Here is a 226,268-nt window from a genome sequence, read left to right as displayed (position 1 = left end):
TGACCCCGGCCACCGTGCAATCCTGGCCTTCGTGCAGCAGCGGCAGCACCTGGGCTACCGGCGCTTCACGGCCTTTGGCCGGGGTCAGGGCTTCAGGCAGGGCGCGGCGCCAGCCCGGTTCGACAATTTGCTTGCCCACTGCACGCAAGGCAAAACCTGCGCAATCGAACTCGGCCTGGGTGCGGTCATATTCGTGGTTGGGCAGGAACTGCGCCAGGTAGCGGGCGCGGATCAGGGTATAGACCGCCTTGTGCTTGGCCGGCAAGCGCGACGGGTCGCTGGCGGCGGCCGTGGGGATAATGCCATGGTGGGCGCTGACCTTGGCGTCGTTCCAGGCCCTTGAACGGCGCTGGGGCTGCAGGTGCGGCTGCAAGGGCGCAAGGCTGGTATCCGCGCGCTGCAAGGCGGCGAGAATGGCCGGGGCCTCGCTGTGCTGGCTCAACGGCAGGTAGCCGCAGTCGCTGCGCGGGTAGGTGATCAGCTTGTGGGTTTCGTACAGGGCCTGGGCGATGTCCAGGGTCTCCTGGGCGCCGAGGCCGAACTTCTTCGAGCACAGCTCCTGCAGGGTGCCGAGGTCGAAGGGCAGCGGCGCTGCTTCGCGAACCCGTTCGGTGGCCACTTTCATCGCCCGGGCACTGCTGGCGGCACCGATGGCTGCGGCGGCCTGCTGGGCCAGGGCCTGGTTCAGGCAGCGGCCCTGATCGTCGCAGGCATCCTCGGGTGCCCGCCACTGTGCGGTGAACTGTTCGCCAGCGCTTTGCAACTGCACGTCGATGGCCCAGTAAGCCACCGGCACGAAATCGGCGATGCTGCGGTCGCGGTCAACCACCAGGCGCAACGTCGGTGTTTGCACCCGGCCCACCGGCAGTACGCCCTGGTAGCCGGACTGGCGGCCGAGCAGGGTGAACAGGCGGCTCATGTTCATACCGATCAGCCAGTCGGCCCGCGAGCGACCCAGGGCCGAATGGTAAAGGCTGAAGGTTTCGGTACCGGGCTTGAGCGCTGCCAGCGCCTTGCGGATGGAGGCGTCGTCCAGCGCCGACAGCCACAACCGGCTGATCGGCCCGCGATAGCGGCAATGCTCGACCAACTCGCGGGCGATCATCTCGCCTTCACGGTCGGCGTCGGTGGCGATGACCAGCTCGCGGGCTTCGCTGAGCAGGCGTTTGACTGCCTTGAACTGGCTGGCGGTCTTGGGTTTGACCAGCATCTTCCACTTCTCGGGAATGATCGGCAGGTCGGCCAGCACCCAGCGCTTGTACCGAGCGTCGTAGCTGTCGGGTGGGGCGGTCTCGAGCAAATGGCCGATGCACCAGGTAACGGTAACGTCGGTGCCGACCCAGCAGCCGTCGCCGCGGCGGTTGGCACCGAGGACTTTGGCGATGTCTTTGGCCTGGGAGGGCTTTTCGCAGAGAAACAGGCGCATGCCGTTCGATCTATGGCTGGAAAAGGCCATAGGATGCGCAGGATTGACAGGCATGGCAAGTTTTATCTGTATGGATATACAGCTCGATGTTGCCATCGATGACAACGAAAACTCCTCGCATTTGGCCAGCTTGCCCTCGACGTTGCCATGGACGGGCAATTTACCGTTGTGGCAGCGTTTGACCTTGCCCACGGGTGTGTCAACGGACGCTGTCGCCAGGGTTTTCTGCCACCTGCACAAGGATGTATGCCATGCCTGTTTTCGATTATCGCAACCTCGACAGCACCGCTTCCAAAGCCCTGTACAGCGACGCCATGGCGCTGAGCCTGTATGCCTACCACGGCATCGACAACGGCTTCGCCGTTGGCTACCAGCAGTACGGTTTCGGCCTCGGCTTGCCCGCCACCTTGATCAAGGCGTTGATTGGCGGCACCGACAGCCAGGGCGCGATCCCCGGTCTCCCCTGGAACCCCGACTCCGAAGCCCAGGCCCTGGCCGCAGTCAAGGCCGCAGGCTGGACGCCGATCAGCGCCCAGCAACTGGGCTATCAGGGCAGCACGGATTTTCGTGGCACCATCCATGGCGAAACCGCCGGCTACACCAGTGCCCAGGTCGAGATCCTCGGCAAGTATGACGCTGCTGGCCAGTTGAGCGGCCTGGGCATCGCCTTTCGCGGCACCAGCGGCCCGCGGGAAAACCTGATTGGCGACACCATCAGCGACGCCATCAACGACCTTATGGCCGCCATTGGCCCGGCTGACTATGCCAAGAACTACGCCGCCAATGCCTTCGGCAGGCTGTTCGAGGATGTCGCCAGATTCGCCAAGGCCAACGGCCTGAGCGGCACCGACATCACCGTCAGCGGCCACAGCCTTGGCGGCCTCGGCGTCAACAGCCTGGCCGAGCTCAGCAACGAAAAGTGGGGCGGTTTTTATAAAGATGCCCGTTATGTTGCTTTTGCTTCACCTACCCAGGCCAGCGACAGCAGCAAGGTGCTGAACATCGGCTACGAGAACGACCCGGTGTTCCGCGCCCTCAACGGCTCGAAAGCCGACTGGGCAACCTTCGGCGTACATGATGCCGCCAAGCCCTCGAGCACCGACAACATCGTCAACTTCAACGACCACTACGCCTCGGATGCCTGGAACCTGCTGCCGTACTCGATTGCCAACATCGTCACCTGGCTGTCGCATTTGCCCACCGCTTACGGCGATGGCCTGGGCCGGGTGCTGAACTCGACATTCTATGAATGGACGGCGAAGGACTCGACCATCATCGTCAGCAACCTGTCCGACGTCACCCGTGGCTCGACCTGGGTCGAGGATCTGAACCGCAACGCCGAAACCCACAAGGGCAGCACCTTTATCATCGGTTCCGAAGCCGGCGACCTGATTCAAGGCGGGCGTGGCAACGACTACCTCGAAGGGCGCGGCGGCAATGACACCTTCCGTGACGAAGGCGGCTACAACCTGATCGACGGCGGCGCCGGCCACGACACCTTGACGCTCGGCCAGGCGCTGGGCAACGTCGACATCGCCCGCGATGGCAATGGCACGCTGTACCTGCGCGACGCAGCGGGCGGCATCAGCCTGGTCAACCAGGTCGAGACCCTGGTCAGCAAGGAGTCCAGCCTGGTGTTCTTCAGCAAGGAGGTCAGCCACCAGATCGACCCGGCGGGGCTGCTGAGCAGCGGCAAGCTGCATGCCTACGCCGCCAGCCAGAGCGGCACGGCGGGCAATGACGGCCTGACCGCGAGCGCCCAGGGCGACTGGCTGTTTGGCCTCGATGGCAATGACCACCTGCAGGGTGGCCGTAGCAACGATGTGTTCGTCGGCGGCGCCGGTAATGATGTACTGGTGTCAGGCGGCGGCCGGGACACCTTCCTGTTCAGCGGCCATTTCGGCCAGGATCAGGTTCAGGGCTTTGGCGCTGATGACCGTCTGGTGTTCATGGGGGTTGATGGCGGCACCGCGCAAGCAGATTTTCGTCAGCACCTGAACCAGGTGGGCAACGATACCGTGCTGCATTTTGGTACTGACAGCGTGACCCTGGTGGGGGTATCGGCAGACAGCCTTGGCGCGGCGCAGGTCGTCATCGCCTGAGTGAACCGGTGCTGGCCGGCAAGCCCTGAGCGGTCTTGCGGGCCAGCACCGAGTAGGTGTGCCAGTGTTTGCTGCGGCCCAGCAGGGTCTTGCCGGGTTGGTTGTATTCATAAAGATCGAGCAGCTCGAAGCCGTCGAACAATTGTTCGGTCTGTGCACGGTCATGCACGCTCAAGTCGCGACGTTCCAGCTGTACCCAGGAGTCCATCGGCCCCATGAAGTGTCCGCAAAATATCCCGCCTGTGCGTAACGCCTGAACGATCCGCCGCCAGGCTTCATCGAAGTGTTGCGCTTGGCAAAAAAACAGACTGGAGCTGGCGGTGATCAACGCCGCCTGCGGGTAGTCGAAGGACTCGAAACTGCTGCAGGCAGTGAACAGTTGCGGCTGGTTGCCCAAGGCGCGGGTATGTTCCAGGGCCTCGGGATTATTGTCATAGGCATGCACGACAAAACCGCGTTGCAGCAAAAAACGCGTGTTTCGGCCCGCGCCGCAGCCGACATCCACGGCAATGTTGCCTGCATTTGCGGCGACCAGGTCAACCGCCTGACGCAGGTGCGGGTACACCGCAGCCTCGCGTGAAGCTGCGTAGTAGTCTGACTGCTTCACCCGCGGCTGGCCTCCAGTGCCTGGCTCAGGTCGGCAATGATGTCATCGCTGTGCTCGATGCCGATCGACAGGCGCACCATGTCCCGTGGTACACCGGCCCGTTCAAGCTCTTCGTCGTTGAGCTGGCGGTGAGTGGTGGAAGCGGGGTGGCAGGCCAGTGATTTGGCATCGCCGATATTGACCAGACGCACCACCAGCTGTAGCGCATCGATGAAACGCGCGCCAGCTTGCTGGCCGCCCTTGATCCCGAACGACAGGATCGAGGCCGGTTTGCCTTCGGTGTAGCGTCGGGCCAGTTCGTGTTCGGGATGATCGGGCAGGCCTGCGTACTTCACCCAGGCGACCTGCTCATGGTCTTGCAGGTAGCGGGCGACCTTCAGCGCATTCTCGGTGTGACGCTCCATGCGCAGGGCCAGCGTCTCCAGGCCTTGCAGAATAAGGAAGGCGTTGAATGGCGATAGCGCAGCCCCTGTATTGCGTAGCGGCACCACCCGGCAGCGGCCGATAAAGGCGGCAGGGCCAAAGGCTTCGGTGTAGGTCACGCCGTGGTAGGACGGGTCCGGGGTGTTGAGCAGGGCGAAGCGCTCTTTGTTTTCGGCCCAGGGGAACTTGCCCGAGTCAATGACGATGCCGCCGATGCTGGTGCCGTGGCCGCCGATGTACTTGGTCAGCGAGTGCACGACGATATCGGCGCCGTGCTCGAACGGGCGGCAGAGGATCGGCGTGGCGACGGTGTTGTCGACGATCAACGGCACGCCATGGCGGTGCGCGGCATCGGCAAGGGCCTGCAGGTCGACGATATTGCCGGCCGGGTTGCCGATCGACTCGCAGAACACTGCCTTGGTGCGGCTGTCGATCAGCGCTTCGAGGGCGGCGATGTCGTCATGGGCGGCGAAGCGGGTCTGGATGCCGAAGCGCGGCAAGGTATGGGCCAGCAGGTTGTAGGTACCGCCGTAGAGCTTGGCCACCGAGACGATATTGTCGCCGGCTTCGGCCACGGTCTGGATCGCGTAGGTGATCGCCGCCATGCCCGAGGCCACGGCCAAGGCACCGACACCGCCTTCGAGCGCCGCCATGCGCTGCTCGAGTACGTCGTTGGTAGGGTTCATGATCCGGCTATAGATGTTGCCGGCGACTTTCAGGTCGAACAGATCGGCGCCGTGCTGGGTGTCGTCGAAAGCAAACGAGGTGGTCTGGTAGATCGGTACCGCGACGGCCTTGGTGGTCGGGTCGGGGCTGAAGCCCGCGTGGATGGCCAGGGTTTCCAGCTTCATGCAATCTTCCTTGAAAGTCGGGGGAGGGGCTAGAGCATGGAGCGGGTAGGGAGTGACGGTCAAGGCCCGTGGAACGGGCTCAGTGTCCCAGTACAAATTCGCCCACGGCTTCGGCCAAACCTTCCGACAATGGCAAACGCGGATCGCTGTAAGCCATGAGATTGGCCAGCCGGTCACCCTCGGGCACATCCTTGAATACATGGTTGGCGCGCTCCAGCAAGACCAGCCGCGCCTTCGGCTGGCCCTGCTGCAAGGCCTTGGCATCGGCCGCCGTGATCTGCAAATCCTGACCTGCCTGGATGATCAGCACGGGCTGCTTCAGGGGCGCGATCAGTTGCGCCGGGTCGTGGGCCATTTCACTGCGGATCAGGCCTTGCACCTCCTGGCGCAGCAGCGGTTTGAGCTCATCGGGGATCTGTGAGTTCGACACCGTCTCGCCCGCCTCGAGGCGGCGGATGAGGGCTATTCCAGGCTCGACCAGTGGCGCGTTTTCAGGGTGGGCCTGGAGTTGCTCGACCAGGATCGTCGCGATTGGCCGCCCGGCACTGGCCGCCAGCACCAGGCCACTGACATCGGGGTTGTCCCGGGCTGCGAGCATGGCAATCAGGCCGCCCTGGCTATGCCCCAGCAGCCACACCGGCGCCTGCGGCTGACGCTCGCGCAAGGCTGCGACCCAGGCGCGGACATCGCTGGCATAGTCGTCGATGGTCACCTGATCGGCATCGGCAACCGCTCCGGCACTGTCACGCACGCCACGCTTGTCGATGCGCAGGCTGCTGATGCCTTGGGCAGCGAGGCTTTCGGCCAGTAATTTATAGGTGAAAGGGCGCAAACCTGCGCCCTTGTGGTTGCCATTACGGTCGGTGGCACCGGAACCCGGGATGACCACCACCACCGGCGCGGTACTCTGGGCCTTGAGCCAGGTTGCGCTCAGTGGGCCTTGAGGGCCAGGGATCTGCAGGGTCGCTTCCTCACCGGCCATGGCTACGCAGCACGGCAGGGCGACGATCAGGGCCAGGGCTTTGATCCATTGCATGGCGAGCAAGACTCCTGTCAGTGCGGATAATCATTCCATTATCGATAGGTGCTGCGCGTGGGGTTGTGAGGTTTTGTAAAACATAGACCTCAGCCTGCCTTACGCAAGGTCAGGTTGATCCGCCGGCCGCTTAGCAGCGGATGACTGCCCGGTTTGAGTGGCAGTACCCCATGAAAGCGCAGACGGTCTTCACCACCCCACACCATCACATCGCCATGACGCAGGCCGATGCGCCGTGTCGATTCGTTGCGGGCATGCCCGCCGAACTGGAACACCGCTGGCAAACCCAGCGACACAGAGACGATCGGCTGGCTGTAATCGCGCTCATCACGGTCCTGATGCAGGCTCAGGCGATTGCCGGGTTTATAGCAGTTGATCAGGCAAGCGTCCGGCCGGAAATCGGCAAAGCCTGCGGCCGAAGCGGCGAGGGCCGCCAGTTCGATGAATGCAGGTGGCAGCGCGGGCCAGGGCTGCTGACTGAGCGGATCGACCGGGCTGTACCGATAGCCGCGACGGTCACTGATCCACCCCAGCGCCCCACAGTTGGTCAAACCCACGGCCATGTTCAGGCCGCCGGGGGTGAGCATATGCCGGAACGGCGCGCGGGCGATGATCTGGCGCAGCTCAGGCAGCAGCACGTCTACCCAGGCCAGGGCAAAACCGGGCAGCACCACCGCCTGTTTACCGATCCATTGTGGTTCGGCGGGGCTGGCGGGGTTGAACAGATCCAGTTCGGTTTGCATCATGATCGGCAATTCAGGCAGCGGGCAGGGGGTAGAGCCTGTATAGTAACGCGCTTTGGCAATGGGGGCTGTCACCCTGTTTGTTGCGGCCAAAGCCCGCACTTCGGGGCCCGTAGCGTCTCTCGAATAAAAAAATAAAACTTTTTGAATTCAAGGGGTTGCCAGAGCTGGGGAATGAGTACATAATTGCGTCCATCGAAAACGAGGCACGAAAAAAGCCTAGCGTTTTCAAGGAGATAGCGGTTTTAGCGAGTTGTTTCCTTAAAGAGTTGTATATGTTTGAGACCGCAGTATCAGGGTCTCGGGCATTTGAGGCCGAGTAGCAAAGTGGTTATGCTCCGGATTGCAAATCCGTCTACGCCGGTTCGATTCCGACCTCGGCCTCCATTATTGAAAGCCCCGCAGATTAACGTCTGCGGGGTTTTTCTTTGTGGGCCGGAAAAGCCGATCATTTCCGCATAATCAGGCGCCGTTTCCGCATCAGCGTATTACTTGGTCGGGCTGACCACCTCGCCAACGCGACGTCCTCGATCTTTGAGGCCGCCTTCGGCCTGATAACGCGAGACTGGAACTGCCGCACTTTGACAGCCAGGTCCGCATTGCCGTCGGCAGTTAGCTTCCGCGCCACCTTGTCCCCGCGCCTCGCTAAACCGAGACGTCCGCCGACTGCCGATGCCAGCGCAGGTACCGGCAGCAATATTGATTGGCGATGCCAATGGGCCTGACTTGATGAGTTACGAAGGCGATTGACTGGGCCCTGGGAAAGATTTTTTTAACAATACTTAGCAATGTTCATCAAGTTATCAAGTGGTCGCTCTTGCTAAGGTGCGCTCCCATTCGCCGTACTTCGAGCTCTTCATGAAAACCACCCCCCTGCTTCGTCTGCTCTGCCTGGTCGGTTGCCTGGTAGGCGCCCATGCGCAGGCCACCAGCTTCGTGATGACCACGGACCTCAGCGTAAGCCTGAGTATGAGTGCCAGCAAAGGTACCAGCAGTTCGTTCAAGGACGACAAAATCGTTCTGGCCGCCAAGGAGGACGCCGCCGCCTTCGTCGCCAGCGATGGAGACATTCGAGGCGTTCGCCTTGAAGCAGCATTTGTCAGGATTCGCGAGGTGCTTGATGTCCCCCGCATATCGGACCAGCAACTTGCGTGCACCATCTTAACGCTCTGACCTGATCTGGCCGGGGGTGATTGTTGTTCGTGGTTGAAGGGTGCCAAATAGCAATTTTCGAGCACCTTACTAACACCGCTCTACATCCAGGGACGATGACGCCAATTAACGATCTGACCAAGCTCAGGGGCATCGACGTCCAGCAGTGTAACTGACGCAATTTGGAAAAATGTATGCAGTCCAGCATTGACTTACTCAACCCTGAACTTATAAATATTCGGCGTTTGTTTGCGACCCCTTTGGCCAGTATTCACTACCCTGACGCAGAAAGACTCAATGTCGAGCTGAAAAACCTAATCAGCCGCCGTATGGCGGAAAATCGAAACGGTGTTAAGCATAGCAATGAAGGCGGTTGGCAGTCGGCAAGCGACTTCACTGAATGGGGTGGGGAAGCCTGTGATGCGTTAGTGCGATTTGCTAGAGCGTTTGCCGTTCAATTGACAGCGGTCCATAGTGAGAAGTTCGGATTTATTGAACCCCGCTTCGAATGGACGATTAATGCATGGGTGAATGTTACTGAGGCTGGCGACAGTAATGCTCTTCATGGGCATCCTGGTGCATTTTGGTCAGGCGTTTACTGGGTCGACAACGGCGGCCGAGAGGAAGATCCGGCTGTTGGCGGTGATATAGAGTTTATGGACCCGCGCGGCATGATCGCCTCGACATACAATCCGGCACTACGGATGAGAGTTGAAGACTGTCTTACTGCAGGGTTTAGTAGTGCGTGTGTTGCAGAAAGTGGAAAATTCATTATGTTTCCATCGTGGCTTATGCATTCTGTACAACGCTTTGAAGGCACCAGGCCACGCATATCCATAGCCTTTAATTTTGGACTTTAAAGACTTTCTGGTCAATTGAGCAACGGTGAATGACATAGCGATCCAAAAATAGCTGCGTTGGGTTGAAGCGGCCATCGATGCGCAGCGCCGATACCACGCTGCCCAGGATTCAGGTCAGTCTTCCCAGGAAGTCGAGCGCCTGCGCCTAAGCGTTGCAGCCTAATCAATCAAAGTATCAATAAAGCCACCAAGTGTGGAGGTTTCAACCATGATGTTTATAAAAACATCGTCTTCCAGGCGAATGACCCACATCAGTCTGACGTTATAAGGCTGATGGTACAGCAAGGAATTTGCCATCGGTCGCAATGGATATAGAACCATGCATCTCATTGGCTGTCGGCGGGAAAAGTGGTTGGTAAACAGCTGCGTATCTGAAGCAAGTTCATAGCGCGCTGCGTACCTGGCTGTATGGCATTACGCCAGCCGTCAATTGGCTAAATCTTGATTTGCGTCATTATTGAGCCTTTGTTAAGGCACATAATTGAGTGTTTAGTGGGTGGTTTACTTGGCCAGAATGGCAGGTTGAAAATTTTGTTAGCGGCCTTGATTTACTGTTTTTTTGTGCTAGAAATAGAGGCGGCCAGTGGTTGCTTACAGGGATGAGTAAGCCTCTACTCATGCGCAGCCATTGCAATGGATGAATACTTCAAACAAGGACGTTATATGAAGATAGTTGGGCTGTCTGGGTTGCTTCCGTCACGCGTCGTCACCAATCAGGACGTTATCAACCTGGTCGAGGAGCACTCAAGAAATACGTTTCAGGATGACTTGCCAAAAACATTGAAGACCATCGGCAAGCTGCTTGAGAAAAGTGGCAGCGAAACACGGCATTGGCTGGCGGCCAACGAGAAGCCGATGGAGCTGATGGAAGCAGCATTCAATTCGGCGCTCGCGCAAGCTGATATCAACAAGGCAGACCTGGATTTATTGATTTATCCGAACGTAACGCGAGGGTTTATCGAGCCTGCCAACAGTACCTTCATTGCCAAGGCGCTGGGCCTGAACTGCAGAAATTTTGATGTTGTCGACGCCTGCAACGGTTGGGTGACGGCCATGGATGTGATCAATAGCAAAATGGAAGCGGGGGAGATCCGCTACGCAGCCATCGTTAACATGGAATTTGGCATGTCGGATGGCGGGCCGGTCATGCCAAAGAACTTTTCTTTGCAGTCACCGGCAGAACTGGCTTACAAGTTCCCCAGTTTTACCATCGGTGAAGCGGCCACCGTCACCATCCTCAGTAATGAAGCCCCGGGGAATTTTAAATTTTCGTACATCAACAGGCCTGACCTGAGCGACTTGTCGACTATTTCCCTGCCGGACTGGAAGCTGTTTTGCAATGAGGAGGATATTGCGCGTATCGCACCAACCGGTGGGCAGTATCTGTTCAACTCCTACGCAGCAGCCTTGCATGAAGATGGTCGAAATGAAGCGATAAAAGTGTTCAATCTGCAAAACGTCTCGGCTGCGGATGTCCATAAAGTATTCATTCATACCGGCTCGCCAAAAATGTGGGAGCACATTGGCCAGTTGATTGGTATTGATAGCAAGCTGCATCACGTTGGACATAAAACAGGTAATATTATTACTGCGTCGATCCCCTTTGGTATTTTTGATGCGGTTAGCCGAGGGGAGGCCGAGAAAGGGCAGTTCTGCATGGGCTGGGCAGGAAGTGGCGGAATGGTGTTTTCTGCGCTGTCATTTACCTTGTAGGGTGCTATTGCAAAGGGCATTGCGGGGGCGATTTTCTAGCTGAAAGTCGTCGTTCCGAAATCCGCTGTTGAGCTTCCTCAGCAAGCACCTATCAACTTGCCGCATCCGTGCGGCAAGTTGAGCATCCAGGCGAAACCCGTCTACGCCGGTTCGATTGCGTACCGCTTGGGCAAGCTGATTACGTACAACACTTGTTCGCCAACCTGCGGCAGTAACCGCCGCTACTCGAAACGTGCCTTTTGAATATCTCCGTGCTCGTTCTGCAGGTAGATGGAGTAGGGCAACACTACGGTATCTGCTACGCCAGACAGGGCCAGGTCGAAAAGTATCAACGGCGCGGCAGGGTACCCATCAAAGCCGACAGAACGGCGGGGCGCTGCGTCCAGTGTGCAGTAATTCAATGCCGCACCGCTGTAGATTCGTGGAATGGAATCGCAATTGGAGTGCCAACGGGCAAGCTTGTTGCTGGAGATCATGTCATCCCTGAAGACCGTGTTGATCGTCCCGCAACCGGTTAACGAGATCGAGATCAGTAGAGTGCTGAAGAATTTCATGTGGCGCGTCCGTGCTGAAGTTGGCGGTGATTATTACCGAAATTCAAGACGCCAGGGGCCATGCACGCCCATTTCAACGTTCACATTCGGCATGATTGCCTGTTGGTTATGCCCCCGTGGCGTCGTCCCGCCTCCCCGCGGCGCCGAGGTTTTTCCTGACGCCTTACTGGCGACGAAATACTGTTTAAATTGGTATATGGAACCTGTATTTTGACGGCACATCCCACTTCTTTTTAAGTTCAATTCATGCTCAAAGCGTTCATTCTCCTGTTGACGTCAGCAATTGTGTTTGATTCCGCTTTGGCGGGGGAGTCCGTGCAGGATACGAGGGGCGCAAAAATTCTTGCTGCTGGCGACATCGAGCCCTACTCGTGTCCTGGCCTTGGGTTGTACGATTGCACGGGCTGGCCTTCTAACCTGTACCGCTTTACCGGTCAGGACACATGCTTCACGACCCGCGAGTCCTGTGCTTTCGGCTGTGCCGCGCTGTTGATTGACATGGGAGGGCAGCAATCCCTTCTCTTGGCTGGCATGCGCTACCGTGAAAAGATGGTTCGAGTGGCGGGACAGGCTCAGGCGTGTCCGCAAAACTTTGCCCGGTAGGCATCTGCCGGAGCGCTGGCGATCTGCTCGGTCAATACAGACAAGGAGGTTTGTAATGCTTGCGAAGTTGCTGGTAACGATCGGCATCGTCTTTTACGCCGTTGTGGTTCCTCTTCTTGAGGTCAACCAGACTCACGTTTTCAACCCGGCGTGGGAGCCTCACGCGCGGCTACATGAAACCTGGCAACTGTTTACCAACACCGCAATTGGCGTTTATAGCGTCTGGCTGGTGTGGATCAAAGACCATCTCAAACTTGCGAGCCTGCTCACCCTGTTCGTCACCGGTGGCTTCTTGATCGCGTACTGGTTGCGCGATGGTTACGGTGGATCGATGGTGCTCAGCGACGGTTCAGAGAAGATGATCCTGGGGATCAATCTCGGCCTGTTTGCCTACACGCTGGCCATTGTGCTGGCGGTGCTGGCCGTTGTCCTCGAACAACGCAGGAGCGCGCGGGGCTAGTGGCTGTTTGTCGTTGTGCTGGTAGCGAAGGGTTGCAGGGCTTTCAACGACAAACGGTATTACGAAGCATTCTCAAAACTTTCGTTCTCCTGTAATCTCGCCGCCGCTCAGGTGGCGACCCGGTCGCGCACCTGTTTTCAGTGCACGTGGGGGCGGGAATGGAGACGAAGAAAGGGATGGCGGCGATTCTGGAGTGGAGGGCCCGCTTCCTGGATGAAGGTACTTTGCAGGAGGCTGATTACGACCAGGCTCTGGTGGCAGCGCAGCAGCTCGAGCAGTCCGGTCTGGTCAGCCCGGGGGAGTGGGTGGCTATGGTCCGTCAAGCGAATGCGGCATTGCTGGGCCAGCGGTAGAATCAGGTTTGGTTCACATCCAGGCAGGAGGCCGAATGAGCGCAACACAAGAGCTGACCCTTGTCCGTCAGGCCACGCCCGACGACCTGAGCGCAATGCTCGCATTTGATACCTACGCCAGTACTAACCCTGGGCGTCGGCATTTTCTTGAAGAGTCCGTCGGCAAGCACCAGTGCCTGGTTGCGCTTTGTTCAGGGGCTGTGATCGGCTATGTGGTGCTGACCTACCATTTTTTTGATTACGGTTTCGTTGCCCTGGTGGTGGTTGCCCCTGCTCATCGGCGCCAGGGTGTAGCTTTTCAGCTTCTTGCCGCAGCCGAAGCGGCGTGCAAGACAGCAAAGCTGTTCATCTCGACCAACCAGTCCAACCTGCCGTCGCGCAGGCTCATTCTGAAAGCCGGTTTTGTGCCCAGTGGCGTCATCGAAAACCTCGATGAGCAGGACCCGGAGCTGGTCTACTTCAAACGCATTCGCGGTTGACCTGCGGCCAGGGAACTTGAGTTTGTCTATTCGGTCTGAGCTGACTTTCAAGGCTCTCTTTTTATGGACAACAGTGCAGCACGAAGTGTGCTCGACGCGCTCCCCACCCTCATTCTCGGGCTCGCCCTGGCGCTGGTCGGCTGGCTGGTGTTCAGCGTGGTGATCGTCGAACTCACAGACGCCATTACCGATGATTCCAGTGCCTACACCAGCGATGTGCAGGAGTGCTCGTCAGAGCCCGTCCAGATCTTGTTCGGCCAGGAGGTGGGCAAGGAGGTACTGCTGATTGCCAAGATGTTATCGGGTGTCAGTTCGGTGCGTGTGTTGTCGGCGCCCGGTCGCGACCTGAGTTACGTACCCGATCGGCTGAATCTTGAGGTGAATGGACAGCGCCGGATTTTTGCAGCCTTCTGCGGTTAGCGCGTGCCGGTGCAGGGCTTAGGTGACTCACCGGTTATAGCAGCGTCTATGTATCGACAGCTCAATAGCGATAAGGACATTGCGTGGTACGTAAACTCATCTTGATGGTCGCCCTTTCACAGCTGAACGGCTGCGCCTGGCTGGCCGCCGTCGGCAATCGCGACCGTTCATACGATTGCTATGGCGGGCTGGAAACCGAGTACCAGCTCGCGCAATTCATCGGGCCATTCGTGCTTGTCGACCTGCCTTTCACGCTTGTGGCGGATACCGCTTCCCTGCCTTTTTGCTGGCTCTGAAAGGTAACATTTTCCCTCCCAGTCAAGTGAAGGCCTCAGGCTCATGGCGCTGTGGGGCTTTTTTGCATGCTTGCCCTAGGTGAGCACGTCCCGGTGGTCTATGTTAAACGCCAGGCGCTGTTGGACAGTCTGGAGGTGGTTTATCACAGTGGTGGGAGTTTTATGGAACAGGGACCTGTATGCACCCATCCGATGACCTGAACGGGGACGAAGCCGCAGAATCGTTCTCGCCACGCGAAGGGCGTTCGGCGCCACTGTTCCGCCTGATCCTGAGTTTCATGCTGGTGGTCGTGCTGCTGTTCGTCGGCATTGAAGGCTGGCGGATCTGGCGCGACTACCGGCACGCCTTTGCCAGCGCCCATGACTCGGTGACCAACCTTGCCAGCGCCACCGCCCAGCATGCCGAAGATGCTATCCGCCAGGTCGATGTGGTGACCGCGATGCTTGGCGAGCGGCTTGAAGGTGACGGCTTTGCGCGGATGAATATTCCGCGGCTGCACAGGCTGCTCAAGCAGCAGGCGGCGTTGATGCCACAGTTGCACGGGTTGTTTGTGTATGGCTCGGACGGTCACTGGATCGTCACCGACAAGAGCGAAACGCCGACCAATGCCAATAACGCCGACCGCGATTATTTCGAGTATCACCGCACCCATGTGGACCGTGGCGTATACATCGGCGCCGTGGTGAAAAGCCGCTCTACCGGCGAGTTGATCATTCCCGTTTCCAGGCGCCTCGATAACCCCGACGGGTCTTTTTTCGGGGTGCTGCTGGGCACCGTCAAGGTCGATTATTTCGTCGAGTTCTACGGTGCGTTCAAGATCGATGACCGTGGCGCGCTGGTGCTGGCCAAACGGGACGGCACCATCCTGCTCCGCCGGCCTTTTGTCGAGCGGGTGATTGGCGGCAGCCTGGCCGGCAGCGAGATCTTCCAGGAGTACCTGCCGCACTCATCCGAGGGCGTGGTCGAAACCACCGCAGTGGTCGACGGTACCCAGCGGTTGTACGCCTACAAGGCCCTGGACGCCTATCCATTGGTGGTCGAAGCCGGGCTCTCCCGGGCCTCGATCATTGGCCCCTGGCGTGATGATCTGATCAAGACCGCCATGGTCTTGCTGTTGTTGCTGGTGGGCTTGAGCGGTTTCGGCGCCCTGGTGCTCAGGCAACTGCGCGAGCGAATCGTGATGGAGACCGCGCTGCGGCGTGCACACCAGACGGTCCGTGACCTGGCGTTGAGCGACAGCCTGACGGGCCTGGGTAACCGCCGGCGGCTGGACACTGCCCTGGCTGAGGAAATTCGTCGGGCCAGGCGTCAGGGGTATCCGTTGGCGCTGGTGATGATGGATCTGGACTACTTCAAGCGGTACAACGACAACTATGGACATCCCGCCGGGGATGACTGCCTGCGCGCCGTGGGCACTGCCATTCAGGGCAGCCTCAAGCGTCCCGGCGACCTGGCCGTGCGCTACGGTGGCGAAGAGTTCACCCTGCTGCTGCCCAACACCGATGCGGCGGGGGCCAGCAGGATTGTCGAGGACATTCTCGAGGCGATCCGCCAGTTGCACATCGAGCATGTGAAAAGCCCCTCGGGCAGGGTGACCGCCAGTGCCGGCATTGCCCTCGGCTACCCGGGCAAGGAGGCGGTTGGCGCAGACATGCTGATGGGCGCGGCCGACTCGGCGCTGTACCTGGCCAAGGACAAGGGCCGCAACGGTTGGTGCCTGGTTGACGGCCTGGGCGAAGGGCGGGCGAGCTCCAAGCTCTAGCCATTCGTCGCTCGAACGGCACGCTGCCCACAGCGTACCGCTCGAATGAATACGGCCCAGACCTCCTGTGCCTTGCAACCGAGGTGCTTATGCCTAATGTCTCGATGCAAATACCCCCACGGCCCGAATCTGAGCCTGACGAAGAATACGATCCCTTGACCCGGCCTCAGGTTATTCCGCAGGAGCGCCCAGGCGATTGGCAAGAGGGCGACAATGAGGAACAGTATCCCGACGACAAGGATATGCCGTTGCCCAACGACTAGGCAGTCGGCTGCCTGGAGCGCGTTGATGGGGCCGTGCGTGATAAAACGCCAACGCATGGGTAAGATGCCCGCCTCGTAAATGCAAAGGACTGATCATGGACGACCCTTCTCTGGCGCAACGCTTGTTTGCATTGGCCGCGATCATTGTCGCGGCAATAGGTGGCGGCATTTTCGTGTTTTTTCTGTTAGCCCCTGGAGGTCCTTTTCCCAGCCTTGGACGCGCGCTGGCAATATTTACCCTGGGTGTAACCAATGGTTTGTGCCTGCCGCTGGTCGGCACTTATTGGGTGCTCGCCGGGAAGCCGGCAGGTGCCGGTACGCTATTGATTTTGCAGGCGATAGGGCTGATCGCCTTTATTGGATGGTATCTTTCGCTGATGTGAAGTTGTGCCTGCCTGCTTTATAGCGACTGGCTCTATTGCACACTGTCCAACACCTAATTGAGTTCTTCTGTTTCATACTTTTTTTATATATCTTTCGTGTGCTGCCGACTCACAAGGAAAATAATAATGAGGTACAGAGGCGCACACTATTGGGCTTGGGCAGACTGCCAACTGCACAGCCAGGAGCATGAAGAATCGCTGGAGTCGGGAATCACACTTGATGTCAAGGCGCGGCTGTCGCGCAGCGGTTGCACCCAGTTGTTTCTCGGGGTTTACACCAGTGCCGGTCTACCCATCGTGGAGGAGTATCACGACCATCTCGATGAAGTCACCCTGACCCGGGCGATTATCTGGGGCGTAAAACGTTGTCGCGCAATTGCCGCCGACGTCATCGAACTCAATGAGCTACCTGCCATCAGCCACTACCCCGGGATGCGGGCGATCAATTCGGCGCCCTGATTACGCACATTGCCGATCGCAGCGCTGACCGGGTACCACTCGAACTGCGCTGCCGGCTCACCCAGATTCAAGGCCATCTGCTCGGCGTGTTCGCCAGCGGTGGCCGGGTCCAGCCATTGCCGGGCAAAAGCCGGCGCCAGCACGATTGGACGGCGGTCATGCACGTCGAGCAGACCGCCTTCACTGTCAGCCGTGAGGATGACGAACCCCGCATGCTCGCCGCTGCACTGGCCGATCGCGGCGCACAGGGCAGGGCGGCCATCGCCGCGGCGGATCAGGTAGGGTTGCTTTTTCGGGCCGCCTTCATCGACCCATTCGAACCAGTTGTCGATCGGCACGATGGCCCGGTGTGGCCAGATGGCGCGGAAGAAGGCGCCATGGGCGACCTTTTCCACCCGCGCGTTGATGGGGGCGGCGCGATCCCTGGCCCAGTGCGGGCGCCAGCCCCAGGGCAGCAGGTCGGCGTGGAGGATGTCAGCCTCGATATGCAGCAGCGCCACGCGGGTGGTCGGCGCCACGTTGTAGTGGCCAAGCGGCTGATCACCGACGCTGTTGACCAGGGCGCCGGGCATGCTCAGGGCCTCGACGAAATCGTGGATGCCATGGTATTGGGATAACCTGCCGCACATGCTGCGAAGCTCCGCGAGGTGCCTACCGGTGGAGGATAGACGCTATCGGGGGGCAAGCCCGCTCCTGCGACGGTCAGCTCAGCACCCAGACCAAGAGCGATACCACCAGAGCCAACAATGTGCCCAGCCAGGCGCAGGCTTCGAATTTCGAACGTTGCACGCTGGCGCGAACTTCGCGCAGGTATTGCGCCTTGGTCGGCGCCCGCTCGCGATAGCGCAGGTGCTCGGCCAGGTCATGCAAGCGGGCCTCGATGATCGAGCCGACCACGAAGAATGTCGCGCCATAGCTGGCGATGAAAATCAGCAGGTACTTCATTGTCGCTCCTTGGCTTGCCCGTCCCTGGTGCCATTACCCTGTCACGGAACCTTGTGCCTGCACAACGTCTAAGCTGATGTGGGATGTCCCATTCTTGAGCACATCATCATGTTCAGATCGCGCTTGCTGGTTGTCGTCGCCACCTCGTTGAGCCTGGCACTCGGTTCACTTGGCGCTGTTGCCGATCCGGGCAATGGCAAAGGTAATCCGGGGCATGGCCAGGGCAAGCAGGGTGGTCAGGGTGCCAGCCAGAAAGGTGGCAAGAGCGCTGACCAATGGAGTCATGGCCCGGCCATCGATCGCAGCCGTGTCATCAATGTGCTGCTGGGCTATCCCGATTACTGGAGTCGTGGCGCCGACCTGCCCCCGGGTGTGCGCAAGAACCTGGCGCGCGGCAAACCCCTGCCACCCGGCATCGCGAAAAAGCTCGATGACCGCCTGATCGGCAGGCTGCCGCACTACGATGGCTACGAATGGCGCCAGGCCGGGACCGACCTGATTCTGGTAGCGATCGCCACCGGCATCATCTACGAAGTGCTGACTCACGTGCTCGATTGAAACCGTAGTTGACGGCGGGGCAGAGTGCGCTTATACAGGCGCCCCCACACCGGCAAGGCAGGCCCTGCAATGAACGACGACGATCTGGACATTCACGAACCTGAGCATGATCACCTGCTCGACCATGACTTCGCCGAGGATGATTACGAAGCGCAGGAAGAGGTCAACCCGTTGTTCGATCCGCAGGATGACGACGAGCCGAATGCCAGCGATTGTGCAGGTGATGACGATGCATTCTGGGATGAAGGCGTAGACACCCTCGACGACCTCTAGGCGCCAGCAGCGGCGCTGGCGCCTGGAGGCGGTTGCGGGTTAACGCCCATCCACCGAGAAGCGCCCGGCACCGGTAACCGACAGCAGCAGCAGGCCGCCGACGATGCTCATGTTCTTGAAGAACTGCACGGTGTTGGCCGCCTTGGCCGGGTCGACCATATTCCAGAATGGGTGGCCGATAACGGCGGTACCGATCACGAACAGGGCAAACAGGAAGGCCAGCGGGCGAGTGTAGAAGCCGAGGATGAGAATGATGGCGACAAAAAACTCCATCACCACCGCCACCGCAGCTGCGACTGTTGGCACCGGAGCTCCCAGGGATGCCAGATAGTCAACCGTGCCGTCGAAGCCGGTGAGCTTGCTCCAGCCAGACATCACGAACAGGATCATCAGCAGTATCCGCGCCAGCAGGATGATGACGTCGCGCTGGTTGTCGAACAGGGTATAGCGCATGGCGGCCTTCCTTTGTTGTTGGGCAATTTTACCTTAGCAGTTGCCGGAAGGATTTGCGGCCAGCCCAGCATAAAAAGGGCATAAGGGTTGTTTGGGCGAACGCCAGACAGCAAAAAGGCGCCGCTAAGGCGCCTTCTCAGAAGATGGTGCGAGTGGCGGGACTCGAACCCGCAAGGCTCACGCCGGCAGATTTTAAGTCTGCTGTGTATACCAATTCCACCACACTCGCACTGGGTTGAGGAAAATGCATTTGCTCCCTCAATCAAGCGAGCTTTATAACCCATCGTTATATTCGAGTCAACCGCGTGCAGGGCTCTGGACGGCGCCTCCGTGCCGAAATCGGCAATGGCCGTCATTCAGTATGTCGCAGTCGCCGCCAGCGCCACGCAGTGTTCGTGATCAGTAGCTGATCGTTTCGGCGACGCCGCGCAAGTCATCCACCGACGATTGCAGGCCCGCGATTCTACCCAGCACTGCGGCGGCGTCAGCCTGGTGTACCGAGTGCTGCAGGTACAGCACGTGCCCGCGCAGGTCGAGCGACACCCGCTCAAGGTCGGCGGCGGTGTGCTGCAGGTCATCATGGATAGCTTTCATTCGTAGGTCTGCGGCCACGCGTCGTTCCCTCGAGGTAGGTGGCAGGTCTGAAGTGCCGGGCGACTATAGAGCAATTGATTCCTTGCTGTCATTGGGCCACTGTTGCTTTCACCACGCCGTCGACTGGCAGTGCCTGAAGAATCCGACTAAGTTTTAGACCAGCGCAGGGAATCGCTTGCAGCGTATGCTGTCATATCCAGACAAGCCATCTACGGCTTCGTGGGGCAGCCATGGTCTCATCCGACTCCGAACTTCATGTGATGCATGCCAGTCGCTTCGAGCAACTGGTACAAACGGTGGTTGATTACGCTATCTACATGCTCGACCTCGAAGGTCACGTGGTGTCCTGGAATGCCGGCGCACAGCGCATCAAGGGCTACCGTGCCGATGAAGTGATCGGCAAGCATTTCTCGATGTTCTTCACCCCTCAGGATTGTGCCGACGGCAAGCCGGACTGGCTGCTTGAGCGTGCCTTGAGTACTGGCGGTGCCCAGGATGAAGGCTGGCGCATGCGCAAGGACGGCACGCTGTTCTGGGCACTGGTGGCGCTGGACGTGATCAGGGCACCCGATGGCGAAGTCGTGGGGCTGGCGAAGATAACCCGCGACATTACCGACCGCCGCGAGGCCGCACTGCAACTCGATGAAATGCGCGCCCAGCTGTTCCAGTCGCAAAAGCTTGAAGCCCTCGGGCAATTGACCGGGGGCATGGCGCATGACTTCAACAACCTGCTGACCATCATCATCGGCTCGGCTCGCCTGGCCCTTAACAGCCGAGACCCGCAACGTACCCAGCGCCTGCTCGAACACATCCTCGATGCGGGCGAGCGCGGTAGCCAGATGACCCAGCAACTGCTCAGTTTCGCCCGGCACAAGGCCTTGAAGTTCGGTCGCGTCAAAGTACCGGAACTGATCGAGTCGACGCGCGTGCTGCTCGGCCAGACCCTGCCCGCGTCGGTGGAACTGCAGGTGCTGCTGGCCGACAACCTGTGGGATGTCGAAGTCGATGCCGGGCAGTTGCAGATGGTATTGCTCAACCTGATCTTCAATGCCCGCGACGCCATCGACGGCGAGGGGCTGATCAGCATGCAGGCGCAAAACTGCACGCTTACAGGCCGCCCCGAGGGCCTGGTGGGGCGCTTTGTCTGCATCAGCATCAGCGACACCGGCCGCGGCATCGACAGCAAGGTGCTGCCGCGCATCTTCGAGCCTTTTTTCACTACCAAGAGCTTTGGCAAGGGCACCGGGCTGGGCCTGAGCCAGGTCTATGGTTTTGCCAAGCAGAGCAATGGCGCGGTCAGCGTCAGCAGCGAGCCGGGCAAGGGTACCTGCATGAGTGTCTACCTGCCGGTGTACACAGCCTCCATTGACCCCGTCCCTGAACACGGAGGTGCATAGCATCGTGGAACCACTCAAACGCCTCGCCACTGGTATCCCCGGGCTCGACGAACTGCTCAAGGGCGGGCTGGTGGTCGGTGCTTCCTATATCGTTCAAGGGCGGCCCGGTTCAGGTAAGACCATCCTGGCCAATCAGTTGGCGTTCAACCATGTGGCGCACGGCGGACGGGTGCTGGTGGCGACGCTGTTGAGCGAGTCCCACGAGCGTCTGTTCCAGTACCTGTCGACCTTGAGCTTTTTCGATCCGGCGAAAATCGGCGCGCAACTGCAGTTCGTCAGTGCTTTCGACACCATGGAGCAGGAGGGGCTGGACGAAGTGGTGAAACTGCTGCGCGGGGAAATCAGCCGCCATCAGGCCAGCCTGCTGATCGTCGATGGCCTGCTCAATGCCCGCTCGCGGGCGGAAACCCCGCTGGACACCAAGAAATTCATCGCCGAGCTGCATGGCCATGCGGCGTTTGCCGGTTGCACCGTGCTGTTTCTGACCAGCTCGCGGCTGGAGGACGGCAGCCCGGAACACACCATGGTCGATGGTGTCATCGAACTGGGTGACGAGCTGTTCGGCAGCCGCTCGGTGCGCCGCATCCAGTTGCGCAAGACCCGCGGCAGCGGCGCCCTGTCGGGTATCCACGAGTGTGAAATCACCGAGGACGGCATCCAGGTGTACCCGCGCCTGGAGTCGCTGTACAGCCACCCGACCGGGCTTGGCACGGGCGAGCTGACCCGCGTCCCCAGCGGCGTGCCGGTGTTTGACAGCATGCTCGGAGGCGGGCTGCCCGCTGCCTCGGTGACCCTGGCAATGGGCCCGTCGGGCATCGGTAAAACCTCCCTGGGCGTGAGCTTTCTGGGCGCGGCGACAGCCGCAGAACCCGGTCTGCATTTCGGCTTTTATGAAACGCCGCATCGCTTGCGCCTGAAGGCCGGCGCCCTGGGCTACGACTTTGCCGCCATGGAGCGCGCCGGGGCCTTGCGTATTGCCTGGCAACCGACCACCGAAGGCGTGCTTGATGATGTCGGCATGCGCTTGCTGCGCTTGGTCGAGCAGCACAACATCAAGCGTGTGCTGATCGACAGCCTCGGTGCTTTCACCCGCCTGGCAAGCAATCCGATGCGGCTGAACGAATTCTTTCGCGCCCTGACCGGCGAGCTGCGCGCCCGTGACGTCAGTGTCCTGGCCACCTGGGAAATGCGCGATATCTTCGGTTCGGAAATCAACGCACCGGCGCCCGACCTCTCGAGCATCGTCGACAACCTGCTGTTGATGCGCTTTGTCGAGATGGAGTCCGAGCTCAAGCGATTGCTGTCGATCCTCAAGGTGCGCGACAGCTATTACGATCCGGCGCTGCTGGAACTGATCATCAGCGACCACGGTATCGATCTGCAAAAGGCCTTTTCCCAGGCCACGGGGGTGATGTCCGGGACGCCCTCGCAGGTGCCTGGATCATGAGAATGGGGCCGGCAACACCATGAGTACCATTCTGGTCGTCGACGACGAGTACCTGATCGCCAATATCCTGGGCTGGGCCCTGGAGGACGAAGGTTTCGACGTGGAACTGGCCGGTAATGGGCAAAAGGCCCTGGACTTGCTGAAAGGCAAACGAGTGGAGTTGGTGATCACCGATTACATGATGCCGGTGATGGATGGCGAGGCACTGGCCGTCAGTATTCGTGCAGAGCCGCTGCTACAGGCCTTGCCGATTATATTGATGAGCGGGGCACAGGCTCACAAGGGGCGGGATAATCCCAGGCTGTTCGCTGCCGTGTTCGACAAACCCTTTGACATTGATCAACTGATTGCCAAAGTGAAGGAACTGGTTGGCGCGCCTGAGGCGCCTTGAGACCTGCGACTGCAACCTGGAGGGTTGTCAGGGTCAGGATCAAGCGCATCCGTGCGGCTTGAGTGAGCTGGGGGCTACTTAGTGCTCGTCGCCTCCTTTTTCCGGTGCCGGGCTACCGGCCTGAATGCGTTTGAAAATCTCCTCGCGGTGCACCTGTACATCTTTCGGTGCATCGATGCCGATCCTCACTTGCATCCCTTTGACGCCCAGAATGGTGACTTTGATGTCATCGTTGATGACGATGCTTTCGCCAACCTTGCGGGTGAGTATCAGCATGTATTTCTCCTTGGTAACGTAAGTTGCCTTGCAGGCGTAGCCCGCAGAAGCCGGGATCACACAGGGGGTGCATCCCTCTTTCCCTTCATTAAAGACGCTTTCGGCGGATATTAATTCCCCCGAACACAGATTCTGTAGTGAGTCTTTAGTCGCAGGTGCCGATTGGCTGGATGAGCGCTCCCGAACAGCGAGTACTGCTCATACCCGCAAGCATAGGGGGGTTGAAGGAATATGGGAAATTTCTCTGCATGATAGTGAAGGTGGGTTTCGCTGAATGGCTTTTCAAGGGGCAGGGAGGTTTTGCAGAAACAACGCCAGGGCCACTTCCTCGGCCTCCAGCCCCTTGCGGGTGCGTGGCCGTGGTAGCTTGGCCAGCCCGCCCAGGGTGAAATGCTCCAGCAGCGCCGGATGGATATAGCAGCGCCGGCATACTGCCGGGGTATTGCCCAGGCGGCTGGCGACCTGTTTGACGGTCTCGACGATCTGCCGCTTGGCTTCCTGCTCCGGCTGCCACTCAAGCTGGCGCAACAGGCTCAAGGCCAGGGCGCTGCCGGCCCAGGTACGGTAGTCCTTGGCGGTGAAATCGCTGCCGGTCAGTTCCTGCAGGTAGGCGTTGACGTCGGCCGAGCCGACGCTGTGGCGCTGGCCCTGTTCATCCTGGTACTGGAACAGGTCCTGGCCGGGCAGGTCCATGCAGCGTTTGACCAGGTTGGCCAGACGCCGGTTCTTCAGGGTCACCCGATGTTCGATGCCGCTCTTGCCGCGAAACTGAAAGCGGATGGCGCTGCCGTTGACCTTGACGTGACGGTTGCGCAGGGTGGTCAGACCGAAGGACTTGTTGTCGCGGGCGTACTGGCGATTGCCGATGCGGATCAAGGTGCTGTCGAGCAGGCTGACCACCAGGGCCATGACCTTCTGTCGATCAAGCCCCGGCCGCGCCAGATGACTGTCCAGTTGCCGGCGCACCTTGGGCAAGAGGCTGGCGAAGGCCAGCATGCGTGAGTACTTGTGGCTGTCGCGATAGCTGCGCCAGTCGGCATGGTAGCGGTACTGCTTGCGTCCGCGGGCATCACGGCCGGTAGCCTGCAGGTGGCCTCGCGGGTCGGCACAGATCCATACATCGGTGTAGGCCGGCGGGATCACCAGGGCCTTGATCCGCTCGAGGGTGGCCGGGTCGGTGACCCGGTTGCCTTGTGCATCGAGGTAGACGAACCTGCCGCGCAGCGTCTTGCGGCGCAGGCCGGGCTGGGTGTCATCGACATACTGCAAGGCGGCGGGCAGGGCGGTGTCGGGCATGGCGCGGGTCCAGTGACGGGGCTTGTACTATGGACCGCAACGTCAACCCAACAGTGCCACCGACTTGATCTGTGCCCATAGCGACTGCCCGGCATGCAACTTGAGCTGGTCGGCGGAATAGCGGGTGATGCGCGCCAGCAAGGTGGTGCCGGCCGCGTCCAGGCTGACCAGCACATGGGCGCTGTTGTCGGCCGGGCGGTGGCCGCTGACCGTCACCGGCAGGCGATTGAGGATGCTCGATTGCTGATCGGCGCCCAGGCTCAGGCTGACGTCACGCGCCTGGACCTTCAGGCGCAACGGCATGCCGACGGCCAGCGGTTCGTGGGCAACGCGCACCTGCAAGTCGCTGTGCGGCAGTTGCAGGCTGAGCAACTGGTAGTCGCTGTTGTAGGCGCTGACCTGGCCTTCGATGATCACCCCGGCATCATCGCCCTGGGCCAGGGGCAGATCGAGGCGGGCGAGGGTGGCGGCGATCGGGCCGCTGGCCTGGACCTTGCCCTGTTCCAATAGCACCAGGTGATCGGCCAGGCGCGCGACTTCGTCCTGGGCATGGCTGACGTAGATCAGCGGAATCTCCAGTTCGCTGTGCAGGCGCTCAAGGTACGGCAGGATCTCGCGCTTGCGCGGGCCATCGAGGGCCGCCAGCGGCTCGTCCATCAACAACAGTTGCGGGCTGCTCAGCAGCGCCCGGGCAATGCCCACGCGCTGGGCTTCGCCGCCGGAAAGCGTCGCAGGCTTGCGCTCCAGCAGGTGCTCGATGCCGAGCAGTTCGCAGGCCTGCTCAAGGCTGACCTTGCGCAGCTGGGCGGGGATGCGTTTGTAGCCGAAGGTCAGGTTGGCGAGCACCGACAGGTGCGCAAACAAGCTGGCCTCCTGGAAGACATAGCCGATCGGGCGTTGATGCGGGGCGACGAAATGTTCGCGGCGCGAGTCCTGCCAGATTTCGCCGTTGACCTCGATGTAAGCCTCGGTCGCGCGCTCAAGCCCGGCCAGGCAGCGCAGGCACGTGGTCTTGCCCGAGCCGGAATGGCCGAACAGGGCGCTGATGCCGCGCCCGGGCAGTTGCAGGTCGACATCCAGGCTGAAGTCGTCGCGCGCCAGTTTCAAGCGGGCGTGAATCATCGCTGCCATGCTCAGCTCCAGGCCGATTTGCCGCGGCGGCTGGAATACAGCGCCAGCAGCACGAGGAAAGAGAACACCAGCATGGCCCCGGCCAGCCAGTGGGCCTGCAGGTACTCCATGGCCTCGACATGGTCGAAGATCTGCACCGACACCACCCGGGTCTTGTCGGGAATATTGCCGCCGATCATCAGCACCACGCCGAACTCGCCGACGGTGTGGGCAAAGCCGAGGATGCTGGCGGTGATGAAGCCAGGGCGCGCCAAGGGCAACACCACATGAACGAAACAGTCCCAGGGGCTGGCGCGCAAGGTCGCAGCCACCTCCAGCGGCCGTTCACCAATGGCGCTGAAGGCGTTCTGCAAGGGTTGCACGACGAAGGGCATCGAATAAACCACCGAACCGATCACCAGGCCGCTGAAGCTGAACACCACGGTGCCCAGCCCCAGCGCTTCGGTGGTCTGGCCGATCCAGCCGTTGGGCCCCAGGGCCAGCAACAGGTAGAAGCCGATCACCGTCGGTGGCAGCACCAAGGGCAGGGCCACCACCGCGCCCACCGGCCCGCGCAGCCACGAGCGTGTGCGCGCCAGCCACCAGGCGATGGGAGTACCGATGAGCAACAGGATCAGCGTGGTCAGGCTGGCCAGTTTGAAGGTCAGCCAGATGGCGCCGAGGTCGCTGGCATCCAGTGGCATCAGATTTCGTAACCGTAGGACTTGATCACGGCAGCGGCTTTCGGGCCTTTGAGGTATTCAACCAGGGCTTTGGCTGCGGTGCTGTCCTTGCCTTTGTTGAGGATCACCGCGTCCTGCTTGATTGGCTCATGCAGGTTGGACGGCACGATCCAGGCCGAACCGCTGCTGACCTTGCCGTCCTTGTAGATCTGCGACAGGGCGACAAAGCCCAGTTCGGCATTGCCGGTGGAGACGAACTGGAAGGCCTGGGTGATGTTCTGGCCTTCGACGATCTTGGCCTTGGTGGCCTCGATCAGTTGCAGTTTGTCCAGCACCTGAGTCGCCGCCAGGCCATAAGGTGCGGCTTTCGGGTTGGCAATCGACAGGTGCTTGAACTGGTTTTTCTTCAGCACATCGCCCTTGCCATCGACATAGTCATCCTTGGCCGACCACAGCGCCAGGGTGCCGATGGCGTAGGTGAAGCGCGAGCCCTTGACCGTGTCGCCTTCTTTTTCGAGTTTTTCCGGCGTGCTGTCATCGGCGGCGAGGAACACCTCGAACGGCGCGCCGTTCTTGATCTGCGCATAGAACTGGCCGGTAGCGCCATAGGCGGCAACCAGCGTGTGGCCGGTGTCTTTCTCGAAGTCCTTGGCAATCGCCTGGATCGGTGCGGTGAAGTTGGCGGCAACAGCCACCTGTACCTCATCGGCCCAGGCGCTGTTCAAGGTCATGAAGGTGGCCAGGGCGGCCAGGGCAAAACGCGGTGCGCACTTACTCATGAAAAACAGCTCCACAGGCTGAGGGGTATTCGTTATATAGGTGAATATATAGCGAATGCCCGGCCAACGGGAAGTACTGCTTCAGCGTTTGAGCTGGGCGAGGGCGTTTTCAGCCAGTGTGCGCGTCAGTTCACCGGCCGGCAGGGCCTGGCCCAGGCGTAGCGCCTGGCCCGACCAGAGGTTGCTGAAATCGCTGTTGCCTTTCGGCTCGCTGATCGCCCGCAGCGGCATCAGCGCACCACCAGCCAGGGGGAAGCGGGGCGCAAGGTCACTCATGGGCCCCAGTTCGCGCATGATTCGCGTGCGGATACCGCGTGCCGGGCGCCCGGTAAACAGGTTGGTGACTGCCGTGTCGCTTTCCTTGGCGCTGTGCAGGGCCTGGCGATGGGCCGCCGAGACCTTGGCTTCCGGGCAGAACAGGTAGGCGGTACCCAGTTGCACCGCCGAAGCGCCCAGGGCCAGGGCGGCGACGATACCGCGATGGTCGCCAATGCCGCCGGCGGCAATCACCGGCACGTTCACCGCATCGACAATCTGCGGCACCAGCGCCAGCGTACCGACCTGGGTATTGAGGTCGCTGCTGAGGAACATCCCGCGATGGCCGCCGGCTTCATAGCCCATGGCAATGATTGCGTCGCAGCCGTGATCTTCCAGCCACAGGGCTTCATCCACCGTAGTGGCGCTGGACAGCACCTTGGCGCCAGTGGCCTTGACCCGCTTGAGCAGGCTGGCTTCGGGCAGGCCAAAGTGGAAGCTGACCACCGCCGGCTTGAATTGCTCGAGCAACTGGCAGGTGGCGTCGTCGAAGGGCGCACGATTGGAGACCGGCGTCGGTGCCTCGAAATCGGCACCCAGCTCTTCATAGTACGGTTTGAGCGCCAGCTTCCAGGCTGCGTCGCGGGCCGGGTCTGGCTCGGGCGGCTGATGGCAGAAGAAGTTGACGTTGAGCGGGCCGTTGCTTGCCTCGCGAAAGGCTTGAAGCTCGGCGCGGATCTGTTCCAGGCTCAGGGTGGCACAAGGCAGTGAACCCAGGCCGCCAGCGTTGCTCACGGCAATGGCCATGGCCGAACCGGTGGAGCCGGCCATGGGCGCCTGAAGGATCGGCAGTTCGATGCCGAACAGATCGAGGAGGCGGGTGTCCGGCCATTGGCTCATGCCTGGGGTTCCTTGTGCTGAGGTGGTTTTACAGCGCTTTGCTCACCTTGATATCAGTGATCTTCTTGGCGTCTTCGCCGTGGAGCTGTTGCAGCGCTGCCTGCACTTGCTCGGGAGCATCGCTGGTCAACTGGGCGAAGTCGAAACGTCGCTCGCCATCGATCTTGTACTTGATCACGAACTTGGTGGTCTGGCTCATGGGCTTATCTCAGTTTCGACGACGAACGACGGATGATCTTCACCGTGTGGGTGAAGGTTGGCTTGGTGACTGCCGATAATGCACGCGGGCCCACGGTGTCGATAGTGATGTTCCAGAAGCCGGTGCTGGGCACGGTGATCTTGGCCGGGAAGTCGACGAAGGCGCCGCCATGATAGGTGTGGCGGCCGCCGTTCTTGAAGCTGCGGAAGTTGGCGTCGTTCATCAGGCGGATATTGCAGCGCTGGGAGCAATGGATGACCACGATGTCATCTTCGTTGAGGTGCTCGCGCTGGTGTACGAATTTCATGTTGCACTCCGCATTGGATCTGTCAGCAAATCAAAACGATACCATGATGTCGGTTACACTGTCGGCCTTCGTGCCAGGCCCAGGATAAAACTGCCAATCAAGGGAGCGAAATGGTCTGCGCGTGGTCATATCTTTTTTCCGTGGTGGAGGTGTGCTTGATGAAGTGGGTCGTAGCAGCGTTGGCAGTAACGCTGGGTGGCTGTGTAAGTGTGTCGGAGCTGGAGCGCAGCCCGGAAACCCTCAATGTGATTTCTGGCAAGAAACCCCAGGAATATGCCGACTGCGTGCAGCAGCAGTTGAGTGAGTCGCGTGGGCAGCTGGCCGTGGAGGAACGCCACGACGGTTTGCGCCTGGTCGTGCCGCAAAAGGTGGGTGCCGGCCCGGCCGCGCTGGTGGATATCGACAAGCGTGGCAGCGGCAGCAGCATCAAGCTGTATGAGCGGTTGAATAATTTCCCGCTGCGCCTGGGTGATGTGAAGACCGCGGCGACGCGCTGCATCTCCGGGTAATTTCTTCAGCAGCTAACCGATTCAGCTGGCATCTCGCCATCTTTCTGCGTTGTAGCTCACGGCGTATAGGCCTACTATCCATAGGCTTATATCTATTAAGCCTAAGCTTATAACAAGAAAATGGAGTCCGTGATGATCCCACTGGATCGAATCCTGATCAGCAGCCTGCTGCTGTTTTCACTGCCTGCCGTCCACGCCGCCGACGGCCAGAAAGTATTTGCCCAGGGTGGCCAGAACCCTGCCGCCATGGCCTGCCTGGGTTGCCATGGCCCGGATGCCAAGGGCATCGCCGCAGCCGGCTTTCCACGCTTGGCCGGCCTGCCGGCAGCCTACCTGAGCAAGCAGTTGCATGACTTTCAGTCCGGCAGCCGCAAGCATCCGATCATGGAGCCGCTGGCCAAGGCCTTGAGTGCTGAAGAAATCCAGGCGGTCACCGCCACCCTGGCCGCCATGCCCAGTGAACCGGCCAGCGCCAGCCATCGCCAGCAAATGGCCGCAGATCCGGTACAGAAGCTGGCGTTGTATGGCGACTGGAACCGCAAAATCCCCGGTTGCGTGCAGTGCCACGGCCCCGGTGGTGCAGGTGTCGGCGAACATTTCCCGCCATTGGCGCATCAACCTGCCAGCTATCTGGTTGCCCAGCTCAACGCCTGGCGCGACGGCAGCCGCAGCAACGACCCCAACCAGCTGATGGTCGGTGTGGCCAAGGCCATGACCGATGACGAGATTAAGGCCGTGGCCAATTACTTCGCCAACCCTGTCAGCCCGGAGGTCAAGCCATGAAGCCGATGATCCTCGCCGCCCTGGCCCTGAGCCTGGGCAACGTCCATGCTGCACCCATTGCCATGGAAGACCAGTCGCAGCTCAAGTCCGCGCCTGCTGCCGCGCCAGGCTTCACCCCGCCAGCGGAAAGCGAACTGCCCGACAATGCCTACGGCAAGATGGTCCGCGATGGCCATGCCTTGTTCGTCGACACGCGCAGGTTGATGCCCGAATACGTCGGTAACGGCCTTAACTGCAGCAACTGTCACCTCGATCAGGGTCGCCTGGGCAACTCGGCGCCGCTGTGGGGCGCGTATCCCATGTATCCGGCCTATCGCAAGAAAAACGACAAGGTCAACACCTTCGCCGAGCGTATCCAGGGCTGCTTTCAGTTCAGTATGAACGGCAAGCCACCGGCGGCTGACAGCCCGCAGATGACTGCCTTGTCGGTATATGCCTACTGGCTGGCAAGCAAGGCGCCGATTGGTGTCGAGAGCGCTGGCCGCGGCTACCCGGACGTACCGCAATCGGCCGAAGGCTATGACTTCAAACGGGGTGAGCAGGTGTACCAGGCCCAGTGCTCCATTTGCCACGGCGCCAATGGCGAAGGGCAGAAAGTGGCCAAGGACTACGTGATGCCGCCGTTGTGGGGCAAGGACTCCTACAACTGGGGCGCCGGCATGCACCGGATCAATACGGCCGCATCTTTCATCAAGCACAATATGCCCCTGGGCAAGCCCGGCAGCCTGAGCGACCAGCAGGCCTGGGACGTGGCCGCTTACATCAACCGCCACGAGCGGCCGCAGGATCCGCGTCTGGTAGACGGCTCGATCGAGAAAACCCGGCTGAAGTTCCACGCCAATGATGGCGTCAACCTCTATGGCCAGAAGGTTGACGGGGTACTGGTCGGGCAGGGCCTGTAAGGACCTCGATGCCCCCGGATTTACGTGCCGGTGGTCAGCCACCGGCGCAATATTTATGATCCGGGGGAACTATCCACCCCAGGATTTCTCTATGATGGCATTGGCCGCCCGGTGGTGGGGCATTGTAAGGTGACCGCCGCCTGATTAGACTGCGCCGAATTTCGTACGCAAAGCCCTTGTTAAGGACGTATATGATCAAGAAATGCTTGTTCCCGGCAGCCGGTTACGGCACTCGCTTCCTGCCTGCTACCAAAGCCATGCCCAAGGAAATGCTGCCGGTGGTGAACAAGCCACTGATCCAGTACGGCGTTGAAGAAGCGCTGGAAGCTGGATTGAACGAGATTTCCATCGTCACCGGTCGCGGCAAGCGCGCCCTGGAAGACCACTTCGACATCAGCTACGAGCTGGAAAACCAGATCAAGGGCACCGACAAGGAAAAATACCTGGTCGGCATCCGTCGTCTGCTCGACGAGTGCTCGTTCTCCTACACCCGTCAGACCGAAATGAAAGGCCTGGGCCACGCGATCCTTACCGGTCGCCCGCTGATCGGCGACGAGCCGTTCGCCGTGGTGCTGGCGGACGACCTGTGCGTCCACCTCGAAGGTGACGGCGTGCTCAAGCAGATGGTCAAGCTGTACAAACAGTACCGCTGCACCATTGTTGCCATCATGGAAGTCGACCCGCAGGAAACCAGCAAATACGGTGTGATCGCCGGTGACCTGATCGGCGACGACCTGTACCGTGTACGCAACATGGTCGAGAAGCCAAAGCCTGAAGATGCCCCGTCGAACCTGGCGATCATCGGCCGCTACATCATGACCCCGGACATTTTCAAACTGATCGAAGAAACCGAGCCGGGCAAGGGCGGTGAAATCCAGATCACCGACGCCCTGATGAAACAGGCCCAGGATGGCTGTGTCATTGCCTACAAGTTCAAAGGCAAGCGTTTCGACTGCGGTGGCGCCGAAGGTTACATCGAAGCGACCAACTTCTGCTTCGAGAACTTCTACAAGACCGGCAAAGCGTACTGAGCCTGGTAGCTAGCGGTTTGATAAAGCCACCTTCGGGTGGCTTTTTCTTGTAGCTTGTAGCTTGAGACTTGCAGCTTGAGAGCATCGAGATGACCTACGATTTTGATCTGTTCGTGATTGGTGCCGGGTCTGGCGGTGTGCGCGCTGCGCGCTTTGCCGCAGGCTTCGGTGCAAAAGTGGCGGTTGCCGAAAGCCGCTACCTGGGCGGTACCTGTGTCAACGTTGGCTGCGTGCCGAAAAAACTGCTGGTCTACGGCGCGCACTTTGCCGACGACTTCGAGCAGGCCGCAGGCTTTGGCTGGTCGCTGGAAGATGCCCAGTTCGACTGGGGCCAGCTGATCGCCAACAAGAACCGCGAGATCGAGCGGCTCAACGGTATCTACCGCAACCTGCTGGTCAACAGCGGTGTGACCCTGCTCGAAGGGCACGCCAAACTGACGGGGGCCCATGAGGTGGAAGTCGATGGCCAGCGCTACAGCGCCGAGCACATCCTCATTGCCACTGGCGGCTGGCCGCAGATCCCGGACATTCCGGGCAAGGAGCTGGCGATCAGCTCCAACGAGGCGTTCTACCTCAAGGATCTGCCCAAGCGCGTGCTGGTGGTCGGCGGCGGTTATATCGCCGTGGAGTTTGCCGGGATCTTCCAGGGCCTGGGCGCCAAGACCTCGCTGCTGTACCGCGGCGACCTGTTCCTGCGCGGCTTCGACGGCGGGGTGCGCGATCACCTCAAGGAGGAGCTGGAAAAACGCGGCATGGACCTGCAGTTCAACAGCGACATCCAGCGCATCGAGCGCCAGGATGATGGCAGCCTCAAGGCCACGCTCAAGGACGGTCGCGAGCTGGTTGCCGATTGCGTGTTCTACGCCACCGGCCGGCGGCCGATGCTCGACAACCTGGGCCTGGAAAACACCGGCGTCGAGCTCGACCCTCGTGGATTTATCCGTGTCGATGACCTGTACCAGACCACCGCGCCGTCGATCCTGGCCATTGGCGACGTGATCGGCCGCGTGCAGCTGACCCCGGTGGCCCTGGCCGAAGGCATGGCAGTGGCCCGGCGCCTGTTCAAGCCTGAGCAGTACCGCCCGGTGGATTACCTGAACATCCCCACGGCGGTGTTCAGCCAGCCACCGATCGGCACCGTTGGCCTGACCGAAGAGCAGGCGCTGGAGCAGGGGCACAAGGTGCAGATCTTCGAAAGTCGCTTCCGGCCGATGAAGCTGACCCTCACCGATGTACAGGAAAAGACCCTGATGAAGCTGGTGGTCGATGCCGACACCGACCGCGTGCTGGGTTGCCATATGGTCGGTCCGGACGCCGGCGAGATCATCCAGGGCCTGGGCATCGCCCTCAAGGCCGGGGCGACCAAGCAGCAGTTCGACGAGACCATTGGCGTGCATCCTACGGCGGCGGAAGAGTTCGTCACCCTGCGTACGCCTTCGCGTTAAGCGGCGTAAGTTATCGCCGGCAAGGCCGGCTCCCACAGGTACAGGTACAACTGGCTTTGTGGGAGCTGGCTTGCCAGCGATAGGCTGCACAGCAGCCTCAGTATCATTCCCTTCTATTAATATCCCCGCCTTATAGCCAAAACCAATCAACAACATGAGCTTTGCCAATGAGCATTAATCCAATGCATTGGCTACGATTCTCCCATCAGTTTTTTCAACCCCCTGAAGGAGCGTCACTCATGCCTATCATCAACAGCCAGGTCAAACCGTTCAAAGCTACCGCTTACCACCAGGGCAAGTTCGTCGAAGTCTCGGATGCCGATCTGAAAGGCAAATGGTCCGTGGTGTTCTTCTACCCGGCCGACTTCACCTTCGTCTGCCCGACCGAGCTGGGCGACCTGGCCGACAACTACGCGCAGTTCAAAGACCTGGGCGTGGAAATCTACGGCGTGTCCACCGACACCCACTTCACCCACAAAGCCTGGCACGACACTTCGGACACCATCGGCAAGATCCAGTACCCGCTGATCGGTGACCCGACCCACGTCATCTCGCGCAACTTCGACGTGCTGATCGAAGAAGCCGGTATCGCTGACCGTGGCACCTTCGTGATCAACCCTGAAGGTCAGATCAAGATCGTCGAACTCAACGACGGTGGTGTAGGCCGTGACGCCAGCGAGCTGCTGCGCAAGGTCAAGGCTGCCCAGTACGTTGCCGCCCACCCAGGCGAAGTCTGCCCGGCCAAGTGGAAAGAAGGCGAAGCGACCCTGGCGCCATCGCTGGACCTGGTCGGCAAGATCTAAGACCGTGAGCCAGCCGAGGGCGGTGGTCTACCGCACCTGACGTTGTCACCGCCCCGCAAAACGCCCGGGCGCTTTCGCCCGGGCGTTGTTATTTCTACCGTTTGAAAAAGGAATCGCCCGTATGTTGGACGCCACGCTTAAAACTCAGTTGAAAGCCTACCTGGAGCGGGTCACTCAGCCGATCGAGATCGTTGCTTCCCTCGATGACGGCGCGAAGTCCCGCGAATTGCGCGACCTGCTGGTGGAAATCGCCGGCCTGTCGAGCCTGATTACCCTGCGCGAAGATGGCCGCGACGCCCGTCGTCCGTCGTTCTCGCTCAATCGCCCCGGAGCTGACATTAGCCTGCGCTTTGCCGGCATCCCCATGGGCCACGAGTTCACCTCGCTGGTGCTCGCCCTGCTGCAGGTCGGCGGTCATCCGTCCAAAGCCAGCGCAGAGGTGATCGAGCAGATCAGCGCGCTCAAGGGTGAGTTCAACTTTGAAACCTACTTCTCGCTGTCGTGCCAGAACTGCCCGGACGTGGTTCAGGCGCTGAACCTGATGGCGGTGCTCAACCCCAATATTCGCCACGTCGCCATCGACGGTGCGCTGTTCCAGGCCGAAGTCGAGAGCCGCAAGGTCATGGCCGTGCCCAGCGTCTACCTCAACGGCGAAGTGTTCGGCCAGGGCCGCATGGGCCTGGAAGAAATCCTCGCCAAGCTCGATACCAGCGCCGGTGAGCGTCAGGCCGAGAAGATCAACGCCAAGGACGCCTTTGACGTTCTCGTGGTCGGTGGTGGCCCGGCGGGCGCCGCAGCGGCGATCTATGCCGCCCGTAAAGGCATCCGCACCGGTGTTGCCGCCGAGCGTTTCGGCGGTCAGGTGCTCGACACCATGGCGATCGAGAACTTCATCTCGGTGCAGGAAACCGAAGGGCCGAAGCTGGCCATGGCCCTTGAGGAGCACGTCAAGCAGTACGACGTCGACATCATGAACCTGCAGCGCGGTGAAGCCTTGATTCCAGCCACCGACGGCGGCCTGCACGAAGTGCGCCTGGCCAGCGGTGCCTCGCTCAAGGCCAAGACCGTGATCCTCGCCACCGGTGCGCGCTGGCGCGAAATGAACGTGCCGGGCGAGCAGCAATACCGTAGCCGCGGCGTTGCCTACTGCCCGCACTGCGATGGCCCGCTGTTCAAGGGCAAGCGCGTGGCGGTGATCGGTGGCGGTAACTCGGGGGTGGAAGCGGCCATTGACCTGGCCGGTATCGTCGCCCAGGTGACCCTGATCGAGTTCGACAGCCAGTTGCGTGCCGACGCGGTGCTGCAGCGCAAGCTGCACAGCTTGCCGAACGTCAAGGTGATCACCAGTGCGCTGACCACCGAAGTGCTCGGTGACGGCGAGAAGGTCAACGGCCTGCGCTACAAGGACCGCAACAGTGATGAGCTGCATGACCTCGCGCTGGAAGGGATCTTCGTGCAGATCGGCCTGCTGCCCAATACCGACTGGCTCAAAGGCACGGTCGAACTGACCCCGCGCGGCGAGATCATCGTCGATGCCCGCGGCCAGACCAACTTGCCGGGTGTGTTCGCTGCCGGTGACGTGACCACCGTGCCGTACAAGCAGATCGTGATTGCGCTGGGCGAGGGCGCCAAGGCTTCGTTGGCGGCGTTTGATCACTTGATCCGCACCTCGGCGCCAGCCTGACCGATTGTGGGGCCGCTTTGCGGCCCATCGCTGGCAAGGCCAGCTCCCACATGTCATGCGTGCACACATCCACTGTGGGAGCCGGCCTTGCCGGCGATGGCTTCAATGCGCCCCAGCGGCCTTGTTCAGGTCACTTTCCGCCCACTGGGTATACACGCAAGCATCCGCCACCGCCCAGCGTACCTTCACCGTATCGCCCGGCTGCATCGGCATCCCCGCCGCTGACAGCGCCTTGACCGTCATCGCCGTGCCGCCCGCGGTCACCACGCTGCAGGTCTGGCTCTCGCCCAGGAACAACACTTCCCCGACCCTGGCCGTCACCTCGTTCCAGCCCGCTGGCAATGCCTCGCGCGCCGCTTGCTCGACACTCAGGGCCAGGGCTTTTTCCGGGCGGACCATCAGCAGCACTTCCTGACCCTCAGCCAGCCCCGGGGTAAGGCGCATCGCCACCGGCTGCCCCTCGAAACTCGCCGCGCCATTGCCATGAGCCTTGACCCGCAAGAAGTTGGAGTTGCCCAGAAACGAGGCGACAAAGGCATTCGGCGGGTTCTGGTAGAGGTCGTAGCCGGTGCCCAGGCCGACGATCTTGCCGTGGCTGAAAATGGCGATGCGCTGGGACAGGCGCATGGCTTCTTCCTGATCGTGGGTGACGTAGACGATGGTGATGCCCAGGCGCCGGTGCAACTGGCGCAGTTCATCCTGCAGGTCTTCGCGCAGCTTCTTGTCCAGCGCCCCCAGCGGTTCATCCATCAACAGGATGCGTGGCTCATAGACCAGCGCCCGGGCGATCGCCACCCGCTGTTGCTGGCCGCCGGACAGTTGCGCCGGGCGACGGTGGGCAAAGCTGTCCAGTTGCACCAGCTTGAGCATCGCATCGACCTGCTTGTCGCGTTCGGCGGCGCTGCGTTTGCGGATGGCCAGGGGGAAGGCGATGTTGTCGCGCACCGACAGGTGCGGGAACAGCGAGTAACGCTGGAACACCATGCCGATGTCGCGCTTGTGCGGCGGCACGTTGACCAGCGAGGCGCCATTGACCAGGATCTCGCCGCTGCTCGGCGTTTCGAAGCCGGCGAGCATCGACAGGGTGGTGCTCTTGCCCGAGCCGCTGGAGCCGAGGAAGGTGAGGAATTCACCGTCCTGGATGTCCAGGCTGATGTCGTCCACGGCGGCAAAGTCGCCGTAGTGCTTGTTCAGGTTGCGCAGGCTGACCAGGGTCCTGGCCTGTTGGCCGTCGTTGAGGACTGCACTCATCTTGTTATTCTCCAGGCGCTCAGGCGCTGACCGGGTTGCGCCGGCGCAGAGCGGCGGCAATCATCATCACCAGCACCGACAGGCCGATCAGCAGCGTCGAAGCGACGGCGATCACCGGGGTCAGGTCCTGGCGCAGGGTGGTCCACATTTTTACCGGCAGGGTCTGCAGGTTGGGGCTGGCCATCATCACGCTGAGCACTACCTCGTCCCACGACACCAGGAAGGCGAACAGCGCGCCGGCGATCATCCCCGGGCGAATCGCCGGGAAGGTCACCTTGACGATCGCCTGCAGGCGCGAGGCGCCGCAGATCACCGCGGCGTCTTCGATCGACTGGTCGAACAGCTTCAGCGAGTTGATGATCGAGATGATGGTAAAGGGCAGGGCGACGATCACGTGGCTGACCACGAAGGAAAACAGCGTGCCGGTGTAGCCGAGCTTGAGGAACAGGGCATACACCGCCACGGCGATGATCACCAACGGCACGATCATCGGCAGGGTGAACAGGCCGTAGAGCATCTCCCGGCCAGGGAAACGCCCGCGCACCAGGGCGAAGGCGGTGGGCAGGCCGAGGGCCACGGCAAACACCGTGGTCAGCAGCGCGACCTTGAGGCTGGCCAGGGCCGCTTCCATCCACTCGGCGTTGGAGAAGAACTGCTCGTACCACTTGAGCGTCCAGCCCGGTGGCGGGAACACCAGCCATTGCGACGAGCCGAACGACAGCAGGACGATGAACACGATCGGCAGCAGCAAAAACAGCGCGATCACCCCGGTGGTGGTGTACAGGCCGAAGCGCAGGCGCCGGCTCATGGCATTGGGCGTCAGGAGCATCTTGGCTTACCTCGCGTTACTGTTGCCGACCGGGGATTCCGGTTGCAGCTTCAGGTAGAAGTAGAACAGCACCAGGGTGATGGCGATCAGCAACGCGGCGGCGGCACTGGCCAGGCCCCAGTTGAGGAACGACTGCACCTGCTGGACGATGAACTCGGGCAGCATCATGTTTTGCGCGCCACCGAGCAGCGCCGGGGTCACGTAGTAACCCAGGGACATGACGAACACCATCAAGGCCCCGGAGAACAACCCGGAACGGCACAGCGGCAGGAACACCTTGAAGAAGTTGTTCCAGGGGCTGGCGCCGCAGATGGAGCCGGCCTGCAGCACCATCGGGTCGATGGCCTGCATGGTCGCCTGCAGCGGCAGGACGATGAACGGGATCATGATGTAGCTCATGCCGATCACCACGCCGGTGAGGTTGTGCACCATTTCCAGCGGCGCATCGACGATGCCGAGGGCCATCAGCGCTTTGTTGATCACCCCCGAGGCCTGCAGCAGCACCAGCCAGGAGTAGGTACGGGCGAGCAGGCTGGTCCACATCGACAGCAGCACGATGTTCAGCAGCCAGCGGCCCCAGCCGCGTGGCACCAGGGTGATCGCCCAGGCCAGGGGAAAGCCCAGCAGCACGCTGATCAGGGTGACCAGGCCGGCCACCGAGAAGGTGTTGAACAGTACCCGGGCGTAGGCCGAGTTGGCGAACAGTTGCTCGTAGTTGCCCAGGCCCGGGACGGGCTCGAGCACGCCGCGCAGCAGCAGGCCGATCAGCGGCGCGAAAAAGAACAGGCCGAGGAACAACAGGGCCGGCAGCAGGTTGCGGCTGCCGCGCCAGCGTTCACGCAGGGGTGGCGTGTGCTTCATCGCTGCTCCCTTGGCGCCGGCCGCAGCGCCGGACGGGGTTTGCAGGGCATTGATGGCGACTTTCATTTGACCAGCCACTCATTCCAGCGGGTGGCGATGGCCGGGCCGTTCTTGGCCCAGTAGGCGAAATCGAGGGTCACCTGATCCTGAGCGTAGGCGGTCGGCAGGTTGGGCGCGAGCTCGGGCTTGAGCAGGCTGATGCTGTCGAGGTTGACCGGGGCATAGGCGGTGAGGTTGGCAAAGTCGGCCTGGCCCTGAGCGCCGCTGGCATTGGCCAGGAACTTCATTGCCGCGTCCTTGTTCTTTGCGCCCTTGGGGATGACCAGGAAGTCGGCCATGACCAGGTTCTGCTTCCAGCTCACGCCGACTGGCGCGCCATCCTGTTGCAGGGCGTAGACCCGGCCGTTCCAGAACTGGCCCAGGCTCGCCTCACCGGAGGCCAGCAACTGCTGCGACTGGGCGCCGCCGCCCCACCAGACGATGTCTTTCTTGATGGTGTCGAGCTTTTTGAAGGCGCGGTCCAGGTCCAGCGGGTAGAGCTTGTCGGCAGCGACGCCGTCGGCCAGCAGGGCCAGTTCGAGCACGCCGGGGCTCGGCCACTTGTACAGGGCGCGTTTGCCGGGGTAGGTCTTGGTGTCGAACAGTGCGGTCCAATCTTGTGGCTTGTTGGCGCCGAGCTTGCCTTCGTTGTAGCCGAGGACGAAGGAGAAGAAGAACGATCCTACACCGTGATCGGAGACGAAACGCGGGTCGAGGCGATCACGCTTGATGGTGGTGAAGTCCAGCGGTTCGAGCAGGCCTTCGCTTGCCGCACGCAGGGCGAAATCCGCTTCGACATCGACCACATCCCACTGCACGTTGCCGCTTTCGACCATGGCCTTGAGCTTGCCATAGTCGGTGGGGCCGTCCTGGACCACGCGGATCTTGCTGCTGGCACTGAAGGGCTCGGCCCACGCCTGCTTCTGCGCATCCTGGGTGGTACCGCCCCAGCTGACGAAGTTCAGGCTATCGGCGGCCAGGGCGGCCTGGCAGGTCAATGTCAGCAGGCTGGCAGCCAGCACTGCGCTTGCGCGTTTGGAGAACAGCATAGGTACGCCCTCGTTTCTTGTGTTTTGAGCGGGCTTTGTGTTGCCCGCCTTGTAGTGGGGAGCATCAATTGTTTTTCGGTCTACGGGATATCATATTATGGTATTCCAAACTTTTGACAAGAGGCTGCAGGCTACCGGCTATCACCCGGGTCACTTGTACGGGTAGGGAGGCCCGGGCCAGAGCCTTCGGAACTCACCGTCTATAGTGAAGTAATGTGTTTCAGCGAGAGCCATTGCCATGGAATTGATCAGTCGCGAACCCTGGTGGCGCAATCCGCCCAAGCCCGGTCAGCATGAACAGGACCTGGAATGGGGCTATCTGGAGATCTACAAGGATGGCCGCGCCGTGTTCGTGGCGCAGCGTCCGAGCGACAAGGAGCTGGCCGAGCGCAAGAGTTGCCGCAATTTCCCCGAGGCTGAGGACTCGCCCGGGGATCCACACTGTGGGAGCGGGCTTGCCCCGCGATAGGCCCTACAAGGCAGCGCCGAACGGGATGCTCTGCACCACTTCCAGGTTATAGCCGGTAAGTCCTGCATACTTCAGCGGCGGGCCCAGGTGACGCAGTTTGCCCACGCCCAGGTCCTGGAGAATCTGCGCACCGGTACCCACCTCCGAATAGGTGCGCGATTGACCACGCTGGTAGGGGCGCGGTGGCTGGGTCAGGTGAGGGACACGTTCAAGCAGGGCTTGCGAGGACTCATGGTTGGCGAGGATCACCACCACCCCGCAGCCCTCGTCAGCCACCTTCTGCAGCGCCGCCCACAGGGTCCAGTTGGCGGGGCCGGTGTACTCGGCACCGACCAGGTCGCGCAGCGGGTCGATCACATGCACCCGCACCAGCGTTGGCTGTTCGCGGCGGATATCGCCCATGACCATGGCCATGTGCACGCCGCCTTCGACGCAATCCTCATAGGTCACCAGACGAAAGACACCGTGCACGGTAGGCAGCTCGCGCTCACCGATGCGTTTGACCGTCTGCTCGGTACTCAGGCGGTAGTGAATCAGGTCGGCGATGGTGCCGATCTTGATCCCGTGGCGGGCGGCGAACACTTCCAGGTCCGGGCGCCGGGCCATGGTGCCGTCGTCATTGAGCACTTCGACGATGACCGAGGCGGGGCTGAAGCCGGCCAGGCGTGCCAGGTCGCAACCGGCTTCTGTGTGCCCGGCGCGAGTCAGCACGCCGCCTTCGCGGGCGCGCAGGGGGAAGATATGCCCGGGTTGCACCAGGTCTTCGGCGCGGGCACCGGGCGCTACGGCAGCCGCGACCGTGCAGGCGCGGTCGGCGGCGGAAATGCCGGTGGTCACCCCGCGCGCCGCCTCGATCGACACGGTAAAGGCGGTGCTGAAGGCGCTGCCATTGGCCGGCACCATCTGCTCAAGGCCCAGGCGCTGGCAGTGCTCCTCGGTCAGGGTCAGGCAGATCAGCCCCCGTGCTTCACGGGCCATGAAGCTGATGGCCTGGGCGTCGCAGCGTTCGGCGGCGATCAGCAGGTCGCCTTCGTTTTCGCGGTCTTCGTCGTCCACCAGCAGGACCATCTTGCCCTGGCGGTAGTCCTCGAGAATGTCTTCGATGCTGTTGAAGGGCATTGCGGCGTGCTCGCTGTCTGGGTTAGATTTTATGGTATACCATAATACAAATTAACCTGAGACGGGAGCGTGCAATGAAGGCTTACTGGATTGCTCATGTCGATGTCAGCGACCCCGAGCAGTATCAGCAGTACACCCAGCGGGCACCGGCAGCCTTTGCCGCGTTTGGCGGCAAGCTGCTGGCCCGGGGTGGGCGCAGCGAGGCCGTGGAGGGCAGGGTGACGCCGCAGCGCAGTGTGGTGATCGAATTCGAATCCTATGAGCGGGCGCTGGCGTGTTACCGGTCGGATGAGTATCAACAGGCGTGCGCGTTCAGGCAGGGAGTGGCGAGGGCCGAGGTGATTATTGTCGAGGGGGTGTGAAAATCACTCATCGCGGGGCAAGCCCGCTCCAACCATGGGAGCGGGCTTGCCCTGCGATGGGTTACTGGCTCAAGAACGCCAGGACGGCCCCGGACGCGGTTCGCCGCTTTGCTGCTGGTAAGCACTGAGCAACGGCGTGCTCAGCTCGATCATGGCTTGCTCGACCAAGGTGGCCAGTACCTCGTAGGCTCGGGTGTATTGGACTGAGTTCAGCCGTAGACCGACGGGAAGTGCCTCCGCTACTGGCACGCCGCGTACTTGGGCCAGCACCCGGCTCAGTTGCAGGTGCTCGAACTCGGGCAGTTCGCCAGGCAGTTCTGCTTCGCTGGCCAGGCTATCCAGATAACCCCCCACCTGCGCGCGCCAGGTGTCGATCAACGACATCTGGCGCGCGTGGGCGAATCGCAGGTAGCGTTGCCAGAACGCCTGCCTGACCAGATAGAGCTCAAGCAGGTTCTGCTGCTCGGCGATCACGCTGCGGGCCGCCTGCTCAAGCATGTTCGGGGTTACCCAGCGGGTGTAGACACTGAAGGCCTGCTCGGTGGGCGGGTGCCTCAGGCCCAGGCGCTCGGCCAGGTGCCGGCGAAAGTACAGCTCAACCTCCACCGGGTCGCTGACATCAAAGCCCTGGCGACGCCAGGCGCCAGTACTTTCGGCCACATACTCCTGCAGCCGCGCCGAACGCCATTGGCTGATGGCAAAGCCGAGCATCTCATGGGGTGTGCTGTCTTCCGGGATGCCGGACATGATCCGTGCGGCTTCGGCCAGGTTCTGCATTTGCGAGAACATCAGTGCATCCCGGTCGATGCAGGTGATTTCGTCGACCACTTCAAACAGCGCGCGGCGTACCTCGTCGCTGAATGCCGCGCGAAGCACGGCCTGGATGTCAGCCAGCCGCGTGCGATTGCGCCCGTGCATGCGCCACAGAACCGCGAAAAAATTCGCCGCCGCCGGGTCGGCGCGCAGGGTGTCTGCTTGCTGGCGGTCCTGCGGTGAAAGGCCGACGAGCAGCTGTGCAGCGAGGCGCTCGGGGGGGCAGGTGTCCGCCACTCCCGGAGCCACTGCTCTCTGAACCGGCACTCGAGGCGCTGGAGTGATCCGCCAGCAAAAAATCCCCGCCGGCGGCCTCCAGTTCACTGCGAAAACGCACGCGATCCTCCTCGGGGATCGACTCTTCACGGATCTGCAGGGCGGCATTGCTCCCGGCACCCAGTGGCACGCTGTAGAAGAACAACCCGCGCAGATCCACTTCGGCCAGATGCCCAAGCCGCTCCAGGCCGACAGGCCAATGGGTAAGGCCGGTGTTGCGCAGGTTGAGATCCTCCAGGTCGCTCATCTGGCTGAAGTCAGGTGCGGCAACCAGTGTATTGCCAGACAGATCAAGCATGCGCAAGCGGGTCATCCGGGCCAGTGCCGCTACTTCGCTTGCCCCCAGGTGCAAGTGGCTTTCGCCCAGTCTGAGGGCAACAAGGCTGGGCGCACGGCTCAGCACCTCGAAGACCCCGTCGGCGAATGAGGTGTCGGTGCGCTCTATCGTCAGGGTACTCAAGACCGGGCTTGTGCTGACAGCGGCCATGTCCTGCGCAGTCCAGTGGAAGCCATTGACGTTCATGTCATTGAGGTAAAGATTCTGCAGATGGCGCGCCCGGCTCAGCATGTGCAAGGTCCCGGGCAGCACTTGCGTGCGTGACAGATCCAGGTGCGTCAGGTGCGCCAGGTCGCCAAGGGATTGCGGCAGGTTGGCAAGCGTGGGGCTATTGAGGTCGATATGGCGCAGGTTGGGCAGGCGTTGCAGGAAGCCATCGCCGACTGTGGTGATGGGCACCTCGCTGATGGTCAGCGCTTCGACAGCCGGCAATGGCACTGGAACAGGTGGCAACTCGTCCAGATTCGCGTCAGTCAGATCGAGTTGGACCATGCGCAGGTTGAGTTGCGATTCCCAGGCAAACCTCACCCGGTCTGCCGCATTGGCACGGGCAGCCCGGGTCCGAATGTCCGCTCCGCCTGCGACCCAGGCCTGCAAGCTGCGCAGGGCGTGATGTTCGCGTTCCAGTTGCTGGACCCGCTCCAGAACCGGTTCATCACGCCTGAGCAGTTCCCGAATGAAGTCTTCGGCGAAGGGGGCGCTCAGCACGAACATGCCTTGGCCGCTGTGCAGCGCGCGCAGACGCACGGCGACAGATTCACGTTCGAACAGGCCGGGGCCGCCGCCTTGCGGGTCGCTGCGCTGGGCTGGATCCAGGGCTACGGGAGTGAGCCAGGGGCGATGCACCGGCATTCCCAACAGCAGTCGCGCGCGCACCGGGCGGGCCATGGCCAGCTCGCCAAGCTGCTGGTACAGCCGTTCAGGCTCGTTCAGGCCAAAGCCCAGGCCCTGGCTGAGTGATTCACCCAGGGCGTACAGCACGCTGCGGTAAAAGCCCAGCGCGGTGGAGTCCTGACTATGCAGGACCTGATGCGCACTGCTGGCGAACCAGCCTTCTTCCTCGTCCCGGTACACACTGGTGGAATCTACGTGTACCGGCCCGACCGAAGCCTGGACGGGCCCCAGGTACCTTTCGCGCAGGACCAGGCCGGTGCCCGGTGGCCAGCCCTGCAGATATTCGAGCAAGCCCACAGCCAGCCGATAGGTGTCCCAGTTGGCGGTCGATGGGTTGATGAAGCCCTCCAGTGCCCGGGTCATGCGCAGGTCTTCCTGCAACGGGTCGAAGTCTTCGCTCAGGCTGCGCAGCAGACCCTGGCCGGGGGCGCGCAACGCATTGCGCACTTCTGCCCTGACGCGGTTGAGGGCAAAGCGGGTCAGGGTCAGAGGGATGTCCGGGTAGTGGCGTTGCAGTTCCACCACGGCGATGTCGACGTTGACCTGCGCCAGTTCGTAGTGGTGGTTGAAAATGGCCGCGTTCAGGCGGCTGACCCACTCCTGGTAGACGTCCTCGGGTGGCCTGTTGCAGGCCTGATCGGCCGAGCAGGTACCCGTCGGCGGGGCATCTCCCGGGCTGCGCCGCGGGCGGCTGTACGTCGGGCCGCGGTCCAGGCGAATGTCCACTAATTGCCGGAAGCTGTACAGCACGGGCACTTCATCGCCGTCGGGCAGGGGTTTGCCTTCTTTGATCAGTTGCAGGGTTTCGGTCACCGAGGCGTGGATGCGCGCGCGCAGCAGGGTTTCGCGCAACATTGCCGGCGGCGTTTCGTCGAGGCTGTAGACCCGGCGCAGTTGGGCGTTGCTGACGCCACTGATGCAGGCGAAATCCAGCAGTTGATCATCGCTGAAGCCCTGCACCATCGGCCCCAGGCGCCGCAGCAGCGCCAGCCTGCTCCAATGCTGCGGCTGCTCCAGGCTATGGTGCCAGGCACCGTGCTGGTTGTGCTCGAGGATCGGCGCGTAGCGGTTTTCTTCGGTCCGGCTGGTGATACGCCATTTTTTCAGTGCGTTGTGCCACTCGACCAGGTAGAAGCGCCCGTTGATGCAGATCGCAGTGTCGCCGTTGATCTGGTAGAGGCCTTGCTCATCAGGCTCGCCGGCCTCGACATCGCCGCGCAGACGGTAGCGGCTCAGGTCCACAGGCCAGCGCTCGAGGCTGCCGTCGGGCAAGCGCACCCAGCGCAGGGGGGCGATGCTGTCGGAGGGGCTGCGTCCTTCCGCTTCTTCGCCTGCGCTGACGCCGACTCCCGCACCCAACATCAGGTGGCTCTGAATCAGCGTGGAAAAATTGCGCATCTCGCCGCTGCTACCCAGGCCATCCGGCAAGGTGGCCCGCACCAGGGTCCAGGCATCGTCGGTGATACGTTCGACCATCTTGTCGAACGCCCAGCCGCGCAACCCGGATGCCACTGCTGCGGTGGCCAGCGCCGGGCCGGTGGCGGCATCGCTGGTGGCGTGCAAGCCGGCCCAGAAGGCCGAATGATGACGCACGGGGATGAAACGTTCGAAGAATGCCTGGTACTCGGCGTTCTCCAGTTCCCGCTGCAGGCTGGCAAGGAAGTGCCGGCGGTTGGGGTATTCCTTCAGCGGGTGTTGCGGGTGGCCCGGCACGAAGGCAACGCAGTGGCTATCGTCGCTGCTGTCGTGGCAGATCAACAGGATCTGCGGCACGGCGATGCTACCCAGCACATTCAGGTGCAGCAGCGGATGACGAGTGCTCAAGAGCGCCTGGGAGGGTGTTTCCCCTTGCTTGTCTTGCGCCAGATTGGCCAGGACCTGGTTGAGGCAACTCGAACCGCTCGCCTGTACATGGCCCTGGATCTGCGCAATCAGCGCTTCTTCACGCAGGCTCGCCTCGAAGGCATCCATTTTGGCCTCGCGCAGCGATGCCAGGCGAAAATACGGCTTCAGGTAATCGGTATAAGTCACAAGGTCGGCGTTGCTGTGCCTGGCCAGGTCGGCGGGGGTGATGTCCTTGCTGTCCTTGATGCCGAAGTCATCGAATTGCCTGGCGTAGTCGTACACGGTGGAAAGCCTGGCAAAGTGTTCCATGGCCGCCTTGCGGGCCTGGCGACCGTGCTGCTGCAGTTTGGCGAGCAAACGCTTCTGGGGCGGGGTTGCCGCCAGCAACCATTGTGGTTGCTCGGCGGTTTCAAGCGGGGAGAGCAGGGTGCGAAAATGGCGCACGGTACTTTCAGAGGAGGAAGTTTGGGAGGAGGACATGATCACAAGCATCTCGTGGTGAGTGAGGTGGCATGGAATCATCGAGACAGGGGCGGCCTGCGGTAGTTAATTGTCGGGTGAGGCCATCGCGGGGCAAGTCGAGTCGTCGCACCGCCGCGCCCACTGTGCCGAGTTCGTCATCACTCGGGGCTAAAGCGATCAAGTCGGCGCAGCTGGGCTTAGGGCAGGCTGGACAGTCAGCCCAAGGAGATGACCATGATCCGACTGACCCTGTCCGAAGCCCATTCGCTTGCCTGTTCGATCCTCTTGCACAACGGCTTTTGTGCCGACCACGCCAAGGCGGTGAGCGACACCATCGTCGCCGGCGAACGCGATGGCTGCGCATCCCATGGCCTGTACCGGGTACTGGGGTGCGTCAGCTCGCTCAAGGCCGGCAAGGTGGTTGCCGATGCCCGCCCCGAGGTCGTTGACCAGGCGCCTTCTATCGTGCGCGTGGACGCCGGCGGCGGGTTCTCCCAGCTGGCGTTCCAGGCCGGCTTGCCGTTGTTGCAAGCCAAGACCCACAGCAATGGCATCGCGGCCCTGGCGATCAACCGCTGTGTGCACTTTTCCGCATTATGGGTCGAGATCGAGCAACTGGCCGAGGCCGGCCTGGTGGCCCTGGCGTTCACCCCCAGCCATGCCTGGGTCGCGCCGGCCGGCGGGCATCGGCCGGTGTTCGGCACCAACCCCATCGCCTTCGGCTGGCCGCGGGCGGGCCAGCATCCTTATGTCTTCGACTTCGCCACCAGTGCCATCGCCCGGGGTGACATCGAACTGCATCGGCGTGCGGGCAAGGCCATTCCCGAAGGCTGGGGCGTCGACGAGCACGGCCAGCCCAGCACCGACCCCAACGTCGTGCTGGATCGGGGTGCGATGCTGACCTTCGGCGGGCACAAGGGCTCGGCGCTGGCGGCAATGGTCGAGCTGATCGCCGGTCCCTTGATCGGCGACTTGACCAGTGCCGAATCCCTGGCCCATGCCGACGGCAGCAAAGCCTCGCCGTACCACGGCGAATTGCTGATCGCCCTGGACCCGCGCAGGTTTCTGGGCGATGCCGCCGATCAGCACCTGGCCCGCGCCGAAGCGGTATTCGAGAGCATCGAAGGGCAGGGCGCGCGGCTGCCGTCTGCGCGCCGTTATGCAGCACGCGCGCGCAGCCTGGTGGAGGGCGTGGAGATCCCGCAGGCCCTGTACCACGATCTCAGGGCGCTGCTGGCCTGAGCCCCTGTTCGGGTCGCCGCCGCTCCTACAAAGCGGCGCGACTGCTCTGGCCATCGACCAGGCGAGCGATGCCCAGCGGGTTGGCATTCTGCAGGGCCGGCGGCAGCAGCGCATCCGGGCAGTTCTGGTAACACACCGGGCGCAGGAAACGTTCGATGGCCAGGCTGCCGACCGAGGTGCCGCGGGCATCCGAGGTGGCCGGGTACGGCCCGCCATGCACCATCGCATCACAGACTTCGACGCCGGTCGGGTAGCCGTTGAACAGCACGCGACCGACTTTTTGCTCCAGCAGCGGCACCAGCCCGGCGTGGGCGTGCAGGTCCGCAGCTTCGGCGATCAGGGTGGCGGTGAGCTGACCGTGCAGGCCGTGCAAGGCCTGCTGCAATTGCTCGTTGTCGGCCACCTCGACCAAAATGGTGGCCGGCCCGAAAACCTCTTCCTGCAACAGCGCATCGCCCTCGATCAGCAGGCGCGCATCCGCCTTGAACAGCTGCGGCTGCGCCTGGTTGCCCTGTTGCGGGTGCCCCGTCAGGTGGCGGATACCCGGATGTGCGAGCAGCGTCTCGACGCCCTTGCGGTAACTGGCGAGGGTGCCGGCATTGAGCATGGTTTGTGCCGGTTGCTCGGCCAGTTGTGCGGTCAGTTGTTCGGTAAATGCACTGAACGCCTGCGAGCGCAGGCCGATGACCAGCCCCGGATTGGTACAGAACTGCCCGCAGCCGAGTACCACCGAGGCGGCCAGCTCGCGGGCAATCTGCGCGCTACGTTGGGCCAGTGCCTGGGGCAATACCAGCACCGGGTTGATGCTGCTCATTTCGGCGAATACCGGGATCGGTTGCGCCCGCGCGGCCGCCATGTCGCATAGCGCACGGCCGCCCTTGAGCGAGCCGGTAAAGCCCACGGCCTGGATGGCCGGATGCTTGACCAGCGCTTCGCCGACGCCGGCGCCGTAGATCATGTTGAACACGCCCTTGGGCATATCGGTGAGATCGGCTGCGCGGATGATCGCGTCGGCGACCCGCTCGGCGGTGGCCATGTGGCCGCTATGGGCCTTGAACACCACCGGGCAACCGGCGGCCAGCGCGGCGGCGGTGTCGCCGCCGGCGGTGGAAAAGGCCAGCGGAAAGTTGCTGGCGCCGAACACGGCGACCGGGCCGACGCCCAGGCGATATTGGCGCAGGTCGGCGCGTGGCAGCGGTTGGCGATCCGGCTGCGCGCGGTCGATCCGCGCAGCGAGAAAATCGCCCCGGCGCAGCACCTGGGCGAACAGGCGCATCTGCCCGCAAGTGCGCCCGCGCTCGCCGCGGATCCGGGCAGCGGGCAGCGCCGTTTCGCGGCTCACCAGCTCAATGAAATCATCCCCCAGGGCCTCCAGTTGCGCGGCGATGGCCTCAAGAAACTGCGCTCGCCGCTCTGGCGACAGGCTGCGCAGCACCGGGTAAGCGTGGGCAGCCGCGTTGGCGGCGGCATTCACTTCGTCGGCTGTGGCCTGGTGGAATTGATAGGGCAAGGCCTCGCCGCTGACCGCGTCGTGGCTCTGCAGGGTGAGGGTGCCAGCGGCGCTGCGCGCGCCGCCGATGTAGTTGTGGCCGATGATATCCGGCATGGAACACTCCTGAAAAAATGGGGGGTCAGGCCAGCGAACGGCCTTGGCGAACAGGCGCGGCTTGCCCGGCAGCGATGCGCGCGGCGGCCTCGGCGTCTACCTGGTGCAGCGACTTGCCGCGGGTCTCGCGGGTCAGGCCGACGGCGACGATCGAGATCAACGCGGCGCCGACCAGGTACCAGGCGATCGGCGTCGAGCTGTGGAACTCATTGAGCAGGCTGATGGCGATCAGCGGCGCCAGGGAACCGGCGAAAATCGGTGCCACCTGGTAGCACAGCGACAGCGCGGTGTAGCGCACATGGGTGGGGAACAGCTCGGCCATCAGCGCGGAGTAGGGCGCATAGGTCATCGACTCGATGGCCAGGCCCAGGGTGATCGCGGCCATGATCAGCCAGTTGTTGCCGGTGTCCATCAGCGGGAAACCGACGAAGCCCCAGAACGCCGTGAGCACCGCGCCGGTCAGGTACACCGGCTTGCGCCCGACCAGGTCGGACAGGTAACCCATCAGCGGGATCATGAAGAAGTGCAGCAGGTGCGCGCCGAACATCAGCAGGAGGATCTGCGAGGTGTCCTTGTGCACCACCAGCTTGAGGTAGGTGATGGAGAAGGTCACCACGGTGTAATAGAGAATGTTCTCGGCAAAGCGCGCACCGATCCCCACCAGCACCGCGCGCCAGTGATGGCGCAACACTTCGACCACGCCCAGTTGCTGCTCGGTTTTCTGTGCCTGGCGGGCCTGGGCCTCTTTGAAAATCGGCGCGTCGTCGACACTGGTGCGGATCCAGTAGCCGATCAGCACCACCACCGCCGAGAACCAGAAGGCGACACGCCAGCCCCAGGCCAGGAACTGCTCTTCCGACAGGTTGCTCGACAACAGCAGCAAGGCGACGGTTGCCACCAGGTTGCCGGCCGGCACCCCGGCCTGCGGCCAGCTGGCCCAGAAGCCGCGGCGGTTGTCCGGGCAGTGCTCGGACACCAGCAGGATAGCGCCACCCCATTCGCCGCCGAAGGCGAAACCCTGGATCAGCCGCAGCAGCACCAGCAACACCGGCGCGGCATACCCGATGCTGTCGAAGCCCGGCAGGCAGCCCATCAGGAAAGTGGTGATGCCGACCACCACTAGGCTCAGTTGCAGCAGGCGCTTGCGGCCGAACTTGTCACCGTAGTGACCAAACACCAGGCCGCCCAGCGGGCGGGCGAGAAAGCCCACGGCATAGAGGGCGAAGGCGGCGATGATGCCGTCGACGGGGCTGTCGGTCTGGCGGAAGAACAGCTGGCCGAAGACCAGGGCCGAGGCGGTGCCGTAGAGGAAGAATTCATACCATTCGGCGACGGTGCCGGCCATGGCCGCGGCCACGACACGTTTCAATCCCGAAGGGCTGGTTGCGCTGGAAGGGTGACTGGACATGCTGACGTTTCCTGTATGGGCGCAAAACAGGCAGGCCGGTCTCCAGGACGGAGCCGGCCCGGCAATCACTCAGAGGCCGACGTCCGGCAGCTGCGGACGGTTGGCCAGGGCCTTGGCCATGATCTGCTCGACGTAGACGCGATCCGCTTCCGGCAAGGCCAGGCGTGGCGGACGGGTCAGCGCGCTGCCGCGACCGGCGATGGCTTCGCACAACTTGATGCACTGCACCAGGTCGGCGCGGGCGTCCAGGTGCAGGATCGGCATCAGCCATTCGTAGATCGGCATGGCCTCGGCGAAGCGCCCGGCCTTGGCCAGGCGGAAGATCGTCTCGCCCTCTTTGGGGAACACGTTGGACATGCCCGAGACCCAGCCCTGGGCGCCGACCGCGATGCTTTCCAGGACCACGTCGTCCAGGCCCGCGAACAGCACGAAGCGATCGCCCACTTCATTGCGCACGTCGATGAAGCGGCGGGTGTCGCCGGAGGAGTCCTTGAAGCACACCACATTGTCGCAGTCGGCCAGGGAAATCAGGATGTCCGGGGTGACGTCGTTTTTGTAGATCGGCGGGTTGTTGTAGACCATCAGCGGCACGTCGGTGTGCTTGGCCACGTAACGGTAGTGCTCGGCGGTCTCGAACGGCTTGGAGCCATAGACCAGCGCCGGCATCAGCATCACCCCGTCGACGCCAACCTGGCGCACCGCGTTGGCCACCTTGGCGGCCTGCACGCTGGTGAACTCGGCCACGCCGCAGATCACCGGAACCCGGCCGCGGGAGGCATCGACGGCGACCTCGGTGACGGCGATTTTCTCTTCGGCGCTCAGCGAGGTGTTCTCACCCACCGAACCGCAGACCACCAGGCCCGAGACGCCGTCGCGGATCACGTTGGAAATCACCTCGTGGGTCTTTTCCAGGTTGATCGAGAAATCGTCGTTGAATTGAGTGGTGACCGCAGGGAAGACGCCGCTCCAGTTTACGTACTTGCTCATGGTGTTCTCCAGTTGTTTATTGTATTTCGTATACGATATTTCAAGTGATTGATGTGGACCAGCATTTTTTCACGGCTGTGGCTGATCGGTTTTCAAGGGTGTTTCGAAATCAAGGGGTTAGGCTTCAGGCACCGGGCCAGGTGTCCGACAACCGGTAGCCTTGCGGCCAGGGATCGCTTGGATCGAGCAGCAATTGATGGGTGCCGGTGATCCAGGCACGACCGGAAATGCACGGGTAGATGGCCGGGCGCCCGGCTATTTCGGTCAGTGATTCGATGCGGCAGTCGAACTGCGAGCCGATGATCGAGCGGCCGATGAAACGCTCGCCAACCTTCATCAGGCCTTTGGCCTGCAGCACCGCCATGCGCGCCGAGCAACCGGTGCCGCAGGGCGAGCGGTCGATCTTGCCGGGGCGGATGACCACCGCGTTGGCGCCACTGGCGACGCCGTCCTGGTACTCGACGGGCGCGGCGATCTGGCAGAAGGAAATGTGCGCCCAGTCCGGGTTCAGCGGGTGGCTGAAACCCAGTTGTTCGTTGGCGGCGCGGGTGATCTTCAGGCCGATCTCGACAATGTCCTTGGCTTCGTCGGGGCGGATCGCAAAGCCCAGCTGCCGGGCATCGGCAATGACGAAGCTGTCGCCGCCGTAGGCAGTGTCGACCTGCAGGGAGCCGTGGCCTTCGACCTCGATCCAGGCGTCGAGGCGGTCGGCGAAGGACGGTACGTTTTTTACCTCCACCCGCTGCACCTTGCCGTCGCGGCATTGGGCGACGGCCTCGATCAGGCCGCCGGGGGCCTCGAGCACCAGGCGTGTTTCGGGCTCGGTCATCGGCAGGATGCCGCTGTCGAGCAGCACGGTGGACACGCACAGCGAGTTGGAGCCGGACATCGGCGGGGTGTCGGCCGGCTCCATGATGATCCAGGCCATTTGCGCGCGCGGGTCCTTGGGCGGCACCAGCAGGTTGACGTGGCGGAACACGCCGCCGCGTGGTTCGTTGAGGACGAAGTTGCGCAGGGTCTGGTCTGCGGCGATCCAGCGCGATTGCTCCCAGACGGTGGCGCCGGGGGGCGGGGCGACGCCGCCAACGATGACGTCGCCGACTTCGCCTTCGGCGTGGCAATTGACGATGTGGATGATCTTGGATGAACGCATTCACAGGACTCCTTGTGTTGGAAGGGCAGGCCTCATCGCTGGCAAGCCAGCTCCCACAGAGATCCCTGTAGGAGCGGGCTTGCCCCGCGATGCTTCTATTTCACCGACTTCAAGAACGCCGCCGTCTCCGGCTGCAACGGGTTGCCGATCACCTGGTCCGGCGAGCCGATTTCGTGCACCAGGCCGTTGCGGAAGAACGCCACCCGGTCCGACACATCCCGGGCAAATCGTATCTCGTGGGTCACCAGGACCATGGTCATGCCGTCCTCGGCCAGCATGCGCATGGTGTCGAGCACCTCGCCCACCAGCTGCGGGTCGAGCGCCGAGGTGGCCTCGTCGAACAGCATGTAGTCCGGCGACATCGCCAGCGCCCGGGCAATCGCCATGCGCTGTTGCTGCCCGCCGGACAGTTTGCCGGGGAAGGTCTTGAGCTTGTCGCCCAGGCCCACGTGGGTCAGTTGTTTCACTGCCAGCGCCTCGGCGTCTTCCTTGTTCTTGCCGAGCACCTTGCGCGGCGCGAGCATGACGTTTTCCAGCACCGTCAGGTGCGGGAAGGCGTTCCACTGCTGGAACACGATGCCGATCTTCTGGCGCAGGCGGTTGAGGTCCGTGGCGCGGTGGTGGACCTCGACGCCGTCGACGCGGATGTTGCCTTTCTGGATCGGCTCCAGGCCGTTGATGCACATCAGCAAGGTCGACTTGCCCGAGCCCGAACCGCCGATGATCGACACCACCTCGCCCTTGTCCACGGTCAGGCTCACGCCCTTGACCACTTCGAGGTCGCCGAAGGATTTGTGTACGTTCTCGATCTCAATCATTTTCCTGCCACCTTCTTTCCAGACGGGCGCCCAGGCGGGCAACCACCAGGCTCATGACGTAGTAGATGAGGCCCGCGATGCACAGCACCAGCAGGGGTTCCTGAATCCGCGTAACGATGGTCTGCGAGGCGCGCAGCAGTTCGACGATGCCGATCCACATCACCAGCGCCGTGTCTTTCATCACCCCCAGGACCAGGTTCAGCCAGCCGGGAAACGCCACCCGGGTGGCCATCGGCAGGACGATCCAGCGCAGGTCCTGCAGGTAACTCATGCCCAGCGAACGGCTGGCCCGGCGCACGCTCAGCGACACCGCCAGGACGCCACCGCGGACGATCTCGGTGAAGTACGCGGCGGTGTAGACGCCGAGCACGATGCAGCCGACGCTGAAGGCGCTGATGTCGAGGCCGACGATGCTCTTGAACGAGTTGAACAGTACGAACTGGATCAGCAGCGGCACGCTGCGAAACACATCCAGCACCCACGCCAGCGGCAGGCTGAGCCTTGGCCACAGGGCCCGGGCCAGGCCGAACAGCAGCCCGGCGAAGGTACCCAGCAGGATCGCCCAGAAGGTCAGTTGCAAGGTGATGCGGGCCCCGTCGAGCAGGAACACGAAGTCGTTCCAGGTAAAACCGGTGGAAAACATGCCGAGCTCCTCAGTAACGGAACAGCCGCCAGGCCATCAGCCGGGCCAGCGCGACGATCGCCTTGGCAATCACGTAGTACAGCGCCGCCGCCAGGGCGAAGTATTCGAAGGTGCGGAAGGTCTTGACGTTGTAGTCCTGGGTCACGCCGGTCAGGTCGTTGTTCAGGCCGACGATCACCCCCAGCGACGTCATCAACACCGCCCAGACCATCTGGTTGGTCAAGGGGTAGAACACCACCCGCAGCAGTTGCGGGATGACGATCATCCGGTAGGTCTGGAAGGCGCTCATGCCCAGCGAGCGCGCCGCGCGCATTTGCGTGGTCGGTACGGCCTTGAGGCCGCCGCGAAAGTTCTCCGCCAGGTACCCCGCGTTGTTGAAGGTGATCCCTGCCAGCAGGGCGATCCAGGAACTGACATGCAGGCCCAGGGAGCCCAGGCCGAAGTACAGGATGTAGATCTGGAACAGCGACGGCGTGTTGCGCGCGATCGACACCCAGCCATTGGCAAAGCCGCGCAGCAGCGGCTGCTTGCCTTCGCGCATCACGGTCAGGGCCAGGGCGATCAGCACCCCGAAGATCATCGACAGCGCGGCGGTCTCGAAGGTCACCCAGGCGCCGGCCAGCATGTCTGGCAGGGCGCGCAGTGCCGAGCGCCACTGGAAGGTGTAGTCAAACATGTGCGGGGCCCTCCTTGCAGGCAGCCGGTTGCAGCCAGGCCGGCAAGCGGCCGCTGGCCTGGCCGCTGCAGGCCGACTCGACGCATTCGGCGAGGCTGGCGAAATGCACCGGGCGACCGGCCAGGCCCGGCCCGTAGTGGGCGTACTTGCCAGAGTTGGTCATCAGCGTGCGCGCCGCTGGCGGGATCACCGGCTCACCGAGCATGCACCAGCAGGTGTCGGTGACCAGGGTCACGCCGAAGCGTTCGAGCCCGGCGATCAGCCCGGCGGCGCGGGCCTGTTCGAGCACCGCGCGGCCGCAGGTAATGGCCACGACCACCTCCGGGTGTTTGTGCCGGCCCTGGCACAGGTGCGCGAGCGCCGTGAATTCGCTCAAGGAAAAATGCGGGTTGCCCAGGGAAACCACATCCACCTGCGGCTCACGGGCGCTGTTGAGCGCGCGCCAGCTGTGCAGCAGGCCCTTCAGTTCAATACGCTCGGTGGCCAGGCTGGCGCCAGGCTCGAGTACCTGCGCCGGGTCCAGCGCTTCGGGGGTGACCCCGGCGATATGAAACAGCGGCGCGGCCGAGGTGGTGGCAAAGGCGGCGCCGAAGGCCTTGAGGTCGTCCAGGCTCGGCTGCGCCTGCTCCAGCCCGCGCACCAGGGGAATGCGCGAGCCGGCCAGGGCGCCGATGTGATAGCCGAGCAGGGGGTAGAAGCTGTCGTCCAGCGCCGCCAGCGCCGGCACTTCGACAATCAGCTGGGCCTTGCGCTGGCTGTCCAGGTGGCAGCCGATGCGCGGCGCGCGTCCGGTCAGGGCGATGCAGATATCGAGGTAGTCGGGGTACTTGAGGGTGCGCGCACCCAGCACGCTGTTGGCGTAGACCACGGCGTTGGATTCGGCCCAGACGATCTGTTCGCCCTGGCTCGGCGCGTTGTCCAGCAGGTAGGGCGCGCAGGTGAAGCTCATCTGCGCACCCATGGCCATGTAGGCATCGCCCAGGGCGCTGGCCGGCTCGCCCAGCGCCGGGTCGATACCCAGCTCGCGCCAGCGGCGCTGGTCGACCGAGATGGCGTTGAGCGTGGTCGGCACCCGCACCTTCGCGCCCCAGCGCAGCAGTTGCTCGGCAAAGCCGAGGCTGGCGGGGCCGGTGTAGATGCAGCCGTCGATGTGTGCCCGGGTGACGTCCAGCAACTGCTCGGCGCCTTGCAGTTCGGCCATGCGCAGGACGATCTGCATCGCCATCTGCGCCGCCTTGCCGTGGCTGCCGTCGAGCAGCGCCTGGTCCTGTGGCTCCAGGCTCAGGCGGGTGCTGAAAGGCTGGTCGCCCTGGGCCGGTGACGGGGCCTGCCAGTGATCGCCTGGCGCCTGGGCATACAGGCTCAGGCGCTCGCCTTCGACCCGCGCCCAGCCGGCACCGCGCAAGCCGGCGAAGGCTTCCTTGCCGATGCACAGCACCGGCAGGGAGCGCTGGAACAGCGTCTGGGCGACCAGCACGCCGAGGGTCAGGATCTCGTCGGCTTCGGCCAGCACCAGTGCCGCCGGTGCGTGGCCGTTGCTGATCAGTTCCATCATCACGCTGCTGCCGGTGCACGAGCCGCGCCCGCTGGGAATCGCCAGCACGCGCCCGGCGATGCGCTGGCCGCTCAGTGGATGATGACGGTCGATGACTTCGCCACTTGAGGCGTCGACCCCGCCCCAGAAGCTCAGCCCGGTATCGGCGAACAGCAAGGGGCCCTGGGCCGCGCCCGCGACCAGGCTGCGCCCGGTCAGGGGGATGGGGGTGCTGGTCATGCTGCCCACCTCAGTAGTAGACCTGTGGCACGGTCAGGTCGGTCGGGGCGATTTCAGTGCCTACCCACTTGGTGAACAGCTCCTTGTAGCGCCCGGTACGCACCTGCTGGTTGACGAACAGGTCCAGGTAGCGCAGCAGGCCGTACTCGTTGCGCTTGGCGCCCAGCGACACGTAATCGATCACGTAGGGCGCGTTACCGGCGACCTTGAGGTTCTTGTACTTGCCGGACTTGAGGGTGGCCGCGGCGACGGTGTTGGTGACCACGGTGGCGTCGATGTGCCCCTGGGCGACGGCCAGCAGGGTGTCGTTCTGCGACTGGTAGGCGCGGAAGGTGCCGCTGCCCCAGCTCTTCACATCTTTTTCCAGGGCAATGGCTTCGTAGGTGCCGCTGGTGTTGCCCAGCGCTTTGCCCTTGAGGTCATCGAAGCTGTTGATGCCCGTGTTGTCGCGGGTCAGCACCACCATCTGGAACGCGAAGTAGGGCACGGTCAGGCCGACGGTCTTGGCCCGCTCCAGGGTGTCGGAGGTGGACGCCACGATCACGTCGGCGCGGCCGGAGACCAGCGCCGGGATGCGGTCGGGGAAGGGCGTTTCGACCACTTCGGGCTCGACTCCCAGCACCTTCGCCAGGTCGCTGCAGTAGTCGACGTCGAACCCGGCGGGTTTGTTGGCTTCATCGCGAAAGCCCATCGGTGGGAAGTCCAGGGTCACGGCGCAGCGCAGCTTGCCGGAGCCGATGATGTCGTCGAGTTTGTCGGCCTGGGCATTGGCAATGCAGGCGGTACTGAGAACAGCGCTGAGGGCTACGGCAAATGTGCGGTTTTTCATAGGTGCCTCGTGGTCGGAGAAGTGCTGTTAGATATCGTATTGGAGATTTCGTATACGATATTTTTTAGTGCAATGGCCGTGCCTGTTTTGTTCTTGCTGTAGGAATAATCCCTCGACCCATGGGCTAGGGCGTCTGAAGCAAAGGAGGGCTGTTGTAGGCGGTTTCACCGCTGCAAGATGGGCACCGCGCAGGTGTTACATATCGGAGCACTGCCTGCGCGCAGCGCCCGATAAAGGAACACTCAGCGCTGGCTGTCGCGGTACTGGCTGGGTGAAAGCCCGGTGAGGGCGCGAAACTGGCGGCTGAAGGCACTGTGGTCGGTGTAACCGCAGCGCAGGGCGATGTCGGTGATGGGCAGGTCGAGGTCTTGCAGCAGGCGCGAGGCTTCTTCCAGCCGTGCCTTGTGGATCATCTGCCGCGGCGTGAGCTGGAAGATGCGTTTGCAGTGGCGCTCCAGTTGCGCCACCGACAGCCCGGCGATCGCGGTCAGTTCGGCGAGGCTGATCGGGCGGGTGAAGTGGGCGCGGATATGCGCGTCGACGGCGGCAAGCTTGTGGAACGCCGGGTGGTTCGACTGGGGCAATTGCAGGTCGCGGGAAATACCGGCGAGCCCGACAATGTTGCCCTCGGCATCCTTGAGCGCCCGTTTGTGGGTCAGGCACCAGATGGGCTGGTTGCCGAAGTAAAGGTGCAGTTCGAGCTGGTCGGTCAGTTCCCGGCCACTGCTGAGCACGCGGCGATCCTGCTCGGTGTAGAGCGGGCCGAAGCGAGCGGGGAATACGTGCTCGGCGGTGAGCCCGAGCAACTCTTCGCGGTGCTTGCGCCCGCAGCGCCGGGCCAGGGTCTGGTTGACGAAGGCGTAGCGCGCCTCGCGGTCCTTGATGAAGAACACCACATCGTTGAGCGTGTCGAGCAGCGGCGCGATGGGCTGCAGGCTGCTGAGCAGGGTCGGCAGGTCGCAGGGCGCGAAGTGGTTGAGCGTGGCGTGCATGGCGCTGACGTTCCGGGGGCGACCGTCGGGATCATAGAGCGCCCCCGGCGTTTATCTCAAGCGTCGCCGGTTTCGTCCAGGCTCAGCAGGGTGTCGATGCGCGCCGGGCTGAACGGCGGGCGTGGCGCCGAAGGTTGCCAGCCGAACAGGTGCGCGGTGGCCGCGCCGCACACCCGGCCCTGGCAGGCGCCCATGCCGCACCGGCTGGCAAGCTTGGCCTGGCGCCAGTCGCTATGGCCGACGAGGGCGGCATAGGGCACGTCTTCGCAGCGGCACACCAGGGTGTCGGCAGTGGCCAGCGATTTGAGCGCAGGGTCCAGGGCGAAGGCGTTGTTCAGCGCGTTGGCAAAAGCGTGCCAGCGCGCGCGGCGGCGCCACAGCCGCTGCGCCGCCTGACGATTGCCGGTGGCGGCACAACCGGCAATCGCGCCTTCAACCAGAGCGCGCTCGCTGCCGCCGAAACCGGTGCATTCGCCTGCCGCGTAGACACCGGGCTGCGAGGTTGCCTGCCAGGCGTCCACGGCAATCGCCTGCTGCTCCACGGTGCAGCCCAATGCCTGGGCGAGCTGGATGTTGGGGATCAGGCCGAAGCCGCAGGCCAGTCGGTCGCACGCCATTTCCACCACCTTGCCATTGTACTTCAGGCGCACGCCTTCGAGCCGGTCGGTGCCCAGTGCGGCCAGTACATGGCTGGCGGTGCGGTACTGGCGGTCGAACAGGCTGAGCGATTGCAGCAGCTTGTGCGGCCAGCGCGGCAGTTGCGCGGCGAAGCCGGCGACGGCAGCGCGCGAGGCCTGTTCGGCGATGCGCAGCACCCGGGCGCCGTTAGCCTTGGCGGTGGCGGCGCTGGCCAGCAGCAAGGGGCCGCTGCCGGCGATGACGATGCGCTGGTTGCGCACCGGTATCCCGCCCTTGATCAGCGCCTGCAAGCCACCGGCACCGGTCACGCCAGGGAGCGTCCAGCCGGGGAAGGGCAGCAGCAGTTCACGGGCGCCGGTGCAGAGGATCAACCGGTCGTAGCGGATCTGCCAGCCGCGCTCGGCGTCTTCCACCAGCAGGGTGTCCGGGCCGGGTTGGGCGATCACCCGTGTGCCGCTGTAGTACTGCACATTGGCACAGGCGAGTACCTGTTCGCGCAGTTGTCGGGCCTGGGCAGGCAGCTTGGCCTGCGGCCCGTCGCGCCAGATCTGCCCGCCCGGCAGCGGGTTGTCGTCGAGCAGCACGATGCGCGCGGCCCGCGGCGCGGCGGCCAGTGCCGCGGCCAGCCCGGCGGGGCCGGCGCCAATGATCAGCAGGTTGGTGTATTCGTTCATGCGCGGGTCTCCACCTGCATGCCGTCGCGGCACAGGGTCTGGCAGGTCAGGCGCTGGCGGCCGTCGATGCGCACCCGGCATTCCTGGCAAATGCCCATGCCGCACAGCGGTGCGCGGCGCTGGCCGCTGACCGAGATGCGCGAGCAGCCATCGCCGCCCAGGGCCAGGGCGGCGGCAACGCTGGTGCCGTCGGCCACGTGCAGCGGGCGGCCATCGAGGGTCAGGTCAGGCATGGGCGAGTGCTCCCAGGAAACGATCTGGCAGGTAGGGGCTGGCCGCCAGCGGCGGCGTTTCGGCGAACAGTTGCGCGCTCAGCAGGTCGGCGGTCGCCGGGGCGGTGGTGACCCCCAGCCCTTCATGGCCGACCGCCAGCCACAGGCCGTCCTGGTGCGGATGGCGGCCCACCAGCGGCAGGCCGTCGGGGCTGGCGGCGCGAAAGCCGGTCCAGGCGCGGATGCCGTTCAAGTGTGCCAGGCCTGGCATGTACTCAGTCGCGCGCTTGAGCATACGCGCGAGCATCCAGCCTTCCACGGCCGGGTCGGTGGTGCCGAACTGGCGCGAAGCGCCGATGAACAGCTGGCCGGTCGGGCGCGGCTGGATATTGCACGCGGTGGACGGGCCGCTGGCAGTGTGGGCGCTGGTCACGTAACCCAGCTCCACCAGGGTGTGGGTGACGGTGCCGGGGTAGCGGTCGGTGATCAGCAGGTGGCCTTTCTTCGGTTCGATCGGCAATTCCGGGCATAGGTCAACGGCCTGGATGCCGTTGGCCAGCACCACGGCCTCGGCGCTCAGCCACTGGCCGTTATCCAGGCGCACGCGCTTGCCTTGCAGCGCAGTGACCCGCGCCCGGCGCTGTTCGATACGTGGCGATTGCAGCATCCAGCGGGCGGTGGCCGGCGCGTAGAGGATGCCGTCGCCGTTGATCAGCAGCCCCCCTTCGAGCCCCTTGCGCAGCGCTGGTTCGCGCTGGCGCAGGGCGTGCCCGGCGACCAGCTCGCAGGTCACCCCCTGTGCTTGCAGGACGTTGAACTTGTGCTCGGCCACGGCCATCTCTTCGGCGTTGGCCGCCAGCCACAGGGTGCCGTTGCTGCGGTAGGCGCAGTCCGCGGGTAGCCGTGGGGCCAGTTCGCGCCAGCGTTGCAGCGAATATTGGCTCAGCGCCAGCTCCGCAGGGTTGTCGTCGAGCACCAGCAGGTGGCCCATGCCGGCTGCCGTGGCGCCATGCAGCCCGGCGTCCAGCACCAGCACGCGCAAGCCCCGGGCGGCCAGCGACTGCGCGCAGGCCGCGCCGATGATCCCGGCGCCGATCACGATCACATCGGCCACGGCAGCGCCGCTCACGGGCGAATGCCCCAGGCGAACGGGTCGTCTTCCTCGAGGATGAGCGTGGCTTCGGCGCTGATGTGCGCGCGGCCGCGAATGGTCGGGATGATGCGCTCGCCGTCGACCTCGAACGAGCCCTCGAAGGTGCTGCCGATCACGCTGGCCTGGCGCCAGCTCTGACCTGGCTGCAGCTTGCCGTCGGCGGCCAGGCAGGCGAGCTTGGCGCTGGTGCCGGTGCCGCAGGGCGAGCGGTCGTAGGCCTTGCCGGGGCAGAGCACGAAGTTGCGGCTGTCGGCGTCGGGGTCGTCGGCGAACAGTTCGATATGGTCGATCAGGCCACCGTCCTCGCCGCGGATGCCCTGATGCTCCAGCGCCTGTTGCACGGCGTAGGTGTAGGCCGTCAGTGCTTCGATGTTGTCGCCGGCGACCTTCTGGCCGTGGTCGACGATCAGGAAGAACCAGTTGCCGCCCCAGGCCACATCGCCAACCACCCGGCCGAGGCCCGGCACCTCCAGCGCCAGGTCCTTGCGGTAACGGTAGGCCGGCACGTTGCGCACGCTGACCGAGTGGTCCTCGTGCAGGGTCGCCTGCACGGTGCCGACCGGGGTTTCGATGCGGTGCACACCCGGCCTGATCCGGCCCAGGTGCGCCAGCGACACCACCAGGCCGATGGTGCCGTGGCCGCACATGCCCAGGTAACCGGTGTTGTTGAAGAAAATCACCCCGGCGCAGGCGCTCGGGTCCACCGGCTCGCACAGCAGTGCGCCGACCAGCACATCGCTGCCGCGCGGCTCCAGCATGCAGGCAGTGCGCCATTGATCGTGTTCCTGGGCAAGGCGCTGGCGGCGCTGGGCCATGCTGGCGTTGCCAAGGTCGGGGAATCCGTCGGTGACCAGGCGGGTCGGTTCGCCGCCGGTATGGGAGTCGATCACGGTAATGCGTTTCATCGAAGGCCGCGTCCGTTCAGGGAAGTGAACGACAGAGTGGCCTGTCCCCCAGTGCACAGGCTTGATGCCTTTACGCCACGCCCATGACGAAATCGGCACAGCGGCCGAGCCCTGCCAGAACCTGTAGGAGCGGGCTTGCCCCGCGATGAGGCCAGTCCATCCAACACAACAGATGGCGCTTGGATGGCGACCGCTTCGCGCTCGATCGCGGGGCAAGCCCGCTCCCACAGGTCCGGCCTACACAGATCTATTGTCTTGGTCAGTCTGTTGTTCGCGCCTCTGGCAACGGCAGCGCTCGCCGCCCATCGCTGGCAAGGCCAGCTTGTAGGGTAAGACTTGAAGGGGCGGTGGCGGCTTGCGCGTTTTATCGATGGGTTGCACCAGGACATGAATGGCTTGAATGGCCGTAATGGAGTCGACGATTAGACGTAAGTGGAATGAAGTTATCCTGATCGAACAGTAAAAACTCTAAAAAGATCCCCAAGCCTGATATTTTTATCAGGTTCATTAAAGGGCTACGATCGCTATGCTGGGAATGTTATTAAACCTATAGCACTATGGAGGATCTGACGATGGGCACCCCCAGTATTGATATAGCTTGTCCTACCAACGATGAATACACTTTCTACAGAAACGGGCAGAGAATGTGTACGTTAAGGTGTACTGATTATTGTCGAATAAATGACTTTGGAGGCTATGTTAAATTTGAAGTGAATCCGGTGCTGATGACGGATGAAGGTAAACCTGCAGCAGTAAAATTTCGAATCAAGAACACCAGTGGTTATGATGTTGTTTTGCGCTCACGCAAGGGAGAAATGTGGCCGCTGCGTGGCGAAAGGCAGGAGTACGAAGTTGATCTCGTGCCGGAGGAGGAGTATGAATACCTTTCTGCAACTGAAGTGTTCGGTGAATATAAAACCGACTCCTGACAAGTTTAGACTCTGCAGGGTTCAATAAATAACTGGAATCGTTGAATGCTGATGTCAGCTGTCGCCGAGGAGGTCCTGAGTGATGACTAACACTTCATCATTTGGTCCGCCTGGCGCTGTCATCCCGGATATCAAGTCACCCCGCAAATCGCCAGCACGTTGCATCAAACCGGTATTGGACCGGTGCATGACCGTGCCTGTGGGAGCGGCGGTTCGACACCTCGACTTGACCCGTAATGAGACCTGCACAACAGCTGGCGCCTGGATGGCGACCGCTTCGCGCTCGATCGCGGGGCAAGCTGAACTGGTCAACAGATTTTGGACACCGGTTTAGGTTCATGCCGCAACCTTGAGCTTTTTCTCCATGGCTACCGGGGTTTCATAGCCGTTGTAGCTGTGGAGACGCTTAAGGTTGTAACGCATCAGATAAGCCTGGATGTCTAACTGTGCTTGCGCTTCGGTTTCGTAACCTTCTGCTGGCATCCACTCAGACTTCAATGCACCGAAGAAGCGCTCCATGACGGCGTTATCCCAGCACTGGCCTCGGTGACTCATGCTCTGTTCCAGACCGTACTCCTCAAGAGCAGCCCTGAATTTATGGCTGGTGTACTGACAGCCCTGATCCGAGTGGAACATCACTCCAGCCGGTCTACCTCTAGATTCGGCCGCCATTCGTAGCGCCTCGCAGGCAAGCCGGGCATCGGCGATCATTGAGAAAGCCCAGCCCACCACTCGGCGAGCATACAAGTCGATCACAGCCGCAAAGTACAGCCAACGCTTGCCTACCTGGATGTAGGTGACATCGCCGCACCACACCTGGTTGACCGTCGAGACGTTGAAGTTTCGCTTGAGCTGGTTACTCGCGATCAATGCTTCTGTGCCCGATGATCGGTAACGATGCGGCCTGCGTTGCTTGCATTGCAGACCGGCTTCCTTCATCAGCATACGTACCTTGTATCGCCCGGCTTTATGGCCAGCACGACGCAATTCCCGAACCAGCGTTCGCGACCCAGCAGAGCTACGAGAGGCCTTGAAAAGGCTGGCCATCGTTGAACGCAGATCCTCTCTGACCGGATCCTTTCGTCCCTGGCGTTTTCGCCATGCGTAGAAACTGCTGCGCCGAACTCCAAGGACGCGACAGCAGTCGAAAACACCAAATTGCTCACTCAGTTCGTTGATCAACGAGAACGATCCTTGGAGTCCCGAAGCAGGAGAGCACTGGCCTTTTTTAGGATTTCGATATCCCGGTCCTTTTGCCGGACTAGCGCTTCCAGCTCCTGGATTCGCTGCTGCTCTGGAGTGATGGCCTTGGCGCCGACTGGTGTTTGACCTTCTCGTTCCTGGCGCAGTTGCTCGACCCAGCGACGAAGCGCGGTCCGCCCTAGACCAAGGCTCTCGCAGACATCAGGGACTGACTCACCATCGTCCAGCACCATCTCGGCAGCTTTGATTTTGAATTCGTTCGAGTAAGATTTTCGCACTGATTTTGCCTCCAATTGGGCGCCATAATAGCGCCCGACGAAGGTGTCCAAAATCATTAGGCCAGTTCAAGCCAGCTCCCACAGGTCCACCAGGTTGCCATTATTTGGTGGGAGGCAGGTGCTCGAACAGGGTCTTGCAGACACCGGCGATATGTTCGTCGAGCAGCCTGACCGCGAGTTCGACATCCTTGGCCCGGCAGGCGTCGAGGATGTCGCGGTGTTCGTGGTCGGCGCGTTCCTTGCCTGCCGACAGGCTCATCTGCATGCGCAGGTAGCGCTCCAGCTTGTCGTTCACCGAGCGGATCATGTTGACCAGGAACGGCCGCTGCGCAGGCTCGTACAGGCAGGCGTGCAGCTCCCAGTTGAGCTCGGCCCAACGGCCGACGTCGTTCTCGCCGACGAACTCCTGGCAGATGCCTTCGGCGCGGGCGAAGGTCGCTTCGGTCATGTTCGGGATGGCCAGGCGCAGGGCCTTGTCTTCGAGCAGCATGCGCACTTCGAACATCTGCGCCAATTCCGATTCGGACATGCGCGTGACCATCGCCCCGCGATTGCGCTGGAACATCACCAGGCCTTCGGCCTCCAGGCGCTTGAGCGCTTCGCGCACCGGGATCTTGCTGACGTTGAACTGGCGGGCGATGTCGTCCTGGCGGATCGGTTCATCTTCGGCGAAGTGCCCGGCAATGATGGCATCGCGCAGGTGACGGGTGATGATTTCCGAGGTCGAAGGCGTATTGCCCAGGTCCGGGGCGTTGAGGCGGGGTACGGTCACGGTGGCGTCGTCCGAAGTTATTTCTGGATATGGTATACGAAACTATCCAGGTACGGCGCCAGACATGCCCGATGGACAGCGCTGGGGTAAGGCTAACGGATGAAATGCACCTTGCCGGTGTCGTCATTGCCCATGTAGATCCCGTACACCCCGGCCTGGCGCTCTTCGATGTAGCGCTCGAGAATCTGCCGGATCGCCGGGTAGTAGATCTCGTCCCAGGGGATGTCTTCGGGGGCGAAGAAGCGGTAGTCGAGGGTCTCCGGCCCGTACTGACCGGTGATCTCCAGGGCGATGGCGCGAAAGATGATGTACACCTCGCTGATGGTCGGCACGCTGAAGATCGAGTAGGGCGAGATGACCTCGCCGCGCACGCCGCTTTCTTCCCAGACCTCGCGCAGCGCCGCCTGTTCGGTGGTCTCGCCGCTTTCCATGAAGCCTGCCGGCAGGGTCCAGGTGCCCGGCCGCGGCGGGATCGCCCGCTGGCACAGCAGGTACTTGCCGTCCTGCTCGATGATGCAACCGGCGATGATCTTCGGGTTCACATAGTGGATGTAGCCACAGGCGCTGCACAGCAAGCGCTCGTGGGTATCGCCGCTGGGCCGTCCCTGGTGCAGCTCGGCAGTGCAATGCGGGCAGTAACGCGGGACGGCGGCGGGCATGGTCAGCGGCCTATGCGGGGTTCTTTGAGGGCAATCGGCGCGGCGATGTCGCGCACCTTGCTGTTGTCGTTCTGTTTCAGGCGCAGGTAGTCCAGCGCCACCTTGGCGGCGGCGCGCACGTGATCGACCGAGGCCTGGTGGGCGGCCAGCGGGTCGCCGCTCTTGATTGCCTCGACGATCTTTTCCATTTCCTGGTTGCTGGCGCCGCGGCGGTTTTCCTGGGACACCGAAGTCGCCCGCAGGTAGCTGATGCGCGCCTGCAACTGGCGCAGCTGGGTGGCGGCGACGTGGTTGCCCGAGCCTTCGAGCAGCACGTCGTAGAAGCCCTGCACCGAGTCGATCACCTGTTGCAGTTCGCCTTCTTCCAGGGATTTGCGGTTCACTTCCAGGGCCTTTTCCAGGGCGCGGATGTCCTTGGCCTTGGCGTTCAAGGTGAACAGCTGAACGATCAGGCCTTCGAGCACGCAGCGCAGCTCATAGATGTCGCGGGCGTCTTCGAGGGTGATGATCGCTACCCGTGGGCCCTTGGCGTCGGCGAACTCCACCAGGCCTTCGGATTCGAGGTGGCGCAGGGCTTCACGCACCGAGGTGCGGCTGACGCCGAGGCGGTCGCAGAGGTCGCGCTCGACCAGGCGGTCGCCCGGCAGCAACTGGAAGCTCATGATCGCCCCGCGCAGTTTGTCGAGGACGATTTCACGCAGGGTGACGGGGTTGCGGTTGACCTTGAAGCTGTCGTCGAGGGGCTGGCGTTTCATCATCGGTGCTCTGCAGAGGGCTGTTGCGGTTGTACAGCCCGTCGTTATCGGGTGGGCTCCGAGTCGGCCTCGGCGAAGGCTTCGCGGGCCAGCCGGAAACTGTCCACGGCTGCGGGCACACCGCAATAGATACCGACTTGAAGCAGGATTTCGCGTATTTGCTCACGACTCAGACCGTTACGCAAGGCGCCACGTATATGCAGCTTGAGTTCGTGAGGGCGGTTGAGCGCGGAAATCATTGCCAGGTTGATCATGCTGCGCTCCTTGAGCGACAGGCCGTCGCGGCCCCAGACATGCCCCCAGCAGTACTCGGTGACCAGCTCCTGTAAGGGCCGGTTGAAGTCATCGGCGTTCTCGATCGACTTGTTGACGTAGTCCTGGCCCAGCACCTGGGTGCGGATCTGCAGGCCTTTTTCGTACTTCTCGTTGTTCATCGCTGCGCTCCCAATCAATCAGGCCAGCGGCGGCAGGGCGCCGAGCTTGCCTTTGTGGTAGATCATCGGTGTTGCCGGTTGCTCGGGCAGGATCAGGTGCTTGACCGCGCCGACGATGATGGCGTGGTCGCCGCCGTCGTACTCGCGCCACAGTTCGCACTCGATGATCGCCGTGGCGTTGCCTAGCAGCGGGTTGCCCAGCTCGCTCAGGTGCCAGTCGATGCCCTTGGCCTTGTCTTTACCCTTGCCGGCGAACGCGTAGGCTTCGGCGGTTTGCCCGGCGGCCAGCAGGTGAATGGCGAACTGCTTGCTGTCGCGCAGGATCGGGTAGGTATCGGAGGCGTAGTTGGGGCAGAACAGCACCAGCGCCGGGTCGATCGACAGTGCACTGAAGGCACTGGCGGTGATGCCGACGATGCCGCCGTCGGCGTCCAGGGTGGTGACCACCGTGACGCCGGACGGAAAGGAGCCCATCACGTCTTTGTAAATGCCGGGTTCGATCATGGACTGGCGCTCCTAACGCATGACAAAGGGGTCGGGCATGGGCGCGGTGGAGAGGTTGATCCACACCGTTTTCAGCTCGGTATACGCCAGCACCGAATCGATGCCGCTTTCACGGCCGTAGCCGCTGTTCTTGAAACCGCCGATCGGTGCCATGGCCGACACCGCACGGTAGGTGTTGACCCAGATGATCCCCGAACGCACGTCCCGGGCCAGGCGATGGGCCCGCCCCAGGTCGCGGGTCCAGATGCCGGCGGCAAGGCCGAACTGCGAATCGTTGGCCATGGCCAGGGCCTCGGCCTCGGTCTTGAAGCGGATCACCGCCGCCACCGGGCCAAAGACTTCTTCCTGCATGATCTTCAGTGAGTGGCTGTCGCATTCGAACAGGGTCGGCTGGTAGTACCAGCCAGCGCCTTCGACCTCGGCGCGCTGGCCGCCCAGGCGCAGTTTGGCGCCCTCGGCCTTGGCCGCCGCTACCAGGCCTTCGACCACGGCCAGTTGCTGGGCGGTGGCCATCGGGCCCATTTCGCTGCTTTCATCCTGCGGGTTGCCGATCTTGATGCGCTTGGCGCGTTCGATCAGGCGCTCGACGAACTCATCGAAGATCTCGTCCTGCACCAGCAAGCGCGAGCCGGCTACACAGCTCTGCCCGGAGGCGGCGTAGATGCCGGCCACCGCGCCATTGATGGCGCTGTCCAGGTCGGCGTCGGCGAAGATGATGTTCGGCGACTTGCCGCCCAGCTCCAGCGACAGCCTGGCGAAGTTCTCGGCGCTGCTGCGCACCACATGGCGGGCGGTGGCGGCGCCGCCGGTGAAGGCGATCTTGCGCACCAGCGGGTGGCGGGTCAGGGCGGCGCCGGTGCTCGGGCCGTAGCCGGTGACGACGTTGACCACCCCCGGCGGGAAGCCGGCCTCAAGGGCCAGGCGCGCCAGTTCGAGGATGGTCGCCGAGGCATGCTCGGACGGCTTGATGACGATGGTGTTGCCGGCTGCCAGGGCCGGTGCCAGCTTGATCGCGGTCAGGTACAGCGGGCTGTTCCAGGGAATGATCGCCGCCACCACGCCGATCGGCTCGTGCACCGTGTAGGCAAACAGGTCGGGCTTGTCCAGCGGCAGGGTGCCGCCTTCAAGCTTGTCGGCCAGGCCCGCGGTGTAGTGGAAAAACTCCGGCAGGTAGCCGACCTGGCCGCGGGTCTCACGGATCAGTTTGCCGTTGTCGCGGCTTTCCAGCTGGGCCAGGCGCTCTTTGTTGTCGCTGATCAGGTCGCCGAGGCGGCGCAGCAGCTTGCCCCGGGCGGTGGCGGTGATGCCACGCCAGGCGGGGCTTTCGAAGGCTTTTTGCGCGGCCTGTACCGCCAGTTCGACATCGGCTTCAGCGGCATCGGGCAGCTGCGCCCAGGCTTGCGCGGTGGACGGGTCGAGGCTGTCGAAGGTCTTGCCGCTGACGGCATCGCGCCACTGGCCGTCGATGCACATCTGGAAGGGTACAAGTGTCATGCAACGATCCCCTTGGCTGAATCGGAGAGGGTTCGGGCGTGCCCGAGAAAGTCCAGGAGCATCTGGTTGACCAGGCGCGGCGACTCTACCGGCATCATATGCCGTTGCTCGGCCAGCACCACGCTCTGGGCCCCGGGAATGCGCTGGGCCAGTTGCACGGTCATGTCCGGGGTCGAGCCCAGGTCCCATTCGCCGGTGGCGATCAGGGTTGGCACCTGGATGCTCGCCAGGTCATCGGCGCGGTACATGTCCTGGGTGGCGAACAGTTCGTAGGTGGTCAGGTAACCCTGCGGATCGTTGCTGGCCAGGATCTGGCGAATAGCGGCGATCTGCGCCGGGTTGGCCGCCTGGTATTCGCGGCTGAACCAGCGTGCCAGGGCTGCTTCGGCATTGGCGTCGGGGCCGTGTTCGGCCGCCTGGGCAGTGCGTGCGATCACCCCGGCGCGCTGTTCGGCGCTGCGGTTGAACACGCTGTTGAGCACCACCAGCGCGGCCAGGCGCTGTGGGTAATGCAGGGCGAAGGCGCGGGCCACCAGGCCGCCCATGGAGAAGCCGATGATGGTTGCCTGAGGCACTTGCAGGTGCTCGAGCAGCTCGGCCAGTTGCGCGGCATAGCCGGGCAGGCCGGTGCCGGATGCCGGACGCGGGCTCTGGCCGTGGCCGAGCATGTCGTAGGCAATGACCCGGTAATCGCTGGCCAGGCCAACAATCTGCCCGCCCCACATTTCTTTGTTCAGGCCCACGCCGTGGATCAGGACCACGGGTTGGCCTTGGCCGGTCGCCAGGTAACTGGTGCCGGCCGGGGTGCGTTCAGCAACAGGCTGAATCATCGGTCGCTCCTAGGGCGTAATTATTGTTATTGCGCTTTTTCAGCGGCCAGCTCTTCCAGGTCGATGTAGCGGTTGCCGATGCGCGGGTGCAGGCGGCCGCCGTCGGCGCAACCGAGCACCACGACGATCTCGTCGGCACGCGGGGCGTCTTCGATCTGCATTTCCAGAGTGATGTAGTGCGAGCGCAGGCCTTCGTCGTCCTTGTGCATCATCGGGATCTGGATCGAGGTGCCAGGGCCGCCGCGCTTGTTGGTGAAGCTCAGGTAGCTCTTGGCCTGGACCGCTTCGCGGTAATGGTTGCCAAAGCGCAGGGTGTGGATCACTGCCGAGGCGTGTTCGATCTCGCCATCGGCGCCGACCACGGCGGCCTTGCCGTAAGCCTCGATCTTGTCGGCACCACCGATGGCCGCGCACAGGCGCTCGACCATCTGCGCACCGAGGTCCGAGCAGTTGGCGCGAATCTCTGGCTTCAAGTCTTCGACAAAACCGCGACCCAGCCACGGGTTCTTGATCACCACAGCCAGGCCGACCATGGTCACCGGCTTGTCGGTGGCCTTGCCGCCTTCAATCAGGGTTTGTTCGGTGTAGGTGACGATCTTGCGGATTTCGAAACTCATTAGCAGCTCCCGTGCAGGGTGGGTTGGTCTTGTTGTCTGATGGTATACCATAATATTTGACGCGCAAGGGCTTGCTGCAAATTTCTCTGCCTGGGGGACGGGTGGGAGGTAGAAAAGCATCGCGGGGCAAGTCGAGTCGACTTGACCCGCGATCAGCGCTTACTTGCGCGCTTCGAGGATCAAATTGAACGGCGTCTCGGTCGCCCGGCGAAAGCGCTTGAACCCGGCTTCCTCGAACACCGCTCGCAGCCTGCCTTCACCCGCTTGTGCACCCAGCCCCAGGCCAACTTCCTGAGACAGCGAGTTCGGCGTACAGATAAAGGTCGAGGCGGCATAGAACAGCCGCCCGACCGGCGTGCTGTTTTCATCCAGGGTGTCGTTGGCATACGGCTCGACCAAAAGCACCGTGCCGTCGGCTTTCAGCGACTCATAGGCATGCCGGGCGGCGCCGACCGGGTCGCCCATGTCGTGCAGGCAGTCGAAGTAGCAGATCAGGTCGTAGTCGTTGCCGGGGAAGTTCTTGGCGCTGGCCTGGACAAACTCCGTGCGTTCGGTCACGCCCCCTTCGGCAGCACGTTCGCTGGCGATGCTGATCGATGGGCCATGGTAGTCAAAGCCGCTGAAGCGCGAGGCCGGGAAGGCCTGGGCCATGATCACCGTCGAGGCGCCATGGCCGCAGCCGACATCGGCGACCTTGGCCCCGGCCTGCAGTTTGTCGATCACGCCGGTCAGGCTCGGCAGCCATTCGGCCACCAGATGGGCGCGGTAACCAGGGCGGAAGAAGCGCTCGGTGCCGCTGAACATGCACGGGTGATGATCGCCCCAGGCCAGGGCACCATCGCCGCGCATGGCGGCAACCAGTTTGTCTTTGTCGTGAAACAGCGCGGCAATCACCGAGGCACCGCCAGCGACATACACCGGTGAGTCTTCGATGGCCAGGGCCATGGCCTGTTCTTCCGGCAGGCGAAAGCGCCCATCGCTGTGTTCCATGTAGCCGGAAGCGGCCTGGGCGCTCAGCCATTCGCGCAGCAGGCGGGGATTGCAGCCGGTCTTGTCGGCCAGTTGTTCGGGTGTGATGAATTGGCTGTCGGCCATGGCCCGGTACAAACCGAGCTCATCGCCGAGGATCAGGTTGGCAAGCATGGCCGCGGCACCCATGTCGGTGACCAGCTTGCCCATGAAGTCATTGAGTCTGGCTTCGTCCATTGCGTGTTCTCCTGCAAGAAGTCCAACGTCAACGGGGTTGCCAGCGGGGCCGGCAACCTCGGGCCAATGTGTTGCGGGGGCAACTCTTAAGTCTAGTTCGCTTCGAAGAACGCCAGCACTTGTGCGCTGAACGCTTCGTCCGCTTCTTCCATGACGAAGTGCCCGCAGTCGGCGATGACGCTGCCGCGCAGGTTGTCGGCATGGGCTTGCAAGGTCTGCAACGGCACCTCGCCGGTAGCATGCTCGGCGCCGATGGCCAGCACTGGCATGTTCAGGCGTTTGCCGGCGCGCTGGCGGTTCTGGGCGATGGTCTGGCTGATCGAGCGGTAGTAGGCCAGCCCGCCACTCAAGCCGCCGGGCTTGCTGTAGGCCTTGATGTAGGTATCGACGGCAACGCGGTCGACATGGTGCGCCCAGCGCTCGAACATGAAGGTCAGGTAGCGGTCCTCACGGCCACTGATCAAGGCTTCGGGCAAGTCCTGCAACTGGTTGAACAAGAAGTGCCAGATGAAAATGTTCTGCTCGGCGCTGACAAAGATCGGCGGCGCCTCGGCCAGGCCCGGAATCACCGCCTCGCTGAGCACCAGTTGGCTGACCGCGTCGGGGTAATCGCTGGCCAGCGCATAACCGACCCACATGCCCACGTCGTGGCCCGCCAGCCGGTAGCGTTGGTGGCCCAGTTGGCCCATGGCCCGGTGCAGCAGCGCGGCGATGTTGCCGGTGTCATGGCCTTCGGCGGCCGGGTCGGAGAGGCCGGTGCCCGGCAGGTCGACGGCAATGGCCTGGTAACCCTGGCGGGCCAGGGCTTTCATCACATGCCGCCAGGTGTACCAGGTCTGCGGCCAGCCCGGGATCAGCAGCACCGGCTGGCCACTGCCCAGTTGTACGCAGTGCAGGCGGCGGCCAGGCTCGAGGATCAGGTAGCGATGTTCGAAGTCGGTTTCGGGGGTTGCTGACATGTGTTGCACTCCATGTGAAAAGGGCATTCAAACCAGGCCCAGCAGGGTCTGGATCTGTTGCGGGTCGACCGGCGCGCCGGCAAAGTCGTCGAAGGTGCGAGTGGTGACCTGGATGATGTGCTCACGGATGAACGCTGCGCCTTCGCGGGCGCCGTCTTCCTGATCCTTGAGGCAGCACTCCCATTCCAGGGTGGCCCAGCCGGGGAAGTCGTATTGCGCCAGCTTGGAGAAGATCGCCTTGAAATCGACCTGGCCGTCGCCCAGGGAACGGAAGCGTCCGGCCCGCTCGGTCCAGTCGCAGTAACCGCCGTAGGTGCCCTGGCGGCCAGTTGGGTTGAACTCGGCATCCTTGACGTGAAACATGCGGATGCGCGCGTGGTAAATGTCCAGGTAGTCCAGGTAGTTCAGTTGCTGCAGGACGAAATGGCTGGGGTCGAACAGCAGGTTGCAGCGCGGGTGCTGATCCACCAGGTCGAGGAAGCGTTCAAAGCTGCTGCCGTCGTGCAGGTCTTCACTGGGGTGGATCTCGTAGCAGAGGTTGATGCCATGGTCTTCGCAGGCATCGAGGACCGGCCGCCAGCGCCGCGCCAGCTCTTCGAAGGCCGCCTCGATCAGGCCGGCCGGGCGCTGCGGGAAGGGGAACAGGTAAGGCCAGGCCAGCGAGCCGGAGAACGTGCCCATGTCGGTCAGGCCCAGGCGTTGCGAGGCCTTGATTGCCAGGTGCAATTGTTCCAGCGCCCAGGCCGTGCGCGCCTGGGGTTTGCCGTGCAGGGCCGGCGGGGCGAAGTTGTCGCACAGGGCGTCGTACGCCGGGTGTACCGCGACCAGCTGGCCGAGCAGATGGGTGCTCAGCTCGCTGACCTGCAGGCCGTGCTCGGCGAGCATGCCACGCAGCTCATCGCAGTAGCCCTGGCTTTCGGCAGCCAGTTCCAGGTCAATCAGGCGCCGGTCCCAGGCCGGCACCTGCAAGGCCTTGAAACCATGGCCGGCCGCCCAGCGGGCGATCTCGGGGAGGCTGTTGAAAGGGGCTTGCTCAGCGCTGAACTGGGCCAGGTGCAGGCTGGGTCCTTTGAGGGTACGCATGGTGACTTCCTATTGTTTGTCGATCGACAAACAATAGGTCGGCAACAGGCTTGCGTCAACTGTTTTGCAGGGTAGAATCCGCCACACCTGATTTGATGGACACACAACCCATGGCCGGACGTCCCCGGGAATTCGATCGCGACCAGGCCTTGCACAAGGCCCTGGCGACCTTCTGGCAATACGGTTACGAAGGCACTTCGATGGCCCTGCTGGTCAGTGCCCTAGGCATTGCCTCGGCGCGCATCTACGCCGCCTTTGGCAGCAAGGAGCAGCTGTTTCGCGAAGTGGTGGCGCTGTACCTGGCCGAGCAGGGCGGCTTTGCCGAGCGGGTCATCCACCGCGACCTGGCAGTGGGCCAGGCCGTGGAGCAAATCCTCCTTGAGGCCATCGCCACCTACACCGCGGCGGACGGCCCGCGCGGTTGCCTGGCGGTGTCATCGACCGCCAGCGGCGGGCCGGATATCAGCGGCGTGCTCGACTGGATGAGCGAGCTGCGCCGCCAGCGCACCCAGTCGATCATCGACTTGCTGCAGCAGGCCCATGGGCGTGGCGAGCTCAAGGCCGATGCCGATCCGCAGGCACTGGGCGACCTGTTCGCCACCTTGCTGCACGGCATTGCCATCCAGGCCCGCGACGGCATTGCCACGGCGCGCCTGCAGGCGATGATCAAACCGGCACTAAGCGCACTGCGCGCGGCCCAGGCCTGATTCAGCGCGCCTGGCCGGAGGCCCGCTCACGCAGGGCCTTGCTGACCTTTGCCTGGATTTCGTAGGCCGGCGTTTCGACGGCGTCGAAGTCGCGCGAGTAGCGCCGGGCGAACTCCGCCACTCCCCATTGCTGGTACTGCTGCACATGGTGCAGTTCGTGGGCCCAGAGCGCGACGTTGTCCTGGGCGTCGGCTTCGTTGCGAAAGACGATGATGTCGATCAGGGTCACGGCGTTGACGTCGGGGTTCTGCAGCAGGGCATTGGCGCTGTCCAGGGCCTGTTGATCGCCGACCTTGTAGCGCGCCGCGTCGAGCACCTGGAAGTCATAGAACGGTTCGAGCTGGGCGCGGATGTGCAGGGGGATCGGCAGCACCGTGCCGGCCGCCGCAGTATCGCGCGCCTGCTGCAAGGCCAGGGCCAGGGAACTGCTGGCCATGCGCCCGAGGTCGTCGAGCACGGTGCCGGCCTGGCCCGGGTCGATGGGCGAGCAGATGCAACTGCCCAGGCAGATTTCGTACTGGCCGGCCGGGCAGGCGGCGAGGGCGGTGAGCGGGGCAGTCAGGGCAAAGCTCAGCAATAGCGACTCAAGAGGCTTCATGCAAAGCCCCGGCAATAAAGTCGCGGGAGGCCTTGAGCACCTGTTCCTGAATCGGCTCGCTGGCGAGCATGCGCGCAATCACCAGTGCGCCCACGCACTGGCTGATCAGCGCCCAGGCCAGGCCCGGGTCTTCGAGGGTTTGCGCCCAGGCTTGCTGCAGGCTGCACAGCCAGTGTTCGGCTTCTGCACGCACCGGTTGCTCGGCACGGGCGATTTCCGCGCCCAGGGTTGGTATCGCGCAACCGCCTTCGACATTGTGCAGATGAGCCATGCTCAGGTATTGATCCAGGCAGCGCTCCAGCCGCGCACGGTTCATCGGCTGCTGGGCGATGGGGCTCTGGGACAGCTCGCGGCGTACCACTTCGCTGAACAGGTCGTCCTTGGACGGGAAGTGGTTGTAGAAAGCGCCACCGGTCAGGCCGATGGCCTTCATCAGCCCGGCCACACCCGTGGCAGCGAAGCCGCCGCGCTTGGCCAGGGCGCCGCTGCTCTCCAGCAACTTTTGCCGGGTTTGTTCCTTGTGCTGGGTGGAATAGCGCACGCCGGCAATCTCCGCAGGGCTGGCTTGACGAAGCCTGAATCATAGCATAGCGTTCGTTTACTAAATGATCGTTTACTAATGGAGGCGACAGATGACCCAAGGCAAGAAGGTGGTACTGGTGGTAGGGGCCGGCGATGCAACCGGCGGCGCGATTGCCAAGCGTTTTGCCCGCGAAGGTTATGTCGCCTGTGTGACCCGGCGCAGTGCCGACAAGCTGCAGCCGCTGGTGGATGAGATCCGCGCCGCCGGCGGCGAGGCTCATGGTTTTGCCTCGGACGCGCGTAAGGAAGAGGAGGTGGCCGCGCTGGTTGAGGAGATCGAAAGCACCCTCGGCCCGATCGAAGCCTTTGTCTTCAACATCGGCGCCAATGTGCCCTGCAGCATTCTCGACGAGACCGCGCGCAAGTACTTCAAGATCTGGGAAATGGCCTGTTTCGCCGGCTTCTTGACCGCTCAGGCCGTCGCGCGGCGCATGGTCACCCGTGAGCGCGGGACTATCCTGTTTACCGGTGCCACCGCCGGCTTGCGCGGCGCTGCCGGGTTTGCCGCCTTCGCCGGCGCCAAGCATGGCATTCGCGCCCTGGCCCAGAGCATGGCCCGCGAGCTTGGGCCGCGCAATATTCATGTCGCCCATGTGGTGGTGGACGGAGCCATCGATACCGCGTTCATCCGCGACAGCTTCCCCGAGCGCTATGCACTCAAGGACCAGGACGGCATTCTCGACCCGCAGCATATCGCCGACAGCTACTGGTTCCTGCACAGCCAGCCCCGCGATGCCTGGACCTTCGAACTCGACCTGCGGCCGTGGATGGAACGCTGGTAAGCCCTCTCACAACAACCCGTATAACAACAAGAAAGGAACTGCTGCACATGAGCAAGACTGTCGAATTCTTCTTTGATCTGGGCAGCCCGGCCAGCTACCTGGCCTGGACCCAACTGCCAAGCCTCTGCGCCCGGCACGATGCGCAACTGGTGTACCGGCCGATGTTGCTGGGCGGGGTGTTTCAGGCCACCGGCAATGCCTCGCCGGTGATGGTGCCGGCCAAGGCCCGGCATGTGTTCGTCGACTTTCAGCGCTACGCCAAGCGCTATGGCGTGACCCTGGCGTTGCCACCGGGTTTTCCGATCAATACCCTGGGCCTGATGCGCGGCACCGTTGCCGTGCAGCGCTATCAACCGCAGCGTTTCGAGGCTTACCTGAGTGCGATGTTCCAGGCCCTGTGGGTGCAGCAGCGTAATCTTGGCGACCTGCAGGTATTGGCGGGTGTGCTGCAAGCGGCCGGTTTCGACCCCGAGCAGTACCAGGCCTGGACGGCCGAGCCCGAGGTCAAGGCCGCGCTCAAGGATGCGACTGAAGAAGCGGTGCGCCGAGGCGTGTTCGGTGCCCCCACGTGTTTTGTCGGCGAGCAGATGTTCTTCGGCCAGGACCGCCTGGAGTTCGTAGTGGAAGCGTTGGGCTAAGCAGGACAGTCAAGTGTAGCGGCATTATTTTCACTAACTGTATGGTCGAGGCGGGTCGGGACTCCGATAGTGTCAGTGCAGCCCAATAAAAAAACCGGATGCCTGCCATGCTCAGCTCACTGGACCTGATCACTGCCTTCGTACTGTTCGCCTTCGTTTCCTCGATCACCCCGGGGCCCAACAACACCATGTTGCTGGCCTCCGGAGTGAACTTCGGCGTGCGCCGTTCGATTCCCCATGCACTGGGCATCAGCGTGGGCTTCATGGTCATGGTCCTGGCGGTGGGTTTCGGCCTGGGCGAAGTGTTCAAGGCCTACCCGCCGATCTACACCGTGCTGCGCTATGTCGGCGCCGCCTACCTGCTGTACCTGGCGTGGAAGATTGCCACATCCGGGCCGCTGTCGGTCAGCGACTCGGCCAGCCGCAAGCCCCTGGGCTTCTGGGGCGCGGCGGCATTCCAGTGGGTCAACCCGAAAGCCTGGGTCATGGCCGTGGGCGCAATTACCACCTACACCCCGGCCCAGGGCTACGTCACCAACGTCATCGTCATCGCCACCGTGTTCGCCCTGGTCAACCTGCCCAGCGTGTGCGTCTGGGTGATGTTTGGCAGCGCCTTGCGCACGGTGCTGCAGAACCCGCGCTGGCTGATGCTGTTCAATTTGCTGATGGCGGCGCTGCTGGTGATATCCCTGTACCCCTTGCTGTTTGTAGAATCGAGTTTTTCCTGACGTGAGTACGCTGGCACATGCAGTTGATTCCCTGGTCCCATGACACAAGTGCTGGCTTCACCCTGCGCGGCTGGCGCTCCCCGGCCAGTGGCAAACCGTTGCTGCATTTTCTGCACGGCAACGGCTTTTGCTGCCTGGCCTACCAGCCGTTGCTGGCGCGCCTGGCCGAACAGTTCGACCTATGGCTGTGCGATGTCCAGGGCCATGGCGACAGTGACCATGGCGGCCCGTTTGCTGGCTGGAATCGCACTGCGCAGCTGGCCATCGAGGCCTTCGAAGCGGGCCGTGGCGAGTACGGCGAGGTGCCGCGTTTTGCCGTCGGCCACAGTTTTGGCGGGGTGCTCACCGGCTTGATGCTGGCGCAGCAGCCACAGCTGTTCCAGCGCGCGGTGCTGCTCGACCCGGTGCTGTTTACCCGGGCGATGATGGGCATCATGGGGGCCGCCGCGCTGGTCGGCCTGCACCGTCGTCATGCCCTGGCACGCAAGGCCGCCACCCGTCGCAGCCATTGGCCTGATCGCGGCACGGCACGGGCGTCGCTGGAGGGGCGGGGGATCTTCAAGGGCTGGAGCGAATCGGCGTTGCAGTCCTATATCGAACACGCCATCGGCGATTGCGGTGAAGGCGTGGTGCTCAAGTGCCGGCCCAGCCGTGAAGTGGAAATCTTCAGCTCCTTCCCCCGGCGCATGTGGGCTTCGTTGACCCAGGTGGCCACTCCGAGCCTGGTGCTCTATGGCGAATCCACCTATCCCTTCGTGCCGCAATCGGTACAACGCTGGGCCCAGGTCAATCGCCAGGTGACCGCGACCCAGGTGCCGGGCGGGCACTGCTTCATGCAGGAAGATCCGGCGGCGTGCAGTGAGCGGGTCGAGGCCTTCCTGCTGGGTTGATCTGGCTGTTGTCCATTTTGCGACGATAGCTGGCCTTATCGCGAGCGAACGACAGCGCGCCTTTGCCTAAGCTGCTCCTCCAATGACAACAACAGGAGAAGCAGCATGGGACAGGCGCGTTGGCCGTTGCTGTGCGTGGGAGCCGTGCTGAGCGGTGCGTGTAGTCATTTCGACGAGGGCCGGGTGCTGACCGCGGCGCAGCGGCCTGCAGTCGAGCTGAGCCGCACCGCGGATACGCGTGCGGATGCGTTACCGCAGGATTGGTGGTCGCTGTACCAGGACCCGCAGCTGGATCGCCTGGTAAACGCAGCCCTTGCGCATAACCGCGAGCTGGCCGCTGCCCAGGCGAATGTGCAGGTGTTGCTTGGCGGCCTGCGTGGTGCCGCCGCCGGGCGCTGGCCAACCACACGGCTGGGTTATGGCTACCGCTACGGCCGTGATGGGGATGACCAGACCCTGGCAGACGCCACCGCCAGCCATGCGGACAGCCAGTTCAAGCATGAAGCGCAATGGGGCCTGGATTACGAGCTTGATCTGTGGGGCCGGGTTGCCGCTGGCATCGTTGCGGCCCGCGCCGATGCTGAAGCGGCGCAGGCCGCCCGTGACCTGTTGCGGGTCAGCGTCGCGGCGCAAACCACGCGTGCGTATTTGCGGGTGTGTGCCCTGGGCGCTCGCCGCGAGGTGCAGCAGCAGTCAGTGGCGTTGCTGCAAAGCAGCCTGGACCTGACGCGCCGGCAACAAGCCGCCGGGGTCCTCACCGAGCTGGATGTCAGCCGCCAGCAAAGCCTGCTGGAGCAGACCCGCGCGTTGTTGCCCCGGTTGCAGGGCCAGCGCCAGGCCGCCTTGTTCGAGCTGGCGGTACTCAGTGGCCAGCCGCCGCAACACCTGGATCAACAGGCCAGCCATTGCCAGCGCCTGCCCAGCATTGCCCGGCCATTGCCAGTGGGCGACGCCTGGAGCCTGCTGCAACGCCGCCCGGATATCCGCCAGGCCGAACGCCAATTGTTCGCCGCTCGGGCACGGATCGACACCGCCAAAGCCGAACTGTATCCGCAGGTGCACTTTGGCGCGGCACTGGAATCTTCAGCGGCATCCTTCGGTGCGATGGGTGACAGCAAGGCGCTGACCTTTGCCATCGGCCCCTTGATCAGTTGGCGCTTTCCCAACCGCGAGCAGGCCCATGCCCGGGTCGAGCAAGCGCAAGCGAGCAGCGAGGGTGCCCTGGCGCGTTTCGACAGCGTGGTGCTGGAAGCCTTGCGCGACACCGAGCAGGCCTTGGCGCTGTATGCCGGAGAACGCCAGCAGCGCGCGGCATTGGCCCGCGCCACGGCCCAGAGCCAGCGCGCCTATGAACTGGCCCGGCTGAGCCTGGACGCCGGCGCCGTGGATGGCCTGGAGCTGCTCGACAGTCAACGCACCCTGGTCCGCCAGCAGGCCGAACTGGCCGAAGCCGACTTGCGCCTGCTGGAGCGCCAGGTCGCGCTGTTCCGTGCCCTCGGTGGCGGCTGGCAGCGTGTCCACACCCCTCGATCCCTTGCCTTGCACACCGGAGCCCGCCCATGAACCAGGCCGTTAGCCCTGATCCGCAGATTGTCAGCGTGAAACTGACCCGCCGCCGGCAAGCCATCCATGTGCTCGGCGCTGCCGGGTTGTTGGCCGTGCTGGCCTATGGCGGTTACTGGTGGAGCAGCGCGCGCTTCTTTGAACAGACCGACGACGCCTATGTGCGTGCCGACTGGGCACCGGTCAGCGCGCGGGTGGCAGGCTATGTCACCGAGGTGCGCGTGGCCGACAACGCCAGGGTCAAGGCCGGCGACGTGCTGGTGCGCCTGGACGATCGCGACTACCGGCAGCGCTTGCGCCAGGCCCGCGCGCAACAGGCCGCCAGCGCAGCGGCAGTGCAGGCACAACAGGCGCACCTGGTTACCTTTGGCGCGCAACTTGATGAGCAGCGCCAGGCCATCGCCCGTGCCCAGGCCGAACGCGCTGCCAGTGAAGGCGAGGCCCGGCGTGCGCAACTCGACTGGCAGCGCTACCGGCAACTGGCCGGGCAACAAGCCGCCAGCGCCCAACGCCTGGAAAGCGCCACCGCCAGCCGGGTCAAAGCCCAGGCGCTGTTACGCGGGGCCGCTGCCGAGCTTGAGCGCCAGCAGGCGCGGCAACAGGTGCTGAGCAGCCAGCGGCAACAGGCTCGGGCCGACCTGGCTTCGCGCCAGGCTGCGCTGGAGCAGGCCGAAGCGGAGTTGGGTCTGGCCGAGAATGCCCTGGCCGACACCGAGATTCGCGCGCCTTTCGATGGCGTGGTCGGCCAGCGCAAGGTTCGCCAGCAGCAGTACGTCACCCCCGGTTTGCCGTTGCTGGCGGTGGTGCCGGTGGCTCAGGCCTATGTGGTCGCCAACTACAAGGAAACCCAGCTTGAGCACTTGCGCCCCGGCCAGCGGGTCACCCTGGAAGTCGACACGTTTGGCCGTCACTGGCAGGGGACCGTCGACAGCGTGTCGCCCGGCTCCGGCGCGGTGTTCGCGCTGCTGCCGCCCGACAACGCCACTGGCAACTTCACCAAGATCGTCCAGCGCTTCCCGGTACGCATCCAGCTCGATGCGCCGCCCGCCGGTGAAGCGCAACTGCTGCCCGGTATGTCGGTGATCGCCACGGTCGATACCCGCGAGGCTCGCCATGGCAGTTGAAGACAAGGTCTCGTTACGCGCCTGGGTGGCGGTAATCGGCGGCTTGTTCGGCTGCTTCATGGCCGGGATGAACGTGCACGTCACCAGCGCCGCCTTGCCGGAGATCGAAGGTGCGCTGGGTGCCAGTTTCGAGGAAGGTTCGTGGATCTCAACGGCCTATCTGGTCGCCGAAATTACCATGATCCCGCTCACCGCCTGGCTGGTGCAGGTGTTCTCCCTGCGCCGGGTAATGCTGGTGGGCTCGGTGGTGTTTCTGCTCAGTTCGGTCAGTTGCGCCCTGGCGCCAAGCCTGCAGGCGATGATCGCCATCCGGGTCATCCAGGGCGCCTCGGGAGCGGTGCTGATTCCGCTGTCGATGCAACTGATCATCACCGAACTGCCGGCCAGCAAGATCCCCCTGGGCATGGCCTTGTTCAGCCTGTCCAACAGCGTTGCCCAGGCGGCCGGGCCGTCGATTGGCGGTTGGCTCACCGACGCTTATTCATGGCGCTGGATTTTCCTGTTGCAGTTGCTCCCGGGGGTGGCGCTGATTGCGGCGGTGGCCTGGTCGATCGGCGCCCAGGCCGGGGACCGGCGCAAGCTGCGCCAGGCCGACTGGCTGGGCATCGCCGCCATGGCCCTGGGCCTGGGGGCGTTGCAGATCGTGCTGGAAGAGGGCGGGCGCAAGGACTGGTTCGATTCTTCGTTCATCATCGCCTTCAGCCTGGTTGCCGGTTTTGCCCTGGCGCTGTTCATCCAGCGGCAGTTATGGGGGGATCGCCCGTTCATCAACCTGCGTCTGCTGGCCAGCTACAACTTTGGCGTCGCCAGCCTGGCCATGGCAGTGTTCGGCGCGGCGACGTTCGGCCTGGTATTTTTGGTGCCCAACTACTTGTCGCTGGTGCAGGGTTACAACGCCCGCGAGATCGGCATCAGCCTGATCGCCTACGGCATGGTCCAGCTGCTGTTGGCGCCGTTGCTGCCGCGGTTGATGCGCTGGCTCAACGCTAAACTGCTGGTCGCCAGTGGCTTCGCGATCATGGCCCTGGGCTGCTGGCTGGGGGCGCACCTGTCGGACGATGCCGCCGCCAACGTGATCATCCCCTCTACCGTGGTGCGCGGTATCGGCCAGCCGCTGATCATGGTGGCGCTCTCGGTGCTGGCGGTCAAAGGCCTGGACAAGGCCCAGGCGGGCTCGGCCTCGGCGCTGATCTCGATGCTGCGTAACCTCGGTGGCGCGGTGGGCACGGCGTTGCTTACGCAACTGGTGTCCCAGCGTGAGCGTTTTCATTCCGAGCGTATCGGCGAGGGCTTGACGATGTTCGATGGCGCCTTGCAGCAGCGCCTGCCGGACGGGCTGGTCGATGTGCAGTCGCCGGCGGTGATGCAGACGCTGAGCCTGATTGACCACAGTGTGCGCCAGCAGGCCTACCTGATGGCCTACTCGGATGCCTTCTACCTGGCCTGCCTGGCCCTGGCCGTCTGCGCCCTGGCTGCATTGCTGCTGCGCCAGAAGGACGGTTGATCAGTCCGGCTGTGCCGTGCCATAGGCCTGGGCCTTGCCGAAATAGGCCGAGGGCGAAACCCCCAGGGTGCGGCGGAACATGGCGCTGAAGGCGCTGGGGCTGTCGTAGCCCAGGTCCAGCGCCACATCAAGAATCGGATGCCCGGCGGCCAGGGAGTCGAGGCTGGCCAGCAGGCGCATGCGCCGCAGCCATTGGATGAAGCTCAAGCCGGTCTCGCGCTGAAAGGCGCGGGTCAGGGTGCGCGCGCTGCTGCCGATCAGGCGGGCGGCGCGGGCAAGGTTCCAGTCTTCACTGGGGGCATCCCGCAGGGCCTGGCACAGCTCGGCCAACTGCGGGTCGCGGGGGGTGGGCACATGCAGGGCCATGATCGGCAGCACGCGGATCTCATCGAGGATCAGCTGCATCACCCGCTCATCGCGACCGCCGGGCGGGTAGTCGGCGGGAATGTCCATGGCACTGATGATCAGTTGGCGCAGCAGCGGCGAGATGTCGATCACCTGGCAGTCCTGTGGCAGGTCGGTGCGGGCTTTCTGGTCGATGAACAGGGTTCGCATGCGTACTGCTCCGGCCATCTTCAGGTCGTGTTCGACTGCGCTCGGCACCCACACCCCACGCCCGGGCGGCACCACCCAGCTGCCCTGCAGCGAATTGACCGTGATCACCCCGCTCAGGGCATGGATCAACTGCGCGCGGTTGTGGCAGTGCGCGGCAATGCGTTCGCCGTGGCGGTAGTTTTCGGCCAGGGTGAGGATGGGCTTTTCCTGGCGGGCGGCAGGCGACATGAGCAAGGGCCGTGTTGAGCGGGAAGCGCGATGGTAGCAAAAAGGGCGTTGACTGCGACCGCTGCGCGCTCGATCGCCGGCACGCCAGCCCCCCACAGTCAGGCGATATCACTGGCCTCGAACTCCGCCGCGAGAAAATCCAGCAAGCTGCGCACCGACGGCAGCAACCCGCGCCGCGAGGCGAATACCGCGTGCACCACGCCGCACTCCGGTGCCCAGTTCGGCGTGGCTTGCACCAGCCGCCCGGCTTCGAGTTCTTCGCGTATGACCACCAGCGGCAAATGCACCACCCCCACGCCAGCCACCGCCGCCTGGCGCAAGACGATCAGGTCATCGGTCACCAGCCGCGGGTTGTGCCGCAGGCTGGCACGGGCGCCGTCGGGGCCGAGCAGGTGCCAGTGGTAATCGCGCTGCGGGTAACCCCAGTGCAGGCTGGGCAGGGCGCTCAGGTCAGCCGGCACCGGGCGCTGTGGCAGGCGCTCGAGCAAGGAGGGCGCGGCCACCAGGTATTGGGTGCTACGCGCCAGCACCTTCATCACCAGGTCGCTGCTTTCCAGTGGCGGCACGCGTACGCGCAGGGCGATGTCGATACCTTCCTGGATCAGGTCGACCTGGCGGTTGGTACTTTCGATATGCAACTGCACCAGCGGGCACTGGACCATGAAGCGGGTGAGCATGGCCCCGACCCAGAAATCCAGCAGGGCAGTGGGGCAGCTCAAGCGCACGATGCCTTGCGGCTCGGCGCGGTTGCGCTCGATCAACTCGGCGGCGCCTTCGGCTTCCACCAGCATGGCCACGCAATGGCGGTAGTAGGCCTGGCCGATTTCGGTCACCGAGAAGTGCCGGGTCGAGCGCTGGATCAGGCGCACGCCCAGGCGTTCTTCCAGCCCGGCGATGCGCCGGCTGAGCTTGGATTTGGGCATGTCCAGGGCGCGACCGGCCGGGGCGAAGCCGCTGTGATCGACCACCTGGGCAAAGTAGTAAAGGTCGTTGAGGTCTTCCACCAGTGTTCTCCATATGGAACGCTGAAGGCAGTTTAACTGATCTACCGCCGATGTCGTTGCGCTCGTATGGTTATAGCCATGCACGAGAGGAGGCATCTGATGAAAAAGATCCAAGGCGTCTACAGCAGCCCGCACCCACATTGGGTGGGTGATGGCTTCCCGGTCCGTAGCCTGTTCACCTACGACAACCTGGCCCAGCACATCAGCCCGTTCCTGCTGCTGGACTATGCCGGCCCCCACGACTTCACCCCGACCACGGCGCGTCGCGGGGTCGGCCAGCACCCCCATCGCGGTTTCGAAACCGTGACCATCGTCTACCAGGGCGAACTGGAGCACCGCGACTCCACCGGCGCCGGCGGCCTGATCGGCCCGGGCGATGTGCAGTGGATGACCGCCGCCGGCGGGATTCTCCATGAGGAGTTCCACTCGCCAGCCTTCGCCGCCCAAGGCGGCACCCTCGAGATGGTCCAGTTGTGGGTCAACCTGCCGGCCAAGGACAAATCGGCGCCCGCCGGCTACCAGACCTTGCTCGGCACCGACATTCCGGTGGTGCCGCTGGGCAACGGCGCCGGCAGCCTGCGGGTGATTGCCGGTGCGTTCCGCGGCCACCAGGGCCCGGCCCAGACCTTCTCGCCCATGGATGTCTGGGACCTGCAGCTCAAGGCCGGCGCGCCCGTGCGCCTGCCCAGTGCCGCCGGGCGCAGTACCGCGCTGGTGGTGTTGCGCGGTCAGTTGCTGGTCAACGGCGAGCGTCAGGTCGGTGCCGCGCAACTGGTGCTGTTCGACCGCGCCGGTGACGAGCTGCTGCTCGAAGCGCAAAGCGATGTGTCGGTGCTGCTGCTCAGCGGCGAGCCGCTGGATGAGCCAATTGTCGGTTACGGCCCGTTCGTGATGAACAGTGATGCCGAAATCGCCGAAGCCTTCGACGATTTCCGCGCCGGGCGCTTCGGCCAGATGAGCGGGCAGGCCGGTCCGCGACACCACAACTAGTCTCATTAACCCGAAGGTCGGCCGCAGGGTCGGCCTTCGACCCGGGCTGCGCGCAAAACGCCCAGCCTGATCCCGAAGGAGAACGTGCCATGAGTACTTTTGCCAACGTTGCCAACTTCAACGGCCAGGTGCCGCGCATCGACCCCGATGACGCCGCGATGCTGTTGATCGACCATCAGAGCGGCCTGTTCCAGACGGTCAAGGACATGCCCATGACCGAGCTGCGGGCCAACGCCATTACCCTGGCAAAGATCGCATCGCTCGCCAAGATCCCGGTCATCACCACCGCTTCCGTGCCGCAAGGTCCCAACGGCCCGCTGATCCCGGAAATCCATGAAGCCGCCCCCCACGCCCGGTACGTGGCACGCAAAGGTGAAATCAACGCCTGGGACAATCCCGAGTTCGTTGCCGCGGTAGAGCAGACCGGACGCAAGACGTTGATCATCGCCGGCACCATCACCAGTGTGTGCATGGCCTTCCCGAGCATCAGCGCGGTCAATGCGGGCTATAAGGTATTTGCGGTGATCGATGCCAGCGGCACCTATTCGAAGATGGCTCAGGAAATCACCCTGGCGCGCATCATGCAGGCCGGCGTGGTGCCGATGGACACCGCCGCGGTGTGCTCGGAAGTCCAGCGTACCTGGAACCGTGAAGACGCCCAGCAATGGGCCGAAGCCTACAGCGCTGTGTTCCCGCATTACCAGTTGCTGATCGAAAGCTATCTCAAGGCGCAACAGGTCGCACGCGACAACGAACTGCTCGATTCCCAACGCTGATCCCTCATGTCCGGTGCCCGGCACCGGCGTCTCAATGCAAGGAGTAAGACCATGACCAAGCCCTACGTCCGCCTGGACAAGAACAACGCCGCCGTCCTGCTGGTCGACCACCAGACCGGCCTGCTGTCGCTGGTTCGAGACATCGACCCGGACCGGTTCAAGAACAACGTGCTGGCCGTTGGCGACCTGGCCAAGTACTTCAAGCTGCCGACCATCCTCACCACCAGCTTCGAAACCGGCCCCAACGGCCCGCTGGTGCCCGAGCTCAAGGCGCAGTTCCCCGAAGCGCCGTACATCGCTCGTCCGGGGCAGATCAACGCCTGGGACAACGAAGACTTCGTCAAGGCGGTCAAGGCCACCGGCAAGAAGCAACTGATCATCGCCGGTGTGGTAACTGAAGTATGCGTGGCGTTCCCGGCGCTGTCGGCCCTGGAAGAAGGCTTTGACGTGTTCGTGGTCACCGATGCCTCCGGCACCTTCAACGAGTTGACCCGCGACTCGGCCTGGAATCGCATGTCGCAAGCCGGCGCCCAACTGATGACCTGGTTCGGCCTGGCCTGTGAGCTGCACCGCGACTGGCGCAACGACATCGAAGGCCTGGGTACCTTGTTCTCCAACCACATCCCCGACTACCGCAACCTGATGACCAGCTACAACACCCTCACCAACGGCAAGTAACGCCGTTAACCGATCGGCGGCCGGGCGCTAGCGTAGCCCGGCCGTCGTCGTCTCGACATCGCCCTGAAGGGCAGACCTTTGCGGTGCCGAAATTCTGCGAAACCGCTGGTGTGGTGACGTTTGCGCAGGTGATGATCAGCGCATGAAACCTGCTCCCACCTTCGCTGGCCATCGTCGCACCGTGCGGCCCGGCAGCGTCATCAGCTTCTGGCTGCCCTATCAGCCACCGTTGCACTGGCCATCGCTGCTGGGGTTTCTTGCCGCGCGGGCGATCACCGGGGTCGAGACGGTGGCGGCGGGGGTGTATACGCGCAGTTTTGATCTCGCCCAGGGCCAGGGCATCGTCCAGGTGTCTCAGGCGCGTGGGTCCCGGCTGAAGGTCACCGTGGTCGGTGCTTCTGCGCGAGCACTGCCGGGTTTGCTGGCCAGGGTCCGACGGGTGTTTGATCTGGATGCCGAACTGCACAAGATCCAGGCACAGCTCAGTCGAGACCCGTTGATGGCGCAACTGATCAACCTGCGTCCGGGGCTGCGTGTGCCGCGGGGCTGGGACGCGTTCGAGCAGGCCATGCGCACCGTGCTGGGCCAGCAGATCAGTGTGGCCGGGGCTATCACCCTGGCCGGGCGCCTGGTGGCGGGTTACGGCCAGCGACTACCCGCGCATGTCCAGCAGTGGCCCGGCTTGACCCATGTGTTCCCCAGGGCCGAGGCCATTGTAGACGTCGACCTCAGTGGCCTGGGCATGCCGCGCTCGCGGGCCTTGACCTTGTCGACCCTGGCCCGGGCATTGCTGGAGGACCCGCAGCTGTTACGCCCTGAGCGCAATCTGGAGGCCTGGGTCCAGCGGCTGTGCCGCTTGCGCGGCATCGGCCCGTGGAGCGCCCACTATCTGGCCCTGCGCCAGATGGGCGCGGCCGACGCCTTGCCGCTGGGGGATGTGGCCCTGATCAAGGCCTTGCGCCTGCTTGAAGGCGCCGACGCACAACTGGCCCAGCGTGCTCAGGCCTGGAGCCCGTGGCGCGCCTATGCCGCCCAGCACCTGTGGGCGTCATTGAGCTGACTTAGCTGGACTGGCGCCACTTCACATCGGTAATGCCGTAGCGCTCGGCCAGGGGCTTGCTGACTTTCCTGACCTTCTCGCGGCCGTAGCGGCCTATTCGACCGAGCCCGGCGTCGCAGCTTGCCCAGTGCCAGGCTTCGGCGTTGTCCATCGTCTCGGCGCGGATGATGAAAGACTTGTGATCGCCGTGCAGCTGATAGTCGATGACGAATAGTTTTGCGTTGTTCATGGGGCTGGCAGGATCCTTACAGAGCAGTGACCAAGAAAATCCCTTCAATGCCTCTAGTGAGTGCTGGGCGATGGAAAAAATTCCATCGGATTTCCCTGGTCAATGGGCGCCGCTGACGGTCAGGTGCCGGGCGTCCTTTTCAAACACCACCTGCTCCAGGCGATGGGCAATGCCGTAGGGCAGCGAGTCGTAGGCGGGGATGACCTTTTCTTCGGTCGACAGGCAATGAAAGATGTCCAGCTTGCGCTCGGCCTGGGCGGTCTCCAGTTCGAATATACGCACGTAGCGCTCCAGGTCGTTGTTCAGGCTCGACAGGTATTCACGCAGGCGCGAATGGTCCACCGCGCTCTGGCTGAAGTGCCAGGTCATGGGATGGATGAGAAAGCGAGAATGGGGAGCGGCGACACGCTCGGCGGCGGCCAGGTACATGATGATGCCCATGGACTCGATGTTGCCGGCATTGACTGCGCAAAGCGGCACCGGCAAGGACTTGAGAAAGCTGTACAGCGAGAATCCGAAGTTGGTGCTGCCGCCAGTGGTCGAGAGAAACAGCAGCAACGAGGTAGCGCCGTCATCGACGGCCTGCAGGCACCGGTCGCGAAAGCGCTCGGTGGTGTCCTGGTCGATCTGGCAATGAAAGTGGATCACCTGTTGGCTCATTGCAGTGCCTCAGGACCGACGCACGTGCAGTGCGCCGGTCTTTCGTCCGTTAGCTACGGCCGCCACCACTTGGTTTGCGGGCCTGGTCTTTGTCCATGTCAGGCTTGCGGGTCTGGCCACCTGCGGTACCGCCGGAGGCCTGGCCACCTTTTTTCCCGGCATCAGACGCTTTTTGCTTGTCGTTAGCGAAATTCCCGGGATTCGAAGTGCCTTTGTTAGCCATGATTCTCTTCCTCTTGTGAATATTCGCAAGGCGTTTGCCTTACACAGGTTGGGAGGCGGCCGCCGTGGGCAAAGTTTTAAATATTTCAGCGATGCGAGACGAACGGTAAAGGCATGCCGTTCATCTGCCACAGGCCCGAATACCTGGAACTTGGCCAAGGGCAGACGGCTCTTCCGAGAGATCATTGCTGCACTGCATGGGGGCAACGGCGCGGCATCGGCAAATTCAATTGGCATCGAGGACTGGCTGGGTACTAACTCAATAGTCGGGCCCTCCGATACGAGGATCGCAGCATGTCACTGATTGGAGTTTCCACCCTTGAGTTGTGCCATCTGATCGAACAGGCGTTCCTGCCTGATCGCTGTGTCGTATCCTGCGCCGATGGCGAGCACCTGACCATTCAATTGGGGCAGGGCGATAGCCTGGGCGATTGCCTGACTGTCACAGGTATCCATGTGCACAGCCTGACCACCTGCCACGAGCTTGCCACCCTGGTTGCCCAGGTGCGCGAAGAACAGCGCCTGGGGCGTAGCCAAATTCCGTTCAAACCCCAGGCGATGGCCTGAACCACGCAGTCTGCCACCGGTTAGCCAAGGCTGGCCGGGCGCAGGTATTCAGGGCTGAGCACGTTGAACCAGAACAGAATCATCGACACCAGGATGGTCACCAGCACCAGCAGCCCGACCGCCCACACACTGGTCGAATACAACAGGCCGTCTTCCTTGCGCAGGCGCAGGAAGGTTGGCAGGCCGACGTAGAGCAGGAAGGTCGCATAGGCCGAAGCCGCGCCCAGCACGATCAGCGCCAGCCAGCGTCCGGGATAGAGCCCGGCGATACCGGCAACGAAATACGGCGTGGCGGTATAGGCGGCAAAGCCGATGCACTGGTTCAGGCTTGGCCGCGCATCGAAGGTGCGCGACATCCAGCGAATGAACCCGCCCATGATCATCACCCCGACCACGCTGCAGGCGTACAGCAACACGCCGAGCTCGGCGGCGCTGGCCACGCTCAGGCGTACCCGCTCGGTACCGGCCAGGCTCCAGCCCACGCTGGTGGTACCGATGAACAGGCACAAGGCAGGAATCAGCGCCATCAGCAGCAGGTGCGGCAGGTAGTGACGCGGGTGCAGTTCTTCTTCCTGGCGGATTTCCATCCAGGCGTCATCGGGGTGGGTGAACAGTTGAACCAGATGGGTACTCATGGTGACCTCCGGGTAAGCAGGGCAGGAAACACCTCTCCCTGTTCTATGGAGGCCTGGGCGGCGTTGGGGTTTCATTTTTTTTGAACCACTCACCGCAGCGTCCGGTCACTGACAAGTGACGACCACCATCTGTCCGGCAGGCCGTGCAACGGCAGTGGTTGTGGCTGTGCGGCCAAGCCGCAGGGCTGACGACCACGCTGGGCCCATCGCTGGCAAGGCCAGCTCCCACAATCGGTTTGTGTAAGCCGGACCTGTGGGGGCTGGCTTGCCAGCGAAGCGGTTACTGCAGTTCCAGCTGCAGCTGCAAGCCGCCGTCATCACAGCGCCGGTGATACTGGACGATCCCGCGATAGGTACGGCCTTCCCAGACAAACGCCACGCTGTGCGAGCGCTCGAGCTTGGCGGGCACGGGCGCCCGCACCTGCATGCGCAAACCCGGCAGGCCGTTGATGTTCAGCGGCGCCAGTTGCACCTCGCATTCGGCGCTGTGGGCCACGGGGCCGAACAGCGTGTCCTGGACAAAATCGATCTGCAGGCAGGTCGGGCAGGCCGGGCTGACCTTTCTCATACCAGAGGCCTCCTTCAGTTCGGGCGGTGCGCGTTCTGCTCGTCAGGGTCCGAGGTGGACCGGCTCTCTTCATCGAACAGGCGCACCGCCTGTTCATGGGCGTCATCCGGGACGCTGAAATCGTGCTGTTTGGCAAGATCGAGCAGGTGCTGATTGGCTTTAGTGTGATCCTTGATCATCTGCGGGGCAAACGCCTTTACTTCAGCCGATTCGGTTTTTTCCAAAGGCAGCTGGCGGGTCTGGATCTTGTGGCCCTGGTGCGGGCTGCGGCAAACCTTCACGGCCCGGCGCAGTCAGACTGACAAAGGGCCTTTCAATTGCCTGTGGGAGAACGTCATGGCCAGAGCCATCTGGAAAGGTGCAATCAGCTTCGGCCTGGTGCACATCCCGGTGTCGTTGAGTACCGCGATCAGCAGCGACCGGGTCGACTTCGACTGGCTCGACGAGCGCAGCATGGAGCCGGTGGGCTACAAGCGGGTGAACAAGGTCACTGGCAAGGAGATCGCCCGTGAGCATATCGTCAAGGGCGTGCAGTACCGGAAGGGCCAGTACGTGGTGATCAGCGAAGAGGAGATCCGCCAGGCCCGGCCGGAGGCGACCCAGACCATCGATATCTTTTCTTTCGTCGACAGCGGCGAAGTCCCCCTGCAGCAGTTTGCTACCCCGTACTACCTGAGCCCCGACCGTCGCGGCGGCAAGGTGTACGCGTTGCTGCGCGAAACCCTCGAGAGCACCGGTAAGGTCGCCCTGGCCAAGGTGGTGCTGCACACCCAGCAGCACCTCGCGCTGCTGCGCCCGCTGGAGGATGCCATGGTGATGATCATCCTGCGCTGGCCTGAGGAAGTGCGTGGTCTGGACAGCCTGGAACTGGATGCCAGCGTGCGCGACGCGAGTATCGACAAGCGCGAGCTGCAGATGGCCAAGCGCTTGGTCGAGGACATGAGCGGGCACTGGACGCCGGAGGATTACCGCAATGACTTCAAGGACACCATCATGAGCCTGGTCGAAGAAAAAGCCAGCCAGGGCAAGATCGCCACGGTCGAGCCGCTGGAAGGCGAAGGCGAACAGAAAAGCGCCGACATCATCGACCTCACCGAACTGCTCAAACGCAGCCTGGGTGGGCGCAAGCCGGCGGCGAAGAAAGCGGCGCCAGCGGCGAAAAAGCCCGCGGGCACCAGCAAGCCGCGCAAAAAGGCCTGATCAGCCGGATGCCTGCGTTTCGTGCAGATGGCGCCAGCGCAAGGCGCCATTGGCGCGTTCAAACACCACGGTCGAACGGCGTACTGAGCGGTTGCCTGCGGCATCGGCCTGCCACTCGCGATAACCGACCACCGCCAGGCTCGGGCCTTCGGCGATCAGGTGCAGTTCATCGATGCTTATTTCCAGACCTGCACGCTTGCCGTGGGCTTGCTGAAACAGCGCGCGCAGGCCTTGGTAATCGAGCACCTGGCCGGGCAGGGTGATCATCGAATACAGCGGGCTGAAACGCGCCATCAGCGCATCGAGCCGATCGGCCGGGGCAGTGCCGGACAACCATTGCTGGATGGCGACGTGGGCGTCGAGGACTTCCTTGAAGGCGGGGTTGCGTTGGCTCATGGGCAGGTCTCAGTGAGTGCGGGTGATAAGCCCCAGGGCGCGAGTCCCGGGCAGTTTGAAAACCATTGGCAGCGGTAGCAGGGTTAGCAGCGCGGCCAGGATGAACGTGTGCGCAAACGCTTGCGGCGCCGGCAGCAGCTGATTGAGCACAGCGCCGAGCACGGCCACACCGAGACAGAAACTCAGTTGCCGGTTGAGGTTCCACAGGGCGCTGGCCTGGCCCATTTGCTCCGGCGCTATGGCCAGGAATGCCAGGCTTTGCGCACTGCTGCTGCACAGGCTGCTGCCCAGGCCAAGCAGGGCGAAGATCAGCGCCAGCCAGGCGTGATGCGCGGCTACCCAGGGCAAGGCCAGCCACAGGAGTGCGGCGCACTGGATCAGTATGCCGGCGCTCAGCAGCCACTTGGGCCCGGTCAGGTTGAAACGCCAGCGCACAAAAGCAATGGCGCCCAGGGCGCCCAGCGACCAGGGCAACATCAGCGCTCCGGTGGCCGTGGCGCTAAGCCCAAGGCGTTGTTGCAGGTACAGGGCTGCGACCAGGTTGGCGCCGATGAACACGCCCGGCACGCACAGGTAGACCAGCATCGCCGTACGCAGCAGCGGCTGGCCGAGCAGGTGCAGGTCAAGGATTGGCTGAGGGGCCGGTAACGGCTGGTTTGCAGGCAGCCAGGCCAGCACCAGTACGCCAGCCATTAACGTCAGCGGCAGCATGGCAAAGAAGATCCACCGCCACGAGCCCTGATCGACCACCACGCCACCCAGTGTCGGCGACAACGCCGGTACCAGCAGGGCTACCATCATTACCAGCGAGGTCAGGTGGTGGCGTTGCTCAGGCGCATACAAGCGATAAGCCATGGCCTGGCCTACCGGAATCAACAAGCCACCACCGAGCCCTTGCAACAACCGCCAGCCAAGCAGGCTGTCGATGGTGCCGGCGCTGCCGGCGAGTGCCGAGCCCAGGCCGAACAGCGCCAGCGACAGCAGCAGTGTCTGGCGTTCGCCCAGCCGCGCGGCCATCCAGGTGCCCAGCGGTATCACCAGGGTCAGGCCGAGCATGTACAGGTTGTTGGTCCAGCTCAGTTGCGCCACCGAGGCGTGCAGTTCCTGGCCCAGCGCCGGGTAGGCGGCGTTGAGGGCGAACATGTTGAGCAGGTCGAGGGTGAAACCCAGCAAATAGATCAGGGTGACTTTCGAGCGATAGGGCATGAGCAGTTCGACGGGCCGGAGAAAGGCGCAGTCTAGAGGCTTGCAGGTGCTTGAATAAGACGCAAAAAACCGGCAGATTGGTCAAATTATTTTGACAATGGCGAAGGCATTGCATGGTCAGTCTCGACCGATTCGAACTGTTCTGCGCGGTGGTCCAGGCCGGCTCCTTCACCGGCGCCGCCGAGCGCCTGCAGCAAACCCGCGCCGCCGTCAGCTTCAGCATCAAGCAGCTGGAAGCTGAACTGGGCGTGACCTTGCTGACCCGCACCACCCGCCGAATTGCCCTCACTGATGCCGGCGAGCGCTTTTACCAGCGCTGCCTGCAGGTGGTCGAAGATGCGCGCGTCGCCATCGACGAGGCGCGCGCCGAGCATGCTGGCTTGCAGGGCAGCCTGCGCATTACCTCCACCGTCGAGTACGGGCTGAAAGTCCTCGCCCCGGCGTTGCAGGCGTTCTGCCGGTTGCACCCTGACCTGAGCGTGCGCCTGGAAACCCACACCTCCCAGGTCGACCTGGTGCGCGAGCGTTTCGATGTCGCCATCCGCCTGGGCCAGGCCCAGGATTCCAGCTACCGTGGCGTGTGCCTGGCCACTTACGACGTGCGCCTGGTGCTGGCGCCCAGCCTGCTGGCCGCCCATGGCCCGCAGATCATCGACTCACCTTCGCACCTGGCCGCCGTGGCGCAGCTGGTGCACAGCCGCTTCGAGCAGAACAGTCGCTGGGAACTGCAGGGGGACGCTGGTCGCAGTGCGGTGTTTGAGACGCACGGCACGCCCTTGCTGGTGACCGATAACGCGTCAATCCTGCGTGCTTTCGCCGTGCAAGGTGCGGGTGTCGCCTTGCTGCCGGAATGGCTGGTGGCCGATGACCTGGCGAGTGGACAGTTGCTCGATGCGTTGCCCGCTTACCGCTTCGCCCGGCAAAGTGTCTACGCGTTGTATCCGGCAAGCCGCCATGTACCGCGCAAGGTCCGTGCCTGGATCGATTTCATCAAGGCTTACCTCGCCGAAACGGGCGCGGGGACCTGAGGCGAACCTGCTGCCAGCAGCAGGTAGTCGTCAGCCTTGAAGCGATGGGCGATTGCCCAATACTGAGTACTGAAACCAGGCCAGAGCGTGGTGACCTTGCCGCTGGCCTTGTCCTGGTACCAGCTCTTGCAGCCGGTCACCCAGACCGATTTTTCCAGGCGCCGCTGCAGATTCTGGTTGTAGCGCGCCTGGACCTCACGCTTGACCTCTACTACCTGGGCATCGGCTTGCCGGGCAGCTTTCAGCGCACCGACGATGTGTGCCACGTTTGCCTCGATCATGAACACCATCGAGTTATGCCCCAACCCGGTGTTCGGCCCGGTGATCAGGAACAGGTTGGGAAAGCCGTTGACGCTGGCGCCGACATAGGCTTCGGCACCCTGGGCCCAGACCTCGTTCAGTTCACGTCCCAGGCGCCCGCGAATACGCAGCTTGCCGAGCGCTTCGGTGGCCTGGAAGCCGGTACCGAAGATGATCGCGTCGACCTCGTGCAAGCGGCCATCGCAGGTCAAGACGCCGGTGGGGGTGATGCGTTCGATGGCATCGCTCACCAGCGAGGTATTGGCCCGTTGCAGGGCGGGGTACCAGTCATCAGAGATCAGGATGCGCTTGCAACCCATCACATAGTCGGGCGTGAGGCGGGCCCGCAGCTGGGGATCGGCGACTTGCCGGTGCAGGTGTTGAAGCGCGATTTTCTCACCCAGGGCCATGTACTTGGGGTCGACCACCGTGCCAAGGGCCTGCACTTCGTTCAGCCAGTGAATGCCCCAGCGCTTGAGCCGCATCACCCCCGGCAGGTAGCGGTAAAGCGCTTTTTGCAAGGCGCTGAACGGGCGGTCCTGGCGCGGTACGATCCACGCCGGGGTGCGTTGGAACACACTGAGCCGCTCGACGCGCGGCGCAATCTGCGGCACGAACTGGATGGCGCTGGCTCCGCTGCCGATCACCGCCACGCGCTTGCCTTGCAGGGCATAGTCGTGGTCCCAGCGCGCCGAGTGGAAGGTGCGTCCCGCAAAGGTGTCCAGCCCCGCCAGGCGGGGTACCACAGGCTCGCTCAAACCGCCGGTACCCAGGATCAGGAAGCGGCAGCGTAGTGGCCCACCGTCGGTTTCTACCTGCCAGGTCAGGCGGCCCGCATCAAAGCTTGCGCCGCTGACGAGGGTGTTGAAACGCATGTGTTCGAGCAACCCGTGCCGTTCGGCAGTGGCATGCAGATAACCGAGGATTTCGGCCTGGCCCGGATAGGTGCGTGACCAGTTCGGGTTGAGCATGAACGAGAAGGAATACAGGTGCGAAGGGATGTCGCAGGCTGCGCCGGGGTAGTGATTGTCACGCCAGGTGCCGCCCACCGTGGCGCCGCGCTCCAGAAGCAATACGGAGTGGAAACCGGCCTCGCGAAGCTTGATCGCCATGCACTGCCCGGAGAAGCCGCTGCCGACGATGATCACGTCGGCGTCCAGTTCCGTCGAAAGCTTGGCTCTTGGTTGATTGATCACAGCGTTCTCCGTTATCGAGCATCTTATTGTTTGATCATCATTGTTATGATGTGCGACGAGTCGAACCTGCCAACAGCGAGATCAATGCCCATGGCGATATCCCGAGAAGCCCCGGCCCGCACCCGACGCAAGGCGGGCGCTGCGGTTTCCAACAATGAACGCAAGCGCCAGGAGGTGCTGGAGGCCACGTGGCGAGCGATTCTTCGTGTGGGGGTCGAGAACGTCACGATCCGCGAGATAGCAGGTGAACTGCAGGCCACCACCGGGGCGGTCGTGCACTACTTCAGGACCAAGGACGAAGTGCTGCTGTATGCGCTGGACCACCTCATTACCGGCATGGTCGAGGAGGTGACCGAGTGCCTTGAAGGTGTCGAGGGTATCGCTCGCCTGGAGTGCATCCTGCACGCTTCGTTGCCGCTCGATGAGGCCGGTGAAACTGCCTGGCGTATCTGGTTGGCGTTCCTGCGTACGTGCGTGGGCAATGAAAAACTGGGTGCCGAACACCAACGGCGGTATGCCTTCATGCGCAGTGCGCTGGTCGACGAACTGACCCGCCTGCAGGCGCAAAAGGCGATCCGGGCCGGCCTCGACCTGAAGCTCGAAGCCGATGCCATGGTTGCCCTGGCCGATGGCCTGGGCGTTGGGCGAGTCATCGATCCCGAGCGTTTTGACCCTGAGCAGCAGCGCATGCTGGTCAAGCGCCACATCGCGGCGTTTCTCACCCCACAGGCCTGAGGCGTACGCTTCAGTGGTGCGCATCGCAAGCCTCCCTGGCAGGCCGCATCAGCACCCGCACGTCGCGCCAACGGCCCCACACGTAAAAGCGCCCGATGTCGGTGTCCAGGCGGTCTATCGCAAAGCCCATCAGTTGCGCATTCAGCGCCAATGAACCCTTGATGCGCCGCTCCAGGCGTTCGGGCCTGGCGCTGAAGAGCCGGCGATGAAACACCAGCAGTTCACCATTCAACGTCTGTACCAGCAGGCGATGGCCACGGCCGGCCAGCGTCAAGGCGAGCTGGATGGCCGTGTCGAGCAGAAACCACAGCAGCAGCGGCGAGATGATTTCAAACAGGGTGCGCTCGATGCCGTAGCGGCCACGCGCCTCGAAAAGCTCGTAGATGATGAGTTCGTTGATGACCTGTGAAGTCATGAAGCTGACGAACAGTAGCCAGCCGGGGTGGATCTGGCGAAAGGCCCAGACATAGGCGTGCACCGGCTGTCCCAGCAGTTGTTCAAGCTCCGTCAGCATGGCTTGACGTTCGCGGGTCAACACCAGCCCCGGCGGCGCGCCTTTCACAGTACGACCTCACGTAGCGTGATCACCGGTTGCTGGGTATCCTCGGCCTTGATGAAGGGCTGCAGCAAGGTGAAAAACTGGTCGGCATCGATGCCGGCCTCGGGGGCGAACGCACCTTTGCGGCTGATTTTGCCCTGCACCAGCATGAGCAGGGCCACTGCCGTCGGAATGCAGGTGTTGGGCCCCATGCCGCCGGGGATTTCGCCATTGATCCAGGCGCTGCACACATGTCGCCGGCCCTGGCTCAGGCCTTCGGCGATAGCGGACATTTCCGCTGGAATGTAACGCCGGCCAAACAGACTTTCTTTTGCCGAACCCACTAGCAGGGACAGGGACTCACCCAGGCTCAGGCCCGAAAGGTCGTTGTTCAGCGCGACTTTGCGCAATTCGGACGCCGCTTGGCTGACACTGTGGCCGCGCTGGTCGACGCGGGCCTGGATCAACTTCAGCAGGCTGATCAGGCTGTTGGAAAACACCATCGCGTTGGCGCATTCGCGGATCGAGGCGAAAGTCGTCGGCAAGGTCACAGGTTCCGGATGCCCCACCGTATGGGCGCGCACCGCACCGATGCCGGGCACCAGCAGGTCTATTTCGGTCAATGGCAGGCCGCTGGCGATGCGACCACCGCGAAACACCGGGATGTTGCCGGTCAGTTGTTCGACCCAGTGATCGAGTGCCGCGCCCATGTCGGTATCGTGACTGGCTGCTTCCTTGGCACGCGAGGCGCTGCCCCAGGTGGTGACCACGCGGTGCGGGGCACCGACCTGGCGGATGGCTTTGCTGGCCAGCAGGTTGGCCACGCCTGGGCTGGCGCCCATGCCGACGATGGCGGTGATGTTCGCGGCTTGTGCACGCGCATCGAGGTCGAGCATTGCCAGGGTGGGTTCGGGGTCATCACAGATATCGATGTAGTGACAGCCCGCGTCGATGGCGCATTGCAGCACCGTCGTACCAAACAGGTAGTAAGGCCCGATGGTCGAGACCACCACATCGTAGTTGCGCAAGACCCGGGTGAGGGCCTCGGGATTGCGCGCATCGACCTGCAGCGCATCAATGTTCGATCGGCCCAGGCTGGCCACGTAGCGTAGCGCCTCCTCGGCGTTGCGGTCGGCTACCGTCAGCCAGGAAAAGGCCTGGAGCTGGATCGCCGTCTCGACAAAGTGCCGGCCCATATGGCCACAGCCGCCTAATGCAATCACCTTCATGGTCGTGTTCCTGTCAGTTGGTTTTGTTGTAGGTCAGGGGCTTGGCGCACTGCCGCGACTGCAGAGGGGGCAGCTGTGCGCGAACGGCTTGGCGAAAATGCTTGAGCAGGCGCTCAGCCAGTGTCGGCAGGAGTGCCGCTGGAAGGTCGTGACCCATTCCGGCGATGCTTTCGAACACCGCACCGGGGATGTGCTCGGCGGTGCTGCGTCCGGCCTCGAAAGGTATGAGCGGGTCTTCCAGGCCATGCAGCACCAGGGTGGGGGTGTCGATCTGCGACAGCAACGGCACGCGCGACCCCGAGGCCAGGATCGCGGCGAACTGTCGTTCGATGCCTCCGGCCGCAGGTACGTTGCGCCTGAGATCGTCTTCAAGCCGCGCTCGCAATTGTTCGCGTGGTGTCGGGTAGCCTGGGCTGGCGATCAGCTCCCAAAGCTGCAGGTTATGGTCGATCTCGCGCTGCAAGGAGGTTTGGCGCACCGGGTTGAGCAACAGCTTGCGCACGTCGGCACGGGCGTTGGGCAGGCGTCGATCACCGGAGCTGGACATGATCGAGGTCAGTGAACGCACCGCATAGGGAAAACGCGCGGCGACGATCTGGGCAATCATGCCGCCCATCGATGCGCCGACCAGGTGCACCGGGCCCAGCTTGAGACTGTCGATCAAGCCCAGCGTGTCATGGGCCATGTCATCCAGCGAGTAGGGCGCGCGGCTGCGGCGGCCAACCTGTGCGTTCAGGTAGTGCCAGGCCAGGCGCGGTGTACCGCACATGCGGCTGGACTTGCCGATGTCGCGGTTGTCGAAACGGATCACCCGAAAGCCCGCTTTGACAAGGCTGTGTACCAGCGCGTCGGGCCATGCGGTCAGCTGCTGGGCAAGGCCATGGACCAACAGCACCGGTGGCGCATGTTCGGGCCCGAGGGTCTCGTAGGCGAGGGTGATGCGGCCGATGCGGGCAAATCTCGGGTGAGGGGTCAATGGCGTTCTCCGCTGTGGATGGACAACACGGCTCAACAAAAAAGATCATAACGGTTATTATGTTTTGCGCAAGCAGCAGGCCAAACATCTCAAGCCGGCCGGCAAGGGCCATGGTCAAACGGCAAGGCTGGCAGCGGCCCTGACGGCCTGGGGGCGGGGCAGGTAATCAGCCGCCGAGCTGCCACAAGGCGTGGCAGGCCGGCGGTTCATGGCTGAGCAACAGATTCAGGGCGCCTGCTTAACGCGCGCTGGCCCACTTTTCCACGGCCAGTACATCGGCGATTTTCTCGCTGTAGGTTGCGGCATCGAGGTCTTCTGCGTTGCACAGGACTGCGACGGTGATATGGGCGTCGGGGAAATCCAGGAACTGAGTCGAGTAACCGGCCCAGCCGCCTGAGTGTTCGAGCAGCCGCGTCCCTTTGTACAGTTTGGGCGACAAGCCCATCGCATAATCCTCATGATCGATGGCGACCCGTGGGCCGGCTCTGGACATGACGGCCAACAGGTTGGGGCCACCGACAGTACCGTTTTGCAGATTGGCGCCCCATTTCATCAAGTCACCGACGGTGGAGTGCACTTGTCCGTCGCCGGTCACCTCCCACGGGCTTTCATACAATCGAGCGCCCCCCCAGAACGAGCGCTTGTAGCCGCGGGCGACCTCGAAGGTCAAAGGGTAGGTGTCGACGATCTGGGTGTGGTTCATCTCCAGCGGCTTGAAGATGGCCTGTTCGGAGAACTGGCGAATGCTTTTTCCGCTGACCCTCTCGACCACCAGCGACAACATGAAGTAGCCGGTATTGCTGTACGAAAACCGGGTGCCGGGAGCGAATAACGGTTGTTTCTCCGCTGCCAGCAATTGCAACGCCGTGGCCTGGCTCAGTGGCTTGGTATCAGGTATGCCTTGCGCCTCGGCCGCGTCCTCGTAGCTTGGCAGGCCACCGGTGTGATGGAGTAAATGGCGCAGGGTCACCGGATCGGCGTAGCTGCCCAGTTCAGGAACGTACTGGCGAACAGAGTCATCCAGCGACAGTTTTTTCTCAGTGGCCAAGAGGTGAATGGCAAACGCGGTGAATTGCTTGGACACGGACGCGAGGTTGAATACCGAATCTGCAGTCAGCGGCTTTTTCTTCTCGATGTCAGCAAACCCTGTCGCGCCTTGTATGACAAAGGCATTCTCTTTCTCGGCACTGAACACACAACCTGGGCCAGCTTTTCTGGAGAGCTCCTTGAAAATTCGGCCCATGTCGTTTTTGACTTGCGCAGGTGTGGTCTGAACCACCTGGCTAAAATGTTCGGCTGCCGGCGTACTCAGAAACAGCCAACTGACATCCATGGTGTTCTCCCTTACGATTTTTTACAGGTGCAACGATCAGAATTGCAGGTCGTTGGTTAACAACCTGAGAAACTTCAACCTGCTGCCTGTCGTGTCGGTTCAATGCTGCGCAACCGTCGGACAGGCGTCAGGCAAGCGAAAAAATCATAATGGTTATGATGGTTTTTAACCTGAGGGATTTTGTGAAGAAGTGCACCGCGCGGTTATGGCTTCTACGCTGTGCTGTTCACGACGCCTGGGTCGGATCACCCAGTTGCTCGAAATAGCTCGCCGATACGCTCATGTGAATACCAGCTCGAAAGGTTGCTGCAGCCGTGCCAGCGCCTCGCGGTCGAGTACCGGCGGTGTCTGCTCGTCGGCCTGCAGCTGGCTGGTATGGGCAGCGATGGCCTGCTGCTTGAGGGCCAGCACCGCGCGGTCGAGAAACAGCTTGTGGGCGCGCTGCCAGGGCAGCCGCGGATCGCTCGGACGGGCCCAGTGCCAGGCCCGGACCGGCACCTCGATCAAGCGCGCGCCGACGGTTTCACAGGCCCGGGCACAGGCGCGGCCCACAGCCTCATGATCGCAATGGCCGTCCAGGCGCCAGGTGGTCAGTACCTGATCGCTGGCGCTTAACAGCTGCACCAGGCGTTCAGCCAGCCAGCGTTCATGGTTGGCCACGGCGCTATCAGCCAGGCCCAGGCGCAGCCAGGTCAAGCGGGTCAGATCCAGGCCCAGGCGACGCAGGGCGTCGGCACTTTCCCGCGGGCGTTGCTGGCGCAGGCGTTCACTGGTCCAGTGGCGCGAATCAGGGTGGCTGGCTTCGCCATCGCTGACCGAGATCAGCAGCAGATCCTGCTCGCGGCCACGCATGCCGGCCAGCACGCCGCCGCAGCCGAGCACCTCGTCATCGGGGTGTGGGGCGACCACCACCAGGCGGCGGCCAACCGGTACCAGTTGAGCATGGGTGATGGCCGGCACCGCCTGCAGCGTCGCCGAGGATTGCCAGTGCACCAGCGGCGTACCGGGTGCGCGCATCGGATTTTGCGATTGCTGCAGGGTCATAGCTGCCAGCCTCCGTCGGGTGCTGCACTCAATTGCCGGCCCAGGTGAGCATCGTTCATGAAGTCGACTCCCGGGGCGAAGGGGGGGTGCCGTTGGTGTTCTTTTTCAGGCCGCGCAGGTTCATCGCGCACAGGCATACCTGCAGCACGATCAGCGCCCAGGCCTGGGCGTGCCAGCCCCAGACTGCCCACAGCAGGTTGCTGGCGATGAAGCAGACAAAACCGATCCGCCGCCGCCGCGGTTGACGCGAGCCGATCCACCAGGCGGCCAGGATCGTTGCGAACATGGCCGGCCATTGCAGCAGGTCGATCCAGTCCAGGTCGTCCATTATTCAAGCCCCAGGCGGCGGCGCAGGTCCTTGCTGATCGACTGGCGTACCTGACCGTAGTCGGCCCAGGGGTCATCGCCCTCGGCCAGGCGTTCGCCGAGGTTGAGCAGGTGCCATTGGTTGGCGCCCTTGAGCGCGGTCAGCTCTTCCCGGCGAATCGGCACCGACACCGCCAGGCCTTCGCGGGCGCGGATTGAATAGGCGCAGACCGTGGTCGCGCCTTTGCCGTTGCGCAGGTAATCGATGAAGATTCGTCCGACCCGGTTCTTCGGCCCGGACACCGCCGACAGGCGCTCGGGGAATAGCCCGGCCAGGTGCTGGACCATGGCCTGGCTGAAGCCCTTGACCTCGTCCCAGCCGGCACGGCGGGTCAGCGGCACGACAATGTGCATGCCCTTGCCGCCGCTGGTCTTGAGGAAAGACTGCAGCCCCAGTTCGTCGAGCAGCGCCAGGGTCAGTTGGGTGGCTTCGAGCATGGCCTTCCACGGCAACGCCGGGTCCGGGTCGAGGTCGAGGATCAGCCGGTCGGGCTTGTCGAAGTCCTTGGCGGTGGCGTTCCAGGTGTGCAGTTCGAGGGTGTTCATCTGCACTGCGCCCAGCAGGGTTTCAGCCTGGTCGATGATCATCAGCGCCTGGCCGGCTTCGGCCTTGTCGTGGCTTTCAAGGCCGGGGATGTTCAGTTGCGCGGCGTTCTTCTGGAAGAACAGCTCGCCGGCCAGGCCATCGGGTGCCCGTACCAGGGCCACGGGGCGGCGCTTGAGATGGGGCAGGATCCACTCGGCGACCTGGGCGTAGTACTCGGCCACCTGGCGCTTGGTAATGCCGGTGCTGGCATCGATGACGCGTTCCGGGTGGGTCAGGTGCAGGTTGGAGGGGTGGCTTGCCGGGGTTTTCACGGGCTGCTCCAGGCCGATGGCCTTGGCCGGTTTGTCGTCGCGCAGGCCATGGAACACCGAATGGCGCACCACGCCGTCGCGGGTCATCTGCGCATAGGCGACCTCGGCCAGCAGCGTTGGCTTGAGCCAGTGCACACCTTTGGCCTCGGCGCCGGTTGGCGGCCTGCGGAACTGCGGCTTGGCGACTTCAAGCGGCGCCAGGCGCTGGTGAATCTGCGCCAGGGTCGCGCTGTTGAAACCGGTGCCGACCTTGCCGGCATAGCGCAGCTCGCCACGCTCATCGTGCAGGGCCAGCAGCAGTGCGCCGAAGGCCTCGCGCGAACCCTTGGGGTCGGTAAAACCGACGATCACGAACTCCTGGCGCTGCTTGCACTTGAGCTTGATCCAGTCGCTGCTGCGCCGGTTCAGGTAACTGCTGCCCAGGCGCTTGCCGATCAGGCCCTCCAGCGCCATCTTGCAGGCGCTGTCGAGCAGCGACTCGACGGTCTGGTCAAAGTCGGCAGAAAAGCGCAGGCGTTTTTCATCGGCTTTCTCCAGCACCTTCGCCAGCGCCGCGCGGCGCTGCTCCAGCGGGCACTGGCGCAGGTCCATGCCGTTGAGGTACGGCAGGTCGAACAGGTAGTAGAGGATCTGCTCGTCGCGGGCCTGGTCGAAGGCATTTTGCAGGGCCTGGAAATCCGCCACGCCATGTTCGTTGGCCACCACCATCTCGCCATCGAGCCAGGCCGATTGCACGCCGAGCTTGGCCAGGGCCTTGGCCTGTTTGGGCAGCTTGGCGGTCCAGTCATGGCCGTTGCGGGTGAACAGGCGCACCGCGTCGCCGTCGATGCGGGCGAGGATGCGGTAACCGTCGAATTTCACTTCGTAGCGCCAGTCGCCCTCGGGCGGAGTTTCCACCAGGGTCGCCAGCTCCGGCTTGAGCGAATCGGGCAGGGCGGCTTTCCTGGCGCCGCTGAGTTCGGTTTTGCTCGCGGGCCTGGTCTTGCTTGTGGCTTTGCTCGTCGCGGCCTTGGGTTTGCGCGCGATCAGCGTACGTTCGCTGAGCACGCTGTCCGGTTCGGCCTCGAGGATGTCGTAGTCCGCCTGCGGGCGCGCCTGGGCATCGTCGGACTTGATCAGCAGCCACTGCTCCTGCTTGCCGGCCAGGTGGGTGCGAAACAGGTTCCAGATCCCCGAGAGTTTCTCGCCCTGCAGGCGAAAGCGCAGCTTGCCCTTGGCATAGGCCGTGTGCGGATCTTCTTCGGGGATCCACACACCACGGTCCCAGACAATCACGTCACCGGCGCCATAATGGCCTTCGGGGATTTGCCCTTCGAAGTTGGCGTAGTCCAGCGGGTGGTCTTCGACGTGCACGGCCAGGCGCCGGACCTTTGGGTCCAGCGACGGGCCCTTGGGGATGGCCCAGCTTTTCAGGGTACCGTCCAGCTCCAGGCGAAAGTCGTAGTGCAGGTGGCTGGCGTCGTGTTTCTGGATGCAGTATTGCAGGGCGTGGGCGGTTTTTTTGCCTCGGACAGGGTTACCAGCCGGCTCCGGTGTGGCGTCGAAATTGCGCTTGCGCGCGTACTCCTGCAACGGCTTGGCCATGGCGGTGTCCTGCGGCTTTTGGACGGGTCCTAAGCATTGGGATTGGGCGGCAGGGCTGGGAGTTCAATCGGCTTTTGTTCGAGGTGGGGCTGCTGCGCACCCCATCGCCGGCAAGGCCGGTTCCCACAGGATTCGAGTGCGCCGCTATCCTGTGGGAGCCGGCTTGCCGGCGATCGACCGCGAAGCGGTCGCCGTATCAGCCCTGTTTCTTGATAATCGCCTCACTGATGCTCGCCGGCGCTTCGGCGTACTTGGTGAACTCCATGGTGTAGCTGGCGCGGCCCTGGGTCATGGAGCGCATTTGGGTGGAGTAACCGAACATCTCGCCCAATGGCACCTCGGCGCGTACCACTTTGCCCGCCGGGGTCTCGCCGCCTTCCTGGATCATCCCGCGCCGGCGACTCAGGTCACCCATGATGTCGCCCTGGTACTCCTCGGGAGTCACCACTTCGACTTTCATCACCGGCTCCAGCAGCACCGCGCCGCCTTTTTGCGCCAGTTGCTTGGTGGCCATTGACGCCGCGACCTTGAAGGCCATTTCGTTGGAGTCGACGTCGTGGTACGAGCCATCGAACACCGTGGCCTTGAGGCCAATCAGCGGATAGCCGGCCAGCACGCCGTTCTGCATCTGCTCTTCGATACCTTTCTGGATCGCCGGGATGTACTCGCGCGGCACTACGCCGCCGACCACTTCGTTGACGAATTCCAGGCCCTCTTTGCCTTCCTCGCCCGGGGCGAAGCGGATCCAGCAGTGGCCGTACTGGCCGCGCCCGCCAGACTGGCGAACGAACTTGCCTTCGATCTCGCAGGTGTTGCGGATCTTCTCGCGGTAGGCCACCTGGGGCTTGCCGATATTGGCCTCGACGCCGAACTCGCGGCGCATGCGGTCGACGATGATGTCCAGGTGCAATTCGCCCATGCCGGAGATGATGGTCTGCGCGGTCTCTTCATCGGTGCGCACCCGGAACGACGGGTCTTCCTGGGCCAGCTTGCTCAGGGCGATGCCCATTTTCTCCTGGTCGGCCTTGGTCTTCGGCTCGACCGCCACCGAGATCACCGGGTCCGGGAAGTCCATGCGTTCGAGGATGATCGGCTGGTTGATGTCGCACAGGGTGTCGCCGGTAGTGACGTCCTTCATGCCGATCAGCGCGGCGATGTCGCCGGCGCATACGTCCTTGATCTCGGCGCGCTGGTTGGCGTGCATCTGCACCATGCGGCCGATGCGTTCCTTCTTGCCCTTGACCGAGTTGAGCACGGCGTTGCCGGAGCTGAGCACGCCGGAGTAGACCCGGGCGAAGGTCAGGGTACCGACGAAGGGGTCGGTGGCGATCTTGAACGCCAGCGCCGAGAACGGTTCGTTGTCGTCAGCGTGGCGCTCCAGGTGCTTGTCTTCGTGGTCCGGGTCGGTGCCGTTGATCGCCGGGATTTCCGACGGCGCCGGCAGGTAGTCGATGACCGCGTCGAGCATCAGCGGCACGCCCTTGTTCTTGAATGACGAGCCGCAGATCGCCGGCACGATCTGATTGGCCAGGGTACGTTGGCGCAGGCCGGCCTTGATCTGTTCGTTGCTCAGCTCCTGGCCGTTGAGGTACAGCTCCATGAACTCGTCATTGGCCTCGGCAGCAGCTTCGATCATGTGCGCGCGCCACTCGTTGGCAAGCTCGAGCATGTCGGCCGGAATCTCTTCTTCGCGGTAGCTGGTGCCCTGGTCGTCTTCGTTCCAGTAGATGGCCTTCATCTTCACCAGGTCGATCTGCCCGGCGAAGTGCTCCTCGGCGCCGATCGACAGCTGGATCGGCACCGGGTGGTGACCCAGGCGCTGGTCGATCTGCTTGACCACGCGCAGAAAATCCGCGCCCTGGCGGTCCATCTTGTTGACGTAGGCCAGGCGCGGCACATGGTACTTGTTGGCCTGGCGCCAGACCGTCTCCGATTGCGGCTCGACGCCGTCGGCGCCGCTGAACACCACCACTGCGCCGTCGAGCACGCGCAGCGAGCGCTCCACCTCGATGGTGAAGTCGACGTGGCCGGGGGTGTCGATGATATTGAAGCGGTACTTGTCGGCGAACTGTTTGCTTGAGCCCTGCCAGAACGCCGTGGTCGCCGCCGAGGTGATGGTGATGCCGCGCTCCTGCTCCTGGGCCATCCAGTCCATGGTCGCGGCGCCGTCGTGCACCTCGCCCATCTTGTGGTTGACCCCGGTGTAAAACAGGATGCGTTCGGTGGTCGTGGTCTTGCCGGCGTCAACATGGGCGACGATGCCGATGTTGCGGTACAGCTCGATGGGGGTGGTGCGCGCCATGAGGGGTCACCTGTGTGTGATGCGGATGAAGAGGGTACTCCCAAGGTAGCAGAAGTGCGCCGGCTTGCACGGCGCGGCATGGCTGAACAGGCTTCATCCATGGCCTGAGTAACCATCGGTTGTAAAGCCAGTGGTGCTGACGCTTAATCGTTCTATTCGATGCCTGCTGGAGTACGACAATGCCGCTGGAAAAATCCGTGAACGCCTGGTGCCAGAGCCATCCGCTGATCGCCGAACTGGTGGCGTTGCGCCCGACCAGCTGGTTCAACCCGGCCCTGGCGCCGAGCGCCGAAGCCCTGGGTGATGTGGCGCTGAGCGCTGAAGATATTCACGAGGCCAGCGCCAGGCTCGAACGCTTTGCCCCGTTCATCGCCTCGGCCTTCCCCGAGACCGCAGCCGTTGCCGGCATCATCGAATCGCCGTTGTTGCCGCTGCATGCCCTGCAGGCGGTGCTCTGTGCCGAACAGCAACTGCCGCCAACCGGCGCCCTGTGGCTCAAGGCCGACAACCTGCTGCCGATTTCCGGCTCGATCAAGGCCCGCGGCGGCATCTATGAAGTGCTCAAGCACGCCGAAGACCTGGCCCTGGCCGGTGGCCTGCTGCAGCCGGGCGATAGCTACGCCAAGCTCGACAGCGATCAGGCCCGGGCCTTTTTTAGCCAGTACAGTGTGGCGGTCGGCTCCACCGGCAACCTGGGCCTGTCGATCGGCATCATCAGTGCGCGCCTGGGCTTCAAGGCCACGGTGCACATGTCCGCCGATGCCCGCCAGTGGAAGAAGGATCGCCTGCGCGCCTGCGGTGTCGAGGTGCGTGAGTACAGCGCCGACTACAGCGTGGCGGTGGAGCAGGGGCGCCAGGAGGCCGAGGCCGACCCGCACTGCCATTTTGTCGATGATGAAAACTCGCTGAACCTGTTCCTCGGTTACGCCGTGGCGGCCGAGCGCCTGCAGCGCCAGCTGGCAGCGCAGGGCATACAGGTCGACGCCGAGCATCCGCTGTTCGTCTACCTGCCCTGTGGCGTCGGCGGTGGCCCTGGCGGCGTGGCCTTCGGTCTCAAGCATATCTTCGGCGATGCGGTGCATTGCCTGTTCGCCGAGCCGACCCATTCACCGTGCATGTTCCTTGGCGTGTACACCGGCTTGCACGACGGTTTGTCGGTGTATGACTTCGGCATCGACAACCAGACTGCCGCCGACGGTCTGGCGGTGGGGCGGCCCTCGGGCTTTGTCGGGCGCTCGCTGCAGCGCCTGATCGACGGCTACTACACCGTCAGCGATGCCACCCTGTACCGCCAGCTCGCACAAATGCAGGCGTGTGAAGGCATCGAGCTGGAACCGTCGGCACTGGCCGGGCTGGCGGGCATGTTCAGTGTGTTGCAAGAGCAGCAAGGCTACCGTCAGCGTCTGGGTCTGAGCGATGAGCGCATGGCCCGCGCCACCCACCTGGTCTGGGGTACCGGCGGCAGCATGGTGCCGCGCGACGAGATGGACCGCTACCTGGCCAAGGGCCGCGCCGTGCTGGCCGGCAATTGAGCATGCTCAACCTGCCCGATCGCCTCGGCACCCGCTTGAGCGGCGCCCAGTTCGCCAATCTGCACACCTTCCTCGCGGTCGCCCGGCACCTGAGCTTCAGCCTGGCGGCGCAGGAGCTGTGCCTGACCGCCAGCGCCGTCAGCCATCGTATCGCCCGCCTGGAGCAGGCCCTGGCGCTACGCCTGTTCGAACGCCTGACCCGGCGCATCCGCCTGACCGTCGAAGGCGAGCGGCTCTATCAGGTGCTGCAAGGCTTCGAAGCGCAACTGCAGGAAGCCCTGCAGCCTTCGACGCAGGAAGTCAGCGGATCCCTGAGCCTCTATGTGCGGCCTTCGGTGGCCCAGCACTGGCTGGTGCCGCGCCTGGCGGATTTTCAGCAGCGCTATCCGCAGGTCAGCCTGGACATACGCACCGGCAACGACCCGGTGGATTTTCGCACCCGTCCGGTGGACCTGGCCTTGCTGTATGGCGACGGCGAGTTTCCGGGGCTGGTCAGCCAATTGTTGATGGACGAGCGGGTCGCCCCGGTGTGCAGCCCGAAGTACGCCGAACGCCACGGCCTGATCGGCCACCCCGAGCGTCTGGCCCAGTGCACCTTGCTGCACGATGCCCTGGCCTGGGAACACGCCGCCTTTGACGCCGAGTGGCAACGCTGGGCCCGCGAGCAGGGCGTGCAGCAGCACCTGCCCGCCAGCCACCTGACCTTCGACCGCTCCGACCTGTGCAGCGCCGCCGCCAGCCACCATGCCGGTGTGGCCATGGGGCGCCAGCGCCTGGTGCAGCCGTTGCTTGATCAGGGCGCGCTGATCCTGCCCCTGGTCGGCTTCAGCCAGACGCCGGGGCAGGGCTATTACCTGGTGCATCCGCCGCACGATCCTTTGCCGCTGCGCTTGCGGGTGATGATTGAGTGGTTGCAGGGGTGTGTGCTCAGCTGACCTCGGCCGTCGTGCACAGGCGTGCCAATGGCGTGAGCTCGCGGGCAAAATGTTCGATCGCCAGCACATAGCCGTGGCTGCCGAAGCCGGCCAGCACTGCCTTGGCCACCAGCGACACATAGGAGTGGTGGCGGAAGGCTTCACGGCGGTGGACGTTGGAGATGTGCACCTCGATCACCGGCACCTCGGCGGCAATCAAGGCGTCATGAATCGCCACCGAAGTATGGGTCCAGGCCCCGGGGTTGATGACAATCCCGGCGACCCGGCCCCGGGCCTGGTGAATCCAGTCGATCAGCTGGCCTTCGTGGTTGGTCTGCTGGAATTCCAGCTTCAGTTCCAGCCGGCTGGCCGCCTGCTGGCAGAGGCTTTCGACATCGGCCAGGGTCTCGCGGCCGTAGACCTCCGGTTGGCGCAGGCCGAGCATGTTCAGGTTGGGGCCGTTGAGCACGAGCAGGGTTTTCATGGTGCAGGTTTCCAGTCAGGGTGTTGGCGCACAGGGCGTCGTAGGCGGGTAAAAAGGGCTCAGAGGCTGGCGGTGTGGACGATCTGGCCGCTGCGCGCGGCGCTGCTGATGGCTTCGACGATCTGCAAATTGCGCAGACCGTCACGCACGGTTACCAGTGGTTGTTGCTCGCCGCGAATCACCTGGCAGAAGTGCGCCAGCTGGCGGGCCAGCGGATCGGCGTTTTGCCGCGGCGCCACGGCAGTGCTGAAGGGCTTCCACCACGAGCGCTCGGCCCGCTGCTCGTAGAACTTCAGGCGCATGGTCGGGATTGACAGCGTGCCCCGGGTGCCGCTGATCACGTAGCAGTCTTCGTCGGCGTAGCTGGGGTAATCGGGGTTCTCCCGTGCGGTCTGTTCCCAGCTGCGGGCGCAGGCGGCGGTGTCGGACAGCATGAAAGTGCCCAGGGCGCCGCTGGCAAAGCGCAGGCTGATGGCGACGCTGTCCTCGACGGCAAAGCCGCGGGTGGTGCTGGAAGCCTGGGCCTGCACGGCGACGATCTCGCCGCACAGCGAACGCAGGTTGCCGATTTCGTGGATCATGTTGATCAACACTGGCCCGCCACCGATCTGGCGGCGCCAGGGCGCAGCGTCGAAATAGTCGTCGGGTTTGTAGAACAGCGCGCTGCCCATGACCGCCACCAGCTTGCCGAGCAGGCCCTCGGCGATCACTTCGCGGGCCTTGGCGAGGATCGCACTGTGGGCGCGATGATGGCCGACCAGCAGCCGCGCCCCGGTTTGCTCGGCGATGGCCAGCAGGCGCTTGCCTTCCTCCAGGGTGTGGGCCACGGGTTTTTCGATCAGCGCGGCGACACCGTGTTCAACGCAGGCCAGGGCGCCTTCGACATGCAGGTGATTGGGCGTGGCCAGGATCACGCCGTCCGGGCGTTGCTCGGCGAACAACTGCTCAAGGCAAGGGTAGAGGGCAACGCCGTGGGCGGCAGCCAATTCGGCGGTGGCCGGGGCCGGGTCGACCAGGGCGGCCAGATCGCACTCGGCGCTGGCCTGGATCAGTTCGATATGCCGGCGGCCGATCAGCCCGGCACCGGCGACGGCAATACGGATCTTGTGCATGGCGCTCTCATTATTGTTATGCGGACCGCGACAGCGGTTTTGTGAGAGGCTAATAAAAAAATCCCAGGAGATAATCGGGCCAGATGAAGATTCAGAATGCGCTACTAGCGAATAATGAACCGCTGTTGCGCGACCTGCAGTTGTTCTGCGAAGTGGCGCGGCGCTCCAGCTTCATCGCGGCGGCTACCGAGATCGGCCTGTCGCCGGCCCACGTCAGCAAGCGCATCGCCACCCTCGAGACGTTGCTCGGGGTCAAGCTGTTCAACCGCACCACGCGGCGGGTGAACATCACCAGCGATGGCGAGGCGGCGTTCATCTGGGCGCAGAAGATTCTCGAGAACGTCGAGTCGATGCTCGAGTCGCTGTCCGGGGCGCACAGCGAGCCGCGCGGCACCTTGCGCATCAGCACCAGCCTGCGCCTGGGTCGTGAGCACATCGCGCCGATCCTGTCGCTGTTGCGCAAGCGTTATCCGACCCTGGATATCTGGCTGGAGCTGCTCGACCGGCGGGTTGACCTGATTGGCGAAAATTTCGATATCGACATTCGCGTCGGTGAGGTGCAGGAAAAACACCTGATCGCCCATCGCATTGCCGAGAACAAGCGGGTGCTGGCGGCATCGCCGGAGTACCTGGCCCGGCGCGGCCCGGTGCGGGTAGCGGCGGAACTGGCCCAGCATGATTGCTTGCTGTTTCGCAGCCGCGACGATCGTTTCGGCGTGTGGCGGCTGGTTGGCCCGGGCGGGCCGGAAACGGTCAAGGTTACCGGGCCCATGGCCGCCAACCACAGCGATATCGTGCGCCAGTGGGCCATGGACGGGCACGGCATCATCATGGCCTCGTATTGGGACGTGGCGGGCAGCTTGCAGGAGGGCTCATTGCTGAGGGTGCTGCCGGCGTATCACCAGCCTGCGGATGTCTGGGCGGTGACGGCGGCGCGTTCGAGCCGTTCGGCGAAGGTGCGCAGTTGCGTGGCGTTCTTGCGTGAGCAACTGGCTGAGGGGCCGTTTGCGTTGGCGGTGGGCGGGTGAGGGCGCATTTGGCAGGACAGGCCTAATCGCTGGCAAGCCAGCTCCCACAGGTGCCACAGAACTGTGGGAGCCGGACTTGCCGGCGATGGGCTGCGAAGAGCAGCCCCGGGTACTCAATCGCCGGCCTGCACCTGCAGCATCCATTGCCCGTCAACCTCACGCACCAGGCCGCTGGCCAGGAACAACGGCAGCAAGCGCTTGTGCAGCTGCGGTTCGACGAAGCCTTTCACTGCCGTCAGGTCCAGCGCACCCAGCGCCGGCAGGTCGGCCTTGGTGTACGAGAGCCAGGCTTTCTTCAACGCATTGAGCACATCGCTGCCCGCCGTGTTGGCAAAGCGGCGGTTGAGGGTCTGGCCGTCGAGGACGAAGGTATGCTGGTACTCGTAGCCCGTTTCGTCACCGCCGCTGGTGCGGCAGCGGATGCAGGTGCACGGACCATCACCGAAGGCTTTGCCCAGGTAGTTGTTGAAATCCACCACGGGCTTGAGCCCCAGGCGCTTGTCGACCTCGAACATGTCCGAGGTCAGGTTCTGTTCAGCACTCAATGTCATTCCTCTGACAGGTTTTTACCGGGGGGCACAATACCAGCCGGGGCGGGCCGAGGGTACCTTCGTGCGTCGCCTCGTCGAAGGGCGCGGGCTTTTTCCGTGCTGCTCCATTACCCTATGCGCCCGTGAGCGTCAGCAGACGCCGATAGAATTGTCGTTGGAGTTCGACCATGTACAACTACACAGCCACCGTGACCGTCAGCGACGACCTGCATGCAGACGTTGAAGCCGTGGAAAACGTTGCGATTCGGGTGGGTCTTGAAGCCGTTACCGAGTCGCTGAAGAAGGTCCACTTTGTCGGTGCCCTGGCCGCTCCGGACAAGGCGACGCACATCTGTGTGACCCTCGACAACGGCCTGAGCTACTACGGCCCGATCGTTAACGGCCATGCCGAGCTGGAAGGCGGCTGGATCGCCTTTGAATGCGACATGCTTACTCCGCAAGAACTGGGCCTGTAATCCGTTGGGCTACAGCACAGCAGCCCAGAACAACCCGGCCAGGTACAAGGCCACGCCGAACACCCCATGAGCCAGCAGGCTGCGGCCCCGCGCCGCATTTGGCTTGGGGGTTTTCGAGGCGAAGAAGCCCGCGCCCATGCCGGGCTGCATGATCAGGTAGGGCGCCGCTACGGTCGCCAGGCCAAGCACGAACGCCGGCACAAAGCGTGGCTGCTGCGCCCACTCCAGCCCACAGAGGGCGAGCAGCAACGCGGCGAAAATCACCCCGATGGTGTAATGCGCACTCCAGCCAATCAGCCGTTCATTGGCCAGTGCCGGCGCCTTGGCGATGCTCTGATGGGTGAACTGCCCCTGTGGCATATGGCCGATCCAGCGTCCGACCAAACCCCAATTCGGCCCAGCCATGCCCAGCACGCGCTGCTGGAACAGCGACCAGAGGTCGGCCAGGGCGGTGGCCGTCAGGCCAATCAGTACCGCTAGGGTTAATCCTTCAAGCATGGCGTGCTCCAGTTGTCATCATTCAATAGATTGATTGAATGATTGGCCAATGCTACCTTCCTGTCAATGACCGATATGAAAACCCAGCAGCACCAGCACATCGCCGAACTGGCGCGGACCCTTGGCCACGCCCATCGCCTCAATCTGCTCGAACAGATCGCCGCCGGCGAGCTTGCCGTCGAGCAACTGGCCCAGCAGTGCGAGCTGTCGGTGGCCAATGCTTCCCAGCATCTGCAGCACTTGCGTCGCGCCGGCTTCGTGCAGACCCGCCGCGATGGCAAGCGCGTGTTCTACCGGCTCAGTCCCGGGCCGATCCCGCAAGTACTGGCGGCGCTCGGCCAGTTGGCGGCGTTCAACCGCGCGGCGATCCGTGAGCTGATGAGCGATAGCGTGAGCGCGCCCGAGCACTTGGAGGCGATCAGCAGGGAAGAGCTGCTGGAGCGTTTGCAGGATCACAGCGTGACCCTGCTCGATGTGCGCCCGGCCGAGGAGTTTGCCCAGGGGCATTTGCCGGGGGCGATCAACATTCCCTTCACTGAACTGCAGCAGCGCCTGGGCGAGTTGCCGGCCAGCCACGAAGTGGTCGCGTATTGCCGCGGGCCCTGGTGCGTGTTTTCCCGTGATGCGGTGACGGCCCTGAAAGCCGGGGGCTTCAGGGCGCGGCACTATCTTCAGGGTGTCGAACAGTGGCCGGGGCTACTGCAGGACTAGCCCAGCTCGGCGAGGCAGCGTTCGAGGATGTCCAGGCCCTCTTCGAACACTTCAGGCTCGATGGTCAGTGGCGCCAACAAACGGATGATGTGCCGGGCGCTGCCGCTGGGCATCAGCAGCAGGCCGGCGCTCCTGGCCGCTGCCAACAGCTGCGCCAGCTGCTCGGTGGCCGGTGTGCCGTCGGCCTTGAGCAGTTCGATGCCGCGCATGGCCCCGGTGCCGGTCAGGCGGCCCAGGTAAGGCGAGAGCTTGCTGGCCTGCCAGCGCTCGAAGCGGCTGACCAGTGCGGCTTCCTGGCGTTCGCCCCAGGTCGAAAGGTTGGCGTCGCTCATTTCATCCAGGGTCGCCAGGGCTGCCGCACACGCCATCGGGTTGCCGGAGTAGGTGCCGCCAAGGCCGCCTTTGGGCAGGTTGTCGACCAGCGCCTTGCGGCCGACCACTGCGCCCAGCGGCATGCCGCCGGCGATGCTCTTGGCCAGCAACAGCAGGTCCGGCTCGATGCCCAGGCGCGGGAAGGCGAAGCGCTGGCCGGTGCGGCCAAACCCCGACTGGATCTCATCGACGATGATCAGGATGCCGTGCTGGTCACAGAAGCTGCGCAAGGCTTTGGCGAAGTCTGGTTCCATTGCCAGGAAGCCGGCTTCACCCTGCACCGGTTCGAAGATGAATGCAGCCACATCGTTGACGTCGATCTCGACGCTGAACAACCGCGCCAAGGCCTGAAGCGCCTGCTCGCTGCTGACGCCGGTGTCCCGGCTGGGGTAGGGCAGGTGATACACCGGCCCCGGCAACACGCCGACCCGCTGCTTGTAGGGCGCAACCTTGCCGTTAAGGTTGAGGGTCGCCAGGGTGCGGCCATGGAAGCCGCCGTCGAAGGCGATGATCGCGGTCTTGCCGGTGGCACCGCGGGCGATCTTCAGGGCGTTTTCTGCCGCTTCCGCACCGCTGTTGGTGAGCATGCCGCTGAGCGGGTAGGACACCGGTACGAACTGCGCCAGGCGGTTCATCAATTCGAGGTAGGGTTCATGCCCGGCGGCGTTGAAAGCGTAGTGAGTCAGACGCGTGGCCTGCTGCTGGATGGCGGCGACAATCCGCGGGTGACAATGGCCCAGGTTCAACACGCCAATGCCGCCAACGAAATCAATATAACGTTTGCCGTCGGTGTCCCAGACTTCCGCGTTTTTACCGTGGGACAGTGTAATAGGGTGAACTACGGAAATAGACTGGCTGATAGTTTCGTGACTCATTTACCCGTGCCCTCGCTGCAGTTTCTTATTATCTAAGCGAGGCACGGTAATTGAGTGCAAACGAAATAAAGGATTGCAATCATTCCTTCAAGTCGGGAACTTGCCCGGCCACACGTACACGTGCGGCAATCCACTCGACAAAGGCACGTACCTTGGGCACCTCGGCAGCATGCTCGGCATGGGCGATGAAGTGCGAGCCTTCACTGGTTTTGGGGTGGTTCCAGGGGATCACCAGTTTGCCCTCGGCCAGCTCTTCGGCCACCAGGTAGCGCGGGATCAGGGCGATGCCGCAGCCGGCCTGGGCGGCGCGGATGCACATGTAGAAGGTGTCGAAGCGCGGGCCGTGGTAGCTGTTCTGCGTGTGCAGGCCCTGGCCGAGGAACCACTCGTGCCAGGCCTCGGGCCGCGAGGTGCACTGCAGCAGGCGGTGTTCGGTGAGCGATTCGGCGCTGTCGAAACGCTGTCGGGCCAGCAGCTCCGGCGCGCACACCGGCACTACCTGCTCCTTGAACAGCTCGATGCAGGTTGCCCCGGGCCAGGTGCCCTGGCCGAAAAAGAAGGCGATGTCGGCCTTGGCCTGGACCAGGTCGAAGGGCTCCAGTTCGTTACGAATGTCCAGGTGGATCCGCGGATGGCGCTCGCCGAAACCCTTGAGGTTGGGCACCAGCCAGCGCTCGCCGAAGGTCGGCTGGGTGGCAATGCGCAGCACCTCGGTTTCGCCGCCGTAGCTGAGGATGTAGCGGCTGGACATGTCCAGTTGCACCAGGATCTTGTTCACCTCGGCCAGGTACAGGGCGCCGGCCGGGGTCAGGTGCAGGCGCCGGCGGATACGCTGGAACAGCGGGTGCGAAAGCATCTCTTCAAGCTGCGCGACCTGCTTGCTCACCGCGCTCTGGGTCAGGTGCAGCTCTTGCGCGGCGCGGGTAAAGCTCAGGTGCCGGGCGGCGGCTTCGAAGCACTGCAGGGCGGTGGTGGAGGGCATCAGGCGTTTGGACATGGGCGGGATCAACCGGGCGAAAAAGAGATAAGGTCATTCCGTTACGGAATCATGTGCTTCTAAAAGGTCGTTTGTGAGCAGCGGCCCTATAGATTAATACTGACCTGCATCAATGATTTCAACCCGTATCCGCTGTAGGAGAATAATAAGATGGTTGCTGAACTACTTACCCGTTTGGGCGTGCCCGAAAGTTTATATAACGGCGGCACTCATGCTGTTTTTACGCCCATCGACGGCAGCCAGATCGCAGCGCTTACCCTGGAGAGCAAAGAGGCGGTCACCCGCCGAATCGACGCCGCCCATGCGGCCTTTTTGCACTGGCGCGATGTGCCGGCGCCGCGCCGTGGCGAACTGGTGCGCCTGTTTGGCGAAGTACTGCGCAAGCACAAGGCCGAACTCGGTGAGCTGGTGTCGATCGAAGCCGGCAAGATCACCCAGGAAGGCCTGGGCGAAGTGCAGGAAATGATCGATATCTGCGACTTCGCCGTCGGTCTGTCGCGTCAGCTGTACGGCCTGACCATCGCCTCCGAGCGCCCGGGCCACCACATGCGTGAAACCTGGCATCCGCTGGGGGTGGTAGGGGTGATCAGCGCCTTCAACTTCCCGGTCGCGGTCTGGGCCTGGAACACCACCCTGGCACTGGTGTGCGGCAACGCCGTGGTGTGGAAGCCGTCGGAGAAAACCCCGCTGACCGCGCTGGCCTGCCAGGCGCTGTTCGAAAAAGCCCTGAAAGCCTTTGGCGAAGCGCCAGAAGGCCTGAGCCAGCTGATCATCGGTGATCGCGATGCCGGCGAAGCCCTGGTCGACGACCCGCGCGTGCCGCTGGTCAGCGCCACCGGCAGCACCCGCATGGGCCGTGAAGTCGGCCCGCGTGTGGCCGCGCGTTTCGGTCGCAGCATCCTCGAGCTGGGTGGCAACAACGCGATGATCCTCGCGCCCAGCGCCGACCTCGACCTGGCCGTGCGCGGCATCCTGTTCAGCGCCGTCGGCACCGCTGGCCAGCGTTGCACCACCCTGCGCCGGCTGATCGTTCATCGTTCGATCAAGGACGAAGTGGTGGCCCGGGTCAAAGCCGCGTACGCCAAGGTGCGTATCGGTGATCCACGTAAAGACAACCTGGTCGGCCCGCTGATCGACAAGGCTTCGTTCGCAGGCATGCAGGATGCGTTGGCCCGTGCCCGCGATGAAGGCGGCCAGGTGTTTGGTGGTGAGCGGCAGCTTGAGGACCAGTACCCGAATGCCTACTACGTTTCTCCAGCTATTGCCGAGATGCCCGCGCAGAGCGCCGTGGTTCGTCATGAAACCTTCGCCCCGATCCTCTACGTGCTGGCCTACGACGAATTCGACGAAGCCCTGCGCCTGAACAACGAAGTGCCGCAAGGCTTGTCGTCGTGCATCTTCACCACCGACCTGCGTGAAGCCGAGCGCTTCCAGAGTGCGGCAGGCAGTGACTGCGGGATTGCCAACGTCAACATCGGCACCAGCGGTGCGGAGATTGGCGGGGCGTTTGGCGGTGAGAAGGAAACCGGCGGTGGCCGTGAGTCGGGCTCGGATTCGTGGAAGGCCTACATGCGTCGGCAGACCAATACCGTGAACTATTCCCGCGAGCTGCCGTTGGCGCAGGGGATTGTGTTCGACTGATTACCGAGTCGGCCCCATCGCTGGCAAGCCAGCTCCCACAAGGACTCTGTGGGAGCTGGCTTGCCAGCGATGGCCGCGCCACCGATCCCGCCAGTGGAACAATAAAAACCGCTTTCACCCTACCAGTTGAGGGTTACCCATGGCATCGCTACAACAAAAGAAACAGCGTTCGCTGCAACACGGTCTGACCTCGCGCCAGGTGTCGATGATCTCCATTGCCGGGATCATCGGTGCCGGGTTGTTCATTGGCTCGTCCACCGCCATCGCCACGGCCGGGCCGGCCATTCTGATCTCTTACACCATGACCGGCCTGCTGGTGCTGCTGGTCATGCGCATGCTCGGGGAAATGGCCATCGCCAATCCCAACAGCGGCTCGTTCTCCACCTACGCCAGCCAGGCCATCGGGCCCTGGGCCGGGTTTACCATTGGCTGGTTGTACTGGTGGTTCTGGGTGCTGATCATTCCGGTCGAGGCGATCGCCGGCGCCGATATCCTGCATGCGTACTTTCCCGGTGTGCCGTCGTGGCTGTTCGCCTTCCTGATCATGATCGTGCTGTCGGGCACCAACCTGATCAGCGTGAAGAACTTCGGTGAATTCGAATACTGGTTCGCCCTGATCAAGGTCATTGCCATTCTCGCCTTCATCGGCGTCTGCACCCTGGCGGTGTTCGGCTTCTGGCCACTGGCCGAAGTCTCGGGCGTGCAGCAACTGTGGGCGACCGGGGGCTTCATGCCCAATGGCTTTGGCGCGGTGCTCGGTGGTGTGCTGGTGACCATCTTCTCGTTCTTCGGCGCCGAGATCGTCACCATCGCTGCCGACGAAACCTCCAACCCCAAGGACAAGATCCGCAAGGCCACCAACCTGGTGGTGTACCGCATCGCGATCTTCTACATCGTCTCGATCTTCTTCATCGTTTCGCTGGTGGCCTGGAACGACCCGGGCCTCAAGGCGGTGGGTTCGTTCCAGCGCGTGCTGGAAGTGCTCAATGTGCCGGGCGCCAAACTGATGGTCGACCTGGTGGTGCTGGTGGCGGTGACCAGCTGCATGAACTCGGGCCTCTACACCGCCTCGCGCATGCTCTACTCGCTGGGCTCGCGCGGCGAAGCGCTGAAGATCACCAAGCGCATCTCCGGCAATGGCGTGCCGACCGTGGCAGTGATCCTTTCGACCTTCGCCGGGTTCGCCGGTTGCCTGGTCAACTACGTGTTCCCCGGCAAGGTCTTCGGCTTCCTGCTGTCGACCACCGGCGCCATCGCCTTGCTGGTGTACCTGGTGATCGCTGTGTCGCAGCTGCGCATGCGCGCCATTACTGATCGCCAGGGCACCGAGCTTGCGTTCAAGATGTGGCTGTTCCCGTGGCTGACCTGGCTGGTGATCGGCCTGATCACGCTGGTGCTCGGCTACATGCTGATCAGCCCGGCCTACCGCTATGAAACCCTGATGACCGCCGGTGTGACCCTGGCCATCCTGCTGATCTCGCTGACCCGGCGCAAAACGCCGGCCAACGAGCCGGCCGGCAGCCCGGCGGTATCGGGCAAAGGCCTCTAGCGCTGCGCCTGGCAAGGCAAAAGCCCATGACCGGTTCATGGGCTTTTTCGTTGTGCGGCGTTACTATCGGGGTCGCTTTCCCACCAATAACAGACAATCAGGAAGCCTATGAGTACCCAAGCCTTATCCCTGCAGGAACTGGCCGCCCCCGAAGGCGTCTGCTACGGCTGCGGCTGTTCCCACCCCAGCGGCCTGCACCTGAAGAGTCACTGGGACGCCGACGGTATCCACCTGCTGTGCCGCCATTCGCCGGACAGCACCTTCCTTGGTTGGCCGGGGCTGGTGTATGGCGGCTTGCTCGCCATGCTGGTCGACTGCCATTCCAACTGGACCGCCATGGCCTACCACTACCGTGCCGAAGGCCGGGAGCCCGGCAGCCTGCCGCGCATCGACTGCGTCACTGGCCAGCTCAACCTGACTTACCTCAAGCCCACGCCCATGGGCGTCGAACTGCTGCTCAAGGCCCGGGTCGAAGGCGAAGTCGGGCGCAAGACCCGGGTGATCTGCGAAGTCTGGGCCGACGACGTGATGACCGTCACCGCTGACTCGGTGTTCGTCCGCGTCGATACTGAAAGACTCAAGCACAAGGCTCACGGCACCGCTTAAAACGGCACGGCAATGGTCAACTGGCTGTAGACGTTGGTGCCGTTGCCGCCCACCTGGTTGCCACCGTTATCGCTGCTCTTGCGCGGCTGGTACAGGCCCAGCAGCGGGCTGATGATCAGGTGCTCGCTTACCGCCCATTCGGCGTACAGGTCCAGCTCGCGACCATCGAGGTTGAGGCTGTCGCGCTCGTGCAGGGTCTTGTAGTTGAACAGCAGCACGCCGAGGGTCAGCGCCTCGACCGGGGTAGCCTTGAGGCCGACAAAGTGCACATCGTTGTTGCTGTTGAACGGGCCTGAATAGTTGCCTGTGACCTCGCCCTGGAACCAGGTGCCGTAGCCGCGGTTCATGCCGTTGAACATCGCGTCCCAACCTTCGGAATAACGGCTGTAGCGGTAGGTCAGGTCCGGGCGCCAGGGCAGTTCGGCGAAGGTGTAGCCGGCTTCGGCATACCAGGCTTTCTCCGGCCCTGCGTCCTTGTTTTGCCAGGCGTACTCGAAGGCAAAATGCGCGTTATCGACCCCGGCGTCACCGGCGCCGCGCAGGCTGTAGATGTCCATGCCTTCGCGCTGTTTCTGCAATTCGCTGGCGTAACGATCATCGACATTCAAGCCGCGGATGTAGGTCAGCTCCAGGGTGCCGGGGGCGGCGCTGTAGGCCAGGGTGCTGGCAGCCAGTTCGCTGTTGGCCTGGGCGCGGTTGTCCGACTTCATCCACAGCAGGCTGCCGTGCAGGCCATCCTTGCCACCCAGGCGCAGCACTGCGGTCTTGTCGAAGGCGTGGCGGGCGGCCAGGTAATAGGCGCCGCCGCGATTGAGCTCGCCATCGGCCGGGCCCTTGCCGAAGTTCAGGCCGTCGTCGTTGATGATGAAACCATCGCCGAGGGTGATGACCTGGCGGCCGAACGACAGGTCCAGGCCATCGTCACCCAGGGCCGGGATCAGCTTGCCCGAGCGCCAGCCGGCGAAGGCTTCGTCGAACTTGGTGGTGCGTTCGCTGCCATCGCTGATGCCGGCGGCATCGCCGTCGCCCCAGGTGGCCGAGCTGACCAGGTTGGCGGTGCCGTAGACCGTGCCCAGCTCGCCCAGGCGTTGGTCGGCGCTGAGGCCATATTTGATGAAGCCCTCGCGCCAGGTCGAGCCGCCGCCGGTGCCGTCGTAGTTCTTGCGGCTGTTGAACAGGCCATACACGGCGAGGAAGTTGGCATTCAGGTGTGTATCGTCATCGGCATACAGCTCAAGGGCCTGAACCGGGGGCAGGACAAGCAGCAGGCACAGGCCGGTTGCCTTGAGCGAAGGGAGGAGGCGGGTGGTCATGGCACGGGTTCCTAAACGGCGGCGTTGGTGGCCGTCATTTAGGGTGGGAAGGCCCTGGCAGGTCTTTGCTTTGCCTGCCAGGGCGGTTGATCCTGCTCGCCAGCAGGGTTAGCGCAGGGTGCCGGCCATCTGCCCGAACACATCGAGCACGGCGCTGGCCAGGTCCTTGCTGCGCAGGCCGTTCCAGCCGGTCTCGGCATTGGGTGCGTCGTCGTGGTCCTTGAACGGCATTTCCAGGGTCAGCGACAGGCAGTCATGGGCCTGGCCGACGCTGTTGCAGGCCAGGGTCATGTTGGCCTGGCCAGGAGCGGAAAGCGGATAGCCATGCACCTGCTGAAAGTCCACGGTGCGCTTGCACAGGCTGTCGCGGAAGGTGGCTTCCAGTGCGGCGATACGCGCGTTGTAGCCGGGGTTGCCTTCGCAGCCAGCGGTGAACACGTGGGGGATTTCTTCGTCGCCATGCACGTCGAGGAACAGGTCGACGCCATGCAGCTTCATTTGCTGCTGGGCGAAGAACACTTCCGGGCTTTTGTCGATGCTTGCATCCTGCCAGGCGCGGTTCAGGTCCTGGCCCTTGGCATTGGTGCGCAGGTGGCCATGGATGGCGCCGTCGGGGTTCATGTTGGCAATCAGGTACAGGTCGGCTTCCTGGAGCAATGCCTGGATGGTCGGGTCATTGTGTTGCAGACGGTCGATCACCCCTTCCATGAACCATTCGGCCATGTGCTCGCCCGGGTGCTGCTGGGCGATGATCCACAGTTTGCGCTTGCCCGGCGCACCGCTGCCGGCACGCAGCAACTGGATGTCGCGGCCTTCGACACTGCGGCCGGTGGCCAGCAGTTCGACACCTGGGAGGGTGCTGGCACGCTCGATCAACTGGTTGTGGCGCGCGCGCGGGTAGGGCTCGAAGTAGGCGAACCAGGCCTGGGGCTGCTCGGCCTTGAGGCTGAAGTTCAGGGCCTTGCCATCGAAAGTAGTGGGCACCCGGAACCACTGTTGCTGGTCGTAGGAGGCCACGGCCTGGTAACCGCTCCAGGCCTCGTGGTAGGACGAGGCGCCGGCGTTTTCCAGGCTGAACCCATGGGTCTGGCCCGGGGTCAGCCCCGCAGCCTTGAAGTGGAACCACTGGAAGTGGTCGCTGCTGGTGTCGGGGCGGATATCCAGGCGCACCCGCTTGGGGTCACTGGCATCCTTGACGAGGATGTTGCCGGAATCGAAATCGCAGTCGATGTGCAGGGGGGACAGCGTCACGGTCATCACCAGGCTCCATGTAGAGTTGTTGTGGCAACTACTCTACACGCCTGGCTCAGGACCAGAAACCGATCGCTGCCAAGGCGGCCAGGCCCAGGCCGATGGCCACCGAGCAACCACCCAGCGACAAGGCTGCCCGTGGTTGCCGGTACCAGCCGTCCTCGCCCAGCTGGCGGGCCGGGGCCAGCAAGGTGCGCCAGCGCAGCTCGGTGGCATGGAAGGCTTCGCGGTGCTCGGGGGCGCTATCGAGCCAGCGGCGAAAATCGATGCGCTCACTGGCGGTCACCTGCGGGCTTTGCAGGCGCACGTACCATTGGCCGGCGATGCTCGCCAGGGCGTCGCGTTCTTCGCGGGCAATCTGCAGCGCCTGGTTCATGTGGCGCTCAACGGTGATCGCGGGCAGGTCGAGGCGCTCGGCGATGCTGGCGAACGACAGTTGGTCGAGGCGGCTGAGCAGGAATACCTGTTGAACGCGACGCGGCAGTTTTTTCAGACGCTGCAGCAAGGCATCGTCGGCAAGCTCGTGGGAAAGGGGAGTGTGTTCAAGGGGCAGCAACAGACGGGTCATGTACAAGCTCCTTGCTGGTCAGTGGAGTGGGGGCGTCTTCCGTGACGCTGCACCAGCTTATTCGTAACGAGATTGATTCTCAAGTGCTAATTCTGCAAAGCGCTGTTACAACCATTCACTGCGCGACATACATTTGCTATCATCGCGGCCATTCGAGCAACACCCATCTTCATTAGCCTGAAGACCAAAAAAAAGACCCGGCAAAAAGCCGGGTCAAAAACCGTGATTAGCCTGATGAGGAGATAATCTGAGAGTCCGACCTAAGGGCTTTCAGGTTATCCAACCAGTCTCGCGACCAGTTGTGAGCAATAATAATCGTTATCATTTGCAAGTCAAATGAATTTTCTGTCATTCCGTAAAAATCTTTTACCGAATGCGCTCCCTCCTGACCGGCGGACACCAACACCCGCTTTTGGTCGACTCTCCACGTAACTTGCAGAAATATGCTCAGGCCTGGTCCTGATTGGCCGCTGTGCGCTCGAGCATGGCCCTGGCCATGTTGATCATGTGCATCGACGCCAGCGCCAGGTCGCGCGGCACCCCTTGCAGGCCGTCAGCTGATTCGCAGGCGGTGGCGGCGGCGCAGCGCAACAGGTTGGTGGCATGGGCGGTCGCCTGGGCATCGCTGAGGCCTTGACGGGCGACCAGCAGCGGTTCGTCGGGGCCAAACGTCACCGGTGCCGGGTTGAGGTAGTAGTCCAGCGCACGCCGGGCGGCATCACTGTTACTTAATGCTTCGGAATCAAGGCTGAGGTCCGTTTCAGGAAATGTCGGTTTCATTCGGCTGCCTGCTATCTGGGTAAGCAATGAAAGGTGCCGACAGATATTAATACGCTCTGTAGTTATGACTATTGTTTAAATACTACAATATGTGTATTGAGCGCCAGGAGGCAGTCCGTATCGTGCCAGCGATGGATAAATGGACTGACCTGGTCAAAGCCAGGATGCGTGAGCTGAAGGTCACGCAGGAAAATCTCGCCGAACGCATCGGGGTCACCCAGGGCGCCGTGGGCCACTGGCTGCGCGAGGAGCGCGAGCCGAAACTCAGGGTGCTCAACCAGATTCTGGTGGAAGTGGGCCTGCCGCCGCTGCAAATGGTCTTCCCTCACCAGGTGGCGGAAAACAACGGTTCCTACGCAGTCGCGGGCAACCCGACTACTGTTACTGGCGCCGATGGCCTACAGCACGAACTGTATTTTCGCTATCCGATTCTGGCTTGGGGCAATCTCGACGAGGTCGAGGTGGCCGAAGACCGTGCGCTGCAGTCAACTGACTATAAAGCACAGGGGAGGGCGTTCTGGCTCAAGGTCGAAGGCGATGCGATGACGGCGCCGCTGGGCTTGAGCGTGCCGGAAGGTATGTTGATCCTGGTCGATACCGGGCTTGAGGCCGAAACCGGCAAGCTGGTGATCGCGCGTTCGCCCGACAGCACGGCGACGAGTTTTCGCCAGTTGAGCGAGGAGGGTGGCCAGCGCTATTTGCGCCCGCTCAACCCGACCTATCCCAAGGCCTTGTGCACCGAGCAGTGTGAGTTGCTGGGGGTGGTGGTGCAGGCATTGGTCAAGTTTTGAGGTGAATCTGATCGCGGGGCAAGCCCGCTCCCACACCGGACTGTGGGAGCGGGCTTGCCCCGCGATGAGGCCCTCAAGCCTCTTCCAGCTCCACCAGCACAGCCCCTTCACTGACCATCTCGCCTTCCTGGCAGAACAGTGCCTTGACCGTCCCGGCATGGGGCGCGCGGATGCTGTGTTCCATCTTCATGGCCTCCAGCACCACCAGTTGCGTACCGGCTTCGACTGCCTGACCAACCTCCACCAGCACCCGCACGATGCTGCCGTTCATGGGCGCGCCCAGGCCGCCCTGATGGCTGTGGCTGGCGTCGGCTTCGGCAATCGGGTCATAGCGGTTGACGCTGTGCAGCTCACCATCCCATTGCAGGTACAGGGTCTCGCCACGGCGGATCGCCAGGTGCCGACGGCGCAGGCCGTCCTGGTCGATCAGCAGTTGCTCGCCGTCAAGCTTCAGGTTCGAGGCCGCCGCCTGGTTCAGGTTGATGGCCTGGGCTTCACCGTTGCAGGTCAGGTGCAGGCTGATCTGCAACGGAACGCCGGCACGAAAGCCGCTGTTGGCTGCCCACGGCGAATAACGATCATCTGTCCGCGGTTGCAACGGCTGGCTTTGGATGAAAGCTTCGGCCGCTGCCTGCCAGAACGCCGCTGGCAAGGCTTGTGGCGCAGGCAGTAGCTGCTCCTGGTAGCGCGGGATGAACCCGGTATCCAGCTCGGCCTCGGCAAATGCCGGGTGGGCAAGGATGCGCCGCAGGAAGGCGATGTTGCTCTTCAGCCCGCCAATGGCGAACTCATCGAGCATCGCCAGCAAGCGCAAGCGGGCCTGCTCGCGGGTTTCGCCCCAGGCGATCAGTTTGCCGAGCATCGGGTCGTAGAACGGCGAGACGTCGTCGCCTTCGCTGACGCCGCTGTCGACCCGCCGTCCTTCGCCCGGTGCCGACTCGCGGTACAGCGCCAGGTGACCGGTGGCCGGCAGAAAATCATTGGCCGGGTCTTCGGCATACAAGCGCACTTCGATGGCGTGGCCATTGAGCGGCACCTGGTTCTGGGTGATCGGCAGCGGCTCGCCACAGGCGACGCGGATCTGCCAGGCCACCAGGTCGAGGCCGGTGATCGCCTCGGTAACCGGGTGTTCGACCTGCAGGCGCGTGTTCATCTCCATGAAGAAGAATTCGCCACGGGCATCGAGCAGGAACTCCACGGTGCCGGCGCCGACATAGCCGATCGCCTGGGCCGCCTTGACCGCCGCTTCGCCCATGGCCTGGCGCTGGGCGCTGCTCAGGCCCGGGGCAGGGGCTTCTTCGACAACCTTTTGGTGCCGACGCTGGATCGAGCAGTCGCGCTCGTTGAGGTACAGGCAGTTGCCGTGCTGGTCGGCGAATACCTGGATCTCCACGTGGCGGGGCTTGAGCACGTATTTTTCCACCAGCATGCGCGCATCGCCGAACGACGACTGCGCTTCACGCTGGGCCGAGGCCAGGGCTTCGCCGAGCTGGCTTTCGTGTTCGACTACCTTCATGCCCTTGCCACCGCCCCCGGCGGTGGCCTTGAGCAGCACCGGGTAGCCGATCTTCTCGGCGGCGGCGCGGAAGGTTTCCAGGTCCTGGGCCTCGCCGTGATAGCCCGGCACCAGTGGCACGCCGGCCTGTTCCATCAGGGCCTTGGCCGCCGACTTGCTGCCCATGGCATCGATGGCGCTGGCCGGTGGGCCGAGGAAGATCAGCCCGGCCTGTTCGATTGCGCGGGCGAAGCCGGCGTTTTCGGACAAAAAGCCGTAGCCGGGGTGGATCGCTTGGGCGCCGCTGGCTTTTGCCGCGGCCAGCAGCTTGTCGATGTCCAGGTAGCTTTCAGCCGCCTTGGCACCGCCGAGGTCGACGCGGATATCAGCCTCGCGGCTGTGCCGCGCTTCACGGTCGATGGCGCTGTGCACGGCGACAGTGGTCAGGCCCAGGGCCTTGGCGGTGCGCATCACCCGGCAGGCGATCTCGCCGCGGTTGGCAACCAGCAGGGTGGTCAACGGGGTGCGGCTCATGGGCGCGGCTCCTTGTTCGACGGTTCGCTCTGCCAGGCCGGGCTGCGTTTTTCCAGGAAAGCGCGCAAGCCTTCCTGGCCTTCGGGGCTGACGCGGATGCGGGCGATGGCGTTCTCGCAGTAGCGGCGGATGGCCGGGGTCAGTTCGCCGTGGCCGACTTCACGCAACAGCTCCTTGCTGGCACGCATGGCCTGCGGGCTGTTGAGCAGCAGGTTGTCGATCCATATGCCGACCTGCTGTTCCAGTTCCGCGGCCGGGTAGGCTTCGGCCAGCAGGCCCAGCTCACGGGCGCGGTCGCCACTGAAGCGTTCGGCGGTCAGCGCGTAGCGGCGCGCGGCGCGCTCGCCCATGGCCTGGACCACGAACGGGCTGATCACTGCCGGCGCCAGGCCGATGCGCACCTCGGACAGGCACAGCTGCGCGTCACTGGCGCCAATGGCCATGTCACAGCAACTGATCAAGCCCAGGGCGCCGCCAAAGGCTGCGCCTTGCACCACGGCCAACGTCGGCACCTTGAGCCGGGCCAGGTTGTACATCAGCTCGGCCAGCTCGCGGGCGTCATCAAGATTGGTGTTGTAGTCCAGCGCTGCCGACTGCTGCATCCAGGCCAGATCGGCGCCGGCGCTGAAGTGCCGGCCACGGCCACGCAGCAATACGAAACGCAGGCTGCTGTCGGCGCCGATGTGGTCGATGGCGATGATCAGCTCGCGGATCATCTGCGCGTTGAAAGCGTTGTTCTTGTCTTCCCGGCTCAGCCACAGGGTGGCGAAACCACGGGGGTCCTTGATCAGTTCAAGGGTACTGAAGTCGCTCATGGTCACATCCGGAAAATGCCGAAACGGCTCTGTTCGATCGGTGCGTTGAGGGCAGCAGACAACGCCAGGCCAAGGATCTCGCGGGTTTGCGCCGGGTCGATGACGCCGTCGTCCCACAGCCGCGCGCTGGAGTAGTAGGGGTGGCCCTGGTGTTCGTACTGGTCGAGGATCGGCTGCTTGAGGCGCGCTTCGTCTTCGGCGCTGAAGGCCTGGCCACTGCGCTCGCTCTGCTCGCGCTTGACCTGGGCCAGCACGCCGGCCGCCTGTTCGGCGCCCATCACGCCGATTCGCGCGTTCGGCCACATCCACAGGAAGCGCGGGTCGTAGGCGCGGCCGCACATGCCGTAGTTACCGGCGCCGAAACTGCCGCCGATGATCACCGTGAACTTCGGCACCTGGGCGCAGGCCACGGCGGTAACCAGCTTGGCGCCGTGCTTGGCGATGCCGCCGGCTTCGTACTTCTGGCCGACCATGAAACCGGTGATGTTCTGCAGGAACAACAGCGGGATGCCACGCTGGCAGGCCAGTTCGATGAAGTGCGCGCCTTTTTGCGCCGCTTCCGCGAAGAGGATGCCGTTGTTGGCCAGGATCGCCACGGGGTATCCGTGCAGGTGGGCAAAGCCGCACACCAGGGTGGTACCAAACAGCGCCTTGAATTCATCGAACACCGAGCCGTCGACCAGCCGCGCGATCACCTCGCGCACATCGAAGGGCTGCTTGGCGTCGGCCGGGACCACGCCGTACAGCTCTTCGCTGCTGTACAGCGGCGCCACCGGGGCGCGTTGCTGCAGCTCGCCGAGCTTGTGCCAGTTGAGGTTGGCCACGCAGCGCCGGGCGATGGCCAGGGCGTGCTCGTCGTTGTCGGCATAGTGGTCGGCCACGCCGCTGGTCTTGCAGTGCACGTCGGCGCCACCGAGGTCTTCGGCGCTGACCACTTCACCCGTAGCGGCCTTGACCAGCGGGGGGCCGGCGAGAAAGATCGTCGCCTGCTGGCGGACCATGATCGCTTCGTCGGCCATCGCCGGCACATAGGCGCCACCGGCGGTGCACGAGCCCATGACCACGGCGATCTGCGGAATGCCGAGCGCGCTCATGTTGGCCTGGTTGAAGAAGATCCGCCCGAAGTGCTCGCGGTCGGGGAACACTTCATCCTGGCGCGGCAGGTTGGCGCCGCCGGAGTCCACCAGGTACAGGCACGGCAGGCGGTTCTGCAGGGCGATGGCCTGGGCGCGCAGGTGTTTTTTCACCGTCAGCGGGTAGTAGGAGCCGCCTTTGACCGTAGCGTCGTTGGCGACGATCATGCATTCGACGCCTTCGACCCGGCCGATGCCGGCGATCACGCCAGCGGCCGGGACGTCTTCGCCGTACACCTCATGGGCGGCCAGCTGGCCGATTTCGAGGAACGGCGAGCCGGCGTCGAGCAGGCGGTCGATCCGATCGCGCGGCAGCAGTTTGCCCCGCGAGGTGTGCCGCTCCTGGGCCTTGGGCCCGCCGCCCTGGTGAACCTGGGCGATCAGGCTGCGCAAGGCGTTGACCTGTTCAAGCATGGCCGCGCTGTTGGTGGCGAATTCCGCCGAGCGCGGGTTGATGTGGGTGTGCAAGGTAGCCATGGCGCGATTCCTTGTGCTCAGCGGGTTTCGTTGAACAGTTCGCGGCCGATCAGCATCCGGCGGATTTCACTGGTGCCGGCGCCGATCTCGTAGAGCTTGGCATCGCGCAGCAGGCGGCCGGCCGGGAATTCATTGATGTAGCCGTTGCCCCCCAGGATCTGGATTGCCTCAAGGGCCATCTGGGTGGCGCGCTCGGCGGTATAGAGGATGACCCCGGCGGCGTCCTTGCGCGTGGTTTCGGCGCGATCGCAGGCCTGGGCCACGGCGTACAGGTAGGCGCGGCCGGCGTTGAGCTGGGTGTACATGTCGGCGATCTTGCCCTGGATCAGCTGGAACTCGCCGATGCTCTGGCCGAACTGCTTGCGGTCGTGGATGTAGGGCACCACCAGGTCCATGCAGGCCTGCATGATCCCGGTCGGGCCGCCGGAGAGCACCACGCGCTCGTAGTCCAGGCCACTCATCAGCACTTTGACGCCGCCGTTGAGCACGCCGAGGATGTTCTCCTTGGGCACTTCGACGTTGTCGAAGAACAGCTCGCAGGTGTTGGAGCCGCGCATGCCGAGCTTGTCGAACTTGTTGCTGCGGCTGAAGCCCTTCCAGTCGCGCTCGACGATAAAGGCGGTGATGCCGTGGGCGCCTTTCTCAAGGTCGGTCTTGGCGTAGATCACATAGGTGTTGGCGTCGGGGCCGTTGGTGATCCAGGTCTTGCTGCCGTTGAGGACGAAATGGTCGCCGCGCTGTTCGGCGCGCAGTTTCATCGACACCACGTCGGAGCCGGCGTTGGGTTCGCTCATGGCCAGGGCGCCGATGTGCTCGCCGCTGATCAGCTTGGGCAGGTACTTGGCTTTCTGCTCGGCGTTGCCGTTGCGGTTGATCTGGTTGACGCAGAGGTTGGAGTGGGCGCCGTAGGAGAGGGCGACCGAGGCCGAGCCGCGGCTGATTTCTTCCATGGCCACCACGTGGGCCAGGTAACCGAGACCGGCGCCGCCGTATTCTTCCGGGACGGTGATGCCGAGCAGGCCCATGTCGCCGAACTTGCGCCACATGTCGGCGGGGAACAGGTTGTCCTGGTCGATCTGCGCGGCGCGCGGCGCCAGTTCAGCGGCGACGAAGGACTGGACCTGGTCGCGAAGCATGTCGATGGTTTCGCCCAGGGCGAAGTTCAGGGTCGGATAACGCATGCTGGCACCTTCTATTTGTTCTTGGATCAGGGTGTGGTGTCTGCCCTCATCGCTGGCAAGCCAGCTCCCACAAGTAGCGAGTGCACCGAACACTGTGGGAGCTGGCTTGCCAGCGATGGGGCTTATAACCTTTACGTTAACGTAAACCTGCCGCCGGATGCTGTCAATCTCGCCATGACCTTTACGTTAACGTAAATATGGGCCAGAGTAAGACCCGCTTGAATCAGCTCCCAGAACAACCACAAAAAGGGACCGCCATGAATCAACCGAGCTATACCCAGGGCCGCCAGGACAAGCCGTTGCTGGCCATGACCATCGGCCAGGCGTTCGACCAGACCGTGTCACGCTTTGCCGAGCGCGAGGCACTGGTGGTACGTCATCAACAGCAGCGCTACACCTGGCAGGCGCTGGCCGCCAGCGTCGACCTGCATGCCCGGGCGCTGATGGCGCTGGGGTTGAAAACCGGTGATCGCTTGGGCATCTGGGCGCCGAACTGCGCACAGTGGTGCATCAGCCAGTTCGCCAGCGCCAAGATCGGCGTGATCCTGGTCAACATCAACCCGGCCTACCGCACCAGCGAGCTTGAATACGTGCTCAAGCAGTCGGGTTGCCAATGGCTGATCAGCGCCGGCGCCTTCAAGACCTCCGATTACCACGCCATGCTCGGTGAACTGCTGCCGGACCTGGCCCAGCAAGCACCCGGTCAACTGCGCAGCGAGCGCCTGCCGGAGCTGCGCGGGCTGATCAGCCTCGACCCGCAGCCGCCAGCCGGCTTTCTGCCCTGGGAGCGCCTGGGCTGGCTGGCCAGCGAAACCGCTCCCGCTGATTTCCAGGCCCGCCAGCAAAGCCTGCAGTTCGACCAGCCGGTGAACATCCAGTACACCTCCGGCACCACCGGCTTCCCCAAGGGTGCCACGCTCAGCCACTACAATATCCTCAACAACGGCTACATGGTCGGCGAGAGCCTGGGCCTGAGCGAGCACGACCGCATGGTGATCCCGGTGCCGCTGTACCACTGCTTCGGCATGGTCATGGGTAACCTCGGTTGCATCACCCATGGCAGCACCATGATCTACCCCAACGATGCCTTCGACCCGCTTTTGACCTTGAGCTGCGTCGCCGAGGAGAAGGCCACGGCGCTGTATGGCGTCCCGACCATGTTCATCGCCATGCTCGACCATCCGCAACGGCCTGACATGGACCTGTCGACCCTGCGCACCGGGATCATGGCCGGCGCCACCTGCCCGATCGAGGTGATGCGCCGGGTGATCGGCGAGATGCACATGAGCGAGGTGCAAATCGCCTACGGCATGACCGAAACCAGCCCGGTGTCGATGCAGACCGGCCCGGATGACGACCTGGAACTGCGTGTGACCACGGTCGGGCGCACCCAGCCGCAGCTGGAAAGCAAGATCATCGACGAGCAGGGCTGCATCGTGCCGCGCGGGCAGATCGGCGAGCTGTGCACTCGCGGTTACAGCGTGATGCTTGGCTACTGGGGCAACCCGGCGGCGACCAGCGAAGCCATCGACCCGGCGGGCTGGATGCGCACCGGCGACCTGGCGACCATGAACGAGGCGGGCTATGTCTGCATCGCCGGGCGCAACAAGGACATGATCATCCGGGGTGGCGAGAATATCTATCCGCGGGAGTTGGAGGAGTTCTTCTTTACCCACCCGGCGGTGGCGGACGTGCAGGTGATCGGTATTCCCGATGAGCGTTACGGCGAAGAGATCGTCGCCTGGATCAAGTTCCACCCCGGCCACAGCGCCAGCGAGATCGAGCTGCAACAGTGGTGCAAGAGCCGCATTGCCCACTTCAAGACCCCGCGTTACTTCCGCTTTGTCGAAGAGTTTCCGATGACGGTAACTGGCAAGGTGCAGAAGTTCAGGATGCGCGAGATCAGCATTGAAGAGCTGATCAAGCGCTGAGTCCGCGGCGCTGCTATCGCTGGCAAGCCAGCTCCCACAGGTGCAGCAGAGCCCTTGAGTGCTCTGAGAACCTTGTGGGAGCTGGCTTGCCAGCGATTGGATACTACTCTTTCAGCGGTGTTGGCCGTGTCGGCTCGGGGTTTCGACCCTGGCCTTGGCCAATCGCTCATTTTTTTTGAACCCCGGGCCGCGCCCCCGCTCTGAACCTTTAGTGCCACTTCATAACGGAGCAACGTTCGATGACCCGCGATGAGCCCTTCGAAACCGACCGCATGACCCCGGCAAACGACCACCCGGACCAGGCCCTGAGCCTGTCCCAGGCCTTGCTCGAACCGCGGATCGTGATCGAGAACACCTTGCCGGTGCTCGATGGCGGGCTGTTTGCGGTCAAGGCGGTGGTGGGCGAGCCGGTGCAGGTCAGCAGCAAGGTCTATGCCGATGGCCATGACGCCCTGGTGGTGATGCTCAACTGGCGCCAGGCCCACAGCCGGCGCTGGCATTGCCTGCCGATGCAGTTTGCCGGCAACGACCTGTGGCAGGCCGAATTCACCGTCAGCGAGCAGGGTCGCCACCTGTTCAGCATTGAGGCCTGGATCGACCCGTTCGCCACCTATTGCCATGACCTGGAGAAGAAGTTCAACGCCGGCATCGCGGTGCCCTTGGAGCTGCAGGAGGGGCAACTGTTGATCGAAAACAATATCGGCCGCAGCAACGGGCCGTTGCGCGATCAGTTGCAGGCCTTGCACCGGCACCTGCCGGGCCTGTCCGCCGACGAGCAGGTGGCCTTGCTGCTGCACCCGGACACGGCGCTGCTGATGGCCGAAGCCGAGCACCGCACCTACCTCAGCCGCAGCCCCGAATACCCGCTGGATGTCGAGCGTATCCAGGCGCAGTTTGCCAGCTGGTACGAGCTGTTTCCCCGTTCGGTCACCGACGACCCTGAGCGCCACGGCACCTTCAATGACGTGCACGAACGCCTGCCGATGATCCGTGACATGGGCTTTGACGTTTTGTACTTCCCGCCCATCCACCCCATCGGCGTGCGCCACCGCAAGGGCCGCAACAATGCCTTGCAGGCCGAGCCGGATGACCCCGGCAGCCCCTATGCCATCGGCGGTGCCGAAGGCGGGCACGAGGCGATTCATCCGCAACTGGGCAGCCGCGAGGATTTTCGCCGGCTGGTGGCTGCCGCTGCCGAGCATGGCCTGGAAATCGCCCTGGATTTTGCCATTCAGTGTTCCCAGGACCACCCCTGGCTCAAGGAGCACCCGGGCTGGTTTTCCTGGCGCCCGGACGGCAGCATTCGCTATGCCGAGAATCCGCCGAAAAAATACCAGGACATCGTCAATGTCGACTTCTACGCCGCCGATGCGGTACCGGCGTTGTGGCTGGCCCTGCGCGACGTGGTGGTGGGTTGGGTCAAGGAGGGGGTCAAGAGCTTTCGGGTCGATAACCCGCACACCAAACCCTTGCCGTTCTGGCACTGGCTGATCGCCAATGTCCGCAGCCAGTACCCGGAGGTGATCTTCCTCGCCGAAGCCTTCACCAAGCCTGCGATGATGGCGCGCCTGGGCAAGGTCGGTTATTCCCAGAGCTACAGCTACTTCACCTGGCGCAACACCAAGGCCGAGCTGCAAAGCTACTTCGAAGAGCTCAACCAGCCACCCTGGCGCTACTGCTACCGGCCGAACTTCTTCGTCAATACACCGGACATCAACCCGTACTTTCTGCATGAGTCCGGGCGCGCCGGGTTTCTCATCCGCGCCGCCCTGGCGACCATGGGCTCGGGCCTGTGGGGCATGTACTCGGGCTTCGAGCTGTGCGAGGCGACGCCGGTGCCGGGCAAGGAGGAATACCTCGATTCCGAGAAGTACGAGATCCGCCCGCGGGACTTTACCCAGCCCGGCAACATCATTGCCGAAATCGCCCAGCTCAATCGTATCCGTCGGCAGAACCCTGCGTTGCAAACCCACCTGGGCGTGGCTTTTTATCACGCCTGGAACGACAACATCCTGTACTTCGGCAAACGCACCGCCGAGCGCGACAACTTCATCCTCGTCGCCGTCAGCCTCGATCCGCACAACGCTCAGGAGGCGCATTTCGAACTGCCGCTGTGGGAGCTGGGGCTGGACGACACTGCCGACACCCTCGGCGAAGACCTGATGAGCGGCCATCGCTGGACCTGGCACGGCAAGACCCAATGGATGCGCATCGAGCCCTGGCACCTGCCGTTTGCTATCTGGCGTATCGAAAAAGCCCTCTAGAAAGGAGTCGAGCATGGCCAAGCGCGCCCGCCCAGCCGCCTTTATCGATGATCCACTGTGGTACAAAGACGCGATCATCTACCAGGTACACGTCAAGTCCTTCTTCGATTCCAACAACGACGGCATCGGTGACTTTCCCGGCCTGATCGCCAAGCTCGACTACATCGCCGAGCTTGGGGTCAACACCCTGTGGCTGCTGCCGTTCTACCCTTCGCCTCGCCGCGACGATGGCTACGACATCGCCGAGTACAAGGCGGTGCACCCCGACTACGGCACCCTGGCCGACGTCAAACGCTTCATTGCCGAGGCGCACAAACGCGGCCTGCGGGTAATCACCGAGCTGGTCATCAACCACACCTCCGACCAGCACCCGTGGTTCCAGAAGGCCCGGCGCGCCAAGCCGGGGAGCAAGGCCCGGGACTTTTATGTGTGGTCCGACAGCGACCAGAAGTACGACGGTACGCGGATCATCTTCCTCGACACCGAGAAATCCAACTGGACCTGGGACCCGGTGGCCGGCCAGTACTTCTGGCACCGTTTCTACTCGCACCAGCCGGACCTCAACTTCGACAACCCGCAAGTGCTCAAGGCGGTGCTCGGGGTCATGCGCTACTGGCTCGACCTGGGCGTCGACGGCCTGCGCCTGGACGCCATCCCGTACCTGATCGAGCGTGACGGCACCAACAACGAGAACCTGCCCGAAACCCATCAGGTGCTGAAGAAGATCCGCGCCGAAATCGACGCCAACTACCCCGACCGCATGCTCCTGGCCGAAGCCAACCAGTGGCCTGAAGACACTCAGCTGTATTTTGGCGAAGGGCAGGGCGACGAATGCCACATGGCCTTTCACTTCCCGCTGATGCCGCGCATGTACATGGCCGTGGCCCAGGAAGACCGCTTCCCGATCACCGACATCCTGCGCCAGACCCCGGAGATTCCGGCCAACTGCCAGTGGGCGATCTTCTTGCGCAACCATGATGAGCTGACCCTGGAAATGGTCACTGATCGCGAGCGCGATTACCTGTGGAACTACTACGCCGAGGACCGCCGCGCGCGGATCAACCTCGGCATTCGCCGGCGTCTGGCGCCGTTGCTGCAACGGGACCGGCGGCGGGTCGAGCTGCTGTGCAGCCTGCTGCTGTCGATGCCCGGCACGCCGACCTTGTATTACGGCGACGAGATCGGCATGGGCGACAACATCTACCTGGGCGACCGCGATGGCGTACGCACGCCAATGCAGTGGTCGATCGACCGCAACGGTGGTTTCTCCCGTGCCGACCCTGCGCGCCTGGTGCTGCCGCCGATCATGGACCCGCTGTACGGCTTCCAGGCGGTCAACGTCGAAGCTCAGGCCCATGACCCGCACTCGCTGCTGAACTGGAACCGGCGCCTGCTGGCGGTCCGCAAGCAGCAGAAGGCCTTTGGCCGCGGCACCCTGAAGATGCTCACGCCGAGCAACCGGCGGATCCTCGCCTATATCCGTGAGTACACCGGCCCTGATGGCAAGAGCGAGATCATCCTCTGCGTCGCCAACGTATCGCGCGCTGCGCAGGCGGCGGAGCTTGAGCTGCAGCAGTACGCCGACAAGGTGCCGGTGGAAATGCTCGGTGGCAGTGCCTTCCCGCCAATCGGCCAGTTGCCGTTCCTGCTGACCCTGCCGCCCTATGGTTTTTACTGGTTCCTGCTGGCTGACAAGGACCAGATGCCCAGTTGGCATGTGGAACCGGCCCAGAGCCTGCCGGAGTTCACCACCCTGGTGCTGAAAAAACGCATGGAAGAGCTGCTGGAAGCGCCGTCACGGGTCACCTTGCAAGACGGCATCCTGCCCCAGTACCTGCCCAAGCGCCGCTGGTTCGCCGGCAAGGAAACCCGCATCGAACAGGTGCAGATCATCTATGGCGTGCGCTTTGGCGCCGCGACCAGCCCGGTGCTGCTTAGCGAGATCGAAGTGCAGGGCGGTGGCCAGAGCAGCCGCTATCAATTGCCATTCGGCTTGATCGCCGAAGAGCACATCAACAGCCCGGCGCCGCAGCAACTGGCCCTGGCCCGGGTCCGTCGCGGTCGTCAGGTGGGCTTGATCACCGATGGCTTCGTCCTGGAGAGCTTCGTGCGCGCCGTGCTCAGCGGCTGCCGGGACGGCTTGCGTCTGCCCTGCAGCGAGGGTGAGCTGCGTTTTGAGGCCACCGGGCAGCTGGCGGCGCTGAACCTGGGGGACGACGCGGTAGTCCGCTACCTGAGCGCCGAGCAGTCCAACAGTTCGGTGGTGGTCGGCGCCAGCCTGGTGCTCAAGCTGATCCGCCGGGTCAACCCCGGGGTGCACCCGGAACTGGAAATGAGCGCCTACCTGACCACCGCCGGTTTTGCCAATATCTCGCCGCTGCTGGGCTGGGTCAGCCGCGTGGACGCCCAGGCCCAGCCGCATCTGCTGATGATCGCGCAGGGCTACCTGAGCAACCAGGGCGACGCCTGGGACTGGACTCAGAACAACCTGGAACGGGCCATTCGCGACGAGATGGAGCCTTCGAGCAAAGACCAGGATGTGCACACCGATGCCCTGCAGGATCTGGCCGACTTCGCCGCCTTGCTCGGCCAGCGCCTGGGCGAGATGCACCTGCTGCTGGCCGCGCCCAGCGCCGACCCTGCGTTCCAGCCGCGGGCCAGCACCCGCCGCGACAGCCAGGCCTGGAACAAACAGGTCGGTGCCCAGCTGACCCGCGCCCTGGACCTGCTGCTGGAACACCGTGCCAGCCTCGACAGCGACAGCCAGGCCCTGATCGACGATCTGCAACAGCAGCGCAAGAGCTTGCTCAAGCACATTGCCGAACTCAGCAAGCAAGCGGTGGGTGGGCTGTTGATGCGCGTGCATGGTGACCTGCACCTGGGCCAGGTGCTGGTGGTTCAGGGCGATGCCTACCTGATCGATTTCGAGGGTGAACCGGCGCGGCCACTCGATGAGCGCCGGGCCAAGCACAGCCCGTACAAGGACGTCAGCGGCGTGCTGCGTTCCTTCGACTATGCTGCAGCGATGGTGCTGCGCAGTGCTTCCGCTGTCGACCTTTCCGAGGCTGCCCGCCAGGCACGTCAACGCGTCGCCCGGCGTTACCTGCACCAGGCCCGGCATGCTTTTGTCGAGGCTTATGGTCTGGCCAGTGCGGCCATGCCCCATGCCTGGGAGCATGGCGACGGCGAGCAGGCGGCGCTGGCGTTGTTCAGTCTCGAGAAGGCCGCCTACGAAATCCTCTACGAAGCCGAGAACCGTCCGAATTGGCTGGCCGTGCCTTTGCATGGCCTGCATGGTCTGATCAGTACCTGGGGAGAGCAGTAAATGATTCAACGCAAGCGCGAGGAAGGAGGACTGGGGCAGCGCGATATCGATGCCCTGGTAAGAGCCGAACACACCGACCCGTTCGCGGTGCTCGGCCCGCACCCGGATGGTGCTGGTGGCCAGTTTGTCCGCGCCTATCTGCCCAATGCCCTGAACGTGCGGGTGTTGGCTCGCGACGGCAGTCGCGTATTGGCAGAGCTGGAGCAGGGCCCGGTACCGGGGTTGTTCATCACTCATCTGCGGGAGCCGCAGCCGTACCTGTTGCAGATCAACTGGGCGGGCGGTGAGCAGATCACTGAAGATCCGTACAGCTTCGGGCCACTGCTCGGCGACATGGACCTGTACTTGTTCGCCGAGGGCAATCATCGAGACCTGTCCGGTGCCATGGGGGCGCAACCGGTGACGGTCGAAGGTGTCGACGGCGTGCGCTTTTCGGTGTGGGCGCCGAATGCGCGGCGGGTCTCGGTGGTGGGCGATTTCAACAACTGGGACGGGCGCCGTCACCCCCTGCGCCTGCGCCATCCGTCCGGGGTCTGGGAGCTGTTCGTGCCGCGCCTGCAGGCTGGCGAAGCCTACAAATACGAAGTGCTCGGGCGCGAAGGCATCCTGCCGCTCAAGGCCGACCCGCTGGCCCGTGCCACCGAGTTGCCGCCGAGCACCGCCTCGAGGGTCGCCGGCCCCCTGGCCCATGACTGGCAGGATCAGACTTGGATGCAGCAGCGCGGCGAACGCCAGGTCACCAGCGCGCCGCTGTCTATCTACGAACTGCACGCCGGCTCCTGGCAGTGCGAGCTGGACGACAACGGTGAAGTGGCACGCTTCTACAACTGGCGCGAACTGGCCGAGCGCCTGGTGCCGTATATCCAGCAACTGGGCTTCACCCATATCGAGCTGATGCCGATCATGGAGCATCCCTTTGGCGGCTCCTGGGGTTACCAGCCATTGTCGATGTTCGCGCCGACCGCGCGCTACGGCAGCGCCGAAGACTTTGCCGCGTTCATCGATGCCTGCCATCAGGCGAGCATCGGGGTGATTCTCGACTGGGTGCCGGCGCATTTTCCGACCGACACCCACGGCCTGGCGCGCTTCGACGGCACCGCCTTGTACGAGTACGACAACCCGCTGGAGGGTTTCCACCAGGACTGGGACACGCTGATCTACAACCTTGGCCGCACCGAAGTGCACGGTTTCATGCTGGCCTCGGCGCTGCACTGGCTCAAGCATTTCCATATCGACGGCCTGCGTGTCGATGCCGTGGCGTCGATGCTCTACCGCGACTATTCACGCAAGGCTGGGGAGTGGGTGCCCAACCGCCACGGCGGCCGCGAGAACCTGGAAGCCATCGACTTCTTGCGTCACCTCAACGACGTGGTGGCGCTGGAAGCCCCCGGTGCCCTGGTGATCGCCGAAGAGTCCACGGCCTGGCCGGGCGTCAGCCAGCCGACCCAGCAGGGCGGCCTGGGCTTTGCCTACAAGTGGAACATGGGCTGGATGCACGACACCCTGCACTACATCCAGAACGACCCGATCCACCGCACCTATCACCACAACGAGATGAGCTTCGGCCTGATCTATGCCTATTCCGAGCATTTCATCCTGCCGATTTCCCATGACGAGGTGGTGCACGGCAAGCACTCTCTGATCGACAAGATGCCTGGCGATCGCTGGCAGAAGTTCGCCAACCTGCGCGCCTACCTGACCTTCATGTGGACCCATCCGGGCAAGAAGCTGCTGTTCATGGGCTGCGAGTTCGGCCAGTGGCGCGAGTGGAACCATGACAGCGAACTGGACTGGTACCTGCTCAAGTACCCCGAGCACCTGGGCGTGCAGCGCCTGGTCAGCGACCTCAACCGTTTGTACCGCGACGAGCGGGCCCTGCACCAGCAGGACTGCCTGCCGCAAGGCTTTCAGTGGCTGATCGGCGATGATGCGCACAACAGCGTCTATGCCTGGCTGCGCTGGAGCGCTGACGGCGAGCCGTTGCTGGTGGTGGCCAACTTCACTCCGGTGCCGCGCGAGAGTTATCGCATCGGTGTGCCGTTTGGCGAGCGCTGGGTCGAGGTGTTCAACAGCGATGCCGAGGGTTATGCCGGGTCCAATTACGGCAACCTCGGTGAAGTGGCCAGCCAGGCGTTGTCCAGCCATGGCCAGCCGTTGTCGCTGGGGTTGAACCTGCCGCCGCTGGGGGTGTTGATTTTGCGCCCGCAATGACGGCTTGAGCGTTCTGTACAAGCCCGGGGCCGGGTATCGGTGTCTACTGCGCTTCCGGTTTTTCATGGAAGCGCAGCCATGCCCTTGGTCTCCAACCCACCACTGAACCGTCAGTACACACCGACCGAGTACCTTGTCAGCGAACAACGGCCGGCGGCGGTTGCGAATCTGTCCGGCACGAACCTGCAACGTGTTGCCCAGGCCCTGCGCACGGCCGCGGTTGAAGAAAACATTGCCATGACCCTGCTACCGGGGCTACTGGTGGCCAGTGGTGTGCTCGAATGCAACACCCTGGTGCTCGAGGGTGTGGATGGCCAGGTGCTGTACGGGGTCGACATTACCGATCCGGCTTGCCTGCTGGAGCCTGGACAACTGGACGCTGTGCAGCTGGAGCAGGCTGCCAGGATCAGGCTGGAGCCTACGCGTATCGGTGCAGTAAGCCGCGGTGAATACCGTTCACTCGACCTTGAGGGCGATGCTTTCTTCAAGGTGGTGGTAGCCATGGTCAACGACTGTGATCCGCAGTTGATCACTGATCAGCAAGTAGCAGAGCTGCGCAATGAATTGGCCGAGCGGGTACTGGCGGATCCGCTGATGGCACGGATCTGGGCGCAGGCGCACCCCGCGGTTGAGGAGGTGAACCCGCAAGGCGCGCCGCTCAACCCGGCAAGCCTGGTGATGCGCGCTAGCGTCCTGGCTGCAATCCCCGCCAGCTTCGGGGTGTTCGGTGCCTTTGGCTTGCCGGTGGTGCTTGGTGCCTGGTATCTGGGGTTGCCGATGGCGGCAGCGGTGCAGTTGGGTAACCAGTCACAGCGGGACACCCGCGAGGCGCTGGTGTTGACGCTCGCCAGGAAACTGCCCGGGCTCGACGATGCTCAGTTGCACATCCTGCTGCAGGCACTTGACGGGAAGCTGGCCGATCTGGATCTTGAAGTCGTTGTCGACAACCTCAGGAGCCAGTTCGCACAGCGCGCCCCGAACATGACGGGCAATGAGCTGCTGGAGCGCATCAATCCCTGGGACTGGTTGCGCGATACCCGCGAAAAGGAACAGTCCAGACCCGACCTGAGCCTGAAGCCGACGCTCTTGGGGGCAGGGCTTGAGTTACTGGTGGGCTGGGGTGCGCCAGGCTTTATACCGGGTGAAAAATACTATGCCGGCAAGCCCCCTTTGAATTTGAAGCAGCTTACCCAGGTTGTTCGCGAGCAGGATGGCAGCGAGCGTGTCGTCACCCAAGCAAAGGATTCGGCAGTCGCGTATTCCTCAGCAGGATCATTCGTCGCAGCAGAGGAATATACTCAACCGGCGGTCCAACTGCCCTGGCGTTCGGAGCCTTGGCAGGTGCCGCTGGTTGAGGCGCAAGGCAAAAGGCGACAAGCACGCGAAGCCCCCACCTCGACGTCTCAGGCCCAATTGCTAGCGGATATCCAGCGCTTGCAAAAGCACAATCAGCAATTGGAGCGTCAGGCCACGCGGCTACGCAAGCGCGCCGCAGCAGCGCCCGCCTATGCCAAGCAAGCGGTTCCTGACCTGTTGGGGCTGGTCACGGTAAAAGCCGTGCTATCGCTTAAGGCAGAAAAGTTGCAGCGCGAGGCGCTCAGGGCTGCGTTCACCATCAGCGAGCGCTACCGACAACTGCAGGGCTTGAAGCAGCCGCAGCCGAAAGACACTGGCACTGTGGCGGCTCCCGCGCTGGACACTTCCCAAACCACGGGGCTGGTCCTCGGCCAGGCGCAGCATATCGACGAGACCATCATCCGCTGTTTGCAGCAGGATGCGCAGGCAGCAGGTATGGATCCGCGGTCCATCAACCTGGCGCTGCTGAACCAGACGCTGTCCTTTCAGCCGAAAACGCCGGTGACTTTCCTGGGCAGCGCCAGTCATTCACGCAAGGAAGTGTTCAGCGTCCGTCAGGTAGCCTTGGGTGAGCATCAACGCAACCTCGTAAACTACGTCGATCAATTGCCGTCAGCCTCACCTGGGCTACCCGCGCCGCTGCTGCCACTGGTCCTCGATGCTCAACTGCGTACTCGCGTGCAGGCCGCGGTGATGGAGGACTTTGTCCAGTTGGCGAGTGATGACGCGTTCAAGCAGCAATACCAGAGCTTTGCCCATCACCGTTTCAATGGCGTAATGACACGACTGCTCGCCAGCACCAATGGCCCCTTGCGCCATGTTCTTGATCGTTGGGTGTCGGGTGATCTGGTTGCCGAGGTGGTAAAGGTCACGGACAAGGTTGTACCCAATCTACTGGCGGTGAGAGACCACGCTGGCGGCTTTCTGGTTTCACTGACCACTGGCAGTGTATATCCGTGGGTGGCCGACGATACCTCGGTTGCCCTGGAGCGGTTCATCCGCTCGCATCTGTCGGATTTTGACAACGGCGTGATCGAGCGCACCGCCATTATCGCCAAGCGCTCGCTCAGGCTGACCGATGTGACTTTTTATCAATCGCAGTTGACCTTTGGCGGTGGTGAGGTCATGCCACAGTTGCTTGCGGCTGATCTGGAGATGATCAAAAGCAACCTCAATAGCGCGGTCTTCACTGCCCAGGAAGAGAATCAGCAACGCTGGACGCAGGCTGCAGAACGCCTGATGCAGTTCGGCACGACCTTGGTCTCGATGGTGGTAATGGTGCCATTCGAAGGCTTGGCGATGCCGATGGCACTTGCCTCGATGGACGTGGCACTGGCGGCGGGCACTCTGTACTTCGATGAGCGGATGCTGGACGTTGCTGATCGGGGCGATGTCTACCGCCAGGCCCAGGCGGATATTGCCCTGGGCAAGCTGACGTTGGTTTTCGTCGGCGCTGGCGATCTGGCGGTCCTGGCCAGGCCTGTGGCTCGCGCGGTGTCGGCAGCGGCGCACTTGGCCGCCGACGTGCGCAACCTGGTCGCGCTGATTCGTTCATCTTCGCTAACCGAAGGCTACAGCAAGTCGCTGGACCTGTTGATCAGCCTGTCGCCCCGCCAGCGTGCGCTGATGCTGGCGCAACTGAATTTGGTGCCGGCTGCCATCAGTGACGCTGCCGGCCCGCTGGAAGGCGTTCTGCATCTGCAGCAACGCGCCGGGGTGATTGATGCGCAGACGCTGCAACGGCTGGTGAGCCTGCCCGGGGCCGATACTGTCGAGGGGTTTCTGGGGGGGAGCGGTCAACAGCTTTATTGCCTGGATGACATCAAGCGCCTGCCAGCCGGTTACCGCGTAGTGGTATTGGCAAAGGACAGCAACAAGGTGCTGCAGGCGGGTTTGAGCCTGGGCGAGGGTAAGGTCATCAGCCTCGATAACAGTGCGCTCACCTTGGGTGAATCGGTCAAAGGCTGGCATGAGCTGAACCTGGCGGATGCTCGGTTGCTGAGGTTCGAGCGACAGGCGGGCAAGCTGGCGGACGGCCGCGACGTACGGATTGTTGTCGAGCACGCTGCGCCCGAATTCAGGGCCGAGGAGCTGCGCAGTGCACAAGCAGCCAGTCTCAGTGAGTCGCAAACATTGCTTGAGCAGGGCTTCCTCGCCGATTTGCGCAAGTATCCGAAAGTCTCGCGCTTGCTCGCCACCGGCAAGCAACGCCCTGGCCCGCTTTTGCGAACAGTCAGAGCCTACATGGCAAAGCACGGCTTCTTCGATATCAAGGTCAGGGTGGTGCACAGCTGGGACAAGGTCAACAAGGCCAGTAGCAGCCATTTCCTGTTGGTAGGTCGTCACCCGGAGCACGGTCACATGGCTTTCGACCTGATGGCTGCCCGGCGCACCCGCCTGGACCTGGAGCCGATGGTTGTCCCCGAGCCGGTCTGGGCGGCCCGCTTTCAACAGGCTGGCGGCAACCGGCTGATGAAATACCAGGATTTCGTCGATCTACCCAGTGCCAGGACGTCGGCGCGGTTGGCACGCAGCACGGCAGCCACTGCGTATCAGGAACGGTCCGTCTTGTTGATGGCTCCGGATTTCTACAAAGTCGAGTCGGGGCGTGAATGGGTACGAACAGAAGAGCTGCTCGGGGGAGGGAATTTTGCCCGTCACGAGCTCATGCCGGCAAAGCAGGTGGAGCAACGTTACGCCAAGCTGTGCAAGGACTGGCAAAACCTCAGCAACAAGAAGACGGAGTTTCAACAGGGACTGCGGGATTACGGAATGCTTACCGTCCCCGGTGTGGATCTGCGCGCCCGGCGTGATCTGGTGCATTTGAAACGGCTGTTCATACGTCCCGATTCGAACCTCACACCTCATCAACTTGGCGCACTGGCAGGCAGGATCAATCGCTTGGAGCTTGAGCAGCACTGGCAGCAAGCCTTCGCCCGTGCCGGAGCTCATGGCAGAAAGCTGCGTCTGCATGGGGCGAGGAGTTACCGGCCGGCGCCGCAAATCCTGGTGACCCGCCCGGACAACGGCCGCTGTCTGCCATTGGCACGCACCATGGCTGTAGCACTGGAAGGGGGCAGCGAACACGCGCTGATGGACAGGATGTATCTGGTGGCGGCGGATGCCCAGAGCAGCGAAGCGGTTCTGTTCAGCAAAGCGCTTGGGGTGCTGCACGGTAGCGGTGGGTCTGCAGTGAGGACCCTGCCAGGCAACCTTGAGCTGGAGGCAGTCATCAAACGCCTGGCGGATGAGCGACACAACGCCTATCTGCAGATCAATACCCCCAACCATTCCATGCTGATGGCCGTGCGTCAGGAACAAGGGCGCTCGGTATTCCACTTCTATGACCCCAACATCGGCCTGATCTCGGCCGATTCCTTGTCGGGTTACAGCTCGGTACTTAAGCACTACTTTTCCCAAAGACCCATGCTTAGTGCTTATGGGCTTGCTGTGCCTGAGTCGCTGCCACACTTTCGCGTCGAGGTCATAGACCCGGCGGCCATGCAGGCGGTGCCGCTGAATCAGGGCCTGACGGTCAAGGACCTGGGTGCGGCACCGGCGCTGTACAGTCGCACGCGCTGGTAATAGCGCGCCTTTACCAGCGCACCCTGATCCCCAGGTTGCCGATCAAGCCATTCAAGTCATTGTCGTCCACATCGCTGCTGTAATCGGCACTGACAAACAGCGCGACCTTCGGCGTTACCCGCGCCACCAGGCCCAACCCCAACTCGACGGTGGCGGAGTTGCGTCCGCTACTGATCTTGTCGACCTGGCCCAGGCTCACGGTTTCAGCGTTGGTGAAGTCATACCAGACGTTGGTACGTACGAACGGCTCGATCGGCATGCCGTGCACGTTGTAGCGTGCCGACAACCTGGCACCGACCCGCCCGGTCCAGTTCGGTTGCTGGTCGAACGCTTCCTGGGTGTCAGTCTGGCTCTGGCTGCCCGGAAAGTACTGCTGGTTGATCAACTGCGCTTGCGGCTCCAGGGTCCAGTTGCTGCCCAGGCTGATGGGGTAGCCGCCTTCGATCGACAGCGTCAGGGCATGGCCGTTGCCGTCCAGGCGCTGGCCGGTTTCGCTGCGGCCATTGATATCGAAGCGTGTACCCATGGCCACTGCATCCAGGTGCCAGCCCTGGTCGTGGGTCATGCTCCAGTACACACCCAGGCTTTCACCGTCGAGGTTGACGACGGTCTTCTGGTCACCGACCTGGGGTCTGCGCAGGCCGTCAAAACCGCTTTGCAGGGTGCTGTGGCCGACGAAGAAACCGGCACGGTGAGTATTGCCGCCGGCTGTTTCACGAATGAACAGGTCCGGGCTGATCTGCAGGCTCTGGTTCGGGGTATCGAGTTGATCGATTTCCGGGCCCGGGGTACGCACCGGCGTCGGGAAAAACTGCGCCCACTGGCTGGCGATGCTGTCGGTGGCGGCGGGGGCGTTGCGCTCGGCCAGGCGCTCGGAAAAGGCGCCAAGGGCACCGAGGCCCAAGCCGCTGGCGCTGACCGGGGTCAGCGAGAGTACAGGCTGGGCTTGCACAAGATTAATCAACGGGTCGTTATCCTCCAGGCCCAATGCATGGGTTTCCAACGGGGTTGCCAAGAGCAGCGACGTGGAAACCGCATAGAAAACATACTCAAAGCCCGTAGGATTTGGAGTTTTTTTCATGGCGGATCTCCTCTGTGTTTAACAGCCAAGGTCTGGCCTGATGTCACGGCTGTAAGGCATAACCAGAGGGCGACCCAAACCAGCAAACCGCTCCCTGCCACGCGCTGAAAAGCGCGAGCTAGAGGTTCGGAATGGAGTCTGCAGTTGCTGCATTACTTCTAGCTAAGGAGAGGACGGGGCGTGCGTCAAGAAAGCGTGAAACAACCGTTATCAAGCTATTGGAAGCGCCAATAGGCTGAAATCAAACAAAAATATATATCTGATAGCCGCAACCGCTCTTTCCAGGGTCGCGGCTATGCCGAATCATTGCTAAAGCTGCACTTCCACCGCCAATGGCAGATGATCGGAGAGGTGACTCCAGGGCTTGTTGCCGAGGATTTGCGGGGCATGGCTGTTGGCATTGCGCAGGTAAATGCGGTCCAGACGCAGCAGTGGCAGGCGGGCAGGGTAGGTTCGTGCGAGCAGGCCGTGATGGCGCTCGAAGGCTTCGTGCAGGTCGCGGTGCAGGTTCAGGGTGCGATTGCCGCGCAGTTTCCAGTCGTTGAAGTCACCCGCGATGATCACCGGGGCGTCGGCCGGCAGCGAGTCCAGCAGCCGCCGCAGCAGTTGCAGCTGTTTTTGCCGATGACTTTCGAGCAACGACAGGTGCACGCAAATGGCGTGCACCTCGCTCTGCCCGGGCACGTCCAGCACGCAGTGCAGCAGCCCGCGGCGCTCGGGGCCGGTAATCGAGACATCAAGGTTGCGGTGTTCGATGATCGGGTACTTGGACAACAGCGCATTGCCGTGATGGCCGTCCGGGTACACGGCATTACGCCCGTAGGCGAAATCGCTCCACATGCTATCGGCCAGGAATTCGTACTGCGAGGTCTGCGGCCAGCCGGCGTAGCGCGCGGCATGGCGGTCGTGGGAACCGAGCACTTCCTGGAGGAAGACGATGTCGGCGCGGGTACTGCGCACCGCTTCACGCAGTTCGGGGAGGATGAAGCGGCGGTTGAAGGCGGTAAAGCCCTTGTGGGTATTGACGGTCAGTACCCGCAGGCGCTTGATCGCAGCAGCCTGGCGGGCAGTGGCGGTGTTGCTGGTGTCCGATTCGACGCTCACGGTTACTCCTAGTCGACAAATCTATAGCATCGGACTTGCCGGGGAACCTCCAGTTCCCCGGCATTCAGGCATCGTCGTCGCGGTACAGCTCGAGCAACAGCAGCGAGCGCCCGCTGACCTGAAACTCGCTGCCAAAGTCATGATGCTCGCCTTTGCGCAATTGTGGTCGGTCGGTGTCGATCAGGCAGTTCCAGTATTCGCCCTCCGGCACCTCGGGCAGGGTGAAGGCGACCGCTTCGTGATGAGCGTTGACGATCAGCAGCAAGGTGGCATCGGCGCCGGGGCGCAGAATACCGCTGACCTGGGCACGGCCATCCATCAGCATGCCCAGGCAGCGCCCGTGGGCGTCTTGCCATTGCTCGACGCTCATCTCGCTGGCGTCCGGCGCCAGCCAGGTGACGTCCTTGACCCCGATCGCCTCATTGTAGTCACCGACCAGAAAACGCGAGCGGCGCAGCACCGGATAGGCCAGGCGCAGCTTGGTCAGGCGCTTGACGAACTTGAGCAGCGCCGCGCCATCGTCATCCAGTTCCCAGTTGACCCAGCCGATTTCGCTGTCCTGGCAGTAGGCATTGTTGTTGCCGTGCTGGGTACGGCTGAACTCGTCGCCAGCGACGATCATCGGCGTGCCCTGGGCCAGCAGCAGGGTGGCGAAGAAGTTGCGCATCTGGCGCAGGCGCAGGGCCTTGATCTCGGGGTCGTCGGTGGGGCCTTCGACGCCATGGTTCCAGGACAGGTTGTTGTTGCTGCCATCCTGGTTGTCTTCGTCGTTGTCCTGGTTGTGCTTGTCGTTGTATGACACCAGGTCACGCAGGGTGAACCCGTCGTGGGCGGTGATGAAGTTGACCGAAGCATAGGGCCTGCGCCCGCGGCGGTTGAACAGCTCGCCGGAGGCGGTCATGCGCGCGGAGAAGTCGGCCAGTTGGCCTTCGTCGCCTTTCCAGAAGGCCCGCACGGTATCGCGAAAGCGATCATTCCATTCCGCCCAGCCGGGGGCGAAGTTGCCCACCTGATAACCTCCCGGGCCGCAGTCCCAGGGTTCGGCGATCAGTTTGACCTGGCTGAGCAACGGGTCCTGACGACAGGCGACGAGGAAGCTGTGACGTTCGTCAAAGCCCTCGTGATAACGCCCGAGAATGGTCGCCAGGTCGAAGCGGAAACCGTCCACGTGCATCTCGCCGGCCCAGTAACGCAGCGAGTCGGTAACCAGTTGCAGCACGCAGGGGTGGCTGAGGTCGAGGGTGTTACCGGTGCCGGAATCGTTGATGTAGAAGCGTTTGTCGTCGGGCATCAGGCGGTAATAGGACGAGTTGTCTATGCCGCGCATGGACAGGGTCGGTCCTAGCTCGTTGCCCTCGGCAGTGTGGTTGTAGACCACGTCGAGAATCACCTCGAGGCCGGCGTCATGCAGGTGCGCGACCATCTCCTTGAACTCGGCGATCTTGCCATTGGCCAGGTAGCGCGGGTGTGGGGCAAAAAACGCAATGCTGTTATAGCCCCAGTAATTGTTCAGGCCTTTTTGCAGCAGGTGCTGGTCGTTGACGAAGGCATGAATCGGCAGCAGCTCGATCGACGATACCCCGAGCTGCTTGATATGGCCGAGCAACTCGTCGCACATCAGCCCGGCAAAGGTACCGCGGTTGGCCTCCGGCACCGCCGGGTGGCGCATGCTGATGCCGCGCACATGGGCTTCGTAGAGGATGGTGCGCTCCCAGGGGATGCCCACGCGCTGGTCGCGGCCCCAGGTGTAGGCCGGATCGATGACCTTGCACTTGGGTACGAACGGCGCGCTGTCGCGCTCATCGAAGCTGAGGTCGCCATCGGGGTGGCCGATGGTGTAGCCGAACAGTGCTTCGGACCATTTCAGGCTACCGACCAGTTGCTTGGCGTAGGGGTCGATCAGCAGCTTGTTGGGATTGAAGCGGTGGCCGTTTTCCGGGGCGTACGGGCCGTGTACCCGGTAGCCGTAGATTTGCCCGGGGTGGGCGTCGGGCAGGTAGCCGTGGAAGATCTCATCGGTGTATTCCGGCAGCTCGATACGTTCGAGCTCGACCTCGCCGCTGGCATCGAACAGGCACAGCTCGACCTTGGTGGCGTTGGCCGAGAACAGCGCGAAGTTGACCCCCAGCCCATCCCAGGTAGCCCCCAGGGGGAAGGGCAGGCCTTCGCGGATGCGCGAGGGTTCGAGGTGAACTTCGGCGGTAGGCTTGGCTTTGCGGATGGTCATTTGTGCTCCTTGATGAGGCTGGGACTGCTCTGCAGCCCATCGCCGGCAAGCCGGCTCCCACAGGATTCGGTGCAAGCAGCCCCTGTGGGAGCTGGCTTGCCAGCGATGCTTTCAACGGCTTAAGCCACCGGTGGCTTGTTGGCTGCCCTGGGCTTTTTCGGCGCCGCCGCCGCGCTGGCCGGTTTGGCCTTGCTGGTGCTGGCCGCCGGCGTCTTGGCTGGCTTGCGTGGCGTCACCTTGGGTGCCAGCGCTTCGGCTTCGGCGAGCTTGCGCGCCATCGCCCAGTGCCGCTCTTCCTGGCCTTCGGGCTTACCTTCCGACTCCCAGATCTGATAGGCGAATTCACGGATACGTTTTTCTTCGACACTCATCTCTACGCTCCTGAGGACTTAAGTATGTTCAACGAACAGATTGACCGGAAACTCCTTGAGTGCAGTGCTCAGCCACAGCTCCTTTGAGGCTGTGACTGCGCCCGTGGCAAAAAGTCCCGAGCAAGTGGCAGGCGACAAGGCAAACGGCAGGATCAGCCGGGTATCGTCCCAGTTCTGTGCCGGGATCAGGGGGATCGGGGACTGTGCAAGCAAGCCCCAGGCCAGGCGCGGCACGACGACAATGGCGCGTTCGCCAGCCGTCACGCGGGCAAACGCCAGGACCCGGTCGGCGTGTCTGCCGCGCACTTCGAGCGGCAGGTACTGACCGCGCAGGAACAGCTGCGGGTATTGTTGACGCCACTCCAGCACCTGGTTGATCAGCGCCTGTTTGATCCGGCCGCTGCGCCAGTCCTGCAGCCGCTGCGCCGTTGTGGTGCCGTCCACCAGCGCCTGACGGCGGCTGGCAAAATCCACCGGGCGGCGGTTGTCGGGGTCGACCAGGCTGAAATCCCAGAATTCGTTGCCCTGGTACAGGTCGGGCACGCCTGGCGCGGTCATGCGCAGCAGGCACTGCGCCAGGCTGTTGAGGGCGCCCGGGCAAGCGATCGCCTGCGCCGCCTCGGCCAGTGAGTGCCGCAACTGCTGGCTGGCGCGCTCCAGCAACAGGGTGTCGATGAAGTCCAGGCAAGCCCGCTCATAGGCCTCGTTGGGTGCGCTCCAGCTGCTGCGCAACTTGGCCTCGCGCAGGGCCTTGCGCTGCCACTGGCACAAGCGTTGGGCATAGGCTTCGAGCGCCGTCGGATCGTTCTCGTCCAGGTCCAGCGGCCAACTCCCGAGCAGGGTCTGGTACAGCAGCAGTTCATCAGCGGCGCCCGGTGCCTCGCCGTCGGCCAGCGTGCTGCGCAAGGGACTGGCAAGTTCACGCCAGTGTTCGACCCGGCTGGCAAACCAGCTGCTGCGTTCGCTGAGCACCGCCAGGCGCGCACGGGTGTCTTCACCGCGTTTGTGGTCATGGGTGGCGGTGGCCAGCAGGTTGTCCGGGAACTGCTCCAGGCGCACAAGACAATGCTGATGGAAGTCTTCGATCGGCGCACTGAAACGCTCGGCATCAAAGCCGACATCGTTACGCGACAGCAGCAGCGCCGAGCGGTAGAAGGCGGTGTCTTCCACGGCCTTGGCGGCCGTGGGTGAAGTCAGCTGCTGAAAGCGTACGCAGGCATGGCGCAGGTGCTTGCGCGGGCGTCCTGGCGGCAAGCGGCACCAGGGTTCACCACCGAGCCAACGTTGCAGGTAATCGAGCACCGGCCAGTCGGCCTCGCTCAGGCACTGGCGGGCACCGCGCATGGCCTGCTGGAAGAACGCTTCGTCTTCTGCGGGACGGCCGCAAGCATTGATGTAGGTGCGGTACACCGGATAGTGCTCGATCAGTGCCTGCAGGGCGCGGCGAATGGCGCCGAAGGTCAGGTCGCGGCTCATCAGGTCGTCACGGGCAACCTGCAACAATGCCTGGGACACCGATTCGAAATCGCCGGCCAGGCTGGCGCTGAGGATCTGCTGGCGAGCCAGGCGCACTTCCTCGGTAAACTCCGGGCGGTCGCTCACCGCGCTCCACAGCGCTGCCAGTTCGCCTTCGCCGTCCGGGTCGTGCTGCAACAGCGAGACCTGGTTCATGAACTCGTAGCCGGTGGTGCCGTCGACTTGCCAGTCGCGGTGCAACTGCTCGTCGGCACCGAGGATCTTCTCGACAAAAATCGGAAAGTGCTCCAGCGCCGCCTCAAGCGGGCGCTGGGCCAGCAGCCCGTCGACCCGGCGGCGCAGCTTGCGGCAGTAGCCACGGGGGTCGGCCAGACCGTCAATGTGGTCAACCCGCAGGCCGTCGACCAGGCCGCGGCCGATCAGCTCGAACACCTTGCTGTGGGTGGCCTCGAACACCGCCGCACGCTCCACCCGCAGGCCGCCCAGCTCATTGACGTCGAAGAAGCGTCGCCAGTTGATATCGTCGCCGGCGGTGCGCCAGCTGGCCAGGCGATAGGGCTGGCGTTCGAGTAGGGCGTGCAGGCGCTTGAAGCCTTCAGGCGTACGACTGTCGAACGCAGTGAACACATCGTCCAGAGGCTGCTGCCGGGCCACTGCTGCCAGCTCAGCCAGCAGTGGCCTGGCCCGCAGCGGCGCATCGGCACCGCTGCGCAAACCACTCAAGCGTGTACCCAGCTCCTGCAGGGCGGCGCCGCCGTTGGTGAGAATCACCCCATAATCTGCGGGGCAGATCGGAAAACGGTGTTCGTGGTGCTGGATATGAAACTGGCCCGTAGCGGCATCGAACCGCAGGGGGATTTCTCCGGCCTGTAGCACCGCACCGTAGTCACTGGCCAAAAACGGCAGCAACAGCTGGCCTTCGAGCAACGGGTCCGGCGAGTGCCACTGGATGTCGAAGAATTCGGCATAACGGCTGCGCCGGCCCCAGGCCAGCAGGTCCTGCCACCAGGGATTGTCGCTGCCGACAGCCATATGGTTGGAGACCATGTCGAGGATCAGCCCCATGCCATGCAGGCGTAGCGCTGCCACCAGCCGCTCCAGCGCCGCTTCGCCGCCCAGCTCCGGGCTGACCTGGCCGGGGTCGACCACATCGTAGCCATGACGCGAGCCGGGGCGGGCGCGCAGCAGCGGCGAGGCGTACAGGTGGCTGATACCTAAGCGGGCGAAGTAGGGCACCAGAGGCACGGCATCGTCGAGGCTGAAGTCGGCATGAAACTGCAGGCGCAGGGTCGCCGTCAGGGCTTTCATCGGTCACGCTCCCAGGCTTGTTCGCGGGCTTGCGCCAGCAGCTCCAGGCGCCGCGCCGCGTCCTCGTCGTCGAGCAGGCCGGTAGCGGTCAGGGCAAAACGCCGGCGCCAGTTCGGGTGGCTGTCGGTGGTGCCCGGCAGGTTGGGTTGCTCGTCGATGCCCAGCAGGTCTTCCAGCGGCACCAGCACCAGCGGCGCGCGGGTATGGCCGAGGTAGCGGATGCTGGCATCGATCAGGGCGTCGCTGTCTTGCAGGGGCTGGCCGTAGTTCTGCTCAAGGATCCGCCGCAGGCCCTGGCGTTCGTGTTGGCGCGTTTCGCGCCAGTGGCGTTCGGTGATGCCGTCGATCAGGGTCAGGCGCTGGTTCCAGTCGATATCGCGCGCCTGCAGCCAGCCGGCCAACGGCGGCAAGTCATGGGTGCTGGTGGTGGCCAGGGCACTGTCGGGCCAGTCGAGGATGGGTTTGAAATGGCCGGGCGGGTCCTGTTCGAACAACAGTACGCGCATACCAAGGATCGCCCGTGCGGCGAGCTTTTCGCGCAGGCCGTCGGGCACGGTGCCCAGGTCTTCGCCGAGGACGATGGCCTGGTGGCGCACCGACTCAAGGCTCAGCAGGCGCAGCAGATCATCGAGCGGGTAATGCAAATAGGCGCCTTCGGCCGGGGTGGCGCCTTGGGGAATCAGCCACAGGCGTTGCAGGCCCATCACGTGGTCGATGCGCAAGCCGCCAGCATGGGCGAAGTTGGCCCGCAGCATTTCGATAAAGGCGCGGTAGCCGTTGCGCCGCAGACCTTCGGGCGAGAACGCGCAGATGCCCCAGTTCTGCCCGGCGCGATTGAGGATGTCGGGCGGGGCACCGACGTTGAGGCCGGCCAGCAGCTCGTCCTGGCGGCTCCAGGCCTGGCTGCCGGCGCCGTCGGCCCCCACCGCCAGATCGGCGATCAGGCCGATGCTCATGCCATTGCTGCGTGCCGCATCCTGGGCGCGCTGCAGGCTGCGTTCGATCAACCATTGGCAAAAGGCGTGAAACTCCACCTCTTCGCTGTGCTGGCGGGCGAACGCACTCACCTCCGGGCTGTGCGGGTCGTGCCAGGCGGCGGGCCAGTCGCGCCAGTCCTGGCCGATATCGCGCTTGAGCGCGTGTTCCAGCAGCACCTCGAAACGGCAATGACGTTCAAGGGCGGGACCTGCGTGCTGGCGATAGCTGTCGAAATCGGCGAACAACGGGTGCTCGGCGGCGATAAAGTCGCGATACAGCGCCCGCAGCAGGCGCTGGCGGAACGACGCTGCCTGGGGCCAGTCGATCAGCGGCAGCTGTTCAAGCTGCTCCAGTGGGCCATGCAACTGACAGGCTTCAATGGCCATGCGCACGGCGCGATCACCGAGCAGCGCCGCGGGGCTGGCATAGAGGCTGTTGAGAAACAGCCGGCTGGACGGCGAGTAAGGGCTGTAGCGCTGGGTGTCGCTGGCGAACATGGCGTGCAGGGGGCTGATCGCCAGGGCATCGGCACCGCGCTCGGCGGCGCTGCGCACCAGCGCTTCGAGGGCCAGGCAGTCACCATAGCCACCGTCGTCGGGGCGACGCAGGCTGTACAGCTGGGCACTCAGGCCCCAGCAGCGCGGCGTCGGTGTGTCGAGGGCATCGGCAATGCTGTAGCAGCGTGCCGGTGCTACGGCCAGGGTAAAGTGCTGCCGGTCGATCTGCACCTGGTGATAGCCGATGGGCAACCCGGCGGGAAGCCTGGCCTGAGCGTCCAATTGCAGCAACTGTTCGCTGCCATCCTCAAGCTGCACCCGGCAATCCATCGCGGCAGGGAAATAGCCGGACAGCTCAAGTGCCAGGTCCTGGTCGACCGTCAACAGCGGCGGCAGGTGGCGGGCATCGTGGGCGCTGAGCAGGGCCTGGATGCTGACTTCGATCGCTTCAGTGCTGCCTGCCGGGTGGCCAAGCCCTGCCAGAACCCGTTGCAGCGCCGGGTCGTTGACTCGCTGGGCACGGCCATTGGCGTCGATCCAGTCCACTGCCAGGCCTGCCAGTTCGGCCAGTTGCTGCAAGCGTGGGTCAGTCATGGGCAGGCTCCGCTGGTGTGGTCGGCGTCAGGCTGACCAGGGTGGTGTAAGGCGGTAGTTGTGTAGTGCCGACACTGGCCTGGCTGCAGGTGAACAGCCGCGAAGGGCCATCGGGAAGATCGGCAAGTTGCGCAGTCGGGCCCAGGTTCAGGTCGATACGCAGCTCGCCACCCTGCTGTAATTGCCAGCGCACACTCAGGGCCTGTGGCCCCAGCACATGTGCGCCGAGGGCATGGATACCCGGCAGGTGCGGGACGATGTGCCGGGCGCGCAGAGCCAGCAACTGCCGGTAGAACTGTAGCCAGGGTCGCTGGCGCGATTCAGGCGGGCGTGGCCGTGAGGCGTTAAAGGTATTGATGGCGTTGGGGTCGGGAATGCGTGCCCGGGTGGCTGCGTCCTGGAAGGCGGCAAAGCCGGCAAATTCGGCCCGTCGCCCTTCGCGCACGGCGTCGGCGAGTTCGTCGTGATGGTCGGTGAAAAATACGAAAGGTTGCTCGCAGCCCCATTCATCGCCCATGAACAACAGCGGGATCATCGGCGACAGTAACAACAGGGTGGTGGCTGCCCGCAAGGCCTGTGGCGGACACAGCTGGTTCAGGCGCTCACCGAACGCGCGGTTGCCGATCTGGTCGTGGTTCTGCAGGAACAGCACGAAGGCTGTGGGCGGCAAGTGCCCGCTGGGCTCGCCGCGGGGACGGCCGTTGCGGTCGGGTTGGCCCTGGAAGACAAAGCCCTGGCTCAGGCAGCGCGCCAGCTTCTCGATGGTCGACTCGCTGTAGTCGGCGTAATACGCCTCCTGTTCGCCGGTGAGCAGCACGTGCAGGGCGTTGTGACCGTCGTCGTTCCACTGCGCATCGAAGCCCTGTTCAAGCAGGTGCGCCTGGTTGTGTTCGTTCTCAAGGTTCAGCCATACCTGACGCCCCGGGGTGATCTGGCTGCGCACCCGGCGCGCCAGTTCGGCGAGAAAGTCCGGATCGTCGATGGCATGCACGGCGTCCAGGCGCAAGCCATCGACGCGGTAGTCCTGCAGCCACATCAGGGCGTTCTCGATAAAGAAATCGCGCACCTGGCGGCGGCGAAAATCGATCGCCGCGCCCCAGGGGGTCTGGCGATCCTCACGGAAAAACCCGCTGGCGTAGCGGCCGAGGTAATTGCCATCCGGGCCGAAGTGGTTGTAGACCACATCCAGCACGACCATCAGGCCATGCCCGTGCGCCTGGTCAATCAGTTGGCGCAGTTGGTCCGGGGTGCCATAGCTGTGCTGCGGGGCGAACGGCAGCACGCCGTCATAGCCCCAGTTGCGATTCCCGGGGAGCTGCCCGATCGGCATCAGTTCGATCGCGGTAATACCCAGCTCGGCCAGGGCCGGCAAGCGCTCGATGACCCCGGCATAGCCGCCGCACAGGCCGACGTGCAGCTCATAGATGACCGCTTCGTGCCAGGGGCGGCCGTGCCAGTTCGGATGTTGCCAGCGGTAGGCCGCCTGGTCCACCAGCTCGCTGGGGCCGTGCACGCCTTCGGGCTGGTAGCGCGATGCCGGGTCGGCGACCGTCTGCTCAGCGTCAATCCGGTAGCGGTACCGGCTACCGGCCTTGCAGGCGAGGCGGCCGACGAACCAGCCGTCGGCCTGTGCCTGCAAAGGTTCACGCGGGCCCGCTTCGAACTCGACTTCAACCCGTTGCGCGTCCGGTGCCCAGAGGGCAAACCGGGCGCTGCTACTGTCCAGCATCGCGGCCCCGTGGGTCGCTTGTTCCTGTGACCTCAAGGGCATACCTGCCACCTCGCGTCAGCGTGGGGTTACACGGGCGTTTTCAACCAATTCCTCGTAGAGACGGGCATAAGGCTCGACGGCCTGGCACCAGTTGAAGGGTTGGGTCATGGCCAGGCAACGCATGGCGTTGAGCAGGTTCTGCTTGCCGTACACGTAAAACGCCCGGCTCAGGGCTTCGCGGTAGCTGTCGACAGTGGACTCATCGAACAGAAAACCGGTGACGCCGTTCTCGATGGTGTCGGCCAGGCCCCCGGTGTTGCGTGCCACCGGCAGCGAACCGAAGCGCTGGGCATACATCTGGCTCAGGCCGCAGGGTTCGTAGCGAGATGGCATCAAGAGGAAATCGCTGCCGGCGAACATGCGCCGGGCATCGGTTTCGTTGAAGCCGATGCGCACGCCGATCTGCCCGGGATAGCGCAGGGCGAGTTCGCTCATGGCTTGCTCTTCTTCTGGCTCGCCGCGGCCGATGATCGCGATCTGGCCGCCTTGGCGAACAATGTAGTCGGCCACCCCCAGCGTCAGGTCCAGGCCTTTCTGGTACACCAGGCGCGAGACCACGGCGAACAGCGGCCCGGTCGAGGGCTGCAGCTCGAACAGCGCGCGGACCTGCCGGGCGTTGACGGCTTTGCCCTCCCAGTCGTTGAGGCTGAAGGGGTGGGCCAGGTGCGGGTCGCTGGCCGAGTCCCAGCTTTCGTCGATGCCGTTGGGAATGCCGCTGAGCAGGCCTTGCTGAGCCTTGCTGGCTAGAAAGCCATCCAGCCCGCAGCCGAACGACGGCGTGGTGATCTCTCGGGCGTAGGTGGCGCTGACCGTGGTGATATGGCTGGAATAGGCAAGGCCGGCCTTGAGGAACGACAGCTTGCCGTAGAACTCCATGCCTTCCTGCTGCAGGGCATGGTTGGGAATCGCCAGCTCCGGGCAGCAGGCGCGGCTGACCACGCCCTGGTAGGCCAGGTTGTGAATGGTGAACAGGGTCGGGGTCTGCAGGCCGCGCCAGTGCATGTAGGCCGGGGCCAGGCCGGCGGGCCAGTCGTGGGCGTGGACCAGGTCGGGCTTCCAGTGGACCATGCCTTCACCGGCAGCGATTTCCGCGGCGGCCAGGCCCAGGCGGGCGAAGCGGATATGGTTGTCGGGCCAGTCGCGGCCGTTGTTGGCACCGTAGGGGGTGCCTTCACGCTGGTACAACTCGGGACAGATCAGCACGTAGATCACCAGGCCGTCGGCCAGGTCCATGCGGCCGATCTTGCATGGCGGCAGCGCTGCGTGGCCGCCCAGTTCGCCGACCAGGTGGATCGGGTTGTCGCTCTCCAGCACTTGCGGGTAACCGGGGATCAGCACCCGCACATCGTGCAAGTGGCGCATGGCTCGTGGCAATGCCGCCGAGACATCGCCCAGGCCGCCGGTCTTGACCAGGTCGGCGATTTCCGAGGTAACGAACAACACTTTGCGCTTCTTCGATGAATGTCTGGGGTCAGCACCCAGTGCCTTGGCTGTCGGCGTGAAATCCGCTCCAAGCGACTCACGCGTATCCGGGGTGAAATGCTCTACATGAGGTTCGACAGCGGCACTGATCATACTTCTCTCCGTCCCTATGTTGTGCGGGCGTGGGCGCCCGTTGTTGTTTCTCTGCTGATACTTCTCTCTATAAGTGGTCTTGCCTTGCATTCCATGCCCCGAAGCCAAGCGCACAAGCGCTACGCAAGCCGGCGTCCTGCCGACGGCGTGGTGACGATATGGGATGGGTGGGCCGCGTCCGTTGAAGCGGAATCGATGGCCTACTTAGTTCCTGACCTACCGCGATTCCAGAAGTTTCGACTAATTTCAGTCGAGTTTTCCGGGCGATGTCTGGCCGAATACCGAGTGTAGGAGAGATATCGTGAAATATGTGACCCGCTGGTCACTTTTGCTGGCGGGAATACCTGCAGCATTTGTACCGCAGGTCATGGCGCAAATTCAGCCGCGCGGCAACAGCGAGGAATGGTGGCTGCTGATCAGCCACTGCTGGCCATTCCAACGATAGAGGCGGCGCCGTCAGGCGCGAGCGGGCACCTGGCCATCCTGCGCTTGCTGCAGCAGCAGGTTGAGCCGGGCGACTTGTTGTTGCAACTGGTCGCGTTCTTCTTTGAGGCGACGCAACTCGTCGCGGTGAACCGTCACGTAGAGGGTCTGGGCAGGCATTTTCGGCAGAAGGGTTCCCATTGCACACCTCGCATAGGGTGGGTCGTTTTTCTAACAGCGTAGCTGCTTGATCGGCGGCGATTCTGAATTCTTTTGTCGGTCATGGGAACTTTTTTGTTTCTGGGTGTCTTGCCGTTCGTCGCTGAACCAAGTGGGCGATGGCTGGACTAACCTTGAAGGCCTGAACCGGCATTTTTCATTCCAGGGGAGCATCGCACATGCAATTGGGAATCGTGGGGCTGGGCCGCATGGGCGGCAATATTGCACGGCGCTTGATGCGTGGCGGGCACCGGATGGTGGTGCATGACCGTGATCGCCAGGCGGTGGAAACCCTGGTCAAGGAAGGTGCCAATGGCGCCCACGACCTTGGCGCACTGGTGGGCAAGCTGGAGAAACCACGCGCGGTGTGGGTGATGTTGCCGGCCGGTGAGCCGACCGAGCAGACCATTGCGCAACTGGCCGACCTGCTGGATGCCGACGATGTGATCATCGATGGCGGCAACACCTTCTACAAGGACGATATGCGCCGTGCCGCCGAGCTGGGCACGCGCAACCTGCACTATATCGACGTCGGCACCTCGGGCGGTGTCTGGGGCCTGGAACGGGGCTACTGCATGATGATCGGCGGCGAAAAGGCCGTGGTCGATCGTCTCGATCCGCTGTTCGCAACCCTCGCCCCCGGGGTCGGTGACATCCCTCGCACCCGGGGCCGCCAGGGCCCGGCCGAACGTGCCGAGCAAGGCTATATCCATGCCGGCCCTGCAGGTGCCGGACACTACGTGAAGATGATCCACAACGGCATCGAGTACGGCCTGATGCAGGCCTATGCCGAAGGTTTCGACCTGCTCAAGAGCAAGGGCAGCGATGCCTTGCCGGCCGAGCAGCGCTTTGACCTGAACCTGGCCGAAATCGCTGAAGTCTGGCGCCGTGGCAGCGTGGTCACCTCCTGGCTGCTCGACCTCACCGCCGATGCCCTGGTGGCCGATCCGCAACTGGGCGGCTACAGCGGCTCGGTGGCCGACAGCGGTGAAGGGCGCTGGACCATCGATGCGGCGGTGGAGCAGGCGGTGCCGGTGCCGGTGTTGTCCAGCGCCCTGTTCGCCCGCTTTCGTTCGCGCCAGCAGCAGGGCACCTATGCCGACCGCATGCTGTCGGCCATGCGCTTCGGCTTTGGTGGTCATGTCGAGAAGAACGCCGAATGAGCAAAACACAAATCGAAGCGGCCCCGCCTTGCAACCTGTTCCTGTTTGGCGCCAACGGCGACCTGGTCAAACGCCTGTTGATGCCGGCGCTGTACAACCTGAGCCGCGACGGCTTGCTCGACAAGGGCCTGCGGATCATCGGCGTCGACCATAACGCCGCCACCGACCGTGAATTCGCCGCGCGCCTGGAAGCCTTCATGCGCGAGCGCGACAAGGCCAGTGAAGGCGCCAGCAAGTGCCTGGATGACAAGCTCTGGGCACGCCTGGCCAAGCGCATCGGCTACCTGACCGGCGACTTTCTCGACGAAGCCACCTACCAGGCCATCGCCGAACGCATCCGCAGCAACCCCAGTGCCAACGCGGTGTTCTACCTGGCCACCTCGCCGCGCTTTTTCAGCGAAGTGGTGCAGCGCCTGGGCGCCGCCGGCCTGCTCGACGAAACCGATGGCTTTCGCCGGGTGGTGGTGGAAAAACCCTTCGGCTCGGACCTGGCCAGTGCCGAAGCGCTCAACGCCTGCCTGCTCAAGGTCATGAGCGAAAAGCAGATCTATCGCATCGACCACTACCTGGGCAAAGAGACGGTGCAGAACATCCTCGTCAGCCGCTTTTCCAACGGCCTGTTCGAAGCGTTCTGGAACAACCACTACATCGATCATGTGCAGATTACCGCTGCCGAAACCGTCGGCGTCGAAAGCCGCGGCGCCTTCTACGACAATACCGGCGCATTACGGGACATGGTGCCCAACCACTTGTTCCAGTTACTGGCCATGGTCGCCATGGAGCCGCCGGCAGCCTTTGGCGCCGATGCGGTCCGAAGCGAGAAAGCCAAGGTCATCGGCGCGATCCGGCCCTGGTCGAAAAACATGGCCCTGAAGCACTCGGTGCGCGGCCAGTACACGGCGGGCAAGCAGGGGCGCAAGAACGTGCCCGGTTACCGCGAAGAGCCGCGGGTCGAGCCCGACAGCAACACCGAAACCTTCGTCGCGCTCAAGGTGATGATCGACAATTGGCGCTGGGTCGGCGTGCCGTTCTACCTGCGCACCGGCAAGCGCATGAGCGTGCGCGATACCGAGATTGCCATCTGCTTCAAGCCAGCGCCCTATGCCCAGTTTCGTGACACCGAGGTCGAGCGGCTCAAGCCCAACTACCTGAAGATCCAGATCCAGCCCAACGAAGGCATGTGGTTCGACCTGCAGGCCAAGCGCCCGGGCCCGGCCCTGGCCATGGAGAACGTCGAGCTGGGTTTTGCCTACAAGGACTTTTTCAAGATGCAGCCGTCCACGGGCTACGAGACGCTGATCTACGATTGCCTGACCGGCGACCAGACGTTGTTCCAGCGCGCCGACAACATCGAGAACGGCTGGCGCGCAGTGCAACCGTTTCTCGATGCCTGGAAGGAGGGCGGCGAGGTGCAGCCCTATGCCGCCGGCGAAAATGGCCCGACGGCGGCGGATGAGTTGCTGGCCCGGGACCGGAGGGTCTGGCACCGCATCGGGTGAAACCCATCGCGGGACAAGCCCGCTCCTACAACCAGTAAGTCACCGCCCACCACCCCAGCCCACCCATGACCACGGTGTAGGGCAGCGCCATCCACACCATCCGCCCATACGACAGGCGAATCAGCGGGGCGATCGCCGAAGTCAGCAGGAACAGGAACGCCGCCTGGCCATTGGGCGTGGCCACGCTTGGCAGGTTGGTGCCGGTATTGATCGCCACCGCCAGGGTCTCGAAGTGCTCGCGACTCATGCCACCGTTGACAAACGCCTGCTTGACCTCGGTGATATAGATGGTGGCGACGAACACGTTGTCGCTGATCGCCGACAACAGGCCGTTGGCGATAAACAGCATGCCCGGCTGCTGATCCGCCGGCAGCGCCAGCACCCACTGGATCAGCGGGGTAAACAGCTGCTGCTGGTGAATCACCGCCACCACGGCAAAGAACACCACCAGCAGCGAAGTAAACGGCATGGCGTCCTGGAACGCGCGGCCCAGGCGGTGTTCGTCGGTGATGCCGGTAAAGGCGGTGATCAATACGATCACCAGCAGGCCGATCAGGCCGACTTCGGCCACATGCAGGCCCAGGCCGATGATCAGGATCAGCGCCGCCAGGCCTTGCACCACTAAGGCGGCACGTTGATGAGTCGTGCGCTGGGCGTCGTCTTCGGCGGCATAGGCGGCCAGCACCTGGCGCACGTTGTCCGGCAGCAGGGTGCCATAGCCGAACCAGCGCAGTTTCTCCAGCAGTACGCAGGTCACCAGGCCGGCGGCCAGCACCGGCAGCGACACCGGCGCAACCTTGAGGAAGAACTCGGCGAAGTGCCAGCCCATCTCGTGGCCGATCAGCAGGTTCTGCGGTTCACCCACCAGGGTGCACACACCGCCCAGGGCAGTACCGACGGCGCCATGCATCAGCAGGCTGCGCAAAAAGGCGCGGAACTGCTGCAGGTCGTCACGGTGCAGGTGAGCGATCTGCTGGTCGCTGTCCAGGTCCGAGTCTTCCCGCGGGTTGCCGCCGGAAGCGACCCGGTGATACACCGAGTAGAAGCCCACCGCCGCGCTGATGATCACCGCCGTGACCGTCAGGGCATCGAGAAACGCCGAGAGAAACGCCGAGAGAAAGCAGAAGAGCAAGGCCAGCAGGGTCTTGGACTTTACCCCGAGCAGGATGCGCGAAAACACGAACAGCAGCAGGTCTTTCATGAAGTAGATGCCGGCGACCATGAACATCAGCAGCAGGATCACCGGAAAGTTGTGCTGCAGCTCTTCATACAGCGCTTGCGGCGTGGTCATGCCCAGCAGCAGGGCTTCGACCATCAGCAGGCCGCCGGGCATCAGCGGGTAGCACTTGAGCGCCATGCCGAGGGTAAAGATGAACTCGATCACCAGCACCCAGCCGGCCACCACGGGGCCAAGGGTGAACAGCAGCAGGGGATTGAGCAGCAGGAACAGGCACAAGGTGGCCTTGTACCAGCGCGGCGACTGCCCGAGAAAATTGTGGGCCAGGGCGCCGGCCAGGGAGCGGGACATGAAAATGTATCCTTATGATTCAACAGCTGGGCAAAGTGCCGCATGTGCGAAAGGAGATCAAGGTAAAAGTCCCGGTTTTGGCACAAGCGCGGCCTTGGCGCCGACGGCCACCTTGTTATAGTCCTGCGATCAACCTCGCCGCCATCAAGGAAAGCACCGTGACTGACTACCAAGCGTTCAAGGTCGAACTGATTCACCACATCGCCCACGTGCAGATCAACCGCCCGGAAAAGTACAACGCCATGAACGCGGCGTTCTGGAGCGAAATCGTCGAGATCTTCCGCTGGATCGATGAAACCGACGAAGTGCGCGCGGTGGTGATCAGCGGCGCGGGCAAGCATTTCTCCGCGGGTATCGACCTGATGCTGCTGGCCTCGGTGGCCAACGAGCTGGGCAAGGACGTCGGCCGCAACGCACGCCTGCTGCGCCGGACCATCCTGCGCATGCAAGCGTCGTTCAATGCCGTGGACAACTGCCGCAAGCCGGTGCTGGCGGCGATTCAGGGCTATTGCATCGGCGGCGCCATCGACCTGGTCTCGGCCTGTGACATGCGCTACTGCAGCAGTGACGCGCAGTTCTCGATCAAGGAGGTCGACATGGGCATGGCCGCCGACGTCGGCACCCTGCAGCGCCTGCCACGGATCATCGGCGACGGCATCATGCGCGAGCTGGCCTACACCGGGCGCAATGTCGCGGCTGACGAAGCCCTGCGCATCGGCCTGGTCAACCGGGTGTTCGACACGAATGAGGCGCTGCTTGACGGAGTCTTTGCCATTGCCGCTGAAATTGCGGGAAAATCGCCGCTTGCCGTGGCCGGCACCAAGCACATGATCAGCTACATGCGCGATCACCGCATCGACGATGGCCTGGAGTACATCGCCACCTGGAACGCCGCCATGCTGCAGTCCACCGATCTGCGGGTGGCGGTTGCCGCCCACATGAGCAAACAGAAACCCGAGTTCGCCGACTGACGCCCGGCGGCGAACCCCCGCAAGGAACCGCACGATGTCAGCGCGCTGGATCACCGCAGTACTGGATACGAACATCAGCGGCGGCTGGGCAGTAGCCCGCAGCAGCGAAGGGTTCCTGGTCGATGACAATGGTGCGCTGTTCCCGCGCGACTGGCTCAGGCGTCAGGAACTGGACGTACTGTGCGAGCACGGCATTGGCCATTTCGATGGCCAGCCGGTGTTCCTTCTCGAGCTGCGCAGCCCGCAGGCGGTAGCGGGCTGCAGCTGGCGCGGCTTGCGTCAGTTCATGCTCGAAGGCGACTTCGATACCTACAAGATCCTCGGCTACGCCGCGCAGATCGGCACCTGGGCCCGCGAGCACCGCTTCTGCGGCAGCTGCGGCCAGCCCATGGCGCAGATCCACTGGGAGCGGGCCATGTACTGCGCGCCGTGCGAGCTGCGCAGCTACCCACGCATCTCGCCGAGCATGATCGTGCTGGTCACCCGTGGCGATGAAATCCTCCTGGCCCGTTCTCCACGCTTTGTCACCGGCGTGTACAGCACCTTGGCCGGCTTTGCCGAGCCGGGTGAGTCGGCTGAGGATTGCCTGGTGCGCGAGGTGCGCGAAGAGGTGGCGATCGAGGTGCAGAACATCCAGTATGTCGGTAGCCAGTGCTGGCCGTTCCCGCATTCGATGATGCTCGGCTTTCATGCCGAGTACGCCGGCGGCGAGATCATCATGCAGGCGGACGAGATCGAGGACGCCCAGTGGTTCCGGGTCGATGCGCTGCCGCCGTTGCCGGCGGGGCGCTCGATTGCCCGTTACCTGATCGACTTGTATGTGGCGCGGCGCTTGGGGTTGCAGGAGCCGGTGCTGCTCAGCTGACACAAGCTGACAGGGAAAGTATTCCCTCTAGGTGCCTGGACCCTATCAGAAGAAACTGCCCGACTTTACTAACCAGCCGGGAAAGATCGTCGTGGAGTTGAATCCAGCAGCCAGCAGCTACAGTCATTCTGTTGACCTTCAGGCAGAGTCGCCGGGCGCTTATGAACTACGCGAGCAGCTGGAGCAGGCTTGCGTGGCGTTGGGCGAGGGCCGAGGTTCACGTCCCGAGGCCTATCAAAATCTATTGGCGTTTCTGGCGGCAAGTATCAGCGAAACGCAAATGTCGTCAGAGCAGCAGACGCTGGCTGAGCAGATACTGCATCAGGCAGGGCTCTCTGGCACTGACGCCAACCCCTTCGAACTGCTACCCCGACTTCTGCCCCGTAACGTGTCGGCACCTGCGCAGGAGGGGTCGCCTGAACATCAGCTTGGGGTGGCGGTATTTGAGGACAGCGATCTGGGGGCGTGCGTGTATTTCGATCGTACCGGCGGCGCGGACGCGTTCTCGGGTGCAGATGCCCTGTTGGAGAGCTTCCCCTGGGAGCTTGAAGTCCGCCCATCGCCACCGGGTAATCCATTCAGCGCACTGCTTGATATCCCGGTCCAGCGCCTGGAGCGGCGCAATGCGGTAATTATTGAAAGTGGCCGCCTTCTGCTGGGCCCTGATGAGGGGTGGGGAGCGATTGAGCGAAAAGGCCAGGACAACATGCTTGCTGAGCTGACGCAGCTTGCACAGGCTTTCAGAATGGACGAGCGACAACTCAAGGCCGCTGTGCCGGAGTTTCTGCTTGATGCACAAAGCGAGTGGCAAGGGTTCTTCAGAGAGGAGCATCCCACGCGTTTTCGCGAGCATGACGCAGTCTTCAACGAACGCTTTGAAGACCTTGAAGCAGCCCAGCCCCATCTGGAGGACGGGCTGTACCGCTTTTATATCGAGCAGTTGAGCTGTGACAAGGCCAAAGACGAGATCGACGTGTTCAAACAGTTGGTGATCGATCATTTCGCCGGTGTCGAAATTACCCGCCTTTGATCCAGCGCCTGCCTATTGCATTCAATGGGCGGGCGCAGGGCTTACACCTGCCCGAACCAATGCTGCCACGCTAGACGAACGGTCAATGCCAGCACCACGGTGATGAACACCGGGCGGATGAACTTGCTGCCGCCGCTGATGGCGGTGCGCGCGCCGAAAAATGCGCCGACCATCAGCGCCGAGCCCATCGACAGACCGACCAGCCAGTCGACCTGGCCGGAGAAGATGAACACCGACAGGGCTGCAGCGTTGCTGACGAAGTTCATGCTGCGCGCCACGCCGCTGGCCTTGACCAGGTCGATGGGGTAGAGCAGCAGCGTGCTGACGGTCCAGAATGCCCCGGTGCCGGGGCCGGCCACGCCGTCATAGAAGCCCAGGGTGAAGCCCTGGGGGATCTGCCACTTCTTTTTCACCGGTGCGTCGGCGTCCAGCGGCGCCTTGGGCGTGCCGCCGAACAGCAGGTACACGCCGCAGAGGAAGACGATCACCGGCAGCATCTTGTTCAGCCATTCGGCTGGCAGGTAGTGGGCCACCACCGCGCCAATCAAGGCGCCGATAAACGTGCCGACCAGGGCGTGGCGCCATTGCGCCGGATGAAACAGCTTGCGCCGGTAATAGGTGAAGCCGGCGGTGGCCGAGCCGAAGGTCGAGCTGAGCTTGTTGGTGCCCAGCACCAGGTGCGGTGGCATGCCGGCGGTGAGCAGGGCGGGGGTGGTGAGCAGGCCGCCGCCTCCGGCAATGGCATCGATGAAGCCGGCAACGAAAGCGACGGCGGCAAGAATCGCGAGGGTGGTGAGGTCTACGCTGAGTTCGAAAGGCATGGTCTGGGCTTAATCGACTGGGCGCAGAAGGGCTGCGCCGAAGGGTCGATATGGTAATGGAGATCGAGGCCGTCTGTCAGGCGCCTCATCGATCCTGAAGGCAGCCGCGAACGTGTGGGAGCGGGACTTGCCCGCGATCGAGCGCGAAGCGGTCGTAGGCTGCAATGGCCTCATCGCTGGCAAGCCAGCTCCCACACGGTACTCAGGACAAAAACCCACCATCGACATTCAACGCCACACCGGTGGTATAGCTCGACGCATCACTGGCCAGGTAGAGCACCGCGCCGGCCATCTCCTTCGGATCGGCCACGCGCTTGAGCGGGATCTGCTGCAGGGCGGTGTTGAGGATCGCATCGTTCTTGACCAGCGCCGAGGCGAACTTGGTGTCGGTCAGGCCCGGCAGCAGGGCGTTGCAGCGGATACCGAACGGCGCGCATTCCTTGGCGAAGACCTTGGTCATGTTGATCACCGCCGCCTTGGTCACCGAGTAGATACCCTGGAAGATCCCCGGCGACACGCCGTTGATCGAGGCGACGTTGATGATGCTGCCGCCACCGTTGTCGCGCATCAGCTTGCCGGCTTCCACCGACATGAAGAAATAACCGCGGATGTTGACGTCGACGGTCTTCTGGAAGGCGCCAAGATCAGTGTCCAGCACATTGCAGAACTGCGGGTTGGTGGCAGCGTTGTTGACCAGGATGTCCAGGCGCCCGAACTGCTCGCGAATGCCGGCGAAGACTTGGCCGATCTGCTCCATCTCACCGATATGGCAGGCAACCGCAGTGGCCTTGCCACCGGCGGCGATGATTGCATCGGCAACCTGCTGGCAGCCCTCTAGCTTGCGGCTGGAGACGATCACGTGGGCGCCTTGCTGGGCCAGCAGGTGGGCGATGGCTTCGCCGATGCCGCGACTGGCGCCGGAAACGAAGGCGACTTTGCCGTCGAGGTCGAACAGGTGAGTCTTGGACATGGTCTTTTCCTTGTTGTAGTCGTCAGAGTGGGGACTTGGCGATGACCTGCAGGCTCATGTGCTCCAGCAGCTTGTTCATGTGAATGAACTGGGCGAAGCGCTTGTCCTGGGTCTGGCCGTGGAAGAACCGGTAGTAGATCTGCTGGACAATGCCGGCCAGGCGGAACAGGCCGTAGGTGTAATAGAAGTCATAGTTGTCGATTTTGATGCCGGCGCGTTCAGCGTAGTAGTCGACGAACTGCTGGCGGGTCAGCATGCCCGGGGCATTGCTCGGTTGGCGGCGCATCAGTTGCACCGGCGCCGGGTCGTCGGCTTGAATCCAGTAGGCCAGGGTGTTGCCCAGGTCCATCAGCGGGTCGCCGAGGGTGGTCATTTCCCAGTCGAGCACACCGATGATGCGCATGGGGTTGTCGGCATCGAGGATGACGTTGTCGAAGCGATAGTCGTTGTGCACGATCGCAGGCTTGGGGTGGTCGGCGGGCATCTTCTCGCGCAGCCAGGCGATGACCTTTTCCCAGCGTGGCGCATCCGCGGTCAGGGCTTTTTCGTAGCGGCTGGCCCAGCCCTCGATCTGGCGTTGCACATAGCCTTCGGGTTTACCCAGGTCACCCAGGCCGCAAGCGTTGTAGTCCACCTGGTGGAGTTCGACCATGCGCTCGATGAAGCTCTTGCACAGCGCCTCGGTACGCTGCGCATCCAGGCCCAGCTCCGGTGGCAGGTCCGAGCGCAGGATGATGCCCTTGACCCGGTCCATGACGTAGAACTCACCGCCGATCAGCGCCTCGTCGGTGCAGTGCACGTAAGCCTTGGGGCAGTAGGGGAAACCGCTGTTGAGCTGGTTGAGGATGCGAAACTCGCGGCCCATGTCATGGGCGGATTTGGCCTTGTGGCCAAAGGGTGGCCGACGCAGCACGAACTCGCGCCCGGGGTACTGCACCAGGTAGGTCAGGTTCGAGGCGCCGCCGGGGAACTGGCTGATGCTCGGCGAGCCGCTCAGGCCCGGGATATGCGCCTTCAGATAAGGGTCGATCACCGCAGCGTCGAGTTCTTCGCCGGGGCGGACCTGGGTGGACTGGTCGGTGAGCGTCATTCGTTTCCCTTATGATCGGTGGGGCGGATCATTGGCAATTTAATAGGTTGCCCATCCCCTAACAAGCGTTGCCCAGCTGTTATAGACCGCTGTGTTGCGCTGCGATCACTGTGCCTGATGTGCCTGCGCCGCCATGACCGGCAAGGCTACATATATCTAACGCACCGAAGCGGGCGGGTTGAATTCAACTGGCCTATCCCAAACCGCTGGAGTGACGTACACCATGACATCCTCTCACCCTAACGTCGCCTTTCTACAGGCGCGCGTCCCCTCCTGGATCGCGCGGCTCAAACGCTCGGAGCTGGCGGCCGTGCTGCCCGACAGTGCAACCTCCAGCCAGCCGCAATGGTTGCGCAGCGCCTCCCGGCCAATGCGCAACGCCTTGCATGCCAGCCAGGCCCGCAGCCATGCTTCGCGCCACGAAGCTGCCCGGGCCTTCGCCGACCTGCAAAGCGCCTATGAATTTTGCGAACCTGTACTTGAAAACTGGCTCCAGACCCGCTTCAACGTGACTGTTGATATCCTCGAGGCCCGTTTTGTGAGGCGCGCCGCCGGCTTTCGAATTTCCAGCGTTTCGCTGTTCGAGGCAGCGTTGAAGAACTTCAGCCGCGATGAACTGATCGCGCTGGCAAGCGACAAGACCAGCGTGCTGACCGCAACCGACAGTGAAGCTCCCTATCCTGACCTGCTCTCGATCTCTGCGGCTGATTTCGCTGAGGGTTGTCGCGAGCTGGACCTGGGCAAACGCTATCAGGAACACCTGGAAAACGTGCTGCTCATGGGCGGCGACAAGGATGTTCTGCGCAGCAAGAAAAAGACCGCTATGCGCGACCTGATGGAGGTGCAAGCCAACATTGCCCGTATCAGGGACGATCTCGACGAACAGGGGTATGCAACGGTGCGGGCGTTGCTGAGGCAGTCCGCTGACGCACCGGCCGATGCGCCCCTGAAAGTTGCCTTGGCCCAGGGCAATGTTTTCGACGCCAGCCTGTGTACCCGTCTGGCGCTGTTCGGTGTGGCGTTGACGCAGATCGTGATCATAGCGCCTTCCACAGTCGACTCGACTGAGATTGTCCCCTGCATTGTCTACATCCCGGGCGATCCGCTGCATCCGTTCAAGCAGTATGCATCGCTCGAGGCCTTCAAGACTGACCTGATCAGTCGACTGGCGGATCGGGGGTTTCGGCGGTTTCTCGCCAGCTTTGCCACAATCAAGGAACGGCCAGGTTTTCTTGACCTGCTGGTGGACCCGCAAAGTCTGCGCCGTGCCCAGCATTGGCAGCAGGTTGACGTACGCCGCGAGCTGTTCGATGTGCTCTATAACGAAAGCGTTCAGTACATCAAGGATCAGTCTCGTGCGCTGGTGGTGAGCAGTCAGGACTGTGATGAGATGCTTCGTGGTGATCTGGACGCAGGCTACAACACCACTTTGGCGGTTCTGGGGGGCGCGACGCTGTTCATGCCCGTGATGGGGGTAGCCTTCACTGTCGTTCTGGCGGCAAAACTGCTGGCGAGACTCTTCCATGGCGCCGATCACTGGAATGTAAGGGTGCAGGAGACCGGGCAAGCTTTCTTGCGCGCGATCTTGCTCAACGCCGCGATTGCCGATGGCGAAGAAGAGGATGAGCTGACGGTGCCTTCAGCCATGGCCCGCCTGGTTGTGGTACGCCTGGACGATGGCCGTGAACAGCTATGGCATCCCGACCTGTTGCCTTATGCGCAGGACGTGCGCTGGAAGAACCAGTTGGCGCCGAACCGTCAGAACGGAATCTATGATGCCGACGGTAAACAGTGGGTACGGATCGACAACGATATCTACCAGGTCGAGAAAGACACCGAACTGGATAAATGGCGAATCCTGTCGCCCAGGGACCCGTCGTTGTTCCGCCCGGTGCTGGAACATAATGGTCAGGGCGCCTGGCACCATGTGATGGAGAAACCGCAACGCTGGAGCAAAGCGACCTTGCTGCGCCGCCTGGGAACTGTCGTTGAGCGGTTCGCAGCAGCAGAACTGCAACTGCTTGGCGACATCAGCGGCGTGACGATCGATGAACTGCGTCAGGTTTTCCGAGACGACCTGCCACTACCTATCGTGCTGCACGAAACGCTGTTGCGCCTTGCCGCGGATCGTCAGGTGCTGGGTTTGATCAGCCGGGCTCGCCGGGGAAGCCTGCTGGCTGAGGACTACTCGCCCGTCGTGCAAATTCTGGTGAAGCTGCCGAACTGGCCACCTGGTAAAACCATAGAGCTCTATGACAGCGTCGAGTATTGGGGGGCGCCGTTGCAAGTGCACGGTGATGGCCAAGAAGGGGTAGAGCCCTTGAAGGTGTCTCGCGCTGATCTGCAGCATAATCGCCTGATCGACCGGGTAGTCGAGGTGCTGGCGGATGCGCCACGGCGTCGACGTGACCTGAGCGACGACGAGGAAGAACCGCAGGAGGGTAACGCATCCCGGTGGGCTTCAGTGTGCGCCGACCTGGCGAACGGCCTGGAGCGCGTGCGTCGAGCCCTTTTCGAACAGTTCTACCACCATTCTGCGCCCTCCTTGCTGGATGTACCGGTGGATGACGAGCAGGTACTGATGACCTTGCAGCGACTGTTCCCCGGCTTGACCCGGTCGGTAGCGGCGCAGGTGCTACGTACGGTGGATGTACGCGAGCGAGCACTTTGGCAAGCCAGACAAGAGCCATCCATGGAATTGACCGAGCGTGTGGTGGAAGTCTCGCGCCGTGTTCGGCTGAGTCAGGCTTTCACCGACTTCGAGCTTGGCTATCTGCACAACGAAGACACCCAGCGACTGGCATTGAACCTCCTGGAGCATCTACCCGGCTGGCCTGGGCAATTGCGCCTGGAGTTACGTGAGTCCACCCGCACTGGCCGCCTGGTAGCGAGCGTGGGCGAGGTAAGCGCTACCAACAGCCGTGTGCTGGTGCGCACCGAACAGAACTGGCACCTGTATGACGCCGGCGGCCTGGGCCTTGGTACCACCAGCAGCGCACGCTATGGGTTTTTTGCCGGCCTGTTCGCCGCCTTGCCGGCACTCACGAGAAACGCCTTGCCGACCTCCATGGCCAGTGCCGAAGCGTTGCGCCGCAGGCTGCGTGACCTGGCGACCGAGCAGCCGGAGCGCGCGCGCAGGCTGCTGGGGATCGCGGCACCGCCGCGCTGGCTTGAAGCCAGTCTGCCGGCTGTGGCGGGGCGCCGGGCCTACCCGGGCCATAGCGTGGTCAACAGGTTGTTCGGCTCGCGCACACTGCAACAGCGCCTGGAGGCCATGTTCGTCGACGACACGCCCGAGCAGATCGCCGTGCGGCTTGAACGCCTGGCCGGCAGTCAGGAGCAGAGTGAACAAGCCGTGGCAGCGCTTGAGCGAGCATCGATTGCATTCAGCGTTTCACTGGACAACTGGGTAGAGGGCCGTGCATTCGATATCGTGCTGCACGGGCATGACCAGCATTACTGGGTGAGGAGTCAGCAACGCCAGCAAATTGCCCAACTGCTTAGCGCTGCGTGGCGCTTGCGCGCGGTCGACAACCGGGTGATCAGGCTGCCATCGGGCGGCATCCAGTTGCGTCTGAGCGGGCTGGCGCTCGACAGCCTGCCAGTATTGAACGGCGAGCTGGCGGGGGTGGAGATTCTGGTGCTCAGCGCCCTGGACATCACCAGCATTCCCGATGGATTTCTGCGGGCGTTTCCCAATCTGCGCGACCTGCAGATCGAAGGTATTGCGCTGCAATCCTTGCCCACCGACATCGGTCAGTTGCCGGCGCTGGAGTATCTGCTCCTTACCTGTCCGGGTATGAGCCCCGAAGCCTTGGCGCCATTGCGCCACTCAACCAGTCTTACAGCGTTGTACATCGAGTTTGCCACACCTGCCCCGACGCTCTGGACCACGGAGCATCTTGCGGCACTGGCTGCCATCGATACCCTCAGGGAGTTGTCCATTTTTGCCAGTCAGGCTCGGTTCGAAGCTGGGGCATTGGTGTCGTTGGCGCAGTTGCACCGACTAATGCTGATCAACAACCAGATCACCCTCGACGCCGACACCGTGGGCCAGTGGCAGGGTTTGACCCGCCTGCAGCACCTTGACCTCTCCGGCAACCCTCTGGGGAGGGCGCCTCAGCTGGGCAGCCTGACGGGGCTGCAGCGACTGCGCCTGGACCAGACCGGGATCACCGAGTGGCCGCAGGGCCTGGAAACCTTGCCCTCGTTGACCCTGGTATCGCTGCTGGGTAACCGTTTCACACAAGTCCCGGCGGGGGCTGGGCGGGTGCCGGGATTGAGGCTGACGCTGCCGTACCTGCCGCAGGCTGAACGCGCCAGGGTGGAGGGGGAAATGATCGCAGCGGGCAACCCCCATCGTGCGATGGAGTGGGCGCAGCACGAACCGGTCATGAACCTGGTCGAAGGTGGTAATGCTTTGCAAAGAGTCAATTGGCAGATCATGCGCGAGAATCAGGGCGTTGGCATGCGTCTGCTCTTCGATGTCCTTGAACGCATGAGTCGTACCGAGTCCGCCTGGCTCAACCGCGATGCATTCTTGCAAACAGTGCATTCTCTGTTTGACCAGATGTATGAGCGGCAGGTGCTGCGCGAAGCGATTGGTAGAGCCGTGGTGCTCTACACCAACGAGGCGCGTGATGACTTCTACATCCTTGACCAGGTGCTGGAGTACGCGCAGGCGCAACGAGCCATCCAGCAGAGGGGGGACGCACGCAGCGTATTGATCACTCAAGGGCGTTTGCGCGGCCGCTCGCGCGCCTTGTTTCGTTACGTCGAGGCGCATTTTCATGAGTGGCGCCAGCCTGGGCGGGCAATCGAACTGTACGAGGTGTTCGAGGACTTCCACTTCAGGTTGGCCCAGCGTTTGCCGATGACCCTGCCATTGCTGGGGCGGGCGATTCGCACCCCCCACGACTGGATCACAGAGACCCACTTGCAAGCGGCGCTGGATGCGGTGTCGAGCAGCGAAGCCCGTGAACTGGGCAATTGGCTTCGCACTGAAGGCTACTGGGCCGGCTACCTGCGAGCGGTGTTTGCAGAGCGTTATGGGTTGCTCAATGAGCGCGCACGAATGGCCAGGGATTACCTCAATGCGCTGGCTGAAGGGCGCGAGCAACCAGAGGCGCTGGACGATGAAGTGAGAGATCTGCTGGCGATGGCCATGCAAGTGCAGCCGGCATCGGTTGCGACGGTGGCTCATGATCCTGAGCGTATGACGCAATGGCGTGACAGGTTGGAGACCCTTGTCGGTCAGCAGCGTGCAGCGCTGTCTGTGACATTGACCGAGGAAGTCATCACACCGGTGGCGCCGGCCTGACACTGCGATGTACGGCAAAAAAAAACCGAAGCCCAGGCTTCGGTTTTTTATCGCTGCAAGCCGATCAGGCCGGGAACAGCTCGCTCAGTTTCATCGACAGCATCATGTCGCCTTCAACGCGCAGCTTGCCGCCCATGAAAGCCTGCATGCCGTCGGTGTCGCCGCTGACGATACCCTTGAGGGTTTCGCTGTCCAGCACCAGGGTGCAGTTGGCGTCGGCGTTTTCGCCTTCCTGGATTTCGCAGGTGCCATCCTTGACGATGAGGGCGTAGTGCTTGTCTTCGTCAGTGATGTTGAAACCGAAAACCAGGTCCAGGCCGGCGGCAGCGGCTGGGTTGAATTTGGCTTTCATCGCTTCGACGGCTTTTGCTACATCGCTCATGGTGTGTTCCTTATTAAGTGATTTGCGTGACGGTTGAGGTCACAACGAGCCGGGGTTCATCGGTAGGTGATGAGCTCCGGCGCCTTCAACAGCTGCACATGGGCCTGGCTGTTGAAGGAAGCCAGGGCCACCTCGCGGCCACGAAACTTCAATTGGCTGAGCGAGGTGTTGATGATCTGCCAGTTCAGCTCGAAAGCCTGGCCGGCAGTGATACGGGTCACCAGGTGGAGCAGGGCGGCGATGGTGCCGCCCGAAGTAAAGATCGCAATGTTGTCGCCGTTGCCGGCCTGTTGCAGCACCCGCTGCAGGCCGCCGTCGACACGCTGGACAAACCCCTGCCAGCTCTCGGCGCCTTCGCAGGCATGTTCGCCAGCGTGCCAGCGCTGCACCAGCAAGGCGAACAGGCGCTGGAACTCGCTGCGGTTCTGCGTGCCGTTGCGCAACACGTGCAAGGCCTCAGGCTCGTCCGGCAACAGGCCGGGCAGCAGGCCGCGGATTACACCATCGGCATCGAATTCGTTGAAGGCGTTGTCCGTTTCCAGCGCCGGTACCGCAGCACCGGCTGCCTGCAGGCGTGCCAGGGCCAGGCGCGCGGTATCCTGCTGGCGGCGCAGGTCGCCGGCCAGGCAGCGGTCCAGGCGCAGGCCCAGTTGCGCCAGATGCTCGCCGAGGGCCTCGCTCTGGCGCATGCCCACGGGCGAGAGGACGTCATAGTCGTCTGCACCAAATGAAGCCTGGCCATGTCGAATCAGGTAGATACTGCCCACGTCGTCCGCCTGCGCTAAGGATGAGCCGAGGTTAGGTTGCCACCGTCGGGCTGTCAACGAAAAAACATACAAGCGTTTGAAAAGAGCGTTTGAACTGCATTGCCGAACATTTCCTACGCTGGCAGGGGCAGGGCGGCCTCGGTATGCTTGACTATCGGTTCGCGCCGTACGGGCGCAGGCATGTTAAGGAGTTACTGTGGAGTTTCTTGCAGAGTACGCAAGCTTTCTCGCCAAGACCGCGACCCTGGTGATCGCATTTCTGATTGTCCTATCGGCGATTGCCGGTTTGCGCGGCAAGGGCCGGCGCAAGGGCGGCGGGCAGTTGCAGGTCAACAAGCTCAACGAGTTCTACAAGGACTTGCGCGAGCGCCTGGAAAGCAGCCTGCTGGACAAGGCCCAGCTCAAGGCCTTGCGCAAGCAGCAGGCCAAGGCCGAAAAACAGCAGAAGAAAAAGCCCGAAGAAAAAAGCCGGGTGTTCGTCCTCGACTTTGACGGCGACATCAAGGCCTCGGCCACCGAGAGCCTGCGCCATGAAATCAGCGCCGTGCTGAGCCTGGCCACGGCCCAGGACGAGGTGGTGCTGCGCCTGGAAAGCGGCGGCGGCATGGTTCACAGCTATGGCCTGGCCGCTTCGCAACTGGCGCGAATTCGCCAGGCCGGCGTGCCATTGACGGTGTGCATCGACAAGGTCGCTGCCAGTGGTGGTTACATGATGGCCTGCATCGGCGACAAGATCGTCAGCGCGCCGTTTGCCATCCTCGGTTCGATCGGCGTGGTGGCGCAGTTGCCCAACGTCAACCGCCTGCTGAAAAAGCACGATGTCGACTTCGAGGTGTTCACCGCCGGTGAATACAAACGCACCGTGACCGTATTTGGCGAGAACACCGAGAAGGGCCGGGAAAAGTTCCAGGAAGACCTGGATATCACCCACCAGCTGTTCAAGGATTTTGTTTCGCGCTATCGCCCGCAGTTGCACATTGATGATGTGGCTACCGGTGAAGTCTGGCTGGGTGTAGCTGCGCTGAACAAACAGCTGGTCGACCAGTTGATGACCAGCGATGAGTACCTGAGTCAGCGAGCCCGCGAAGCCAACCTCTACCACCTGCACTTTGCCGAACGCAAAAGCCTGCAGGAGCGCGTCGGCCTGGCGGCCAGTGGTTCGCTCGAGCATCTGGCGGTCAAGCTCTGGAGCCGTCTCAGTGGGCGTCTTTGGTAACCGGCAACCCCCGCGGCGCGCAATGCGCAAGCATTAATTAGCACCCAGGTGGTGCTGCCGGCAGGTCTCCTAGGCGTTCAAGCCAACAGGAGACCTGCCATGACCACCCCCCCTCCAGTATCCGTTCCCGGCCTGCATGGCCCCTTCATCTTGCAACGCCTGCCCGCCTGGATCAGGCACGCCAGGCCCGAAAACTTCGACCAGATGGGTGCCCACCTGCTGCCGGAACAGCATGGTCGCGACCAGGGCGACTGGTTTGCGAGCGCCAGCGAAGTTGAAAAAAAACTGTTGGCCGATTACCAGGTGCGCAGCCGCCGTTCCGGGCAGCGCCTGGCCCGTGAGCTGAAGGACTTCAAGGGCATTGGCGCGTTTTGCGAACCCTTGCTCAAGGCCCGCCTCAAGGCTGACCTCGGTGTCGAGCCTGATATCGACAACGATGAGTTCGTGCGTATCGAGCGCGAATCGGTGTTGCTGGGGTCAATGCTCAAGACCGTCCCGCGCCGCCAGCGCCTGATGCAGGCCGCGTTGCAGAACTTTGCCGCCGACAGCGAGTTTGAAGACGGTACCGCGCTGGCCCCCAAGGATGCGTTCTTCCTTGAGCGGGTGCCGGGTAGCGAGCAGGGCTACCCGCGTTTTCGCTATCGCTACTCGCAAAAGCTCGATATCGAACCCCAGGCGTTTGCCCGCTTGTGCCATGACCTGGATCTGGGTGGGCAGTACCAGCGCCACCTGGGCGAGGTGTTCGAGCATCCGCGCAGCAGCACCAGGCGCCGTAGCCTGGCCATCGAACTGAACAAGGACCTGCTGCGGGTCCGTCTGCAGGTCGCTTTTCTCAAACAGCAGATCAGCGAGCAGGCCCGCGCGGTGCTGCTGGAGCTGGTCCAGGACGGGCGGGCACCACGCTGGGGTGGCAAGCCGGTGCGCTGCAGCCAGCTGAGCATGTTTGGCGTGCCGTTGTCCGAGGTGCTGGTGATCGGTCCCGAGCGTGACGACAATGGCGTCGAGCCGGTGCTCCTCTACCTGCCGGGGGCGCCTGACGCGCCGCTCAAGGAGTACCCGTCGGTGCGCGCGGCCAGGGATGACCTCAAGGTCAGATTACGCCAACCCGCCTACCAGGCACTGCTGCGCAGCTATGTGCCGCACTCGTCGCAAGAACATGTGTTGTCGCGGCTGCAGGATACCCTGTATCACCTGGTCAATGATGGCGATGGCCTGTACTGGCGGCGGCCGAACCCGGGCGCCAACCTGCATGTGCGCGAGACGTTCATCGACCAGGAGCTGTTTGGCTATTTGCAGGATCGCCATGTGCAGAAGATCAAGGATGACGCCCGTGCCCTGGCGGTGCCGAGTGCTGACGTCGACGACCAGGCCTGGCGCGCCCGTCTCGCTTACTGGGAGTCGATCGGTTTCAACCTGCTCAATGCCGCCGCGTTCTTTGTCCCGTCGCTCGGTGCCGTGATGGCTGCAGTGGCTGCGGCGCAACTGATCGGCGAGGTGGTCGAAGGGGCCCATGCCTGGGAGGCTGGCGATCTGGACGAAGCCTGGGCGCACCTCAAGTCGGTCGGCCTCAACATCGCCGTCGTCGCCGGGCTGGGCGTCGCCGGCAGGGCGCTCGAGCCGGTCGCGGCGAGCGAGACGATCAATGGCCTGGTCAAGGTCAGGCTTCCAGACGGTCAGCAGCGATTGTGGCAGCCTGCGCTGGACGACTACGCCCGTGAAGTTAATCTGCAAGGGATCGAACCTGATGCCAATGGCCATTACCTGGCAGATGGCAAGCGCTACATCCGCCTGGGCAGCGACACCTTCGAGGTTGCCCAGGCAGGCGACGGCCAGTGGCAGGTCTTGCACCCATCTGACCCAACGGCCTACCGCCCCTTGCTCGATCACAATAGCGACGGTGCCTGGCTGGCCCATGGCGAGCAGCCATTGGCCTGGAGCCGTCTGCAGCTGCTGCGCCGTTCAGGACACGCAACCGAGGGGCTGACTGACACTGAGTTGCTGCAGGCGGGCGAAATCAGTGGTATCGATGACAATACCTTGCGTGCGGTCCATGCTGGCCAGCGGGCGCTGCCGCCGCTGCTGGCCGATACCCTGCAGCGTTTGCGCCTGGACCGTCAGCTCGATACCTGGATCGGCAAGCTGCGCAGCGGCTCGCCAGGAGGTATTGGCCGCGGATTCAGTGCGGTACTGGCGACAGAGCTGCCAGGCTGGCTGAACCTGCCGATCGAAGTATTTCGAGGCGCCGGGTTATCGGGCGACTCAGCGATCTACGGCCTCGATCGGTGGCCCGATACCGAGACGTTCAAGGTGTTGATGAGTGAGCTGCACGACAACCGCTTGCCGGAAGTGATCCTGCAGCGTCTGGATGAACCGGCGATCAAGCGCCTGGTGGGTGTCCATGTGCCGCGAAGCGAACGACTGCAGGTGCTGCGCGACGCCTTGGCGACCCGTGCTGAACAACGGCGCGTGGCCATTTTCGACAGTATCTATGCCACCCCAGGCGAGCAGGCCAGCGCTGAAGTGCGCCTGCTGCAGCGAAGCTTCCCTGCGCTGGCGCTGCAAGCCGCCGAAGAGCTGGTTGGCCATGCGACCCCGGCTGAGCGGGAGCAAATGCGCCAAGTGCTTGCCCGGGTTCCCCTGCGCCTGGCGGAGGAAGCCCGGCTGTACCAGCGCCAGGTTCGCCTGAACCGCGCCATGGAAGGGATGTTCGAGCCCAGGCTGGCGAGCCTGGACAGTGACCGGCTGATGGTCGGCCTGCTGGAGCACTTGCCCGGCTGGAGTGGCCAGGTGCGCCTGCAGGTGCATGAAGGTTCGGCTGATGGCCAGTTGCTTATGGCCGCCGGAGAGCCTGACGCAACACTGAAGACCTTGCTGCGCAAAGACGGCCGTTACAGTGCCTATGATGCCGAAGGTAACGAGTTGACGGTCAACGACGATATGGCCGGCGCACTGCTCAAGACCCTGCCTGACAGTGAGCGTCAGGCGCTGGGGCTGCAGCTTTACCAACCCATGCGCCTGCGTACGCAATTGACGGCACTGGCGAGCGGTGACCGGCTTCGGGCCGCGAAATTAATCGGCCAGCAACCTGTGCGCCCCTGGCTGCGTACGCCCATGCGCCTGGCCGATGGCCGTATCGGCTATCCGCTCAGCGGTCGCGGTGCTGCCGACCGCCGTTTCGACAGTGGCTTGCTCAATCAGCTGCGCAGCCTCTACCCGATCCTGGAGCCGGAACAGGCTGAACGCTTCCTTGAAGAGCTGGGGCTGACCGATGCCGAAAGGCTCGCAGCACTGGAACGTCGTCGCAGTGAATACAGTCAGCTGACCGATGCCTTGAATCAGTGGGTCGAGCGTGGGCAATACACGGATGCGGGCAACGATCGCATCGAAGTTGTCGATGAACGGGTGTTGCGTCAGGTTGCCGAGAAAATCAGGAAAGCCTGGCGCCGGGAAACCGCCAGCGTGCGTGCCGGCGACGGGCGTTTCATCGGTTACCGCCTGGATCTGAGCAACCTGCGCCTCGGCGCGCTGCCGACGTTGACGGCAGACTTCAGTCATGTGGCTGACGTGCGCCTTTCAGGCATGAACCTGCAATCGGTGCCGTCGGGGTTTTTGCAGGTGTTCACCAGGCTGCGCTGGCTCAACCTCAGCAATAATCGCCTGACCGGGCTTGCCGATGCGCTGGCTGAGTTGCAGGGTTTGACCAAGTTGGAGCTGCAACGCAACCGTCTGGTGATGAACGAGGCGATGAGCGCGGTACTTTCGCGATTGCCGGGGTTGAAGCTGCTGTACTTGAACGACAACCCGCTTGGTCAGCCACCCGCTGTTGCGACGATGCCGGAGCTGATCAACCTGTCCTTGAAAAACACCGCTATCAGTACTTGGCCAGTCGGCGTGTTCGAGCTTGAAAACCTGGCGGTACTGGACCTGCGCGACAACCGTATCATCCACATCCCCGACACCGTTTTCGAGCCGGCCGGCCAGGCGCAGCGAGTCGAGCGGATCAATGGCATCACCAGTCTGCATGGCAACCCGCTGGATGCAGGCAGCCTCGAACGCCTGGAGGCCTATCGTCAGCGCACGGGCGTGACCCTGGGGGTGCTGCCGACGGTGCGCGGTGCGCATCTGCAGGCGCCTGCATCAACGGCGCAAGCCTCGGCGCGCTGGCTGGAGGGGGCGGACGCGAGCCGAGCGGCGCAGATCCGCGACTACTGGCAGGCGTTGTCGGAAGACCCGGCCAGTGGCGAGTTCTTCCGCTTGCTCAATGACCTGGGTGAGAGTACCGATTTCACTCAGGCTTACCGGGCGTTGTGTGAGCGGGTCTGGCGGATGCTCAAGGCCGCCAGCGACAGTACCCGTCTGCGTGAAGAGCTGTTCGAGTTCGTGGCGCATCCGAATACCTGTTCAGACGGCGTCATCCTGGTGTTCAGCCAGCTGGAGGTACTGGTGCTGGTGCAAGAGGCCTACGAGGCAGGCACTGCGGTGGGCACGGAATATGCGCTGATCGACCTGGCGCGTGGCCTGGGTCGCCTGGACAGTGTCGAGCGCATTGCCTTGCGCGACATCGCCGCGCGCCGTGCAGCCAGAATTCGCGTGGACGAGGTGGAAGTGCGCCTGTTCTATCGAATAAAGCTGGCGCAGCGTCTGGGGCTTCCGGGGCAACCGCAAACCATGCGGTTCGCGAACATGGCCAATGTCACTGCGGCGCAACTGGACAGCGCCGCAGCCGAAGTGCTGGCAGCGGAGACCCCCGAGGCCATGAAAAGCGCGATTGCCAGTCGGGACTTCTGGATAACCTTTCTCAAATCGCGCTACGGTGAGCGTTTCGACGAGGTCAACAAGCCTTTCTTTGCCCGGCTCGAAGCGCTGGAGGCAGACAAGGGTTCAATGCGCGATCAGGTTTATCGCACGCGAGTGGAAACCATCCAGCAACGTCGCGGCGCCGATGAGCAGCGTTTGATCGAGACCTTGACCACGCAGATCTGGAACAGCATCCCCGATCAGGTCACCCGTCTGTAAATAGCCGGCTGCCGTGCCTGGCAATTGAAGTTGATCGCGGGGTAAACCCGCTCCCACCAGATGACATCGGTAGGAGCGGGCTTGCCCCGCGATGCATTCAGCGACGGCGGAACAGCGGTTGCGGTTCGTCAGTGGCGGCCTGGTAGGTCACCGAAAAGTCTTGCAGGCTTTGCAGCGCTTCGACCGGGTCCTTGTCGGCACGCAGGGCGAAGGCATCGAAGCCGCAACGCTTCATGTAGAACAGCTGGTCACGCAGCACGTCGCCAATGGCGCGCAGCTCGCCGGTGAACTTGTAGCGGTCGCGCAGCAGGCGCGCATTGGAGTAGTTGCGCCCGTCGGTGAAGGCCGGGAAGTTCAGGGCAATGACCTGGAACTGGTTGGCGACTTCGCCGATCTCTTCCGCTTCTTCATCGGCGTCCAGCCATACGCCCAGGCCGCCGTCGCGGGCCATGAGCATATGGCCGTGTTCACGCCACAGCTGCAGCGGAACAATGTAGTCGTCGCAGTTGGTCACTTCGTCGATGCTGAAGTCCTTGGGCAGCAGGTGCCAGGTTTCATCGACAATCTCGTTGTTCTTAATGATTCGCTGCATAGACGCGTTCCTTGAATGGGTCGATGCCAATACGTTGGTAGGTGTCGATGAAGCGCTCGTCTTCGGTACGTCTTTCAACGTAGACGTCGATCAGCTTCTCGATCACATCCGGCATGTCGTCCTGGGCAAAGGAAGGGCCGAGGATCTTGCCCAGGCTGGCGTCGCGGCTGGCGCTGCCACCCAGGGAGACCTGGTAGAACTCTTCGCCTTTCTTGTCCACCCCGAGGATGCCGATATGGCCGACGTGGTGGTGACCACAGGCGTTCATGCAACCGGAGATGTTCAGGTCCAGCTCTCCGATGTCGAACAGGTAATCGAGGTCGTCGAAACGGCGCTGGATGGATTCGGCGATCGGGATCGACTTGGCGTTGGCCAGGGAGCAGAAGTCACCGCCCGGGCAGCAGATGATGTCGGTCAGCAGGCCGATGTTCGGCGTGGCCAGGCCATTTTCGCGCAGCTCCAGCCACAGGGCGTGCAACTGGCTCTGCTCGACGTCGGCGAGGATGATGTTCTGCTCGTGGGAGGTGCGCAGCTGGCCGAAGCTGTAGCGCTCGGCGAGGTCGGCAACGGCATCCAGTTGCTTGTCGGTCAGGTCGCCTGGCGCCACGCCGGTGGGCTTGAGCGACAGGGTCACGGCCACGTAGCCGGGCTTCTTGTGCGCCAGCACGTTGCGCGTGCGCCAGCGGGCAAAGCCCGGGTGCTGTTGTTCGAGTTCGCTGAAGTCGAGGTTGTCCAGCGCCTTGTAGTCCGGGTCGACGAAGTGCTTGGCCACGCGGTGCACTTCGGCTTCGGTCAGGGTGCTGCTGCCGCCGCGCAGGTGGACCATCTCGGCCTCGACCTTCTCGGCAAACACTTCAGGGGTGAGCGCCTTGACCAGGATCTTGATCCGCGCCTTGTACTTGTTGTCGCGACGGCCGTAGCGGTTGTACACCCGCAGGATCGCGTCAAGGTAGCTGAGCAGGTCCTGCCAGGGCAGGAACTCGTTGATGAAGGCGCCGACCACCGGGGTACGGCCCAGGCCGCCACCGACCAGTACGCGGAAACCCAGTTCGCCGGCTGCGTTGTACACCGGCTCCAGGCCGATATCGTGCACTTCGATGGCCGCGCGGTCGCTGCTCGAGCCATTGATGGCGATCTTGAACTTGCGCGGCAGGTAGGCGAATTCCGGGTGGAAGGTGGTCCACTGGCGGACGATCTCGCACCATGGACGCGGGTCGATCACTTCATCGGCAGCGACACCGGCGAACTGGTCGGTGGTGACGTTGCGCAGGCAGTTGCCGCTGGTCTGGATCGCGTGCATCTGCACGGTGGCCAGCTCTGCCAGAATTTCCGGGATGTCTTCCAGGGCTGGCCAGTTGTATTGCACGTTCTGCCGGGTGCTGATGTGGGCGTAGCCCTTGTCGTAGTCGCGCGCGATCTTCGCCAGCATCCGTGTCTGGCGCGACGTCAGCTGGCCATACGGCACGGCGACCCGCAACATCGGGGCAAAACGTTGGACATAGAGGCCATTTTGCAGGCGCAGGGGGCGGAACTCTTCTTCGCTCAGTTCACCGGCCAGGTAGCGGCGGGTCTGATCACGGAACTGCTTGACGCGGTCCTCGATGATCCGCTGATCGTACTCGTCGTATACGTACATAGGGGTCCTGTTCTCAAGCTGCTTGCAGCTAATCGCGCGCACGGCCGCGCACTCCGATGCGGAGCCGAAGAAAGATAGCAGTTTGCGTTTATGCGCAAAAGTGAAGTTTTTGCATATGAAAAGAACCATTTGGACTAAGTGAGACTGAATGGCGTTTAGCCAATGTGCCACTACGGCCGGTTATAATGAGTGGTTTGAATAGCGGGAGCGTCAACGCATGCTCAAGGCCTTGTGCCAAAGCCTTTGCCTGAGCCTGCCACTGGTGGCTGGCGCGCAGGCGGCTTCAGTGGTGTTTCTCAATCCGGGCTATTCCAACGAGACCTTCTGGGTCAGTTATTCGCGTTTCATGCAGGCCGCCGCCGACGACCTGGGCATGCAGTTGAGTATCAGGTACAGCGAGCGCCGGCCGGAGCTGGCACTGACCCAGGCCGTTGAAGTGCTCGAAGGCCAGCAGCGCCCGGACTACCTGGTGCTGGTCAACGAACAGTACATCGCTCCGGAGATTATCCGCCTGTCCCGCGGCAGCGGGGTCAAGCTGTTTCTGGTCAACAACGGCCTGACGCCGAACCAGGCCGAGCTGATCGACAACAACCCGGACAAGTACCCGCCGTTGCTCGGGACCCTGGTGGGCAATGACGAGCAGGCCGGCTACCAGATGCTCAAGATGCTGATAGCCTTGCGTGCCCAGCCGGGCCTGACCCGGCCGCTGGAATTACTGGCGTTTTCCGGGCTCAAGAACACTCCGGCTTCGCAGCTGCGCGAGCAAGGCATGCGCCGCGCCCTGGCCGAGCACCCTGAAGTGCGCCTGCGCCAGGTGGTGTATGGCGGCTGGGGCAGGCAGCGCGCGTACGAGCAGGCAACGCAACTGTTGCAGCGTTACCCGAAGATCGAGCTGGTGTGGTCGGCCAACGACGAGATGGCCTTGGGTGCCATGCAGGCGTTTGAAGAAGTAGGGCGCGTGCCGGGCAAGGACGTGCTGTTCAGCGCCGTCAACAGTTCGCAGGCGGCCTTGCAGGCGCGCATTGACGGGCGCCTGAGCGTGCTGATGGGTGGGCACTTCTCGCTGGGCGGCTGGGCTATGGTGTTACTGCACGATGATGCGCTGAAACTGCCAAGCGAGCTCGATGGCCGTCGCGAATTTCAGGTACCGGTCCTGCAGTTGATCGACCCGCTGCGGGCGCGGCGCTGGTTGAACCTGCAGGAGCAGGCCGACTACGGCCTGGATTTCAACCGCTACAGCGCCCAGGGGCATCCGGCCGATTACCGTTATCCGTTTCTCAAGGCCCCCGTCGATTATTGAAAAGCCCCTGCTTGAGCAATGGGCATTGCTGGACTTAACTGCAACGGGTGACATGCATTCCCATAACCACTACAAGAGGCGATGCAATGGGAAACTCGACCAAAGCGGGTAAGAATGACAGCAGTGTCGATGCCTGGGCGATACTCTGTCTGATCATCCTGGTTGTGGTGACCGCGGTGTATTGGGTCAGCCACCAGTGACATCACGCGATGGGTAACAGTAAACCGCCCGCAGAATGGACATCTGCGGGCGGACTGCTGTTCAGCGGGCGGTAAGGTGCATGGCCAGTTGCACCAGCCCGATCAGTACCAGAATGAAGAGCAAGGTGAACACGGTGCCCAGCGCAATGAAGTGGCTGGCCTTGCCGTGGTTGAAGTCGCGGGCGCGGTTCTTGCCGCTCTGCACCCCGAAGGCTGCTGCCAGGATGCTTTGCAGCATCTGCCAGAAAGTCGGGGGTTTGCCTTGGGCGGGTTCGTCCATGAGGGGCTCCTTGTAGAAGGCATCTCCCCCAGTGTAGACGGAAGCTGCAAGCTATGAGCCTCAAGCTACAAGAGGCTGATGCGCCCGCTTGCAGCTTGCAGCTTGTAGCTTGCAGCTTGCAGCTTCAGATGTCATAGCCGAGGTTAGGCGCCAACCAGCGTTCACTCACGCTCAGGTCCTGCCCCTTGCGCGCCGTGTAGCTCTGCACCTGGTCCTTGTCGACCTTGCCCACGGCAAAGTACTGCGCCTGCGGGTGGGCGAAGTACCAGCCGCTGACCGCCGCCGCCGGGAACATGGCGAAGTGCTCGGTGAGGAACACGCCGCTCGGCCCGGTTTCGCCGATGGCGGTGCCGTCGAGCAGGCGGAACAGGGTTTCCTTCTCGGTATGGTCCGGGCAGGCCGGGTAGCCCGGGGCAGGGCGGATACCCGAGTACTGTTCCTTGATCAGCGCTTCGTTGTTCAGGTGCTCGTCCTTGGCGTAACCCCAATAGGTTTTACGCACCTGTTCGTGCAGCCACTCGGCGCAGGCCTCGGCCAGGCGGTCGGCGAGGGCCTTGACCATGATCGAGTTGTAGTCGTCGCCCTTGTCCTGGTAAGCCTTGGCCACTTCCTCGGCGCCGATGCCGGCGGTGGTGATGAAGCCACCGACGTAGTCGGTGATACCGGTTTCCTTTGGCGCGACGAAGTCGGCCAGGGAGAAGTTCGGCTTGTTGTCCGGCTTGATGGTCTGCTGGCGCAGGTGGTGCAGTTGCGCCAGCGGCTGGCCGTCGGCGCCATAGACTTCGATGTCGTCATGGTTGACCTGGTTGGCCGGCCAGAAGCCGAACACCGCGCGGGCGCTGATCAGCTTCTCGTCGATCAGCTTGGCGAGCATGTCCTGGGCATCCTTGAACAGCGCAGTGGCCGCTTCACCGACCACTTCGTCGGTGAGGATGCGCGGGTACTTGCCGGCCAGGTCCCAGGAGATGAAGAACGGCGTCCAGTCGATGTATTCGGCCAGCACCTTGAGGTCGATGTCCTCCAGCACTTTCACCCCGGTGAAGCTCGGTACCACCGGCTGATAAGCGGCCCAGTCGTATTGTGGCTTGGCGGCAATCGACTGTTCGTAGCTCAGGCGCTCGGTGCGGGCGCTGCGGTTGGCGGTGCGCTCGCGGACTTCAACGTAGTCCTGGCGGGTCTTTTCGACGAAGCCCGGCTTGAGCTCCTTGGACAGCAACTGGGTGGCGACCCCCACGGCACGCGAGGCGTCGGTGACGTAGATCACCGCGTCGTTGCTGTACTTGGGCTCGATCTTCACCGCCGTGTGCGCCTTGGAGGTGGTGGCGCCGCCGATCATCAGCGGCAGGTGGAAGTCCTGGCGCTGCATCTCGCGGGCAACATGGACCATCTCGTCCAGCGACGGGGTGATCAGCCCGGACAGGCCGATGATGTCGCACTTCTGCTCGCGGGCGGTCTGCAGGATCTTCTCGGCCGGCACCATGACGCCGAGGTCGACGATGTCATAACCGTTGCAACCCAGCACCACGCCGACGATGTTCTTGCCGATGTCGTGCACGTCACCCTTGACCGTGGCCATGAGGATCTTGCCCTTGGCTTGGGGCTTGTCGCCTTTTTCCAGTTCGATGAACGGGATCAGGTGGGCCACCGCCTGCTTCATTACCCGCGCCGATTTGACCACCTGGGGCAGGAACATCTTGCCGGCGCCGAACAGGTCGCCGACCACGTTCATGCCGCTCATCAGCGGGCCTTCAATCACCTCGATGGGGCGCGCGCACTGCTGGCGGCATTCTTCGGTGTCTTCGACGATGAAGGCGGTGATGCCCTTGACCAGCGCGTGTTCCAGGCGCTTGCCAACCGGCAGCGAGCGCCATTCCTCGTTCTCGACTTCCTTGACCGCGCCGCCGCCCTTGTAGTCGTCGGCGATAGCGAGCAGGGCGTCGGTGCCATGCGGGGTGCGGTTGAGCACCACGTCCTCGACCTTCTCGCGCAAGGCTGGCGGGATCTCGTCGTAGATCTCCAGCTGCCCGGCGTTGACGATACCCATGGTCAGGCCATTCTGGATCGCGTGGTAGAGGAACACCGAGTGGATCGCCTCGCGCACCGGGTTGTTGCCACGGAACGAGAACGACACGTTGGATACCCCGCCCGAGGTCAGGGCGTAGGGCAGATGGTCGCGAATGTAGGCGCAGGCTTCGATGAAGTCGACGGCGTAGTTGTTGTGCTCTTCGATGCCGGTGGCGACGGCGAAGATGTTCGGGTCGAAGATGATGTCTTCCGGCGGGAAGCCCACTTCATTGACCAGGATGTCGTAGCTGCGCTGGCAGATCTCGCGCTTGCGCGCGGCGGTGTCGGCTTGGCCGACCTCGTCGAAGGCCATCACCACCACGGCGGCGCCGTAGCGCTTGCACAGCTTGGCGTGATGCTTGAAGGCCTCGACGCCTTCCTTCATCGAGATCGAGTTGACGATGCCCTTGCCCTGGATGCACTTGAGACCGGCTTCGATCACTTCCCATTTGGAGGAGTCGATCATGATCGGTACGCGGGAGATGTCCGGCTCACCGGCGATCAGGTTGAGGAACTTGACCATGGCCGCCTGGGAATCGAGCATCCCTTCGTCCATGTTGATGTCGATCACCTGGGCGCCGGCCTCGACCTGCTGCAGGGCGACTTCCAGGGCTTCGGTGTAGTTCTCTTCGCGGATCAGCCGGGCGAACTTGGCGGAACCGGTGATGTTGGTGCGCTCACCGACGTTGACGAACAACGAGTTGCGGTCAATGGTGAACGGCTCCAGACCCGACAGCCGGCACGCCTTGGGAATGTCCGGAATGGCCCGTGGCGGGTACTTGCTGACCGCCTCGGCAATCGCCTGGATATGCCCCGGCGTGGTGCCGCAGCAGCCGCCGATGATGTTCAAGAAGCCGCTGGCGGCGAATTCCTCGACCACCTCGGCCATCTCGGCCGGGGTTTCGTCGTACTCACCGAAGGCGTTGGGCAGGCCGGCGTTGGGGTGCGCCGAAACATGGGTGCCGGCCTTGGTCGACAGCTCTTCGAGGTACGGCCGCAGGTCCTTGGCGCCGAGGGCGCAGTTCAGGCCCACCGAGATCGGGTTGGCATGGCGCACCGAGTTCCAGAAAGCTTCGGTGGTCTGCCCGGACAGGGTACGGCCGGAGGCGTCGGTGATGGTCCCGGAAATCATGATCGGCAATTCGACGCCGTCTTCTTCGAACACCTGCTGCACGGCGAAGATCGCCGCCTTGGCGTTGAGGGTGTCGAAGATGGTCTCGATCAGGATCAGGTCGGCGCCGCCCTCGATCAGGCCACGGGTCGCCTCGATGTAGTTTTCTACCAACAGATCGAAGGTGACGTTGCGGTAGCCCGGGTCGTTGACGTCGGGGGAGATCGAGCAGGTGCGGCTGGTCGGGCCGAGCACGCCGGCGACGAAGCGCGGTTTGTCCGGGGTTTCGAGGGTCTTGGCGTCGGCCACCTGGCGGGCGATGCGCGCGCCTTGCACGTTGAGCTCGTAGACCAGCGCTTCCATGCCGTAGTCGGCCTGGGAAATCTGCGTGGCGTTGAAGGTGTTGGTTTCGAGAATGTCGGCGCCGGCGTCCAGGTAGGCCTTCTCGATGGCGGCGATGACGTCGGGGCGCGACAGCAGCAACAGGTCGTTGTTGCCTTTGACATCGCTTGGCCAATCGGCGAAGCGCGTGCCACGATAGTCGTGTTCCTCGAGGCGGTAGCTTTGGATCATAGTACCCATGCCGCCATCGAGAATCAGGATGCGCTCTTTGAGTGCTTGCTGAAGTGCTTGGAAACGAGCGCTGCGGTCAGACATAGGACTACCTGGTCGGGCAAATACAAAAGTTGCGGAATAATAACAAAGCTGCGCGGTTTTTAGACGTGTTGAAGATTTACATGAATTTCATTCATGTTGGCACGCCGCCAGCACCGGTAGAATCGTGAAGCTATCAATACCCAGGACATTCGGCACATGGTGCATCGCTTACTTGCCGGCGCTTTCGCTCTGTTCATCAGCGGCGTGGCGTTGGGGCAAGCCCCTCAATCAAGCTCGGCTATTTCGTATACCCGGGACATCCAACCGATCTTCACCGAGAAATGCGTGGCCTGCCACGCCTGCAACGACGCGGCCTGCCAGCTGAACCTGGGCAGTGCCGAGGGTGCCTCGCGGGGCGCTTCGAAAGTGCCGGTGTACCAGGGCGACCGCAGCACGGCGGTGGCGCCGACGCGGCTGTTCTACGACGCCAACAGCATGCAAGCCTGGCAGCGCAAGGGCTTTTACTCGGTACTCGACAACCAGGGCAGCCAGGCTGCGCTGATGGCGCGGATGCTCGAGCTGGGGCACAAGACCCCGCTGACGCCCAACGCCAAGCTGCCCGAAGAGATCGTCCTGGGCCTGAACCGCAACAACATGTGCCCGCTGCCCGGCGAGTTCGACGCCTATGCCGGCGCGCACCCGAAAGAGGGCATGCCGCTGGCGGTCACCGGCCTCACCGATGCCCAGTACCAGACCCTGCAACGCTGGCTGGCGGCCGGTGCGCCGGTGGAGCACAACCCGATTCAGCCGAGCGCCAACGAGGCCGCGCAGATCGCCGACTGGGAAGCGCTGCTCAACCGCCCGGGTTCGACCGAAGCGCTGGTCGGCCGCTGGCTGTACGAGCACCTGTTCCTCGCCCACATTCATTTTGTCGGCGGCGAGCAGGGGCACTTCTTCCAGTGGGTGCGTTCGCGCACGCCAAGCGGCCAGCCGATCGACCTGATTGCCACGCGCCGGCCCAACGACCCGCCGGGCACCGACTTCTATTACCGGCTGATGCCGGTGCAGGGCGTGATCGTGCATAAAACCCACATCACCTACCCGATGGGCCCGCACAAGCTCAAGCGCGTCAAGCAGCTGTTCTACAGCGGCGACTGGCACGCCAATGCGCTGCCCGGCTACGGCCCGCGCCACCGTGCCAACCCGTTCGAGACCTTCGAAGCGATTCCGGCGGTGGCTCGTTACCAGTTCATGCTCGATAACGCCGAGTACTTCGTACGCACCTTCATCCGTGGCCCGGTGTGCCGTGGCCAGATCGCCACCGACGTGATCCGCGACAACTTCTGGACGCTGTTCCAGGAACCGGCCCACGACCGCTACCTGACCGATGCCGAGTATCGCGGCCAGGCCACACCGCTGCTGGCCATGCCCGGGCAGATCGACGACGTCGGCAGCATCCTGACCCTCTGGCATGCCTACCGCGACAAGCGCAACGAGTACGAAAAGCTGCGCCGCGATGCCTATGCCGAAGCCCCGCCGCCGAGCTGGTCGACCCTGTGGGCCGGCAATGACAACGCGCTGCTGACCATCTTCCGCCACTTCGACAGCGCCTCGGTGAGCAAGGGCCTGATCGGTGACGTGCCGAAGACCATCTGGCTGTTCGACTACCCGCTGTTCGAGCGCACCTATTACCAGCTGGCGGTCAACTTCGACGTCTATGGCAACGTCTCGCACCAGGCGCAGACGCGGCTGTACTTCGACCTGATCCGCAATGGCGCCGAGGTCAACTTCCTGCGCCTGATGCCGGCCGATGCCCGTGGTGCGATCCTCGGCGACTGGTACCAGAACAGCGGCAAGGTGAAGATGTGGATGGACTATGAGGACATTGACACCGACACCCCGAGCGCGCTGAAGCTGGATAAACGCGACCCCAAACGCGACTTCGGCCTCAAGCTGATCCAGCGCACCGGCAGCCTCAATGCCGCGCCCGACCCGATCAACCGTTGCCAGGGCGCCTACTGCTCGCGCCCGCAGATGAGCGAAACGTTCCGCGATGTCGAACAGGCCCTGAGCCGCCTGGTATCACGCCCGGCGGCCGGCCTTAAGGTGATCAACCAGTTGCCGGAAGCGACCATGCTGCGCATCGAAGGGCCGGGTGGCCAGCGTCAGGTCTACAGCCTGCTGCGCAACCGCGCCCATAGCAACGTCGCCTTCATGCTCGGCGAGGCCTACCGTTACCAGCCGGGCCTGGACACCCTGACCCTGGTGCCGGGCGTGCTCAGCAGCTACCCGAACTTCATCTTCAACGTCCCGGCCAGTGATGTGCCGGAGTTCGTCGAGGACCTGGAAGCCGCCCGCGACGACACCGCCAGGTTCGAGCGCATCGTCATGCGCTGGGGCGTGCGCCGCAGCCATCCGCAGTTCTGGCAGTACTTCCATGACCTCAATAGCTACATCAAGGAGACCGATGCGGTGGAGTCGGGCGTGCTCGACATGAACCGCTACGAGAACCTGTGAAGATGACCGCCGGGAAGGTCGCCTGACCTTTCCCGGCAACTTGTGGTCCGAGCACTCATGCGGCCCCGGTTCCGGCCGGGGCTTGAGTGGGACTTGAGACGCAGGTAACCGGATGCTGTATTCGCTTCAGGCTTTAAGGGCGCTTGCCGCCTGGGTGGTGGTCTGCCATCACTTCATGCAGATTTTTTTCGACTTCCATGCCAGCGGCCCGATTGGCCAGTTTCTGACTGACCGCGGTGCAGTGGGCGTGGATGTGTTCTTCGTGATCAGTGGCTTGGTGATTTACCTGTCGACCCGCGACAAGGCCATGCCGGCCCGGCGCTTTCTGCTCAACCGGGCGCTGCGCATCGCTCCGGCCTACTGGTTCTATACCGCGCTGATGGCCCTGCTGCTGGTTTCTGCCAGCCAGTGGATGCCGCACCAGGCCATCGAGCTTGAGCATTTTGTCTTGTCGCTGCTGTTCATTCCGGCGGAGAACCCGGGTGGTTATGGCCAATACCCGACCTTGAATGTCGGCTGGACGTTGAACTACGAGATGTTCTTCTACCTGCTGTTCTCCCTGGTGTTCGTGGTGCGCCAGCAACACCGCCTGCTTTTGCTGGCGGCGGCCTTGCTGCTGGTCAGCGAGGTGCTGACCCGGGCCGGGCTGCTCAACCACTTCTATCGCAACAACATCGTCTACGAGTTTCTGCTTGGCATCGGCATCGGTGTGCTCTATTGCCGGGGCTGGATTACCCAGGGCCTGTGGCTGCCGCTGGCGATCCTGGTGGCGGCGGGGCTGGCGATCTATCACCTGGATGCCTCGATGCGCCTGCTGCACTGGGGCCTGCCCAGTGCGCTGATCGTGTTCGCCTGCATTGCCCTGGAGCCGTACTTCAAGGGCAACCGCTTGCTCAAGGCGCTGGGTGATTGCTCGTATTCGGTGTACCTGATCCACGTGCTGGTGCTGTATGCCGGCTGGTTTGCCAGCGAGCGCCTGAACCTCAGCCCGTATGCGGTATTCGCCCTGTGCGTACCGTTGATCGCCGGGCTGTCGTGGGCCAGTTATCTGCTGCTGGAACAGCGTTTGTACCGGCGCATGAGCGACTGGTTCGAGGCGCGGCGCAGCACGCCGGTGGCGGTAACCCTTTCCTGACAGAATTACTAGGACTTTGTTCGGCGGCCAGGTTGGCGTAAACTGCCGACAAGTCTGTGAGGAACTTCCATGAGCGCCATAACTATTACCGACGCCGCGCATGATTACCTGGCCGATCTGCTGGAAAAGCAGAACACCCCGGGTATTGGCATTCGCATTTTCATTACCCAACCGGGCACCACCTACGCTGAGACTTGCATTGCCTACTGCAAGCCGGGCGAAGAGAAGCCGGAAGACGAAGCGGTCGGTCTCAAGACCTTCACCGCTTACCTCGACGCGGTCAGCGTGCCGTTTCTCGAGGACGCCGTGGTTGACTACGCCACCGACCGCATGGGCGGCCAGCTGACGATCAAGGCGCCGAACGCCAAGGTGCCGATGGTCAACGAAGACAGCCCGATCAACGAGCGTATCAACTACTACCTGCAAACCGAGATCAACCCGGGGCTGGCCAGCCACGGCGGCCAGGTCAGCCTGATCGAAGTGGTCGAGGACGGCATCGCCGTGCTGCAGTTCGGTGGCGGCTGCCAGGGTTGCGGCCAGGCCGACGTGACCTTGAAGGAAGGCATCGAGCGGACCTTGCTCGAGCGTATTCCGCAGCTCAAGGGTGTGCGTGATGTGACTGACCACAGTCAGAAAGAGAACGCCTACTACTAGCTCCATAGGCCCCATCGCTGGCAAGCCAGCTCCCACAAGGTTCGGTGCATGCTGTACCTGTGGGAGCTGGCTTGCCAGCGATGGCGGTCTTCAAGCCTCAAAAGTCATAACTGACACTCGCATAGTAAAACGCCCCCTGCGCCCCCTCCGGCGACGTAATCGAATACTTCGGCACCCCGTACAACTGCGGCCCTTCGAGCTTGTCCGGATGGCTGTCGAACAGGTTGATCGCGCCCACCGACAGTTTCAGCCCCTGGTCGAAGCTATAGCTCAGGTCCAGGTCGGTGATCCACTGCGGGCTGAAGGTCTGGTCCAGGTTCGGGTTGCTGCTGTTCAGGCTCTGCCACTCGCCATAACGGCGCTGGGTCAGGGTCACGCCCCAGTTCTCATACAGCCAGTTGGCGCTCAAGGTCAGCTTGTCTTCCGGTGTGCCGTGTTCGATCAGGCCCTGGGTGGCGCGGCCGACGATTTGCTCGCCGCTGATACCGCCGACATCGCGCAGCTCGGTGATCCGTGTGCGGGTCTTGGCAAAGCCCGCGTTGAGGTTGAGCCGGCCGAACCGCTGCAGGTCCCATTGGTATTGCCCGGCCAGCTCGACGCCATCGGTGCGGGTGTCGGCGATGTTGGTGTAGAACGCCGCACTCTGGATGTTGGCGTAGGGCGTGCCGGCAAAGATCGGCCCGACCACGTTGCTCGGCAACTGGTCGGAGAGGGTGATGCGGTTGTCGATGTCGATGCGGTAGGCATCCAGGGTCACCGAAGCGTTGTTCAGCGGGCGCCAGACCAGGCCCAGGGACAGGTTGGTGGACTCCTCGGGCTTCAACGTGCGGCCACCGAGCAAGGCCGCCTCCGGGCTGTCGGCGCGCAGGGTGCGCTGCTGCACTTCGACCCAGTTGCCACTGCCTGAAGGCTGTTCGACCACCTGCACGCTGAACGACGACAGGCCGCTCTGCACCAGCGATGGCGCGCGGTAACCGGAACTGATGCTGCCGCGTGCGGCGATTTGCGGGGTGAAGTCGTAGCGCAGCGACAGCTTGCCGTTGGTGGTGTCGCCAAAGTCCGAATAATGCTCGGAACGCACCGCAACCCCGGCCTGGAACTTGTCGGTGATCTGCCCTTCGACATCGACATAGGCACCGAACACCTTGCGCTCAAGCGACGCGGCATCGACCTGGGTGATGCCTGAGTAGTAACCGGGAATGCGCCGGCCACTCAGTGGATCGAGGGTATTGAACAGCGGTCCGTTCTGCCAGCCAGCCGCTTCGCCGGCACTCAGGCTGTAGTGCTCCTTGCGCCAGGCCAGGCCCGCCGACAGGGTCAGCGGCTTGGCCAGCAGGTCGGTGGGGAAGTCGCGCACCCAGTCCAGGGTCAGGTTGGTCTGTTCGTTCTCGCGCTCGCCGGTGTAGATCTTCTGCGGGCTGGCGTTGCCCCAGCTGGGGTTGATGGCATTGCGGTCGGTGGACTTCAGCGTGTCGTTGCCGTAGTTGGCCGCCAGGTCGAACTTGCCCAGTTGCTCGTCTTCGTAACGCACCCCACCGGTCACGGCATAGTCTTCAAGGTTGTAGCGGGTGATCGGCAAACGACCGTCCGGGTAGCGCTGCAGGGCCACGCTGCCGTAGTTGTTGCGCAGGGTTGTCGGCGGGTCGAAGAAGCCTTCGGCGTCGGTGTTCTTGTGCGCGTAGGTGGCAAAGCCGTAGGCGGTCAGGCCGTCGCCGATGCCGAGCTCGCTGTTGGCCACCAGGTTGTACTGGTCGGAGACATTGCCCGAGCCCCAGTTCCAGGTGCGGTAGCGGTTGTTCTGTTCGCGCTCGCTGTTGATGCTCGGGGAGCCGGGGTAGAAGATGCGGTTGTCCGGGCGGGTGTCGCTGGCCGGGTCCTGGCTGCCGGCGTCGAAACTCAGGTTGAGAAAACCATCGTTGGGCAGGGCCAGGCCTTTCCAGCCGCTGAGCTTGCGCTGCAGGCCGTCGCCCTTGGCGTAGCCGCCAAAGCGATAGCCGATGTTGCCGCCGGCGTCGTTCTCCTTGAGCACGATATTGATCACCCCGGCGATGGCATCCGAGCCGTACTGGGCGGCAGCACCGTCACGCAGGATCTCCACCCGCGAGATGGCGCTCAGCGGGATCAGGCTCAAATCCACCGCCGCCGCACCGCGGCCGTTGGCCAGGCCCTGGCGGGTGACGTTGGCACTGCTGTGCCGGCGCTTGCCGTTGACCAGCACCAGCACCTGGTCGGAAGCCAGGCCGCGCAACGAAGCGCCCTGGGCGATGGAGCCGGCAAAGGCCCCTTGCGGCGACTGCGGGAAGCTGAACGACGGCGACAGCGCGGTGAGCGCACCGGACAAATCCTGGGCGCCGGTTTCCTGCAACTGCTCGGCGCTGAGCACATCCACCGGGGCGGCGCTCTCCAGGGCGGTGACATCGCTGCGACGGGTGCCGACCACCACCACGGTGTCGAGCTTGCTGTCGCTGGCGCCCGGCGCCTGGGCGTAAACGCCGGGCGCGCCGAAGCCGCCGATGACCAGCGCGATGGCGCTGGCCTTGGAGGTAGGTCGGAACATGGCAACGGACTCCTGTAAGGCGAAAGAGGTGCAGCGATCAGAACCGGCTGGTGACACTCAGGCCCACGGTGCGCGGGTCGCCATAGGTGATCACGTACTGGCCGGCGGTGCCGTTGGGGCGGCCGTGGACCTGGTAGCGGCGGTCGGTGAGGTTGTTGACGAAGCCGGTGACGCTGAGTTTTTCATCCGGGCTGAACCAGGTCAGGCGGGTGTTGGCCAGGGTGTAGTGCGGCTGGTTGAGGGGCTGGTCGGCGCTGCTCTGGCGATCGGCGAGAAAGTACTCGCGGTCACGGAAGCTGACATCGGCACCGGCCACCAGCTTGCCGCCGACTTCCAGCGGGATGGTGTAGTCGCCCCCCAGCGACACCACGTAGCGTGGTGAACGGACGAAGCTGTTGCCGCTGTAGTCGGCGGTTACCGCGCCGGTGGTGGGGTTGGTGTTCTTGAAGTCGGTGTATTCGGTGTCGAGGAACGACAGCGCCGCACGCAGGTGCAGGGCGTCGGTTGGTTGGCCCTCGATTTCGAGCTCGGCGCCCTTGACCTTGCCCTTGGCGCCGTTGGTCAGCGCCGTGGTGAGGATGCCGTTGTTGACCGTCAGCAGGTTGACCTGGATGTCCTGGTAGTCGTAGTAGAACAGGTTGGCGTTGACCGTCAGGCGATGGTCGAGCCATTCGGATTTAAGCCCCAGCTCGTAGGCGTCCAGCTCTTCCGGATCGACCGTGGTCAACTGCGCGAGGCTGGTCGACAGCCCGGTGTTGAACCCACCGGAACGAAAGCCATGGGCGTAGCGGAAGAACACCCGCAGGTTGTCGTTGATACGGTACTCGGGGGTCAGGTCGTAGGTCCAGGCATCCCAGCGCTTGGCTTCTTCCTGGGAGCCGTTGCTGCCATTGGCGGTCAGCGGGATCAGCGGGCCGTTGGCGGTGGCGCGGGTCAGTTGCACCAGGTCCAGGTCGATGTCCTTTTTCTCGGTGGTCCAGCGCAGGCCGCCGGTCACCGTCAGGTTGTCGGTGACGTCGTAAGCCAGGTTGCCGAACAGCGCGTAGCTGTCGGTTTTGTGGGTGTAGCTCAGGTCGCGAAAGTCCACCACGCCGCCAGTCTGGTTGGAACCAGTGCCATTAGGAGTCGGCCCCGGGGTGACGGTGCGCAGGGCGCTGCTGTCGAGGGTTTCGTGGAAGTAGTGGGCGCCGAGCATCCAGCGCAGGGTTTCCTGCTGCGGCGAGGCCAGGCGAAATTCCTGGGAATACTGGTCGTAGCGGTTGTCGCTGTCGGCGGCGCCGTTGACTTCATAGGGGGTGTAGTCGGCGTCGCTGAGCTGCTGGTTGCGGATGTAGTCGTAGGCGCTGATCGAGGTCAGCGTGTAGTCGCCGATGTCCCAGTTCAGGGTCAGCGAGGTGCCGTTGTGGTCGAGCTTGGCATCTTCATCGACGTTCAGCTCGATGCGCCGGCCTTCCGGGCGCTGGTAACCGACGTTGTAGTAACGGCCCAGGGGCAGCGAGCCGCTGCTGCCATCACCCTTGAACTGGCGGCCGTGGATCTTCCACAGCGCTTCCAGGTCGGGGTTGAGCCTGGCCAGGAACTGCACGCGTACGGCTTTCTTGTTGACGTCGCCGTAGGTCTGGTCGTTGGTCAGGTTATGGGTGAAGCCATCGCGCTCTTCTGAGTACAGCGACACCCGCGCCGCCAGGCGTTCATCGACCAGGGCGCCGCCGATGGCGCCACTGAGGATGCGCTCGTTCTTGCTGCCAAAACCGATTGTGCCGAAGCCGTCGGTCTCGAAGCCCGGCTTCTTGGAGATGATGTTCACCGCGCCGGCGGTGGTGTTCTTGCCGTACAGGGTGCCTTGCGGGCCGCGCAGGATCTCGATGCGCTCCAGGTCGAACAGCGGGCCGCCGCCTGCCACCGGTGCATTGAGGTAGACGTCGTCGGCGTAGATGCCCACCGGGTAGACGGTGGCGGCGCCGGTGTCACCGGTGCCCAGGCCGCGAATGTACCAGCGCGGGCGGCCGTCGCCGTCGGGGTTCTTCGCCGAGGCGTTGGGGATGAAGGTGGTGATATCGCCCATGGCGCGAACGCCGTCGGCGGTGATGCTAGTGCCTTGCACGGCAGTGACCGCAACAGGTACTTCCTGCAGGGTTTCTTCGCGGTGCTGGGCGGTGACCGTGACGGTCTTCAGAGCCGGTGTGCTGCTGGTGCCGTCCTCGGCCCTGAGCAGTTCCGACTGGCTGGCCAGGAGGATGCTCAGGCCGATGCCTTTGGCGATTGGGTTAAGTGTGTGCATGCTGCTGGTCTCCCCGGATGTGCAGTTGAAGGGGATAGAGCAGGGTTTGTGCCATGTTTGTAAGGCACTGTATTTAAAGGGTTTTATCGGTTTTTTGGTGGGTGATTGCTAGCTATCCAGCAGGGCGCTGTGGAATGCCTGTTGCTCCAGCAGCAATCGCCAACCCTGTGGAAGCTGGCTTGCCAGCGATGAGTCCGGTACAGCCAGTACATCAGGTGTCGGCCTAATTACGACCGCTTCGCGCTCGATCGCCGGCAAGTCCGGCTCCCACAGAAGTGGGTGATTGCAGGACCTCTGTGTGTGCTGGCTTTGCCAGCGATGAGGCCGGTACAGCCAGTACATCAGGTGTCGGCCTAATTACGACCGCTTCGCGCTCGATCGCCGGCAAGTCCGGCTCCCACAGAAGTGGGTGATTGCAGGACCTCTGTGGGAGCTGGCTTGCCAGCGATGGGCTGCAAAGCAGCCCCAAAAAACCTCAGGTCGCCACCCGCGAAGTGGAGCCGATCACCGCCTCCAGCACCCTGAAATCAATCCACTCACGCACATCGAAGCGCCGCGGTATAAAGTCCCAGCGATGGAGGAAATCGGTGAAATCCTGCAACGCCTCGATCGAGCGGCTATCGAGCGTGGTGCGCAAGCGCCGATGGGCATCCTCGCCATAGGCCGCTGCCACCCAATACTCGCTGGTGTTCAGCTCACGGGCCAGGTAGCGCCGGGTTTCATCGGCATTGGCCCAGGCCCACTGCTCGGTACGCAGCAACACATCAACGATGCGCTTGCAGGCACCGAAGTGCTGCTCCAGCAGGTTGATATCCACGGTCAGGGTGCGCGGCGTGCCGTTGTTCGAGCGAATCAGCGGGTCAGGGTGGGAGCCGGTGTCGATCACCACCCGCAAGCCGAACTCGTGGGCTAGTTGCAGGGCGGCGGCGCCTTTCAAAAAGATCGCGTCGATATCGCCGCGCAGCAGGCCGATCAGCTCGTTGTTACGGCGGCTGACCCGGTTGACGCCGAGGGTCACCGCGGCGCCATGCACATGGGTTACCTGCTCATCACTGTGGGTGCCGCCATAGGGGTAGTCGACCAGCTCGACATCGGCGACGTTCAGGCCTTCGAGCTTCAGCGCGTTCTCCAGCCCGCGCAGGGCCTGGGCGCGGGTGAAGTCGATCTGCACGTTGGCCCATTTCGGTAGGCCGAAGCGGCGGTTCTTCAGGTCGCGCACAGTGCGCACGCCACTGTCTTCTGTGGTCAGGATCAACTGCACCTCATCGGCCCAGCTCAGGCCCAGCACGCGGGTCTGCACGCCGCTGGCGTAGGCCCAGATCGCCGGAATGTTGCCGCCGTGGCGCACCGAGTTGCGCAGGTGATGGTCGTAATGGGCTTCGCGCACTTCGCGTTCGCTGGATTCGCGCAGCGACTGGATCGAGGTGCCCAGGGGCTGGAAGGCTTCGGCCAGGCGCCCGCTTTGCACGGCGATGCCAAGGCCGGTAGGCACCGGGCTGTGGGTGTACCAGAGGGTGTCGAGGGGTGTGCTCATCGTCGGTTCTAGTCCTTGTCTGGTGGCCGGTTAGCCGGCCAGTGCGGTATGCAGCCCGTCCATGGGGCGGCGGTCGATCCATTGGCGTACATCGAACGCCGTGCGGATAAAGCGCCAGCGCTGCAGGAAGGCAACGAAGTCCTGCAGGGCGGCGATGGCTTGTTCGTCGAGGGTGGTGTGCAGGCGCTTGTGGGCGTCTTCACCGTAGGCGCGGCTGACCCAGTACTCGCTGCTGTTGGTTTCCAGGGCCAGGTAGCGGCGGGTCTGTTCGGGGTGCTGGTGGGCCCAGGCTTCGGCGCGCAGCACGCTGTCGAGCACCTGGGTGGCGACCGGCAGGTGCTGGTCGAGCAGTTCCTGATCGACGCTGAGGGTGCGCGGCGTACCGTTGTTGCTGCGGATCAGCGGGTCGGGGTGGGCGCCAACATCCAGCAGCGTGCGCAGGCCGAAATCATGGGCCTGCTGTACGGCGCTGGCGCCTTTGAGGAAGATCGCGTCGACTTCGCCGCGCAGCAGGCCGATCAGCTCCAGGTTGCGCGCCTCTTCACTGCTGGCCACTGTGCTGCCGGCGACGTTGCGCACCGGGCTGTCGCTGAAGCCGCTGTCGTAGCGGTAGTTGACCAGTTGCAGGTCGCCGACCTGCAAACCATCGAGTTTCAGCGCGTTCTCCAGCCCGCGCAGGGCCTGGGCGCGGGTGAAGTCGATCTGCGCGCGGGCGCGGTCGGGCAAGCCGAAACGCTTGCCGGCCAGTTGCTTGATGCTGTGAATGCCGCTGTCGGCACGGGTCAGGATCAACTGCGCCTCATCGGCCCAGGACAGCCCGATCAGGCGCGTGGCGCGGCCCTGGGCGCGGGCCCAGATCGCCGGAATGCTGCCGCCATGGCGCACCGAATGGCGCAGGCTGTGATCGAAGTGCGACTCGCGCACCGCAGCATCGTCGGCTTCGCGGATCGATTGCACCTGGGTGCCGAGGGTGCGCAGGCTGTCCTGCAGCCAGCCTTGCTGAACGGCGATGCCCAGGCCCGTGGGCACCGGGCAGCGGGTGTACCAGAGGGTATCGAGGGGTGTGTTCATGAAAGGCTCCGGTCAGGCGCTGGCGGTCAGGGGCAGGCTGGCGACCGGCGCCTGACGCACCAGCGGCAGCACCTCCTGGCCGATGCGCAGGGCCTCTTCCAGGTGCGGGTTGCCGGCCAGGATGAAGGTCGAGAAGCCGGCGTCGCGGTATTCGGCCAGGCGTTCGGCGATGTTCTCGTGGCTGCCCACCAGGCCCACGGTCGGCCCCGGCTTGGCCTTGGCAAATCCGGCCCAGAGGTTGGGACCGATGATCAGGTCGTCGAAGCGCTGGATGTTCTGGTGATAGGCCGTTTGCCGTGCGCCGCCGACCGAGTCGCTGGTGCTGGTGAAGGCCTTGGAGAGGGTGCTGGGCTTGCCGTCGAGTTTGTCGAACTGGCGGCGCAGGTCGCGCCAGGCGGCGTCTTCGGTTTCACGGGCGAACAGGTCGACACGCAGGCCGAAACGCACCGTGCGACCTTGCTTGTCGGCCAGTTCGCGCACCCGTTCGATATGCGGTTTGAGCTGCTCAACAGGCTCTGCCCAGTTCAGGTAGACATCGGCGTGACGGGCGGCCACGTCCAGCGCCGGGTCGGAGAAACCGGAGAAGTACACGCCGGGTTTGCGTTCGTTGCCCAGGTGCGGCGGCAGGGCGCCGTTCTCCAGGCGGTAGATGTTGCCGTTGTAGGAGAAGCGTTCGTTGTTCCACAGCCCTTGGATGATGTCGAGGAACTCGCCAGTGCGCTGGTAGCGCTGGTCGTGGTCGAGAAAGTCGCCCTGGGCACGCTGGCTGGCCGGGTTGCCGCCGGTGATGATGTTCCAGTCCAGGCGCCCGTGGCTCAGGTGCTGGAGGATCGCTGCCTGCTGGGCGGCGTAGGCGGGCAGGGTCCAGGTGGCCTGGAAGGCGATCAGAAAGCGCAGCCGGCGGGTTTCCCGGGCCAGGGCCGCGGCGGCGATCCACGGCTCGGGGCCGGTGGGCAACAGCGCGCCTTCGAAGCCTGCAAGTTCCGCGGCCTTGGCCACCTGGGCGATGTAGTCGATGTAGGTGAAACCGTCGGCGCTGCCGTCCTGCAGCAGGCCGGGGGCGATATGCCCGGGCGTGCGGCTGAAGCTGCCGCGGTTGTGTTTGTCGGTGCTCAGTTGCGGGCCGTCGGTGCCCAGGGGCAGACGCCAGAAGAATTCGGTGCTCATGGCTGTTCCTCGGTGAATGTAAGGGCAGTGGTGCAACGCCCATGCCACGCCGCGCGGGCCCGGAATCACTGGGGGTTGAGGGCAGGGGTGTTGCCAGGGCAGCAATCGGTCAGCAGTGGCTGCGGCGGTTGCAGCACAACAGCATCGCTGGCAAGCCAGCTCCCACAGGTTTGGTGTACACAGATCCACTCTGGGAGCCGGTCTTGCCGGCGATGGAAGGCAAAGCCTTCCTGCTTGTCAGCAAGCTTCCCCCTGTAACTCGGCACTGTGCTGATAGCGCCGGTACAACGCTGCATATTCGCCACCTTTTTCCAGCAGCTGCTGATGCGGCCCTTGTTCCACCAGCTTGCCCTCGCGAATCAGCACGATCCGCTCGGCATCGCGGATGGTCGCCAGGCGGTGGGCGATGATGATCGCCGTGCGCCCCTCGCACAGCCGCCGCAGCGCTCGCTGGATGCGCCGCTCGGTGTGCACATCGACCGCCGAGGTGGCCTCGTCGAGCACCAGCACCGCCGGGTCGGCCAGGTAGGCGCGCACCAGGCACACCAGCTGGCGCTGGCCCTGGCTCAGGTGGCTGCCCAGCGGCCCGACCTGGGTGTCGTAGCGATGCGGCAGGCGCTCCAGCACCTCGTCGGCACCGAGCTCGCGCACCGCAGCAATCAGGGTTTGATCATCAGCAGCAGGTGCGGCCAGGCGCAGGTTGTCGAGAATGCTGCCGTTGAACAACACGTTGTCCTGCAGTACCACGCCTACATGCCGGCGCAGTTGCTGCTGGCTGAGCTGGCGGATATCGACGCCATCCAGGGTCACGCGGCCCTGGTCGACTTCGTAGAAGCGCGTGAGCAATTGCACCAGGGTACTTTTGCCATGCCCGGACGGGCCGACAATGGCCAGCACTTCACCGGCATCGATGTGCAGGTCGAGGCCGTCGATCACCGGGCGGGTGGGTTGTGGCAGATAGGCAAAACGCACCTGCTGGAAATGCACCTCGCCACGGGCCCGGGGCAAGTCAACCGGCTCAAGCGGGTCGAGGATCTGCGGCGCCGTGTCGAGCAACAGGAAGATCCGCTGGGCCGAGGCGGAACCGGTGGCATAGCGTTCGAACAGGTCGGTCAGCTCTTGCAAGGGGCCCAGGAACAGCATCACGTAGAACAGGCTCTCGCCCACCTGGCCGACTGTGACGGTGTCCGCGGCCAGGCTGTAGCCGCCGACCAGCACCAGCACCGCCATGCCGGCCGCGGTAAGCAGGGCGGTAAAGGGTGCGAACCAGCCCGAGCGCAAACTGCCGACGATCAGCGCGTTGTTGAAGGCGTGCAGCAACTGCTGGTAGCGCGCCAGGTTCGGCGCTTGCTGGCCGGTCTGCTGCAACAGGCGCACGCCGCTGACGCTCTCGACCAGGTGCGCGGTAAAGCGGCTGCGTTGTTCGGCGACCTTCGCCCAGTTGCGCTGGGCGATGCGTTTGAAGGCCCAGGTCGCCGCCAGCAGCAAGGGCACGCTACCGATCAGGCTGAAGAAGAACAGCGGTTCGATCAGCCACAGCATCACGGCCGCCAGGCTACAGCGCAGCAGGGCGCCGAGCAGCTCGGGCGGGCCCTGGATGAGTAGCGGCTCCAGGGCATCGACGTCGCGGTCGGCGCGGGAAATGATGCGCCCGGCGCGGGTGCGATCGAAGTAGCCGACGCTCAAGGCCTGGACATGGGCAAACACCCGCACCCGCAACTGGTTGAGCACGCCGATGGCGGCGCTGCCGGCAATGTACTGCGACACCCCGGCGAGCAAAAAGCGCCCCAGCCAACTGGCCGCCAGACCCAACCCCAACCACAGCACCAGCGGCTGGTCGAGCAGCCAGCGGTTGCCGTCGTGGATCAGGCCGCGGTCGAGCAGTTCACGGACGAACCAGGGGCGCAGGAACACGGTGAACACCAGCACCAGCTCCAGGACAATCACCCAGGCGATCTGCTTGCGCACCGGCCGCAGCAACGGCAGCAGGCGCTGGAACATGCTGCGGTCGAGGGCTTTTTTGGCCAGCAGTTCTTCGATTTCGATATCGCTCAGGGCGTTGCCCGGCAGTGGCTTAGCCATGGTCGATCCCCAGCAGGTCACGGTAGGTCGGATTGCGTTGCAACAGTTGCGCGTGGGTACCGCTGTCGGCGATGGCGCCGTTGTCGAGCAGCAGCACGCGGTCGGCGCGTTGCACGGTGGAAACCTTGCTGGCGATCAACAGCAGGGTGGTGGCCTGTGGTTGCCGGCGCAGGTTGTCCAGCACCCGGCCTTCGCTGTGCGCGTCGAGGGCGCTGGTGGCGTCGTCCAGGCAGAGGATGGCGGGCGCTGCGAGCAATGCCCGGGCCAGGCACAAGCGCTGGCGCTGGCCGCCGGAGAGGGTCACGCCGCGATCGCCGAGCGGGCTGTCGAGGCCATCGGGCAGGCGTTCGAGGATATCCTCGGCGGCGGCCTGGTGCAGGGCCTGGAGCAGTTGTTCATCGCTGGCGCCGGGTGCGCTCAGGCGCAGGTTGGCGGCCAGGCTGTCGGCGAACAGGAAGCTCTCCTGGGGCAGTACGTGCACGCGCCGGCGCAGGTCGCTCAGGTCCAGTTCGCGAATGTCCTGCCAGCCTGACTGCGGATTGCCCAGCAGTACACGCCCCCCGGCAACGTCGCTCAGGCGCGGCAGCAGGCTTGCCAGCAGGCTCTTGCCGGTGCCGGTGGCGCCGACCAGGGCGACGGTTTCACCCGGCGCCAGCTGGAAAGAGCAGTGGCGCAGGATCGCCTGGCCACCGCCGGGGGCGGCAACGCTGACGTTTTCCAGCTTCAGCCCCAACGGTCCTTCGGGGAGGCGCTGACGCCCCCCGACAATCAGCGCCGGTGCATCCAGCAACTGCCAGATACGCCCGGCCGAGGCGCGGGCGTCGGCGAAGGTCTGCATCACCCGGCCTACGCCTTCGATGCGAAACACCAGGGTGGTGGCGATCAGCAGCGAGGTCACCAGTTCGCCAATGCCGATCCGGCCTTCTGCGACCAATCGTGCACCGATCACGAGTATCCACACATGCCCCAGCGCCACCACCGCCTGCGGCAGCGGAATCCGCGAGCTGGCATAGGCCAGGGCCTGGCGCGCCAGGGCGCTGAACTGCACAACCTGGCGCTCGAAGCCGTCGATGCGCTGGGCCTGCAGGCCGAACGACTTGATCACCCGCACCGCGCCAATGCCTTCGGCCAGGTCCTGGTTGACCCGGTCGTAGGCGGCGCCGACCGCGCGGTCGAGGTTGACCAGGCGCTCGGTCTGCAACACGAAAATCCACACCCCGACCACCGTCAGCAGCAGCGGCCCGAGTGCCAGCAACGGGTCGTACCAGGCCAGCAGGCCGACGGTGGCCAGTATCACCAGCGGCGTTTCGACCAGTTGCCGCCAGAAGCTCACCAGCGCATCGCGAACCTTGTCGGCATCGCGGGTGGTGCGGGTGACCATCTCGCCCATGCCGTGTTGCCAGTGATAACCCAGGTGCAGGCGCAGCACTTGTTCGAGCAGGCGCTCGCGCAGGCGCGTCAGCAACGCCTGGCCAAGGATCAGCGAGCCGATGGCGGCGGCGTACTGCAACAGCGCCCGGCCCAGGGCCACGCCGAGGATCAGCCAGAACCAGCCCCAGGCGCGCTGGCCGTCGAGGCTGCCATCGGCCAGGCGCTGCACCGCCGTGCCGGCGCTGACGTCGTTGAGGGCGTGGCCGATCAGCCATTGCTGCCAGACCAGCCCGAGGTTGATGGAAACGAACAGCCCGGCGACCAGGGCGAAACGCCAGGGCATTTCGCGGTAGATCGCCAGGCTGCGCAGCAGCGGGTGTCGAGGGCTCATGAAGGACTCGCGGCAGAAGGAAAGTGTGTGCTCAGCGGCTGGCGCCGGCCTTTTGCTTGGCATTGAGGATGGCGGTGTATTCGCCCGGGTCGATGCCGTTGAGGTAGTAGTTGCCGACGTGGTGCAGGCGCCAGCGGATCGGGTCGTGGGTGGTGTGCACCCGGGCGTTGCGCCAGAAGCGGTCGAGGTTCCACTTGCTCAAGGAGGAGCTGGCACCGAGCAGCGAGAAGATGTCGCTGGAGATCTTCAGCGAAGCGCCATCGGAATGGGCGCGGGCGGTGGCCACCGAAAGGATCAGCTCATCTTGCAGGGCCTTGTTGTCCGGGGCCTGCTCATGGGCGTCGAAGGTCCGCGCGGCGTCGCGCAGCAACGATTCGGCGGCGCGCAGGGCCACCGCGTACTCGCCGATCTGGCGGATGATATGCGGCTCTTCACTGGCCCGTTCCACCTCGCTCTCGACCCACGGCCGGGCGTGCTGGTTGAGGTAGTCGATGCCGGCCTGCAGGGCACCGGCGGCGATGCCGGTGTCGATGGCGGCGTGGAGGATCTGCGGGAAGGTCAGGCCGGTGCGCTTCATCGGGCCCTGGCGGCGCAGCACGTAGCGCTCGTCCAGTTCGATGTTGTCGAAGATCACCGTGCCGCTGACCGAGTTGTTCTGGCCGAAGGCGTCCCAGTCGTCGACCAGGGTCAGGCCGGGCGTGTCGCGGTGCAGCAGCACGCCGGCGCCGCCGTCATCGCTGGCGGCGGTCAGCGAGATCCACTCGGCGAGATAAGAGCCGGTGGAGTAGAACTTGCTGCCGTTGAGGATCAGCTTGCCATCGGCGCGGCGCTCGACCCGGGTCTTGAGGGCGAACTTGTTCTTGCCACCGACCTCGGCCAGGGCATTGCCCAGGCGTTTGCCGGCCAGCACGTCGCTGACGACGCGATCGCGCACTTCGTCCGGATAGCCGCTGAGCACGCCGCGCAGCATGACGTTGTGAATCTGCAGCAACTGGCCGACGCCGCCGTCGGCGCGGGAGACGATGCGCACGGTTTCAACGATCGTCGCCACCGACGCGCCAAGGCCACCCAGCGCCGCGGGCACGCCGATGGCGGTGATGCCGCTGTCGGACAGCAACTGCGCCTGGCGCCGGGGCAGTTCGCGGTTGAGCAACGGGTCGGCGGCGAGGGCGGCGATTTCCTCGGCAATCTCATGGGCCGCGGCGATGGCCTGGGCGGGGTTGTGCAGGCGACGGGGCAGGGTACTCACGATAGGGCTTCCTTGAATGAACGGGTACCCAGGGCCTTGAGCAGGTTCTGTGCCAGTGGCCGCAAAGCCCCGTGCAGCAAGGCTTACGCCGAATTTGCCGAAGGCGGGTGTTGCTGGGGCAGCAATCGGCTGCCGATTGTTGCTCTGGCAGCAGCAGGGCTGCGCCAGCACTGCTGGCAGATCAGCAGTCAACCTTCAAGCAAAGGCGCAAAGCCCAATGAATTCAGGGCTTTGCCGAGTTGGCACGGGCGCTGCAATACCTCAGGCAAAGGCCAGCCGGCCGATTCGATCCGCTTGATGGAGCATGCCCATGACAATCGCCGCCACCTTGCCGCTGCCCACCGCAACGGCGCTGGAGCAACTCTGGTTCACCCGCTGCCCGGTGCCGACCGCTTCCGGTATCGCCTACACCCTGGGCTGGCTCACGGCAGAGTTCGCCGCCGACGGCCTGCCGGTGGAAACCCTGCAGGAAGCCCGGCAGCTGGGCCATCACCACTACGATCACCAACTGCCCGGGCTGTTTCGCGAGGGCGGTAATGTCCCGGCCCTGGCGGCGCGCGCTGCTGGCGCCCCGAGCCGGCTGATCGGCCTGACCTGGATCGAGGAATGGCAGACTATCCTGGTTCGCCCCGACTCAGGCATTCGCAGCGCCGCCGACCTTAAAGGCAAGCGTCTGGCCCTGCCGGCCTGGGGCGCCAACCGCCCCGGCAGCATCGCCCGGGCCATGAGCCTGCACGGCTACAAAGGCGCCCTGAGTCTGGCCGGGCTGAGCTTCGATGATGTCCAGCTGGTGGAAGTGGCGCTGCAATCCCAGGACGATGCGCCGACCCCGCAGCAGGGGTTGCAGCGTCTGTGGTCGGGCCTGGATTACCTGGTGCGCGGCGAGGTCGATGCGGTCTACGTCAAGGGCGCTGCCGCCGCCGATGCGGCCCGGCGCCTGGGCCTGGTGGTGGGGATCGACCTGGACCAGATCGCAGACCCGCGCTTGCGCATCAACAACGGCACGCCACGGCCGATCACCGTGCACCAGAGCCTGCTCGACGATCACTTCGACCTGGTGGTGCGCTTTCTCGCCCAGACCCTGCGCGCCGCCGACTGGGCCCGCGACAACCGCGACGGCCTGCTGCGCATCCTTCAGGACGAAACCCGCGCCGGCGCCCAGGGCGTCGATCAAGCCTACCGCGGCGACTTCCATACCACCCTGGCCCCGGACCTCTCGAGCGAGCGCCTGGCGTTTCTCGATATCCAGAAAACCTTCCTCAACCTGCACGGCTTTCTCGAAGCCGATTTTGCCCTGGCCGACTGGGTCGACCCGCGCCCACTGCAAGCTGCCCAGCAACTGCTGGCCGAACGCCGCGCCCACGCTTAAAGGAGCAATGCCATGACCGTACTGACTACCGAACACCTGATCGATGCCGCGCTGAACACCTTCATCGAGCAGGTGATCAACGAGGCCGACCAGGCCTTCACCGTGTTCCGTGAAACCAACACCATCACCGCCAACGGCACCGTCGGCTTTATCGAACGGGTACCGGGCCGCGAGTTGCTGGTATCGGTCAACTACCCGGGGCCGTGGGAGTACCGCAAGCCGCTGCAGGCCACGGTCAGCGACCTGGCCGGCAACCTGGTGCATGGCCAGGGCAAGGGTGGCCTGGGCCGTTACGCCAAGCTGTTTCGCGAACAACCGCAGATCACCACGGTGTCGCATGTGCACTCGCCGTACCTCGGTGCCTGGGCCCAGACCCAGCGTACCTTGCCGTTCAACTACGTGCCGGTGCAGCGCTTCCAGCTGGCCCGCGAGCTGCCGACCTACATCGACCGGCGCCAGGACGAGGTGGATTTCATCCTCGAACGCCTGGCCGAGAACCCGTTCACCCCGGCCATCCTCGAAGCCAACGGTGGCGCCACGGTCTGGGGCCAGCAGGGCCTGCGCGCGACCGCCGAGTTCATCGTGCTGCTGGAGGAGGGGGCGCAACTGCAACTGCTGGCCGAAGCCATCGGCGGCTCGCGGCCCTTCGGCCCGGGCGTGCTCACCCAGCAATGGCGGATGAGCAAGCTGATCGACAAGGCCAACGAGCTGGGCCTGATTCCCGCCACCGACCGCATTCGCGCCTGAGGAAAGACCATGGCTGTCAAGATTCTCTGGTACCTCACCAGCCCCGATGGTCCCTATCCGTGGGAGCCGCAAGGACGCTGGAAAACCGATTTCGCCCACCTCAAGCAACTGGCGGTGGCCAGCGACCGCCTGGGCTATTACGGCTCGCTGCTGGGCTCGAGCCCCAACGAGAGCCTGGCGGTGGCTGCCGCGCTGATCGACGCCACCGAGCGCCTGCGCTTTCTGGTGGCCCAGCATCCGGGCGAGTTATCGCCGGCGGTACTGGCCAAGTGGGCGCTGACTTTTGATGAGTTCTCCAACGGCCGCCTGTTGTTCAACGTGGTCAACGGCAGCGACGCCGGCCTGGCCCCCCTGGGCGTGCATTACCCGCACGATGAGCGCTACCAGTTCAGCCTGGAGTACTGGCGCGCCTTCCAGAGTATTTATGCCGGTGAAACCGCAGGCTTTGACGGCCAGTACGTCAAGCTGGCGCCACGTCCGGCTGCGGCGGCACGTCACCCGCTGGGCGGCTGGCATCCGCCACAACGCGCCTCCGTGCCGCTGTGGGGGGCGGGCACTTCCGGCCCGGGCGTGGCCCATTCGGTGCAGTTGCTGGATGTCTACCTGAGCTTCGCCGACACCCCGCCAAGGCTGGGCGAGAAGTTCCGCCGGGTAGCGGCAGAGGCCGCGAAGATCGGCCGCGAACTGAGCTTCGGCACGCGCCTGCAGATCATCGTCCGCGAAACCGCAGAAGAGGCCTGGGCCCACGCTGAAAAGCTGCTGCAACAGACCTCGCTGGCAACCGCCCGCGCCGCCATTGAACGCCAACTGCCTGCGGGCCAGACCCTGGAGACCTTCAGCAGCGACAATCCGCAAATCCAGCGCAATGTGCAGAGCATCCGCGACGGCCGCCTGCCCACGGCCCGCGAGCTTGAGATCTACCCCAACGTCTGGACCGGCCCGAGCCTGTTCGGCTTCAACATCCTCGGTCCTGCGGCCGGCACCTACCTGGTCGGCAGCGCCGAGCAGGTGGCCGCACGGATTCGCGAGTACGAAGCCCAGGGCACCTCGGCGTTCATCCTCTCGGGTTTCCCGCTGATCGATGAAGCCCACCGGGTCGCCGACCTGCTGTTCCCCTTGCTCGACCTGGACCACGGTTTTGACATTCCGCGCCTGAGTGCGCGCACGGTTGCCGAACCGGCTTAAGGAGTTGCCCATGCCAAACGAATTTTCCCGCCGGGTGTTCCTCGGCAACAGCCTGGCCGTCGGTGGCGGCCTGTTGCTCGGCTCCAGCCTGCTCACAGGTTGCGGCGGTGCTGAACCGGCCGCAGGCGCAGCCATCGCCCGGCCGACCCAGCCGGTGCGTGGCGGGCGCCTGCGCGTCGGCATCATCGACGGCGACCAGGCCGGCAACCTCGATGCGCACAAGCCGTCTGGCGGCGGGATCATTCGCGGCTGGGCGCTGTACAGCAAGTTCTGGGAGTGGAACGACGACGTCAGCACGCGCCTGGGCCTGGCCGAATTCGCCGAGCCCAACGCCGATGCCAGCGCCTGGACCATCCGCATCAAGCCGGGCCTGGAGTTCCACCACGGCAAGAGCATCACCGCCGATGACATGCTGTTCTCGATCCTGCGCCTGACCGACCCAAAACTGGCCTCGCCGTTTGCCGGGCTGGTCGGCGCCATCGACCGCCAGGCCTTGCGCAAGCTCGACGAGCGCACCATCGAGATCCGCTTCAAGCAGGGCCGCAGCTTCTTCCCGCTGGATGAAACCCTGATCGCCTTCGGCGGCATCGTGCCGACCGATTACGACCCGGTGAGCAACCCGGTGGGGGCGGGGCCGTACCGGCTGAAAAGCTTCGTGCCGGGCCAGCGCGCGCTGTTCACCCGGTTCGAGAACTATTTCAAACCCAACCAACCGTATGCCGACGAGCTGGAGATCATCGAATTCAAGGACCAGGTGTCGCGGGTTGCGGCGTTGCGCGCCGGGCAGATCGACGTTGCCAGCGGCGTGCAGGCCGAGCACAGCGCCTTGATCAAGGCCGACCCGCGGCTGCAACTGGTGGTGTCGCCGAGCACTTCGTTCAGCGGCTTCAACCTCAACACCGCCAAGGCGCCGTTCCAGGACGAACGGGTACGCCAGGCCTTCCGCCTGCTGGCCGATCGTCAGGAGCTGATCGGCCGTGGCCTCAATGGCTTCGGGCGCATCGCCAACGACCTGTACTCGCCGCAGGACCCGACCTACAACCACGCCATTGCCCAGCGCGGCTATGACCTCGACCAGGCCCGCTCGCTGCTGCGCCAGGCCGGCGCCAGCGACCTGCGGGTCGAGCTGACCACCACCGCCAACGAAGTCAACGCCGCCCTGGTGTTCGCCCAGCAGGCGAAGAAGGCCGGGGTCGAGGTCAAGGTCACCCCGGTGGACAGCTCGGTGTTCAACGGCCCGCAGAAAGAGCAGTGGCTGATGTCGCCAGGCTCCACGCCGGCCCGTGGCTTCCTGGCCACCGGCCTGCACAACGACGCGCCGCTGGCGATCTACAACCGCAGCAATTTTCGCGACGAGCGTTTCTCTGAGCTGTTCACCCAGGCCCTCGGCCAGCCTGACCTTGAGCGACGCAAGCAACTGGTGCACGAGGCCCAGACCATCCAGCACCAGCGCGGCGGCTTGCTGATCTGGGGCTTTACCGACGTGCTCGATGCCGCCTCCAGCAAGGTCGGCGGCTTGCACGGCGAACAGACCACTTTCGCCTCCTGGCGCTTTGACAGCCTGTGGTTGAACCATGCCTGAACCTTGCGCACGCACTTCCCGACTCCCTGCCTGGTTGCCGTGGTTCATCGGCCGCCTGGGCTACGGCCTGCTCACCGCCTGGGTCATCAGCCTGGTGGTGTTCATCGCCACCCAGGCGCTGCCCTCGGACCCGGCGCGGGTCATCCTCGGCCCCGAGGCACCGCTGGAAAGCGTGCTGACCCTGCGCGAGCAACTGGGCCTGAACCGGCCGATCCTGGTGCAGTACTTCAGCTGGCTCGGCCAGGTGCTGCGCGGCGACCTGGGGGTTTCCCTGGACTCCAACCAGCCGGTGGCGGCGATCATCTTCAGCCGCTTCGGCAATACCCTGGCGCTGCTGGCCGGGGTGCTGGTGCTGGTGGTGCCGCTGGCCTTGAGCATCGGCGTCAGCCTGGCCCTGCGCCGCGACAGCCGCCTGGACCGCTTTGGCCTGTCGGCGCTGATTTTCCTCAAGGCCACGCCGGGCTTTCTGCTCGCCATCGGCCTGGTGCTGCTGTTCTCCATGCCCCAGGTCAACCTGCTGCCGGCGGTGTCGATCCTCGATCCGGACAAAGCCCTGTGGCAGCAGCTTGAATACCTGTTGCTGCCGATCTTCGCCCTGAGCCTGTCGTCGCTGCCGTACCTGGTGCGCATGGTCCGCGCCTCGATGATCGAAGCGCTGGACTCGGACTACGTCAGCGCGGCGCGCCTGCGCGGCATCGCCGAATGGCGCATCGTCTGGCGCCACACCTTGCCCAATGCCCTGGTGCCAGCGATCCAGGGCGTGGCCCTGACCCTGCGCACGCTGATCGGCGGCGCCTTGCTGGCCGAGGTGATCTTCAGCTACCCGGGCATCGGCACCCAGCTCAACAGCGCGATCCAGATGCGCGACCTGCCGCTGGTGCAGGGCGTGGTGCTGGTCATCACCCTGGGGGTGGTGCTGATCAACCTGGTGGCTGACCTGCTCACCGTCTTGCTCACCCCGAAACTGCGCACCGCCCGCCGCGCCACGCTGATCCAGCGCAACCGCCGCGGCATCCAGAGCTGGTGGCGGCGCCCGGCGGCCAAAGCCCCTTGAGAGGAGTAGTCCATGTTCAATGCACGCTGGTGGCGTGAGCCACAGATTCGCCGCGGCGGCCTGGTGACCCTGGCCATCGTCCTCCTGGCCCTGGTCGGTCCCTGGCTGGCGCCCCATGCCCCCACCGACATGGTGGGCGGGGTGTATGGCGCCCCCGCCGGCGACGCACCGCTGGGCCATGATTTTCTCGGCCATGACGTGCTGTCGCGGTTGCTCAATGGCGGGCTGTCGATCTTGTGGATGTCGCTGGCGGCGGCCGCCATCGCGCTGATTGCCGGTACCGTGCTGGGGCTGCTGGCCGGTTTGTCGCGCCAGCGCCTGGATCAGGCGATCACTTGGCTGGCGGATATCTGGCTGGCGTTTCCCGACCTGATCCTGGTGCTGTTGATTGTCTCGATGCTGGGCCGGGCGCCGTGGCTGATCGTGCTCACCGTGGCCATCGCCTTCACCCCCGGGGTGATCCGCCTGGCCCGTGGCAGCGCGGTGGCGGTGGCCAGCCAGGAGTTCGTCGAGGCAGCGCAGATGATGGGTTTCTCGCGCACGCGCATCCTCTTGCGCGAGATCCTGCCCAACGTGTTGACGCCGTTGCTGGTGCACTTTGGCAACATGCTCACCTGGGGCATCGGCATGCTCTCGGGGCTGAGCTACCTGGGTTACGGCGTGGCGCCACCGGCCGCCGACTGGGGCCTGATGATCAATGAAAACCAGGCTGGCCTGCTGGTCCAGCCCTGGGCGGTGTTGGCCCCGGCGCTGCTGATCGGGGTGTTCGCCTACGGCACCAATATCTTCGCCGAAGGCATTGCCCGGCACAGCGCGGGAGAACGTCGATGAACTCATATGCCCCACTGGCCCCATCGCTGGCAAGCCAGCTCCCACAGGATCCTTGGCCTGCTGCCGAACCTGTGGGAGCCGGTCTTGCCAGCGAGAGGCCGGCCCTGCAAGTGCAAAACCTGCGGGTTGAACTCAACACTGGCGCCGACATCATCGACCACATCAACTTCACCCTGGCCCCCGGCGAAATCCTCGGCCTGGTCGGTGAGTCCGGCTCGGGCAAGACCACCCTGGCCACCGCCTTGCTGGCCCATGCCCGGCGCGGTGCGCGCATCGCCGCAGGCCGCATCCAGGTCGCCGACGCCAGCCTGCTCGAGCTGCGCGGCGAGGCCTTGCGCCAAGCCCGTGGCGGGCTGATCGGCTATGTCGCCCAGGACCCGGCGCAAGCCCTGAACCCGGCCCTGCGCATCGGGCCTTTATTACTGGAAACCCTGCACGCCCATGAACCGCAGTTGCAAAAAAATGCGCAGCAACAGCGCCTGCAACAGACCCTGATCGACGTCGGCCTGCCCGGCGACGCGGAATTCCTGCGGCGCTTCCCCCATCAACTGTCCGGCGGCCAGCAGCAGCGGGTGATGCTCGCCCTGGCGTTCGTCCTGCGCCCGCGGCTGATTGTCCTCGACGAACCGACCACGGCACTGGACGTCAGCACCCAGGCGCACATCCTGCAAACCCTGCGCCGGCTGTGCAAGGAGCAGGGCGTGGCGGCGGTGTATGTGTCCCACGACCTGGCGGTAATCAAGGACCTGGTCGACCGGGTGATGGTCATGTACGCCGGGCGCATCGTTGAAGTCGCCAGTCGCCAACGGCTGTTCGCCCGTCCCAGCCATCCCTACACCTTGGGCTTGCTGGCGGCGATCCCGGATGTTGCCCGCCAGCACCCGCTGCAGGCGATTCCCGGCCATGCCCCGGCGCCGGGCCAGCGCCCCAACGGCTGTGCTTTCGCGCCACGCTGCCCGCGGCGTACGGCGGCCTGCGAGCAGGCTGAGCCGGGCCTGCAAACACTTGAGCCCCATCAGCAAGTGGCTTGCCTGCATCCACAGCTTGAGGCGCCGGCGCCCACAGCGGCGCTGCAGGTACGGGCGACGCGGGTGGATCAGGCGCCATTAATGGCGATCAGCAACCTGAACCTGACCTACGACCGCCAGGTGCTGTTTGACCTGGCCCTCGAAGTACAGGCCGGGGAATGCCTGGCAGTGGTCGGCGAGTCTGGCTCGGGCAAGACCAGCCTGGCCCGCACCCTGGCAGGCCTGGGCGACAATGCCAGCGGTGAGCTGAGCTTCGAGGGCCAGCCGCTGAGCCTGCTGGCCCGGCAACGTCCCGGCACAACCCGTCATCGCATCCAGTACATCTTCCAGAACCCGTACCGGGCCTTGAACCCCCGGCAGACTGTGGCCCAGTGCCTGCAGGCACCGCTGGAGCACTTCTTCAAGCTCAAGGGCCAGGCGTGCCGGGCGCGTATCGAGGCGGCGCTGCAGCGGGTGGCCTTGCCGGTTTCGGTGGCCGCCAAGTATCCCCATCACCTCTCCGGTGGCGAGCGCCAGCGGGTGGCGATTGCCCGCGCGCTGGTGTGCGAACCGAGCGTGCTGATCTGCGATGAAGTGACTTCGGCACTGGACGTTTCAGTCCAGGCGGCGATCCTGGCCCTGCTCAAGCAATTGCAAGGTGAGGGCATGACCCTGGTGTTCGTCACCCACGACCTGGGTGTGGTGCGGGCGATTGCCGATCGGCTGGTGGTGATCCAGCAAGGACGGATTGTCGAGCAGGGCCCTGTGGATGAGGTGCTGGACCGGCCCGTCGACGGCTACACCCAGAGCCTGCTCGCCCATACGCCGAGATTGGCAGCAGCGCTTTAGCGGCTGCGCCAGGGCGCGCCGTTGGCAAAACGCGCCTCGATCCACTGCTTGAAGGCGAGGGTCGCGGCACTGTTGTAGCGGGCGCCCGGGCGCACCAGGTAAATGCCGGCGTCGGCATCCAGTTGCCAGTCGGGCAGCACCGGCAGCAGGCGGCCGCTGTCCAGGTCGTGCTGCATCAGCCAGTCGCCGCCGGCGAGGATGCCGACCCCGGCGCGGGCGGCGGCCAGTAGCGCTTCGTTGTCGTTGCTGACCAGCGAGCCGCGCACCTTCACCGTCTGCTGCTGGCCCTGGCTGGCCAGGCGCCATTCCGGGTACGAGCGCAGCCCGGTAAACCCCAGGCAGTTATGGTTGGCAAGGTCGGCCGGTGTCTGCGGCTGGCCGTGCTGTTGCAGGTAGGCCGGCGCCGCGCAGAGGATGCGCCGATGCTCACAGAGCTTGCGCGCCACCAGGCGGCTGTCGGCCAGTTCGCCAATGCGGATCGCGGCATCGAAGCCTTCGGCGACGATATCGACAAAGCGTTCGGCGTATTCGGTCTCCAGCTGTACCTGGGGAAACGCCAGGGCAAACTCGGCGAGCAGCGGGCTCAGCCACAGGCGGCCCATGGACGAGGGCAGGGCGATGCGCAGCCGCCCGCGAATCTGCGTAGCGCCTTGGGCTGCTTCGCGTTCGGCCTCGCTGATCAGGCTCGCGGCCTGGCGCAGGCGCTCTACCAGCCGCGCGCCTTCATCGGTGAAACGCAACTGGCGGGTGGTTCGCTCGACCAGGCGAATACCCAGGCGCTGCTCCAGTGCGCCAAGGCGCTTGGACAGCACTGAGGGATGGCGCTGCAGCAGGCGCCCGGCAGCGGCAAAGGAGCCTTGCTCGAACAACGCCAGGAGGGTGGCAAGCTCATCGGCCTGGCGACTGTCGAACGGGTCCATGGGGGTTACCTCGGTGGGTCAGGGCGTCAGGATGACCGCGCCCTGTGAGCGTCCTTGTTGCAAGTCGTCATGGGCCATGGCGGCGTCGGCCAGTGCATAACGCTTCCAGATCTGCGGCCGAATGATACCTGTCGCCACCGCCGCCAGCACCTCCCCGGCACGTTGCTGGTACTCGCCGGCAGTTGCCGTGTGCGCGGCCAGCGACGGGCGGGTGATGAACAACGAACCCTTGGCGTTGAGGGTACTGAGCTCGATGGCCGGCGGCGCGCCCGAGGCCATGCCGCAAGACACCAGCAGGCCGCGCGGCCGCAAGCTGTCCAGCGAAGCCTCGAAGGACACCCGGCCGATCGGGTCGTAGACCACATCGAGTTTTTGCCCGTGGGTCACGTCCAGCACCTGCGCGGCCAGGGTGGCGGCGTCGAACACCAGCACTTCATCGCAGCCGGAGGCGCGGGCGCGGGCGACACTTTGCGGCTTCGATACCACGCCGATGACAAACGCGCCCAGATGTTTGGCCCAGGGCACCAGCAACTGCCCCAGCGCGCCTGCCGCGCCGTAGATCATCAGCCGCGTGCCGGGCCCGACCGGGTAGGTGCTGTGAAGCAGGTAGTGGGCGGTGATGCCCTTGAACAGCAGGGCGGCCGCTTCGTCCAGGCCGAGATTGTCCGGGAGTTTGACCAGGCGCTCGGCGGGGTACAGCCGGGCGCTGGCGTAGGCGCCGAGCGGGCCGGTGGCATAGCCGACGCGGTCGCCGACATTGATCCCGGTGACCTGCGCGCCGATTGCGGCCACGGTCCCGGCACCTTCCAGGCCAAGGCCTGAAGGCAAGGCAATAGGCACATCGCCCTTGCGCTGGCTGACGTCCAGCGGGTTGACGCCGATGGCCGCCTGTTCGAGCCAGACCTCGCCGGGGCCGGGTGCTTGCGCGGTGGTCTGTTCGAGGTGCAGGACGGTGGGGGCACCGGTTTGCTGAAGGCGGATTTGCATGACCATGATCGGGTTCCTGGAGCACAGTGTGAGTGTGCTCGAGGGTATTGATCCGGTCATGGCGCAGCAATCGGGTTGATTGCAGATCATTGCTGCACCTGATGCATGGGTTGTGACCCTATCGCGGGGCAAGTCGAAGCCCCGCGATGCTCAACCCAGCACCTCGACAATCCGCCGGGCAATGTGCGCCGCATGGGTCTCCAGGGCAAAGTGGCCGGTATCCAGCAGCTCCACCACGGCGTTGGGGTTGTCACGCTTGTAGGCCTCAGCCCCTGGTGGAATGAAGAACGGGTCATGCTTGCCCCAGATGATCAGCGACGGCACCTGATACTCGCGGAAAAACGCCTGGAACTGCGGGTAGCGCCCAAGGTTGTTGGCGTAGTCGAGGAACAGGTCGAGCTGGATCTCCTTGTTGCCCGGGCGCTCCAGCAACAGTGCATCGAGGGTGTAGGACTCCGGGGCGACCAGGGTCGGATCGGCCACGCCATGCAGGTACTGCCAGCGAGTGCCTTCCAGATGCAGAACCGCATCGCCAACGGTCTTGCGGTTGGCCGCCGACGGGTCAGCCCAGTACTGGCGAATCGGCGCCCAGGCATCGCCCAGTCCTTCGAGATAGGCGTTGCCATTTTGCGACACGAACCCCGTGACCCGCTGCGGGTGCGCCACGGCCAGGCGCAGGCCGGTGGGCGCGCCGTAGTCGAACACATACATTGCATAGCGCTTGAGGTTCAGCGCATCGACAAAGGCGCCCAGGGTCTGCGCCAGGGCATCGAAGCTGTAACGGTACTCGCGTTCGGCCGGTACTTCAGTGAAGCCGAAACCCGGCAGGTCCGGGGCGATCAGGTGAAAGTGCGCGGCCAGCAGCGGGATCAGGTCGCGAAACTGATGGGATGAACTGGGGAAGCCATGCAGCAGGAGCAACACCGGGGCACCGGGCTCGCCGGCTTCACGGTAGAACACGCGAACGCCGTCGGCGTCGACGAACTGGTAGCGCACGGTTGGGGTAGGAGTGCTCATCGGACTGGTCCTCTGTAACCGGGTAAATTGATTTATTAGGTTACTGCGCAAGCAAATCTTGCATGGAGTTTGTAACCTGTCAAATACAATTTAAGAGGTTACCAGGGTGCGGTGATGATCGGCCGTGTAACTTGAAACGCTGAAAATAAGGGTTACCATGGAGCAACGCCCGCTGCCGAGAACGGCCATGACCGACGCCATCACCGAACCCTATGTCCTTGCCGACCACCCGGTGCTGGACATGCTCAACACCGTCGCCATCGTCGACGGCCAGCGCACCGATTTCTGGCACAGCGATGCCGACGTACTGGCCTGGCTGCAACGTATGGGCGTGCTAGAGGGACCCGCGCCACGCCTGGCCAAGGGCGCGTTGCTGGAGGCGGCAGTGACCTTGCGCGAGTCGTTGCGCGCGCTGGTCGAGCAACGCAAGGCGGGCGGGCGCGGCGATCCGGCTACCCTGAACCGCTTCCTGGCCCAGGGCGCCAGCCATGCGCAACTGGTGTGGGACAAGGACGACCAGCCGAAGCTGAGGCGAGTGGCCGAGCAGCGTTCGGCCGAGCAACTGTTGGCGCCCCTGGCCGAGCAAGCAGCCGAGCTGCTGGCGGGCGGCGACTTCAGCCTGGTCAGAACCTGCGAACACCCGGACTGCATCCTCTGGTTCTACGACCGCACCAAATCCCACCGCCGGCGCTGGTGCAGCATGGCGGTGTGCGGCAACCGGCATAAGGTCGCCGAACACCGTAAGCGCCTGCGCCAGGCGTAGCCGCCCGTAGGCAGGGTCTGATGCCCAGGTTTAAACACGCGGCAACCGGGCAGCGCTAAACCGGTGCATGCCCGCTGTTTGAACAAACCCCTCCAGCGCGCCATCTTGGCCCGCTATGTGCTTTGCCTCACCCATCGATTACTGATCGATTGGTCAAACCTGCACGTCGCCGCATTCGCTTGAGCGCGCAGGTTGTTTCTTGCAAATGCGTCTGCACCCGGAGAGGTGCAGCGTTTACTGGAACCTGAGGCATGTCGCTCCCCGAAACCCCCGACCTGGTCACCGCTGACGCCGGCTGGCGCGCCGAGCTGAGGCTGCGTTTCGTCCGGTGCGAGAGCAAGACCTGTATTGGTGCGCGGCGGCATTTCGGTCCTCTTTTGGTGCAGCGACCGTTCTATCCCGAGGGTGCGCCGTGCCACGTCTATGTACTGCACCCGCCTGGCGGTGTGGTCGGTGGCGACAAACTGCTGCTCGATGTGCACCTGGAGCCAAGTAGCCATGCGCTGCTGACCATGCCCGGGGCGACCAAGTTCTACCGCAGTGGCGGCCCGACCTCGGTTCTCCAGCAGCATTTTTACCTGGGCGAAGCCAGCATTCTCGAATGGCTGCCCCAGGGCAGCATCTGCTTTGCCGGCGCCAGAGTGCGCCTGGAAAACCGTTTTAGCCTGGCGCCCGGCGCCCGCCTGCTGGCCTGGGAGACCCTGTGCCTGGGCCGCCCGGTGATGGGTGAGACTTTCAGTCACGGCGCGCTCGACAGCCGCCTGCAGATAGAAGTGCCCGATGACCCGGGCCTGCACGAGCGCCTGCGCATCGAAGGCGGGCACCTGGAAAAACTCGCCGGCTTCCCCCTGCAGGCGACCTTTTGCGCCTATCCAGCCAGTACCGAACTGCTTGAGCAGAGCCGCGCACTGATTGAAGACCTTGGCGCCCCCGCCGGCGCGACCCTGCTCGGCCAACTGCTGGTGGTGCGCCTGCTCGACCACGACAACCAACGCCTGCAATCCACCTTGCAGCGGCTCTGGTATGCCTTGCGACCCGCCGTGGTCGGCCTGGCGCCATGCCCGCCGCGTATCTGGGCCACTTGAGAGAGCACCATGGAGCTGACCCCGCGAGAGAAAGACAAACTGCTGCTGTTCACCGCCGCGCTGCTGGCCGAGCGGCGCCTGGCCCGTGGCCTGAAGCTCAACTACCCGGAGGCGGTGGCATTGATCAGCGCCACGGTGATGGAAGGCGCCCGCGATGGGCGCACGGTGGCCGAGCTGATGAACCTGGGCCGCGAGGTGCTGCGTCGCGACCAGGTGATGGCAGGGGTCAGCGAAATGATCCCCGATGTGCAGGTGGAAGCGACCTTTCCCGACGGCACCAAGCTGGTCACCGTCCATGACCCGATCGTCTAGGAGCACAGGATGATTCCCGGAGAAATACAGGTTGCCGACGGCGACATCGAACTCAATGCCGGCCTGGCGCTGATCAGCGTCACCGTTGCCAACCACGGCGACCGTCCGGTGCAGGTCGGCTCGCACTATCACTTTTTTGAGGTGAACAACGCCCTGGTGTTCGAGCGCGAGCCCACCCGCGGCTTTCGCCTGGACATCGCCGCTGGCACCGCCGTGCGTTTCGAGCCGGGTCAGGCGCGCACCGTCAACCTGGTGCCGTATCGCGGCAAGCGCGAGGTCTACGGCTTTCAGGGCAAGGTCATGGGCAAGCTGGAGGCGCAGGCATGAGCCGGATTTCCCGCAGGGCCTATGCCGACATGTTCGGCCCCACGGTCGGCGACCGCGTGCGCCTGGCCGACACCGAACTGTGGGTCGAGGTCGAGAAGGACTTCACGATCTATGGCGAGGAGGTCAAGTTCGGCGGCGGCAAGGTCATCCGCGACGGCATGGGCCAGGGCCAGATGCTCGCCAGCGAGGCGCTGGACCTGGTGTTGACCAACGCGCTGATCATCGACCACTGGGGCATCGTCAAGGCTGATATCGGCATCAAGAACGGGCGCATCGTCGGCGTCGGCAAGGCCGGCAACCCCGATGTGCAACCGGGGGTGACCCTGCCGGTGGGGCCGGGCACCGAGGTGATCGCCGCCGAAGGCAAGATCGTCACCGCTGGCGGCATCGACTCGCACATTCACTTCATCTGCCCGCAGCAGGTTGAAGAGGCGCTGACCTCGGGCATTACCACCTTCATCGGGGGCGGCACCGGGCCGGCCACGGGCACCAATGCCACCACCTGCACCTCCGGGCCCTGGTACCTGGCGCGCATGCTCCAGGCCGCCGACCAGTTGCCGATCAATATCGGCTTGCTGGGCAAGGGCAACGCCTCGCGGCCCGAAGCCCTGCGCGAGCAGATCGAAGCCGGGGCCGTGGGCCTGAAGCTGCACGAAGACTGGGGGTCGACCCCGGCGGCCATCGACTGCTGCCTGAGCGTGGCTGAGGAACATGACGTGCAGGTGGCGATCCACACCGACACCCTCAACGAGTCCGGCTGCATCGAGGACACCCTGGCGGCCATCGGCGATCGCACCATCCATACCTTCCACACCGAAGGCGCGGGCGGTGGCCATGCGCCGGACATCATCCGCGCCGCGGCCTTTGCCAACGTGCTGCCGTCCTCGACCAACCCGACCTTGCCCTACACCCAGAACACTGTCGATGAGCACCTGGACATGCTCATGGTCTGCCACCACCTGGACCCGAGCATTGCCGAGGACGTGGCCTTCGCCGAGTCGCGCATCCGCCGCGAGACGATTGCCGCCGAAGACATCCTCCACGACCTGGGCGCGTTCTCCATGACCTCGTCCGACTCCCAGGCCATGGGCCGTGTCGGCGAAGTGGTGCTGCGCACCTGGCAGGTGGCCCACCAGATGAAACTGCGCCGTGGGCCCCTGGCACCGGATAGCGCACGCAGCGACAACTTCCGGGTCAAGCGCTACATCGCCAAGTACACCATCAACCCGGCGCTGACCCATGGCATCGCCCACGAAGTGGGTTCGGTGGAGGCTGGCAAGCTGGCCGACCTGGTGCTCTGGGCCCCGGCGTTCTTCGGGGTCAAGCCTGCGCTGGTGATCAAGGGCGGGATGATCGCCATGGCGCCCATGGGCGATATCAACGGTTCGATCCCGACCCCGCAACCGGTGCATTACCGGCCGATGTTCGGCGCCCTCGGTGCCGCGCGCCATGCCACGCGCATGACGTTTCTGTCCAAGGCGGCGATCGACCGTGGCGTGCACCGGCAACTGGGGCTGCACAGCCTGATCGGCGAGGCCCGGGGCTGCCGCACGGTGCGCAAGGGCGACATGGTCCATAACGGCCTGTTGCCGATGATCGAGGTCGACTCGCAAACCTACGAGGTGCGCGCCGACGGTGAACTGCTGGTGTGCGAACCCGCCACGGTGCTGCCGATGGCCCAGCGTTATTTTCTGTTTTAAGGAGCGAGCATGATCCTGTTGACCCGTCGCCTGAGCGACGCCGCCACGGTAAGCGGCACCGTCACCCTCACTGTCGACACGCGCATCAAGAGCCGTGTGCGCGTCACCCTCGACGATGGCCGCGAGGCCGGCTTGATGCTTGAGCGCGGTCAGTTGCTGCGCGGTGGCGAACTGCTCGGCGAGGCGCAGGGCGGCGAGGTGATCCGCGTGCTGGCGGCGGCCGAGCAGGTGTCCAGCGTGCGCTGCGCCGATCCGCTGTTGCTGACCCGCGCCGCCTATCACCTGGGCAACCGCCATGTACCGCTGCAGATCGAGGCCGGGCTGGTGCGTTATCAGCACGACCATGTGCTGGACGAGATGGTCCGTGGCCTGGGCCTGCAGGTGACGGTCGAGCAGGCGCCGTTCGAGCCTGAAGCCGGTGCCTACCAGAGTGCACCGCACAGCCACGCCCACAGTGACCACCTGTTCGTTCGCGTCGCTCACCACTGATTACTGATAAGGAGATTGCCCCATGAAAAAACTCGTCCCCCTCGTACTGCTGCTGGTGGCCGTACCGGCTTTCGCCCACCCTGGCCATGACGCCAACCCGCTGCAGGACGGTTTGCTGCACCCGCTGACCGGCCTTGATCACCTGTTGATGCTGCTCGGTACCGGCGTGCTCGCGGCCCTGACCGGGCGCACCCTGGCACTGCCGTTGCTGACCTTGGGCGCGATGTTCGGCGGGGCGCTGATGGGCCACCTGTTCGGTGATGTGATCGGCATGGAAGCAATGATCATCGGTTCACTGTTGGTGGCCGCCGCCGCGCTGCTGTTGCCCAGCCGTCAGGTATTGCTGGCCCTGGCCATGCCGCTGTTTGCCCTGTTCCATGGCTGGGCCCATGGCGTTGAAGCCAGCCCGGGTGCGTTCTGGGTGTTCAGCGCAGGTTTCGTCACTGTCAGTGGCTTGTTGCTGCTGGTCGGCTTTGGCGCCGGTTGCCTGCTGCGCCGGCACCAGGGCCTGCAGAAAGCCTTCGCTGGCGGGCTGCTGGCCGGTGCCGCGTTCGTGCTGGCTGGCTGATGGGCAACGACCTCAAGCTGCTGCGCCTGCTGCAACTGGCCAGCCCGAGTCTGCCGGTGGGTGGTTTTACCTATTCGCAAGGCCTGGAGTGGGCGGTGGAGGCCGGCTGGGTGCAGGGCGCCGAAGGCTTTCGCGCCTGGCAACGCCAGCAGGTCGAGGACACCCTGTGCCACCTCGACTGGCCGCTGCTGGCGCGGCTGTATCAAGCCTGCCTCGATGACGATGCCGAGGCGTTCGCGCGCTGGAGCCGCTTTTTGCTGGCCAACCGCGAAACCGCCGAACTGCGCCTGGAAGAGCGCCAGCGTGGCATGGCCCTGACCCGCCTGCTCGATGGCTGGCAACTGGGCCAGGCGCCCGAATGGCGTGCGTCGCTGGAGCTCAGCCAGCTTGGCGGCATGGCCTGGCTGGCGGTGCACTGGCGGCTCCCGTTGCCTGATCTGGCCCTCGCTCACGGCTATGCCTGGCTCGAAGGTGCAGTGATGGCCGGGGTCAAGCTGGTGCCGTTCGGCCAGCAAGCGGCGCAAACCCTGTTGCGTGATCTGAGCGAAGCCTTGCCCGATGCCCTGGCAACCGCCCTGGCCCTCGGCGATGACCAGCTCGGCGGCGGCCTGCCGTTGCTGGCCATCGCCTCGGCGCGGCACGAAACCCAATACACCCGATTGTTCCGATCCTGAGGAAAGCCCCATGCAAAGCTATCAGCAACCCCTGCGCGTCGGTGTCGGCGGCCCGGTCGGCTCCGGCAAGACCGCGCTGCTCGAAGCGCTGTGCAAGGCCATGCGCGACCATTATGAAATCGCCGTGGTGACTAACGACATCTATACCAAGGAAGACCAGCGCATCCTCACCGAGGCCGGCGCCCTGGAGCCGGAACGTATCGTCGGGGTGGAAACCGGCGGTTGCCCGCATACGGCGATCCGCGAAGACGCCTCGATGAACCTGGCGGCGGTGGAAGCGCTGGCGCGCAAGTTCGGCAACCTCGAAGTGATCTTCGTCGAGAGCGGCGGCGACAACCTCAGCGCCACCTTCAGCCCGGAACTGGCGGACCTGACCGTGTATGTGATCGACGTCGCCGAGGGCGAGAAGATCCCGCGCAAGGGCGGGCCGGGCATCACCAAGTCGGATTTCCTGGTGATCAACAAGATCGACCTGGCACCTTACGTCGGTGCTTCGCTGGAGGTGATGGAAAAAGACACCCAGCGCATGCGCCCGGAACGGCCGTGGACGTTCACCAACCTCAAGACCGGGCAGGGCTTGCAGCGGGTGATCGATTTCATCGTCGAGCGGGGGATGTTGAAAGTGCCGGTGTAGCCAAAAGCATCGCGGGGCCGCGCAATCCTGTGGGAACGGGCTTGCCCCGCGATAAATCTATCTACGCCCCAGAAACGGCAACAACATCCCGACCTTGCGCTGATACTGCCGATACTGCTCGCCAAACAACTGCACCAGGTCCTTCTCCTCCAGCAGCGTGCCAATCAGGATGTACAAGGTACCCACCCCGGCAAACA

205 protein-coding genes and 2 tRNA genes (2 of these 207 cut by a window edge) are annotated in these 226,268 nt (G+C 63.6%); 89 read left to right on the top strand and 118 right to left on the bottom strand.

The features are described 5' to 3' along the window. Positions 1-1,426 carry the 5' portion of a DNA topoisomerase III gene (locus tag CCOS864_RS14995; protein WP_115087019.1) on the bottom strand. It extends 515 nt beyond the left edge of the window, so only the first 1,426 of its 1,941 coding nucleotides appear in the window; it begins with the start codon at positions 1,424-1,426; its stop codon lies beyond the left edge, outside the window. Between the two features lie 251 nt (positions 1,427-1,677). Here CCOS864_RS14995 and CCOS864_RS14990 point away from each other — a divergent pair, with 251 nt between their 5' ends. Next, positions 1,678-3,528 (top strand): polyurethane esterase, encoded by a 1,851-nt coding sequence (locus CCOS864_RS14990; RefSeq protein WP_115087018.1) that lies wholly within the window; start codon positions 1,678-1,680, stop codon positions 3,526-3,528. Here CCOS864_RS14990 and CCOS864_RS14985 read toward each other — a convergent pair. The 4 genes from CCOS864_RS14985 to alkB all read right to left on the bottom strand — a co-directional run bounded on the left by CCOS864_RS14985 (position 3,518) and on the right by alkB (position 7,191). Beyond that, positions 3,518-4,135: a class I SAM-dependent methyltransferase gene (locus CCOS864_RS14985; protein WP_115087017.1), complete on the bottom strand. Its 618-nt coding sequence runs from the start codon at positions 4,133-4,135 to the stop codon at positions 3,518-3,520. The two genes, CCOS864_RS14990 and CCOS864_RS14985, sit on opposite strands and share 11 nt — an antisense overlap. After that, on the bottom strand, positions 4,132-5,409 hold the full coding sequence (locus tag CCOS864_RS14980; RefSeq protein ID WP_115087016.1) for a bifunctional O-acetylhomoserine aminocarboxypropyltransferase/cysteine synthase: 1,278 nt from the start codon (positions 5,407-5,409) through the stop codon (positions 4,132-4,134). The genes CCOS864_RS14985 and CCOS864_RS14980 overlap by 4 nt, the downstream gene beginning before the upstream one ends. Before the next feature lie 79 nt (positions 5,410-5,488). Further along, a complete protein-coding gene (locus CCOS864_RS14975) occupies positions 5,489-6,445 on the bottom strand; it encodes an alpha/beta hydrolase (protein ID WP_115087015.1) in 957 nt (318 codons plus the stop codon). Between the two features lie 89 nt (positions 6,446-6,534). Further along, positions 6,535-7,191 carry a DNA oxidative demethylase AlkB gene (alkB, locus tag CCOS864_RS14970; protein ID WP_115087014.1) on the bottom strand — a complete coding sequence of 219 codons (657 nt, stop codon included), beginning with the start codon at positions 7,189-7,191 and terminating at the stop codon, positions 6,535-6,537. Positions 7,192-7,501: 310 nt separating this feature from the next. Here alkB and CCOS864_RS14965 point away from each other — a divergent pair. The 4 genes from CCOS864_RS14965 (at position 7,502) to CCOS864_RS14945 (ending at position 10,913) form a co-directional block, all read left to right on the top strand. Then, positions 7,502-7,575: transfer RNA gene (locus CCOS864_RS14965), tRNA-Cys, on the top strand. A 471-nt stretch (positions 7,576-8,046) separates the two neighbouring features. After that, positions 8,047-8,361 carry a DUF2388 domain-containing protein gene (locus CCOS864_RS14955; protein WP_115087132.1) on the top strand — a complete coding sequence of 105 codons (315 nt, stop codon included), beginning with the start codon at positions 8,047-8,049 and terminating at the stop codon, positions 8,359-8,361. A gap of 173 nt (positions 8,362-8,534) precedes the next feature. Further along, a complete protein-coding gene (locus CCOS864_RS14950) occupies positions 8,535-9,200 on the top strand; it encodes a TIGR02466 family protein (RefSeq protein ID WP_115087013.1) in 666 nt (221 codons plus the stop codon). 633 nt (positions 9,201-9,833) lie between these two features. Further along, on the top strand, positions 9,834-10,913 hold the full coding sequence (locus CCOS864_RS14945) for a 3-oxoacyl-[acyl-carrier-protein] synthase III C-terminal domain-containing protein (RefSeq protein WP_233674589.1): 1,080 nt from the start codon (positions 9,834-9,836) through the stop codon (positions 10,911-10,913). 221 nt (positions 10,914-11,134) lie between these two features. On the opposite strand, the gene CCOS864_RS14940 is transcribed toward CCOS864_RS14945, so the two are convergent. Then, complete coding sequence (locus tag CCOS864_RS14940) at positions 11,135-11,467, bottom strand: YceK/YidQ family lipoprotein (RefSeq protein ID WP_115087011.1); 333 nt, start codon at positions 11,465-11,467, stop codon at positions 11,135-11,137. Positions 11,468-11,713: 246 nt separating this feature from the next. Here CCOS864_RS14940 and CCOS864_RS14935 point away from each other — a divergent pair, with 246 nt between their 5' ends. The 9 genes from CCOS864_RS14935 (at position 11,714) to CCOS864_RS14890 (ending at position 16,946) form a co-directional block, all read left to right on the top strand. Further along, positions 11,714-12,070 carry a hypothetical protein gene (locus CCOS864_RS14935; protein ID WP_115087010.1) on the top strand — a complete coding sequence of 119 codons (357 nt, stop codon included), beginning with the start codon at positions 11,714-11,716 and terminating at the stop codon, positions 12,068-12,070. 55 nt (positions 12,071-12,125) lie between these two features. Next, positions 12,126-12,530 carry a hypothetical protein gene (locus CCOS864_RS14930; RefSeq protein ID WP_115087009.1) on the top strand — a complete coding sequence of 135 codons (405 nt, stop codon included), beginning with the start codon at positions 12,126-12,128 and terminating at the stop codon, positions 12,528-12,530. Positions 12,531-12,688: 158 nt separating this feature from the next. Then, the gene (locus tag CCOS864_RS14925; RefSeq protein ID WP_115087131.1) at positions 12,689-12,883 is read left to right on the top strand and encodes a hypothetical protein; all 195 of its coding nucleotides are present in this window, start codon (positions 12,689-12,691) and stop codon (positions 12,881-12,883) included. A gap of 35 nt (positions 12,884-12,918) precedes the next feature. After that, positions 12,919-13,362, top strand: a complete 444-nt coding sequence (locus tag CCOS864_RS14920; RefSeq protein ID WP_115087008.1) for a GNAT family N-acetyltransferase — start codon at positions 12,919-12,921, stop codon at positions 13,360-13,362. Positions 13,363-13,425: 63 nt separating this feature from the next. Continuing rightward, positions 13,426-13,782 carry an I78 family peptidase inhibitor gene (locus CCOS864_RS14915; RefSeq protein ID WP_115087007.1) on the top strand — a complete coding sequence of 119 codons (357 nt, stop codon included), beginning with the start codon at positions 13,426-13,428 and terminating at the stop codon, positions 13,780-13,782. Positions 13,783-13,865: 83 nt separating this feature from the next. After that, positions 13,866-14,078, top strand: coding sequence for a YceK/YidQ family lipoprotein (locus CCOS864_RS14910; protein ID WP_115087006.1), 213 nt, complete (start codon positions 13,866-13,868; stop codon positions 14,076-14,078). Positions 14,079-14,257: 179 nt separating this feature from the next. Continuing rightward, positions 14,258-15,841 carry a sensor domain-containing diguanylate cyclase gene (locus tag CCOS864_RS14905; RefSeq protein ID WP_115087005.1) on the top strand — a complete coding sequence of 528 codons (1,584 nt, stop codon included), beginning with the start codon at positions 14,258-14,260 and terminating at the stop codon, positions 15,839-15,841. A 358-nt stretch (positions 15,842-16,199) separates the two neighbouring features. Beyond that, a complete protein-coding gene (locus CCOS864_RS14895) occupies positions 16,200-16,487 on the top strand; it encodes a hypothetical protein (protein WP_115087003.1) in 288 nt (95 codons plus the stop codon). A 126-nt stretch (positions 16,488-16,613) separates the two neighbouring features. Further along, complete coding sequence (locus tag CCOS864_RS14890; protein WP_115087002.1) at positions 16,614-16,946, top strand: hypothetical protein; 333 nt, start codon at positions 16,614-16,616, stop codon at positions 16,944-16,946. Here CCOS864_RS14890 and CCOS864_RS14885 read toward each other — a convergent pair. Next, positions 16,910-17,575: an SOS response-associated peptidase family protein gene (locus CCOS864_RS14885; RefSeq protein ID WP_115087001.1), complete on the bottom strand. Its 666-nt coding sequence runs from the start codon at positions 17,573-17,575 to the stop codon at positions 16,910-16,912. The two genes, CCOS864_RS14890 and CCOS864_RS14885, sit on opposite strands and share 37 nt — an antisense overlap. Positions 17,576-17,648: 73 nt before the next feature. Further along, entirely contained in the window at positions 17,649-17,891 is a 243-nt protein-coding gene (locus CCOS864_RS14880; protein ID WP_115087000.1) for a hypothetical protein, read from the bottom strand. 108 nt (positions 17,892-17,999) lie between these two features. On the opposite strand from CCOS864_RS14880, the gene CCOS864_RS14875 reads away from it, so the two are divergent. Next, positions 18,000-18,449: an anti-virulence regulator CigR family protein gene (locus CCOS864_RS14875; protein WP_115086999.1), complete on the top strand. Its 450-nt coding sequence runs from the start codon at positions 18,000-18,002 to the stop codon at positions 18,447-18,449. Positions 18,450-18,518: 69 nt separating this feature from the next. Beyond that, the gene (locus CCOS864_RS14870) at positions 18,519-18,722 is read left to right on the top strand and encodes a hypothetical protein (protein ID WP_115086998.1); all 204 of its coding nucleotides are present in this window, start codon (positions 18,519-18,521) and stop codon (positions 18,720-18,722) included. 39 nt (positions 18,723-18,761) lie between these two features. Here the strand turns inward: CCOS864_RS14870 and CCOS864_RS14865 are convergent, their stop codons facing one another. From CCOS864_RS14865 to CCOS864_RS14855, 3 genes are all read right to left on the bottom strand, one after another. Further along, positions 18,762-19,175 carry a DoxX family protein gene (locus tag CCOS864_RS14865; protein WP_115086997.1) on the bottom strand — a complete coding sequence of 138 codons (414 nt, stop codon included), beginning with the start codon at positions 19,173-19,175 and terminating at the stop codon, positions 18,762-18,764. 144 nt (positions 19,176-19,319) lie between these two features. Further along, positions 19,320-19,404 (bottom strand) — tRNA-Leu (locus tag CCOS864_RS14860). 170 nt (positions 19,405-19,574) lie between these two features. Beyond that, positions 19,575-19,769 carry a hypothetical protein gene (locus tag CCOS864_RS14855; RefSeq protein ID WP_115086996.1) on the bottom strand — a complete coding sequence of 65 codons (195 nt, stop codon included), beginning with the start codon at positions 19,767-19,769 and terminating at the stop codon, positions 19,575-19,577. A gap of 230 nt (positions 19,770-19,999) precedes the next feature. Here CCOS864_RS14855 and CCOS864_RS14850 point away from each other — a divergent pair, with 230 nt between their 5' ends. Genes CCOS864_RS14850 through CCOS864_RS14840 form a run of 3 tightly spaced genes read left to right on the top strand, consistent with a single transcriptional unit; the run spans position 20,000 to position 23,004 of the window. Next, entirely contained in the window at positions 20,000-21,166 is a 1,167-nt protein-coding gene (locus CCOS864_RS14850; protein ID WP_115086995.1) for a two-component system sensor histidine kinase NtrB, read from the top strand. A 1-nt stretch (position 21,167) separates the two neighbouring features. Continuing rightward, positions 21,168-22,613, top strand: coding sequence for an ATPase domain-containing protein (locus tag CCOS864_RS14845; RefSeq protein ID WP_115087130.1), 1,446 nt, complete (start codon positions 21,168-21,170; stop codon positions 22,611-22,613). Positions 22,614-22,632: 19 nt separating this feature from the next. Further along, positions 22,633-23,004, top strand: coding sequence for a response regulator (locus CCOS864_RS14840; RefSeq protein ID WP_115086994.1), 372 nt, complete (start codon positions 22,633-22,635; stop codon positions 23,002-23,004). A 78-nt stretch (positions 23,005-23,082) separates the two neighbouring features. Here the strand turns inward: CCOS864_RS14840 and csrA are convergent, their stop codons facing one another. The 8 genes from csrA to CCOS864_RS14805 form a co-directional block, all read right to left on the bottom strand. After that, positions 23,083-23,280, bottom strand: coding sequence for a carbon storage regulator CsrA (gene csrA / locus CCOS864_RS14835; RefSeq protein ID WP_010223936.1), 198 nt, complete (start codon positions 23,278-23,280; stop codon positions 23,083-23,085). 282 nt (positions 23,281-23,562) lie between these two features. Then, complete coding sequence (locus CCOS864_RS14830) at positions 23,563-24,576, bottom strand: DNA topoisomerase IB (RefSeq protein WP_115086993.1); 1,014 nt, start codon at positions 24,574-24,576, stop codon at positions 23,563-23,565. A 42-nt stretch (positions 24,577-24,618) separates the two neighbouring features. Beyond that, a complete protein-coding gene (modC, locus tag CCOS864_RS14825; RefSeq protein WP_115086992.1) occupies positions 24,619-25,707 on the bottom strand; it encodes a molybdenum ABC transporter ATP-binding protein in 1,089 nt (362 codons plus the stop codon). A 2-nt stretch (positions 25,708-25,709) separates the two neighbouring features. Beyond that, a complete protein-coding gene (gene modB / locus CCOS864_RS14820; RefSeq protein WP_115086991.1) occupies positions 25,710-26,390 on the bottom strand; it encodes a molybdate ABC transporter permease subunit in 681 nt (226 codons plus the stop codon). Further along, on the bottom strand, positions 26,390-27,148 hold the full coding sequence (gene modA, locus CCOS864_RS14815) for a molybdate ABC transporter substrate-binding protein (RefSeq protein ID WP_115086990.1): 759 nt from the start codon (positions 27,146-27,148) through the stop codon (positions 26,390-26,392). Before modA ends, modB begins: the two co-directional genes overlap by 1 nt. A gap of 81 nt (positions 27,149-27,229) precedes the next feature. Beyond that, positions 27,230-28,303, bottom strand: coding sequence for an NAD(P)H-dependent flavin oxidoreductase (locus CCOS864_RS14810; RefSeq protein WP_115086989.1), 1,074 nt, complete (start codon positions 28,301-28,303; stop codon positions 27,230-27,232). Between the two features lie 28 nt (positions 28,304-28,331). Beyond that, complete coding sequence (locus CCOS864_RS28250; protein ID WP_167458897.1) at positions 28,332-28,502, bottom strand: hypothetical protein; 171 nt, start codon at positions 28,500-28,502, stop codon at positions 28,332-28,334. 4 nt (positions 28,503-28,506) lie between these two features. Next, a complete protein-coding gene (locus tag CCOS864_RS14805; RefSeq protein WP_115086988.1) occupies positions 28,507-28,809 on the bottom strand; it encodes a DUF1883 domain-containing protein in 303 nt (100 codons plus the stop codon). Positions 28,810-28,967: 158 nt separating this feature from the next. Between CCOS864_RS14805 and CCOS864_RS14800 the strand changes: the two genes are divergently transcribed. The 7 genes from CCOS864_RS14800 to ahpF all read left to right on the top strand — a co-directional run bounded on the left by CCOS864_RS14800 (position 28,968) and on the right by ahpF (position 35,966). After that, positions 28,968-29,318: a hypothetical protein gene (locus CCOS864_RS14800; protein WP_115086987.1), complete on the top strand. Its 351-nt coding sequence runs from the start codon at positions 28,968-28,970 to the stop codon at positions 29,316-29,318. Positions 29,319-29,450: 132 nt separating this feature from the next. Continuing rightward, complete coding sequence (locus tag CCOS864_RS14795) at positions 29,451-30,101, top strand: c-type cytochrome (RefSeq protein WP_115086986.1); 651 nt, start codon at positions 29,451-29,453, stop codon at positions 30,099-30,101. Next, the gene (locus CCOS864_RS14790) at positions 30,098-31,003 is read left to right on the top strand and encodes a c-type cytochrome (protein ID WP_115086985.1); all 906 of its coding nucleotides are present in this window, start codon (positions 30,098-30,100) and stop codon (positions 31,001-31,003) included. The genes CCOS864_RS14795 and CCOS864_RS14790 overlap by 4 nt, the downstream gene beginning before the upstream one ends. Before the next feature lie 191 nt (positions 31,004-31,194). Then, complete coding sequence (gene galU, locus CCOS864_RS14785) at positions 31,195-32,034, top strand: UTP--glucose-1-phosphate uridylyltransferase GalU (protein WP_107023102.1); 840 nt, start codon at positions 31,195-31,197, stop codon at positions 32,032-32,034. Positions 32,035-32,123: 89 nt separating this feature from the next. Beyond that, on the top strand, positions 32,124-33,479 hold the full coding sequence (gene gorA / locus CCOS864_RS14780) for a glutathione-disulfide reductase (RefSeq protein ID WP_115086984.1): 1,356 nt from the start codon (positions 32,124-32,126) through the stop codon (positions 33,477-33,479). A gap of 239 nt (positions 33,480-33,718) precedes the next feature. After that, positions 33,719-34,282: an alkyl hydroperoxide reductase subunit C gene (gene ahpC / locus CCOS864_RS14775; RefSeq protein WP_010223911.1), complete on the top strand. Its 564-nt coding sequence runs from the start codon at positions 33,719-33,721 to the stop codon at positions 34,280-34,282. Between the two features lie 121 nt (positions 34,283-34,403). Further along, complete coding sequence (gene ahpF / locus CCOS864_RS14770; RefSeq protein WP_115086983.1) at positions 34,404-35,966, top strand: alkyl hydroperoxide reductase subunit F; 1,563 nt, start codon at positions 34,404-34,406, stop codon at positions 35,964-35,966. A gap of 102 nt (positions 35,967-36,068) precedes the next feature. On the opposite strand, the gene CCOS864_RS14765 is transcribed toward ahpF, so the two are convergent. Genes CCOS864_RS14765 through CCOS864_RS14750 form a run of 4 tightly spaced genes read right to left on the bottom strand, consistent with a single transcriptional unit; the run spans position 36,069 to position 39,995 of the window. Next, positions 36,069-37,217 (bottom strand): ABC transporter ATP-binding protein, encoded by a 1,149-nt coding sequence (locus tag CCOS864_RS14765; protein ID WP_115086982.1) that lies wholly within the window; start codon positions 37,215-37,217, stop codon positions 36,069-36,071. 19 nt (positions 37,218-37,236) lie between these two features. Then, entirely contained in the window at positions 37,237-38,046 is an 810-nt protein-coding gene (locus tag CCOS864_RS14760; protein WP_115086981.1) for an ABC transporter permease, read from the bottom strand. A gap of 6 nt (positions 38,047-38,052) precedes the next feature. Continuing rightward, the gene (locus CCOS864_RS14755; RefSeq protein ID WP_115086980.1) at positions 38,053-38,973 is read right to left on the bottom strand and encodes an ABC transporter permease; all 921 of its coding nucleotides are present in this window, start codon (positions 38,971-38,973) and stop codon (positions 38,053-38,055) included. Further along, the gene (locus CCOS864_RS14750; protein ID WP_115086979.1) at positions 38,970-39,995 is read right to left on the bottom strand and encodes an ABC transporter substrate-binding protein; all 1,026 of its coding nucleotides are present in this window, start codon (positions 39,993-39,995) and stop codon (positions 38,970-38,972) included. The genes CCOS864_RS14755 and CCOS864_RS14750 overlap by 4 nt, the downstream gene beginning before the upstream one ends. A 238-nt stretch (positions 39,996-40,233) precedes the next feature. On the opposite strand from CCOS864_RS14750, the gene CCOS864_RS14745 reads away from it, so the two are divergent. Then, on the top strand, positions 40,234-40,464 hold the full coding sequence (locus CCOS864_RS14745; RefSeq protein ID WP_115086978.1) for a hypothetical protein: 231 nt from the start codon (positions 40,234-40,236) through the stop codon (positions 40,462-40,464). Positions 40,465-40,467: 3 nt separating this feature from the next. Here CCOS864_RS14745 and ribBA read toward each other — a convergent pair whose 3' ends face one another. Beyond that, positions 40,468-41,583 (bottom strand): bifunctional 3,4-dihydroxy-2-butanone-4-phosphate synthase/GTP cyclohydrolase II, encoded by a 1,116-nt coding sequence (ribBA, locus tag CCOS864_RS14740; RefSeq protein ID WP_115086977.1) that lies wholly within the window; start codon positions 41,581-41,583, stop codon positions 40,468-40,470. Between the two features lie 74 nt (positions 41,584-41,657). Here ribBA and CCOS864_RS14735 point away from each other — a divergent pair, with 74 nt between their 5' ends. Further along, the gene (locus tag CCOS864_RS14735; RefSeq protein WP_115086976.1) at positions 41,658-41,945 is read left to right on the top strand and encodes a DUF1330 domain-containing protein; all 288 of its coding nucleotides are present in this window, start codon (positions 41,658-41,660) and stop codon (positions 41,943-41,945) included. A 69-nt stretch (positions 41,946-42,014) separates the two neighbouring features. Here CCOS864_RS14735 and CCOS864_RS14730 read toward each other — a convergent pair whose 3' ends face one another. Further along, entirely contained in the window at positions 42,015-42,872 is an 858-nt protein-coding gene (locus CCOS864_RS14730; RefSeq protein ID WP_420849234.1) for an NEL-type E3 ubiquitin ligase domain-containing protein, read from the bottom strand. Then, positions 42,832-46,590, bottom strand: coding sequence for a dermonecrotic toxin domain-containing protein (locus tag CCOS864_RS14725; RefSeq protein ID WP_167458896.1), 3,759 nt, complete (start codon positions 46,588-46,590; stop codon positions 42,832-42,834). Before CCOS864_RS14725 ends, CCOS864_RS14730 begins: the two co-directional genes overlap by 41 nt. Before the next feature lie 216 nt (positions 46,591-46,806). Here CCOS864_RS14725 and CCOS864_RS14720 point away from each other — a divergent pair, with 216 nt between their 5' ends. Then, positions 46,807-47,814: an Ldh family oxidoreductase gene (locus CCOS864_RS14720; RefSeq protein ID WP_115086974.1), complete on the top strand. Its 1,008-nt coding sequence runs from the start codon at positions 46,807-46,809 to the stop codon at positions 47,812-47,814. A gap of 25 nt (positions 47,815-47,839) precedes the next feature. Here CCOS864_RS14720 and CCOS864_RS14715 read toward each other — a convergent pair whose 3' ends face one another. From CCOS864_RS14715 to CCOS864_RS14650, 14 genes are all read right to left on the bottom strand, one after another. Then, complete coding sequence (locus CCOS864_RS14715; protein WP_115086973.1) at positions 47,840-49,420, bottom strand: aldehyde dehydrogenase (NADP(+)); 1,581 nt, start codon at positions 49,418-49,420, stop codon at positions 47,840-47,842. Between the two features lie 25 nt (positions 49,421-49,445). After that, on the bottom strand, positions 49,446-50,828 hold the full coding sequence (gene abaF, locus CCOS864_RS14710) for a fosfomycin efflux MFS transporter AbaF (RefSeq protein WP_115086972.1): 1,383 nt from the start codon (positions 50,826-50,828) through the stop codon (positions 49,446-49,448). A gap of 69 nt (positions 50,829-50,897) precedes the next feature. Then, positions 50,898-51,815 carry a dihydrodipicolinate synthase family protein gene (locus CCOS864_RS14705; protein WP_010223887.1) on the bottom strand — a complete coding sequence of 306 codons (918 nt, stop codon included), beginning with the start codon at positions 51,813-51,815 and terminating at the stop codon, positions 50,898-50,900. 124 nt (positions 51,816-51,939) lie between these two features. After that, positions 51,940-52,968 (bottom strand): trans-3-hydroxy-L-proline dehydratase, encoded by a 1,029-nt coding sequence (locus CCOS864_RS14700; protein ID WP_115086971.1) that lies wholly within the window; start codon positions 52,966-52,968, stop codon positions 51,940-51,942. Positions 52,969-53,063: 95 nt separating this feature from the next. Continuing rightward, positions 53,064-53,786, bottom strand: a complete 723-nt coding sequence (locus tag CCOS864_RS14695) for an amino acid ABC transporter ATP-binding protein (protein WP_010223885.1) — start codon at positions 53,784-53,786, stop codon at positions 53,064-53,066. After that, on the bottom strand, positions 53,779-54,429 hold the full coding sequence (locus CCOS864_RS14690) for an amino acid ABC transporter permease (RefSeq protein WP_045196748.1): 651 nt from the start codon (positions 54,427-54,429) through the stop codon (positions 53,779-53,781). Before CCOS864_RS14690 ends, CCOS864_RS14695 begins: the two co-directional genes overlap by 8 nt. Before the next feature lie 10 nt (positions 54,430-54,439). After that, complete coding sequence (locus CCOS864_RS14685) at positions 54,440-55,105, bottom strand: amino acid ABC transporter permease (protein WP_115086970.1); 666 nt, start codon at positions 55,103-55,105, stop codon at positions 54,440-54,442. Next, entirely contained in the window at positions 55,098-56,879 is a 1,782-nt protein-coding gene (lhpI, locus tag CCOS864_RS14680) for a cis-3-hydroxy-L-proline dehydratase (RefSeq protein ID WP_115086969.1), read from the bottom strand. Before lhpI ends, CCOS864_RS14685 begins: the two co-directional genes overlap by 8 nt. A gap of 10 nt (positions 56,880-56,889) precedes the next feature. After that, complete coding sequence (locus CCOS864_RS14675) at positions 56,890-57,708, bottom strand: ABC transporter substrate-binding protein (RefSeq protein ID WP_010223880.1); 819 nt, start codon at positions 57,706-57,708, stop codon at positions 56,890-56,892. 242 nt (positions 57,709-57,950) lie between these two features. Further along, entirely contained in the window at positions 57,951-58,700 is a 750-nt protein-coding gene (locus tag CCOS864_RS14670; protein ID WP_115086968.1) for an AraC family transcriptional regulator, read from the bottom strand. A gap of 56 nt (positions 58,701-58,756) precedes the next feature. Then, positions 58,757-60,013 (bottom strand): NAD(P)/FAD-dependent oxidoreductase, encoded by a 1,257-nt coding sequence (locus CCOS864_RS14665; RefSeq protein WP_115086967.1) that lies wholly within the window; start codon positions 60,011-60,013, stop codon positions 58,757-58,759. Then, the gene (locus tag CCOS864_RS14660; protein ID WP_115086966.1) at positions 60,010-60,246 is read right to left on the bottom strand and encodes a (2Fe-2S)-binding protein; all 237 of its coding nucleotides are present in this window, start codon (positions 60,244-60,246) and stop codon (positions 60,010-60,012) included. The genes CCOS864_RS14665 and CCOS864_RS14660 overlap by 4 nt, the downstream gene beginning before the upstream one ends. Then, positions 60,239-61,354: an NAD(P)/FAD-dependent oxidoreductase gene (locus tag CCOS864_RS14655; RefSeq protein ID WP_115086965.1), complete on the bottom strand. Its 1,116-nt coding sequence runs from the start codon at positions 61,352-61,354 to the stop codon at positions 60,239-60,241. Before CCOS864_RS14655 ends, CCOS864_RS14660 begins: the two co-directional genes overlap by 8 nt. Then, the gene (locus CCOS864_RS14650; protein WP_115086964.1) at positions 61,351-62,283 is read right to left on the bottom strand and encodes a 4-hydroxyproline epimerase; all 933 of its coding nucleotides are present in this window, start codon (positions 62,281-62,283) and stop codon (positions 61,351-61,353) included. Before CCOS864_RS14650 ends, CCOS864_RS14655 begins: the two co-directional genes overlap by 4 nt. Positions 62,284-62,855: 572 nt before the next feature. On the opposite strand from CCOS864_RS14650, the gene CCOS864_RS28050 reads away from it, so the two are divergent. Continuing rightward, positions 62,856-63,212: a hypothetical protein gene (locus CCOS864_RS28050; RefSeq protein ID WP_148708543.1), complete on the top strand. Its 357-nt coding sequence runs from the start codon at positions 62,856-62,858 to the stop codon at positions 63,210-63,212. Positions 63,213-63,548: 336 nt separating this feature from the next. On the opposite strand, the gene CCOS864_RS14645 is transcribed toward CCOS864_RS28050, so the two are convergent. The 12 genes from CCOS864_RS14645 to CCOS864_RS14590 all read right to left on the bottom strand — a co-directional run bounded on the left by CCOS864_RS14645 (position 63,549) and on the right by CCOS864_RS14590 (position 74,006). Then, positions 63,549-64,750 (bottom strand): IS3 family transposase gene (locus CCOS864_RS14645; RefSeq protein ID WP_420849231.1). Its coding sequence is split into 2 segments (ribosomal slippage): positions 63,549-64,420 and positions 64,420-64,750, totalling 1,203 coding nucleotides; the frame shifts between segments, so codons are not numbered across the junction. A gap of 43 nt (positions 64,751-64,793) precedes the next feature. Then, positions 64,794-65,465, bottom strand: a complete 672-nt coding sequence (locus tag CCOS864_RS14640; RefSeq protein ID WP_115086963.1) for a GntR family transcriptional regulator — start codon at positions 65,463-65,465, stop codon at positions 64,794-64,796. Positions 65,466-65,557: 92 nt separating this feature from the next. Next, the gene (locus CCOS864_RS14635) at positions 65,558-66,124 is read right to left on the bottom strand and encodes an NUDIX hydrolase (protein WP_115086962.1); all 567 of its coding nucleotides are present in this window, start codon (positions 66,122-66,124) and stop codon (positions 65,558-65,560) included. 2 nt (positions 66,125-66,126) lie between these two features. Then, entirely contained in the window at positions 66,127-66,879 is a 753-nt protein-coding gene (locus CCOS864_RS14630) for a GntR family transcriptional regulator (protein WP_115087128.1), read from the bottom strand. Between the two features lie 44 nt (positions 66,880-66,923). Beyond that, a complete protein-coding gene (locus CCOS864_RS14625) occupies positions 66,924-67,313 on the bottom strand; it encodes a carboxymuconolactone decarboxylase family protein (RefSeq protein WP_100783306.1) in 390 nt (129 codons plus the stop codon). Between the two features lie 18 nt (positions 67,314-67,331). Then, positions 67,332-67,817: a flavin reductase family protein gene (locus tag CCOS864_RS14620; RefSeq protein ID WP_115086961.1), complete on the bottom strand. Its 486-nt coding sequence runs from the start codon at positions 67,815-67,817 to the stop codon at positions 67,332-67,334. A gap of 12 nt (positions 67,818-67,829) precedes the next feature. After that, a complete protein-coding gene (locus CCOS864_RS14615; RefSeq protein ID WP_115086960.1) occupies positions 67,830-69,311 on the bottom strand; it encodes an aldehyde dehydrogenase in 1,482 nt (493 codons plus the stop codon). Next, positions 69,308-70,141, bottom strand: coding sequence for an alpha/beta fold hydrolase (locus CCOS864_RS14610; protein ID WP_115086959.1), 834 nt, complete (start codon positions 70,139-70,141; stop codon positions 69,308-69,310). Before CCOS864_RS14610 ends, CCOS864_RS14615 begins: the two co-directional genes overlap by 4 nt. A 26-nt stretch (positions 70,142-70,167) precedes the next feature. Then, the gene (locus tag CCOS864_RS14605) at positions 70,168-70,758 is read right to left on the bottom strand and encodes an amino acid synthesis family protein (RefSeq protein WP_115086958.1); all 591 of its coding nucleotides are present in this window, start codon (positions 70,756-70,758) and stop codon (positions 70,168-70,170) included. 159 nt (positions 70,759-70,917) lie between these two features. Further along, positions 70,918-71,964: a class I SAM-dependent methyltransferase gene (locus tag CCOS864_RS14600; RefSeq protein WP_115086957.1), complete on the bottom strand. Its 1,047-nt coding sequence runs from the start codon at positions 71,962-71,964 to the stop codon at positions 70,918-70,920. A gap of 92 nt (positions 71,965-72,056) precedes the next feature. Beyond that, on the bottom strand, positions 72,057-72,923 hold the full coding sequence (locus CCOS864_RS14595) for an alpha/beta fold hydrolase (RefSeq protein ID WP_115086956.1): 867 nt from the start codon (positions 72,921-72,923) through the stop codon (positions 72,057-72,059). A 27-nt stretch (positions 72,924-72,950) separates the two neighbouring features. Further along, positions 72,951-74,006 (bottom strand): sugar phosphate isomerase/epimerase family protein, encoded by a 1,056-nt coding sequence (locus CCOS864_RS14590; protein WP_115086955.1) that lies wholly within the window; start codon positions 74,004-74,006, stop codon positions 72,951-72,953. Positions 74,007-74,116: 110 nt separating this feature from the next. Between CCOS864_RS14590 and CCOS864_RS14585 the strand changes: the two genes are divergently transcribed. Then, positions 74,117-74,713: a TetR/AcrR family transcriptional regulator gene (locus CCOS864_RS14585; RefSeq protein ID WP_115086954.1), complete on the top strand. Its 597-nt coding sequence runs from the start codon at positions 74,117-74,119 to the stop codon at positions 74,711-74,713. A 1-nt stretch (position 74,714) separates the two neighbouring features. On the opposite strand, the gene CCOS864_RS14580 is transcribed toward CCOS864_RS14585, so the two are convergent. Both CCOS864_RS14580 and CCOS864_RS14575 read right to left on the bottom strand, forming a co-directional pair. Then, on the bottom strand, positions 74,715-75,311 hold the full coding sequence (locus CCOS864_RS14580; protein WP_115086953.1) for an eCIS core domain-containing protein: 597 nt from the start codon (positions 75,309-75,311) through the stop codon (positions 74,715-74,717). After that, positions 75,298-75,852: a TetR/AcrR family transcriptional regulator gene (locus tag CCOS864_RS14575; RefSeq protein ID WP_115086952.1), complete on the bottom strand. Its 555-nt coding sequence runs from the start codon at positions 75,850-75,852 to the stop codon at positions 75,298-75,300. The genes CCOS864_RS14580 and CCOS864_RS14575 overlap by 14 nt, the downstream gene beginning before the upstream one ends. 91 nt (positions 75,853-75,943) lie before the next feature. Between CCOS864_RS14575 and CCOS864_RS14570 the strand changes: the two genes are divergently transcribed. The 7 genes from CCOS864_RS14570 to CCOS864_RS14540 all read left to right on the top strand — a co-directional run bounded on the left by CCOS864_RS14570 (position 75,944) and on the right by CCOS864_RS14540 (position 83,122). Further along, positions 75,944-76,675 carry an SDR family oxidoreductase gene (locus tag CCOS864_RS14570; RefSeq protein WP_115086951.1) on the top strand — a complete coding sequence of 244 codons (732 nt, stop codon included), beginning with the start codon at positions 75,944-75,946 and terminating at the stop codon, positions 76,673-76,675. Between the two features lie 47 nt (positions 76,676-76,722). Beyond that, on the top strand, positions 76,723-77,313 hold the full coding sequence (locus CCOS864_RS14565) for a 2-hydroxychromene-2-carboxylate isomerase (protein WP_115086950.1): 591 nt from the start codon (positions 76,723-76,725) through the stop codon (positions 77,311-77,313). Between the two features lie 98 nt (positions 77,314-77,411). Further along, on the top strand, positions 77,412-78,041 hold the full coding sequence (locus CCOS864_RS14560) for a LysE family translocator (RefSeq protein WP_177414870.1): 630 nt from the start codon (positions 77,412-77,414) through the stop codon (positions 78,039-78,041). A gap of 17 nt (positions 78,042-78,058) precedes the next feature. After that, positions 78,059-78,931 (top strand): alpha/beta fold hydrolase, encoded by an 873-nt coding sequence (locus CCOS864_RS14555; protein ID WP_115086948.1) that lies wholly within the window; start codon positions 78,059-78,061, stop codon positions 78,929-78,931. A gap of 105 nt (positions 78,932-79,036) precedes the next feature. Beyond that, a complete protein-coding gene (locus tag CCOS864_RS14550) occupies positions 79,037-80,494 on the top strand; it encodes an efflux transporter outer membrane subunit (RefSeq protein ID WP_115086947.1) in 1,458 nt (485 codons plus the stop codon). Further along, positions 80,491-81,618 (top strand): HlyD family secretion protein, encoded by a 1,128-nt coding sequence (locus CCOS864_RS14545; RefSeq protein ID WP_115086946.1) that lies wholly within the window; start codon positions 80,491-80,493, stop codon positions 81,616-81,618. The genes CCOS864_RS14550 and CCOS864_RS14545 overlap by 4 nt, the downstream gene beginning before the upstream one ends. Next, complete coding sequence (locus CCOS864_RS14540; protein ID WP_115086945.1) at positions 81,608-83,122, top strand: MDR family MFS transporter; 1,515 nt, start codon at positions 81,608-81,610, stop codon at positions 83,120-83,122. Before CCOS864_RS14545 ends, CCOS864_RS14540 begins: the two co-directional genes overlap by 11 nt. On the opposite strand, the gene CCOS864_RS14535 is transcribed toward CCOS864_RS14540, so the two are convergent. Then, complete coding sequence (locus CCOS864_RS14535) at positions 83,123-83,905, bottom strand: AraC family transcriptional regulator (RefSeq protein WP_115086944.1); 783 nt, start codon at positions 83,903-83,905, stop codon at positions 83,123-83,125. A 98-nt stretch (positions 83,906-84,003) separates the two neighbouring features. Next, on the bottom strand, positions 84,004-84,912 hold the full coding sequence (locus tag CCOS864_RS14530) for a LysR family transcriptional regulator (protein ID WP_115087127.1): 909 nt from the start codon (positions 84,910-84,912) through the stop codon (positions 84,004-84,006). A 96-nt stretch (positions 84,913-85,008) separates the two neighbouring features. On the opposite strand from CCOS864_RS14530, the gene CCOS864_RS14525 reads away from it, so the two are divergent. The 4 genes from CCOS864_RS14525 to CCOS864_RS14510 all read left to right on the top strand — a co-directional run bounded on the left by CCOS864_RS14525 (position 85,009) and on the right by CCOS864_RS14510 (position 88,413). Further along, a complete protein-coding gene (locus tag CCOS864_RS14525; RefSeq protein WP_115086943.1) occupies positions 85,009-85,899 on the top strand; it encodes a pirin family protein in 891 nt (296 codons plus the stop codon). Between the two features lie 89 nt (positions 85,900-85,988). Then, a complete protein-coding gene (locus CCOS864_RS14520; RefSeq protein WP_115086942.1) occupies positions 85,989-86,675 on the top strand; it encodes a hydrolase in 687 nt (228 codons plus the stop codon). A 51-nt stretch (positions 86,676-86,726) separates the two neighbouring features. Further along, a complete protein-coding gene (gene ycaC / locus CCOS864_RS14515) occupies positions 86,727-87,353 on the top strand; it encodes an isochorismate family cysteine hydrolase YcaC (RefSeq protein ID WP_010223830.1) in 627 nt (208 codons plus the stop codon). 142 nt (positions 87,354-87,495) lie between these two features. Next, positions 87,496-88,413, top strand: coding sequence for a DNA-3-methyladenine glycosylase family protein (locus CCOS864_RS14510; protein WP_115086941.1), 918 nt, complete (start codon positions 87,496-87,498; stop codon positions 88,411-88,413). 1 nt (position 88,414) lies between these two features. On the opposite strand, the gene CCOS864_RS14505 is transcribed toward CCOS864_RS14510, so the two are convergent. From CCOS864_RS14505 to CCOS864_RS14495, 3 genes are all read right to left on the bottom strand, one after another. After that, entirely contained in the window at positions 88,415-88,642 is a 228-nt protein-coding gene (locus CCOS864_RS14505) for a DUF6555 family protein (RefSeq protein ID WP_115086940.1), read from the bottom strand. 99 nt (positions 88,643-88,741) lie between these two features. Continuing rightward, complete coding sequence (locus tag CCOS864_RS14500; RefSeq protein WP_115086939.1) at positions 88,742-89,302, bottom strand: ATP-dependent Clp protease proteolytic subunit; 561 nt, start codon at positions 89,300-89,302, stop codon at positions 88,742-88,744. 49 nt (positions 89,303-89,351) lie between these two features. Further along, complete coding sequence (locus CCOS864_RS14495) at positions 89,352-89,525, bottom strand: KGG domain-containing protein (protein WP_080764720.1); 174 nt, start codon at positions 89,523-89,525, stop codon at positions 89,352-89,354. Positions 89,526-89,818: 293 nt separating this feature from the next. On the opposite strand from CCOS864_RS14495, the gene CCOS864_RS14490 reads away from it, so the two are divergent. Then, positions 89,819-90,091 carry a DUF1652 domain-containing protein gene (locus CCOS864_RS14490; protein WP_115086938.1) on the top strand — a complete coding sequence of 91 codons (273 nt, stop codon included), beginning with the start codon at positions 89,819-89,821 and terminating at the stop codon, positions 90,089-90,091. A gap of 20 nt (positions 90,092-90,111) precedes the next feature. Here the strand turns inward: CCOS864_RS14490 and CCOS864_RS14485 are convergent, their stop codons facing one another. The 3 genes from CCOS864_RS14485 to CCOS864_RS14475 all read right to left on the bottom strand — a co-directional run bounded on the left by CCOS864_RS14485 (position 90,112) and on the right by CCOS864_RS14475 (position 91,575). Then, positions 90,112-90,726, bottom strand: coding sequence for a Yip1 family protein (locus tag CCOS864_RS14485; protein ID WP_115086937.1), 615 nt, complete (start codon positions 90,724-90,726; stop codon positions 90,112-90,114). A 280-nt stretch (positions 90,727-91,006) separates the two neighbouring features. Continuing rightward, complete coding sequence (locus tag CCOS864_RS14480) at positions 91,007-91,294, bottom strand: hypothetical protein (protein WP_115086936.1); 288 nt, start codon at positions 91,292-91,294, stop codon at positions 91,007-91,009. A gap of 14 nt (positions 91,295-91,308) precedes the next feature. Then, complete coding sequence (locus CCOS864_RS14475; protein ID WP_233674788.1) at positions 91,309-91,575, bottom strand: DUF4142 domain-containing protein; 267 nt, start codon at positions 91,573-91,575, stop codon at positions 91,309-91,311. A gap of 55 nt (positions 91,576-91,630) precedes the next feature. On the opposite strand from CCOS864_RS14475, the gene ku reads away from it, so the two are divergent. Next, entirely contained in the window at positions 91,631-92,494 is an 864-nt protein-coding gene (ku, locus tag CCOS864_RS14470) for a non-homologous end joining protein Ku (RefSeq protein ID WP_115086934.1), read from the top strand. On the opposite strand, the gene CCOS864_RS14465 is transcribed toward ku, so the two are convergent. After that, the gene (locus CCOS864_RS14465) at positions 92,495-92,890 is read right to left on the bottom strand and encodes a nuclear transport factor 2 family protein (RefSeq protein ID WP_115086933.1); all 396 of its coding nucleotides are present in this window, start codon (positions 92,888-92,890) and stop codon (positions 92,495-92,497) included. Positions 92,891-92,899: 9 nt separating this feature from the next. Continuing rightward, a complete protein-coding gene (locus CCOS864_RS14460) occupies positions 92,900-94,096 on the bottom strand; it encodes an MFS transporter (protein ID WP_115086932.1) in 1,197 nt (398 codons plus the stop codon). 113 nt (positions 94,097-94,209) lie between these two features. On the opposite strand from CCOS864_RS14460, the gene CCOS864_RS14455 reads away from it, so the two are divergent. Continuing rightward, positions 94,210-95,124 carry a LysR family transcriptional regulator gene (locus tag CCOS864_RS14455; RefSeq protein WP_115086931.1) on the top strand — a complete coding sequence of 305 codons (915 nt, stop codon included), beginning with the start codon at positions 94,210-94,212 and terminating at the stop codon, positions 95,122-95,124. Here the strand turns inward: CCOS864_RS14455 and CCOS864_RS14450 are convergent. Continuing rightward, positions 95,094-96,620, bottom strand: coding sequence for a flavin-containing monooxygenase (locus CCOS864_RS14450; RefSeq protein WP_244211919.1), 1,527 nt, complete (start codon positions 96,618-96,620; stop codon positions 95,094-95,096). The genes CCOS864_RS14455 and CCOS864_RS14450 overlap by 31 nt on opposite strands. A 90-nt stretch (positions 96,621-96,710) precedes the next feature. Here CCOS864_RS14450 and CCOS864_RS14445 point away from each other — a divergent pair, with 90 nt between their 5' ends. Beyond that, entirely contained in the window at positions 96,711-97,355 is a 645-nt protein-coding gene (locus tag CCOS864_RS14445) for a TetR/AcrR family transcriptional regulator (protein ID WP_167458895.1), read from the top strand. Between the two features lie 10 nt (positions 97,356-97,365). Here the strand turns inward: CCOS864_RS14445 and CCOS864_RS14440 are convergent, their stop codons facing one another. The 8 genes from CCOS864_RS14440 to fusA form a co-directional block, all read right to left on the bottom strand. Further along, the gene (locus tag CCOS864_RS14440; RefSeq protein WP_115086929.1) at positions 97,366-97,917 is read right to left on the bottom strand and encodes a hypothetical protein; all 552 of its coding nucleotides are present in this window, start codon (positions 97,915-97,917) and stop codon (positions 97,366-97,368) included. Further along, complete coding sequence (locus CCOS864_RS14435; protein WP_115086928.1) at positions 97,914-99,122, bottom strand: saccharopine dehydrogenase family protein; 1,209 nt, start codon at positions 99,120-99,122, stop codon at positions 97,914-97,916. The genes CCOS864_RS14440 and CCOS864_RS14435 overlap by 4 nt, the downstream gene beginning before the upstream one ends. Positions 99,123-99,135: 13 nt before the next feature. Next, positions 99,136-100,098, bottom strand: a complete 963-nt coding sequence (locus CCOS864_RS14430) for an alpha/beta fold hydrolase (RefSeq protein ID WP_167458894.1) — start codon at positions 100,096-100,098, stop codon at positions 99,136-99,138. Positions 100,099-100,336: 238 nt separating this feature from the next. Further along, positions 100,337-101,431, bottom strand: a complete 1,095-nt coding sequence (locus CCOS864_RS14425; RefSeq protein ID WP_205125911.1) for a serine hydrolase domain-containing protein — start codon at positions 101,429-101,431, stop codon at positions 100,337-100,339. 279 nt (positions 101,432-101,710) lie between these two features. Continuing rightward, the gene (locus tag CCOS864_RS14420) at positions 101,711-102,475 is read right to left on the bottom strand and encodes a PIG-L deacetylase family protein (RefSeq protein ID WP_115086926.1); all 765 of its coding nucleotides are present in this window, start codon (positions 102,473-102,475) and stop codon (positions 101,711-101,713) included. Positions 102,476-102,530: 55 nt separating this feature from the next. Next, positions 102,531-102,803 carry a hypothetical protein gene (locus CCOS864_RS14415; RefSeq protein ID WP_115086925.1) on the bottom strand — a complete coding sequence of 91 codons (273 nt, stop codon included), beginning with the start codon at positions 102,801-102,803 and terminating at the stop codon, positions 102,531-102,533. Continuing rightward, on the bottom strand, positions 102,803-105,283 hold the full coding sequence (gene ligD, locus CCOS864_RS14410) for a DNA ligase D (protein WP_115086924.1): 2,481 nt from the start codon (positions 105,281-105,283) through the stop codon (positions 102,803-102,805). Before ligD ends, CCOS864_RS14415 begins: the two co-directional genes overlap by 1 nt. Before the next feature lie 196 nt (positions 105,284-105,479). After that, entirely contained in the window at positions 105,480-107,585 is a 2,106-nt protein-coding gene (fusA, locus tag CCOS864_RS14405; protein WP_115086923.1) for an elongation factor G, read from the bottom strand. Positions 107,586-107,764: 179 nt separating this feature from the next. Here fusA and CCOS864_RS14400 point away from each other — a divergent pair, with 179 nt between their 5' ends. Then, positions 107,765-109,117: a D-serine ammonia-lyase gene (locus tag CCOS864_RS14400; protein ID WP_115086922.1), complete on the top strand. Its 1,353-nt coding sequence runs from the start codon at positions 107,765-107,767 to the stop codon at positions 109,115-109,117. Between the two features lie 2 nt (positions 109,118-109,119). Beyond that, positions 109,120-110,052 carry a DNA-binding transcriptional regulator DsdC gene (dsdC, locus tag CCOS864_RS14395; RefSeq protein WP_115086921.1) on the top strand — a complete coding sequence of 311 codons (933 nt, stop codon included), beginning with the start codon at positions 109,120-109,122 and terminating at the stop codon, positions 110,050-110,052. Here the strand turns inward: dsdC and aroQ are convergent. Together aroQ and CCOS864_RS14385 are read right to left on the bottom strand one after the other, a co-directional pair. After that, complete coding sequence (gene aroQ / locus CCOS864_RS14390) at positions 110,045-110,515, bottom strand: type II 3-dehydroquinate dehydratase (RefSeq protein WP_115086920.1); 471 nt, start codon at positions 110,513-110,515, stop codon at positions 110,045-110,047. The two genes, dsdC and aroQ, sit on opposite strands and share 8 nt — an antisense overlap. A gap of 59 nt (positions 110,516-110,574) precedes the next feature. Further along, on the bottom strand, positions 110,575-111,627 hold the full coding sequence (locus tag CCOS864_RS14385) for a Gfo/Idh/MocA family protein (protein WP_115086919.1): 1,053 nt from the start codon (positions 111,625-111,627) through the stop codon (positions 110,575-110,577). Between the two features lie 83 nt (positions 111,628-111,710). Between CCOS864_RS14385 and CCOS864_RS14380 the strand changes: the two genes are divergently transcribed. After that, positions 111,711-112,655, top strand: a complete 945-nt coding sequence (locus tag CCOS864_RS14380; RefSeq protein ID WP_115086918.1) for a LysR family transcriptional regulator — start codon at positions 111,711-111,713, stop codon at positions 112,653-112,655. Between the two features lie 113 nt (positions 112,656-112,768). Here the strand turns inward: CCOS864_RS14380 and CCOS864_RS14375 are convergent, their stop codons facing one another. Beyond that, a complete protein-coding gene (locus tag CCOS864_RS14375; protein ID WP_115086917.1) occupies positions 112,769-113,206 on the bottom strand; it encodes a hypothetical protein in 438 nt (145 codons plus the stop codon). 167 nt (positions 113,207-113,373) lie between these two features. Here CCOS864_RS14375 and CCOS864_RS14370 point away from each other — a divergent pair, with 167 nt between their 5' ends. Continuing rightward, positions 113,374-113,661 carry a hypothetical protein gene (locus CCOS864_RS14370; protein WP_115086916.1) on the top strand — a complete coding sequence of 96 codons (288 nt, stop codon included), beginning with the start codon at positions 113,374-113,376 and terminating at the stop codon, positions 113,659-113,661. Between the two features lie 9 nt (positions 113,662-113,670). Here CCOS864_RS14370 and CCOS864_RS14365 read toward each other — a convergent pair whose 3' ends face one another. Beyond that, on the bottom strand, positions 113,671-114,159 hold the full coding sequence (locus tag CCOS864_RS14365; protein ID WP_115086915.1) for a DUF2938 domain-containing protein: 489 nt from the start codon (positions 114,157-114,159) through the stop codon (positions 113,671-113,673). Between the two features lie 75 nt (positions 114,160-114,234). Here CCOS864_RS14365 and CCOS864_RS14360 point away from each other — a divergent pair, with 75 nt between their 5' ends. Continuing rightward, positions 114,235-114,870, top strand: a complete 636-nt coding sequence (locus tag CCOS864_RS14360; protein ID WP_115087124.1) for an ArsR/SmtB family transcription factor — start codon at positions 114,235-114,237, stop codon at positions 114,868-114,870. Here the strand turns inward: CCOS864_RS14360 and CCOS864_RS14355 are convergent. Together CCOS864_RS14355 and gcvA are read right to left on the bottom strand one after the other, a co-directional pair. Next, positions 114,867-116,117, bottom strand: a complete 1,251-nt coding sequence (locus CCOS864_RS14355; RefSeq protein ID WP_115086914.1) for a 2-aminoadipate transaminase — start codon at positions 116,115-116,117, stop codon at positions 114,867-114,869. The two genes, CCOS864_RS14360 and CCOS864_RS14355, sit on opposite strands and share 4 nt — an antisense overlap. Positions 116,118-116,196: 79 nt before the next feature. After that, positions 116,197-117,114, bottom strand: a complete 918-nt coding sequence (gene gcvA / locus CCOS864_RS14350) for a transcriptional regulator GcvA (protein ID WP_115086913.1) — start codon at positions 117,112-117,114, stop codon at positions 116,197-116,199. Positions 117,115-117,264: 150 nt separating this feature from the next. On the opposite strand from gcvA, the gene amaB reads away from it, so the two are divergent. The 3 genes from amaB (at position 117,265) to CCOS864_RS14335 (ending at position 120,910) form a co-directional block, all read left to right on the top strand. Continuing rightward, positions 117,265-118,755, top strand: a complete 1,491-nt coding sequence (gene amaB / locus CCOS864_RS14345; protein WP_115086912.1) for an L-piperidine-6-carboxylate dehydrogenase — start codon at positions 117,265-117,267, stop codon at positions 118,753-118,755. Positions 118,756-118,894: 139 nt separating this feature from the next. Further along, positions 118,895-120,304, top strand: a complete 1,410-nt coding sequence (locus CCOS864_RS14340) for an amino acid permease (RefSeq protein ID WP_115086911.1) — start codon at positions 118,895-118,897, stop codon at positions 120,302-120,304. 108 nt (positions 120,305-120,412) lie between these two features. Continuing rightward, entirely contained in the window at positions 120,413-120,910 is a 498-nt protein-coding gene (locus tag CCOS864_RS14335) for a PaaI family thioesterase (protein WP_115086910.1), read from the top strand. Here the strand turns inward: CCOS864_RS14335 and CCOS864_RS14330 are convergent. The 4 genes from CCOS864_RS14330 to CCOS864_RS14315 all read right to left on the bottom strand — a co-directional run bounded on the left by CCOS864_RS14330 (position 120,907) and on the right by CCOS864_RS14315 (position 124,822). Further along, positions 120,907-122,223, bottom strand: coding sequence for an alginate export family protein (locus tag CCOS864_RS14330; protein WP_115086909.1), 1,317 nt, complete (start codon positions 122,221-122,223; stop codon positions 120,907-120,909). The two genes, CCOS864_RS14335 and CCOS864_RS14330, sit on opposite strands and share 4 nt — an antisense overlap. Before the next feature lie 108 nt (positions 122,224-122,331). Beyond that, positions 122,332-123,480: a M14 family metallopeptidase gene (locus CCOS864_RS14325; RefSeq protein WP_115086908.1), complete on the bottom strand. Its 1,149-nt coding sequence runs from the start codon at positions 123,478-123,480 to the stop codon at positions 122,332-122,334. 49 nt (positions 123,481-123,529) lie between these two features. Continuing rightward, positions 123,530-124,042 carry a DUF4880 domain-containing protein gene (locus CCOS864_RS14320; RefSeq protein WP_115086907.1) on the bottom strand — a complete coding sequence of 171 codons (513 nt, stop codon included), beginning with the start codon at positions 124,040-124,042 and terminating at the stop codon, positions 123,530-123,532. Between the two features lie 447 nt (positions 124,043-124,489). Next, positions 124,490-124,822 (bottom strand): DUF6124 family protein, encoded by a 333-nt coding sequence (locus tag CCOS864_RS14315; protein ID WP_115086906.1) that lies wholly within the window; start codon positions 124,820-124,822, stop codon positions 124,490-124,492. A gap of 131 nt (positions 124,823-124,953) precedes the next feature. Here CCOS864_RS14315 and CCOS864_RS14310 point away from each other — a divergent pair, with 131 nt between their 5' ends. Next, on the top strand, positions 124,954-125,613 hold the full coding sequence (locus CCOS864_RS14310) for a LexA family protein (RefSeq protein WP_233674558.1): 660 nt from the start codon (positions 124,954-124,956) through the stop codon (positions 125,611-125,613). Between the two features lie 73 nt (positions 125,614-125,686). Here the strand turns inward: CCOS864_RS14310 and CCOS864_RS14305 are convergent, their stop codons facing one another. Genes CCOS864_RS14305 through CCOS864_RS14290 form a run of 4 tightly spaced genes read right to left on the bottom strand, consistent with a single transcriptional unit; the run spans position 125,687 to position 131,248 of the window. Continuing rightward, the gene (locus tag CCOS864_RS14305; protein ID WP_115086904.1) at positions 125,687-127,642 is read right to left on the bottom strand and encodes an acetyl/propionyl/methylcrotonyl-CoA carboxylase subunit alpha; all 1,956 of its coding nucleotides are present in this window, start codon (positions 127,640-127,642) and stop codon (positions 125,687-125,689) included. After that, entirely contained in the window at positions 127,639-128,457 is an 819-nt protein-coding gene (locus CCOS864_RS14300) for a gamma-carboxygeranoyl-CoA hydratase (RefSeq protein ID WP_115086903.1), read from the bottom strand. The genes CCOS864_RS14305 and CCOS864_RS14300 overlap by 4 nt, the downstream gene beginning before the upstream one ends. 2 nt (positions 128,458-128,459) lie before the next feature. Beyond that, positions 128,460-130,067, bottom strand: a complete 1,608-nt coding sequence (locus CCOS864_RS14295) for a carboxyl transferase domain-containing protein (protein ID WP_115086902.1) — start codon at positions 130,065-130,067, stop codon at positions 128,460-128,462. A 17-nt stretch (positions 130,068-130,084) separates the two neighbouring features. Continuing rightward, positions 130,085-131,248 (bottom strand): isovaleryl-CoA dehydrogenase, encoded by a 1,164-nt coding sequence (locus CCOS864_RS14290; protein ID WP_010223751.1) that lies wholly within the window; start codon positions 131,246-131,248, stop codon positions 130,085-130,087. 257 nt (positions 131,249-131,505) lie between these two features. On the opposite strand from CCOS864_RS14290, the gene CCOS864_RS14285 reads away from it, so the two are divergent. The 5 genes from CCOS864_RS14285 (at position 131,506) to CCOS864_RS14265 (ending at position 145,920) form a co-directional block, all read left to right on the top strand. Next, on the top strand, positions 131,506-133,179 hold the full coding sequence (locus CCOS864_RS14285) for an AMP-binding protein (RefSeq protein WP_115086901.1): 1,674 nt from the start codon (positions 131,506-131,508) through the stop codon (positions 133,177-133,179). A gap of 239 nt (positions 133,180-133,418) precedes the next feature. After that, entirely contained in the window at positions 133,419-135,443 is a 2,025-nt protein-coding gene (locus CCOS864_RS14280; RefSeq protein WP_115086900.1) for an alpha-1,4-glucan--maltose-1-phosphate maltosyltransferase, read from the top strand. Positions 135,444-135,456: 13 nt separating this feature from the next. After that, positions 135,457-138,768, top strand: coding sequence for a maltose alpha-D-glucosyltransferase (gene treS, locus CCOS864_RS14275; RefSeq protein WP_115086899.1), 3,312 nt, complete (start codon positions 135,457-135,459; stop codon positions 138,766-138,768). Beyond that, positions 138,769-140,979, top strand: a complete 2,211-nt coding sequence (glgB, locus tag CCOS864_RS14270; protein WP_115086898.1) for a 1,4-alpha-glucan branching protein GlgB — start codon at positions 138,769-138,771, stop codon at positions 140,977-140,979. It begins immediately after the preceding gene. A gap of 78 nt (positions 140,980-141,057) precedes the next feature. Further along, positions 141,058-145,920 carry a hypothetical protein gene (locus CCOS864_RS14265; RefSeq protein ID WP_115086897.1) on the top strand — a complete coding sequence of 1,621 codons (4,863 nt, stop codon included), beginning with the start codon at positions 141,058-141,060 and terminating at the stop codon, positions 145,918-145,920. A 10-nt stretch (positions 145,921-145,930) separates the two neighbouring features. Here the strand turns inward: CCOS864_RS14265 and CCOS864_RS14260 are convergent, their stop codons facing one another. From CCOS864_RS14260 to glgA, 8 genes are all read right to left on the bottom strand, one after another. Then, positions 145,931-147,001: an autotransporter domain-containing protein gene (locus CCOS864_RS14260; RefSeq protein WP_115086896.1), complete on the bottom strand. Its 1,071-nt coding sequence runs from the start codon at positions 146,999-147,001 to the stop codon at positions 145,931-145,933. Between the two features lie 309 nt (positions 147,002-147,310). Beyond that, positions 147,311-148,105, bottom strand: coding sequence for an endonuclease/exonuclease/phosphatase family protein (locus CCOS864_RS14255; protein ID WP_115086895.1), 795 nt, complete (start codon positions 148,103-148,105; stop codon positions 147,311-147,313). A 64-nt stretch (positions 148,106-148,169) separates the two neighbouring features. Beyond that, the gene (gene glgX / locus CCOS864_RS14250) at positions 148,170-150,332 is read right to left on the bottom strand and encodes a glycogen debranching protein GlgX (protein ID WP_115086894.1); all 2,163 of its coding nucleotides are present in this window, start codon (positions 150,330-150,332) and stop codon (positions 148,170-148,172) included. Between the two features lie 119 nt (positions 150,333-150,451). Then, entirely contained in the window at positions 150,452-150,703 is a 252-nt protein-coding gene (locus CCOS864_RS14245; RefSeq protein ID WP_115086893.1) for a DUF2934 domain-containing protein, read from the bottom strand. 18 nt (positions 150,704-150,721) lie between these two features. Continuing rightward, positions 150,722-153,487 (bottom strand): malto-oligosyltrehalose synthase, encoded by a 2,766-nt coding sequence (locus CCOS864_RS14240; protein ID WP_115086892.1) that lies wholly within the window; start codon positions 153,485-153,487, stop codon positions 150,722-150,724. Beyond that, positions 153,484-155,556, bottom strand: coding sequence for a 4-alpha-glucanotransferase (gene malQ, locus CCOS864_RS14235; RefSeq protein ID WP_115086891.1), 2,073 nt, complete (start codon positions 155,554-155,556; stop codon positions 153,484-153,486). Before malQ ends, CCOS864_RS14240 begins: the two co-directional genes overlap by 4 nt. After that, positions 155,549-157,327, bottom strand: coding sequence for a malto-oligosyltrehalose trehalohydrolase (treZ, locus tag CCOS864_RS14230; protein ID WP_244211918.1), 1,779 nt, complete (start codon positions 157,325-157,327; stop codon positions 155,549-155,551). The genes malQ and treZ overlap by 8 nt, the downstream gene beginning before the upstream one ends. A gap of 15 nt (positions 157,328-157,342) precedes the next feature. Then, positions 157,343-158,902: a glycogen synthase GlgA gene (gene glgA / locus CCOS864_RS14225; protein WP_115086889.1), complete on the bottom strand. Its 1,560-nt coding sequence runs from the start codon at positions 158,900-158,902 to the stop codon at positions 157,343-157,345. 301 nt (positions 158,903-159,203) lie between these two features. Here glgA and CCOS864_RS28245 point away from each other — a divergent pair, with 301 nt between their 5' ends. After that, on the top strand, positions 159,204-159,347 hold the full coding sequence (locus CCOS864_RS28245) for a hypothetical protein (protein WP_167458893.1): 144 nt from the start codon (positions 159,204-159,206) through the stop codon (positions 159,345-159,347). 11 nt (positions 159,348-159,358) lie between these two features. Here CCOS864_RS28245 and CCOS864_RS28240 read toward each other — a convergent pair whose 3' ends face one another. Continuing rightward, positions 159,359-159,526 carry a DUF6026 family protein gene (locus CCOS864_RS28240; protein WP_166675757.1) on the bottom strand — a complete coding sequence of 56 codons (168 nt, stop codon included), beginning with the start codon at positions 159,524-159,526 and terminating at the stop codon, positions 159,359-159,361. Between the two features lie 197 nt (positions 159,527-159,723). On the opposite strand from CCOS864_RS28240, the gene gnd reads away from it, so the two are divergent. Together gnd and zwf are read left to right on the top strand one after the other, a co-directional pair. Next, positions 159,724-160,707: a phosphogluconate dehydrogenase (NAD(+)-dependent, decarboxylating) gene (gnd, locus tag CCOS864_RS14220; protein ID WP_115086888.1), complete on the top strand. Its 984-nt coding sequence runs from the start codon at positions 159,724-159,726 to the stop codon at positions 160,705-160,707. Continuing rightward, positions 160,704-162,206 carry a glucose-6-phosphate dehydrogenase gene (gene zwf, locus CCOS864_RS14215; protein WP_115086887.1) on the top strand — a complete coding sequence of 501 codons (1,503 nt, stop codon included), beginning with the start codon at positions 160,704-160,706 and terminating at the stop codon, positions 162,204-162,206. Before gnd ends, zwf begins: the two co-directional genes overlap by 4 nt. A gap of 25 nt (positions 162,207-162,231) precedes the next feature. On the opposite strand, the gene nhaB is transcribed toward zwf, so the two are convergent. Continuing rightward, a complete protein-coding gene (gene nhaB / locus CCOS864_RS14210; RefSeq protein WP_115086886.1) occupies positions 162,232-163,734 on the bottom strand; it encodes a sodium/proton antiporter NhaB in 1,503 nt (500 codons plus the stop codon). A gap of 158 nt (positions 163,735-163,892) precedes the next feature. Between nhaB and CCOS864_RS14205 the strand changes: the two genes are divergently transcribed. The 3 genes from CCOS864_RS14205 to CCOS864_RS14195 are packed head-to-tail and all read left to right on the top strand — an operon-like array spanning position 163,893 to position 166,600. Then, positions 163,893-164,705: a crotonase/enoyl-CoA hydratase family protein gene (locus CCOS864_RS14205; RefSeq protein WP_115087123.1), complete on the top strand. Its 813-nt coding sequence runs from the start codon at positions 163,893-163,895 to the stop codon at positions 164,703-164,705. Positions 164,706-164,739: 34 nt separating this feature from the next. After that, positions 164,740-165,570: an NAD(+) diphosphatase gene (nudC, locus tag CCOS864_RS14200; protein ID WP_115086885.1), complete on the top strand. Its 831-nt coding sequence runs from the start codon at positions 164,740-164,742 to the stop codon at positions 165,568-165,570. A 31-nt stretch (positions 165,571-165,601) separates the two neighbouring features. Continuing rightward, positions 165,602-166,600: a hypothetical protein gene (locus tag CCOS864_RS14195; protein WP_115086884.1), complete on the top strand. Its 999-nt coding sequence runs from the start codon at positions 165,602-165,604 to the stop codon at positions 166,598-166,600. A 41-nt stretch (positions 166,601-166,641) separates the two neighbouring features. On the opposite strand, the gene CCOS864_RS14190 is transcribed toward CCOS864_RS14195, so the two are convergent. The 3 genes from CCOS864_RS14190 to CCOS864_RS14180 form a co-directional block, all read right to left on the bottom strand. Then, entirely contained in the window at positions 166,642-167,421 is a 780-nt protein-coding gene (locus CCOS864_RS14190; RefSeq protein WP_115086883.1) for a TSUP family transporter, read from the bottom strand. A gap of 202 nt (positions 167,422-167,623) precedes the next feature. After that, entirely contained in the window at positions 167,624-168,391 is a 768-nt protein-coding gene (locus CCOS864_RS14185) for an SDR family oxidoreductase (RefSeq protein ID WP_115086882.1), read from the bottom strand. A 22-nt stretch (positions 168,392-168,413) separates the two neighbouring features. After that, positions 168,414-169,481 (bottom strand): phosphotransferase family protein, encoded by a 1,068-nt coding sequence (locus CCOS864_RS14180; RefSeq protein WP_115086881.1) that lies wholly within the window; start codon positions 169,479-169,481, stop codon positions 168,414-168,416. Between the two features lie 178 nt (positions 169,482-169,659). On the opposite strand from CCOS864_RS14180, the gene CCOS864_RS14175 reads away from it, so the two are divergent. Beyond that, positions 169,660-174,801 (top strand): dermonecrotic toxin domain-containing protein, encoded by a 5,142-nt coding sequence (locus tag CCOS864_RS14175; protein WP_208644379.1) that lies wholly within the window; start codon positions 169,660-169,662, stop codon positions 174,799-174,801. 64 nt (positions 174,802-174,865) lie between these two features. Here CCOS864_RS14175 and CCOS864_RS14170 read toward each other — a convergent pair whose 3' ends face one another. Both CCOS864_RS14170 and CCOS864_RS14165 read right to left on the bottom strand, forming a co-directional pair. After that, positions 174,866-175,183 (bottom strand): SCP2 sterol-binding domain-containing protein, encoded by a 318-nt coding sequence (locus CCOS864_RS14170; protein ID WP_028941938.1) that lies wholly within the window; start codon positions 175,181-175,183, stop codon positions 174,866-174,868. A gap of 56 nt (positions 175,184-175,239) precedes the next feature. Then, on the bottom strand, positions 175,240-175,950 hold the full coding sequence (locus tag CCOS864_RS14165) for a histidine phosphatase family protein (protein ID WP_115086879.1): 711 nt from the start codon (positions 175,948-175,950) through the stop codon (positions 175,240-175,242). A gap of 196 nt (positions 175,951-176,146) precedes the next feature. On the opposite strand from CCOS864_RS14165, the gene sohB reads away from it, so the two are divergent. Both sohB and CCOS864_RS14155 read left to right on the top strand, forming a co-directional pair. Next, positions 176,147-177,166, top strand: coding sequence for a protease SohB (gene sohB / locus CCOS864_RS14160; protein ID WP_115086878.1), 1,020 nt, complete (start codon positions 176,147-176,149; stop codon positions 177,164-177,166). A gap of 99 nt (positions 177,167-177,265) precedes the next feature. Then, positions 177,266-182,182: an NEL-type E3 ubiquitin ligase domain-containing protein gene (locus CCOS864_RS14155; RefSeq protein WP_115086877.1), complete on the top strand. Its 4,917-nt coding sequence runs from the start codon at positions 177,266-177,268 to the stop codon at positions 182,180-182,182. Between the two features lie 97 nt (positions 182,183-182,279). Here CCOS864_RS14155 and CCOS864_RS14150 read toward each other — a convergent pair whose 3' ends face one another. Both CCOS864_RS14150 and CCOS864_RS14145 read right to left on the bottom strand, forming a co-directional pair. After that, the gene (locus CCOS864_RS14150) at positions 182,280-182,774 is read right to left on the bottom strand and encodes a DUF934 domain-containing protein (protein WP_115086876.1); all 495 of its coding nucleotides are present in this window, start codon (positions 182,772-182,774) and stop codon (positions 182,280-182,282) included. After that, positions 182,758-184,410 carry a nitrite/sulfite reductase gene (locus tag CCOS864_RS14145; RefSeq protein ID WP_115086875.1) on the bottom strand — a complete coding sequence of 551 codons (1,653 nt, stop codon included), beginning with the start codon at positions 184,408-184,410 and terminating at the stop codon, positions 182,758-182,760. The genes CCOS864_RS14150 and CCOS864_RS14145 overlap by 17 nt, the downstream gene beginning before the upstream one ends. A 217-nt stretch (positions 184,411-184,627) precedes the next feature. Here CCOS864_RS14145 and CCOS864_RS14140 point away from each other — a divergent pair, with 217 nt between their 5' ends. After that, the gene (locus CCOS864_RS14140) at positions 184,628-185,710 is read left to right on the top strand and encodes an ABC transporter substrate-binding protein (RefSeq protein ID WP_115086874.1); all 1,083 of its coding nucleotides are present in this window, start codon (positions 184,628-184,630) and stop codon (positions 185,708-185,710) included. A gap of 261 nt (positions 185,711-185,971) precedes the next feature. Here the strand turns inward: CCOS864_RS14140 and CCOS864_RS14135 are convergent, their stop codons facing one another. Then, positions 185,972-186,190: a DUF2970 domain-containing protein gene (locus CCOS864_RS14135; RefSeq protein WP_010223692.1), complete on the bottom strand. Its 219-nt coding sequence runs from the start codon at positions 186,188-186,190 to the stop codon at positions 185,972-185,974. A 124-nt stretch (positions 186,191-186,314) separates the two neighbouring features. Then, complete coding sequence (gene metH / locus CCOS864_RS14130; RefSeq protein WP_115086873.1) at positions 186,315-190,022, bottom strand: methionine synthase; 3,708 nt, start codon at positions 190,020-190,022, stop codon at positions 186,315-186,317. Between the two features lie 156 nt (positions 190,023-190,178). Here metH and CCOS864_RS14125 point away from each other — a divergent pair, with 156 nt between their 5' ends. The 3 genes from CCOS864_RS14125 to nfuA all read left to right on the top strand — a co-directional run bounded on the left by CCOS864_RS14125 (position 190,179) and on the right by nfuA (position 194,268). Then, on the top strand, positions 190,179-192,479 hold the full coding sequence (locus tag CCOS864_RS14125; RefSeq protein ID WP_115086872.1) for a fatty acid cis/trans isomerase: 2,301 nt from the start codon (positions 190,179-190,181) through the stop codon (positions 192,477-192,479). Between the two features lie 112 nt (positions 192,480-192,591). Then, on the top strand, positions 192,592-193,614 hold the full coding sequence (locus tag CCOS864_RS14120; RefSeq protein ID WP_115086871.1) for an acyltransferase family protein: 1,023 nt from the start codon (positions 192,592-192,594) through the stop codon (positions 193,612-193,614). Between the two features lie 69 nt (positions 193,615-193,683). Further along, the gene (gene nfuA / locus CCOS864_RS14115; RefSeq protein ID WP_115086870.1) at positions 193,684-194,268 is read left to right on the top strand and encodes a Fe-S biogenesis protein NfuA; all 585 of its coding nucleotides are present in this window, start codon (positions 193,684-193,686) and stop codon (positions 194,266-194,268) included. Positions 194,269-194,365: 97 nt separating this feature from the next. Here the strand turns inward: nfuA and CCOS864_RS14110 are convergent, their stop codons facing one another. The 8 genes from CCOS864_RS14110 to CCOS864_RS14075 all read right to left on the bottom strand — a co-directional run bounded on the left by CCOS864_RS14110 (position 194,366) and on the right by CCOS864_RS14075 (position 207,971). Further along, entirely contained in the window at positions 194,366-196,825 is a 2,460-nt protein-coding gene (locus CCOS864_RS14110) for a TonB-dependent receptor plug domain-containing protein (RefSeq protein WP_115086869.1), read from the bottom strand. A gap of 37 nt (positions 196,826-196,862) precedes the next feature. Next, positions 196,863-199,106, bottom strand: a complete 2,244-nt coding sequence (locus tag CCOS864_RS14105) for a TonB-dependent receptor (protein ID WP_115086868.1) — start codon at positions 199,104-199,106, stop codon at positions 196,863-196,865. Between the two features lie 475 nt (positions 199,107-199,581). Beyond that, on the bottom strand, positions 199,582-200,640 hold the full coding sequence (locus CCOS864_RS14100) for an ABC transporter substrate-binding protein (RefSeq protein WP_115086867.1): 1,059 nt from the start codon (positions 200,638-200,640) through the stop codon (positions 199,582-199,584). A 30-nt stretch (positions 200,641-200,670) separates the two neighbouring features. After that, on the bottom strand, positions 200,671-201,711 hold the full coding sequence (locus CCOS864_RS14095) for an ABC transporter substrate-binding protein (RefSeq protein ID WP_115086866.1): 1,041 nt from the start codon (positions 201,709-201,711) through the stop codon (positions 200,671-200,673). 12 nt (positions 201,712-201,723) lie between these two features. Beyond that, positions 201,724-202,878 (bottom strand): LLM class flavin-dependent oxidoreductase, encoded by a 1,155-nt coding sequence (locus CCOS864_RS14090; protein ID WP_115086865.1) that lies wholly within the window; start codon positions 202,876-202,878, stop codon positions 201,724-201,726. Positions 202,879-203,115: 237 nt separating this feature from the next. Next, entirely contained in the window at positions 203,116-204,960 is a 1,845-nt protein-coding gene (locus tag CCOS864_RS14085; protein ID WP_115086864.1) for an ABC transporter ATP-binding protein, read from the bottom strand. Next, positions 204,953-206,722 carry an ABC transporter ATP-binding protein gene (locus tag CCOS864_RS14080; protein ID WP_115086863.1) on the bottom strand — a complete coding sequence of 590 codons (1,770 nt, stop codon included), beginning with the start codon at positions 206,720-206,722 and terminating at the stop codon, positions 204,953-204,955. The genes CCOS864_RS14085 and CCOS864_RS14080 overlap by 8 nt, the downstream gene beginning before the upstream one ends. A 31-nt stretch (positions 206,723-206,753) precedes the next feature. After that, positions 206,754-207,971: an acyl-CoA dehydrogenase family protein gene (locus CCOS864_RS14075; protein WP_115086862.1), complete on the bottom strand. Its 1,218-nt coding sequence runs from the start codon at positions 207,969-207,971 to the stop codon at positions 206,754-206,756. Positions 207,972-208,281: 310 nt separating this feature from the next. Here CCOS864_RS14075 and CCOS864_RS14070 point away from each other — a divergent pair, with 310 nt between their 5' ends. The 7 genes from CCOS864_RS14070 to CCOS864_RS14040 are packed head-to-tail and all read left to right on the top strand — an operon-like array spanning position 208,282 to position 216,595. After that, entirely contained in the window at positions 208,282-209,340 is a 1,059-nt protein-coding gene (locus tag CCOS864_RS14070) for an ABC transporter substrate-binding protein (RefSeq protein ID WP_115086861.1), read from the top strand. A gap of 12 nt (positions 209,341-209,352) precedes the next feature. Then, the gene (locus CCOS864_RS14065) at positions 209,353-210,087 is read left to right on the top strand and encodes a class II aldolase/adducin family protein (RefSeq protein WP_115086860.1); all 735 of its coding nucleotides are present in this window, start codon (positions 209,353-209,355) and stop codon (positions 210,085-210,087) included. 9 nt (positions 210,088-210,096) lie between these two features. Next, positions 210,097-211,272 carry an LLM class flavin-dependent oxidoreductase gene (locus tag CCOS864_RS14060; RefSeq protein ID WP_115086859.1) on the top strand — a complete coding sequence of 392 codons (1,176 nt, stop codon included), beginning with the start codon at positions 210,097-210,099 and terminating at the stop codon, positions 211,270-211,272. Positions 211,273-211,282: 10 nt separating this feature from the next. Next, complete coding sequence (locus CCOS864_RS14055; protein WP_115086858.1) at positions 211,283-212,854, top strand: ABC transporter substrate-binding protein; 1,572 nt, start codon at positions 211,283-211,285, stop codon at positions 212,852-212,854. Then, a complete protein-coding gene (locus CCOS864_RS14050; protein ID WP_115086857.1) occupies positions 212,847-213,908 on the top strand; it encodes an ABC transporter permease in 1,062 nt (353 codons plus the stop codon). Before CCOS864_RS14055 ends, CCOS864_RS14050 begins: the two co-directional genes overlap by 8 nt. Before the next feature lie 12 nt (positions 213,909-213,920). Continuing rightward, a complete protein-coding gene (locus CCOS864_RS14045) occupies positions 213,921-214,739 on the top strand; it encodes an ABC transporter permease (protein ID WP_115086856.1) in 819 nt (272 codons plus the stop codon). Then, complete coding sequence (locus CCOS864_RS14040; protein WP_244211917.1) at positions 214,736-216,595, top strand: ABC transporter ATP-binding protein; 1,860 nt, start codon at positions 214,736-214,738, stop codon at positions 216,593-216,595. Before CCOS864_RS14045 ends, CCOS864_RS14040 begins: the two co-directional genes overlap by 4 nt. Here the strand turns inward: CCOS864_RS14040 and CCOS864_RS14035 are convergent. From CCOS864_RS14035 to CCOS864_RS14025, 3 genes are all read right to left on the bottom strand, one after another. Continuing rightward, entirely contained in the window at positions 216,592-217,515 is a 924-nt protein-coding gene (locus tag CCOS864_RS14035) for a LysR family transcriptional regulator (RefSeq protein WP_115086855.1), read from the bottom strand. The two genes, CCOS864_RS14040 and CCOS864_RS14035, sit on opposite strands and share 4 nt — an antisense overlap. 18 nt (positions 217,516-217,533) lie before the next feature. After that, complete coding sequence (locus CCOS864_RS14030) at positions 217,534-218,508, bottom strand: quinone oxidoreductase family protein (RefSeq protein ID WP_115086854.1); 975 nt, start codon at positions 218,506-218,508, stop codon at positions 217,534-217,536. Between the two features lie 144 nt (positions 218,509-218,652). Further along, positions 218,653-219,519 (bottom strand): alpha/beta fold hydrolase, encoded by an 867-nt coding sequence (locus tag CCOS864_RS14025; protein ID WP_115086853.1) that lies wholly within the window; start codon positions 219,517-219,519, stop codon positions 218,653-218,655. Between the two features lie 187 nt (positions 219,520-219,706). Here CCOS864_RS14025 and CCOS864_RS14020 point away from each other — a divergent pair, with 187 nt between their 5' ends. The 9 genes from CCOS864_RS14020 to ureG all read left to right on the top strand — a co-directional run bounded on the left by CCOS864_RS14020 (position 219,707) and on the right by ureG (position 226,071). After that, positions 219,707-220,282, top strand: coding sequence for a CGNR zinc finger domain-containing protein (locus tag CCOS864_RS14020; protein WP_167458892.1), 576 nt, complete (start codon positions 219,707-219,709; stop codon positions 220,280-220,282). A gap of 251 nt (positions 220,283-220,533) precedes the next feature. Further along, positions 220,534-221,367: an urease accessory protein UreD gene (locus tag CCOS864_RS14015; protein ID WP_115086851.1), complete on the top strand. Its 834-nt coding sequence runs from the start codon at positions 220,534-220,536 to the stop codon at positions 221,365-221,367. Positions 221,368-221,376: 9 nt separating this feature from the next. Then, positions 221,377-221,679, top strand: a complete 303-nt coding sequence (locus CCOS864_RS14010) for an urease subunit gamma (protein ID WP_038994905.1) — start codon at positions 221,377-221,379, stop codon at positions 221,677-221,679. 9 nt (positions 221,680-221,688) lie between these two features. Next, on the top strand, positions 221,689-222,006 hold the full coding sequence (locus CCOS864_RS14005) for an urease subunit beta (RefSeq protein WP_115086850.1): 318 nt from the start codon (positions 221,689-221,691) through the stop codon (positions 222,004-222,006). Then, a complete protein-coding gene (gene ureC / locus CCOS864_RS14000; protein ID WP_115086849.1) occupies positions 222,003-223,706 on the top strand; it encodes an urease subunit alpha in 1,704 nt (567 codons plus the stop codon). Before CCOS864_RS14005 ends, ureC begins: the two co-directional genes overlap by 4 nt. 9 nt (positions 223,707-223,715) lie before the next feature. After that, complete coding sequence (gene ureE, locus CCOS864_RS13995; protein WP_115086848.1) at positions 223,716-224,195, top strand: urease accessory protein UreE; 480 nt, start codon at positions 223,716-223,718, stop codon at positions 224,193-224,195. A 22-nt stretch (positions 224,196-224,217) separates the two neighbouring features. Then, complete coding sequence (locus tag CCOS864_RS13990) at positions 224,218-224,763, top strand: HupE/UreJ family protein (RefSeq protein WP_115086847.1); 546 nt, start codon at positions 224,218-224,220, stop codon at positions 224,761-224,763. Then, a complete protein-coding gene (locus CCOS864_RS13985) occupies positions 224,763-225,437 on the top strand; it encodes an urease accessory protein UreF (protein ID WP_115086846.1) in 675 nt (224 codons plus the stop codon). Before CCOS864_RS13990 ends, CCOS864_RS13985 begins: the two co-directional genes overlap by 1 nt. A gap of 10 nt (positions 225,438-225,447) precedes the next feature. Beyond that, positions 225,448-226,071 carry an urease accessory protein UreG gene (gene ureG / locus CCOS864_RS13980; RefSeq protein WP_115086845.1) on the top strand — a complete coding sequence of 208 codons (624 nt, stop codon included), beginning with the start codon at positions 225,448-225,450 and terminating at the stop codon, positions 226,069-226,071. Between the two features lie 57 nt (positions 226,072-226,128). Here the strand turns inward: ureG and mddA are convergent, their stop codons facing one another. After that, on the bottom strand, positions 226,129-226,268 hold the final stretch of the coding sequence (gene mddA / locus CCOS864_RS13975) for a methanethiol S-methyltransferase (RefSeq protein ID WP_115086844.1). It continues 610 nt past the right edge of the window; only the last 140 of its 750 coding nucleotides appear in the window; its start codon lies beyond the right edge, outside the window; it ends in the stop codon at positions 226,129-226,131.

It is taken from the genome of Pseudomonas wadenswilerensis, from assembly GCF_900497695.1.
GTDB lineage: Bacteria > Pseudomonadota > Gammaproteobacteria > Pseudomonadales > Pseudomonadaceae > Aquipseudomonas > Aquipseudomonas wadenswilerensis.
The sequence above is the reverse complement of the archived record's forward strand: the minus strand, read 5'-3'. Positions and strand labels throughout refer to the sequence as shown.

Excerpts from the sequence above, each read along its gene's own strand:
- CCOS864_RS14750 (WP_115086979.1), bottom strand. The coding sequence starts at position 39,995 with ATGCTGTTCTCCAAACGCGCAAGCGCAGTGCTGGCTGCCAGCCTGCTG.
- CCOS864_RS14525 (WP_115086943.1), top strand. The coding sequence starts at position 85,009 with ATGAAAAAGATCCAAGGCGTCTACAGCAGCCCGCACCCACATTGGGTG.
- CCOS864_RS14940 (WP_115087011.1), bottom strand. The coding sequence starts at position 11,467 with ATGAAATTCTTCAGCACTCTACTGATCTCGATCTCGTTAACCGGTTGC.
- CCOS864_RS14365 (WP_115086915.1), bottom strand. The coding sequence starts at position 114,159 with ATGCTTGAAGGATTAACCCTAGCGGTACTGATTGGCCTGACGGCCACC.
- ycaC (WP_010223830.1), top strand. The coding sequence starts at position 86,727 with ATGACCAAGCCCTACGTCCGCCTGGACAAGAACAACGCCGCCGTCCTG.
- CCOS864_RS14790 (WP_115086985.1), top strand. The coding sequence starts at position 30,098 with ATGAAGCCGATGATCCTCGCCGCCCTGGCCCTGAGCCTGGGCAACGTC.
- CCOS864_RS14935 (WP_115087010.1), top strand. The coding sequence starts at position 11,714 with ATGCTCAAAGCGTTCATTCTCCTGTTGACGTCAGCAATTGTGTTTGAT.
- CCOS864_RS14990 (WP_115087018.1), top strand. The coding sequence starts at position 1,678 with ATGCCTGTTTTCGATTATCGCAACCTCGACAGCACCGCTTCCAAAGCC.
- CCOS864_RS28050 (WP_148708543.1), top strand. The coding sequence starts at position 62,856 with ATGGGCACCCCCAGTATTGATATAGCTTGTCCTACCAACGATGAATAC.
- CCOS864_RS14065 (WP_115086860.1), top strand. The coding sequence starts at position 209,353 with ATGACCGTACTGACTACCGAACACCTGATCGATGCCGCGCTGAACACC.
- CCOS864_RS14565 (WP_115086950.1), top strand. The coding sequence starts at position 76,723 with ATGAGCAAGACTGTCGAATTCTTCTTTGATCTGGGCAGCCCGGCCAGC.
- CCOS864_RS14260 (WP_115086896.1), bottom strand. The coding sequence starts at position 147,001 with ATGAAAAAAACTCCAAATCCTACGGGCTTTGAGTATGTTTTCTATGCG.
- CCOS864_RS14890 (WP_115087002.1), top strand. The coding sequence starts at position 16,614 with ATGAGGTACAGAGGCGCACACTATTGGGCTTGGGCAGACTGCCAACTG.
- nudC (WP_115086885.1), top strand. The coding sequence starts at position 164,740 with ATGTCAGCGCGCTGGATCACCGCAGTACTGGATACGAACATCAGCGGC.
- glgX (WP_115086894.1), bottom strand. The coding sequence starts at position 150,332 with ATGACCATCCGCAAAGCCAAGCCTACCGCCGAAGTTCACCTCGAACCC.
- CCOS864_RS14975 (WP_115087015.1), bottom strand. The coding sequence starts at position 6,445 with ATGCAATGGATCAAAGCCCTGGCCCTGATCGTCGCCCTGCCGTGCTGC.
- CCOS864_RS14030 (WP_115086854.1), bottom strand. The coding sequence starts at position 218,508 with ATGGTCATGCAAATCCGCCTTCAGCAAACCGGTGCCCCCACCGTCCTG.
- CCOS864_RS14885 (WP_115087001.1), bottom strand. The coding sequence starts at position 17,575 with ATGTGCGGCAGGTTATCCCAATACCATGGCATCCACGATTTCGTCGAG.
- gcvA (WP_115086913.1), bottom strand. The coding sequence starts at position 117,114 with ATGTCCAAACGCCTGATGCCCTCCACCACCGCCCTGCAGTGCTTCGAA.
- CCOS864_RS14290 (WP_010223751.1), bottom strand. The coding sequence starts at position 131,248 with ATGCGTTATCCGACCCTGAACTTCGCCCTGGGCGAAACCATCGACATG.
- CCOS864_RS14320 (WP_115086907.1), bottom strand. The coding sequence starts at position 124,042 with ATGACCCGTCTGTTGCTGCCCCTTGAACACACTCCCCTTTCCCACGAG.
- CCOS864_RS14385 (WP_115086919.1), bottom strand. The coding sequence starts at position 111,627 with ATGCACAAGATCCGTATTGCCGTCGCCGGTGCCGGGCTGATCGGCCGC.
- CCOS864_RS14490 (WP_115086938.1), top strand. The coding sequence starts at position 89,819 with ATGTCACTGATTGGAGTTTCCACCCTTGAGTTGTGCCATCTGATCGAA.
- CCOS864_RS14425 (WP_205125911.1), bottom strand. The coding sequence starts at position 101,431 with ATGGATGTCAGTTGGCTGTTTCTGAGTACGCCGGCAGCCGAACATTTT.
- CCOS864_RS14370 (WP_115086916.1), top strand. The coding sequence starts at position 113,374 with ATGTACAACTACACAGCCACCGTGACCGTCAGCGACGACCTGCATGCA.
- CCOS864_RS14190 (WP_115086883.1), bottom strand. The coding sequence starts at position 167,421 with ATGCCTTTCGAACTCAGCGTAGACCTCACCACCCTCGCGATTCTTGCC.
- CCOS864_RS14035 (WP_115086855.1), bottom strand. The coding sequence starts at position 217,515 with ATGGACCCGTTCGACAGTCGCCAGGCCGATGAGCTTGCCACCCTCCTG.
- CCOS864_RS14620 (WP_115086961.1), bottom strand. The coding sequence starts at position 67,817 with ATGATCGAACCCGGCATTTACAAAGACGTGATGGGCTCCTTTCCGTCC.
- CCOS864_RS14605 (WP_115086958.1), bottom strand. The coding sequence starts at position 70,758 with ATGAGTTTCGAAATCCGCAAGATCGTCACCTACACCGAACAAACCCTG.
- CCOS864_RS14705 (WP_010223887.1), bottom strand. The coding sequence starts at position 51,815 with ATGAGCAAGTACGTAAACTGGAGCGGCGTCTTCCCTGCGGTCACCACT.
- CCOS864_RS14600 (WP_115086957.1), bottom strand. The coding sequence starts at position 71,964 with ATGGACGAAGCCAGACTCAATGACTTCATGGGCAAGCTGGTCACCGAC.
- CCOS864_RS14155 (WP_115086877.1), top strand. The coding sequence starts at position 177,266 with ATGACCACCCCCCCTCCAGTATCCGTTCCCGGCCTGCATGGCCCCTTC.
- CCOS864_RS14725 (WP_167458896.1), bottom strand. The coding sequence starts at position 46,590 with ATGTCCTCCTCCCAAACTTCCTCCTCTGAAAGTACCGTGCGCCATTTT.
- CCOS864_RS14505 (WP_115086940.1), bottom strand. The coding sequence starts at position 88,642 with ATGAACAACGCAAAACTATTCGTCATCGACTATCAGCTGCACGGCGAT.
- ahpC (WP_010223911.1), top strand. The coding sequence starts at position 33,719 with ATGCCTATCATCAACAGCCAGGTCAAACCGTTCAAAGCTACCGCTTAC.
- CCOS864_RS14735 (WP_115086976.1), top strand. The coding sequence starts at position 41,658 with ATGAAGGCTTACTGGATTGCTCATGTCGATGTCAGCGACCCCGAGCAG.
- CCOS864_RS14685 (WP_115086970.1), bottom strand. The coding sequence starts at position 55,105 with ATGTTTGACTACACCTTCCAGTGGCGCTCGGCACTGCGCGCCCTGCCA.
- CCOS864_RS14400 (WP_115086922.1), top strand. The coding sequence starts at position 107,765 with ATGCCGCTGGAAAAATCCGTGAACGCCTGGTGCCAGAGCCATCCGCTG.
- CCOS864_RS14265 (WP_115086897.1), top strand. The coding sequence starts at position 141,058 with ATGCCCTTGGTCTCCAACCCACCACTGAACCGTCAGTACACACCGACC.
- CCOS864_RS14090 (WP_115086865.1), bottom strand. The coding sequence starts at position 202,878 with ATGAGCACCGAATTCTTCTGGCGTCTGCCCCTGGGCACCGACGGCCCG.
- CCOS864_RS14330 (WP_115086909.1), bottom strand. The coding sequence starts at position 122,223 with ATGACCACCCGCCTCCTCCCTTCGCTCAAGGCAACCGGCCTGTGCCTG.
- CCOS864_RS14145 (WP_115086875.1), bottom strand. The coding sequence starts at position 184,410 with ATGTACGTATACGACGAGTACGATCAGCGGATCATCGAGGACCGCGTC.
- CCOS864_RS14495 (WP_080764720.1), bottom strand. The coding sequence starts at position 89,525 with ATGGCTAACAAAGGCACTTCGAATCCCGGGAATTTCGCTAACGACAAG.
- CCOS864_RS14125 (WP_115086872.1), top strand. The coding sequence starts at position 190,179 with ATGGTGCATCGCTTACTTGCCGGCGCTTTCGCTCTGTTCATCAGCGGC.
- CCOS864_RS14285 (WP_115086901.1), top strand. The coding sequence starts at position 131,506 with ATGAATCAACCGAGCTATACCCAGGGCCGCCAGGACAAGCCGTTGCTG.
- gorA (WP_115086984.1), top strand. The coding sequence starts at position 32,124 with ATGACCTACGATTTTGATCTGTTCGTGATTGGTGCCGGGTCTGGCGGT.
- CCOS864_RS14305 (WP_115086904.1), bottom strand. The coding sequence starts at position 127,642 with ATGAGCCGCACCCCGTTGACCACCCTGCTGGTTGCCAACCGCGGCGAG.
- CCOS864_RS14545 (WP_115086946.1), top strand. The coding sequence starts at position 80,491 with ATGAACCAGGCCGTTAGCCCTGATCCGCAGATTGTCAGCGTGAAACTG.
- csrA (WP_010223936.1), bottom strand. The coding sequence starts at position 23,280 with ATGCTGATACTCACCCGCAAGGTTGGCGAAAGCATCGTCATCAACGAT.
- CCOS864_RS14420 (WP_115086926.1), bottom strand. The coding sequence starts at position 102,475 with ATGACCCTGCAGCAATCGCAAAATCCGATGCGCGCACCCGGTACGCCG.
- CCOS864_RS14010 (WP_038994905.1), top strand. The coding sequence starts at position 221,377 with ATGGAGCTGACCCCGCGAGAGAAAGACAAACTGCTGCTGTTCACCGCC.
- CCOS864_RS13990 (WP_115086847.1), top strand. The coding sequence starts at position 224,218 with ATGAAAAAACTCGTCCCCCTCGTACTGCTGCTGGTGGCCGTACCGGCT.
- CCOS864_RS14375 (WP_115086917.1), bottom strand. The coding sequence starts at position 113,206 with ATGACATTGAGTGCTGAACAGAACCTGACCTCGGACATGTTCGAGGTC.
- dsdC (WP_115086921.1), top strand. The coding sequence starts at position 109,120 with ATGCTCAACCTGCCCGATCGCCTCGGCACCCGCTTGAGCGGCGCCCAG.
- CCOS864_RS14315 (WP_115086906.1), bottom strand. The coding sequence starts at position 124,822 with ATGAAACCGACATTTCCTGAAACGGACCTCAGCCTTGATTCCGAAGCA.
- CCOS864_RS14045 (WP_115086856.1), top strand. The coding sequence starts at position 213,921 with ATGTTCAATGCACGCTGGTGGCGTGAGCCACAGATTCGCCGCGGCGGC.
- CCOS864_RS14760 (WP_115086981.1), bottom strand. The coding sequence starts at position 38,046 with ATGCTCCTGACGCCCAATGCCATGAGCCGGCGCCTGCGCTTCGGCCTG.
- CCOS864_RS14855 (WP_115086996.1), bottom strand. The coding sequence starts at position 19,769 with ATGAAAGCTATCCATGATGACCTGCAGCACACCGCCGCCGACCTTGAG.
- CCOS864_RS14610 (WP_115086959.1), bottom strand. The coding sequence starts at position 70,141 with ATGATTCAGCCTGTTGCTGAACGCACCCCGGCCGGCACCAGTTACCTG.
- CCOS864_RS14700 (WP_115086971.1), bottom strand. The coding sequence starts at position 52,968 with ATGCGTTCATCCAAGATCATCCACATCGTCAATTGCCACGCCGAAGGC.
- CCOS864_RS14880 (WP_115087000.1), bottom strand. The coding sequence starts at position 17,891 with ATGAAGTACCTGCTGATTTTCATCGCCAGCTATGGCGCGACATTCTTC.
- CCOS864_RS14105 (WP_115086868.1), bottom strand. The coding sequence starts at position 199,106 with ATGCACACACTTAACCCAATCGCCAAAGGCATCGGCCTGAGCATCCTC.
- metH (WP_115086873.1), bottom strand. The coding sequence starts at position 190,022 with ATGTCTGACCGCAGCGCTCGTTTCCAAGCACTTCAGCAAGCACTCAAA.
- treZ (WP_244211918.1), bottom strand. The coding sequence starts at position 157,327 with ATGCCCTTGAGGTCACAGGAACAAGCGACCCACGGGGCCGCGATGCTG.
- CCOS864_RS14945 (WP_233674589.1), top strand. The coding sequence starts at position 9,834 with ATGGATGAATACTTCAAACAAGGACGTTATATGAAGATAGTTGGGCTG.
- CCOS864_RS28250 (WP_167458897.1), bottom strand. The coding sequence starts at position 28,502 with ATGAGCCAGACCACCAAGTTCGTGATCAAGTACAAGATCGATGGCGAG.
- CCOS864_RS14055 (WP_115086858.1), top strand. The coding sequence starts at position 211,283 with ATGCCAAACGAATTTTCCCGCCGGGTGTTCCTCGGCAACAGCCTGGCC.
- CCOS864_RS14100 (WP_115086867.1), bottom strand. The coding sequence starts at position 200,640 with ATGAGCACACCCCTCGACACCCTCTGGTACACCCACAGCCCGGTGCCT.
- CCOS864_RS14830 (WP_115086993.1), bottom strand. The coding sequence starts at position 24,576 with ATGCCCGACACCGCCCTGCCCGCCGCCTTGCAGTATGTCGATGACACC.
- CCOS864_RS14915 (WP_115087007.1), top strand. The coding sequence starts at position 13,426 with ATGGACAACAGTGCAGCACGAAGTGTGCTCGACGCGCTCCCCACCCTC.
- CCOS864_RS14140 (WP_115086874.1), top strand. The coding sequence starts at position 184,628 with ATGCTCAAGGCCTTGTGCCAAAGCCTTTGCCTGAGCCTGCCACTGGTG.
- CCOS864_RS14015 (WP_115086851.1), top strand. The coding sequence starts at position 220,534 with ATGTCGCTCCCCGAAACCCCCGACCTGGTCACCGCTGACGCCGGCTGG.
- CCOS864_RS14875 (WP_115086999.1), top strand. The coding sequence starts at position 18,000 with ATGTTCAGATCGCGCTTGCTGGTTGTCGTCGCCACCTCGTTGAGCCTG.
- malQ (WP_115086891.1), bottom strand. The coding sequence starts at position 155,556 with ATGACTGACCCACGCTTGCAGCAACTGGCCGAACTGGCAGGCCTGGCA.
- CCOS864_RS14150 (WP_115086876.1), bottom strand. The coding sequence starts at position 182,774 with ATGCAGCGAATCATTAAGAACAACGAGATTGTCGATGAAACCTGGCAC.
- CCOS864_RS14595 (WP_115086956.1), bottom strand. The coding sequence starts at position 72,923 with ATGTCAGCAACCCCCGAAACCGACTTCGAACATCGCTACCTGATCCTC.
- CCOS864_RS14670 (WP_115086968.1), bottom strand. The coding sequence starts at position 58,700 with ATGCACGCCACGCTCAACCACTTCGCGCCCTGCGACCTGCCGACCCTG.
- CCOS864_RS14445 (WP_167458895.1), top strand. The coding sequence starts at position 96,711 with ATGGCGATATCCCGAGAAGCCCCGGCCCGCACCCGACGCAAGGCGGGC.
- modB (WP_115086991.1), bottom strand. The coding sequence starts at position 26,390 with ATGCCACTGGATGCCAGCGACCTCGGCGCCATCTGGCTGACCTTCAAA.
- CCOS864_RS14930 (WP_115087009.1), top strand. The coding sequence starts at position 12,126 with ATGCTTGCGAAGTTGCTGGTAACGATCGGCATCGTCTTTTACGCCGTT.
- CCOS864_RS14135 (WP_010223692.1), bottom strand. The coding sequence starts at position 186,190 with ATGGACGAACCCGCCCAAGGCAAACCCCCGACTTTCTGGCAGATGCTG.
- CCOS864_RS14295 (WP_115086902.1), bottom strand. The coding sequence starts at position 130,067 with ATGGCTACCTTGCACACCCACATCAACCCGCGCTCGGCGGAATTCGCC.
- CCOS864_RS14325 (WP_115086908.1), bottom strand. The coding sequence starts at position 123,480 with ATGACCGTGACGCTGTCCCCCCTGCACATCGACTGCGATTTCGATTCC.
- CCOS864_RS14625 (WP_100783306.1), bottom strand. The coding sequence starts at position 67,313 with ATGAACAACGAGAAGTACGAAAAAGGCCTGCAGATCCGCACCCAGGTG.
- CCOS864_RS14550 (WP_115086947.1), top strand. The coding sequence starts at position 79,037 with ATGGGACAGGCGCGTTGGCCGTTGCTGTGCGTGGGAGCCGTGCTGAGC.
- ligD (WP_115086924.1), bottom strand. The coding sequence starts at position 105,283 with ATGGCCAAGCCGTTGCAGGAGTACGCGCGCAAGCGCAATTTCGACGCC.
- CCOS864_RS14240 (WP_115086892.1), bottom strand. The coding sequence starts at position 153,487 with ATGAAAGCCCTGACGGCGACCCTGCGCCTGCAGTTTCATGCCGACTTC.
- CCOS864_RS14980 (WP_115087016.1), bottom strand. The coding sequence starts at position 5,409 with ATGAAGCTGGAAACCCTGGCCATCCACGCGGGCTTCAGCCCCGACCCG.
- CCOS864_RS14865 (WP_115086997.1), bottom strand. The coding sequence starts at position 19,175 with ATGCGCTATACCCTGTTCGACAACCAGCGCGACGTCATCATCCTGCTG.
- CCOS864_RS14520 (WP_115086942.1), top strand. The coding sequence starts at position 85,989 with ATGAGTACTTTTGCCAACGTTGCCAACTTCAACGGCCAGGTGCCGCGC.
- glgA (WP_115086889.1), bottom strand. The coding sequence starts at position 158,902 with ATGATCAGTGCCGCTGTCGAACCTCATGTAGAGCATTTCACCCCGGAT.
- ureE (WP_115086848.1), top strand. The coding sequence starts at position 223,716 with ATGATCCTGTTGACCCGTCGCCTGAGCGACGCCGCCACGGTAAGCGGC.
- CCOS864_RS14280 (WP_115086900.1), top strand. The coding sequence starts at position 133,419 with ATGACCCGCGATGAGCCCTTCGAAACCGACCGCATGACCCCGGCAAAC.
- CCOS864_RS14630 (WP_115087128.1), bottom strand. The coding sequence starts at position 66,879 with ATGAAACGCCAGCCCCTCGACGACAGCTTCAAGGTCAACCGCAACCCC.
- ribBA (WP_115086977.1), bottom strand. The coding sequence starts at position 41,583 with ATGCCCTTCAACAGCATCGAAGACATTCTCGAGGACTACCGCCAGGGC.
- CCOS864_RS14580 (WP_115086953.1), bottom strand. The coding sequence starts at position 75,311 with ATGAAGCCTCTTGAGTCGCTATTGCTGAGCTTTGCCCTGACTGCCCCG.
- ahpF (WP_115086983.1), top strand. The coding sequence starts at position 34,404 with ATGTTGGACGCCACGCTTAAAACTCAGTTGAAAGCCTACCTGGAGCGG.
- nhaB (WP_115086886.1), bottom strand. The coding sequence starts at position 163,734 with ATGTCCCGCTCCCTGGCCGGCGCCCTGGCCCACAATTTTCTCGGGCAG.
- CCOS864_RS14380 (WP_115086918.1), top strand. The coding sequence starts at position 111,711 with ATGAAGATTCAGAATGCGCTACTAGCGAATAATGAACCGCTGTTGCGC.
- CCOS864_RS14840 (WP_115086994.1), top strand. The coding sequence starts at position 22,633 with ATGAGTACCATTCTGGTCGTCGACGACGAGTACCTGATCGCCAATATC.
- CCOS864_RS14300 (WP_115086903.1), bottom strand. The coding sequence starts at position 128,457 with ATGAGCGACTTCAGTACCCTTGAACTGATCAAGGACCCCCGTGGTTTC.
- CCOS864_RS14460 (WP_115086932.1), bottom strand. The coding sequence starts at position 94,096 with ATGCCCTATCGCTCGAAAGTCACCCTGATCTATTTGCTGGGTTTCACC.
- CCOS864_RS14455 (WP_115086931.1), top strand. The coding sequence starts at position 94,210 with ATGGTCAGTCTCGACCGATTCGAACTGTTCTGCGCGGTGGTCCAGGCC.
- CCOS864_RS14850 (WP_115086995.1), top strand. The coding sequence starts at position 20,000 with ATGGTCTCATCCGACTCCGAACTTCATGTGATGCATGCCAGTCGCTTC.
- CCOS864_RS14025 (WP_115086853.1), bottom strand. The coding sequence starts at position 219,519 with ATGAGCACTCCTACCCCAACCGTGCGCTACCAGTTCGTCGACGCCGAC.
- CCOS864_RS14765 (WP_115086982.1), bottom strand. The coding sequence starts at position 37,217 with ATGAGTGCAGTCCTCAACGACGGCCAACAGGCCAGGACCCTGGTCAGC.
- CCOS864_RS14675 (WP_010223880.1), bottom strand. The coding sequence starts at position 57,708 with ATGAAAAACCGCACATTTGCCGTAGCCCTCAGCGCTGTTCTCAGTACC.
- fusA (WP_115086923.1), bottom strand. The coding sequence starts at position 107,585 with ATGGCGCGCACCACCCCCATCGAGCTGTACCGCAACATCGGCATCGTC.
- CCOS864_RS14925 (WP_115087131.1), top strand. The coding sequence starts at position 12,689 with ATGGAGACGAAGAAAGGGATGGCGGCGATTCTGGAGTGGAGGGCCCGC.
- treS (WP_115086899.1), top strand. The coding sequence starts at position 135,457 with ATGGCCAAGCGCGCCCGCCCAGCCGCCTTTATCGATGATCCACTGTGG.
- CCOS864_RS14570 (WP_115086951.1), top strand. The coding sequence starts at position 75,944 with ATGACCCAAGGCAAGAAGGTGGTACTGGTGGTAGGGGCCGGCGATGCA.
- CCOS864_RS14310 (WP_233674558.1), top strand. The coding sequence starts at position 124,954 with ATGGATAAATGGACTGACCTGGTCAAAGCCAGGATGCGTGAGCTGAAG.
- CCOS864_RS14060 (WP_115086859.1), top strand. The coding sequence starts at position 210,097 with ATGGCTGTCAAGATTCTCTGGTACCTCACCAGCCCCGATGGTCCCTAT.
- ureG (WP_115086845.1), top strand. The coding sequence starts at position 225,448 with ATGCAAAGCTATCAGCAACCCCTGCGCGTCGGTGTCGGCGGCCCGGTC.
- CCOS864_RS14340 (WP_115086911.1), top strand. The coding sequence starts at position 118,895 with ATGGCATCGCTACAACAAAAGAAACAGCGTTCGCTGCAACACGGTCTG.
- CCOS864_RS14615 (WP_115086960.1), bottom strand. The coding sequence starts at position 69,311 with ATGACACTTGTACCCTTCCAGATGTGCATCGACGGCCAGTGGCGCGAT.
- CCOS864_RS14585 (WP_115086954.1), top strand. The coding sequence starts at position 74,117 with ATGGCCGGACGTCCCCGGGAATTCGATCGCGACCAGGCCTTGCACAAG.
- CCOS864_RS14755 (WP_115086980.1), bottom strand. The coding sequence starts at position 38,973 with ATGAAAGTCGCCATCAATGCCCTGCAAACCCCGTCCGGCGCTGCGGCC.
- alkB (WP_115087014.1), bottom strand. The coding sequence starts at position 7,191 with ATGATGCAAACCGAACTGGATCTGTTCAACCCCGCCAGCCCCGCCGAA.
- CCOS864_RS14540 (WP_115086945.1), top strand. The coding sequence starts at position 81,608 with ATGGCAGTTGAAGACAAGGTCTCGTTACGCGCCTGGGTGGCGGTAATC.
- CCOS864_RS14800 (WP_115086987.1), top strand. The coding sequence starts at position 28,968 with ATGAAGTGGGTCGTAGCAGCGTTGGCAGTAACGCTGGGTGGCTGTGTA.
- modC (WP_115086992.1), bottom strand. The coding sequence starts at position 25,707 with ATGGCAGCGATGATTCACGCCCGCTTGAAACTGGCGCGCGACGACTTC.
- CCOS864_RS14480 (WP_115086936.1), bottom strand. The coding sequence starts at position 91,294 with ATGAGAAAGGTCAGCCCGGCCTGCCCGACCTGCCTGCAGATCGATTTT.
- CCOS864_RS14950 (WP_115087013.1), top strand. The coding sequence starts at position 8,535 with ATGCAGTCCAGCATTGACTTACTCAACCCTGAACTTATAAATATTCGG.
- CCOS864_RS28240 (WP_166675757.1), bottom strand. The coding sequence starts at position 159,526 with ATGGGAACCCTTCTGCCGAAAATGCCTGCCCAGACCCTCTACGTGACG.
- CCOS864_RS14485 (WP_115086937.1), bottom strand. The coding sequence starts at position 90,726 with ATGAGTACCCATCTGGTTCAACTGTTCACCCACCCCGATGACGCCTGG.
- CCOS864_RS14955 (WP_115087132.1), top strand. The coding sequence starts at position 8,047 with ATGAAAACCACCCCCCTGCTTCGTCTGCTCTGCCTGGTCGGTTGCCTG.
- ureC (WP_115086849.1), top strand. The coding sequence starts at position 222,003 with ATGAGCCGGATTTCCCGCAGGGCCTATGCCGACATGTTCGGCCCCACG.
- CCOS864_RS14110 (WP_115086869.1), bottom strand. The coding sequence starts at position 196,825 with ATGTTCCGACCTACCTCCAAGGCCAGCGCCATCGCGCTGGTCATCGGC.
- CCOS864_RS14745 (WP_115086978.1), top strand. The coding sequence starts at position 40,234 with ATGGAATTGATCAGTCGCGAACCCTGGTGGCGCAATCCGCCCAAGCCC.
- CCOS864_RS14895 (WP_115087003.1), top strand. The coding sequence starts at position 16,200 with ATGGACGACCCTTCTCTGGCGCAACGCTTGTTTGCATTGGCCGCGATC.
- CCOS864_RS14590 (WP_115086955.1), bottom strand. The coding sequence starts at position 74,006 with ATGCGTACCCTCAAAGGACCCAGCCTGCACCTGGCCCAGTTCAGCGCT.
- CCOS864_RS14020 (WP_167458892.1), top strand. The coding sequence starts at position 219,707 with ATGACCGACGCCATCACCGAACCCTATGTCCTTGCCGACCACCCGGTG.
- lhpI (WP_115086969.1), bottom strand. The coding sequence starts at position 56,879 with ATGACCAGCACCCCCATCCCCCTGACCGGGCGCAGCCTGGTCGCGGGC.
- CCOS864_RS14535 (WP_115086944.1), bottom strand. The coding sequence starts at position 83,905 with ATGTCGCCTGCCGCCCGCCAGGAAAAGCCCATCCTCACCCTGGCCGAA.
- nfuA (WP_115086870.1), top strand. The coding sequence starts at position 193,684 with ATGAGCGCCATAACTATTACCGACGCCGCGCATGATTACCTGGCCGAT.
- CCOS864_RS14360 (WP_115087124.1), top strand. The coding sequence starts at position 114,235 with ATGAAAACCCAGCAGCACCAGCACATCGCCGAACTGGCGCGGACCCTT.
- CCOS864_RS14715 (WP_115086973.1), bottom strand. The coding sequence starts at position 49,420 with ATGCCGGATATCATCGGCCACAACTACATCGGCGGCGCGCGCAGCGCC.
- CCOS864_RS14120 (WP_115086871.1), top strand. The coding sequence starts at position 192,592 with ATGCTGTATTCGCTTCAGGCTTTAAGGGCGCTTGCCGCCTGGGTGGTG.
- CCOS864_RS14810 (WP_115086989.1), bottom strand. The coding sequence starts at position 28,303 with ATGAGCCAATGGCCGGACACCCGCCTCCTCGATCTGTTCGGCATCGAA.
- CCOS864_RS14635 (WP_115086962.1), bottom strand. The coding sequence starts at position 66,124 with ATGCCCGCCGCCGTCCCGCGTTACTGCCCGCATTGCACTGCCGAGCTG.
- CCOS864_RS14415 (WP_115086925.1), bottom strand. The coding sequence starts at position 102,803 with ATGGACGACCTGGACTGGATCGACCTGCTGCAATGGCCGGCCATGTTC.
- CCOS864_RS14795 (WP_115086986.1), top strand. The coding sequence starts at position 29,451 with ATGATCCCACTGGATCGAATCCTGATCAGCAGCCTGCTGCTGTTTTCA.
- amaB (WP_115086912.1), top strand. The coding sequence starts at position 117,265 with ATGGTTGCTGAACTACTTACCCGTTTGGGCGTGCCCGAAAGTTTATAT.
- CCOS864_RS14070 (WP_115086861.1), top strand. The coding sequence starts at position 208,282 with ATGACAATCGCCGCCACCTTGCCGCTGCCCACCGCAACGGCGCTGGAG.
- CCOS864_RS14355 (WP_115086914.1), bottom strand. The coding sequence starts at position 116,117 with ATGAGTCACGAAACTATCAGCCAGTCTATTTCCGTAGTTCACCCTATT.
- CCOS864_RS14650 (WP_115086964.1), bottom strand. The coding sequence starts at position 62,283 with ATGAAACGCATTACCGTGATCGACTCCCATACCGGCGGCGAACCGACC.
- CCOS864_RS14005 (WP_115086850.1), top strand. The coding sequence starts at position 221,689 with ATGATTCCCGGAGAAATACAGGTTGCCGACGGCGACATCGAACTCAAT.
- CCOS864_RS14335 (WP_115086910.1), top strand. The coding sequence starts at position 120,413 with ATGAGTACCCAAGCCTTATCCCTGCAGGAACTGGCCGCCCCCGAAGGC.
- CCOS864_RS14050 (WP_115086857.1), top strand. The coding sequence starts at position 212,847 with ATGCCTGAACCTTGCGCACGCACTTCCCGACTCCCTGCCTGGTTGCCG.
- CCOS864_RS14905 (WP_115087005.1), top strand. The coding sequence starts at position 14,258 with ATGCACCCATCCGATGACCTGAACGGGGACGAAGCCGCAGAATCGTTC.
- CCOS864_RS14660 (WP_115086966.1), bottom strand. The coding sequence starts at position 60,246 with ATGCCTGACCTGACCCTCGATGGCCGCCCGCTGCACGTGGCCGACGGC.
- aroQ (WP_115086920.1), bottom strand. The coding sequence starts at position 110,515 with ATGAAAACCCTGCTCGTGCTCAACGGCCCCAACCTGAACATGCTCGGC.
- CCOS864_RS14095 (WP_115086866.1), bottom strand. The coding sequence starts at position 201,711 with ATGAACACACCCCTCGATACCCTCTGGTACACCCGCTGCCCGGTGCCC.
- CCOS864_RS14185 (WP_115086882.1), bottom strand. The coding sequence starts at position 168,391 with ATGTCCAAGACTCACCTGTTCGACCTCGACGGCAAAGTCGCCTTCGTT.
- CCOS864_RS14465 (WP_115086933.1), bottom strand. The coding sequence starts at position 92,890 with ATGAGCCAACGCAACCCCGCCTTCAAGGAAGTCCTCGACGCCCACGTC.
- CCOS864_RS13985 (WP_115086846.1), top strand. The coding sequence starts at position 224,763 with ATGGGCAACGACCTCAAGCTGCTGCGCCTGCTGCAACTGGCCAGCCCG.
- abaF (WP_115086972.1), bottom strand. The coding sequence starts at position 50,828 with ATGTCCAGTCACCCTTCCAGCGCAACCAGCCCTTCGGGATTGAAACGT.
- CCOS864_RS14695 (WP_010223885.1), bottom strand. The coding sequence starts at position 53,786 with ATGATTGAGATCGAGAACGTACACAAATCCTTCGGCGACCTCGAAGTG.
- galU (WP_107023102.1), top strand. The coding sequence starts at position 31,195 with ATGATCAAGAAATGCTTGTTCCCGGCAGCCGGTTACGGCACTCGCTTC.
- CCOS864_RS14665 (WP_115086967.1), bottom strand. The coding sequence starts at position 60,013 with ATGAACGAATACACCAACCTGCTGATCATTGGCGCCGGCCCCGCCGGG.
- zwf (WP_115086887.1), top strand. The coding sequence starts at position 160,704 with ATGAGCAAAACACAAATCGAAGCGGCCCCGCCTTGCAACCTGTTCCTG.
- CCOS864_RS14510 (WP_115086941.1), top strand. The coding sequence starts at position 87,496 with ATGAAACCTGCTCCCACCTTCGCTGGCCATCGTCGCACCGTGCGGCCC.
- CCOS864_RS14920 (WP_115087008.1), top strand. The coding sequence starts at position 12,919 with ATGAGCGCAACACAAGAGCTGACCCTTGTCCGTCAGGCCACGCCCGAC.
- CCOS864_RS14870 (WP_115086998.1), top strand. The coding sequence starts at position 18,519 with ATGAACGACGACGATCTGGACATTCACGAACCTGAGCATGATCACCTG.
- CCOS864_RS14080 (WP_115086863.1), bottom strand. The coding sequence starts at position 206,722 with ATGAGCCCTCGACACCCGCTGCTGCGCAGCCTGGCGATCTACCGCGAA.
- CCOS864_RS14500 (WP_115086939.1), bottom strand. The coding sequence starts at position 89,302 with ATGAGCCAACAGGTGATCCACTTTCATTGCCAGATCGACCAGGACACC.
- CCOS864_RS14040 (WP_244211917.1), top strand. The coding sequence starts at position 214,736 with ATGAACTCATATGCCCCACTGGCCCCATCGCTGGCAAGCCAGCTCCCA.
- glgB (WP_115086898.1), top strand. The coding sequence starts at position 138,769 with ATGATTCAACGCAAGCGCGAGGAAGGAGGACTGGGGCAGCGCGATATC.
- CCOS864_RS14690 (WP_045196748.1), bottom strand. The coding sequence starts at position 54,429 with ATGTTTTCCACCGGTTTTACCTGGAACGACTTCGTGTTCCTGCTCGAC.
- CCOS864_RS14085 (WP_115086864.1), bottom strand. The coding sequence starts at position 204,960 with ATGGCTAAGCCACTGCCGGGCAACGCCCTGAGCGATATCGAAATCGAA.
- CCOS864_RS14560 (WP_177414870.1), top strand. The coding sequence starts at position 77,412 with ATGCCTGCCATGCTCAGCTCACTGGACCTGATCACTGCCTTCGTACTG.
- CCOS864_RS14170 (WP_028941938.1), bottom strand. The coding sequence starts at position 175,183 with ATGAGCGATGTAGCAAAAGCCGTCGAAGCGATGAAAGCCAAATTCAAC.
- CCOS864_RS14555 (WP_115086948.1), top strand. The coding sequence starts at position 78,059 with ATGCAGTTGATTCCCTGGTCCCATGACACAAGTGCTGGCTTCACCCTG.
- CCOS864_RS14435 (WP_115086928.1), bottom strand. The coding sequence starts at position 99,122 with ATGAAGGTGATTGCATTAGGCGGCTGTGGCCATATGGGCCGGCACTTT.
- CCOS864_RS14245 (WP_115086893.1), bottom strand. The coding sequence starts at position 150,703 with ATGAGTGTCGAAGAAAAACGTATCCGTGAATTCGCCTATCAGATCTGG.
- gnd (WP_115086888.1), top strand. The coding sequence starts at position 159,724 with ATGCAATTGGGAATCGTGGGGCTGGGCCGCATGGGCGGCAATATTGCA.
- CCOS864_RS14720 (WP_115086974.1), top strand. The coding sequence starts at position 46,807 with ATGATCCGACTGACCCTGTCCGAAGCCCATTCGCTTGCCTGTTCGATC.
- ku (WP_115086934.1), top strand. The coding sequence starts at position 91,631 with ATGGCCAGAGCCATCTGGAAAGGTGCAATCAGCTTCGGCCTGGTGCAC.
- CCOS864_RS14180 (WP_115086881.1), bottom strand. The coding sequence starts at position 169,481 with ATGACGCTCACCGACCAGTCCACCCAGGTCCGCCCCGGCGAAGAACTC.
- modA (WP_115086990.1), bottom strand. The coding sequence starts at position 27,148 with ATGAGTAAGTGCGCACCGCGTTTTGCCCTGGCCGCCCTGGCCACCTTC.
- CCOS864_RS14805 (WP_115086988.1), bottom strand. The coding sequence starts at position 28,809 with ATGAAATTCGTACACCAGCGCGAGCACCTCAACGAAGATGACATCGTG.